This is a genomic window from Flavobacterium flavipallidum (assembly GCF_038289905.1).
In the GTDB taxonomy this organism is placed as follows: Bacteria; Bacteroidota; Bacteroidia; order Flavobacteriales; family Flavobacteriaceae; genus Flavobacterium; species Flavobacterium flavipallidum.
Genome location: NZ_JBBYHU010000004.1, coordinates 1 through 173,777 on the forward strand (window position 1 = coordinate 1; position 173,777 = coordinate 173,777).

The 173,777-nt window shown below is 32.8% G+C and carries 168 protein-coding genes; 143 read left to right on the top strand and 25 right to left on the bottom strand.

Features of this window, described 5'->3' with window-relative positions:
- Positions 1-197: 197 nt before the first annotated feature.
- Together AAEO59_RS03025 and gcvP are read right to left on the bottom strand one after the other, a co-directional pair.
- The gene (locus AAEO59_RS03025) at positions 198-1,256 is read right to left on the bottom strand and encodes a 3-oxoacyl-ACP synthase III family protein (protein ID WP_341699276.1); all 1,059 of its coding nucleotides are present in this window, start codon (positions 1,254-1,256) and stop codon (positions 198-200) included.
- 242 nt (positions 1,257-1,498) lie between these two features.
- The gene (gene gcvP / locus AAEO59_RS03030) at positions 1,499-4,348 is read right to left on the bottom strand and encodes an aminomethyl-transferring glycine dehydrogenase (protein ID WP_341699277.1); all 2,850 of its coding nucleotides are present in this window, start codon (positions 4,346-4,348) and stop codon (positions 1,499-1,501) included.
- Between the two features lie 128 nt (positions 4,349-4,476).
- On the opposite strand from gcvP, the gene AAEO59_RS03035 reads away from it, so the two are divergent.
- Positions 4,477-5,289, top strand: coding sequence for a UbiA prenyltransferase family protein (locus AAEO59_RS03035; protein ID WP_341699278.1), 813 nt, complete (start codon positions 4,477-4,479; stop codon positions 5,287-5,289).
- A gap of 51 nt (positions 5,290-5,340) precedes the next feature.
- On the opposite strand, the gene AAEO59_RS03040 is transcribed toward AAEO59_RS03035, so the two are convergent.
- The 3 genes from AAEO59_RS03040 to AAEO59_RS03050 all read right to left on the bottom strand — a co-directional run bounded on the left by AAEO59_RS03040 (position 5,341) and on the right by AAEO59_RS03050 (position 6,955).
- Positions 5,341-5,706 carry a hypothetical protein gene (locus AAEO59_RS03040; RefSeq protein WP_341699279.1) on the bottom strand — a complete coding sequence of 122 codons (366 nt, stop codon included), beginning with the start codon at positions 5,704-5,706 and terminating at the stop codon, positions 5,341-5,343.
- A gap of 11 nt (positions 5,707-5,717) precedes the next feature.
- Positions 5,718-6,062: a hypothetical protein gene (locus tag AAEO59_RS03045; protein WP_341699280.1), complete on the bottom strand. Its 345-nt coding sequence runs from the start codon at positions 6,060-6,062 to the stop codon at positions 5,718-5,720.
- A 389-nt stretch (positions 6,063-6,451) separates the two neighbouring features.
- A complete protein-coding gene (locus AAEO59_RS03050) occupies positions 6,452-6,955 on the bottom strand; it encodes a GbsR/MarR family transcriptional regulator (protein WP_341699281.1) in 504 nt (167 codons plus the stop codon).
- A 191-nt stretch (positions 6,956-7,146) separates the two neighbouring features.
- Between AAEO59_RS03050 and AAEO59_RS03055 the strand changes: the two genes are divergently transcribed.
- Positions 7,147-8,265 carry an ATP-binding protein gene (locus AAEO59_RS03055; protein ID WP_341699282.1) on the top strand — a complete coding sequence of 373 codons (1,119 nt, stop codon included), beginning with the start codon at positions 7,147-7,149 and terminating at the stop codon, positions 8,263-8,265.
- Positions 8,266-8,440: 175 nt separating this feature from the next.
- Here AAEO59_RS03055 and AAEO59_RS03060 read toward each other — a convergent pair whose 3' ends face one another.
- The 6 genes from AAEO59_RS03060 to AAEO59_RS03085 form a co-directional block, all read right to left on the bottom strand.
- Entirely contained in the window at positions 8,441-9,409 is a 969-nt protein-coding gene (locus AAEO59_RS03060) for an RES domain-containing protein (protein ID WP_341699283.1), read from the bottom strand.
- A gap of 207 nt (positions 9,410-9,616) precedes the next feature.
- A complete protein-coding gene (locus AAEO59_RS03065) occupies positions 9,617-11,644 on the bottom strand; it encodes a M3 family metallopeptidase (protein ID WP_341699284.1) in 2,028 nt (675 codons plus the stop codon).
- A gap of 95 nt (positions 11,645-11,739) precedes the next feature.
- The gene (gene purE / locus AAEO59_RS03070; protein ID WP_341699285.1) at positions 11,740-12,219 is read right to left on the bottom strand and encodes a 5-(carboxyamino)imidazole ribonucleotide mutase; all 480 of its coding nucleotides are present in this window, start codon (positions 12,217-12,219) and stop codon (positions 11,740-11,742) included.
- Between the two features lie 74 nt (positions 12,220-12,293).
- Positions 12,294-12,524 (bottom strand): hypothetical protein, encoded by a 231-nt coding sequence (locus tag AAEO59_RS03075; RefSeq protein ID WP_341699286.1) that lies wholly within the window; start codon positions 12,522-12,524, stop codon positions 12,294-12,296.
- 43 nt (positions 12,525-12,567) lie between these two features.
- Positions 12,568-13,722: a 5-(carboxyamino)imidazole ribonucleotide synthase gene (locus AAEO59_RS03080; RefSeq protein WP_341699287.1), complete on the bottom strand. Its 1,155-nt coding sequence runs from the start codon at positions 13,720-13,722 to the stop codon at positions 12,568-12,570.
- Between the two features lie 55 nt (positions 13,723-13,777).
- Positions 13,778-14,326: a hypothetical protein gene (locus AAEO59_RS03085; RefSeq protein WP_341699288.1), complete on the bottom strand. Its 549-nt coding sequence runs from the start codon at positions 14,324-14,326 to the stop codon at positions 13,778-13,780.
- 101 nt (positions 14,327-14,427) lie between these two features.
- On the opposite strand from AAEO59_RS03085, the gene hpt reads away from it, so the two are divergent.
- The 4 genes from hpt (at position 14,428) to obgE (ending at position 17,996) form a co-directional block, all read left to right on the top strand.
- Positions 14,428-14,958, top strand: coding sequence for a hypoxanthine phosphoribosyltransferase (hpt, locus tag AAEO59_RS03090; RefSeq protein WP_341699289.1), 531 nt, complete (start codon positions 14,428-14,430; stop codon positions 14,956-14,958).
- Positions 14,959-14,979: 21 nt separating this feature from the next.
- Positions 14,980-15,552, top strand: coding sequence for an adenylate kinase (locus tag AAEO59_RS03095; RefSeq protein ID WP_341699290.1), 573 nt, complete (start codon positions 14,980-14,982; stop codon positions 15,550-15,552).
- 88 nt (positions 15,553-15,640) lie between these two features.
- Entirely contained in the window at positions 15,641-16,915 is a 1,275-nt protein-coding gene (locus AAEO59_RS03100) for a hemolysin family protein (RefSeq protein ID WP_341699291.1), read from the top strand.
- Positions 16,916-16,994: 79 nt separating this feature from the next.
- Positions 16,995-17,996 carry a GTPase ObgE gene (gene obgE / locus AAEO59_RS03105; RefSeq protein WP_341699292.1) on the top strand — a complete coding sequence of 334 codons (1,002 nt, stop codon included), beginning with the start codon at positions 16,995-16,997 and terminating at the stop codon, positions 17,994-17,996.
- A 79-nt stretch (positions 17,997-18,075) separates the two neighbouring features.
- On the opposite strand, the gene AAEO59_RS03110 is transcribed toward obgE, so the two are convergent.
- Positions 18,076-24,435 carry an alpha-2-macroglobulin family protein gene (locus AAEO59_RS03110; RefSeq protein ID WP_341699293.1) on the bottom strand — a complete coding sequence of 2,120 codons (6,360 nt, stop codon included), beginning with the start codon at positions 24,433-24,435 and terminating at the stop codon, positions 18,076-18,078.
- 136 nt (positions 24,436-24,571) lie between these two features.
- Complete coding sequence (locus AAEO59_RS03115) at positions 24,572-25,561, bottom strand: glycosyltransferase family protein (protein WP_341699294.1); 990 nt, start codon at positions 25,559-25,561, stop codon at positions 24,572-24,574.
- Positions 25,562-25,939: 378 nt separating this feature from the next.
- On the opposite strand from AAEO59_RS03115, the gene AAEO59_RS03120 reads away from it, so the two are divergent.
- The 6 genes from AAEO59_RS03120 (at position 25,940) to AAEO59_RS03145 (ending at position 32,609) form a co-directional block, all read left to right on the top strand.
- On the top strand, positions 25,940-28,084 hold the full coding sequence (locus tag AAEO59_RS03120; RefSeq protein ID WP_341699295.1) for a S46 family peptidase: 2,145 nt from the start codon (positions 25,940-25,942) through the stop codon (positions 28,082-28,084).
- 117 nt (positions 28,085-28,201) lie between these two features.
- Positions 28,202-28,900 carry a tetratricopeptide repeat protein gene (locus AAEO59_RS03125; RefSeq protein WP_341699296.1) on the top strand — a complete coding sequence of 233 codons (699 nt, stop codon included), beginning with the start codon at positions 28,202-28,204 and terminating at the stop codon, positions 28,898-28,900.
- A 29-nt stretch (positions 28,901-28,929) separates the two neighbouring features.
- Positions 28,930-30,285: a UDP-N-acetylmuramate--L-alanine ligase gene (locus tag AAEO59_RS03130; protein WP_341699297.1), complete on the top strand. Its 1,356-nt coding sequence runs from the start codon at positions 28,930-28,932 to the stop codon at positions 30,283-30,285.
- 85 nt (positions 30,286-30,370) lie between these two features.
- A complete protein-coding gene (radC, locus tag AAEO59_RS03135; protein WP_341699298.1) occupies positions 30,371-31,063 on the top strand; it encodes a RadC family protein in 693 nt (230 codons plus the stop codon).
- Between the two features lie 8 nt (positions 31,064-31,071).
- A complete protein-coding gene (locus tag AAEO59_RS03140) occupies positions 31,072-31,761 on the top strand; it encodes a YjjG family noncanonical pyrimidine nucleotidase (RefSeq protein ID WP_341699299.1) in 690 nt (229 codons plus the stop codon).
- A gap of 92 nt (positions 31,762-31,853) precedes the next feature.
- Positions 31,854-32,609 (top strand): hypothetical protein, encoded by a 756-nt coding sequence (locus AAEO59_RS03145; protein ID WP_341699300.1) that lies wholly within the window; start codon positions 31,854-31,856, stop codon positions 32,607-32,609.
- A gap of 92 nt (positions 32,610-32,701) precedes the next feature.
- Here AAEO59_RS03145 and AAEO59_RS03150 read toward each other — a convergent pair whose 3' ends face one another.
- Entirely contained in the window at positions 32,702-33,979 is a 1,278-nt protein-coding gene (locus tag AAEO59_RS03150) for a replication-associated recombination protein A (protein WP_341699301.1), read from the bottom strand.
- A gap of 204 nt (positions 33,980-34,183) precedes the next feature.
- On the opposite strand from AAEO59_RS03150, the gene AAEO59_RS03155 reads away from it, so the two are divergent.
- A complete protein-coding gene (locus AAEO59_RS03155; protein WP_341699302.1) occupies positions 34,184-34,960 on the top strand; it encodes a rhomboid family intramembrane serine protease in 777 nt (258 codons plus the stop codon).
- Positions 34,961-35,007: 47 nt separating this feature from the next.
- On the opposite strand, the gene rlmB is transcribed toward AAEO59_RS03155, so the two are convergent.
- The 4 genes from rlmB to AAEO59_RS03175 all read right to left on the bottom strand — a co-directional run bounded on the left by rlmB (position 35,008) and on the right by AAEO59_RS03175 (position 41,579).
- The gene (gene rlmB, locus AAEO59_RS03160) at positions 35,008-35,742 is read right to left on the bottom strand and encodes a 23S rRNA (guanosine(2251)-2'-O)-methyltransferase RlmB (protein ID WP_341699303.1); all 735 of its coding nucleotides are present in this window, start codon (positions 35,740-35,742) and stop codon (positions 35,008-35,010) included.
- 66 nt (positions 35,743-35,808) lie between these two features.
- Positions 35,809-36,699: a hypothetical protein gene (locus AAEO59_RS03165; protein ID WP_341699304.1), complete on the bottom strand. Its 891-nt coding sequence runs from the start codon at positions 36,697-36,699 to the stop codon at positions 35,809-35,811.
- A 10-nt stretch (positions 36,700-36,709) separates the two neighbouring features.
- Positions 36,710-38,359 (bottom strand): SusD/RagB family nutrient-binding outer membrane lipoprotein, encoded by a 1,650-nt coding sequence (locus AAEO59_RS03170; RefSeq protein ID WP_341699305.1) that lies wholly within the window; start codon positions 38,357-38,359, stop codon positions 36,710-36,712.
- Positions 38,360-38,426: 67 nt separating this feature from the next.
- Positions 38,427-41,579 (bottom strand): SusC/RagA family TonB-linked outer membrane protein, encoded by a 3,153-nt coding sequence (locus tag AAEO59_RS03175; protein WP_341699306.1) that lies wholly within the window; start codon positions 41,577-41,579, stop codon positions 38,427-38,429.
- Positions 41,580-41,953: 374 nt separating this feature from the next.
- Between AAEO59_RS03175 and rpsL the strand changes: the two genes are divergently transcribed.
- The 37 genes from rpsL to AAEO59_RS03360 all read left to right on the top strand — a co-directional run bounded on the left by rpsL (position 41,954) and on the right by AAEO59_RS03360 (position 64,838).
- Positions 41,954-42,337: a 30S ribosomal protein S12 gene (rpsL, locus tag AAEO59_RS03180; protein WP_007136570.1), complete on the top strand. Its 384-nt coding sequence runs from the start codon at positions 41,954-41,956 to the stop codon at positions 42,335-42,337.
- 116 nt (positions 42,338-42,453) lie between these two features.
- A complete protein-coding gene (gene rpsG / locus AAEO59_RS03185; RefSeq protein WP_026714651.1) occupies positions 42,454-42,930 on the top strand; it encodes a 30S ribosomal protein S7 in 477 nt (158 codons plus the stop codon).
- A gap of 11 nt (positions 42,931-42,941) precedes the next feature.
- A complete protein-coding gene (fusA, locus tag AAEO59_RS03190; protein WP_341699307.1) occupies positions 42,942-45,098 on the top strand; it encodes an elongation factor G in 2,157 nt (718 codons plus the stop codon).
- A gap of 11 nt (positions 45,099-45,109) precedes the next feature.
- Positions 45,110-45,415: a 30S ribosomal protein S10 gene (gene rpsJ, locus AAEO59_RS03195; RefSeq protein WP_007803605.1), complete on the top strand. Its 306-nt coding sequence runs from the start codon at positions 45,110-45,112 to the stop codon at positions 45,413-45,415.
- A 155-nt stretch (positions 45,416-45,570) separates the two neighbouring features.
- Positions 45,571-46,188, top strand: a complete 618-nt coding sequence (gene rplC / locus AAEO59_RS03200) for a 50S ribosomal protein L3 (RefSeq protein ID WP_341699308.1) — start codon at positions 45,571-45,573, stop codon at positions 46,186-46,188.
- Positions 46,188-46,817 (top strand): 50S ribosomal protein L4, encoded by a 630-nt coding sequence (rplD, locus tag AAEO59_RS03205; RefSeq protein ID WP_341699309.1) that lies wholly within the window; start codon positions 46,188-46,190, stop codon positions 46,815-46,817. The genes rplC and rplD overlap by 1 nt, the downstream gene beginning before the upstream one ends.
- 6 nt (positions 46,818-46,823) lie before the next feature.
- Positions 46,824-47,114 carry a 50S ribosomal protein L23 gene (gene rplW, locus AAEO59_RS03210; RefSeq protein ID WP_066329368.1) on the top strand — a complete coding sequence of 97 codons (291 nt, stop codon included), beginning with the start codon at positions 46,824-46,826 and terminating at the stop codon, positions 47,112-47,114.
- A gap of 20 nt (positions 47,115-47,134) precedes the next feature.
- Positions 47,135-47,959 carry a 50S ribosomal protein L2 gene (gene rplB / locus AAEO59_RS03215; RefSeq protein WP_341699310.1) on the top strand — a complete coding sequence of 275 codons (825 nt, stop codon included), beginning with the start codon at positions 47,135-47,137 and terminating at the stop codon, positions 47,957-47,959.
- 7 nt (positions 47,960-47,966) lie between these two features.
- Positions 47,967-48,245, top strand: coding sequence for a 30S ribosomal protein S19 (gene rpsS, locus AAEO59_RS03220; RefSeq protein ID WP_024981511.1), 279 nt, complete (start codon positions 47,967-47,969; stop codon positions 48,243-48,245).
- Between the two features lie 8 nt (positions 48,246-48,253).
- Complete coding sequence (rplV, locus tag AAEO59_RS03225) at positions 48,254-48,664, top strand: 50S ribosomal protein L22 (protein ID WP_341699311.1); 411 nt, start codon at positions 48,254-48,256, stop codon at positions 48,662-48,664.
- Positions 48,665-48,671: 7 nt separating this feature from the next.
- Complete coding sequence (gene rpsC / locus AAEO59_RS03230) at positions 48,672-49,421, top strand: 30S ribosomal protein S3 (RefSeq protein ID WP_066329360.1); 750 nt, start codon at positions 48,672-48,674, stop codon at positions 49,419-49,421.
- Between the two features lie 18 nt (positions 49,422-49,439).
- Entirely contained in the window at positions 49,440-49,865 is a 426-nt protein-coding gene (gene rplP, locus AAEO59_RS03235) for a 50S ribosomal protein L16 (RefSeq protein ID WP_026714643.1), read from the top strand.
- Positions 49,866-49,877: 12 nt separating this feature from the next.
- Positions 49,878-50,069 carry a 50S ribosomal protein L29 gene (gene rpmC / locus AAEO59_RS03240; protein WP_341699312.1) on the top strand — a complete coding sequence of 64 codons (192 nt, stop codon included), beginning with the start codon at positions 49,878-49,880 and terminating at the stop codon, positions 50,067-50,069.
- A 17-nt stretch (positions 50,070-50,086) separates the two neighbouring features.
- Positions 50,087-50,344 carry a 30S ribosomal protein S17 gene (rpsQ, locus tag AAEO59_RS03245; RefSeq protein WP_026714641.1) on the top strand — a complete coding sequence of 86 codons (258 nt, stop codon included), beginning with the start codon at positions 50,087-50,089 and terminating at the stop codon, positions 50,342-50,344.
- A 2-nt stretch (positions 50,345-50,346) separates the two neighbouring features.
- Positions 50,347-50,715, top strand: coding sequence for a 50S ribosomal protein L14 (rplN, locus tag AAEO59_RS03250; protein WP_026714640.1), 369 nt, complete (start codon positions 50,347-50,349; stop codon positions 50,713-50,715).
- Between the two features lie 11 nt (positions 50,716-50,726).
- Positions 50,727-51,041: a 50S ribosomal protein L24 gene (rplX, locus tag AAEO59_RS03255; RefSeq protein WP_341699313.1), complete on the top strand. Its 315-nt coding sequence runs from the start codon at positions 50,727-50,729 to the stop codon at positions 51,039-51,041.
- 2 nt (positions 51,042-51,043) lie between these two features.
- Positions 51,044-51,595, top strand: a complete 552-nt coding sequence (rplE, locus tag AAEO59_RS03260; RefSeq protein ID WP_341699314.1) for a 50S ribosomal protein L5 — start codon at positions 51,044-51,046, stop codon at positions 51,593-51,595.
- A 3-nt stretch (positions 51,596-51,598) separates the two neighbouring features.
- Positions 51,599-51,868 (top strand): 30S ribosomal protein S14, encoded by a 270-nt coding sequence (rpsN, locus tag AAEO59_RS03265; protein ID WP_066329354.1) that lies wholly within the window; start codon positions 51,599-51,601, stop codon positions 51,866-51,868.
- Between the two features lie 73 nt (positions 51,869-51,941).
- Positions 51,942-52,340, top strand: a complete 399-nt coding sequence (gene rpsH, locus AAEO59_RS03270; RefSeq protein WP_026714636.1) for a 30S ribosomal protein S8 — start codon at positions 51,942-51,944, stop codon at positions 52,338-52,340.
- 19 nt (positions 52,341-52,359) lie between these two features.
- Entirely contained in the window at positions 52,360-52,902 is a 543-nt protein-coding gene (gene rplF, locus AAEO59_RS03275) for a 50S ribosomal protein L6 (protein WP_278036361.1), read from the top strand.
- A gap of 11 nt (positions 52,903-52,913) precedes the next feature.
- Positions 52,914-53,264 carry a 50S ribosomal protein L18 gene (gene rplR, locus AAEO59_RS03280; RefSeq protein WP_341699315.1) on the top strand — a complete coding sequence of 117 codons (351 nt, stop codon included), beginning with the start codon at positions 52,914-52,916 and terminating at the stop codon, positions 53,262-53,264.
- A gap of 3 nt (positions 53,265-53,267) precedes the next feature.
- Positions 53,268-53,792 carry a 30S ribosomal protein S5 gene (rpsE, locus tag AAEO59_RS03285; RefSeq protein WP_085949269.1) on the top strand — a complete coding sequence of 175 codons (525 nt, stop codon included), beginning with the start codon at positions 53,268-53,270 and terminating at the stop codon, positions 53,790-53,792.
- Between the two features lie 12 nt (positions 53,793-53,804).
- Positions 53,805-53,987, top strand: a complete 183-nt coding sequence (rpmD, locus tag AAEO59_RS03290; RefSeq protein WP_026707002.1) for a 50S ribosomal protein L30 — start codon at positions 53,805-53,807, stop codon at positions 53,985-53,987.
- An 11-nt stretch (positions 53,988-53,998) separates the two neighbouring features.
- Entirely contained in the window at positions 53,999-54,451 is a 453-nt protein-coding gene (rplO, locus tag AAEO59_RS03295) for a 50S ribosomal protein L15 (protein ID WP_341699316.1), read from the top strand.
- A gap of 13 nt (positions 54,452-54,464) precedes the next feature.
- Positions 54,465-55,811, top strand: a complete 1,347-nt coding sequence (gene secY / locus AAEO59_RS03300; protein WP_066329347.1) for a preprotein translocase subunit SecY — start codon at positions 54,465-54,467, stop codon at positions 55,809-55,811.
- A gap of 4 nt (positions 55,812-55,815) precedes the next feature.
- Positions 55,816-56,031: a translation initiation factor IF-1 gene (gene infA, locus AAEO59_RS03305; protein WP_026714631.1), complete on the top strand. Its 216-nt coding sequence runs from the start codon at positions 55,816-55,818 to the stop codon at positions 56,029-56,031.
- Between the two features lie 11 nt (positions 56,032-56,042).
- On the top strand, positions 56,043-56,159 hold the full coding sequence (gene ykgO, locus AAEO59_RS03310) for a type B 50S ribosomal protein L36 (protein ID WP_002987490.1): 117 nt from the start codon (positions 56,043-56,045) through the stop codon (positions 56,157-56,159).
- A 2-nt stretch (positions 56,160-56,161) separates the two neighbouring features.
- On the top strand, positions 56,162-56,536 hold the full coding sequence (gene rpsM / locus AAEO59_RS03315) for a 30S ribosomal protein S13 (protein ID WP_341699317.1): 375 nt from the start codon (positions 56,162-56,164) through the stop codon (positions 56,534-56,536).
- Positions 56,537-56,544: 8 nt separating this feature from the next.
- The gene (rpsK, locus tag AAEO59_RS03320; protein ID WP_026714629.1) at positions 56,545-56,928 is read left to right on the top strand and encodes a 30S ribosomal protein S11; all 384 of its coding nucleotides are present in this window, start codon (positions 56,545-56,547) and stop codon (positions 56,926-56,928) included.
- 90 nt (positions 56,929-57,018) lie between these two features.
- On the top strand, positions 57,019-57,624 hold the full coding sequence (gene rpsD, locus AAEO59_RS03325) for a 30S ribosomal protein S4 (RefSeq protein WP_341699318.1): 606 nt from the start codon (positions 57,019-57,021) through the stop codon (positions 57,622-57,624).
- Between the two features lie 21 nt (positions 57,625-57,645).
- A complete protein-coding gene (locus AAEO59_RS03330) occupies positions 57,646-58,638 on the top strand; it encodes a DNA-directed RNA polymerase subunit alpha (RefSeq protein WP_341699319.1) in 993 nt (330 codons plus the stop codon).
- 59 nt (positions 58,639-58,697) lie between these two features.
- On the top strand, positions 58,698-59,192 hold the full coding sequence (gene rplQ, locus AAEO59_RS03335; protein ID WP_341699320.1) for a 50S ribosomal protein L17: 495 nt from the start codon (positions 58,698-58,700) through the stop codon (positions 59,190-59,192).
- A 181-nt stretch (positions 59,193-59,373) separates the two neighbouring features.
- Entirely contained in the window at positions 59,374-60,474 is a 1,101-nt protein-coding gene (gene carA, locus AAEO59_RS03340) for a glutamine-hydrolyzing carbamoyl-phosphate synthase small subunit (RefSeq protein WP_341699321.1), read from the top strand.
- A gap of 213 nt (positions 60,475-60,687) precedes the next feature.
- Positions 60,688-61,980 carry a phosphopyruvate hydratase gene (gene eno, locus AAEO59_RS03345; RefSeq protein ID WP_341699322.1) on the top strand — a complete coding sequence of 431 codons (1,293 nt, stop codon included), beginning with the start codon at positions 60,688-60,690 and terminating at the stop codon, positions 61,978-61,980.
- Positions 61,981-62,137: 157 nt separating this feature from the next.
- Entirely contained in the window at positions 62,138-63,415 is a 1,278-nt protein-coding gene (locus tag AAEO59_RS03350) for a citrate synthase (protein WP_341699323.1), read from the top strand.
- An 86-nt stretch (positions 63,416-63,501) separates the two neighbouring features.
- The gene (gene ctlX / locus AAEO59_RS03355) at positions 63,502-64,437 is read left to right on the top strand and encodes a citrulline utilization hydrolase CtlX (RefSeq protein WP_341699324.1); all 936 of its coding nucleotides are present in this window, start codon (positions 63,502-63,504) and stop codon (positions 64,435-64,437) included.
- A gap of 35 nt (positions 64,438-64,472) precedes the next feature.
- A complete protein-coding gene (locus tag AAEO59_RS03360; RefSeq protein ID WP_341699325.1) occupies positions 64,473-64,838 on the top strand; it encodes a CoA-binding protein in 366 nt (121 codons plus the stop codon).
- Positions 64,839-65,045: 207 nt separating this feature from the next.
- Here AAEO59_RS03360 and AAEO59_RS03365 read toward each other — a convergent pair whose 3' ends face one another.
- Complete coding sequence (locus AAEO59_RS03365; RefSeq protein WP_341699326.1) at positions 65,046-66,554, bottom strand: sodium:solute symporter; 1,509 nt, start codon at positions 66,552-66,554, stop codon at positions 65,046-65,048.
- A 630-nt stretch (positions 66,555-67,184) separates the two neighbouring features.
- Here AAEO59_RS03365 and recR point away from each other — a divergent pair.
- The 54 genes from recR (at position 67,185) to AAEO59_RS03635 (ending at position 122,513) form a co-directional block, all read left to right on the top strand.
- A complete protein-coding gene (gene recR / locus AAEO59_RS03370; RefSeq protein ID WP_341699327.1) occupies positions 67,185-67,805 on the top strand; it encodes a recombination mediator RecR in 621 nt (206 codons plus the stop codon).
- Positions 67,806-67,873: 68 nt separating this feature from the next.
- Complete coding sequence (locus AAEO59_RS03375; RefSeq protein WP_341699328.1) at positions 67,874-68,662, top strand: polysaccharide biosynthesis/export family protein; 789 nt, start codon at positions 67,874-67,876, stop codon at positions 68,660-68,662.
- A gap of 15 nt (positions 68,663-68,677) precedes the next feature.
- Positions 68,678-71,131 carry a polysaccharide biosynthesis tyrosine autokinase gene (locus AAEO59_RS03380; protein WP_341699329.1) on the top strand — a complete coding sequence of 818 codons (2,454 nt, stop codon included), beginning with the start codon at positions 68,678-68,680 and terminating at the stop codon, positions 71,129-71,131.
- Between the two features lie 345 nt (positions 71,132-71,476).
- A complete protein-coding gene (locus AAEO59_RS03385) occupies positions 71,477-72,460 on the top strand; it encodes an SDR family oxidoreductase (protein ID WP_341699330.1) in 984 nt (327 codons plus the stop codon).
- A 94-nt stretch (positions 72,461-72,554) separates the two neighbouring features.
- The gene (locus AAEO59_RS03390) at positions 72,555-73,946 is read left to right on the top strand and encodes a UDP-glucose 6-dehydrogenase (RefSeq protein WP_341699331.1); all 1,392 of its coding nucleotides are present in this window, start codon (positions 72,555-72,557) and stop codon (positions 73,944-73,946) included.
- A gap of 155 nt (positions 73,947-74,101) precedes the next feature.
- Complete coding sequence (locus AAEO59_RS03395) at positions 74,102-74,575, top strand: UpxY family transcription antiterminator (protein WP_341699332.1); 474 nt, start codon at positions 74,102-74,104, stop codon at positions 74,573-74,575.
- Positions 74,576-74,936: 361 nt separating this feature from the next.
- A complete protein-coding gene (locus AAEO59_RS03400) occupies positions 74,937-76,229 on the top strand; it encodes a nucleotide sugar dehydrogenase (protein WP_341699333.1) in 1,293 nt (430 codons plus the stop codon).
- 469 nt (positions 76,230-76,698) lie between these two features.
- Positions 76,699-77,706: a mannose-1-phosphate guanylyltransferase gene (locus AAEO59_RS03405; protein WP_341699334.1), complete on the top strand. Its 1,008-nt coding sequence runs from the start codon at positions 76,699-76,701 to the stop codon at positions 77,704-77,706.
- A gap of 251 nt (positions 77,707-77,957) precedes the next feature.
- On the top strand, positions 77,958-78,806 hold the full coding sequence (locus AAEO59_RS03410) for an ABC transporter permease (RefSeq protein WP_341699335.1): 849 nt from the start codon (positions 77,958-77,960) through the stop codon (positions 78,804-78,806).
- A gap of 180 nt (positions 78,807-78,986) precedes the next feature.
- Positions 78,987-80,231, top strand: a complete 1,245-nt coding sequence (locus AAEO59_RS03415) for an ABC transporter ATP-binding protein (protein ID WP_341699336.1) — start codon at positions 78,987-78,989, stop codon at positions 80,229-80,231.
- Positions 80,221-80,796 (top strand): DapH/DapD/GlmU-related protein, encoded by a 576-nt coding sequence (locus tag AAEO59_RS03420; RefSeq protein ID WP_341699337.1) that lies wholly within the window; start codon positions 80,221-80,223, stop codon positions 80,794-80,796. Before AAEO59_RS03415 ends, AAEO59_RS03420 begins: the two co-directional genes overlap by 11 nt.
- A complete protein-coding gene (locus tag AAEO59_RS03425; RefSeq protein ID WP_341699338.1) occupies positions 80,789-81,208 on the top strand; it encodes a sugar 3,4-ketoisomerase in 420 nt (139 codons plus the stop codon). The genes AAEO59_RS03420 and AAEO59_RS03425 overlap by 8 nt, the downstream gene beginning before the upstream one ends.
- A complete protein-coding gene (locus tag AAEO59_RS03430; protein WP_341699339.1) occupies positions 81,183-81,599 on the top strand; it encodes a sugar 3,4-ketoisomerase in 417 nt (138 codons plus the stop codon). Before AAEO59_RS03425 ends, AAEO59_RS03430 begins: the two co-directional genes overlap by 26 nt.
- 2 nt (positions 81,600-81,601) lie before the next feature.
- Positions 81,602-82,126 carry a GNAT family N-acetyltransferase gene (locus AAEO59_RS03435; RefSeq protein ID WP_341699340.1) on the top strand — a complete coding sequence of 175 codons (525 nt, stop codon included), beginning with the start codon at positions 81,602-81,604 and terminating at the stop codon, positions 82,124-82,126.
- Between the two features lie 95 nt (positions 82,127-82,221).
- The gene (locus AAEO59_RS03440; RefSeq protein WP_341699341.1) at positions 82,222-84,078 is read left to right on the top strand and encodes an acyltransferase family protein; all 1,857 of its coding nucleotides are present in this window, start codon (positions 82,222-82,224) and stop codon (positions 84,076-84,078) included.
- Positions 84,079-84,094: 16 nt separating this feature from the next.
- Entirely contained in the window at positions 84,095-85,195 is a 1,101-nt protein-coding gene (locus tag AAEO59_RS03445; protein ID WP_341699342.1) for a DegT/DnrJ/EryC1/StrS family aminotransferase, read from the top strand.
- A 4-nt stretch (positions 85,196-85,199) separates the two neighbouring features.
- The gene (locus AAEO59_RS03450) at positions 85,200-86,087 is read left to right on the top strand and encodes a glycosyltransferase family 2 protein (protein ID WP_341699343.1); all 888 of its coding nucleotides are present in this window, start codon (positions 85,200-85,202) and stop codon (positions 86,085-86,087) included.
- A 2-nt stretch (positions 86,088-86,089) separates the two neighbouring features.
- The gene (locus tag AAEO59_RS03455; protein WP_341699344.1) at positions 86,090-86,977 is read left to right on the top strand and encodes a glycosyltransferase; all 888 of its coding nucleotides are present in this window, start codon (positions 86,090-86,092) and stop codon (positions 86,975-86,977) included.
- A gap of 27 nt (positions 86,978-87,004) precedes the next feature.
- Positions 87,005-88,120: a glycosyltransferase WbsX family protein gene (locus AAEO59_RS03460; protein WP_341699345.1), complete on the top strand. Its 1,116-nt coding sequence runs from the start codon at positions 87,005-87,007 to the stop codon at positions 88,118-88,120.
- The gene (locus tag AAEO59_RS03465) at positions 88,120-88,998 is read left to right on the top strand and encodes an SP_1767 family glycosyltransferase (protein WP_341699346.1); all 879 of its coding nucleotides are present in this window, start codon (positions 88,120-88,122) and stop codon (positions 88,996-88,998) included. Before AAEO59_RS03460 ends, AAEO59_RS03465 begins: the two co-directional genes overlap by 1 nt.
- Positions 88,999-89,002: 4 nt before the next feature.
- Complete coding sequence (locus AAEO59_RS03470; RefSeq protein WP_341699347.1) at positions 89,003-89,980, top strand: glycosyltransferase family 2 protein; 978 nt, start codon at positions 89,003-89,005, stop codon at positions 89,978-89,980.
- Positions 89,981-89,986: 6 nt separating this feature from the next.
- Entirely contained in the window at positions 89,987-91,129 is a 1,143-nt protein-coding gene (gene rffA / locus AAEO59_RS03475) for a dTDP-4-amino-4,6-dideoxygalactose transaminase (RefSeq protein ID WP_341699348.1), read from the top strand.
- Positions 91,130-91,132: 3 nt separating this feature from the next.
- Positions 91,133-92,167, top strand: coding sequence for a glycosyltransferase (locus AAEO59_RS03480; protein ID WP_341699349.1), 1,035 nt, complete (start codon positions 91,133-91,135; stop codon positions 92,165-92,167).
- A gap of 3 nt (positions 92,168-92,170) precedes the next feature.
- Positions 92,171-93,328 (top strand): polysaccharide pyruvyl transferase family protein, encoded by a 1,158-nt coding sequence (locus tag AAEO59_RS03485; protein WP_341699350.1) that lies wholly within the window; start codon positions 92,171-92,173, stop codon positions 93,326-93,328.
- On the top strand, positions 93,328-94,512 hold the full coding sequence (locus AAEO59_RS03490; protein WP_341699351.1) for a glycosyltransferase: 1,185 nt from the start codon (positions 93,328-93,330) through the stop codon (positions 94,510-94,512). The genes AAEO59_RS03485 and AAEO59_RS03490 overlap by 1 nt, the downstream gene beginning before the upstream one ends.
- Positions 94,505-95,695, top strand: a complete 1,191-nt coding sequence (locus tag AAEO59_RS03495) for a glycosyltransferase (RefSeq protein WP_341699352.1) — start codon at positions 94,505-94,507, stop codon at positions 95,693-95,695. The genes AAEO59_RS03490 and AAEO59_RS03495 overlap by 8 nt, the downstream gene beginning before the upstream one ends.
- Before the next feature lie 5 nt (positions 95,696-95,700).
- The gene (locus AAEO59_RS03500) at positions 95,701-96,594 is read left to right on the top strand and encodes a glycosyltransferase family 2 protein (RefSeq protein ID WP_341699353.1); all 894 of its coding nucleotides are present in this window, start codon (positions 95,701-95,703) and stop codon (positions 96,592-96,594) included.
- Between the two features lie 23 nt (positions 96,595-96,617).
- Complete coding sequence (locus AAEO59_RS03505) at positions 96,618-97,178, top strand: acyltransferase (protein WP_341699354.1); 561 nt, start codon at positions 96,618-96,620, stop codon at positions 97,176-97,178.
- Positions 97,179-97,217: 39 nt separating this feature from the next.
- Complete coding sequence (locus AAEO59_RS03510) at positions 97,218-98,369, top strand: glycoside hydrolase family 88 protein (RefSeq protein WP_341699355.1); 1,152 nt, start codon at positions 97,218-97,220, stop codon at positions 98,367-98,369.
- Between the two features lie 13 nt (positions 98,370-98,382).
- The gene (locus AAEO59_RS03515; protein WP_341699356.1) at positions 98,383-98,919 is read left to right on the top strand and encodes an acyltransferase; all 537 of its coding nucleotides are present in this window, start codon (positions 98,383-98,385) and stop codon (positions 98,917-98,919) included.
- The gene (locus AAEO59_RS03520) at positions 98,920-100,014 is read left to right on the top strand and encodes a glycosyltransferase family 4 protein (RefSeq protein WP_341699357.1); all 1,095 of its coding nucleotides are present in this window, start codon (positions 98,920-98,922) and stop codon (positions 100,012-100,014) included. It abuts the gene before it with no gap.
- On the top strand, positions 100,014-101,132 hold the full coding sequence (locus AAEO59_RS03525) for a glycosyltransferase family 4 protein (protein ID WP_341699358.1): 1,119 nt from the start codon (positions 100,014-100,016) through the stop codon (positions 101,130-101,132). The genes AAEO59_RS03520 and AAEO59_RS03525 overlap by 1 nt, the downstream gene beginning before the upstream one ends.
- 1 nt (position 101,133) lies before the next feature.
- The gene (locus AAEO59_RS03530) at positions 101,134-102,162 is read left to right on the top strand and encodes a DUF6625 family protein (protein WP_341699359.1); all 1,029 of its coding nucleotides are present in this window, start codon (positions 101,134-101,136) and stop codon (positions 102,160-102,162) included.
- A gap of 38 nt (positions 102,163-102,200) precedes the next feature.
- A complete protein-coding gene (locus tag AAEO59_RS03535) occupies positions 102,201-103,286 on the top strand; it encodes an EpsG family protein (protein WP_341699360.1) in 1,086 nt (361 codons plus the stop codon).
- A gap of 5 nt (positions 103,287-103,291) precedes the next feature.
- A complete protein-coding gene (locus tag AAEO59_RS03540) occupies positions 103,292-104,326 on the top strand; it encodes a glycosyltransferase family 2 protein (RefSeq protein ID WP_341699361.1) in 1,035 nt (344 codons plus the stop codon).
- 1 nt (position 104,327) lies between these two features.
- Positions 104,328-105,440 carry a glycosyltransferase family 1 protein gene (locus AAEO59_RS03545; RefSeq protein WP_341699362.1) on the top strand — a complete coding sequence of 371 codons (1,113 nt, stop codon included), beginning with the start codon at positions 104,328-104,330 and terminating at the stop codon, positions 105,438-105,440.
- A complete protein-coding gene (locus AAEO59_RS03550; protein ID WP_341699363.1) occupies positions 105,440-106,315 on the top strand; it encodes a glycosyltransferase family 2 protein in 876 nt (291 codons plus the stop codon). The genes AAEO59_RS03545 and AAEO59_RS03550 overlap by 1 nt, the downstream gene beginning before the upstream one ends.
- The gene (locus AAEO59_RS03555) at positions 106,312-107,367 is read left to right on the top strand and encodes an acyltransferase family protein (protein WP_341699364.1); all 1,056 of its coding nucleotides are present in this window, start codon (positions 106,312-106,314) and stop codon (positions 107,365-107,367) included. Before AAEO59_RS03550 ends, AAEO59_RS03555 begins: the two co-directional genes overlap by 4 nt.
- 54 nt (positions 107,368-107,421) lie before the next feature.
- Complete coding sequence (locus AAEO59_RS03560; protein WP_341699365.1) at positions 107,422-108,609, top strand: glycosyltransferase family 4 protein; 1,188 nt, start codon at positions 107,422-107,424, stop codon at positions 108,607-108,609.
- A 100-nt stretch (positions 108,610-108,709) separates the two neighbouring features.
- Entirely contained in the window at positions 108,710-109,066 is a 357-nt protein-coding gene (locus AAEO59_RS03565) for a four helix bundle protein (RefSeq protein WP_341699366.1), read from the top strand.
- 27 nt (positions 109,067-109,093) lie between these two features.
- Positions 109,094-109,696 carry a sugar transferase gene (locus AAEO59_RS03570; protein ID WP_341699367.1) on the top strand — a complete coding sequence of 201 codons (603 nt, stop codon included), beginning with the start codon at positions 109,094-109,096 and terminating at the stop codon, positions 109,694-109,696.
- Position 109,697: 1 nt separating this feature from the next.
- Positions 109,698-110,303 carry an acetyltransferase gene (locus AAEO59_RS03575; protein WP_341699423.1) on the top strand — a complete coding sequence of 202 codons (606 nt, stop codon included), beginning with the start codon at positions 109,698-109,700 and terminating at the stop codon, positions 110,301-110,303.
- Positions 110,304-110,549: 246 nt separating this feature from the next.
- Positions 110,550-111,692, top strand: a complete 1,143-nt coding sequence (locus AAEO59_RS03580; RefSeq protein ID WP_341699368.1) for a DegT/DnrJ/EryC1/StrS family aminotransferase — start codon at positions 110,550-110,552, stop codon at positions 111,690-111,692.
- 86 nt (positions 111,693-111,778) lie between these two features.
- Positions 111,779-112,558, top strand: coding sequence for a polysaccharide biosynthesis/export family protein (locus AAEO59_RS03585; RefSeq protein WP_341699369.1), 780 nt, complete (start codon positions 111,779-111,781; stop codon positions 112,556-112,558).
- Positions 112,559-112,561: 3 nt separating this feature from the next.
- Positions 112,562-114,913 (top strand): GumC family protein, encoded by a 2,352-nt coding sequence (locus AAEO59_RS03590; RefSeq protein ID WP_341699370.1) that lies wholly within the window; start codon positions 112,562-112,564, stop codon positions 114,911-114,913.
- A gap of 90 nt (positions 114,914-115,003) precedes the next feature.
- Complete coding sequence (rfbC, locus tag AAEO59_RS03595; protein WP_341699371.1) at positions 115,004-115,552, top strand: dTDP-4-dehydrorhamnose 3,5-epimerase; 549 nt, start codon at positions 115,004-115,006, stop codon at positions 115,550-115,552.
- A 252-nt stretch (positions 115,553-115,804) separates the two neighbouring features.
- On the top strand, positions 115,805-116,557 hold the full coding sequence (locus AAEO59_RS03600) for a hypothetical protein (protein ID WP_341699372.1): 753 nt from the start codon (positions 115,805-115,807) through the stop codon (positions 116,555-116,557).
- A gap of 184 nt (positions 116,558-116,741) precedes the next feature.
- Complete coding sequence (rfbD, locus tag AAEO59_RS03605) at positions 116,742-117,608, top strand: dTDP-4-dehydrorhamnose reductase (RefSeq protein ID WP_341699373.1); 867 nt, start codon at positions 116,742-116,744, stop codon at positions 117,606-117,608.
- 87 nt (positions 117,609-117,695) lie between these two features.
- Complete coding sequence (locus tag AAEO59_RS03610) at positions 117,696-117,827, top strand: GxxExxY protein (protein WP_341699374.1); 132 nt, start codon at positions 117,696-117,698, stop codon at positions 117,825-117,827.
- A 182-nt stretch (positions 117,828-118,009) separates the two neighbouring features.
- Positions 118,010-119,059, top strand: coding sequence for a dTDP-glucose 4,6-dehydratase (gene rfbB, locus AAEO59_RS03615; RefSeq protein WP_341699375.1), 1,050 nt, complete (start codon positions 118,010-118,012; stop codon positions 119,057-119,059).
- A 47-nt stretch (positions 119,060-119,106) separates the two neighbouring features.
- A complete protein-coding gene (locus tag AAEO59_RS03620; RefSeq protein ID WP_341699376.1) occupies positions 119,107-119,304 on the top strand; it encodes a GxxExxY protein in 198 nt (65 codons plus the stop codon).
- A 50-nt stretch (positions 119,305-119,354) separates the two neighbouring features.
- Positions 119,355-119,495 carry a GxxExxY protein gene (locus AAEO59_RS03625; protein WP_341699424.1) on the top strand — a complete coding sequence of 47 codons (141 nt, stop codon included), beginning with the start codon at positions 119,355-119,357 and terminating at the stop codon, positions 119,493-119,495.
- A gap of 49 nt (positions 119,496-119,544) precedes the next feature.
- Positions 119,545-120,414, top strand: a complete 870-nt coding sequence (gene rfbA, locus AAEO59_RS03630) for a glucose-1-phosphate thymidylyltransferase RfbA (RefSeq protein ID WP_341699377.1) — start codon at positions 119,545-119,547, stop codon at positions 120,412-120,414.
- 176 nt (positions 120,415-120,590) lie between these two features.
- Positions 120,591-122,513 carry a polysaccharide biosynthesis protein gene (locus AAEO59_RS03635; RefSeq protein WP_407934915.1) on the top strand — a complete coding sequence of 641 codons (1,923 nt, stop codon included), beginning with the start codon at positions 120,591-120,593 and terminating at the stop codon, positions 122,511-122,513.
- Positions 122,514-123,286: 773 nt separating this feature from the next.
- Here the strand turns inward: AAEO59_RS03635 and AAEO59_RS03640 are convergent.
- The gene (locus AAEO59_RS03640; protein ID WP_341699378.1) at positions 123,287-124,024 is read right to left on the bottom strand and encodes a tyrosine-protein phosphatase; all 738 of its coding nucleotides are present in this window, start codon (positions 124,022-124,024) and stop codon (positions 123,287-123,289) included.
- A 905-nt stretch (positions 124,025-124,929) separates the two neighbouring features.
- Here AAEO59_RS03640 and AAEO59_RS03645 point away from each other — a divergent pair.
- From AAEO59_RS03645 to AAEO59_RS03820, 36 genes are all read left to right on the top strand, one after another.
- Positions 124,930-125,799: an ABC transporter permease gene (locus tag AAEO59_RS03645; protein ID WP_341699379.1), complete on the top strand. Its 870-nt coding sequence runs from the start codon at positions 124,930-124,932 to the stop codon at positions 125,797-125,799.
- 153 nt (positions 125,800-125,952) lie between these two features.
- Complete coding sequence (locus AAEO59_RS03650) at positions 125,953-127,260, top strand: ABC transporter ATP-binding protein (protein WP_341699380.1); 1,308 nt, start codon at positions 125,953-125,955, stop codon at positions 127,258-127,260.
- Entirely contained in the window at positions 127,257-128,153 is an 897-nt protein-coding gene (locus tag AAEO59_RS03655; protein ID WP_341699381.1) for a class I SAM-dependent methyltransferase, read from the top strand. The genes AAEO59_RS03650 and AAEO59_RS03655 overlap by 4 nt, the downstream gene beginning before the upstream one ends.
- Positions 128,141-129,223: a glycoside hydrolase family 99-like domain-containing protein gene (locus AAEO59_RS03660; protein ID WP_341699382.1), complete on the top strand. Its 1,083-nt coding sequence runs from the start codon at positions 128,141-128,143 to the stop codon at positions 129,221-129,223. Before AAEO59_RS03655 ends, AAEO59_RS03660 begins: the two co-directional genes overlap by 13 nt.
- A 10-nt stretch (positions 129,224-129,233) precedes the next feature.
- Entirely contained in the window at positions 129,234-130,142 is a 909-nt protein-coding gene (locus AAEO59_RS03665) for a glycosyltransferase (protein ID WP_341699383.1), read from the top strand.
- A 1-nt stretch (position 130,143) separates the two neighbouring features.
- Positions 130,144-131,121, top strand: coding sequence for a hypothetical protein (locus AAEO59_RS03670; RefSeq protein ID WP_341699384.1), 978 nt, complete (start codon positions 130,144-130,146; stop codon positions 131,119-131,121).
- The gene (locus AAEO59_RS03675; protein WP_341699385.1) at positions 131,118-132,236 is read left to right on the top strand and encodes a glycosyltransferase; all 1,119 of its coding nucleotides are present in this window, start codon (positions 131,118-131,120) and stop codon (positions 132,234-132,236) included. Before AAEO59_RS03670 ends, AAEO59_RS03675 begins: the two co-directional genes overlap by 4 nt.
- Positions 132,229-133,218, top strand: coding sequence for a glycosyltransferase family 2 protein (locus AAEO59_RS03680; RefSeq protein ID WP_341699386.1), 990 nt, complete (start codon positions 132,229-132,231; stop codon positions 133,216-133,218). Before AAEO59_RS03675 ends, AAEO59_RS03680 begins: the two co-directional genes overlap by 8 nt.
- Positions 133,219-133,225: 7 nt before the next feature.
- Positions 133,226-134,248, top strand: coding sequence for a glycosyltransferase family 2 protein (locus tag AAEO59_RS03685; RefSeq protein ID WP_341699387.1), 1,023 nt, complete (start codon positions 133,226-133,228; stop codon positions 134,246-134,248).
- A 22-nt stretch (positions 134,249-134,270) separates the two neighbouring features.
- Complete coding sequence (locus AAEO59_RS03690) at positions 134,271-135,449, top strand: glycosyltransferase (RefSeq protein ID WP_341699388.1); 1,179 nt, start codon at positions 134,271-134,273, stop codon at positions 135,447-135,449.
- An 11-nt stretch (positions 135,450-135,460) separates the two neighbouring features.
- Entirely contained in the window at positions 135,461-136,303 is an 843-nt protein-coding gene (locus tag AAEO59_RS03695; protein ID WP_341699389.1) for a glycosyltransferase, read from the top strand.
- Positions 136,300-137,235, top strand: a complete 936-nt coding sequence (locus AAEO59_RS03700) for a glycosyltransferase family 2 protein (RefSeq protein WP_341699390.1) — start codon at positions 136,300-136,302, stop codon at positions 137,233-137,235. The genes AAEO59_RS03695 and AAEO59_RS03700 overlap by 4 nt, the downstream gene beginning before the upstream one ends.
- The gene (gene wecB, locus AAEO59_RS03705; RefSeq protein ID WP_341699391.1) at positions 137,232-138,341 is read left to right on the top strand and encodes a non-hydrolyzing UDP-N-acetylglucosamine 2-epimerase; all 1,110 of its coding nucleotides are present in this window, start codon (positions 137,232-137,234) and stop codon (positions 138,339-138,341) included. The genes AAEO59_RS03700 and wecB overlap by 4 nt, the downstream gene beginning before the upstream one ends.
- A complete protein-coding gene (locus tag AAEO59_RS03710; protein WP_341699392.1) occupies positions 138,342-139,586 on the top strand; it encodes a glycosyltransferase family protein in 1,245 nt (414 codons plus the stop codon). It abuts the gene before it with no gap.
- A 52-nt stretch (positions 139,587-139,638) separates the two neighbouring features.
- Positions 139,639-140,289 carry a methyltransferase domain-containing protein gene (locus AAEO59_RS03715; RefSeq protein WP_341699393.1) on the top strand — a complete coding sequence of 217 codons (651 nt, stop codon included), beginning with the start codon at positions 139,639-139,641 and terminating at the stop codon, positions 140,287-140,289.
- Positions 140,286-141,479, top strand: a complete 1,194-nt coding sequence (locus tag AAEO59_RS03720) for a glycosyltransferase family 4 protein (RefSeq protein ID WP_341699394.1) — start codon at positions 140,286-140,288, stop codon at positions 141,477-141,479. The genes AAEO59_RS03715 and AAEO59_RS03720 overlap by 4 nt, the downstream gene beginning before the upstream one ends.
- 57 nt (positions 141,480-141,536) lie before the next feature.
- Entirely contained in the window at positions 141,537-142,676 is a 1,140-nt protein-coding gene (locus tag AAEO59_RS03725; protein ID WP_341699395.1) for a glycosyltransferase, read from the top strand.
- A 50-nt stretch (positions 142,677-142,726) separates the two neighbouring features.
- Positions 142,727-143,554, top strand: a complete 828-nt coding sequence (locus AAEO59_RS03730; protein WP_341699396.1) for an FkbM family methyltransferase — start codon at positions 142,727-142,729, stop codon at positions 143,552-143,554.
- Positions 143,555-143,592: 38 nt separating this feature from the next.
- On the top strand, positions 143,593-144,477 hold the full coding sequence (locus AAEO59_RS03735) for a glycosyltransferase family 2 protein (RefSeq protein ID WP_341699397.1): 885 nt from the start codon (positions 143,593-143,595) through the stop codon (positions 144,475-144,477).
- Between the two features lie 4 nt (positions 144,478-144,481).
- Positions 144,482-145,336, top strand: a complete 855-nt coding sequence (locus AAEO59_RS03740) for a hypothetical protein (RefSeq protein ID WP_341699398.1) — start codon at positions 144,482-144,484, stop codon at positions 145,334-145,336.
- Positions 145,337-145,346: 10 nt separating this feature from the next.
- Positions 145,347-146,504 carry a cytidylyltransferase domain-containing protein gene (locus AAEO59_RS03745; protein WP_341699399.1) on the top strand — a complete coding sequence of 386 codons (1,158 nt, stop codon included), beginning with the start codon at positions 145,347-145,349 and terminating at the stop codon, positions 146,502-146,504.
- Between the two features lie 212 nt (positions 146,505-146,716).
- On the top strand, positions 146,717-146,857 hold the full coding sequence (locus AAEO59_RS03750) for a PDDEXK family nuclease (RefSeq protein ID WP_341699400.1): 141 nt from the start codon (positions 146,717-146,719) through the stop codon (positions 146,855-146,857).
- A gap of 188 nt (positions 146,858-147,045) precedes the next feature.
- Positions 147,046-147,921, top strand: coding sequence for an N-acetylneuraminate synthase family protein (locus AAEO59_RS03755; protein ID WP_341699401.1), 876 nt, complete (start codon positions 147,046-147,048; stop codon positions 147,919-147,921).
- A gap of 1,313 nt (positions 147,922-149,234) precedes the next feature.
- Entirely contained in the window at positions 149,235-149,567 is a 333-nt protein-coding gene (locus tag AAEO59_RS03760; RefSeq protein ID WP_341699402.1) for a GIY-YIG nuclease family protein, read from the top strand.
- A gap of 566 nt (positions 149,568-150,133) precedes the next feature.
- On the top strand, positions 150,134-151,534 hold the full coding sequence (locus tag AAEO59_RS03765) for a CDP-glycerol glycerophosphotransferase family protein (RefSeq protein ID WP_341699403.1): 1,401 nt from the start codon (positions 150,134-150,136) through the stop codon (positions 151,532-151,534).
- 317 nt (positions 151,535-151,851) lie between these two features.
- The gene (locus tag AAEO59_RS03770) at positions 151,852-153,285 is read left to right on the top strand and encodes an MBOAT family O-acyltransferase (RefSeq protein ID WP_341699404.1); all 1,434 of its coding nucleotides are present in this window, start codon (positions 151,852-151,854) and stop codon (positions 153,283-153,285) included.
- A gap of 295 nt (positions 153,286-153,580) precedes the next feature.
- A complete protein-coding gene (locus AAEO59_RS03775) occupies positions 153,581-153,964 on the top strand; it encodes an endonuclease domain-containing protein (protein ID WP_341699405.1) in 384 nt (127 codons plus the stop codon).
- 591 nt (positions 153,965-154,555) lie between these two features.
- Positions 154,556-155,455, top strand: coding sequence for a hypothetical protein (locus AAEO59_RS03780; protein ID WP_341699406.1), 900 nt, complete (start codon positions 154,556-154,558; stop codon positions 155,453-155,455).
- Positions 155,456-155,922: 467 nt separating this feature from the next.
- The gene (locus tag AAEO59_RS03785; RefSeq protein WP_341699407.1) at positions 155,923-157,068 is read left to right on the top strand and encodes a glycosyltransferase family 4 protein; all 1,146 of its coding nucleotides are present in this window, start codon (positions 155,923-155,925) and stop codon (positions 157,066-157,068) included.
- Positions 157,069-158,610 carry a glycosyltransferase family 2 protein gene (locus AAEO59_RS03790; protein WP_341699408.1) on the top strand — a complete coding sequence of 514 codons (1,542 nt, stop codon included), beginning with the start codon at positions 157,069-157,071 and terminating at the stop codon, positions 158,608-158,610.
- Positions 158,607-159,599, top strand: coding sequence for a glycosyltransferase family 2 protein (locus AAEO59_RS03795; RefSeq protein WP_341699409.1), 993 nt, complete (start codon positions 158,607-158,609; stop codon positions 159,597-159,599). Before AAEO59_RS03790 ends, AAEO59_RS03795 begins: the two co-directional genes overlap by 4 nt.
- On the top strand, positions 159,599-160,153 hold the full coding sequence (locus AAEO59_RS03800) for a serine O-acetyltransferase (protein ID WP_341699410.1): 555 nt from the start codon (positions 159,599-159,601) through the stop codon (positions 160,151-160,153). The genes AAEO59_RS03795 and AAEO59_RS03800 overlap by 1 nt, the downstream gene beginning before the upstream one ends.
- Before the next feature lie 3 nt (positions 160,154-160,156).
- Positions 160,157-161,275 (top strand): glycosyltransferase, encoded by a 1,119-nt coding sequence (locus AAEO59_RS03805; protein WP_341699411.1) that lies wholly within the window; start codon positions 160,157-160,159, stop codon positions 161,273-161,275.
- On the top strand, positions 161,275-162,360 hold the full coding sequence (locus AAEO59_RS03810; RefSeq protein ID WP_341699412.1) for a glycosyltransferase: 1,086 nt from the start codon (positions 161,275-161,277) through the stop codon (positions 162,358-162,360). The genes AAEO59_RS03805 and AAEO59_RS03810 overlap by 1 nt, the downstream gene beginning before the upstream one ends.
- Positions 162,353-163,714: an O-antigen ligase family protein gene (locus AAEO59_RS03815; RefSeq protein WP_341699413.1), complete on the top strand. Its 1,362-nt coding sequence runs from the start codon at positions 162,353-162,355 to the stop codon at positions 163,712-163,714. Before AAEO59_RS03810 ends, AAEO59_RS03815 begins: the two co-directional genes overlap by 8 nt.
- 124 nt (positions 163,715-163,838) lie before the next feature.
- Positions 163,839-165,233, top strand: a complete 1,395-nt coding sequence (locus AAEO59_RS03820) for an exopolysaccharide biosynthesis polyprenyl glycosylphosphotransferase (RefSeq protein ID WP_341699414.1) — start codon at positions 163,839-163,841, stop codon at positions 165,231-165,233.
- A gap of 3 nt (positions 165,234-165,236) precedes the next feature.
- Here the strand turns inward: AAEO59_RS03820 and AAEO59_RS03825 are convergent, their stop codons facing one another.
- A complete protein-coding gene (locus tag AAEO59_RS03825) occupies positions 165,237-166,379 on the bottom strand; it encodes a lipoprotein N-acyltransferase Lnb domain-containing protein (protein ID WP_341699415.1) in 1,143 nt (380 codons plus the stop codon).
- A gap of 358 nt (positions 166,380-166,737) precedes the next feature.
- Between AAEO59_RS03825 and AAEO59_RS03830 the strand changes: the two genes are divergently transcribed.
- Together AAEO59_RS03830 and AAEO59_RS03835 are read left to right on the top strand one after the other, a co-directional pair.
- Positions 166,738-167,460, top strand: coding sequence for a CDP-alcohol phosphatidyltransferase family protein (locus AAEO59_RS03830; RefSeq protein ID WP_341699416.1), 723 nt, complete (start codon positions 166,738-166,740; stop codon positions 167,458-167,460).
- The gene (locus AAEO59_RS03835) at positions 167,444-168,304 is read left to right on the top strand and encodes a glycoside hydrolase family 25 protein (protein WP_341699417.1); all 861 of its coding nucleotides are present in this window, start codon (positions 167,444-167,446) and stop codon (positions 168,302-168,304) included. The genes AAEO59_RS03830 and AAEO59_RS03835 overlap by 17 nt, the downstream gene beginning before the upstream one ends.
- A 106-nt stretch (positions 168,305-168,410) precedes the next feature.
- Here AAEO59_RS03835 and AAEO59_RS03840 read toward each other — a convergent pair whose 3' ends face one another.
- From AAEO59_RS03840 to AAEO59_RS03855, 4 genes are all read right to left on the bottom strand, one after another.
- Positions 168,411-168,647 (bottom strand): DUF5808 domain-containing protein, encoded by a 237-nt coding sequence (locus AAEO59_RS03840; protein WP_341699418.1) that lies wholly within the window; start codon positions 168,645-168,647, stop codon positions 168,411-168,413.
- Positions 168,648-168,704: 57 nt separating this feature from the next.
- The gene (gene lptB / locus AAEO59_RS03845; RefSeq protein ID WP_341699419.1) at positions 168,705-169,445 is read right to left on the bottom strand and encodes an LPS export ABC transporter ATP-binding protein; all 741 of its coding nucleotides are present in this window, start codon (positions 169,443-169,445) and stop codon (positions 168,705-168,707) included.
- Between the two features lie 91 nt (positions 169,446-169,536).
- Entirely contained in the window at positions 169,537-170,349 is an 813-nt protein-coding gene (tatC, locus tag AAEO59_RS03850; RefSeq protein ID WP_341699420.1) for a twin-arginine translocase subunit TatC, read from the bottom strand.
- Positions 170,349-171,314: a KpsF/GutQ family sugar-phosphate isomerase gene (locus AAEO59_RS03855; protein WP_341699421.1), complete on the bottom strand. Its 966-nt coding sequence runs from the start codon at positions 171,312-171,314 to the stop codon at positions 170,349-170,351. Before AAEO59_RS03855 ends, tatC begins: the two co-directional genes overlap by 1 nt.
- An 85-nt stretch (positions 171,315-171,399) precedes the next feature.
- Between AAEO59_RS03855 and AAEO59_RS03860 the strand changes: the two genes are divergently transcribed.
- Complete coding sequence (locus AAEO59_RS03860) at positions 171,400-173,595, top strand: RecQ family ATP-dependent DNA helicase (protein ID WP_341699422.1); 2,196 nt, start codon at positions 171,400-171,402, stop codon at positions 173,593-173,595.
- The last annotated feature ends 182 nt before the right edge of the window (positions 173,596-173,777 follow it).

The following is a 173,777-nucleotide window of genomic DNA, read 5'->3' on the forward strand; positions in this document are numbered from 1 at the left end:
TGTTTTTTAGCCGAAACTATATCTTGAAAAATCTCAAAAAGCAAAAATGACCGATAATGGATATCTAAAATCGGTCATTTTCTTTAATTTTTATTCAAAAGATAGATTACTTCTGAATGTGCCTAAGATAGATTCATAAAAAAAAAATCCACAATCGAAATTTCAATTGTGGATTTTTTTATGGATTTTAAAAATATTTAGTATCGATAGACAAATGCATTAATGTTCATTCCTGCTCCAACCGAAGCAAAAATAAGAATGTCGCCTTTGTTGATTTCATGTCCGTCTATTTTTTTATTTAAAATTAAATCGAACAAAGTAGGTACTGTTGCAACACTGCTATTCCCTAAATCATGAATACTCATAGGCATGATATCAGCCGGAGCTTCTTTGTCATATAATTTATAAAAACGATCTACGATAGCTTCGTCCATTTTTTCATTTGCCTGATGAATTAGGATTTTTTTAACCTGATCTATTGCAATACCACTTTTGTCTAAGCAACTTTTCATGGCAGCAGGAACATTGCTAAGAGCAAATTCGTAGATTTTTCGACCGTACATTTTGATGTAGTTAATGTTTTGGTCTAAGCCCGGATGGTATGATTTTCCGTTAAATAAAAATCCAACCTCTTCTTCAGTGTAAGAAGCACTTTCGTGTGAAAGCATTCCGGTTTCATTGTCAGAAGCTTCAATAATGGTAGCTCCGGCGCCATCAGAATAAATCATAGAATCTCGGTCATGATCATCAACTACTCTTGAAAGAGTTTCAGCTCCAATAACCAGACATTTTTTTGCCATTCCTGATTTGATAAAGGCATTAGCTTGTAGCACGCCTTCAACCCATCCCGGACAACCAAAGATAAGATCGTAAGCCACACATTTAGGATTTTTAATGCCTAATTTATGTTTCACGCGGCTAGCTAAACTTGGAATCATATCCGATTGATTGCTTCCAAATTTTACATCTCCAAAGTTGTGTGCAAAAATGATATAATCTAAGGTTTCAGGATCGATTCCTGAATTTTCGATAGCCTTTTGCGAAGCTAAATAAGCAAGGTCTGAAGTGGTGTGATGTGTTTCTGAATAACGTCTTTCTTCAATTCCGGTTATTGCTTTGAATTTTTTAATGATAACTTCATTTGATTGTTTGATGGGAGTACCATCATCGTTAAGAAATTGATGAAGTTCAAAGTATTTGTCGGAAATTATTCTTTCAGGTATGTAACTTCCTGTTCCTGTTATTTTTATGTTCATTAGTTGTATTCCGTTAAAAAAAGAAAATTGTAGCTTACTATTTCAAAAATAGTTGAAAAAAGTAAATGCTGTGTAATTGGCAAAAATACTGATATTTTTTTAAGAATATATAAAACTTTCTGCATTTAATATTTATTTATAAGAACTAATTTGATAATTAAATATTTACCCTTTTTTTGTGTCATCAAAAGAAAAGCCACGTGTAAAAACGTGGCTTTTCCTAAAATAGTATATTTAGAAGATTAACTCTCCATGTATGCTTCAATTGGCGCACAAGAACAAACTAAATTTCTGTCTCCGTAAGCGTCATCTACACGACGAACAGATGGCCAGAATTTATTATCAGCGATGTAATCTAGCGGATAAGCTGCTGTTTCTCTTGTGTATGGGAAATTCCAAATGTCTGCAGTTAACATAGCTAAAGTGTGAGGCGCATTTTTTAATACGTTGTTTTTATCATCGGCAGTAGCTGCTTCAATCTCTTTTCTTATCGCAATCATAGCGTCACAAAAACGGTCTAATTCCGCTAAATCTTCGGATTCCGTTGGTTCAATCATTAAAGTTCCTGCAACCGGGAAAGAAACTGTTGGAGCGTGGAAGCCGTAATCCATTAAACGTTTAGCAATATCACCCACTTCAATTCCGTTTTCTTTAAATGCACGACAATCTAAGATCATTTCGTGAGCTGCTCTTCCGCATTCTCCTGTGTAAAGAATGGGGTAGTGTCCTTCAAAACGTGCTTTCATGTAGTTAGCATTAAGGATAGCGTGTTCGGTAGCGCTTCTTAATCCTTCAGCTCCCATCATTGTGATGTAACCGTAAGAAATTAAACAAACTAAAGCTGAACCGTAAGGAGCAGAAGAAATAGCTGTAATCGCTTGCTCTCCGCCAACATTTAAAATTGGGTTGGTTGGTAAAAACGGAACTAATTTTTCGTTTACACAAATTGGTCCTACACCAGGTCCACCACCACCGTGAGGGATAGCGAATGTTTTGTGTAAGTTCAAGTGGCAAACATCAGCACCAATGGTAGCAGGGTTTGTTAAACCTACTTGTGCATTCATGTTAGCTCCATCCATATAAACTAATCCTCCGTTTTCGTGGATTAATTGTGTGATTTCAATGATAGTTGATTCGTAAACTCCGTGAGTTGAAGGGTAGGTTACCATTAAACAAGATAAATCATCTTTGTGTTCAATAGCTCTAGCTCTTAAATCTTCAACGTCAATGTTTCCTTCCGGAGTGGTTTTAGTAACGATAATTTTCATACCAGCCATCGCAGCAGAAGCAGGGTTTGTTCCGTGAGCCGATGAAGGAATCAAACATACATTGCGGTAACCTTCGCCACGAGACATGTGGTAAGCACGGATGGCCATTAAACCGGCGTATTCTCCCTGAGCTCCAGAGTTTGGTTGTAGCGTTGTGCCAGCAAATCCAGTGATTACGTTCAATTGTTGCTCTAATTTTTTAAGCATCGTGATGTAACCTTCTGCTTGTTCGATTGGAGCGAATGGGTGAATGCTGTTCCAGTTTGGCATTGATAATGGCAACATTTCAGAAGCAGCATTTAATTTCATAGTACAAGAACCTAAAGAAATCATAGAGTGATTCAATGATAAATCTTTGCGCTCTAATTTTTTGATATAACGCATCAACTGACTTTCTGAATGATGGTTGTTGAAAACCTCATGCGTTAAGAAAGAAGATGTTCTTTCTATAGAAGTTGGCAATTGACTTGCAGTTGCTAATTCAGTAACTATAAAAGTTTCTTTTCCTGTAGCTTCAGCAAAAATGGCGATGATTTGGTTGATGTCGTTGATAGAAGTTGTTTCGTTGAATGAAATCGAAATCGTTTCTGCATCAACATAGAAGAAGTTTACTTCGTTTCTTTCAGCAACAGCTTTTACTTTTTGAGCATCCGCTTTTACTAAAATGGTATCAAAGAAAGCGGTGTTCGTTTGGTAAACTCCTAATTTGTTTAAGGTATCAGCCGCAGTAACAGCCGCAGCGTGTACTTTGTTTGCGATATATTGTAATCCTTTTGGTCCGTGGTAAACCGCATACATTCCAGCCATAACCGCTAGTAAAACCTGAGCAGTACAGATATTTGAAGTTGCTTTTTCACGTTTGATATGTTGCTCACGAGTTCCTAAAGCCATACGTAAAGCGCGATTTCCATTAGCATCGATAGAAACACCAATGATACGACCCGGCATAGAGCGTTTGTATTCTTCTTTAGTTGCGAAGAAAGCTGCGTGAGGTCCTCCGTATCCCATTGGAATACCAAAACGTTGTGTTGTACCAACAACAACAGCAGCTCCCATTTCACCTGGAGAAGTTAGGGTTGCTAATGATAAAATATCAGCAGCAACAGCAACTTTAATTTCGTTTTCTTTTGCTTTAGCGATAAAAGCGGAGTAATCGTTTACTTGACCGTATTTTCCAGGGTATTGTAAAATAGCTCCGAAAAATTCATTTGAGAAATCAAAAGTTTCGTGGTTACCCACTACTAATTCAATCCCGATTGGTGTAGAACGTGTTTGTAAAACCGATAAAGTTTGAGGCAGGATTTCTTCAGAAACGAAGAATTTACAAACATTGTTTTTCTTTTGGTCACGTGTACGAACGTCAAATAATAACGACATGGCTTCGGCAGCTGCTGTACCTTCGTCAAGTAAAGATGCGTTTGCGATTTCCATTCCTGAAAGTTCTGTAACTACCGTTTGGAAGTTTAAGATAGCTTCTAAACGTCCTTGAGCGATTTCTGCCTGATAAGGTGTGTAAGCTGTGTACCATCCTGGATTTTCAAAAATATTTCTTTGAATTGGAGCTGGGACAATAGTTGGGTGGTACCCTAAACCAATATATGATTTGAAAACTTTGTTTTTTTTGCCTAATTCCTGAATGTGGTTAGCATATTCATATTCGGTCATTGCAGGATCAAGAATTAAATCTTGTTTTAAACGAATTCCGTCGGGAAAAGTTTCATAAAGTAATTGGTCCATATTAGTAACACCAATTGTTTTGAACATATGTTTTAGGTCAGTTTTTCTTGGCCCGATGTGTCTTAAAGCAAAAGCATCTGTTTTCATGAAAGTTTTGTAAATTTTTGAGGTGCAAAAATAAGTATATTTCTCTTTCTATTCATTGTTTTACGATTGATTTTATTTGTTTTATGAATAATTTATAATTTTGATAGTGAAATAATTACTTTTGTTAGATGATTCGTATTCAAAGACTTTTTGATTTTTACCTTAAATCCAGCATTCACGTAGCTTTATCGGTTTATGCTTTGGTACGAATGACTCAATTTATGTTTGGGATTCCTTATGATAAAGCCATGGCTTTTTTTGCTTTTTTTGGAACTATTGTAGGATATAATTTCGTAAAATATGATGCTTTGGCCAGAGCCAAAAAAAGAATGATGCGAAACGAGTTAAAATTGATCGCCGCATTAAGTTTTTTGTCGTCTCTGGCGGTGGCTTTTTGCTTTTTTCAATTGGAACGAATTACCCAGATGGTCGCTGTTATTGTTTTGATACTCACTTTGCTTTATACGCTTCCTTTTTTTCCAAATCGGAAAAATGCCCGAAACTGGGCGGGTGTCAAAATTTACATTGTTTCGCTGTGTTGGGTAGGAGTGACTTTGATGTTGCCATTGGTTAATGCACATCAGGATTTAGGTCATGATTTTTTTATCAAATGTGTACAGCGTTTTATATTGGTTTTCGATTTGATTTTGGTTTTCGAAATTATCGATTTGAATAACGATGATCCGCATCTTAAAACTGTTCCACAGCAAATTGGCGTAAAGCGCACCAAATTATTAGGATTACTGTTGCTTGTGCCATTTTATTTTCTGGAGTTATTAAAAACTAATTTTATCCAAAAACAGTTGGTAGTCAATTTGATTTTAGTCCTCGTGCTTTCTATCTTTTTGGTTTTTTCCAATGAAAACAGGTCTAAATATTATTCTTCTTTTTGGGTAGAAAGTATTCCAATTGTTTGGTGGTTGATGGTTGTTTTCCTGTAAAAATAAAAAAAACCGAAGCATTCTAGCTTCGGCAATTTGTTAATTCCATTTTTAAGCTTCGATAACTTCCCTGGCTTTTCTTTTTCCTCTAAAGAAAAAATATAAGTTCAGAAAAAGCATAATTCCCAGATAAATGGCAAAGCCTCCAATTTTATAACTCAGTTTTTCTATGAGTTCCTGATAAGTGTTATTGTATAAATACATTTGAAGAATCATTAGGGCAAAGCCTAAATTCAATAAGTAAAAACCTGTTTCAAAAAGTTTATTAGTTGCTGTAGCAATTTCTTCACGGCCTTTAAAAATATCCATCATATACACTTTACTGTTTTTAAAAAGCGTTTTAGATACATAATAGGTTAGAAATAAAGCGACTGGCAAATAAATGGCATATCCGATAAGAATTTTAGTTGTTTCCATAGTTACAATATTTAGATTAATTTTTTGATATATTTCGTTAGTATGATGATATTGATGTAATGCATAGCTGCAATGATACATATTATTAGTGCCGTTTTACTGGCAAGAATTTCAATTAATTGTGTCCAAGTGTGAATTGTATTCCACGAAATTAACGTCATAGCACAGTAACCAAGATTTAGTAAATAGTAACCAATTAATAAGATTTGATTGATTTTTTGACATAAATCCTTATGATCCGGAATCAGTTCATTTACATACACAGTACCATTGTCAAAACATATTTTGCCCACTTTTAAAATAATGAAAGCAGTTATGAGCAAGTAAATACTATATGCAATAATGTTGAGGTTCATTTTTTTGCTTTTGTATAAATAATTATTGATAGATATATGCAAAGAATTGGAGGAATTGAGAATAAGATATATGTTAATTTATCTGTGTAAAATATGTTTTCATTATAATACCATAGGCTGAAAAATGTTATTACAGATAAAAAATATATTTTAATGTTGATGTCTTTTTTGAATTTATACCAATAAACAAAGCCAATAATAATCTGCAAGAAACCAGTCAACATTGTAGAATATGCAGATAAATAAAAGCCGATTTCATTGATAAAATCGTAGGTCAAAAGTAGTAGGGGTATTGCTATGGCGATGAGATTAATTTGTTTTATAGTTTTCATAATTATTAAATATTTTAAACTTTCAGAAAAAAATGAAAGTTTTGATTAAAAAAGAGTTTATTTCATAAACTTGATTAATAGTTGTGTCAACCAATTATCCTTGTATTCAGTGATTTTGTCCAAAACATTGTCTGCTTTTAAAACAAAATCATACAATTTTGTAGTTTGATCCACAAAATGTTTTTCTTCCTCTGTAGAGTTTGCTTCAATAGAAGAAACTTCTTTAAGTACTTTCAAAGCAGGTTTGATTTCTCTTTTGCTTCGCTCTCTTGAGATTTTTACAGCCAACTCGTCCAAGTCTTTTTCGGCGGTAAAAAACTCTCTTCTCTCACCGGCTTTGTATTCTTTGTAAACAATACCCCAATCCATCAAAGCTCTCAAATTCATACTGGCATTACCACGGGAAATTTGCAATTCCTCCATAATATCTTCCATTGAAACCGCTTCATTCGAAACCATCAATAACGCATGAATTTGCGCCATGGTTTTATTGATGCCCCATTGTGAGCCTAAGGCTCCCCAGGTTTGTACGAATTTATTTTTTGCTTCTTTGAATTCCATGATGTAAAAGTAAATAAAAGTTTTTAAACTTTCAAAAAAAAATGAAAGTTTATTTTTGAGAAGTGTAAAACTATTAAATTGGTGAATACATTCACCGAAATAACTATTAAATTGGTGAATATATTCACCGAATTTAGTATAAAATTGGTGAATAGAAAATATTTTGTATACCTTTGTTTAAAATTATAGTTATGATTAACAGAGAGTTGTTGTTAAATATTAAAGAAAAACTAAACAAAGGAAAGGCAATTTTGCTAATTGGTCCTCGACAAGTAGGTAAAACGACCTTGATAAATACCTTATTGAAGGATGTTTCTTTTCTTTTTTTGGATGGTGATGATGCAGTTGTGGCTGATATTTTGGCAAATGCAAATACGGAGGCTTTAAAAAATATCATTGGTAATTTTAAGTATGTTTTTATTGATGAGGCGCAACGTATTCCCAATATTGGTTTGAAATTAAAAATTATCGTTGATCAGATAAAAGATGTTCAGGTAATCGTGAGTGGTTCTTCGGCATTTGATATTAATCATCTTACTCAGGAACCATTAACGGGACGCAAATTTGAATACCATTTATACCCTGTTTCCTGGAATGAATTTGAAAATAATGTTGGGTATATCAAAGCCCATCAACAATTGGAGTTACGATTGCTGTACGGCATGTATCCCGATGTGATTAATAATTTTGGGAATGAGTACGAAATCTTGAAAAATTTGGTTTCTAGTTATTTGTATAAAGATGTTTTAAGTTTGGCGGGAATCAGAAAGTCAGATGTTTTGGAGAAGATCTTGCAGGCTTTGGCTTTTCAGGTGGGGAATGAGGTGAGTTATAATGAAATTGCCCAAATCGTTGGAGTGGATAAAAATACCGTTAATAATTATATCGATTTGTTGGAGAAAGTTTTTGTGGTTTTTAGATTAAATAGCTATAGCAAAAACTTGCGAAATGAGATAAAAGCTAATCGGAAAATTTATTTTTATGATAATGGGGTGCGAAATATGTTGATTGGGAATTTTAATAGTTTTGAATTGAGGCAGGACAAAGGAGCGCTCTGGGAGAATTTTTTGGTTTCAGAGCGTATGAAACAATTGGCATATTCTAATAGTTTGGCGAGACCTTATTTTTGGCGTACTACCGCACAACAAGAAATAGATTATATTGAAATTACCGCCGATGATGTAAGTGCTTTTGAATTCAAATGGTCGCCTACTAAAAAAAGTAAATTGCCTAAACCTTTTGAAGAAGCCTACAATCCGTCTTTTTTGGTGGTAAATAAGAATAATTTTAGAGAGTTTTTAAAGGTTTAAAAATGTAAAAACCGCCTCGTTTAACAACGAGACGGTTTCTATCTGTATTCTGAAATCTTTTTAAATCAATCCCGCTCTTCTTAATAAAGCATCTGGTTTTGGTTCCAGACCTCTAAAACGTTTGTATAGCGTCATTGGGTGTTTCGTGCATAATCTTCATGCGAAAGGAATCGCGTTAAATTTCAGTCAATTCAAATTTTCCAAAATCTGCAGCTGCAGCTTCTTTAAAATTTTCATCTTTCATGTCATTACTCCATAAGATTGCATTTTTGCTCACTTGGCCATATTGGTGAAAAGTTAGAGAATATTGTTTTGTTGTTAAATTGTAATTTTGGAGAGATACGACATAAATCCTATTAAGTTTCATATTATTCATGACAAAATTTGGATTTATTGCCATATTAACTTCATTTCCTTTGCTCTGTACACTAGGATACATTATGATATCACTACCAAAGTTACCTTTGACATAAAGTCGTCTATGAGCTAATGCTGCAGATAATGAATAGTTATTGTCTGAAATAAATTGTTGGTCTAAGAACTTTAAATATTCAATTGTTCCTAATACTTGTTCATCAGTAATTAGTCCCTCAAATGTTTTGTCTATATTTTGTTTTAAGTCTTTATTGAAACCATGATAAAGACTCTCTTTTGTTAAGCCATTTTTTAAGAACGTTTCGAAATAAAAATTATCTTCATTAGGAATAATACTCCATGAAGAAAGATAAATCTTTTGATTACTAAAGTCAGATGTTCGAAGTACTTCAAGCATTGCAACTAATGGGCTGTTTGATGCATAAAAAACAGGATGTTTTGGGAAATTACATCTACCCATAGTTGTGAATGGGATTGGTGGATTTGAAAATTCAGCAAAAAGTTGGTTGTTTTTTACTTGTTCGACTTCTCTTGCTCTGAAAATTGGAAAGTCAATTTTTTCTTGTGAAATCGAGCGTATTAAATTTGGGAATGGACCAAGTTTTGAGGTAAGAATTTTGTGGATTTTTTCAACAAAATAATCAATATCATCTTCTTCAGTAAATTTTGGCCAATTGTAGTTTTTTAACTCATCAATTCCAGCAACTACTTTGTCAACTGAAAATATACTTTTAGCACTTTCTGTAGTGATATTATTGATTTTTTTCATTAATTTATTTTGCGTTCCGAGCAATTACTACTAACCCGTTTATATACGTATAAATTGAACTAGTTATATTCTTTAATGGAATATTAAGCGTACATTTCTGGTCAAATTTATGCATATTATTTTTCCGATACAATATGAAAATGAAAAACCGTCTCGTTGTAAAACGTGACGGTTTTTATCTGTATTCTGAAGAGCGTTTTCTACGTTCTAAATCAACCCAGCTCTTCTTAATAAAGCATCTGGTTTTGGTTCCTGACCTCTAAAACGTTTGTACAAAGACATCGGGTTTTCTGTACCACCTTTGGACAATACGTTGTCTTTGAATTTATCAGCAATTTCTTTATTGAAAATGCCATTTTCTTTGAAATATTCAAAAGCATCCGCATCGAGAACTTCCGCCCATTTGTAGCTGTAATATCCCGATGAATAACCACCTTGAAAAATATGAGAGAAAGCGGTACTCATGGAGTTTTCTTTAACATCTGGATACAATTGAGTGTTTTTAAACTGCTCTGTTTCGAAAGCTTTTAAATTCGTAATATTTGTTGGATCTTGTCCATGCCAAGCCATGTCTAACAATCCAAAACTTAGTTGTCTCAACGTTGCCAATCCTTCTTGGAAACTTGCACTTTCTTTGATTTTTTCTACATATTCCTGCGGAATCACCTCACCAGTTTGATAATGTGTTGCAAATAAAGCTAAGGCTTCCGGCTCATAGCACCAGTTTTCCATTACCTGAGATGGCAATTCTACAAAGTCCCAAAAGACTGAAGTTCCGGATAAACTTGGGTAAATTGTGTTGGCCAACATACCATGCAATCCGTGTCCAAATTCGTGAAACAAAGTTGTTACTTCGTTAAAAGTCAATAAAGATGGTTTGGTTTCGGTAGGTTTGGTAAAATTACAAACGTTCGAAATATGCGGTCTTTCGTTTACGCCATCTTTTACATATTGCGACTTAAAAGAAGTCATCCAGGCACCATTGCGTTTTCCTTTTCTCGGGAAGAAATCGGCGTAGAAAATAGCAACTAAATTGTTTTTCTCATCAGTAACTTCATACGTCATTACTTCGTCGTGGTATTTGTCAATATCAAATACTTCGGTAAAAGTCAATCCAAATAATTTATTGGCAATGGTAAAAGCACCATTCAATACTTTTTCCAATTGGAAATAAGGCTTTAATTTTTCGTCATCTAAATTAAAAAGCTGTTGTTTTAATTTTTCAGAATAATAAGCGCCATCCCATTTTTCCAATTGCTCGATTCCGTGCATTTCTTTTGCGAAAGCGGTCAATTGCTCAAATTCTTTAACAGCAGCAGGTTTGGCTTTAGTCAATAAATCATTTTCAAAAGCCATTACTTTTTCCGGACTTTGAGCCATTCTTTCTTCCAAAACAAAATGTGCATGAGTAGCATATCCTAATAAATTGGCTCTTTGGTGACGTAGTTTTACGATTCTTAAAACGATTGCTTCGTTGTTATATTCATTGTTTTGAAATCCTTTTGAACCAAAAGCAATTGCCATTTTTTTACGCAATTCTCTGTTGTCGGCATAGGTCATAAACGGAAGATAACTAGGATGATCTAAGGTGAAAATCCAACCTTCTTTTTCTTGGGCTTTCGCCAAAGAACGAGCTGCTTCAATAGTACCTTCCGGTAGTCCGGCTAATTCTTTTTCATCTGTTATATGCATTTGGAATGCATTGGTTTCAGCCAAAACATTTTCGCCAAATTGCAAACTCAATTTTGATAATTCTTTGTCGATTTCGCGCAATTGATTTTTTTCCTCGTCGGCTAAATTAGCTCCGTTGCGGGAAAAACTTTTGTATTTTTTATCTAATAAAGTACTTTGTTCCGGTGTCAGACTTAAACTGTCTTTTTGCTCATAAACGGTTTTGATACGAGCAAATAAATCTGGGTTTAAGGTGATGTCATTACTGAATTCTGAAAGTAATGGCGAAACTTCCTGAGCGATTTTTTGCATTTCGTCATTGGTTTCCGCCGAATTCAGATTGAAAAAAATACTGGAAATTCGATCCAAAGTAGCTCCTGCATAATCCATTGCTTCGATAGTGTTTTCAAATGTAGGCGCTTCAGGATTATTGACGATTGCATCAATTTCAGCTTTTGCCAAAGCAATTCCTTCCTGAAAAGCAGGCAGGTAATCTTCGTTTTTTATTTGCGAAAAAGGTGCTGTATTGTGTTTAGTATCGAAATATTGGGTTAAAATACTCATGTAGGTAGTTTTTAAATTGATAAGTGTTCAGCTTTTAGGGTTCAGACCAAATAGAACTGAATACTAAAAACTGAACACTGAATACATTTTTTTATTTATTTCAAACTTTCAGAAGCTTTGATAACCGCTTCTTTAAGGCTTTCTTTGTAAGCTACAATTTTGTTTAATACTTCTGCATTAGCACTTCCGATGATTTGTGCTGCTAAGATTCCGGCGTTTTTTGCTCCATTCAAAGCTACAGTTGCAACAGGAACACCACCCGGCATTTGTAAAATTGATAAAACCGAATCCCAACCATCGATAGAATTGCTTGATTTTACAGGAACTCCAATTACAGGAAGTGGTGACATAGAAGCGACCATTCCCGGTAAGTGCGCTGCACCACCAGCTCCGGCAATAATGACTGCAATCCCTCTTTTGTGAGCATTATTGCTAAAATCGAAAAGTTTTTCTGGTGTACGGTGCGCAGATACAATATCTACTTCGGTTTCGATTCCAAATTCTTTTAATATGTTGATGGCATCCTGCATCACTGGCATATCAGAGATGCTTCCCATAATTACGGCTACTTTCATTTTTTATTTATTTTGTTTTAGGTTTAAAGTTTAAAGTTTCAGATTAATCGAAGCTCAATTTAAAAACCGTTTATTTAAAATTGTTTAGTTTTTTTGTATATTAAAAATATAATTCCAAAGACTACTAAAATTCCAAAGACTACTAAAAATAAGAATCCAATAAAACTTTTAATTCTTTCACCAAAATATTCATTTTTGTCTGTAAACTTTTCAATGTGAAATTTAATTAGACTTGGAATTTTAGTGGCTTTCGAAGCATTATTTAGAAAATCAAAAAAGTCTAGAAATCCCATTTTTTTTTTCATTTTGATTTAAGTTAATAAACTTAAAAATACTAAGGACTAATTACTAAGAACTAATTACTCTTATTGTGTTTTTCACTTCCTGAGCAATGCGTCTGGCTTCGGCCATGTTTTCATTAGCAATGGTTACGTGTCCCATTTTTCTAAACGGACGCGTTTGTTTTTTACCATAAATATGAGGCGTAACACCGTCCCAAGCTAATATTTTTTCGATATTTTGATACACCACATTTCCTGAAAAACCTTCTGCACCTACTAAATTCACCATAATTCCGGCTACTTTACTATCGGTATTTCCTAAAGGTAAATCCAAAATCGCACGTAAATGGTTTTCAAATTGTGAAGTATAACTCGCTTCGATAGAATAATGTCCGGAGTTGTGCGGACGAGGAGCTACTTCGTTTACGATTACTTCATCATCTACCGTCTGGAACATTTCAACTGCTAAAAGTCCAACGTGGTTGAAGTTTTGAGAAACATTCAATGCAATAGCTCTGGCTTTTTCGGCAACAGCATCATCAATACGCGCAGGACAAATGACATATTCTACCTGATTAGCTTCCGGATGGAATTCCATTTCAACTACAGGATAGGTTTTGATTTCTCCCGAAGGATTGCGACAAACAATCACGGCCAATTCATTTTTGAACGGAATCATTTCTTCTGCAATACATTCTACATTTGGCAGACTGTCTAAATCGGCAATTTGACGAACAATTTTCACACCATTTCCGTCGTACCCAAATTCAGTACATTTCCATACAAATGGCATCACGATTTCGCTCGATGTAACTTTTGATTTTAGACCTTCAAGATTTTCAAATCTTTGGTAAGGAGCTGTCGGGATATTATTCTCAGCGTAAAAATCTTTCTGTCTTCCTTTATTTTGAATTCCTCTCAATGTTTTAGGAGAAGGATATACTTTTAAACCTTCAGCTTCTAATTTTTCTAAGGCTTCCAGGTTGACCAATTCGATTTCGAAAGTTAGGACATCGACTTTTTTTCCAAAATTATAAACCGTGTCAAAATCCATTAAGTCACCTTGAAAGAAATGGTTGCAGGCAATTTTACATGGCGCTTCGTCACTTGGATCTAAAACATAAGTTTGTATATCAAATTTTCTGGTGTCAAAAAGCAGCATTTTTCCTAATTGTCCGCCTCCCAGAATTCCTAATTTAAAATCAGAAGAAAAATAATTCATTGTCTTGAAAATTTATTGGCGCAAAGATACTTTTAAATGGTCGAATTGAAAAATGCTATTTTATTTTCTTTAAAAGTTGCCTGGCTACCGCTTTGTAGGCCGTACTTTGCTTGCTGTAATCCTTGCTTAGAATGATTTTTAATTCAGGATGTATCCAGTCAAATTCCTTTCCCAGCAAGAATAAACTTCGCATCGCATGTGCTTTTGCGGCAACCTTGGTTTCTGTGATCATCCAATCAAAATTTGTTTCGATAAGTTGTTGCAATTGGTTTTGGGTAAGTTGAATGCCGTTTTTTTTGGATTTGTAATGAGATTCGATAAGTAAAAACAAGACTTTAGAGAGCGGTCTTATGGCGCTTTCATTGGAGAGTTTTTGGGTATTTGTACAGATTATTTCTAAAAATTCTTTCAACCAATTCACATTTCTTATAGCAATAATTTCCAAAATCCAACAGGCTTTGTGATGGTCGGGATTGTTGATTTCATAACAGCTATGGATAAATTCAAGGTGTAAATCGGGCCGAGAAAGAATGAAATCGGCAGCGGCATCCCGGCTACTTTTTGAGCCATTTGTCAGATTGATTAGGGTGGAAATGTTCTCCATGAATTTGTATGTCTTGATTTTAAAAATACAAATTAAAAATCAAATGCAAAACACATTCCTGAAATCCATATCTTTGCGAATTATTTTTAAGATGTTAGTTCATGATTCAACTTCATGATAAAGAATTTGTGCCTTTTATTTCTGCCGAAGAAATTGATTTTGCGATTAAGCAAATGGTAGCGCAAATTGAAGATGATTTTGCAGATGAAATCCCAGTTTTTGTGGGCGTTTTGAATGGTTCATTTATGGTGGTTTCTGATTTTGTGAAACACTACAGTAAACCATGTGAAGTGAGTTTTGTAAAAATGGCTTCTTATGAAGGAATGAGTTCGACCAATGAGGTAAAACAATTAATTGGTCTGAATCAGGATTTAACAGGACGTACGGTGGTAATTATTGAAGATATCATTGATACCGGACATACTATTGTAGCGTTGAAAGAGTTATTTAAACAACAAAATCCAAAGCATTTTAAGATTGCGACTCTGTTTTTAAAGCCAGATGCCTACAAAAAAGAAGTGAAGATTGATTATATAGGCATACAAATACCAAACAAATTTATAGTAGGTTTTGGTCTGGACTACGATGGTTTAGGTCGAAATTTACCGGAAGTTTATCAACTAAAAGAATAAAATAACTAAACAATTAAAAAAATGACGAACATTGTTTTATTTGGGAAACCTGGAGCTGGAAAAGGAACTCAAGCTGAATTTTTAAAAGAAAAATACAATTTGACTCACCTTTCGACAGGTGATATTTTCAGATTTAATATCAAAAATGAAACCGAGTTAGGGAAATTAGCGCAAACATACATCAACAATGGAGAATTAGTTCCTGATGAAGTAACAATTAAAATGTTACAAAGTGAAGTAGAAGCTAACCCAGATTCAGCAGGTTTTTTATTTGATGGTTTTCCTAGAACAATAGCTCAGGCTCAGGCTTTAGATGCATTTTTAGAATCTAAAAATGAAGAGATTACTGCAACAGTTGCTTTAGAAGCAGATGATGAAATTCTTGTAGCTCGTTTGTTAGAAAGAGGAAAAACTTCAGGAAGAGCTGATGATCAGGACGAAGAAAAAATTCGTAACAGATATCAGGAGTATAACGAGAAAACGGCTCCGCTAATTGATTTTTACAAAGGACAAGGTAAATTTTTTGCAGTAAACGGAATTGGTTCGATTGCTGAAATCACAGAACGTTTAAGCAGCGTAATTGATAATTTATAATTAAAATTGCTTGTTATTTAAAGTTTAAAGTTGCTAAAATATTTTTGGTAACCTTAAACTTTAAATTTTTAAAACCAAAACAAAATAAATGGAATTATTAATCATTCTTTTTTTGATTATTTTAAATGGACTTTTTTCGATGTCAGAAATCGCATTGATTTCGGCTAGAAAATCCAGACTAGAAAATTCAGCAAAAAAAGGAAATAATAGTGCGCAAATTGCACTGGAACTGGCCAACTCGCCAAACAAATTTTTATCAACGGTTCAAATCGGAATTACTTTAATTGGAATTCTTACAGGTATTTTTAGCGGTGATAAAGTTACGGCTGATGTTGAGGTTTTTGTTTTGAGTTTTGAATTATTAAAACCTTACGCGCATTCTCTTGCTGTTGGGATTGTAGTTGTAATTTTGACTTTTTTTTCTTTGGTTTTGGGAGAATTATTGCCTAAACGAATTGGATTGAATTATCCCGAAGCAATTGCAAAATCAGTGGCAATGCCCATGAAAATTGTTTCGATTGTAACAGCGCCGTTTATTTGGTTATTGACACATTCGACAGAATTTTTGTTGAATATTTTGCAAATAAAACCCACAGCTGACGGAAAGGTTACAGAAGAAGAAATTAAAGCTATTATAAAAGAAGGAACTGAAGTAGGGGAAGTTCAGGAAATTGAACAAGATATTGTGGAACGTGTTTTTCACATTGGTGACCGAAAAGTAAATTCATTAATGACGCATCGAAAATCAGTGGTGTTATTGCCATTGGAAGCCGATAAAAATCAGGTGAAAGAATTTATGCTTCAGGAACTGCATTCTTTTTATCCAGTCTACAAAGATAATTTTGATGAAATTGTAGGTGTGGTGAGTTTGAAAAATATTTTTGCTACAATTGATGAAAATAATTTCAATTTAGAAAATATTTTAACCGATGCTCCTTATATGATGGAACATACAACGGCTTATAATGCCTTGGAAAATTTCAAAAAAACAGGTGTTCATTATGCAATTATTGCCGATGAATACGGTATTTTTCAGGGAATTATTACGCTAAATGATATTCTGGAAGCATTGGTTGGAAATGCATCTGATTTTTATAAAGAAGATTTCCAGTTGATAGAAAGAGAAGATGGAAGTTGGTTAGTTGACGGGCATTATTCGTTACATGATTTCTTGACTTATTTTGATTTGGACGAATTGTTGAGTGATTATGAAGTAACCACTTTAAGTGGATTAATCATGACGGAATTGTCACGTATTCCTAAACAAGGAGAAAAATTCATTTGGCACAGATTTGAATTTGAAATTATGGACATGGACGGTGTGAAAATCGATAAAGTATTAATAAAAGCAATTAAGAAATAGTGTTCAGTATCCAGTTTTTAGTATTCAGTAATAACTGATCACTAAAAGGCTGACTACTGCCACTGAATAATAAAAAAACATGACAGAGGGGAATTTTGTAGATTACGTAAAAATATTTGTTTCTTCCGGAAAAGGGGGGAAAGGTTCTACGCATTTACATAGAGAAAAATTTATTGAAAAAGGAGGTCCTGATGGAGGAGATGGAGGTCGTGGTGGCCATGTTGTTTTAGTTGGTAATAAAGGACTTTGGACTTTGTTTCATTTAAAATTTGCCCGTCATATCAAAGCCGGACACGGTGGAGATGGAGGTAGTGACCGTAGTACCGGTGCTGATGGAGAAGATAAATATATTGAAGTGCCTCTAGGAACAGTGGTGAGAGATAAAGATACGGGAGAGGTATTGTTTGAAATTACCGAAGACGGTGAGCGTAAAATTTTAGCTAAAGGTGGAAAAGGAGGACTAGGAAACTGGCATTTTAGAAGTTCGACTAATCAAACTCCGCGTTACGCGCAACCTGGATTACCAGGGACTGAAATGGACGTTATTTTAGAATTAAAAGTTTTAGCTGATGTTGGTTTGGTTGGATTTCCAAATGCGGGTAAATCAACTTTGCTTTCCGTTTTGACTTCTGCAAAACCTAAGATTGCCGATTATCCGTTTACGACTTTAAAACCAAACCTTGGAATTGTGTCTTACAGAGATTTTCAGTCTTTTGTGATTGCTGATATTCCGGGGATTATTGAAGGAGCTGCCGAAGGAAAAGGATTGGGACATTATTTCCTGAGACATATTGAACGTAATTCTACCTTACTTTTTATGGTTCCGGTAGATGCTCCAGATATCAAGGCTGAATATGATATTTTGGTTAACGAATTGACCAAATACAATCCGGAGATGTTAGACAAAGAGCGTCTTTTGATTATTACTAAATGTGATATGCTGGATGATGAACTGAAAGCCGAATTAAAAGTTGAATTAGACGAAGCTTTCAAAGAGGTGCCATATTTGTTTATTTCTTCTGTTGCCCAACAAGGATTAACAGAGTTGAAAGATAAACTTTGGAAAATGTTGAATGAGTAGAACTCACTTTGAAATAAATACAAAACCACTAAGGAATTAGATTCTTTAGTGGTTTTTTTATCAGAAAGGTGCTTCGGTTTTATTTTACCTTAACTCTTATTCCTTCAGTATGACTGGAATATTCAGGTGCGTACATACTTTGTATACTCGTTATTCCATTAGAGAAATCGCCACGATTATTGACTCTTATATCATATTCTAAAATATAGGTGCCTTTGTTTATTTTATCAAAAAAGAAATGCGTTGCTGCATCTTTTGTGCTCTTGTAAAACGCTAAACCATTCTTGTAATCATAAGAAGATAAAACATCTAAAGGTTCAAAACAGGAAGCTCTTAAGTCTTTTAAGTGAACAAAATCCATATTTTCTTTAGCAGTTATAATTAATCTAACGGTAACTAGATTGCCAATTTTTAATTGATTGTTTGTTGTTAATTTGTTTAATACAAATCCTTTTGAATCTGAATTTTTAAGATATAATTCTTTTGAAACCGAAAGTACATTTGTACTGTCGGTTTTAACCTTGTCTAAATCTTCAAAATATTGCCAATAAACCCCGCCAAAACCTGGGACTTTTGACTTGTTTTGAATAGTAACTGTAGCCATGTTTTTTTGTATTTCATTAGCTTGCCAGTTGAGTTTTAGATAACCTGTTCCTGCTTCTTTTTCGTTCTCAGATAATTTTTTAGTCAAAATCTTTTCATTGCCAATTTTAAAAACGGTATTGTCTTTTACACTTAACCAGTCTGTTCCCTGCATCAGTAATGCATAGACGGCTTCGGTGGTTGATTTAGTTGTTGGCCAGTTTTTAGTTTGTTTATTTTTTAGCAACCAGACTTTCATTGCATCGATAGATTTTGTGTCAGTTGTAATTTCCGAGAAGGCTTCGATAAGCAGGGCTTGTGTTTCTATAGGTGCCTGATACCAATACCAACCAGATTTGTTTGCAATCCAATACATGCCCCAGTCTTCGTTGTTTGAGGCAGATTCTTTTAGACTTTCAATAATTTTTTTTGCTGTTTCTTTTTCGCCAAAGCGATATAATGTAAGCGCTGCTAATCCTTTTTCGTAAAGTGAATAGTTGAGCCATTCTTTTGTGGCCGTTTCCAGATATAATTTAGTTGTCTTTTTTAAAGTATCGGACAAAGGATATTTGGCGATGTAAAAACTTCTCGTGTACAAATAGTGCAAATCAGAATACGGATTTGCCCAAATCAATTTGTTGTTTGAGCTTACCATTTTAATTCTTTTTGTGTGATTATTTAAGAATTTAGCATCTAAATACGGAATTCCTTTTTTAGCAATTTCATCCACTTTTAGATAGGTTTCCGGACCAGGTGTTAGTTTAGCCAAATGCCCCAAACCTGCCAGAATATGACGACTAATGTATTCGTTTTCTCTGTCGCCGTCAAACCAGGCAAATCCACCTGATGCAAGTTGTTTTTGTTTTAATTTGTTAAAAGCAGCATCCTGAGAATTTTTCATTTTTTCGAAATCAAATAGCAAAGCCATTTTGTTTTTCTTTTCGGTTTCGGTTTTAGCATCGTTTAGCCAAGGTGTTTCGGCAAGAATAATTGATTTTAATGCTTCGTTTTCTTCCAATTTCGAATTTAATTTTCCATTTTTTCTCCAGTTTTCAAATAAGTCTGAAATCTTAGGATTACTGGAAATAATTGCAGAAGCTAGTGCATTGGCATAAAAACGGGCAAAAGTCTGTTCGGCACATTCATGCTCGTATTCCATTAAATAAGGTAAGGATTGCAAGGCAAGCCAGATCGGATTTGAGGTATACTCTAATGTTAACAGATGGTTTTTAAGTGTAGTTGAGTTGTTGTTTTTTAGATTATCAAAAGTATATGTTTTCGTTGCGTTGTCACGAACCCAAATGGACTGGCTTTCAGTTACGAGAATGTTGTTCGTTAAAACAGGAAGTATATTTTCTTCTCCATCCGAATAATTCCCAGCTTTTGCGACAATGCGGTATTGAACGGCTTGTAAGCCTTCAGGAATGTATATTTTCCAGATTGTTGTTGTGTTTCCATAAGCATCGATGTTAAAATACCGGATGTTTTTTGTGTTAGCCATTTTTAAATCAACAGGCTGCATTGTTATAGCGTCAAAAAATTGTAATTGAGCAATGCCTGTTTTGTTTTGGCGCGTAATATTGGCAATTTTAGCACTAATTGTAATGCTGTCTTTTTCTCTAAAGAATCTTGGGAAATTAGGTACAACCATTAACTCTTTTTGGGTAATCACATTTTTTTCTAAATATCCAGTTACGGCATTTTTGTTGTGTGCCAATAAACGCAACTTCCATGAAGTTAAAGCCTCTGGTGATGTGAAATTAAAACTGATTTTTCCTTTGGAATCGGTTTTAAGATGTGGATAAAAGAATGCGGTTTCAGAAAGATTAGTTCTCGCTTTAATTGTTGATAATTTCTTTCCTGATAAACTGTCATTTGAAATCAAGCCGGAAACTCTTCCTTGTAATGCCATTGAAATTGCGGCAGTACTATAAACTTGATCGTCTACTTCTTCAATTACATTGTTTGGATCGCCTTTTATAGTTTCAGCACCAATTTTTTTATCTTTAATTGACGTAATAGCTCCTGTAAGGTCACTTTTTTTCTGTGTGCCATAACCTACAACAACTACTTCCTGTAATGCATTTTTATCTTCTTCTAATTCAATGTCTATTTGTTTAGATGTTATTTTTTCTTCTTTGTCAAGGAAACCAACATAGCTGAAAACTAGTATTTCACCTACTGCTGCTTCTATTTGATAGTAACCTTCAAAGTCAGATGTTGTCATTCGATTAGTTCCCTTTATATAAACACTAACTCCGGCCAATGGCTCGTTGTTACTAGAGATAATTCCTGAAATTAGTTTAGCATTCTGTGGCCTACTGCTGTTTTTATGGAGGTGTTTTTGGTACTCATTATTGGAAAAATAGGTGTTAGAATTATTGAAATTAAATCCAAACCACATTAATTTAGTTTTCTCATTTTCTGTTTTGAAATAGCCTAAATAGCTGTTTAGGTTTTTAATATTTGTAAAGGTTTTTTGGAAACCAAAAGGGCTTTTAAAATTTGTTGGGTAATAATTGTTGTAGTCATTAAAATCTAAATTATCCCAATTTTTATTGGCAAATTGATCCAAAGATTTGTCATACATCGAAGCTAAAATTTCTGATTCCAGTTTTGTGTTGGTAGCATTGAGTTTAAAAGACCAATTTTCCAATTTTCCAGGTTCAATTTTACTTCTGAAACTTTCAATTTCAAATTCCAGTTTAGGTTCTTCTTTTTTTAGAGCAACATTTAGACTTTGATTAAAAACCGTATTCTCAAAAATGCTTGTGCAATTTATAGTTACTGTATTTTCAAATTCATCTTTAAGTGGAATGTTTAGTATTATTTCATTGTCTTTTAAGAAATGGTTTTCGTCTAAGAAATTCCAGTATTTATAATTAGCAATTGTATTAATATAGAGATTAGGAATGATACTTTGAATTTTAATTGTTACAAAACCATCTTTTTTAGGATTTGAATTCAATTGTTCCAGGGTGAAAAGTTGGTTAGGATTTATGTTGTCTTTACTCTGAATTAAATCAAAACGGGAACTATTTTCAACGAGATTGTCGAATGCATCTTTAGCCGAGAATACCAGCTTGTAGTTTCCAGATGGATAATCCGTCATAAAGTCCAGCGGAATTTCTTTATCTTTTAGAGTGTTTATTGTCAAAGAATGCACTAATACTCCGGTTTCTTTTTCAGAAATTGGTTTTTCATTTTTTTCAAAAGGAAAGAGTTGTTCAAATTCAGAATCTGAGATTATTTCTATTTCTGGTTTTTGCCAAACTCTTGGTTTGAATTTATTTTCAGCATTACGAATACGGTATATTTTAATCTCCCCATTTGTAGCAACAAAAGCGTCGTTGAGATTATTACTTTCCAGTTTTATACTGGTTTTGTTTTTGGTTTCAATGGTTTTAGGAATATCTGCTTTTAGTTTTAGAGTATGATAGCCCACATTAGTAATTAAGTCTTCCTTAGTTTGTGTTTCGCCATTGATATCAGTTACGGTGACTTTAATTCGATAGCTAAAAACAGGTAGTTTTTCTTTTACAGCTAATGTATCGGGTTTTGCAATAAAATCAATGCTAAAATTTCCTCTATTATCAGTTTTAGTTTCAGATTGAGTAATTAATTGCATTCCTGTAAATCCGAGCCATTCATAAGTACCGTATGGATTAATATTATAGGTCTCCTGTCTAATTTCGTAAGTAACTTTTGCATCAGTTACATTTGCTCCGGAAAAAGATTTTGCATTACCGGTAACGGTTAATTTTTGGTTGACTTTGTAACTCTCGGTTAAAGGATTTATAGTAATTTCAAACTTAGGTCTCTTGTATTCTTCTACGCGAAAAGAAAGATATGAATTTTCAAAAGTTACATTATCCCAAAACGGATGTTCCTCTTTTGTTTTATCATATATGTTGTCTTTTTCATAATCATCCGGTTCTTCTGCCTGAATAGAATAATTGCCGGATAATCCTGTTTGGGGTAACTTAAATTCTCCCGAAAAGGAACCAAACTCATTTGTAATTAAATCAAGTTCTTTGATTGTTTTGTTATTAACGTCTTCAAAAGTAATTTTAAAAGAAGTATTCGCAACAACTGAAGTTATATTAGCTTTTTGCTGCAAAGCGATGCCTTTGTAATAAACGGTTTGACCAGGGCGATAAATGGCTCTGTCCAGATAGAATTGAACTTTTGCTTTTACTGTTTTATTTTTTTCGAATTCATTTAAGATATTAATATAATTGGTGTAGAGTGGAAGAGTATCATTGTCCTTAGTTAGAACAATATTTCTTTGAAAATTTTCGTCTTTTCCTCTTGTGTTAAAAAGAGTTCCTGTTTTATCTGTCTTACCCACGAAATCTTCCGAATCAATTTGTACATTCTCAATAGGAATTCCGGTTTTTCGGTCTAAAACATGATAGTAGTCTCTGTCTTTTTTTGTTTCGGACAGCAGACTAAAATTGGTAGCTATAATTGTTTCAAATCCATATGCTTTATCATCTTTTTTGGCACTAGTACTTTCAAAAATAGCAAGATAAATTCCTTTTTTTAGTTGAGGTAAAAGTAGTTCTGTTGTATGGTCAAAATAGTCTTTTGGATTTTTTAAACTATAATTTTCGGTTTGTATTGGAATGTGATGTAATATAAATTCATTTAGAATACTATCTTTTTTATTGTAATTGAAATTCAAGAATTGCATCTCACTTTGCTTTATTTTATAAAAGCTAATCTTTACACTGTCTATATTTTTAAAACTTATAAAAGCACGGTGATTTTGGTTAGGATAAATGTATTTTTCCAGTTGGATGCTGAGGTTTTTTTCTAATAAAGTATGTCTGCTTAGATGAGCTTGTTTGTAAGTATTCGAATGATTTTGAATCGCTATAATACTGTCAAATAAAGCTATGGATTTTATCTTATAATCAGGATGCGTTTCTTTGGAAGCAAGATTGTTAAAGATTGTTGCTTTCTCGAATTGAATTTTTTGTAGGCTGATTGCCGTTTTTGATTGTTTTTGCAGCTTAGTTAACGCTTTTAGATAAGCTTCATTGTCATTTACAAGATGGGTTTTGCAAAAAATAATACGATTCAGCTGATTTTCAACAGATTGATTATTTTGTTCTCTCTCCTGAAATAATTGCAAGGTTTTTTGAAGATTTTTTTCTTTGACAAAGTCGAAGTTGATTTCTTTAAAAGAGACAGAATCCCCAAATAAATACTCTTTTAAGTAATTGAAGTCACTTTTTTTAAAATTCCAATGCTGAATTTTTGAATTGTAATAATTGATGTTTTCTTCCAGTAAATATTCATACAAATTTTCGGTTTTGAATATTTCCTGATTGTAATAATCAAATATAGCTTCGTACAGAGCAAGAGAAGTGTTTTTTATAGTTGATCTGTCAATTAAACTATTGTTGTAATACTTTTCTATTTGGTTTTCAAATTCAGTATTAGACCACAATAGGTAATTGTTGTCAGGATTGCTGGTAGTGGTAATATTTTCTCTTTTATACCTATTTTGATTAAGGTAATCATTCAGGCATTTAGCGTAAACTAAATTCAAAATCGCTTTTGAAGGAGTAGAAACTCTACTAATATCCGTTTTTAAATGATTTAAGATTTTGGATTGAGCATTTTCGTCTAATGTTTGTAAGTATTTAGATTGATAAAAAAAGCATTTTATCAATTGCTCTTCATCGTTTTTTGAAATTGACCTTTCATAAATTCTATCTACAATTTCCTTAGCCGATTTTATTTTTCCATCTTTTTCTAAGGTGATTACTTTATTCCAAGATTTTTGATTTTTTTGGGCAAAAACAGATGTTGAAATAAGTGCGATAAGTAACAGGATTTTTTTCATAATAACTTTTTATTCTATAGAGCACATTCTTTCCCAAACAGTTGGGAATAATGCGAAAAATAGCATTAAAAATAATTATTTTTTTGAAAAAGCCTTCTTTTTTGTAGGTTTATTTTTAAAATATTTTTTTGTAATTTTAATTACGATAGGTGTCAAACAAATATTCCAATGTTTCTCGAATATTATTGGCAGCCATTTCAGGATAAATAATATTTTGGTTTAGCCAGTTTTTAATGATTTCGTCGAAATTTTTTCCAACTTCATAAACAACAGGGACTCCCATTTTTTTCAAAGCGGCAGCATTACATTCCTGTTCGTAATGATCTTTTATAGGAATTGAAAGAACTTTTTTACCCAGATGTAAGGCTTCAGCAGGTGTTTCAAATCCGCCTCCGGTGATAATGCCTTCACAGGAAATCAGGCTTTCATTAAATTTTTTTTGATTTACCGGAAAATAGGTGATGTTGCCTATGGTGTGTTTGAATTCAATTCCCTGTAAAAACCAATGGAAGTGAATATCAGAAACTTTATTAAAAGCTTTTTCCAGACAGTCTTTGTCAAATGAAGGTAAATACACAGTGATGTGTTTTAAATTCGTAGGTTGGGCTTGAACGATTTCGTCTTTGATAATTGGGGGAAGTATAAAGGAATCATATTTTTCAAAATGAAGGCCGATATTTTTGGGAGCTGTAGCATAATGTTTTAAAATCATTTCGCCCATCAAGCTTTTCTTTTCAGGTCTTGGTGTATTTGTCGAAATAAAACTAGCTTGGTGTCCTAATTGTGCCGAATGGACTTTTTGCATTTTGCATGCTAAAGAAGTAATCGAGTCAAAATCATTGATAATTACATCATATTTTTTTAACGGCAAAGCATCAGCATCTTTGTAAATTTGGCGTGGTCGGATGTTTTTGGCAATATCCCAGTAATTTAATCCTCCGCATTTGCTGTAATGTAAACTAAGACCTTTGCTTTTATATTTAATGGGTATTTTTAGATCTAAACTTGCGTTGCAACCACTAAGGAAAAAGTCGACTTCACCAAATTTTTGCAAATAAGGATATAATTGAGTAGCCCTGCTGATGTGTCCGTTTCCTGTTGCCTGAATGGCATAAAATATTTTCACGCTTTTGAGATTTAAAGATGTATTAATCAAATATTTCTATTAGATAATTCATCTTATTAATTATGGCAAAAGTATAGGGCTGATGTTACGATAATGTTTGTTTAGTGTTATTTATTAGCTTAAAAATTATAGTTTTTTTGGTATGGAAAAAGCAAAGTGAATATGTTTTTATGGTTTTATTGCGTATGAGTTGTAAAAACTGTTCTGGTTAGTTTTTCTTTTCCAGTAGTTTTAATTATTAAAAACTAATTTGTATTCAAAAAAATATTTGTTTTTGCTTATTATTTAACACTAATATTTCAACTTTCTTTTTTCAGTCATATCCGGTTTTTTGATTTGTGAAAACAATTAAATTAGCAACATAAATTCAATTAAATAATGAAAAAAATTATCTTATTCGTAACAGCCTGTTTATTGGCTTTGCCTGCAAGAGCCGATGAAGGAATGTGGTTCTTGATGTTTATAGAAAGGCTGAACCATAGAGATATGGAAAAAATGGGTTTACAGTTAACAGCTGAAGAAATTTACAGTATTAATCATCATAGTTTGAAAGATGCTATTGTGCAATTTAATGGAGGCTGTACTGCCGAAATTGTTTCTAATACCGGTTTATTGCTTACTAATCATCACTGTGGTTATAATGCAATTGCTGAACTTTCTACTGAAGAGCAAAATTATTTGCGAGATGGGTTTTGGGCTAAAGACCGTAGTCAGGAAATGAAGCCTAAATCGCTTTATGTACGTTTTTTTGTGAGAATGGACGATTGTACCAAAAGAATTTTATCAAAAGTAAATGATAAAATGACTGAAGAGGAACGCAATAAAATCATTCAGCGAGAAATGAGTTTAATTGAAAAAGAAAATAACGAAAATGGAAAATATGTTGTTTCTGTTCGTCCTTTTTTTCAAGGAAATGAATATTACTATTTTGTTTATCAGGATTATACGGATGTTCGCTTAGTAGGAACTCCTCCTGAAAGTATAGGAAAGTTTGGTGGAGATACTGATAACTGGGAATGGCCTCGTCAAACCGGAGATTTTTCAATGTTCCGTGTTTATGCGGACAAAGATGGAAATCCTGCGCAATATTCAAAAGAAAATGTGCCATTAAAGCCTAAACACCATTTGCCAGTTAGTATCAAAGGTATAGCTGAAGATGATTTTGCGATGATTTTGGGATATCCAGGACGTACTAATCGTTGGATGCCTGCTGGAGGGATTAAGCAAAACGTGAGTTACGCATATCCTGCATGGGTAGAAGCCGCTAAAACCGGTATGGATCAAATGAAAAAGTACATGGATAAGGATGTGTCGGTTCGTTTAGCTTATGCTAGCAAATATGCATCAACTGCTAATTATTGGAAAAACCGTCAGGGGATGATTAATTCTTTGACTAAGGCACAAACTGCAATGACCAAGGAAAAAGAAGAAAAGGCTTTTGATAATTGGGCCAATAAAAAAGAAAACAAAGCGGTTTATGGAAATGTTGTTTCGGTAATCAATGAGTATTATAAAAATACAAATTTAAAAGCCCGTCACGATAATTATTTGATGTTAATGACACGAACGTCTATCTATGCGTCAGCATCAGCTAGTTTAGGAGCAGGGTTGATTCAGTATGCTAAAGAAAATGAAGCCAAACGTGCGGAAATGTTGCCTAAAATTAAAGCTTTTGTAGAGGCTAATTATGGAACTATTAATGAAGCTTTAGAGAAAGATGTATTAACGGCTCAATTGAATTTATATGCCAAAAAAGCGACGGAATATGGTTTGTCTCCTTTAGTTGCTAAAATGAGTAAAGCCAATAATGGTGATTTTACAAATGATGTTACTAATGCTTTGGCAACAAGTGTTTTGTCTTCTAAAGCTAAAATTGAAGCTTATTTGAAAAATCCAGATGCTTCTAAAATAGAGAATGATCCATTGTTGTTGATTTCAAATGATGTATTGACTAGATACAGAGAGAAATCAGAAAAACAAATTTTAGCTGATGATCAATTTGAAAAAGCGTACCGCAAATTAGTTGAAGGATTAAGAATTTCTGGCTTGAATTCAATAAAATATCCAGATGCCAATTCTACTTTAAGATTGACTTACGGAAAGGTTCGTGCTTTACCAAAAGATCCTCGTAATGATGCCAAAATCAATAATTATACTGATATGAGTAGTATGGTAAAAAAATACAAAGCAGGTGATGCAGAGTTTGATTTACCTTCACGCTTATTAGATTTAAATAAAGCTAAAGATTTTGGGCAATATGCTGATAAAAGCGGATTTATGCCGGTGAATTTCTTAACAGATAACGATATTACTGGAGGAAATTCAGGTTCTCCGGTAATGAATGGAAAGGGAGAATTAATAGGAGTTGCTTTTGACGGAAATATAGAAGCAATGGCAGGTGATGTTATTTTTGATAAGCAATTACAACGTACTATTTGTGTGGATATTCGTTATGTACTTTGGATAATTGATAAATATGCTGGTGCAAAAAACATTATCGATGAAATAACAATTGCTCGATAAATTTTAGGTTTATAATAGTAAGAACCCAACAGACTTTTTGTTTGTTGGGTTTCTTTTTTGTTTTAAATTTATTTTGTTTTAAAATTAATTCGCTTTTAAATTCCTTATTTTTGAAGCATGAAAAGAATATTGATTTTGTTTTTTTTGGTTCCATTTGCAGTTTTTTCTCAGGTAAATTTTGAGAAAGCACAGCAATTATTTGAAGAAGGTAAATTGGAACAGGCAAAGCCAATGTTTGAAGTGCTTTTGAAAAAAAATCCATCGAATATAAAAATCATCGAATATTTAGGCGATATTGCTGGCCACAGTAAAGACTGGGATGAAGCTTTGTTGCATTATGGTAAATTAAAGAAAACGAAACCTTCTGAAGCTAATTATTATTTTAAATACGGCGGTGTTTTAGGAATGAAAGCTTTAGAAGTGAATAAATTCAAGGCTTTAGGGATGATTGATGAAGTGCAGTCAAATTTTGAAAAGGCGATAGAATTAAATCCGAAACATATCGAAGCCAGATGGGCATTGATTGAATTGAATTTACAATTGCCGGGAATTTTGGGCGGAAGTGAAAAAAAAGCCATTCAGTATTCAAATGAGTTGTCTAAGATTTCAGCAGTTGATGGCTATTTGTCCCGTGGTCATATTGAAGAATATTGTAAAAGATATGCGCTAGCTGAGCAACAATATAAAAAAGCAATTGCTGTGGGGAATTCGAAAAAAACCTATCAAAAGTTAGCCAATTTGTATGCCAACAAAATGAAATCTCCTGATAAAGCGCAGGCAATTTTAGAAGAATATAAAAAGAAGAACAATAATTAAAGATAATAATACGCATAAGCGATACTAATATGAAAACACATTTTATAGCTATTGGCGGAAGTGCTATGCATAATCTGGCTTTAGCATTGCATAATAAAGGATATCAGGTTACAGGAAGCGATGATGCTATTTTTGAACCGTCTAAATCACGTTTAGAGAAGAAAGGAATTCTTCCAGCCGAACTAGGGTGGTTCCCAGAAAAAATTACCGCGGATATTGATGCAATCATTTTAGGGATGCATGCCAAAGCGGATAATCCTGAATTGTTGAAAGCACAGGAATTGGGTTTGAAAATCTATTCGTATCCAGAATTTTTATACGAACAATCTAAAAATAAAACGCGTGTAGTTATTGGTGGTTCTCATGGGAAAACGACTATTACTTCAATGATTTTACATGTTATGCATTACCATGGTATTGAGGTAGATTATATGGTAGGTGCGCAATTAGAAGGTTTTGATACTATGGTGCATCTTACAGAAGAAAATGATTTTATGGTTCTGGAAGGTGATGAATATTTGTCTTCACCAATTGACAGACGACCTAAATTTCATTTGTACCAACCCAATATAGCCTTGATTTCAGGAATTGCATGGGATCATATCAATGTGTTTCCAACGTATGAAAATTATGTGGAGCAGTTTGAAATTTTTATTGGTAAAATTACCAATGGAGGAATTTTAGTATACAATGAAAACGATTCAGAAGTACGCCGTGTGGCTGAAGCTGCGACAAATCCAATTCGAAAAATTGCGTATCACACACCAAATTATAAAGTTGAAAACGGAACTACTTTATTAGAAACTCCGGAAGGCGATATGCCAATTGAGGTTTTTGGTGCGCATAATTTGAATAATTTGGCCGGAGCCAAATGGATTTGCCAGAATATGGGTGTGGATGAAGCTGATTTTTATGAAGCAATTGCCAGTTTTAAAGGTGCTTCAAAACGATTGGAAAAAATTGCAGAAAGTAAAAATAAAGTAGCTTATAAAGATTTTGCTCATTCGCCATCAAAAGTTTCGGCAACGACAAAAGCAGTTGAAGAACAATATCCTGACAGAACTGTAGTAGCATGTTTGGAATTGCATACTTATAGCAGTTTGAATGCTGAGTTTTTAAAAGAATACGAAGGTGCATTGGCTCATGCTGATACGGCAGTAGTTTTCTACTCTCCTGATGCTGTGAAGATTAAACAATTGGAAGAAGTAACATATGAGCAAATTGCCAAAGCTTTCAATCGTGAAGATTTAATTATTTACACCAATCCTGCTGAATTCAAAGAATATCTGTTCAATTTGAATTTGGATAATTCGGCATTACTATTGATGAGTTCAGGAAATTATGGGGGATTGAATTTTGACGAAGTTAAAGAATTGATAGGTTAGTTTTTTTGTAGGAAAAAAGATTTTAATTTAAAGATTTAGTTTTATATTTACTTATTGTGAGTTATTGTAAACTAAATCTTTTGCTATGGAAAACAATCATTTCCCTATTACCAATTGGTCAGAAGACGATAAGCCTAGAGAAAAACTGATGCTTAAGGGCAAAAGTGCCTTAAGTGATGCCGAGTTAATTGCTATCTTGATTGGTTCAGGAAGTCGAAACGAATCGGCGGTGGATTTAAGCAAAAGAATTTTGGCAAGTGTTTCTAATAATCTAAATGCATTAGGGAAACTCAGTTTAAGTCAATTGATGCAATTTAAAGGTATTGGTGAAGCTAAAGCAATTTCTATCGTTGCTGCGATGGAATTAGGAAGGAGGAGAAGGGCGGAAGAAACCGTTGAATTAACCAAAATTACTTCGAGTAAGATAGTTTTCGAAATCATGCAGCCTATTATTGGTGAGTTGCCTCATGAGGAATTTTGGATTTTGTATCTAAATAATTCCAATAAGGTTATTTCAAAAACCCAATTAAGTATAGGAGGAATTACAGGGACATTAGTGGATGTCCGTTTGGTTTTTAAATTGGCGTTAGAGAGAGGAGCAACAGCATTAATTTTATGCCATAATCATCCTTCAGGGGCATTGATTCCAAGTGATGCTGATAAGCAAATTACAAAGAAATTAAAATTAGCCGGTGACAGTCTAGATGTTAAAGTTTTAGATCATTTGATTGTGACTGAGACAAAATATTATAGTTTTGTAGATGAAGGAATATTTTAAAAGCGAAAATGAGAATTGATAATATAAAAGATGTGTTTTTTGATTTAGATCATACGCTTTGGGATTTTGACAAAAATTCGAAAATAACCTTCGAAACTATTTTCACCCGAAATCATCCAGAGGTTGCTATTGAATCTTTCATTAAACATTATATTCCAATTAATCAGGCCTGTTGGAAATTGTACCAATATGATAAAATTACACATCAACAGTTGCGTTATGATCGGTTAAAATTGTCTTTTGATGCGATTGGTTATTCTATCTCAGATGTTGAAATTGATAATATTGCACAAGAATATATTGATTTGCTAACTGATAATAACCATCTTTTTGAAGGGACTTTTGAAATTTTGGAATACCTAAATAGAAAATACAATTTGCATATTATTACCAATGGTTTTGCCCATGTGCAGGTTAAGAAATTAAATAATGCGAATTTAAGTGCTTACTTTTCTACTGTCACTAATTCGGAAATGGCGGGTGTAAAAAAACCAAATCCTATTATTTTTGATTATGCTTTGAATTTGGCTCAAGCCAAAAAAGAAACAAGTGTGATGATAGGAGATTCTATTGAAGCTGATGTAATAGGAGCATTAGAGGCTGGAATGGAAGCAATTTATTTTAATGAAAACAACGAAGCTGTAGACAGCAATATTAAACAAATCAATCATTTATTAGAACTTAAGAATTATTTATAGCAATAGGTAATTTTTTTAAAATGTGCTTTGCAAGCAACTTTTTTTAAAAATACAACTCTATAAGATTACAAACTATTTTAAACAATATTTATATGAAAAAACAATTTCTATTACTTCTATTGCTTGTTTCCAGTTTTGGTATAGCGCAATCCTTAAACGATTATAAAACGGTTATTGTTCCTTTGAAATACGAATTTTTGAAATCAGAAAATCAATATCGAATGGCTACTTTGTCAAAATTTAATTTGAATAAAGTAGGATTTGATGTGTATTATTCTAATCAGGTTGTTCCAAATGAAATCAATAGATGCGCTGTTTTGAATTACGATATTGTAAAAGACAGTGGCTTTTTAACAACGAAATTATATCTAACATTTAAGGATTGTTATGGTAAAATTGTTTATCAGTCAGAGATTGGTTTAAGTAGAGAAAAAGATTTTCAACAAGCCTACAATGAGGCCCTAAATAAGGCTTTTGAATCAGTTTACGCTTTAGAATATCAATATAATGGAGGTGTTAATGCTGCTGTTGAACAAAAAGTAGAGAAAGTTGAAAAAGCTAAAGAAGTTGTTTCTGCGACTGTAACTGCTCCGGTTCAAACTATTGTGAATCCTGTGATTGATTCTAATGAACAACTTTTTGCACAACCATTAGCAGGAGGTAATTTTCAACTAATCGATAGTAAACCAAGTGTTATTATGAAAATTTATAAAACTTCGGATGCAAATTCTTTCTTAGCACAAAAAGGAAATCAGCAGGGTGTTTTGGTTAAAAAAGACAATCAATGGTTTTTTGAATATTTCCAAAATGATCAGTTAGTTTCAGAAAAAATAAACGTTAAGTTTTAATTCAGCTTTCAGTCCCGATAGCTATTTATACAGATTTCAGATTAAGAATGTTTATCATCTAGTCTGAAATCTGTTTTTTATTTCTAATTTCTTTAATAATCGTATTTGTCTTTCCAACGGTTTTTAAGGAAATCCCGGGTTGAATTTTCTCTGGAATTATTTCCCGGAACGTAGATAGCTGTGTTTTTAATTTCTTCTGGTAAATATTCTTGTTCGGCAAAATTGTTAGCATAATCATGCGAATATTTATATTCTTCGCCATATCCTAATTCTTTCATTAATTTAGTGGGAGCATTTCGCAAATGTATCGGTACAGATAAATCGCCAGTTTGTTTTACAATTTGTTGTGCTGTATTTATGGCCATGTAAGAAGCGTTACTTTTTGGTGAAGTAGCTAAATAAATAGCACATTGACTTAATAAAATTCGGCTTTCAGGATAGCCAATAGTAGTTACAGCCTGAAAAGTATTGTTAGCCATGATTAATGCCGTTGGATTAGCATTTCCAATGTCTTCACTTGCAGAAATAAGTAATCTTCGGGCGATAAATTTTACATCTTCGCCACCTTCAATCATTCGAGCTAACCAATAGACTGCTCCGTTAGGATCGCTACCACGAATAGATTTAATAAATGCCGAAATAATGTCATAATGTTGTTCTCCCGTTTTGTCATAGAGAACTGTGTTTTGCTGAACTAATTCCAGTACTCTGTCATTGGTAATAATAATTTCATCTGAGGCAGAAGCATTGATTATTAATTCGAAAATATTCAACAGTTTACGTCCGTCACCTCCGGAAAGTCTTAATAAGGCTTCGGTTTCTTTGAGTTGGATTTTTTTGTCTTTTAAATAGGTGTCCGTTTTCATCGCGCGTTCTAGTAAAGCTATTAAATCGCTTTTAGTAAACGCATTTAAAACATAAACCTGACATCTTGATAGTAAAGCCGGAATCACTTCAAAACTTGGATTTTCAGTTGTTGCACCTACAAGAGTAATCCAGCCTTTTTCAACTGCTGCTAATAAGGAATCCTGTTGTGATTTGCTAAAGCGATGAATCTCATCGATAAATAAAATCGGATTTTTGGCCGTGAAAAGTCCTCCGCATTGTTTGGCTTTATCAATAACATCACGTATGTCTTTTACACCCGAATTGATTGCACTTAAAACAAAAAAAGGACGTTGTGATTCCTGTGCTATAATCTGTGCTAAGGTCGTTTTTCCGGTTCCTGGAGGTCCCCAAAAGATTAATGAAGGGATAATTCCTTTGGTAATTTGTTGTGTCAAAGAACCATTTGGGCCAACCAAATGTAATTGACTGATGTATTCATCTAATTTTTGTGGTCGTATTCGTTCTGCTAGTGGTGCTTCCATGCTGTAAAATTACTATTTTTATTTGAAGCTATTCCTGCTCTCCACTATATCTTTTATCCCGTTTTGACAACGGGATAAAAGGATGTCGTTGCGATCAGGGCTAAAAATATAAGTGCGATAAATAAAAAAAAAGGTTTCGTCTGACAAAATAGCATTCTATTATTTTTGGTTTTATAATTGCTTGAGTTATTAAAAAGAAAATAAATGGATAAACATTTCAAATTTACTAATGTAGTAGTTGGCTTACCACTTTTTTTTGTGTTCTTCCTTTGGTTTGTATATTGGCTCGAAATTCGTTTTGACTTTGATTTTGTTGAGAACGGAATCTATCCTAGAACTTTTTCGGGATTACAAGGTGTGATTTTTAGTCCTTTTGTACATTCCGGTTTGGAGCATTTGTATAATAATTCCATACCACTTTTAGTTTTGTTAGCTACTTTACAGTTTTTTTATTCAAAATTATCCTTTCAGGTAATTACATATGGCATTTTGATTTCAGGAATTATTACGTGGATTATTGGTAGAGAAAGCTACCATGTAGGAGCAAGTGGTTTGATTTATGTGTTGTTTTCTTTTATATTTTTCAAAGGTATTTTTACCAAATATTATCGTTTAGTTGCGTTATCACTTTCTGTAATTATGATGTACGGTGGAATGATTTGGTATGTATTTCCCAAGGTAGATGATACGGTCTCTTGGGAAGGGCATTTGGCAGGATTAATTACAGGATTGTTTTTGGCGCTTTATTATCAAACTCCTGAGTTTAAAAAAGTTCCTAAATACGATTGGGAAATGCCTGATTATAATCCGGAGGAAGATAAATTTATGCAGCGTTTTGATAAAAACGGAAATTTTGTTAATCCGCCTAAAGAAGAGGTTCATGAAGAATTTGACGAATTTCAGAATTACTATATTTCTAATCAGGAAGTAAATTATGAAATTGTGCCAAAAGAAAAAAACGAATCAGAGCCTGAGTCCTAATTCGTTTTTGATATTTTCTGAAATCTAAGTTCTGCTTTCTAAAATCGTTAGCTTCTTTGTCTTACGGCTTCATATAAAAAGGCGCCACAAGCAACAGACACGTTTAAGGAACCAATGCTTCCAAACATAGGTAACTTTGCTTTTTCATCCACAATTTTTAATACTGAAGGATTTACTCCGCGATCTTCAGAACCCATTATGATGGCAACAGCATCTGAAAAATCAACATTGTAAATGGTGTGCTCTGTTTTCTCAGTTGCAGCAATAGTTTTAATGCCATTTGCCTGTAATAGGAAAATAGCGTCTTTGATATGTTCAACTTTACAAATTGGAATATTGAAAACTGCACCAGCTGAAGTTTTAACAGTATCTCCATTTACAGGTGCAGCACCTGATTTTTGGATAATGATTCCGTTTACACCTGTACATTCGGCCGTTCTGATAATTGCACCAAAATTACGAGCATCTGATATTTGATCTAATATTAAAAACAAAGGTTTTTTACCGTTTTCCAAAACAGTTTCAACTAATGTTTCCAAATCAAAAAAGGAAATAGGAGAGATAGTGGCAACTGCTCCCTGGTGATTGTTAGGTGTTAGTTTATTCAGTTTTTCAACAGGAACATAGGAGAAATTGATGTTGGCTCTTTTCATGGCCTTCATTAAATCTTTCATTAATTCCCCAGAGGCTTCTTTTTGAATATATACTTTATCTATACTTGCTCCAGATTGAATCGCTTCAATAATGGCTCTAATTCCGAATATTTGCTGTTCTTTTTCCATGGGGCAAATATATAAAAAAAACATCCCACTATGAGTGAGATGCTTTTTTCTAAATTCGAATATTTTTTAATTAGCAACCTTTTTAAGTTCAAAATTGTACTTTTCGTAAGGTCCAAAATTCATTGATAAAATTATATCACCTGTGCAAGAACCTACAGTTCCAGTACCTGTTACAGGTAGTGATAACCAGCCTGTGTAATTAAGATTTACATTTGAAACTAATGTTACTGTTGAATTAGAAGGGTCGATTGTTACAATATAGTAGGAGTCAGTGTTGTCAATATATGGATTGTTAGTGTTTAAAATTTTAAATTTCAATAATCCAAAATTACTATCATATACTAATGGTACTATTTCACCAGGTTCATAATCAGCCCATGCATCTTCAACAACTTCATAGTTTCCATTAAATTGAGATGCATCATTCAATGGGCATGATATAATATAAGTCAATGCAGGATTATAGTATGACTGATTAGATACGTCTGCTCCATAATTTTTTACTCCTTCATCTGAGTACATTTTTATTATTCTGCCATCTTTTAAAGTCAAATTTGTAGTAATAATTAATCTGTCAGAAACTTGAATATCATCTGCATTATCAATTGAAAAGGCATCATATAGATCGTTTTGATCTAAATGCATAGTGTATGGGAATTCAGTAACATTAGACATAAAAACTTTTCTCTCTACTCCTTCAGAAGTGTAATAAAAACCAACAATATCTGCTGATGCGATATTTCCATAAAGTGGTTCAACTGTGAAGCCTAAATCTATGTTCTCTTCATTTTTGAGAGCAATATAATTTATGGCTTGATCAGATGTGCTCAACTTTGTTAAGTTAGGTGTTGCACCAATAGTTAAATTTTTTTTTGATTTTCCTCCGTCATCTTCACAAGATGCTATTATTGACACTATCAATAATAAAGGCACAATAAGTGATTTTATTTTTTTCATGATATTTTTTTTAGTTAGCCCAAAAGATTTTATATGTTGAAGGGTTTTTTTGGTTTGGCGAGTTAGCATTATTACTTAACTCGTTTTGTGGCCAGTAAAATGAAACTTGGAAATTGTTGTTTAAAACAGTTTGTGAATCATCTAGATCGAATCCATCATCGTTATTAAGTTGGTATTCTGGACTAGTGCTTTTTGGATTTGCTAAAATTGGATAACCTGTTCTTCTGTAATCTGTGTATTGATCTGCAGGATCACCAAAAGTTCCAACCCATTTTTGAGTCATGATTATTTCTAATTTTTTAGCAGTATTAGCATTTGTGAATTCGGTTATTATTTTGCTAATGAAAGTTTCAACTTGAGTAGAACCTGTTAATTCAGGAACTGTTTGAGTTGTTTTACTGTTTGCTACGACCTGATCAACTTTGGCAAAACTAGCTCTTAATGCTGATTCTAAAACATCTGTTACATTTCCAGTTGTTAATATTCCAGTTTGTATTAATTCTGCTTTGATGTATAAATACTCATCGTAAGTTAAGATTCTATGTGGGGCAATTCCTCGTCCAGAAAATTCCTCATCTAAAACAGCAACAGAACCACCTTCGCCATCGTTATATCTTCCACCTGCGGGAAAAATCCCTGGGTATGTATATGAATTTTCGGCACTTTTATCTCTGTCAGGACCTGTGCTTCCAAATCTTATACTGAAAAATCCTGTTGAAGCATCCCAATAATCAGCGTTTGGATCTCCTGTAGTAGCATCTCCTTGGTCAGCTGGAAATTCACCTGGCTGTAATTGGTTATAAAAATAATAATTCATTCTAGGGTCTGGATTACCATTATGAATATTTGGATTAACGCCTTTTAATATTTCATAAAACCATGGACTTTGATAGGTTCCGAATTGGGTACTTTCATAGGATTCTTTGAATAAACTATTTCTTTGGTAAGAAGGAGAAATAGCGTCAAAGTGATTAAATTGAAAATCATCTTCTATTGATTGGAAGAAATTATTTTCTGCAATTAAGGCGTTAAAGCCTGCTGTATCAAAATCCGATGTTAAACGTGTCTGATTGTATAATTTCAATTTGAAAGTATTTGCAAAACGAATCCATTTTTCAGTTTTACCTCCATAAATTAAGTCGTCAGTACTTGGTTTTAAACCTTTTCCTGTCTTTATGTTTGTTTTGGCAGTTTCTATAAGTTGAAAAATTGAGGCATATATCTCCTTTTGATCATCAAACTTAGGAGAAATGATTCCACTAGTTAACTTAGTGGCTTCGCTATAAGGAACATCACCCCATAAATCTACGGCATTTGCCATTATGTAAGCTTTCTCTAACTGAGCAATACCAACATAGATTAAATCTTCACTTTTAGTGCCTTGAGAAATAAGTGTTTCTAAATCAGTTAGTGCTAAATAAGTGGCATTCCAGTCGTTTTCTAAAGGTATGTCGTCAACCTTAACTCCATATTGGTCTTCATCCTCTCTCGAAGTGAATTGATGGGTATAGGTAGATAAGATTCTTCCCATATTGTCATTATAGCCTCCAATTGCTGAAATGCTCACCTGTGTGTTTGTTAATAAAAAATTAAGTGGAGCCACTGTTGGGTAATCTTTATCTGTGTCTACATCTAGGTAATTTTCACAACTTAAAAACATTGTAGAAATTATAGATAGGACTACTATCTTTTTGCTTGATATTATTTTGTTTATGAGTCTCATCTGATTAAAATGTTAAGTTTACTTTAAATCCTAGTCTTTTAGCAGTTGGGGCTGCTGAAGTTTCTATTCCTTGTAATTTACTTGAACCATAGCTGGTTGCTTCAGGGTCAAAATTGGTATATTTAGGAACGTTTGGAGCAAAATACCATAAATTATTTCCAATGATGCTAAAGCTCATTTTTCCAAATGCAGTTTTCTTTAGAATACTATTCGGTACATCATAAGTTAAACTCAATTCTCTTAGTCTAAATACAGTACCATCATATATTGAAGCTTCGTCTACACTGTTGATAGCAAATGTATTTCCACCAGCTGGTGAGAAATATAATTCATTCATACTTAATTGGATTGTATTTGGGATTTTATTTCCTTGACCATCTAATATAGGATTAAGGTCGCTATCAGCATAATAACCTGGAATTATGAAAGTTCTTTCTCTGTTTTCAGTGTCTTTGGTTACTCCTCTTCCTAATAAACTTTGAATGGTTACTGAGCTTATATCGCCGCCTTGTTTCCAGTCAAATTGTGATGCTAAAGTAAATCCTTTGTATTTGAATGTATTGTTAAATGTGATTTTAAAATCTGCATTTGGGTCTCCAATAATTCCTAATTTGGTGTCTTCATAAATAGCGCCTCCATTTTCATTAATTAAGAAGTTACCATCGTTATCGCGCGCAAATTTTGAACCGTAAAATACACCGAAAGGTTGTCCAGGTATGGCATACCCAACTTCATTTGGATCAAGTTGGATTCTTTCTAATCCTTCTCTTAGTTTGGTAACTTCATTTTTGTTTTTTGTAAATAAGGTTCCAAATGTCCATTTAAAATTATCTGTTTGGATAGGTATTAATGTTAAATTGGCTTCTATACCTTTATTTAAAATATCACCTGCATTTGTGTTGTATTCTTGGTAACCAGATGAAGCAGGTACAGTTACTGGTGTTAATAAATCGGTTGTTTTTTTATGATATAAACTTAAATCAAGCATTATTCGACGATTGAAAAATTCCAAATCGGTACCAATTTCAAATTCGTTTGAGAATTCAGGAGTAATTGCTTGATCACCTAGAGTTGTACTATTTCCAATTGTTGGAAGTCCATTAAAGGCATCTCCTAGTTCGTAAGAAATTCTCAAGAATTCAGCATCTATATCTCGTCCTACTCTTGCAAAACTTCCTCTAATTTTTGCAAAAGTTAAAACATCGCTTTTTATATCGAAAGCATCGGTAATAATTGCAGAAGCACTTACAGAAGGGTAGAAGTAGGTATTGTTGTTTTTTGGTAATGAAGAACTCCAGTCTTTTCTTGCTGTTGCATTTAAGAAAAGATAATCATTGTAAGATAAAGTTAAATCCGCAAATACACCTGCATTTCTCTTTTGAGCAGTCTCATCGGTAATGCTTTTTATTGTTTTTACATTTCTTAGGTTGAAAATGTCAGGAACAATAAATTCATTTCCAAGATTGGTTTGTCTCGTAAATTCGTTTTGTAGTAAGTTGTTACCAATGATTGCTGCTAAATTAATTTTATCTGTTAAATCATAGTTGAAATTAATTAATAAAGTAGACTCAATATCTTGATTCATGTAAAAGTCTTTTTTAAGAGAACCTTTTCCATTATCAGCTCGTGAGCCAATATCTCTGACTTCATCACGATTAAGTTTGTAGTTGTTGATACCTACTCTATAAGAGGCTGAAATATTTTTATTAAACGTATAGTTTAGATTTAAACCAGCAACTATCCTGTCTGTGTTTGTTGTAATTTGATCGTGTTTCCAAGACCACATCGGATGATCGTATCCTGTTCCGTTTGGAATTACGGATGCTCCGGTTATTGGATCTTCATATGGTAGGTTGAAATCCCAGTTACGTGCTAAAAATAAAGTTCTTGCAAATGATGATGCTGCTCCATCATATTGATTTTCTCCAAAGAAACCACCAATTTGTTTTGTTTTAGAATAACTAAAATTAGAGCCAACGGTTAATTTTTTGCTTAATTTAAAGTTTCCACCAGCAGACATATATGTTCTATCGTAAGAGTTGTAAGGGATATATCCGTCTTGTGACATATTAGATAATGTTGCGTTGAAATTACCATCTTCTCCAGAGTAATTAAATCCAATTGTTTTATCTAATACAAGTCCTGTTCTAAATAAATCTTTTACATTATTTGGTTTTGCTACATAAGGAACTGTAGCTCCAAACTTATCTGGGAATGCAGCAAGTAATGATGGCCAAGTAGGTATGGTTTCTAATGAATCAAAACGTGCTCCCCATGAACCGTTCACATTTCCATATTCAAATAGTGTTCCGGCTCCATATGTATTTTGATATTCAGGAAGATTTGCTATAGTTTCAAAATATGAACCAATTCCGACGTTTACATTTAATTTTTCTGTTTTTTTGAATTTAGAAGAGCCTGATTTAGTCGTAATAACGATAACACCATTCATTGCTCTTGATCCATAGAGCGCGGCAGCTGCAGTACTCTTAAGTACATTGATCTCCGCAATATCGTTAGGGTCTAATGTTGATAGAGCACTTTCGTAACCACCACCACCAGTTACTTGACTAGAACTAGTTACTTGGTTATTACTGTATGCGACACCATCAACAATGATTAAAGGATTTGTGTTTCCTGTTAATGAATTGGTTCCTCTAATCGTGATTTGGTTGGCAGCACCAGCAACGCCTGTTGAAAAATTAACATTTACACCTGCAACTTTTCCAGAAAGAGCTCTTGTTAAATCAGGTTCGGATGTTTCAGTAATATTTTCTGATTTTACTGAGCTAGTAGAGTAACCAAGTTTTTTTGGATTCCTTTTAATTCCGAATGCTGTAACGACTACACCCTCAAGCTCTACCGCATCGTCAATCAGAGTTACTGAAATTGTGGTTGAGTTTGCTAGCTTTTCTTGTGTTTTCATTCCTATAAAGCTAAAGATCAGTGTTTGCGATGCTGAAGCTTTGATTTTGAATTTTCCATCAAAATCGGTCTGTGTTCCAAGCTGTGTTCCTTTGATTAAAATACTAACGCCTGGTAGTGGAAGTCCTGCTTTATCATTAACAGTACCACTTACGATTCTTTCTTGTGAGTAAGAAAGTTGGAATATCATTACGATAAATAATGATAGTAACGCATTTAGTTTTGGGTTCATTGAATGTGGGTTTTGGGTTCTTGTAAGCAAAAATCTTAATAAATTGTTAATTCTCCAAATTCAAAATGAAGTATTTTATGCGTGCATATCAAATTTAACATTTAACAATTTTATTTTAATATGTTATAAAAGTGATATTGATGATTAATTTAGTTTGATTTTTGTGTGATTGTTGAGTGATTTTTTTTAAAAATTTTGGTTTTGTTATAGGTTCTTTTTGTTTTTCTGACTTTTTTTTGGGGTTATTTGATTTGTTAAAAACAATCTCTTTGAAAATTAATGAATTAACATTTGTAGAGTAAAAAATAATTTATACATTTGCAACCCCGTAAAAAGCGGGAATTTAATTTACATAATAATTTTTAGTATTAATTATGCCAACAATTCAACAATTAGTAAGAACTGGAAGAACTCAGATAACTAAGAAGAGTAAATCGGTTGCTTTAGATTCTTGTCCTCAAAGAAGAGGGGTTTGTACGCGTGTTTACACTACTACACCAAAGAAACCAAACTCAGCGATGCGTAAAGTTGCGCGTGTGCGTTTGACAAATGGTAATGAAGTGAATGCTTATATCCCGGGTGAAGGTCACAATCTACAAGAGCACTCGATAGTATTAGTTAGGGGTGGAAGGGTAAAAGATTTACCAGGAGTTAGATATCACATCGTTCGTGGTGCGCTTGATACATCAGGTGTTGCTGGAAGAACGCAAAGAAGATCTAAGTATGGTGCTAAACGCCCAAAAGAAGCAAAAAAGTAATTTAAAACGTTAAGAGTTAGAGGTTAGGAGTTAAGGGGTTGAGTCGGAGCTTTGGTTTTGATTAGTAACACATAACATTTAACGGATAACCCGAAACTTTTTATTAAAAAAAAGACATGAGAAAAAGACAGGCCAAAAAAAGACCTCTTTTGCCAGATCCAAGATTTAATGATCAATTGGTAACACGTTTTGTGAATAACTTAATGTGGGATGGTAAAAAATCTACAGCTTTTAAAGTGTTTTATGATGCAATTGATATCATTGAAACTAAAAAGCAAAATGACGAGAAAACTTCATTAGAAATCTGGAAAGATGCTTTAACTAACGTTATGCCTCACGTAGAAGTACGTAGTCGTCGTGTTGGTGGAGCTACATTTCAAATTCCAATGCAAATTCGCCCAGACAGAAAAATTTCTATGGCAATGAAATGGTTGATCCTTTATGCTAGAAGAAGAAATGAAAAGTCTATGGCGCAAAGATTGGCTTCTGAGTGTTTAGCTGCGGCTAAAGAAGAAGGGGCAGCTGTTAAGAAAAGAATGGATACTCACAAGATGGCAGAAGCTAATAAGGCTTTCTCTCATTTTAGATTTTAATTCATAGAGAAATGGCTAGAGATTTAAAATATACAAGAAATATCGGAATTGCGGCTCACATTGATGCTGGTAAAACAACTACAACTGAGCGTATTCTTTTTTATACAGGTAAGTCACATAAGATTGGTGAGGTGCACGATGGTGCTGCAACAATGGACTGGATGGCACAAGAGCAAGAAAGAGGTATTACAATTACTTCTGCTGCTACAACTTGTGAGTGGAATTTTCCAACGGAGCAAGGTAAGTTGTTGCCAGAATCGTTACCATACCATTTTAATATTATTGATACTCCTGGACACGTTGACTTTACTGTTGAGGTAAACCGTTCTTTACGTGTATTGGATGGATTGGTTTTCTTGTTTTCTGCTGTTGATGGTGTTGAGCCACAATCAGAAACTAACTGGAGACTTGCTGATCAATACAAAGTTCCTCGTATGGGGTTTGTTAACAAAATGGACCGTCAGGGATCTAACTTTTTGGCAGTTTGTCAGCAAGTTAAAGATATGTTGAAATCAAATGCTGTTGCTATTACTTTGCCAATCGGTGAAGAAAATGATTTCAAAGGAGTTGTTGATTTAGTGAAAAACCAAGCTATCGTTTGGCATGACGCTACTCAGGGAGCAACTTTTGATATCGTAGATATTCCTGCTGATATGATTGATGATGTGAAGCATTATCGTTCTATTCTTATCGAAGAAATCGCTACTTATGACGAGAATCTTTTAGATAAGTATATGGAGGATGAGAACTCTATTACAGAAGAAGAGATTAACACTGCTCTAAGAGCTGCTGTTATGGATATGGCTATCATTCCTATGATTGCTGGTTCTTCTTTCAAAAATAAAGGAGTTCAATTCATGTTAGATGCAGTATGTAAATATTTGCCTTCTCCATTAGATAAAGAAGGAATTCAAGGTATTCATCCTGATGATGCTGAGTTATTGGAAGAAGATCAAACTAAAATCTTGCGTAAGCCAGATGTTAAAGAGCCGTTTGCTGCTTTAGCATTTAAAATTGCTACTGACCCATTCGTAGGTCGTTTAGCTTTTTTCCGTGCTTATTCAGGAAGATTAGATGCTGGTTCTTATGTTTTGAATACTCGTTCAGGAAATAAAGAAAGGATTTCTCGTATCTACCAAATGCACGCTAACAAACAAAATCCAATTGAGTATATCGAAGCTGGAGATATTGGAGCTGCTGTAGGATTTAAGGATATTAAAACTGGAGATACATTGTGTGATGAAAAACACCCAATTATTCTTGAGTCTATGAAATTCCCTGCACCGGTAATTGGTATTGCTATTGAGCCTAAAACTAAGGCTGACGTAGATAAAATGGGTATGGCTTTGGCTAAATTAGCTGAGGAGGATCCAACATTTACAGTTAGAACTGATGAGGCTTCAGGGCAAACAATTATCTCAGGTATGGGTGAGCTTCACTTGGATATCTTGGTAGATCGTATGAAACGTGAATTTAAAGTTGAGGTGAATCAAGGTGAGCCTCAGGTAGAGTACAAAGAAGCGTTTACAAAATCTGCTCAACACAGAGAGGTTTATAAGAAACAATCTGGAGGTCGTGGTAAATTCGGTGATATCGTATTTAGAGTTGAGCCTGCTGATGAAGTTGATGGTAAGCCGTTTGTTGGATTGCAATTTGTTAACGAAGTTAAAGGTGGTAACGTTCCTAAAGAATATATTCCTGCTGTTGAAAAAGGTTTCCGTGAAGCTATGAAAACAGGTCCTTTGGCTGGTTACCAAGTTGATAGTTTAAAAGTGACTTTATTAGACGGATCTTTCCACCCGGTGGATTCTGATGCTCTTTCTTTTGAATTAGCTGCTAGAATGGGTTATAGAGAAGTTGCTAAAGCTGCTGGAGCTGTTATTCTTGAGCCAATCATGAAAATGGAGGTTATTACACCTGAAGAAAACATGGGGGATATCGTAGGTGATATCAACCGTCGTAGAGGTCAGGTTAATGACATGGGTGATAGAAATGGTGCGAAAACTATTAAAGCTGATGTGCCTTTGTCAGAAATGTTTGGTTATGTAACTACATTAAGAACATTGTCTTCTGGTAGAGCGACTTCTACAATGGAATTCTCTCACTATTCAGAAACGCCTTCTAATATTTCAGAAGCAGTAATTAAAAAAGCAAAAGGAAACGCTTAATCTTTAAGAAAATGAGTCAAAAAATCAGAATAAAATTAAAATCTTACGATCATATGTTGGTAGATAAGTCTGCTGAGAAGATTGTAAAAACGGTTAAGACTACCGGAGCAGTGGTAACAGGACCAATTCCTTTGCCAACTCACAAAAAATTATTTACAGTATTGCGTTCTCCGCACGTAAATAAAAAAGCAAGAGAACAATTTGAAGTAATGTCATATAAGAGATTGATTGATATTTATTCATCTTCATCTAAAACTATCGATGCTTTAATGAAATTAGAATTACCTAGTGGAGTTGAAGTAGAAATCAAAGTTTAAGGTTTTTTTTCAAGAGTAAATTAGAGCACTTCGTTTAAGTGAAAAGTTTTTTTGGATTGTGTGTAAATAAGTTATACTTTTGCACCACTTTTTAAAACAGCTCACTTAAACGATTGTGTTCTGTTTTTATATTTAATAATTAATAATTAATATTTATGTCTGGGTTAATTGGTAAAAAAATCGGCATGACTAGTCTTTTTGATGAGAACGGGAAGAATATTCCTTGTACTGTTATTGAAGCAGGTCCATGTGTCGTTACCCAAGTCAGAACCAACGAGGTTGACGGGTATGAAGCGTTGCAACTTGGTTTCGATGACAAAAACGAGAAACATTCCACTAAAGCGGCTTTAGGTCACTTTAAAAAAGCTGGAACTGTTGCTAAGAAAAAAGTCGTTGAATTCAAAGATTTTGCAACTGAACAAAAATTAGGAGATCTTATCGATGTTTCTATTTTTGAAGAAGGAGAATTTGTAGATGTACAAGGTGTGTCTAAAGGTAAAGGTTTTCAAGGTGTTGTAAAACGTCACGGATTCGGTGGGGTTGGACAAGCGACACATGGTCAACATAACCGTTTGAGAGCACCAGGTTCTGTAGGAGCTTCTTCTTATCCATCTAGAGTATTCAAAGGAATGCGTATGGCTGGAAGAACAGGAGGAGAAAATGTAAAAGTTCAAAACCTTAGAGTTTTAAAAGTAGTGGCTGATAAGAACCTACTTGTTATTAAAGGATGTGTTCCTGGTCATAACAACTCTTATGTAATCATTCAGAAGTAATGGAAGTAAAAGTATTAGATTTCAACGGAAAAGATACTGGAAGAAAAGTTCAACTTTCTGATTCAGTATTCGCAATTGAGCCAAATAATCATGCGGTATATCTTGATGTGAAGCAATATCTTGCTAATCAAAGACAAGGAACGCATAAAGCTAAAGAAAGAGCTGAAGTTGCGGGAAGTACTCGTAAGATTAAAAAGCAAAAAGGAACAGGTACAGCTCGTGCAGGTTCTGCTAAATCACCTGTTTTTAAAGGTGGAGGAACTATTTTTGGGCCTAGACCAAGAAGTTATTCATTTAAATTGAATAAAAACTTGAAACGTTTGGCTAGAAAGTCAGCTTTCTCTATCAAAGCAAAAGAAGCAAACATTATCGTTCTTGAAGACTTTAATTTTGACACTCCAAGCACTAAAAATTTCGTTAATGTTTTGAAAGCTTTAGAGTTAGAAAATAAAAAATCATTATTTGTGTTGGGTGATACCAATAAAAATGTATATTTGTCGTCACGTAATTTAAAAGCGTCTAATGTTGTAAGTAACTCAGAATTAAGCACTTACGCTATTTTGAATGCTAATAATTTAGTGCTTTTAGAGAGTTCTTTGGAGGTAATTGAAGAAAATTTAAGTAAATAATAGGATATGAGCATCATAATAAAACCTATAGTAACGGAAAAAGTAACCAAAGAAAGTGAAGTTTTAAACCGTTTTGGATTTGTAGTTGACAAAAAAGCAAACAAAGTTGAAATTAAGAAAGCTGTTGAAGCTGCTTATGGAGTAAACGTGGTGAGTGTTAACACAATTAATGTAAGACCGGATAGAACTACAAAATACACTAAAAGTGGTTTAATCAGTGGAAAAACAAATGCTTATAAAAAAGCAATTGTTCAAGTACAAGAAGGAGAAACAATTGATTTTTACAACAATATCTAAGATATTAATAAGATATAACAATGTCAGTAAGAAAATTAAAACCTATTACCGCAGGTCAGCGATTTAGAGTTGTGAATGGTTATGACGCCATTACAACTGATAAGCCGGAACGCTCTTTGATAGCGCCGATAAAAAACTCTGGAGGTAGAAATAGTCAAGGAAAGATGACCATGCGTTATACGGGTGGTGGTCACAAGCAGAGATACCGTATCATTGATTTCAAAAGAACTAAAGATGGAATTCCAGCTACAGTGAAATCAATTGAGTACGATCCAAACAGAACTGCTTTTATTGCTTTATTAGCTTATGCTGATGGAGAAAAAACCTATGTTATTGCTCAAAATGGATTGAAAGTTGGTCAGAAATTAGTTTCTGGTGCTGATGCTCAACCAGAAATTGGTAATACTTTACCATTGAGTAAAATTCCTCTAGGAACTGTTATCTCTTGTATTGAGTTACGTCCAGGACAAGGAGCTGTAATCGCTCGTTCTGCTGGAACTTTCGCTCAATTAATGGCAAGAGATGGAAAATATGCTACAATTAAAATGCCTTCTGGAGAAACAAGATTGATCTTGTTGACTTGTTCAGCTACAATTGGAGCAGTATCTAACTCAGATCATCAATTAGTAGTATCTGGTAAAGCAGGTAGAACTAGATGGTTAGGTAGAAGACCAAGAACAAGACCAGTTGCGATGAACCCTGTTGATCACCCAATGGGAGGTGGTGAAGGTCGTTCTTCTGGAGGACATCCACGTTCAAGAAATGGAGTACCAGCTAAAGGTTATAGAACTCGTTCTCCGAAAAATCCGAGTAATAAGTATATCGTAGAACGTAGAAAGAAATAATTAAGATATGGCACGTTCATTAAAAAAAGGACCTTTCGTTCATTATAAATTAGAGAAGAAAGTAGAAGAAAACATCGCAGGTGGAAATAAAGGAGTTGTTAAGACTTGGTCTAGAGCTTCTATGATTACTCCTGACTTTGTTGGACAAACTATCGCAGTTCATAACGGTCGTCAATTTGTACCTGTTTACGTAACTGAGAATATGGTAGGACATAAATTAGGAGAATTTTCACCAACTAGATCTTTTAGAGGTCATGCTGGAGCAAAAAATAAAGGTAAAAAATAAAAGAAGCAATGGGAGTTCGTAAAAGAGAAACAGCAGATGCGAGAAAAGAGGCTAATAAGTCTATTGCTTTCGCAAAATTGAATAACTGCCCTACTTCACCTAGAAAAATGCGCTTAGTAGCGGACTTGGTAAGAGGTCAGAAGGTAGAAAAAGCACTTAACATATTGAAATTCAGTTCTAAAGAAGCTTCAAGAAAATTAGAAAAACTATTATTATCAGCAATCAATAACTGGGAGCAAAAAAATAGTGAAGGTAATTTAGAAGAAGCTGGATTATTTGTTAAAGAGATCAGAGTAGATGGTGGAATGATGTTGAAAAGACTTCGTCCAGCTCCGCAAGGTCGTGCACACAGAATCAGAAAACGTTCTAATCACGTAACAATCGTGTTAGGAGCTATTAATAACACACAAGCAAATTAATAACAAGATGGGACAAAAGACAAATCCAATTGGAAATAGACTTGGTATCATCAGAGGATGGGACTCTAACTGGTATGGTGGAAATGATTACGGTGATAAATTAGCCGAAGATCACAAAATCAGAAAGTATGTTCATGCTCGTTTATCAAAAGCTAGTGTATCTAAAGTAATTATCGAGAGAACTTTAAAACTTGTAACCGTTACTATCACTACGGCTCGTCCAGGTATCATTATTGGTAAAGGAGGTCAAGAGGTAGACAAGTTAAAAGAAGAACTTAAGAAAGTTACTGACAAAGAGGTTCAAATTAACATCTTTGAAATTAAAAGACCTGAGTTAGATGCTTATTTAGTTGCAACAAGCATCGCTCGTCAAATCGAAAGCCGTATTTCTTACAGACGTGCAATCAAAATGGCTATTGCTGCTTCTATGCGTATGAACGCTGAAGGTATCAAAGTTTTGATTTCTGGTCGTTTAAATGGTGCTGAGATGGCGCGTTCAGAAGGTTTCAAAGAAGGAAGAATTCCTTTGTCAACTTTCAGAGCTGATATTGATTATGCACTTGCTGAAGCACATACTACTTATGGTAGAATGGGTATCAAAGTGTGGATCATGAAAGGTGAGGTTTACGGAAAGAGAGAATTATCTCCTCTTGCTGGAATGGATAAAAAACAATCTAGTGGTAAAGGTGGTGATGCTCCTCGTGGAAAATCTAACTTTTCAAAAGGTGGTAAATCAGACGCTCGTAAAAGAAAGTAATTTTTAAATTAAAGAAAAATGTTACAGCCTAAAAGAACAAAATACCGTAAGGTACAAAAAGGTAGAATGAAAGGTAATGCTCAAAGAGGGCATGAACTTTCTAACGGAATGTTTGGTATTAAATCTGTTCACGAAGATGGTGCGTTTCTTACTTCACGTCAAATCGAGGCAGCTCGTATCGCAGCTACTCGTTACATGAAGAGAGAGGGACAATTATGGATTAAAATATTTCCAGATAAACCAATCACTAAGAAACCTCTAGAGGTACGTATGGGTAAAGGAAAAGGAGCCGTAGAATACTGGGCTGCTGTTGTTAAACCTGGAAGAATTATGTTTGAAGTTGGTGGAGTTCCATTATCAGTTGCAAAAGAGGCTTTACGTCTTGCAGCTCAAAAACTACCAGTTAAAACTAAATTTGTTGTTGCTAGAGATTTCGAAGCATAATTTTATATTATTATGAAACAATCAGAAATAAAAGGTCTTTCTGCAGCACAGTTGCAAGAGAATCTTAGCCAGGCTAAGAAAGCTTATGCTAACCTAAAATTAGCTCACGCTATATCTCCAATTGAAAATCCACTTCAAATTAGAAGTTTGAGAAGATCAATTGCTAGATTGGCTACAGAGCTTACTAAAAGAGACTTGCAATAATTTGTAATCTGCGAAAGATGGAAAAAAGAAATTTAAGAAAAGAAAGAATTGGGGTTGTTACTTCAAACAAAATGGATAAATCTATTGTTGTTTCTCAAGTAACTAGAGTAAAACACCCGCTATACGGAAAATTCGTATTGAAAACAAAGAAATTTGTTGCACATGACGAAACAAACGACTGTAACATTGGAGATACTGTAAGAATTAGCGAAACGCGTCCTTTAAGTAAATCTAAATGTTGGAGATTAGTTGAAATCTTAGAAAGAGCTAAATAATTATGGTACAACAAGAATCAAGATTAAAAGTAGCAGATAACACGGGTGCTAAAGAAGTTTTAACTATCCGTGTTTTAGGAGGTACTAAAAGAAGATATGCCTCTGTTGGTGATAAGATTGTAGTATCTATTAAAGATTCAACTCCAAACGGAAACGTAAAAAAAGGAGCTGTATCAACTGCAGTTGTAGTACGTACTAAAAAAGAAGTGAGAAGAGCTGATGGTTCTTACATCCGTTTCGATGACAATGCTTGTGTTTTATTGAATGCAGCAGGAGAAATGAGAGGAACTCGTGTTTTTGGTCCGGTAGCAAGAGAACTTCGTGAAAAACAATTCATGAAAATTGTATCATTAGCACCAGAAGTGCTTTAATTCGTTATAAGATGATAAAGCTAAAAATAAAATCAGGTGACATCGTAAGAGTAATTGCTGGAGACCATAAAGGTGCTGAAGGTAAAGTTTTAAGTGTTGACCGTGAGAAAAACAAAGCGATTGTTGAAGGTGTAAACTTAGTGTCTAAACACACTAAGCCTAGTGCAAAAAATCCTCAAGGAGGAATCGTTAAGAAAGAAGCTCCTATCCAAATTTCTAACATCTCTTTAATTGATCCTAAAACTAAGGAAACAACAAGAGTAGGTGTAAGAGTTGAAGGAGATAAGAAAGTAAGATTTTCAAAAAAATCTAATCAAGTACTATAGTAATGGCGTATATACCTAGATTAAAAGAGGAATATAAGAACAGAGTAATCTCTGCTCTTACAGAAGAATTCGGTTATAAAAACGTAATGCAAGTTCCTAAATTGGAAAAAATCGTTTTAAGCCGTGGAGTTGGTGCAGCTGTATCTGACAAAAAATTAATCGACTATGCAGTTGAGGAATTGACTAAGATCACTGGACAAAAAGCAGTTTCTACAATCTCTAAGAAAGACGTTGCGTCTTTCAAATTGAGAAAAGGAATGCCGATTGGAGCAAAAGTTACTTTACGTGGAGAAAGAATGTATGAGTTCTTAGACAGATTAATTACATCTGCTTTGCCACGTGTAAGAGATTTTAACGGTATCAAAGCTACTGGTTTTGATGGAAGAGGAAACTACAATCTTGGAGTTTTAGAGCAAATCATTTTTCCAGAAATTGATATTGACAAAGTGAACAAGATTTCAGGAATGGATATCACTTTTGTTACTACTGCTCAAACAGATAAAGAAGCAAAGTCATTATTGGCTGAATTAGGTTTACCTTTTAAAAAGAATTAAGACATGGCTAAAGAATCAATGAAAGCCCGCGAGGTTAAGAGAGAAAAAACGGTAGAAAAGTATGCTGAGAAAAGAAAAGCTTTGATAGAAGCTGGCGATTTCGTAGGTTTGCAAAAATTACCAAAAAATGCTTCACCAGTTCGTTTACACAATCGTTGTAAATTAACAGGTAGACCAAGAGGGTACATGCGTCAATTCGGTATTTCACGTGTAACTTTCCGTGAAATGGCTAATAATGGATTGATACCAGGTGTTAAAAAAGCAAGCTGGTAACAAATTGAATTTTAATTGGTTAAAGGTTCGATGAGAGAGACTCGGAGAAAACCATAACCGCAAATTAATAAATATGAATACAGATCCTATTGCAGATTATTTAACGCGAGTTAGAAACGCTGTGGCTGCAAACCACAAAGTTGTTGAGATTCCGGCATCTAATCTAAAAAAAGAGATAACTAAGATTTTATTTGATCAAGGTTATATCTTAAGTTACAAATTTGAAGAGAACACTGTTCAAGGTTCTATCAAAATTGCTTTGAAGTACGATAAAGATACTAAAGAGCCAGTTATTAAAGATATCCAAAGAATTAGTAAGCCAGGTTTGCGTAAATATTCAAGTTCTGCAAACATTCCTAGAATCCTTAATGGATTAGGTATTGCTATTGTTTCTACATCAAAAGGTTTGATGACTGGAAAGAAAGCTAAGCAATTAAATGTAGGTGGTGAAGTAATTTGCTACGTATACTAATTTAAAAAGACTTATTAAGATGTCAAGAATAGGAAAAAGTCCAATTGTAATCCCTGCTGGAGTAACTGTAGAAGTTAAAGACGGTATCATTACAGTAAAAGGAAAAAATGGTCAACTAACACAGGAGTTTTCGGATGTAACTGTAAAAGTTGAAGGTGATCAAGTTTTAGTAGAAAGATCATCTGATCACAAAGATCAAAGAGCAAAACATGGTTTGTACAGATCTTTAATCAATAATATGATTGTTGGTGTAACTGATGGCTTTACAAAATCTTTAGAATTGGTAGGAGTAGGTTATAGAGCTTCTAACCAAGGACAAAAATTAGATTTAGCTCTTGGATTTTCTCATAATATTGTTTTAGAAGTTGCTCCAGAAGTAATTGTAGAAACTATATCTGAAAAAGGTAAGAACCCAATTGTAAAATTAACATCTTATGATAAACAACTTTTAGGAGCTGTTGCTGCGAAAATCAGAGGTTTCCGTAGACCAGAACCATACAAAGGAAAAGGTGTTAAATTTGTAGGTGAAGTATTAAGAAGAAAAGCAGGTAAATCAGCTTAAAAAATAAGATTATGTCATTAACAAAACCTGAAAGAAGACAGCGAATCAGATTCAGAATCAGAAAAACAGTTAGCGGTACAGCTGCTGCTCCAAGATTGTCTGTATTTAGAAGTAACAAAGAAATTTATGCTCAATTAATTGATGACGTAAATGGAGTTACATTATTATCTGCTTCTTCAAGAGAGAAAGAAATAGGAAAAGGTACTAACGTTGAAGTTGCAGCTGCAGTTGGAAAACTTGTTGCAGAGAAAGCGTTAAAAGCTGGGGTTGATACAGTAAAATTCGATAGAGGAGGTTACTTATACCACGGTCGTATAAAATCATTAGCAGATGGCGCAAGAGCCGCTGGACTTAAATTCTAATATATTATGTCTAAATACAAAAATGTAGAATTAGTAAAACCAAGTGGTCTTGAATTAAAGGATCGTCTGGTAAGTGTTAATCGTGTTACTAAGGTTACAAAAGGAGGTAGAGCTTTTGGTTTTTCTGCTATTGTAGTTGTAGGTGATGAAAACGGAGTTGTTGGACACGGATTAGGAAAATCTAAAGATGTTTCTGAAGCAATCGCGAAAGCGGTGGAAGATGCTAAGAAAAACTTAGTGAGAATTCCTTTGAATGGTCAATCAGTTCCTCACGAACAAAAAGGTAAATTTGGTGGTGCACGTGTATTCTTAATTCCTGCTTCTCATGGTACAGGAGTTATTGCTGGTGGAGCTGTTCGTTCAGTTCTTGAATCAGTAGGTATTCATGATGTATTATCAAAATCTCAAGGATCATCAAATCCTCACAACGTAGTAAAAGCTACTTTTGATGCTTTATTACAAATGAGAAGTGCTCATACTGTTGCAAAACAAAGAGGAGTATCTTTAGAGAAAGTTTTTAAAGGTTAATTCAAGGAAATTATGGCTAAATTATTAGTAAAACAAGTTAGAAGTAAAATCAACTGTCCACTTGATCAAAAAAGAGGATTAGAGGCTTTAGGTCTACGTAAAATGGGTCAGGTTGTAGAGCATGACTCAAACCCTGCAATCCTTGGGATGATAAACAAAGTTAAACACTTAGTTTCTGTTGAAGAAGCTAAATAACAAATACTGTTATGAATTTAAGTAACTTACAACCAGCTGAAGGGTCTACGCACAATCAAAATAAAAGAGTAGGTAGAGGAGAAGGTTCTGGAAAAGGTGGTACTGCTGCACGTGGTCACAAAGGAGCTAAATCTCGTTCTGGATATTCTAAAAAGATTGGTTTTGAAGGAGGTCAAATGCCACTTCAAAGACGTGTACCAAAGTTTGGTTTTAAAAACATCAATCGTAAAGAATACGAAGGTGTAAATCTTGATACGCTTCAATTATTGGTAGATAATGGAATTGTTACAGATACTGTTGATATGACAGTTTATGTTGAAAACCGTTTAGCTACTAAAAACGAGATTGTAAAGATTTTAGGAAGAGGAGAATTGAAAGCTAAATTAAAAGTATCTGCTCACAAATTTACCGCTACTGCAAAAGCTGCTATCGAAGCTGCTGGTGGAGAGGCTGTAACACTATAATTTTTCAATCAGTATGAAGAAATTTTTTGAATCATTAAGTAATGTTTGGAAAATCGAAGAACTAAAAAATAGAATTCTATTAACTTTAGGATTACTTTTAGTTTATCGTTTTGGAGCACACGTTACTCTTCCAGGAATTGACGCTACACAATTAAACAGTCTTGCTGGCCAAACTGAAAAAGGTATTGGATCAATTTTAGATATGTTTACTGGAGGAGCTTTTTCTAAAGCGTCAGTTTTTGCTTTAGGAATTATGCCTTATATTTCTGCATCTATCGTTGTACAGCTTATGGGAATAGCTATTCCTTATTTGCAAAAATTACAAAGTGATGGAGAAAGTGGTAGAAAAAAGATTAATCAAATTACACGTTGGTTAACTATCGTTATTACTTTAGTTCAAGGTCCAACTTATATTTATAATCTTTACCGAACTTTACCAGGAGGTGCATTTTTATTAGGTTTTGATTCTTTTGAATTCTTATTTTCTTCAGTAATTATCTTAGTTACAGGTACAATTTTTGCCATGTGGTTAGGAGAAAAGATAACTGATAAGGGAATTGGTAACGGTATTTCACTTTTAATTATGGTGGGTATTTTAGCAAGATTTCCTCAAGCATTTATTCAAGAATTTACAACTAGAGTTACAAACAACAATGGAGGTCCAATGTTGTTAGTACTTGAAATAATTATTTGGCTTTTAGTTATCATTGCTTGTGTTTTGTTAACTATGGCTATTCGAAAAATACCAGTTCAGTATGCTCGTCGTACTGCATCTGGTGATTTTGAACAAGATATGTTAGGTGGAAATAGACAATGGATCCCTTTGAAATTGAATGCTTCTGGGGTTATGCCAATCATTTTTGCTCAAGCAATTATGTTTATTCCTGCTGCTTTAGCGGGATTGTCTAAGTCCGATGCTTCACAATCTATTGTAGGTGCTTTTAGTAATATGTTCGGTTTTTGGTATAATTTTGTATTCGCTCTTTTAATTATTGTGTTTACATATTTTTATACTGCAATTACAGTTCCTACTAATAAAATGTCAGACGATCTTAAAAGAAGTGGCGGTTTTATTCCAGGTGTTAGACCAGGTGCTGAAACTTCTGATTTTCTAGACAAAGTGATGTCTTTGATAACTTTTCCAGGTTCTTTATTTCTTGCTCTAATAGCTGTGTTCCCGGCCATAGTTGTAAGTCTTATGGATGTTCAACAATCTTGGGCAATGTTTTTTGGAGGTACCTCATTAATTATTATGGTAGGTGTTGCAATTGACACAATTCAACAAATCAACTCATACTTGTTGAATAAACATTATGATGGTTTAATGAAAAGCGGAAAAAATAGAAAAGCAGTAGCTTAATATTATGGCAAAACAATCAGCAATAGAACAAGACGGATCAATCATTGAAGCATTGTCAAATGCGATGTTCCGTGTAGAATTAGAGAATGGACACGTTGTAATTGCTCATATTTCTGGAAAAATGCGTATGCATTACATCAAGTTATTACCTGGTGATAAAGTGAAATTAGAAATGAGTCCTTACGATTTGTCAAAAGCAAGAATTACTTATAGATATTAAAGATATTCACAATGAAAGTAAGAGCATCAGTAAAAAAGAGAAGTGCCGAGTGCATTATCGTACGTAGAAAAGGTAGATTATACGTAATAAACAAAAAGAATCCTAGATTTAAACAAAGACAAGGATAATTATGGCAAGAATAGCAGGGGTAGACATCCCAAAAAACAAGAGAGGTGTTATTGCACTTACCTATATCTTCGGATTAGGAAAAAGTAGAGCTATTGAGATTTTAGAAAAAGCTCAAGTAAGCCAAGATAAAAAAGTTCAAGATTGGAATGACGACGAGATTGGAGCAATCCGTGAGGCAGTTGGAACTTTCAAAATTGAAGGAGAATTGCGTTCTGAGATTTCTTTAAACATTAAACGTTTAATGGATATTGGTTGTTACAGAGGAATCCGTCACAGATCTGGTCTTCCTTTAAGAGGACAAAGAACTAAAAACAACTCTAGAACTAGAAAAGGTAAAAGAAAAACTGTTGCTAACAAGAAAAAAGCAACTAAATAATAAGTAATATGGCTAAAGCAACTACAAAAAAACGTAAAGTTATCGTTGAATCAACGGGAGAAGCTCATATTTCTGCTACCTTCAATAACATCATCATTTCTTTGACTAACAAAAAAGGTGAAGTTATTTCTTGGTCTTCAGCTGGTAAAATGGGTTTTAGAGGTTCTAAAAAGAACACTCCATATGCAGCTCAAATGGCCGCAGAAGATTGTAGTAAAGTGGCTCTTGAAGCTGGATTGAAAAAAGTTAAGGTTTATGTAAAAGGACCAGGTAACGGACGTGAGTCTGCTATCCGTTCTATTCATAACGGTGGAATCGAAGTAACTGAAATTATTGACGTTACTCCAATGCCACACAACGGATGTCGTCCTCCAAAGAGACGTAGAGTTTAATAAATCAATTTAAGTATAACTAGGTGGAAGTACGATTATCGAAGGATATGACCTGAATTCATAATCTCCACCTTAATTAATTCATTAGAAATGGCAAGATATACTGGTCCTAAAACTAGAATTGCTCGTAAATTTGGCGAAGCAATTTTCGGAGACGATAGAGCTTTCGAAAAAAGAAATTACCCTCCTGGACAACACGGGATGGCTAAAAAAAGAGGTAAAAAATCTGAATACGCAATCCAATTAATGGAGAAGCAAAAAGCTAAATATTCTTATGGAATTTTAGAAAAACAATTCAGAGGTTTATTCAAAAAAGCATCAGCTACTAAAGGAGTTACTGGTGAGGTTCTTTTACAATTATGTGAGGCAAGATTGGATAACGTAGTGTTCAGAATGGGAATTGCTCCATCTAGAAGAGGTGCAAGACAATTAGTTTCTCACAGACACATTACTGTTAACGGTGAAGTTGTAAATATTCCTTCTTACCATCTTAAAGCTGGTGATAAAGTTGCTGTTCGTGAAAAATCTAAATCTTTAGAAGCAATCGAACGTTCTTTATCTAATTCAAGTCAAGTTTATGAGTGGATTACTTGGAACAATGATACTAAAGAAGGTACTTTCGTAGCTGTACCTGCTAGAATCCAAATTCCAGAAAACATTAAAGAACAATTAATCGTAGAGTTGTACAACAAATAATAATTGACTTAGTCGAAATTTATGGCAATATTTAATTTTCAAAAGCCCGATAAAGTTATCATGATCGATTCAACCGATTTTGAAGGTAAATTCGAATTTAGACCTTTAGAACCTGGTTATGGATTGACTGTTGGTAATGCACTTAGAAGAGTTTTGCTTTCAGCATTGGAAGGTTATGCAATTACATCTGTTCGCATAGAAGGTGTAGATCATGAGTTTTCTACTATTTCAGGAGTTGTTGAGGATGTTACAGAAATCATCCTTAATCTAAAACAAGTACGTTTTAAACGTCAAATTGAAGATATTGATAACGAGTCAGTTTCTATCTCAGTTACTGGTAAAGATCAATTAACAGCTGGTGATTTCCAAAAATTCATTTCAGGTTTCCAAGTTTTGAATCCAGAACTTGTTATCTGTAACTTGGATTCAGGAATCAAATTAAACCTTGATTTAACAATCGAGAAAGGTAGAGGATATGTTCCTGCTGAAGAGAACAAAAAACAGAATGCTGCAATTGGAACTATTTTTACAGATTCTATTTTTACTCCGGTAAAAAATGTAAAATACGCTATTGAAAACTTCCGTGTTGAGCAAAAAACAGATTATGAAAAATTAGTTTTTGAAATTAAAACTGATGGTTCTATTAATCCAAAAGATGCACTTACTGAAGCTGCTAAAGTTTTAATTCACCATTTCATGTTGTTCTCTGACGAAAGAATTACACTTGAGGCTGATGAAATTGCACAAACAGAATCTTACGATGAAGAATCGTTACATATGAGACAATTGCTTAAAACTAAGCTTGTTGATATGGATTTATCTGTGAGAGCCTTAAATTGTTTGAAAGCGGCTGAAGTTGATACACTTGGTGATTTAGTATCGTTCAATAAAAATGACTTAATGAAGTTCCGTAATTTTGGTAAAAAATCTTTAACAGAGCTAGATGAACTTGTAGCTGTTAAGAATTTAACTTTCGGAATGGATTTAACGAAATACAAGTTAGATAAAGAATAATTACTTCATAATTTGCTCTCCAAAGTGGATTGAGCAAGATGAAGCTTAAAAAAAACGTCATGAGACACGGAAAGAAAATCAATCACTTAAGCAGACAGACTGCACATAGAAAATCTATGTTAGCTAATATGGCTTGTTCTCTTATCGAGCACAAACGTATTAATACTACTGTTGCTAAAGCTAAAGCGCTTAAACAATTTGTTGAGCCGCTTATAACAAAATCTAAAATCGATACTACTCATAACCGTCGTATCGTTTTTGCTAACTTAAGAAGCAAATATGCTGTTACTGATTTATTCAGAGATGTAGCTGCTAAAGTTGGTGACCGTCCGGGAGGATACACTCGTATCATTAAAGTTGGAAATCGTTTAGGAGATAATGCTGATATGGCAATGATCGAATTAGTTGATTTTAACGAAATTTACAACGGAGGTAAAAAAGAAGTTAAAAAAGCAAAAAGCCGTCGTGGTGGTAAAGCTAAAAAAGCTGAAGATGCTTCTGCAACTGAAGCTCCAGCTGCTGAAACTGATACAACTGCTGAAGCTGCTGAATAATTATGAAAGTAATCATTCAATAAAATCAAGGATAAACTATTTTTTTAGTTTATCCTTTTTTTTTGATTTTTTCTGACATAATACATCTTGTGGAAGTGGTTGTTTATACCTGTAAAATAATTTTTAAAATTGTTGCTTTCACTGCTTTAATGATTTAAATTTGCACCATATTTAATAACAAATGAAATACACAACACGAAAAAGCGCCATCCTGTTACTAAGTGATGGTACTATATTCCACGGAAAATCTATCGGAATCAGCGGAACCACTTTTGGAGAAGTTTGTTTTAACACAGGAATGACTGGTTATCAGGAAATTTTTACTGATCCATCTTATTTTGGACAAATTATGGTGGCAACTAACCCTCATATTGGAAATTATGGGGTTAATGACAATGAAGTAGAATCAAACGGAATAAAAATTGCTGGTTTGGTTTGTAAAAATTTCAGTTTTAACTATTCCAGAGAAGATGCTTCTGGAAGCTTAGAAGATTATTTTGCAAAACACAATTTAATCTGTATATCTGATGTTGATACTCGTGCTTTAGTTAGTTATATTAGAGAAAATGGAGCAATGAACTCTGTAATTTGTACAGATGATACTCCAATTGAAGAATTAAAAGCAGCTTTAGCTAAAGTTCCTGATATGAAAGGATTAGAGTTAGCTTCTAAAGTCTCTACTAAAGAACCTTATTTTTTCGGAGACGAAAATGCTAAGTATAAAGTTTCGGCTTTAGATTTAGGTATCAAAACTAATATTCTTCGTAATCTCGCTAAAAGAGATTGTTATATTAAAGTTTTTCCATATGATTCTTCTTATGCTGATTTAGCATCGTTTAATCCTGATGGTTTCTTTTTGTCAAATGGACCTGGGGATCCTGAGCCCTTAGATAGTGCTATTGCTGTAGCTAAAGAAATTTTAGCAAATGATAAGCCTTTATTTGGAATCTGTTTAGGTCATCAGGTAATTGGTTTGGCTAATGGAATTTCGACTTATAAAATGTTTAACGGTCACCGAGGAATTAATCATCCGGTTTCAAATTTAATTACTGGAAAAGGTGAGATTACTTCTCAAAATCATGGTTTTGCGGTCAACAGAGAAGAGTTAGAAGCTAATCCTGAAATGGAAATTACGCATCTGCATCTAAATGACGGAACTGTTGCGGGTATGAGGATGAAAAATAAAAACTGTTTTTCTGTACAATATCACCCTGAAGCAAGTCCAGGACCTCATGATTCTTCTTATTTGTTTGATCAGTTTGTGGAGAATTTAAAAAAATAATTTTTTTACAGAAAATAATTTAGGCTAGACGGTTTTGTTTAGCCTATTTTTTTTATAGTAACTTGACTGTAGCATGTAAAATGTAAACTTTGCTTTAAATTATGTTTAAAAAATGTTTTTATAACGTTTTCGTTGATAACGAATAAAAAAAATAGTGCTTTGTTTAAAAAACTTAGAATATATTTGTATCCGAAAATTTAAAAACTAAGTAAGATGAGTATTATTATCAAAATTCATGCAAGACAAATTCTTGATTCAAGAGGTAATCCTACTGTAGAGGTAGATGTAATTACAGAAAATGGTGTTTTAGGTAGAGCTGCTGTACCTTCTGGAGCTTCAACTGGAGAACACGAAGCTGTAGAATTACGTGATGGAGGAAAAGCTTTTTTAGGAAAAGGAGTTTTAAATGCAGTGAACAATGTTAATACTGTTATTGCTGAAGAACTTGTAGGTACTTCTGTTTTCGAACAAAACTTAATCGATCAAATGATGATTGATTTAGATGGTACTCCAAATAAATCTAAATTAGGTGCAAATGCTATTTTAGGAGTTTCTTTAGCTGTAGCTAAAGCTGCTGCTGCTGAATTAGGAATGCCATTATACAGATATGTAGGAGGAGTTTCTGCTAATACATTGCCTGTTCCAATGATGAATATCATCAACGGTGGTTCTCACTCTGATGCTCCTATTGCATTCCAAGAATTCATGATTTTTCCAGTGAAAGCAACTTCATTCTCTCACTCTATGCAAATGGGGACTGAGATTTTCCATAACTTGAAAAAAGTATTACACGATAGAGGTCTTTCTACAGCAGTAGGTGATGAAGGTGGTTTTGCTCCTAACTTAGCTGGTGGAACTGAAGATGCTTTAGATACTATCAAATTAGCAGTTGAAAAAGCGGGTTATTCTTTCGGTGATGAAATTATGATTGCTTTAGACTGTGCTTCTGCTGAGTTTTATGTAGATGGTAAATACGACTACACTAAATTTGAAGGAGAAACTGGTAAAGTAAGAACTTCTGCTGAGCAGGCGGAATATTTAGCTGAATTAACTACTAAATACCCAATTATCTCTATCGAAGACGGTATGGATGAAAATGACTGGGAAGGTTGGAAATTATTAACTGAAAAAATTGGTGATAAAGTTCAATTAGTAGGTGATGATTTGTTTGTAACTAATGTTCAACGTTTGTCAACAGGTATTGATAAAGGAATTGCTAATTCAATCCTTATTAAAGTAAACCAAATTGGTACTTTAACTGAAACTATTGCAGCAGTTAACATGGCTAAAAATGCAGGTTACACCTCAGTTATGTCTCACCGTTCAGGAGAAACAGAAGATAATACAATTGCTGACTTAGCAGTAGCTTTAAACTGTGGTCAAATTAAAACAGGTTCTGCTTCACGTTCTGATCGTATGGCTAAATACAATCAATTATTGAGAATCGAAGAAGAATTAGGAAATACAGCTTATTTCCCTGGTTTAAAAGCTTTCAAGATAAAATAAGAATAGCAAAGTTGTTATTTTTTAAAAGCCATTCATTTCAATTGAATGGCTTTTTTTATGAAATTTAACAATATCACTGCTTTTTACCCTTTTTAATTAGGGTTATTATCCTTAGATTTGGTACATTATTAAGTGTAAAGATTTATTTCAAATTATTATGTCAAAAACAGCAATATTAGAAATTGATGGAAAGAAGTATGAATTTCCTATTTTCGTAGGAAGTGAAAACGAAGAAGCTATCAATATTAACAAATTAAGAGATTTAACAGGGGCAATTACAATTGATCCAGGTTATAAAAATTCAGGTTCTTGCACTAGTGAAATTACTTTCTTAGATGGAGAATTGGGAATTTTACGTTATAGAGGATACGCAATTGAAGATTTAGCTGATCAGGCTAATTTTTTAGAAGTTTCTTATCTTTTAATTTTTGGTGAATTACCTACAGCTGCTCAATTAGAACAATTTGAAAAAGATATCAGAAAACATAGCTTAGTAAACGAGGAGATGAAAGGAATCATTGACGGATTCCCTAGAACTGCTCACCCAATGGGAGTTTTAGCTGCTTTGACAAGTGCTTTAACAGCTTTTAACCCAAAATCAGTGAATGTTGAAAACGAAAAAGAATTGTACCAAGCTGTTTGTAAAACAATGGGTAAATTCTTAGTTATAGCAACATGGACTTATAGAAAAAGTATGGGATATCCTTTAAATTATTATGATAATACTAAAGGGTATGTAGAAAACTTTATGAAATTAATGTTTGAGTTGCCTACAGAACCTTATAAATTAAGTCCTGTAGTAACAGAAGCCCTTGATAAATTGTTTATTTTACATGCTGATCACGAGCAAAACTGTTCTACTTCAACTGTAAGAATGGTAGGTTCTTCTCACGCAGGTTTATTTGCTTCTATCTCTGCTGGAGTTTCTGCGTTATGGGGACCTTTACATGGAGGTGCTAATCAGGCAGTTCTTGAAATGTTAGAAGAAATTCATCAAAATGGAGGCGATACTGAAAAGTATTTGGCTAAAGCTAAAGATAAAAACGATCCATTTAGATTAATGGGATTCGGACACAGAGTTTACAAAAACTTCGATCCACGTGCTAAAATCATCAAAAAAGCAGCTAACGAAGTATTAGGTACTTTAGGTGTTGATGATCCAATTTTAGATATTGCTAAAAGATTAGAAGCAGCAGCTTTAGAAGATGAGTATTTTAAAGCAAGAAATTTATATCCAAACGTAGATTTCTATTCAGGGATCATTTACAGAGCATTAGGAATTCCAACAGATATGTTTACTGTAATGTTTGCTATCGGAAGATTACCGGGGTGGATCGCTCAATGGAAAGAAATGCGTTTAAATAAAGAACCTATCGGAAGACCAAGACAAATATATACTGGTTCACCATTAAGAGAGTTTAAAAGACCTCAATAATTAGGTAACAATAAGTCTAAGAAGCTTCACTTAACCGTGAAGCTTTTTTTATCTTTGGTAAAAAGCAATTAACAGTATTTTAATTTATGAAGCAAGTAAGTAATTCGGTTTTAATGATTCGTCCGGTGGCTTTTCGTTTGAACGAGCAAACCATAAAAAATAATCATTTCCAAAAAGAATTAAAGGGCATGCTACCTTCTGCAATAAATGCTAAAGCACAACAGGAATTTGATGCTTTGGTAGAAAAATTAAAAGGAGTAGGTGTTGATGTTATTGTGGTTGATGATACAATGGAAACAGACACTCCAGATAGTGTATTTCCAAATAACTGGATTTCGTTTCATGATAATGGTGATGTGGTTTTGTATCCAATGTTTGCTGAGAATCGAAGAGCAGAGCGTCGTGAAGATATTTTAGATGTTTTAGAAGAAAAAGGTTTTGCAATTGAAAATGTCGTTGACTTTACTTCTGCTGAAGAAGAAGGTATTTTTCTGGAGGGAACAGGAAGTCTTGTTTTGGATAGAGTGAATTCAATAGCATATTGTGCTTTATCTCCAAGAGCCAACGAAGAATTGTTTATAGAATTTTGTGAAGATTTTGATTGTGCTCCGGTTATTTTTGAAGCTTTTCATAAGGTTGACGGAAGAAAAGAGTTGGTTTATCATACCAATGTGATGATGAGTGTAGGAGAGCGTTTTGCTGTGATTTGCGCAGAAATGATTGAAGATAAGCAGGAACGTAAAATGGTTTTGGATAATTTAAGAGCGAGTGGAAAAGAACTAATTCTGATTAATGAGAAACAGGTAGCACATTTTGCCGGAAATATGCTGGAAGTTTCAGGAGCTCATGATAAACGATATATTGTGATGAGTAGTGCAGCTTTTGAATCGTTAAGTGCTGCGCAAAAAACACAGTTGGAAAAATTTGGAGCGCTGTTGTATACCAATTTGCAAACTATCGAAAGTTGCGGAGGTGGTAGCGCCCGATGCATGATGGCAGAAATATTTTTACCAAAAGTTTAGATACAACTTTAGTAATTTGAATAAAGTGAAAATTAATGAAAAATAAGAAAACTTTAGTTTTAGGTGCTTCGACAAAATCATTTCGCTATGCGTATCAGGCAATTTTGTCGCTCATAAGTAAGGGGCATTCTGTGATAGCGATTGGAAATGAAGTTGGGGAAGTAGCCGGCGTAAAAATTCAAAATAAGGCTATTCCATTGAAAAATATTGATACGGTTACTTTGTATTTAAATCCGGTGAATCAGAAAGATTACTACAATTATATTATTGAAACCAAACCAAAGCGTGTTATCTTTAATCCGGGAACCGAAAATCCGCAGTTGTATCAACTTTTGGAATTGAATAACATAAAGTTTGAAGTTGCTTGTACCTTGGTGTTGTTGGCAACCAATCAATATTAAAGAATTAAAAAAATAAATTTGAAACCATTTTGCTTTGAGTAAAATGGTTTTTTATTTAAACCCAAATTCAGCATTAAAAAATGCTGAATCGATAAAGTAAATGTAATCAATGTTTTAAAAAAAAACATTGAAACATTTTCTAAATCGGGGTTTACCCTTATGGAATCATTAGTTCGCTTTTTCAAAGCTTCTAATGATTAATTCGGGTTAAAAATGCTTGGTCTGAGTAATTGGTTTGCTAATTGATAAAAGACCAAGAAATGTAATCAGTCCGTTGATAATGATTATTTCGTTGTCAAAAACATAACCCATTAAAAAATCCTTGGAATATTCGCTGATAAAAAAAGTAATGGCAGGCGAAAGAATGCAAACAAAAGGGATGTATTTGTCTTTTACAGTTTTTGATTTTAAAAATAATCCAAAACAATATAAACCTAATAAAGGTCCGTAAGTATAAGAAGCAACTCTGAAAATCATTCCAACTACCGAGCTGTCATTGATGGAATTGAAAAATACAATTACCAAAAACATTAAGAAGGAAAAACAAAGATGAGTTAGATGTCTGATTCTGATAATATTGGGTTTGTGCAAATTTTCCGTTTTATCCATTCCCAAAAAATCCACACAGAAAGAGGTTGTGAGTGCTGTTAATGCCGAATCGGTTGTGGCAAAAGTGGCAGCGGTTAATCCCAATAAAAAAATTACCGATGGAATAATGCTCAGGTGATGGAAAGCGATTTCGGGAAAAAGTAAATCGGTTCGGGGGTTTCCGGTGATTAAATCTTTTGGGATTTCGATGTTGTTTTTTGTAGCGTAAATATAAAGTAAGGCGCCAACACTTAAGAAGAAAAGATTGATGATGACAAAGATTCCGGTAAAAGTGAACATGTTTTTTTGTGCTTCGCCAATATTGGAACAACTTAGGTTTTTTTGCATCAAATCCTGGTCTAAACCTACCATGGCGATGGTAACAAACATACCGCCCAGAATTTGTTTGACAAAATGAAATTTATTAGATAGGAAATCGTCAAAGAAAAAGGTTTTAGAATAATTGCTGTTTTTTACGGTCTCGTATGCTTGAAAGATGTTTAGATTCAAGCTTTGGCAAATAAAATAAATGGTTAGTAGGACAGAGCTGACCAGGAAGAATGTTTGTAAAGTATCGGTGATAATGATTGTTTTTAGGCCACCACGATAGGTGTAAGCAAAGATTAATGCTAATGAAATAAGAACTGTAATTGTAAAAGGAATTTGATAGTAATCAAAAACAAAACGTTGCAAAACAATAACCACTAAATACAGTCTAAAAGCAGAGCCAATAGTCCGACTTATTAAAAAAATGATGGCTGCTGTTTTATAGGAATAAAAACCAAGTCGGTGTTCAATGTAGCTGTAAATTGAGGTGAGGTTCATTCGGTAATATAGCGGGAGTAATACCTTGGCAACAATTATGAAACCAATAGCGTTACCCAATACAAATTGAAAATATTTGAATTGTTCTCCGTTTGGCGAGCCTACTTCACCAGGAACAGAAATAAATGTGACTCCGGATAAGGCGGTTCCAATCATTCCAAAAGCAACGAGATACCATTTGGAATTTTTATTTGCTTTAAAAAAAGCATCGTTTCCACTATTGTTTTTACTAGTGAAATGAGCTATTGTAAATAGAATTCCAAAATAAATAACGATGAGAGATAGTATTGTGGCTGGCGTCATTTTTTCGAATTTATAACAGCAAATTACGATTTTTTAGGAAACAAATTCTGTTGTGAAATTTGAATTTAAAAAGTATCCGAATTTTAAAATAAAAAACGTTGGATGAAAAACGGTTCTCGTGCCGATAGAAATCTGGATATTTTTTGCTTCATTTAATTGCGCAAGAAAAGTACACTCTTTTAGATTGTTTTATTAAATTTAAGTGAATTTAGAAAAGTGAAATTATGGTTTATTAATTTTCTTTTTTGCTTGATCAAAAAAGAAACAAAAAAATATTCATGCGTTCTTATTGTTTTTTGTATTCATGAATCTTCGATTTCAAGTCTTACGCTTCCTCGTCGGTCAAATTAGTTTTCGAATACTAAAAGAAAAGAAACTCGCTACGCTCAAACAGCTTTTCTTTTTACGTATTCTTCAAACATTTGACACTCGACTGCGGAAGCTAAGGACAGCTTAAACCTCAGAAAAACACAATTTAATTGGCGATTGACAAAGTATCAGCGTCATTTTGTATTGTTTTTTTAAACGAAAATTATATCTCGAACTTACGTTTTTGATGATTTTAGTCAATAATAAAGGCATTTTCGAATAATCAATTATATCAATAAACAAATTGTTACATTTGCAACTATGGAATTTTCTTCGAAATTATTAGAAAAAGCAGTCAATGAAATTTCGCAATTGCCCGGTATTGGAAAAAGAACGGCTTTGCGTCTCGTGTTGCATTTGTTGAAACAACCCAAAGAACAAACCAGTTTTTTGACGCAGGCATTGGTTGCAATGCGTGAGGATATAAAGTTTTGCGAAAGCTGTCATAATATTTCGGATACTGCGATTTGTGAAATTTGTAGTAATCCTAACAGAAATCATCAGATTGTATGTGTGGTTGAAGATATTCGGGATGTGATGGCAATTGAAAATACTGGGCAGTTTAAAGGTATTTATCATGTTTTGGGAGGGAAAATTTCGCCTATTGACGGCGTGGGTCCTAGTCAACTGAAGATTGCCAGTTTAGTTGAAAAAGTAAAATCAGGGAAGTTGAGTGAGGTTATTTTTGCGTTGAGCTCCACGATGGAGGGAGATACGACCAATTTTTATATTTATAAACAAATAGCCGATTCAGGGATTGTTATTTCTACTATTGCCCGTGGAATTGCTGTGGGAGACGAATTAGAATATGCTGACGAAGTGACTTTAGGGAGAAGTATTTTGCAGCGTTTGCCTTTTGAAAAAGCGATAAAAAATAATTAGTTGGTTAAGTGTCATGAGGCTTTTTATATCGTGAATGAAAAGCTATATTTGTTGTCTAAAAGAATAAAATGGGGAAATATCTTTTTGGTTTATTGCTAATGATTAGTGTGTTGTTAACTTCTTGTATTTCAACACGGGACTTGGTGTATTTGCAAAATAAAAATGAAACGACTGCTGAGACCACTATATCAGCTGTGCAGTCAAAGCCCTATAGATTGCAAATAAATGATGTTTTGAGCATTAGTATCAAAGCAAATGATCCAAAGTTGGTTGAGATTTTTAGTACGACTAATGAGGGGACTTCAGGAAAGTCTGAATCTTCTTTGTACTTTAATGGTTTTACAGTTGATGATCACGGTAATATCCGTATGCCTATTTTGGGAGAAATAAATGTTATAGGTTATACACTTGACGAAGTCAGGCAGCATATAGAGAAACAGTTGTTGGCAGAATATTTTAAAAAAGAGGCAAACATTTTTGTGATAGTTAAGCTGGCAGGATTTCGTTATACCATCATAGGTGAAGTAGGGAGTAGTGGTACAAAAACATTGTTTCAAGAGCATGTGAATATTATGGAAGCTATTGCAAACTCTGGAGATATTACCCTTTTAGGCAACCGAAAAGCAGTGACTATTATTAGAAAAACTCCAACAGGAAATGAAATGCATGATATTGATTTAACTAACAGTAACGTTGTTAATTCTCCCTATTATAATTTGCAACCTAATGATTATATCTATGTGAAACCCTTGAAGCAAAAAACATGGGGAACCGGAAAAACCGGTATAGAATCATTAGGGACTATATTGACTTTAATATCACTAGGAACTACAGTTTTACTATTATTAAAAAGATAAAGCACTTTAAAAATAATGTTAGATTTAAAAGACTTTTCCATTTTTGAAAACCAGGTTAGTTTTGATTTCAAAGGCTTATTAATTAAAATTTTAAGCTATTGGAAATTGTTTTTGCTGAGTTTAATAATAGCCTTAACGATTGCCTATCAGGTTAATATTCGTAAAGAAAAAATCTACGAGATGGCAACTTTGATTTCTGTAAAAGAAGAAAGTAATCCCTTGTTTACCTCTAATACTAGTTTGACTTTTAACTGGGGAGGGGTTTCTGATCAAATGCAGACAATTTCTACTACTTTACAATCTCGATCTCACAATGAATTAGTGGTTGATCAACTACAGTTTTATATTGATTATTTGGTTCAGGAAAAGTACAATATGGTTGATGCTTATGGTGCTGTTCCTTTTTATGTCAGTATTGATAAAGAGAAGCCGCAACTTGCAGGTAGTCTTATTAGTATTACTTTTTTGAGTGAATCTGAATATCAAATTAAGATTCCTTTTCAGGGTGATTCGGCTTCATTGATTAACTATCAGGACAATTCGTATAGTTCTACAACTGTTCCTGTTGGGGATTTTGTAAAGAAATACAGGGTAGGAGATCAGGTTTCTTTACCTTTTTTACATTGGAAATTGTTTATAAATGAGAATCCCGGTTTGTATAAAGGCAAAGAATATTTTGTACGATTTAATGATTTTAATGGCACGGTATCCCGTTATAAAGGAATTGCTGTAATTTCAGATGAAAAAGGGGCATCCATTTTAAATTTAAGATTGCAGGGAACTAACAAAGCCAGAATGGTAGAATACCTCAATTCGACTGTGAAAATGCTTATCAAAAGTCAATTGGATAACAAAAATCGATTTGCTACTAATACGATTAATTTTATTGACAGTACTTTGGTTGCCATGGAATCGCAATTAAAAACTACTGGTGACGAATTGAAATCTTTTAAGAGAGGTAAAAATGTTACCAATTTAGAAGATGGAGGAGCCAAGTTTTCCGAAAAGATTTCGCAGTATGATGTAGAAAAAGATGCTATAGCCAGAAAAATTTCGTATTACAATTCCCTTAAAGCCTATTTGAAAAATAGTGTTGATTATTCTAAACTTCCAGCGCCATCAGTGGCAGGTATTGATGATCCAAATATTGTTGCTAATATTTCTAAACTGATTGCACTTTCGGCACAACGTTCAGAAATGGCTTATGCTGTAAAAAGCGATAAGATTTTTAGAGATTTTGATAGTCAGATGGAGGCTATTAAAAGTGTTTTGTTAGAAAATATTGCTTCCGCAAAATCATCTTTGCAATTTGATTTAGGAATGATCAATAGCAAAATTAATCAGGCTGAGGGTAATATAAGGCAATTGCCCGAAGATCAGCAGGAGTTGATTAAAATACAAAGAAAATATGACTTAAGTGATAATATTTACAGCACTTTTCTACAAAAGAGAAGCGAGGCTAATATTGTCAAAGCAGCTAATTTATCCGATATCCATTTTATTGATCCTGCTAAAGATGTAGGCGGTGGTTTGATTGGTCCTAAAACATCGGTTAATTATGTGTTGGCTGTTTTCCTAGGGTTTACAGTTCCATTGGTGTTCATTTTTATTCTTTTTTTTATAAATAATTCTATTCAAAATGCGGATGATGTGAGTAAGCAAACTCAAATCCCTTTGCTTGGAGTGATTGGGGTTTATAAAGAAAAAGGAGAATTGGCGGTTTATGATAAGCCTAAATCGGCTTTATCTGAATCCTTTAGGGCTATTCGTTCTTCTTTGCAGTTTTTGTATAAAAAACAGCATGTAGAAGGTGGAAAAACCTTGATGATCACTTCGTCGATTAGTGGAGAAGGAAAAACTTTTTGTTCTATCAACATTGCGACCGTTTTTGCTTTAAGCGAAAAGAAAACAGTCATTGTAGGTTTGGATTTGAGAAAACCTAAATTGGCCGCCGAATTTGATTTATCTAATGATGTTGGGGTTGTTAATTATTTGATTAAACAGAAAAGTCTAAAAGAAATTACTAATGCTACTCATATCCCTTATTTGGACGTGATTCTTTCCGGACCTGTGCCTCCTAATCCTTCAGAATTGATTATTAGTGAAACCATGGCAGATTTAATTGCCGAATTGAAAAAGGAATACGATTATATTATTTTGGATACACCTCCAGTTGGATTGGTTTCAGATTCTTTAGAATTAAGTCAATATGCCGATGTGACTTTGTATATTATAAGGCAGAATGTGACTAAGAAAGATATGATTCCGTTATTGAATAATAGGATGAAACGTGGTGAAATGAATAATGTGAGTATTGTTTTGAATGGTTTTGAAAACAAGGCTAAATATGGTTCTGCTTACGGCTATGGCTATGGGTACGGCTATGGAGAATATTCGAATGGTTATCATGATGAGGAAAAGCCGAAAGGATTGATCCAAAAAATACTTAAAAAGATTAGAAAAACGTAGGGGTGTTTAGAATTGTATGAAAAAGAAATTTTCTTTTTTGCTTGATCAAAAAAGAAACAAAAAAATCAAGTCTTGCTCTTCCTCGTCGGTCAAATTAGTTTTCGAATGCTAAAAGAAAAGAACTCGTCCCGAAGTGTCGGGACTCAAACAGCTTTTCTTTTTACGCATTCTTCAAACATTTGACACTCGACTGCGGAAGTTAAGGACAGGTGGAGTTAGGGAAGAATCACGTTTTTGTTTAAAGTTGAATAAAATTACTCATCGAACTTACTTTTTGATAATTTTGCCAATGATTTTTTTGAAAAAAAAATAAACATGCTCAGTAGCTAATTTTTAAATAAAAAAATGAGAGAAATAAGCAATTATACCATTTTAATAACAGGAGGAGCGGGGTTTATAGGTTCTAATTTATGCGAATACTTTTTATCCAAAGGAAATAAAGTGATTTGTCTGGATAATTTTGCTACTGGTCACCGTCATAATTTAACAGCTTGTATTTCTAATCCTGATTTTACTTTGATTGAAGGAGATATTCGAAATTTGGAGGATTGTAAAAAAGCTGTTGAAGGAGTCGATTATGTACTGCATCAGGCTGCTTTGGGTTCGGTTCCGCGTTCTATAAAAGATCCTCTTACGACGAATGATGTCAATGTTTCGGGATTTTTGAATATGCTGCAAGCAGCTACGGAGGCTAAAGTGAAGCGTTTTGTATATGCGGCCAGTTCATCCACTTATGGGGATTCTGTTGGTTTGCCTAAGGTAGAGGATGTTATAGGAAAACCACTTTCGCCTTATGCAATTACAAAATATGTAAACGAATTATACGCTGAAATTTTTAGTAGAACTTACGGAATAGAAACAATTGGTTTGCGTTATTTTAATGTTTTTGGAAGAAAACAAGATCCTAATGGAGCTTATGCGGCAGTAATTCCAAAATTTGTAATGCAGTTAATGAAACATGAGGATATTACCATTAATGGTGATGGGAATTATTCTCGTGATTTTACGTATATAGACAATGTGATTCAGATGAATGAATTGGCAATAGCAACTGATCATCTAACTGCAGTGAATACGGTTTATAATACAGCATTTGGAGACAGGAATACCCTGAATGATTTGGTTGGTTATCTAAAAGAATATTTAAGTCAATACGATGCTGAAATTGCTAATGTGGGGGTTGTACACGGTCCTAACAGAGCAGGTGATATTCCGCATTCCTTAGCCAGTATTGACAAGGCAAAAGAATTATTGGGCTATAACCCTAAATATTCTTTGCAGGAAGGATTAAAGATAGCTGTGGATTGGTATTGGAATAATTTGAGATAGAAGTAAGTTAGAAGTTATGAGTTAGGAGTTAGAAGTTGTTGTTAAACTTATAACTCATAACCCATAACCCATAACGTATAACAGAAAAAAATAAATGAAAATTACAAAAATTTGTTGCATTGGAGCGGGATACGTTGGAGGTCCTACAATGGCAATAATAGCACAAAAATGTCCACAAATACAGGTTGCGGTGGTGGATTTAAATGAAGAAAGAATAGCAGCCTGGAATGATGAAGATGTGAATAATATTCCCATTTATGAACCGGGATTATCCGAGATAGTCCAGGAAGCCAGAGGACGAAATTTGTTTTTTTCTACAGAGGTAGATGCAGCTATTGATGCAGCTGATATGATTTTTATTTCGGTGAATACGCCAACAAAAACCTATGGAAAAGGTAAAGGAATGGCTGCTGATTTGAAATACATTGAATTATGTGCCCGACAAATTGCAAGAGTTTCTAAAAGCAACAAAATTGTAGTTGAAAAATCGACTTTGCCAGTGCGAACTGCTGAGGCAATAAAGAGTATTTTAGATAATACCGGAAACGGAGTGCAATTTCAAATTCTTTCTAATCCGGAGTTTTTAGCAGAAGGTACTGCTGTGCAGGATTTGTTGGCTCCCGATAGAATTCTTATAGGAGGAGACACTAATGAAGAGGGGCAAATAGCTATCAAGGCTTTATTTGATGTTTATGCAAATTGGGTGCCTCAAGATAAAATTTTAACTACGAATGTTTGGTCCTCAGAATTGTCAAAATTGACTGCGAATGCTTTTTTGGCGCAAAGAATTTCTTCGATAAATGCCATGTCAGAGCTGTGTGAAAAAACAGGTGCTGATGTAAATGAAGTAGCAAGGGCTATCGGAATGGATAGCAGAATTGGACCTAAATTTCTTAAAGCTTCTGTAGGTTTTGGAGGGTCTTGTTTTCAAAAAGATATTTTAAATTTAGTCTATATAGCAAAATCCTATGGTTTAAATGAAGTAGCAGATTATTGGGAGCAGGTGATCATTATGAATGACCATCAAAAAAGACGATTTTCAGGAAATATTGTCAAAACGCTTTACAATACGGTTTCAGACAAAAAAATTACTTTCCTGGGTTGGGCTTTCAAAAAAGACACTAACGATACCCGAGAGTCTGCGGCGATTTATGTGGCCGATGATTTGATTAATGAAAATGCAAAGATTGCGGTTTATGATCCAAAAGTGTCTCATAAAAAAGTGTTGGCTGACTTAGATTATTTGCAAACAAGAGATGCAGATGAGAATGCCGAAAGTGTTTTGTCTTTTGAGAATCCTTACGAAGCCTGTTCAGGAGCTCATGCTGTTGCCATTCTTACCGAATGGGATGAGTTTGTGGCTTACGATTGGCAAAAAATATATGATGCCATGCAAAAACCGGCTTTTGTATTTGATGGAAGAAACATATTAAATGCAGTTGAATTAGAGAAAATAGGTTTTGTTTATCAGGCTATAGGCTCTTAGGAGCTGTTGCGATTTATTTATAAAAAAGAAATATTCTTTCCCCGTCCCTAAAGGGAGGAAAATTTCTTCAGAATTGTGTTTTAAAAGTTAAAGCTGCTCTTTTTAAAAAAATATAAAACTGTTTTTGGTTAACTTAATTTAATAAAAATGTTGAGATGAATTGGTATGTTTTATATACAAAACCAAAATGGGAAAAAAAAGTAGCCGAACAATTACTTCAAAAAGGGATTGAATGTTATTGTCCATTGGTAACTCAAATAAAGCAATGGTCAGACAGGAAGAAGAAAGTAGAAGTTCCATTGTTTAATTCTTATGTTTTTGTGCGTTTGAATGAGACCGATAGAAATCTTGTTTTTCAGTCCTCTGGTGTTGTGCGTTATCTTTTTTGGTTAGCTAAACCTGCCGTTGTTCGTGATGAAGAAATTACTACTATAAAAAATTGGCTTGAAATGCCTGATCAATATGAAGTTTCTGTATCGACTTTGCAAGTAGGGGATAAAGTTGTTCTTGAATCAGGACCTTTTCAGTCTCATGAGGCTGTTGTAAAAGAAGTGAATCGTAATAATAATTACGTACTTGTTTTGGAATCATTAGGCTGTGTATTGAAAATGAAGCTTAAACAAACATAGTGGTAAGATTTACAGTAAGATTTTAAGTTTACTTAGCGTTTAAATTTTTGAGTTAGAAAATTTAAGCGCTTTTTTTGTTAAATGATTTTTAAAATAGGGACCATTTTTCTCTGTTGTATTTTAAAACTGTCAAAGTTAATTTTAGAAATGATTTTGTGGAGTGTTGAAAGTTAGAGGATTACATTTTTTTTCTTTTTTTGTCTTTTAATAAAGTATTAAGATGCATTTTCATACAGTTATTTTGTTTGATTGTAGTTATATTTGCGAACGAAAAATTAGGTTTCTGGCTCGTTTTATGTGGGTTGGAACCGCGAAGCGTTGGAGAAAACTTATTAAGTTTTTTATAAATAAATAAAAATCAATGAATTATAATTCCAGGATTGCAGTAATTGGTTTGGGCTATGTAGGTTTGCCATTAGCCAGGTTATTTGCTACTCAATATACAGTAGTTGGTTTTGATATAAATCAAAAGAGAATCGATGCTTTAAATACTGGAATTGATACTACTTTTGAAGTAGAGGAATCTGTTTTGAAATCGGTTTTAATTTCCAAAGATAAAATTCAAACCCAAAAAGGATTGTATTGCAGTAATCAATTGGAAGCTATTGCTGACTGCAATTATTATATCATAACTGTTCCAACTCCAGTAGATAAAAACAATCGTCCTGATTTGACACCATTGTACAAAGCCAGTGAAACTGTAGCTAAGGTTTTAAAAAAAGGGGATATTGTCATTTATGAATCTACAGTTTATCCCGGAGTGACTGAGGACGAGTGTGTGCCGGTTTTAGAACGTATTTCGGGATTGCGATTTAATGTTGATTTTTTTGCAGGTTACTCTCCTGAGCGTATCAACCCCGGAGATAAAGAACATACTGTAGATAAAATTCTAAAAGTAACTGCTGGTTCAACTCCAGAAATTGGTCAAAAAGTAGATGCCTTATACAGCTCTGTAATTACTGCCGGAACGCATTTGGCTCCATCAATAAAAGTAGCTGAAGCAGCGAAAGTTATTGAAAACTCCCAACGAGATATTAATATTGCCTTTGTGAATGAATTGGCCAAAATATTCAATCTGATGCATATTGATACTCAGGCTGTTTTAGAGGCTGCGGCGACCAAATGGAATTTTTTGCCTTTTAAACCAGGATTGGTTGGAGGACATTGTATAGGGGTAGATCCTTATTATTTGGCTCAAAAAGCGCAGGAATTAGGGTATCATCCTGAAATTATTTTAGCAGGACGGCGCCTGAATGACAGTATGGGGGAATATGTGGCTTCTCAAATCGTTAAATTAATGATTAAAAAAGGAATTTCGGTTAACGGAGCTTCTTTGTTGATGTTAGGAATTACTTTTAAAGAGAATTGTCCGGATGTTCGTAATACAAAAATTATAGATGTAATTAAAGCTTTGCAAGATTATGGAATTGCAATCACCTTGTGTGATCCTTTAGCAAATCCAGAAGAAGTTAAGCTTGAATATGGTTTAGAATGTCTTTCAGTTCCAACGTTTAAGCATCAGTTTGATGCAATTGTTTTAGGAGTGGCACATCAAGAATTTTTAAATTTAGATTATTCAAAGCTTCAAAATGAAAGCAGTATTTTATATGATGTAAAAGGGGTTTTGAGAGAAGCTGTAGATGGAAGATTGTAGTTGAGAATAACACACCCCTAACCCCTCTTAAGAGGGGAATACGTTTGGATATAAAGCATAAATTTACTCTATTGTTTAAGTTTTGTTGTTTAATATAAGTTTGAAAAGAAAATTTTTTAAGGTTTGTGTGATTTAAAGAAATGGACACACTCCTAACTACTCTAAAGAAACTATTATGTCCCGATAATACATTGCGAATTCGCTTCTTGAGGAGGGTTCAATGGTATCAAGTTAAGCGTATTCTGTGTCATTTCGACCAGAGGAAGAAATCATATAAATTGAACAACTTGTGTGATTCCTCATTCTTCGTAATGACAAAATAAGGAGTGTTTTCCTTAACTTAATGGCATTGGAGGAGGGTTAGTGAGGTGTAAAACTTGAAAATAAATAAGATATAGAAAAATTGTTTTTAATCGGCTTCTATTTTTAACAACCGATGATAGACAAGCGATAACTGAAACCAGTTAATATGGAAAAAAAACATAACATTATACACGTCATTCTTACCGGAGGAGTAGGAAGTCGTTTGTGGCCTTTGTCTCGTAAGAGCAGACCCAAACAATATTTAGAAATTTTTGATGGTAAGTCTTTGTTTGAATTAACAGTTGATCGTAATCAGGATATAGTTGATAAGGTGATTGTGGTAGGGAATGTCGATAATTGTGATTTAAGCAGAGCTATTTTAGAAAAGAAAAATATACCTTATCTGGATATCGTTGAAGCAACACCCCGTAATACTGCAGCAGCTATTGCTTTTGCAGCATTTGCTGCTGATCCGGAGGATATTTTGATTGTGACTCCAATGGATCATATTATAGAGAAGAAAGATTTATATGATATTGCTGTTGCTGATGCTATTCAAAAAGCAGAAGAAGGTAATATCGTGACTTTCGGAATTGTACCTACTAAACCAGAAACAGGCTACGGTTATATTGAAGCTAAGGGTGAAAATGTACTGTCTTTTAGGGAAAAACCCAATTTGGTTACTGCCAAAGGATTTTTGGCTAAGAAAAATTTCTTATGGAATTCGGGGATGTTTTGCTTTCGAGCTGAAGTATTACTGGAAGAATTAAAGGATTTTCAACCTAAGATCTATAAAAAATCTAAAAAAGTTTGGGATCACTGCGAGAATGGTAGGTTAGACTTAGAGTTGTCTAAGGAGATTCCTGCAATCAGTATCGATTATGCGGTGATGGAACGCTCTAAGAAAATCAAAGTAATTCATTCGCAGTTTTTATGGTCTGATTTAGGATCTTTCGAATCGGTTTATGATTATTTACTGTCCAAAGGCCATCCGGTGGATGAAAACGGGAATATGGTAATAGGTGTTCAAAATTTCACCGCTTTCATAGGTATGAAAAATACGATTTTGGTTGCTACTGAAAATGCTAATCTGGTTTTGCAAAAAGAGTATTCTCAGGATGTGAAGGACTTGTATAACGAGTTGGAAGTAGAGAAGCCGGAGTTGTTGGAGTAAAAGCACTTAGAATCTGTTTAAAATTCATCAAAATTAATTTCCCCAAACCCTAGAGGGTGTAATTTTGATGAATTTTTAAGAAATTCTCCATCCGCGGAGGCGGAATGGGAAAACAAAATTTCTTTTTTTCGTATGAATTTAAACAGACTCTTAATAGTAAATCAATTCGTCAGACAAAGTCATAAACTGCACATATTCCCCTCTTGAGAGGGGTTAGGGGTGTGTAAATCAAGATAAAAATAAATAATAGAATGAATTCAGAACAGCAGTGGACAGAAGAAATTAAATCGCAGGATTCTCTTTTTGCTATCAATTTTAAAGAATTGTGGCATTACAGGGATTTACTTTTAATGTTGTTAAAGAGAGATTTTATTACTTTTTATAAGCAAACCATTTTAGGGCCTATTTGGTTTTTTGTTCAGCCTATTTTAACTTCTCTGATTTATTTGGTTTTATTTGGACAGGTAGCTAAATTGTCAACAGATGGATTGCCACAATTGGCTTTTTATTTGGCAGGAATTACCATTTGGAATTATTTTTCTGATTCGTTAACCAAAACCTCTACTGTTTTTCAAACGAATGCTTCTATTTTTGGGAAGGTCTATTTCCCAAGATTAATTATGCCACTTTCTATCGTCTTTTCAGGGCTATTAAAGTTTGTTATTCAGTTTGGGTTGTTTATTGCGGTTGTACTGTATTATACGTTTATTGAAAAATCAATTCAACCTAATTTATGGGTTTTAGCAACACCGTTTTTAATCCTTTTAATGGCAGCTTTTGCTTTAGGATTAGGAATGATTTTTTCTTCAATGACAACAAAATACAAAGATTTGTCCTTTTTGTTAGCCTTTGGAATCCAGTTGTATATGTATGCTACTCCTGTGGTGTATCCTGTATCGGCTATGCCTGAAAAATACCAATGGTTAGTAAAAGCAAATCCTTTAACCGGCATCTTTGAATGTTTTAGATATGGTTATTTAGGGTCAGGGAGTTTTACCCCGTCAAGTTTAATTTTTAGCACTTTCTTTATCAGTATTCTATTGATTTTAGGTATCGTTATTTTCAATAAAGTAGAGAAGAGCTTTATGGATACGGTTTAAAGCCTGTTTGAATTTGTTCCAAAAAAGAAATTTTCTTTTTCCCCGTCCCTAAAGGGTGGAAAATTTCTTGAAAATTCATCGAAATTACACCCTTTAAAGTTAGGGGTAATTAATTTTGATAAATTTTTAAACAGTCTCTAAAAGAATTAAGAATTTTTTAATTATTACTCTAAAAAAATAATGAAGCAACTCGCAATAAAAGCTGAGAATATATCCAAACAATACCGACTTGGAGAAGTAGGTACAGGAACTTTAACGCACGATTTAAATCGTTTTTGGCATAAAATAAGAGGAAATGAGGATCCATATTTAAAAATAGGTGATGCGAATGATCGAACTGCCAAAGGTAACAGCGATTATGTTTGGTCTTTACGCGATATCAATTTTGAAATTGAACAAGGTGATGCCGTTGGGATTATTGGACGTAATGGAGCCGGAAAGAGTACCTTGTTGAAATTGTTGAGTAAGGTAACGAAACCTACAACCGGAAATTTCAAAGTAAATGGTCGTATTGCTTCCTTATTGGAAGTAGGAACCGGTTTTAATCCCGAAATGACGGGACGTGAAAATATCTATTTGAATGGCGCCATTTTGGGAATGCGCCGTGCCGAAATCACCCGTAAGTTTGATGAAATTGTGGATTTTGCCGGTGTAGAACGCTATATTGATACGCCTGTAAAGCGTTATTCTTCAGGAATGTATGTTCGTTTGGCCTTTGCAGTAGCGGCTCACTTAGAATCTGAAATTCTGATTGTTGATGAGGTATTAGCCGTAGGAGATGCCGAATTCCAAAAGAAATGTCTCGGAAAAATGGGCGATGTTTCTAAAGGAGAGGGAAGGACGGTGTTGTTTGTGAGTCATAATTTACCATCGATTAAACAACTATGCAATCAGGCTATATATTTGAAAAATGGTCAATTAATTGCACAAGATGAGACAAATATTATTCTTGATTATTATAAAAGTGATTTTGACCTAAATATTAATACGAAAAAGTTTGTTTTAGAAAATTCTACTTTAAAAGTTAATGCAATTGAAATTAAAAATGTAAATGACTTAACATCAAATGATGAAGTTGAAATAATATTTGACTTTGATTCTAAAGTTAAAAACCAATCCTTAGCTTTTAGTGTTAATATCTATAACAATGAAGATATATTGCTTTTTGAAATGTTTATTCCTTTTGCTAATAATAGTAATTCTGAGATAAAAAATTATAAAACAGAATTAATTATACCAGCAAATATTTTGAATTCAGGAGATTATTTTATCAGTGTTATTTTTGCTAAAGATCAAAGTGAAGTTCTATTGCATTTAGATAAATTTTCAACTTTTAAAATAGAAGAAACTTTTGAAAATTCAGGAAAATATTTAAGAAGAATTCCAGGTATAATAAAACCTAAGTTGATATATAATGTTTATTAATATTATATTAAATCTGATTGATAGTATTAGATATAAGTATATATCTGTAAAATCTACTTGCAAACAGCTTGTTGGAGAATCAAATAATATACAACCGGTTTTATTAGTTGGAAATGGTAAAATTAGTTTTGGAGATAACGTTCAAATAGGATTTAATCCTTCCCCATTATTATATAGTACTTATGCGCACATTGAAGCTCGACGTGATACGGCACAAATTATTTTTGGGAATAACATTTATATTAATAATAACATTTCAATAATTGCAGAAAAAAGTACAATTGAAATAGAAGATAATGTGTTAATAGGATGTAATGTTCAGATTTTTGACTCTGATTTTCACTCGATTCACCCGGATAAAAGGAATTCGGGAACACATAGTTGTAAAAATGTATTGATAAAAAGAAATGTATTTATTGGCAACAATGTTATCGTATTAAAAGGGGTAACTATTGGTGAAAATTCAATTGTTTCTGCAGGGGCCGTAGTTTATGATTCTTTTCCAGATAATGTTATAATTGGAGGAAATCCAGCTCAAATAGTAAAAGAAATAACATATGAGTAAGATTGCGTTAATTCAACTTCCTAAAATAATTGATCCCAGAGGTAATTTGTCTTTTTTCGAAAAAGAAAATCAAATACCTTTTGAGATTAAAAGAGTCTATTGGATTTATGATGTTCCGGGTGGAGAAATAAGAGGAAGCCATGCTTTTAAAGAACAGAATGAGGTTATTATAGCCTTGTCAGGTTCTTTTGATGTGATTTTGCATGATGGAGAACAAGAAGTCAAATATTCTTTAAATAGATCTTATTATGGACTTTATGTTCCCAAAATGATGTGGAGAAGATTAGAGAATTTTTCGACTAATTCTCTTGCCTTTGTTGCAGCTGATACTATTTATGATCAGAATGATTATATAAGGGATTTCGAAGATTTTAAAACGTTAAAAAATGAAATTTATGGTAACGGTTTATAATTGTGACTTAATTCAGCTTAGAAAAATAAAAGACAGGAGTGGAAATATTACTCCTGTTGAAAATTCTGCGGACATCCCTTTTGACGTTAATAGAGTTTTTTATTTGTATGATATTCCAGGAGGAGAAAGTAGAGGGGCTCATGCTCATAAAGAATGTCATCAATTTTTGATAGCGGCAAGTGGTGCTTTTGAAGTACTACTAGATGATGGGAAAGTTAAGAGACAGGTTTTGTTAAATCGACCGGATATAGGGCTGCATATACCTCCAGGGATTTGGGCTTCTGAAGTTAATTTTTCTTCCGGAGCTATTTGTTTGGTACTCGCTTCTCATCATTATAATGAAACCGATTATATTAGAGATTATGATCAATTTTTAAATTATTATCATTGATTATGATAAGTAATTATAATATCAAATTACGCTTTGTTGAAGAAAAGGATGCTGCTTTTATTTTGGAGTTGCGTACAGACTTGTCAAAGTCAAGATTTATAAGTCAAACGGATTCTGATACAGAAAAACAGAAAGAGTGGATAAAAAACTATAAGCTTAGAGAAGAAAAAGGTGAAGAATTTTATTTTATAGCTTCAGATGTAAATGAAATTGATTTTGCTACGTATAGAATCTATAATAAGAAAGAAGATACTATTGAAATAGGTAGTTTTATTTCCAGACCTTCTTATAATAATCCCATCAATGTGATTAAGCTGGATATCATAATAAAGGAATACGTTTTTACTGTTTTAGGATATCAAAAATTGAATTTTGAAGTAAGAAAAGATAATAAATCAGTTGTCAATTATCACAAAAAATTCAATCCGGTCATAGTAAACGAAGATGAGTTAAATTATTATTTTGTGCTAGAAAAAGAAGCTTTTTTTGAAAGTAAAATTAAATTTCAAAGTTTTTTAAGTAAGTAGCATTCATCTTTTGATTTTAAAGAGTAATAGTATTCAAAAATGTACAATTTCTTAGTCTAAATTTTACATGCGTTTTTAAAAATCCAAATTTATAATTGAATAATTTTAGATACGATATATCCTTTTTGAGAGTATTGGCAGTTATGTCGGTACTGTTTTTTCACTATAATATTCGTGGATTCAGTGGGGGTTTTGTAGGAGTAGATATCTTTTTTGTGATTTCAGGTTTTTTGATGACACAAATAATAGTAAAAGGTATTGATAATAATAATTTTAGTATTCTTGATTTCTATAAGAGAAGAATGCTAAGGATATTTCCGGCATTACTATTTACGTTGGTCGTTTTTAGTGTAATTATTGCTTTTGTACTTCCAACTCAGTTTTTCCAGTTCCAAAATAATGCTTTTTCAAGTACACTTTTCTTTTCTAATATTTATTATTACTTAAGTTCCGGATATTTTGATGCGGCTTCTCACTATAATTTTCTGTTGCACACTTGGTCATTATCAGTTGAATGGCAATTTTATATTATTTATCCACTCTTTTTGTTGCTTACAAAAAGGCTCTATCAATCGAATCTACAACTTTTTAAAGTTATTTTCATATCTGTGACATTATTATCCTTAGGAAGTGTTTTGTATTTTAATGCGATAGGCAAAAACGACTTTTCCTTTTATATGTTTGTCACAAGAGCATGGGAAATGATGGCAGGTGGTTTAGCTTTATTATACCAGCAGTCATTTCAAAAAATAGCTGTCAAATGGAAATTATTTGGAGTAACCGTTTCATTGTTTTCTCTGTTGTTGTTTGTTTATTTGGTTAATGGTTATACGGTGATGTGGCCATCGCTATTAACAATTTTACCTGTTACAGCTACAGCCGTTATTATTAGTTTGAATCAGGAACTTCGTTGGTATAAAAATAAAATGGTTACTTATTTAGGAAATATCTCTTATTCACTTTATTTATACCATTGGCCATTTTTTGTTATAAGTCATTTTTTAGTTTTGGATATAGCATTCAAACATCGATTGGTTTTTATTATTTTATCTTTTTTGTTGGCTGTTTTTTCATACGAATTGATAGAGAAAAATAAGTTAGTCAAAAACTTTAAGTTTGTTGCAACAACGAGTGTTTCAATATTTGCAGTTACATTTTGTTTGGCTAAATACAATACTAATATTACTATCAATAAAGAAATAGATCTTGGGAAATATGTTGCTAATTATAAATTTAGTGATGAAGCCAAAGCCCAATACAGAATGGGTAAATTTCATCATTTAGGTGATCAACCTTTACCATCTGACTTTAAAAACAATTTATTTTTTCCAAATAATAACAAAAAAAATATTCTTTTAATTGGCGATAGTCATGCCGGAATGTTTGGTCAAACAATGCAGCAAATAGCTGATAATTTAAATCTTAATCTAATTCAAATATCTTCTGATGCAACTTTTCCAATTAAAGATGCTAAAAGTGTTTTTGAAACACCTATAAAGTTATTTAATTATGCTTTTACTGATTTTATTCCGGCTAATCAAGACAAAATTAATTTGGTAGTCTTTAGTGCTAATTATTTGGGATATGAAGATGTACTTTTAGATGACTATTTGAACAAAACTTTAGCTTATTTTAATAAAATTAATATCCCCGTTTTATTTATTGGACAAACTAGAGCCTATAAATTAGATTATTCTACCTATCAATTTTTACTTGATAAATATCAAATAGAAAGTCAGGAAGATAAAGATAGAATTAAAAGAGTAATGGATAAAAATGAAGTTTTGCTGGCGAAGCTTGGAAATAGATATGTAGATTTATTTAAAAAAGAAGTTAAACCTTTATCCCTAAATGGTGTTCCTTATATTTATGATCATGACCATTTAACTTTTTTTGGTACTAATCAATATAATACGCTAATTACGAATAAAATAAAAAGCTTCATCAAGTAAATATATTCAAAGGAATATGATTAAATTTTTAGATCTTCAAAAAGTTAATTTGCTTCATCAGGAAGCTATCGAAAAAAGAATGCTGGACGTATTTCGTTCTGGTTGGTATTTGTTAGGAAAAGAAGTAAAAACATTTGAAGAAAATTTAGCGCAATATATAGGTTCCAAACATGCTATTGGTGTAGCCAATGGTTTGGATGCCTTACGGTTGATTTACAGAGCTTATTTAGAATTAGGTATTATGCAGGAAGGAGACGAGGTTATAGCTCCTGCTAATACTTACATTGCCTCTTTATTAGCTATATCAGATAATGGCTTGGTTCCTGTATTAGTTGAACCTGATGATACTACTTTTAATATTGATATATCGAAAATTGAAGCAGCCATCACCTCAAAGACTAAAAGTATTCTAATTGTTCATTTGCAGGGTAGAGTGGTGTATAATGAAGCTTTGAAATCCTTAGCCGAAAAATACCAATTGAAAATTGTTGAAGATAATGCACAGGCAATTGGTGCTATGTGGAACGGTATCAAAACCGGAAACCTAGGAGATGCGGCTGGCTTTAGTTTTTATCCAGGTAAAAACTTAGGTGCTTTGGGAGATGGAGGAGCTGTTACAACTAATGACGATATTTTAGCATCTACAATACGAGCCATTGCAAATTATGGTTCTAATCAAAAATATGTTAATATATACAAAGGATTAAATTCCCGATTGGATGAAATTCAGGCAGCCATATTAGATGTTAAATTGCGATATATTGATACTGAAAATGAACGCAGAAGACAAATAGCCAATAAGTATAATGCAGGGATTACTAATCCTAAAATTATACTTCCGGAAATTCCTGTGAATGACTTAGAGCATGTATGGCATGTATATGTAGTACGAACTGAAAATAGAGATGCATTACAACAATATTTGACTGATAAGGGTATTCAAACTATTATTCATTATCCAATACCGCCTCATAAGCAACATGCTTATAAAGAAATGAATGATTTGTCTTTTCCAATAGCAGAGAAAATGCACAAGGAGGTTTTGAGTTTGCCTATTAGCCCGGTAATGACAAATGAGGAGGTTAATACGGTAATTGCTATACTAAATACTTTTTAAGATAATGGAAAATCCATTAGTAACCATTGTTGTTGTAAGTTATAATCATTCAAAATATATTAAAGAAAATTTAGATAGTATAAAAAAACAATCTTATCCAAATATTGAATTAATTATTGGAGATGATGCTTCCCTAGATAATTCGGTCGAGGTTTTTGAAAGTTGGTTACAAGCAAATCAGTATAGTGCGATAACAAATTTTCATAAAAAAAATACCGGATTGGCGACCACGTTGAATGAATGTATTGGATTGGCAAATGGTAAGTACATAAAACTTATTGCAGCAGATGATTTCTTTCATTTTGATTACATAAAAAATTGTGTAGCCTTATTTGAAACCACAAATGCGGATTTAATTTATACAAAGGCTTATGGTGTTGATGAAAATTCTAAGATTTTAAATGAGGATTTTTTCGGAAGTCCTGAATTTAAAAATAACAAAGAGTTAAGAGCATTATTATACAATGGCAATTTCATTTCAGGAGCTGCTTTTATTGTAAGGAAATCAGTTTACAATAAGATAGGATATTATCAAAGAGACGTTTTATTAGAGGACTATGATTTAGTTTTAAAAATGTTAAATAGTGGTTTGGTAATTAAATATTTGCCCCAATCTCTTTTATATTACAGAAGACATGACGGAAATATTACTAAAACTAAATTTGATTTATTACAGGCACATACAATAGCAACAAAAATTAAGTATGATATTCATTTTGAATTTGATAGTGTTATTAATGGAAATATTCTAAAGCAATTAAAGCAACTTAATCCAAATTTAGGATTAATTAAAAAGGGATATTATAAATATAAAAAAAGAAAATTGTTTTATTATTTGTTAATAAATAAGCCTTTTTTGATCAAGTCATTCATCAAATTGAGATTGATATAAATATGTTGTCAATAATCATATCCTCATATCAAAAAAGTTATTTTAATCAGTTTGAGAAAAATGTTGAAGCTACGATTGGAACTGGTTTTCAATATGAAATAATCAAAATTGATAATCCTGGAATTATGGGGATTTGTGCAGCTTATAATTCAGGAGCAGCTAAGGCAAAATATCCCAATTTATTGTTTATTCATGAAGACGTACAATTTGAAACTCAAAATTGGGGAGATATATTAATACAATATTTAAAGCGTCCTGAAATAGGAATAGTAGGTTTAGCAGGAGCAACTCGAAAAACCAAAATGATATCAAGTTGGTATCAGTTGTTAATAGGTGATAAGGATGCCAACAGATATAATTATAAGCAGGTTTTTAAATTTCAGGATAGAGCGACTGAAGTAAGAACGAATAATCCATTACAGGAGTATACCTCTGATGTTATCACTTTAGATGGTCTTTTTTTAGCTATTGAGGCTTCAAAGTTTAATCATTTTAAGTTTGATGAATCGCTATTAAAAAGCTTTCATGGTTATGATTTAGATTTTAGTTTGAATGTTTCAACGCAATATCAAAATATTGTAATTTATGACATATTGCTCACTCATTTTTCAGAAGGAAAGGTAAATGAATGTTGGGAAAAAGAAGCTCTTTTAGTTCATAAAAAGTGGATGAAAACACTGCCAATTGACGATGGCGTTTTAACGAATTCTGAAATTAAAAATCTCGAGACAGCAGTTTTATACGATACATTGAATAGGATATTTAGTTATGATTTAGATAAGTTTTCTAAACTTTTATTAATATGGCGTATTTTAAAAACATACAAAATGAAATCAAAGTTTTTTCAAAAAACTTTCCTTGTCGAGTTAAGATATAAATTGTTCAATTAAAAAATTAAATAAAGAAGCACTTAACTAATGAAATTTTTAGCCTATTATTTACCTCAATACCATCCTATTCCAGAAAATAATAAATGGTGGGGAATTGGTTTTACCGAATGGACCAATGTTGCGAAAGCAAAACCATTATTTAAAGGACATAGACAGCCTATTTTGCCTAGTGAATTAGGTTACTATGATTTAAGGTTAGTGGATACCCAAATTCAGCAAGCTGAATTAGCCAAAGAATATGGAATAGATGGATTTATTTATTATCAATATTGGTTTGGTGACGGAAGGATGCTATTAGAAAAGCCGGCTGAAAATATGCTAAATGATAAAAGAGTCGATTTACCATTTTGTTTTTGTTGGGCAAATGAAACCTGGTCAGGAATATGGCATGGTGTCGATAATCCAGAGGTATTGATGGAGCAACAATATTTAGGTCAAAAAGATTATACTGATTATTTTAATTATTTATTGCCTTTTTTTAAAGATGATCGATATATCAAAGTAGCAAATAAACCGAAGTTTCATATTTATAGATTAGATTCAATTCCTGATATAGAAGTTTTTATTGAAACATTTAATCAATTGGCTAAAGACAATGGATTTGATGGGGTTTATTTTGTAGCAACCGGAAATGTAGGTTCAGAAAATGTTGTTAATAATGATAAAGTATTTGGTGTAGTAGGTTTGGATTTTTTTAAAAAATTGAGATATTCACAATATTTTTATTTTGATGAAGAAAGTAAATGGTTTAATTATGAACGTTTATGGAAAACATGGACAGGTCATTTTAAAGAAATGAGTAAGCGTAAAAAACCATTGGTTGTTAATTATGAGGCAGGAATTAAAAAAATGCCAACAACAATTTTAAATTCCAAATATATTCCCTGTATTCTGCCTAATTGGGATAATTCAGCCCGTTCAGGAGTTAAATCTTTAGTATTACACAATTCCAATCCCGAAGCATTTAAACATTATTTAAGTCAAAGTGTTCAGGAATATAAAAAACATCCCGAAAATCCTCCTTTTTTTATAATTAAATCATGGAATGAATGGGCTGAGGGGAATTATTTAGAACCGGATCGTTTTTTTGGGCGTAAATGGTTAGAAGTGATTAAGGAAGTAAGAGCAAAACACAATATTTAGTGAAGAGGCAGCTGTATTATATTTATTGGTTTTTTAGAACGTTACCTTTACGAAGGAATTTTCCAAAATACAATGTTTTATCAGTTGAAGAAACTATTACTGATATTGTGACCAATAAAAAATCGTTAAGCCGTTTTGGTGATGGTGAGTTTCGATTGGTGAATAGAGAACGCAATATTGTATTTCAAAGTTTATCCAATGAAATAGCAGATAGATTATCTGAAGTTTTAAACTCAAAATTACCGAACCATTTAGTTGCAATACCATCTAGTTTTGTATCGGTTAAAGAATTTAAAAGAGAGGCTAAAATCCATTGGCTTCACTTTATTAATCAATATGGAGATCAAATAGCCCAAAGTATAACAAATAAAAAATATGTTTTTGGGAATGCTTTTATTTCGCGTTTTTACATTGATTATCAAAGTAAAAAAGATGCCGTAAAAGTTGTGCGTTTATTGAAAGAAATTTGGAATCTAAAAGATGTGGTCATTGTAGAAGGTGAGTTCTCTCGTCTGGGGGTAGGGAACGATTTGTTTGGCAATGCTAAAACACTTCAAAGAATTATATGTCCTTCAAAAGATGCATTTAGCAAGTATGATACAATTTTAGAGATAGCAAAGTTACACGGTAAGCATAAATTAATTTTAATTGCATTAGGGCCAACCGCATCTGTTTTAGCCTATGATTTAGCAAAATCAAATTATTGGGCCATTGATATTGGTCATGTAGATGTTGAATATATGTGGATGCTTCAAAACGCAAAAAATAAGATCCCCATTAAAGGGAGATATGTTGCAGAAGCAGCTTCAAATGAAAACTTTGAAATTCAGGAAAATGATAGAGAATTATATAGGTCTAGTATAATTTGTAACATATAAATTGATGAAGTTAAGTATCATAATACCAGTTTATAATACCGAATCATATTTAAAAAGATGTTTGGATAGTGTCTTTTCTCAGGATTTATCCACCAATGATTTTGAAGTTATTGTTATAAATGACGGTTCTACGGATAATTCCTTAGCTATATTAGAGGATTATGAACGAAAACATGAAAATTTAGTATTATTATCTCAGGAGAATCAAGGGGAAGCGGTTACTAGAAATAAAGCTATTGAAATTTCAAAAGGAGTTTATATTGCTTTTGTAGATTCTGATGACGCTATTTATGATGCTACTCTTTTAGATATAGTTAGATATATAGATTTGTATGATTTGGATCTTTTGTATCTAAATATACATTTGTATGACGAAAAAGGGAATTTTATCAATAAAACCAATTCTGTTGGTGATATAAATGTAGTAAAAGATGGCTTATCGCATCCAAGAAGAACTTTTCCAGCAACAATCTATAGAAGAAGTTTGATACAAAATATTAAATATCCTCAAGGTATAATGATTGGGCCTGATACTGTTTTTAATGTAAAAGCTCATTTTTTAGGAAAAAAAATTAGTTATTGGGATGTACCCTATTATAAATATACTCAAAGACCGACTTCTTTATCTAAACAAGGACGCTCAGATAAAGCCTATCAAGGTTTTGTAAAAGCTATAATTGAAATTACTCAATTTGAAAAAGCAAATTCATCAAAGTCTATTATAGAAAATCAATATTTTAAAGAGGTATATCTTCTTCTTATAACAAGAATTGTTGAACTAAATATAATTCCAAATTGGGATAAAGTAAAGTATACTGCCTTAATACAATTATTGGATGAATTACAAATTCGAACAGAGTTAGCAAAGTTGTCCTCTAAATATAAGTATATCGATAAGAGTTTTTACTCTTTTAAATACTATCAAAATTATCTTGGATTAAAGTCCATACTTTATAAAAAACTAATTAGCAGTAATAAATAAATATAAATGATTCCGTTTAATAAAACTCATCAAACAGGTAACGAGATAAACTACATGCAGGAAGTTTTGGCCAGTGGAAAATTGGCCGGAAACGGACTTTTTACCAAAAAATGTCAGAGTTGGTTTGAAGAGCGTTACGGTTTTAAAAAAACCATATTGACCACTTCTTGTACCGATGCATTAGAAATGTGTGCTATCTTGATAAATATTAAGGAGGGGGATGAGGTTATTGTACCCAGTTATACCTTTGTTTCTACTGCCATTGCTTTTGTAAGACAAGGGGCTAAGATTGTCTTTGCCGATTCCTATGCTGATAATCCTAATATAGATGCCGATAAAATCGAATCCCTGATTACAGCTAAAACCAAAGCGATTGTTCCCGTACATTATGCAGGGATAGCCTGTGATATGGATAAAATTATGGAAATTGCTAAGAAGTATCAACTGTATGTTATTGAAGATGCAGCTCAGGCAATTGATAGTTTCTATATTGATAAAGATGGTGTAAAAAAAGCATTAGGAAGCATTGGACATTTAGGGGCATTTTCTTTTCATGAGACCAAAAATATTATATCAGGCGAAGGCGGTTTGTTAACCATCAATGACGAACAATTTATTCGCAGAGCTGAAATAATTTGGGAAAAAGGAACCAATCGTGCTGAGTTTTTCAGAGGCGAGGTAAATAAATATGGTTGGGTAGATACCGGTTCTTCTTTTTTACCTTCTGAACTGATTGCTGCTTTTTTATGGGCGCAATTAGAACAAATTGATGTAATCCAAGCCAAACGAATTGGTTTGTGGAACCGCTATTATGAATTGTTGAGTAAACTGGATTTGAAAGAGATTCAATTGCCTCAAGTTCCTGATTATGCTACTAATAACGGGCATTTGTTTTATATTGTTACAAAGAATATTGAAAGCAGAAATCAATTGATTCAAAGAATGAAAGAAAATGGTTTTCATGCTGTTTTTCATTATTTATCACTGCATAATAGTGACTATTATAAAGAGCAATACGATGGAGACGAACTTGAAAACAGCGATAAATTTACAGATTGTTTATTGAGACTTCCGTTGTTTTATGATTTACAGGAATCAGCTATAGAACAATTAGTTGAAAATTGTTTGAACCCCGCTTTTATAAGCTAATAGATGAATACTCCTAAAATTAGTGTCATTATTCCGGTTTATAATGTTGAAAAATACATTCAGGATTGTATTGAATCTTTAATTCATCAGACTTTCAAAGATTGCGAATTTATTTTTGTAAATGATGGATCAACAGATAAATCAAAGTTGATTATCGAATTGTATCTGGAAAAAGATAGCCGAATACAGCTTGTAAATCAGGAAAATAAAGGGGTGAGTGTCGCCAGAAATGAAGGTATATCCATTGCAAGAGGACAATATATTGCCTTTGTTGACGCTGATGACTGGATTGAAAAAGATATGTATCAGCGACTTCATGATACCATGGAGCAATATCAATCAGATATCGTTTTGTGTAATATGTTTGGTTACGTTAATGGGAAACAATTTATTTCAGGATATGAATTTCCGAAAGAAAAGCGTTTAGGAATAGATTTTATACAAGATACGCTTTGGAGGCATCTAATTCAAAAAGATGATTTGTATTCTTCCTGTAACAAACTTTTTAAAGCAGCTATTATTAAAGATAATGCTATTAATTTTCCACCAGGAAACAAATTGTCTGAAGATAATGTTTTCAATTTAAAGTATTTCAATAAAATACAAAGTTTTGTTTATATTGATTACACGGGTTATCATTACCGCGAAGTTGCCGGAAGTGCCATGCGAAGTATTTTAAAAATGAATTATTTTGAGAATATTTTAAGATTATATCAGGTTGATTATAGACGCTATTTAGATTTAAAATTCAGCGATGAAGAAATTGAAAAAATTCGTTCAGAAAAGCTGATTAATAATACCATATCGTTAATCCATTTTTATTTTGTTCCTACGCCACAGCTGTCTTTGATGAAAAGAATAGCTATGATAAAACAAATGCTTTATAATGAAGATGTTGTTGGTGTAATTCATAAATATTATCAAAGTCTTTATGACAAAGGCGGGAGATATGATCAGTTTATTTTAAAAGCAGTAAAAAATCAGTCAGTAGTAAAATTGTATATAGCTACTTCTTATAGTAGGTATAGAAATAAATAAAATATGAAAATACTAATGTTCTTCCATGGAGGAAGTAAAAATAGAGGCTGTGAAGCTATTGTTCGTTCAGGAGTTGCTTTGATAAAAAAACAAAACCCCAATGTAACTGTTGACTTAATTTCATTAGATGCTGCATCGGATACGATGATTCCTTTGATAGATACATTATATTCGGAAAAACGTAGACAAATCTCTAAATATTCTTTTAATTGGTTGCTCAGTTTAATCAATCTTAAGATTTTTAAAGACGAGAACTTTCCTTATAGAATTATTCATAAAGATATAATTGAAAAGATACCTCATTATGATGTGTTCCTGTCCATTGGTGGAGATAATTACTGTTATGGTGAGCAACCCGGGTTTTATGAAATCAACCGTTGTATTAAAAAGGCAGGAAAGAAATTAGTATTATGGGGAGCATCAATAGGAACTGAGGATCTTTCTGAACAAAAGATTCAGGATTTAAAGCTTTTTGATTTAATCTTGGCCAGAGAGACCTTAACTATGGATATTTTGAAAAATAATGGTATTCAGGAGGTAAAACTTTGTGCTGATGGAGCTTTTACAATGGATAAAGAGGAATTGTCTTTGCCGGAAGGATGGGTAGAAAATAATACGATTGGGTTTAATTACAGTCCGTTAGTTTGGAAAAAGAACAGCAATTCAAAAAAAGCCGCTTTTGATTTAGTACAACATATCATTGTCAATACGAATCTGACGATTGCTTTAACGCCTCATGTTATTGAATCAGGAAATGACGATTATGCGATACTTCAGGAATTTTATAATCAGTTTAAAGAGAGTGGCAGAGTACTAATTTTACCAAAAGATTTAAATGCTATTCAATACAAGGGGTATATTTCCAGAATGCGTTTTTTTATAGGAGCAAGAACCCATGCCACTATTGCTGCTTATTCTAGTGGCGTTCCTACGATGGTTTTGGGTTATAGTGTAAAATCTAAAGGAATAGCAAAAGATATTTTTGGTACTGAAAAATTAGTTTTGAATCTCGAAGAGATTTCTAATTCAGAGAAATTGATATCCAATTTTGATGAAATGTTAGAAGAGGAGAAAAGTTTGAAAGCTGTATTAGAAAACAAAATTCCTGAAATTAAAAAGATGTCGCATAAAGCTGCAGCCTATCTTTTTGAATTAAATTAATGAAAAAAAGCATTGTTTTTGTAATTCCCAGTCTGGATGCAGGAGGGGGCGAAAAAAGTCTGGTGAATTTATTGAATTGTATTGATTTTAATCAATACGAAGTGGATTTAATTCTTCTAAATAAAAAAGGAATTTTTTTAAAATCAGTACCAGCCGAAGTAAATATCCTTGAGCTTAACGAGGATTATTTAATTTTCACAAAAAATATCAAGCTTGCTATTGTTGAGTTTATCAAAAAAGGAAAATTAAAACTGGCATTTTCAAGGTTTATGTATGCTTTGAAACTTTTCAGTATACAAAATAGTGGAATTGCCGAACAAAGAAGTTGGAAATATATAGTAAAGTCAATCAAGTTACCATTTGCTAAATATGATGCAGCAGTAGGATTTCTTGAAAAATCATCAATTTATTTTATTATAGACTGTATTGAAGCTAAAAAGAAAATAGGTTTTATACATAACGATTACAATAAATTGAATTTGGATGCAAGTATAGATGAAAAATATTTTAGGAATCTTGATGTTATTGCAACCGTTTCTGAGGAATGTGCTACAGTTCTAAAAGAAAGATTTCCTGATTTCCTAAAAAAGATCAAAGTAATATACAACATCGTTTCAGAAGAATTGATCCATAAATTAGCTCTCGAAAAAGCCAATATAAATAAGTCAGTCCCTATTATACTTTCAATAGGGAGATTGCATCCGCAAAAAGGATTCGATTTAGCTATCGATGCCGCTTTGATATTAAAGGAAAATAATATTCATTTTCAGTGGTTGGTCATTGGCGAAGGCGAACAAAGAATGGAGCTGACAAAAAGAATAAAAGAGAAAGGACTGGAAAAAAACTTTATTCTTTTAGGATTAAAAGAAAATCCATACCCATATCTTAAAGCCGCTACTGTATATGTGCAACCATCTAAATACGAAGGCAAATCGATTGCTATAGATGAAGCCAAGATACTCAATAAGCCTATTATTGTTACTAATTTTTCTACTGCTAAAGATCAAATTCAATCCAATGTAAACGGAATTATTACGGAGATGAAACCCGATGCGTTAGCAATAGCAATAAGCAATTTATTAGATGATAATAATCTTCAGACCTCATTAGCTGAAAATTTATCTAAGGAAAAATTAGGGACAGAAGATGAAATTAATAAAATATATCAGTTGATAAATGAATAGTAAGAAAGATATTTTATTTATTACCCATGAGTTGCAGTGTGGTGGTGCAGAAAAGGCACTTATTTCTTTGTTGCAGGTAATAGATTATGATAAATTTAATGTTTATGTCCAGCTTTTTTGGAACAGAGGGCTGTTTTTAAATCAGCTCCATGAAAAAGTAATTCTTCTGCCAGCTCCTGTTGCATTTCAATATTTTGATATGTCAATAAAAAAAGCTTTGTATGAATGCTTGAAAAAAGGAAGGTTTGATATTATTTATAATCGGATTATCTCAAGTATCCTAATGAAATTTGAGAAAAATGTTTATCGGAAAGAGCAGTTGAGCTGGAAATATGTTAGTCGATGCGTTCCGAAATTAGATCAGAAATTCCATTATGCTGTAGGTTGTATTGAAAAAGGACCTAATTATTATTGTGTTGAAAAAGTGGATGCACCCAAAAAGCTTGGATGGATACATAATGATTACGACAAAATGCACATGTCTAAAGAAATCGACATTCCTTTTTTTAATAAAATAGATTATATTTTCACCGATTCTGAGGAATGTAAATTAGTCTTGGAGAATAATTTTCCAATGTTTCCGGGTAAATTCCAAGTTTTGAAAAATATTGTTTCTCCAAAATTAATACACAAATTAGCTCAGGAAGAAATTGACCCACCGTACTCTGGTTTCAAAATTATTTCTGTTGGTCGTTTCAGTCATCAAAAAGGCTATGATATGGCCATTGATGCTGCCAAAATAGTTAAAGACAAAGGCTACGATTTTAATTGGATTATTTTGGGTGATGGAGAATTAAAAGAGGAACTTAAAAAACAAATATCAGATAATAATTTAACGGATATTATTCAATTATTGGGTATTAAGGAAAATCATTATCCTTATGTACAGCAAGCCGATGTATTTATGCAAACCTCCCGTTTTGAAGGGAAATCAATTTCTATAGATGAGGCTAAAATTTTGAATAAACCTATTTTGGTAACTAACTTTAGCACCGTAAAAGATCAAATTACAGATTACAAAACGGGTATTATTGCAGAGATGAATGCTGAATCAATAGCCGAAAAATGGATTGAACTAATCGTAGATAAAGGATTAAGAGAGCGATTAACTCATAATTTATCATTAGAAGATAATGGAACCGAAAGGGAGATTGAACGTTTGTATCATTTTTTAAATAATTAAAAAAAATGGTTTTTACAGTCTTTACTCCGGTTTATAATAGAAAAGAGTTTCTACCTAAGATATATCAAAGTCTGTTAGCTCAAAAGAACAAGAATTTTGAATGGCTAATCGTTGATGATGGAAGTACTGATGGTGTTGAAGAGCTTGTGAAAGAGCTAATTGCAAGAAAAGAAATCCAGATTAATTATTATTATAAAGAAAACGGGGGAAAACATAGTGCCATTAATTTTGGAGTAAATAAAGCAAAGACGGATTTATTTATAATTATTGACAGTGATGATTTTTTTGCAAACAATGCTTTGGAATTATTATCTGAACAATGGGATGTTATTAAGAATGATAATAGTATTTGTGGTATTGTAGGTTTGTCAAGCTATACAAACGGTGAAATTGTAGGAAGCCCATTTCCTGATACAATTTGGGATGTTCATTTTCCAGATATTTATTATAAGTACCATCTGAAAGGTGATAAATCAGTTGCATTTAAAACCAGTGTTCTAAAAGAGTTTCCTTTTCCAGAGAAAATGGGTGTCCGTTTTGTTTTCGAAGCTGTGGTTTGGCATGAAATGGCAAAAAGATACAAAGTAAGATGTATCAATGAGGTTATTCAATTTGTAGAATATCAAAACCAAGGACTTTCAGATAGTTCGTATAAAAAATGGTATATAGAAGGTCTGGCTTTTTCGTATTATAAATTGATAGACAATCAAACGCATCCTTTTCTAAAATACCCAAAAGTGTTTTTGTGGGATTATGTTTATTTAGTTATTTATTCTTTATTGCTAGAAGAGAATTATTTTCAAAAACTCAATACACTTTACCAAAAACTAATTTATTTATTTGTTTTTCCAAGGGCTTATTATTCCTATAGAAATATGAAAAATTTACTAAAAGATTAATTGATTAAATCGCTGAAATATTTATGATTAAAAGAATTATAAAATCGATAAAATTCCGTTTAGGGATGATTTCTGAGGGGGAACTAAACGTAGAAGCCTGCTTGAAAATGGGGATGAAATTAGGAAAAAATGTTCATGGAGTAGCGGCCTGTATGCTGGATTATGCCCATTGCTGGTTAATTGAAATAGGAGATAATGTAACATTTGCGCCTCAGGTTTATTTATTAGCTCACGATGCCAGTACTCAAAAGTTATTAGATTATACAAAAATTGCTAAAGTAATTATTGAAGACAATGTTTTCATTGGGGCGCGAGCATTAATTATGCCTGGTGTTAGAGTTGGTAAAAATTCCATTGTAGCGGCAGGGAGTATTGTAACTAAATCAGTTCCTGAAAATACAGTAGTGGGTGGTAATCCTGCCAAATTTATTACTACAGTAGCTGATTATAAAAAGAAACATCAGGAAATAATGCAAACAGCTCCTGTTTACGATAAAAGTTGGTTAATGCAGGAAGGCATAACCGCCGAAATGCGCGAAAAAATGAATAGAGATTTAGAAAACACATTAGGATATATTGTTTAACAAAGTTGTACTCATTTAATTTTTAAATAAAAAATACTAATGTTTTATATTCTCCTACTAATTTTCTTGGTTTTAGCGGTTGATTTTATTCCAATGCTTTACACCTGGCAAAGCCGTATCCGCATTGGACGTTACAATTCGACAGAACAATGGAATTATAAAATCACTGAAAAATCAATAAAGTGGTTAAAAAAAGCGCCAACAATTACTTTTACGGATAACAGAAGACTAGTAATTATTGATATTTTAAAAGGGAATTATAAAAGAGCTGCCATTCAACATTGGCAGGAAGCGGCATTAGTCTTGGGTTTAAGTGAAGTTGTAGCAAAAACAAATAGTATTACTATTAGAAAAAATATTGAACAATATATTGCCAATAAAATTGATAAAAATGGTTTTTGGCTAGATAAGCCTAAAGAAATAGATGGTGTAATACTCGCTTATGCCATGATTAATTTAAAAGGAATCGATCATGATAAAATGAAACCCAGTTATGATTATATCTATAATTTAATCTTAAGTTTAGAGGGGATGGATGGTACAATAGCCTATAAAAGTTACAGTACAAACTATCGTTATGTGGACACTATTGGATTTATTTGTCCTTTTTTGATTAACTATGGTATAAAGTTTCAAGTAGAAGAAGCGGTAAATTTGGGGATAAACCAAATTACAGAGTTTAATAAGTACGCGATGTTAAATGATACGTTTATTCCTTGTCATAGCTATTTAGTTGATTCAAAAATACCAGTAGGTTTGTTTGGATGGGGGCGAGGTTTAGGATGGTATGCCATTGGTTTGATAGACTCTTGGACTGCACTGCCTGATGCACATGAGTATAAATACAAATTAACAGAAAGTGTGATTGCTTTTGCAAAAATGGCAGTTCAATTTCAAAATGAAAACGGAAGTTGGAATTGGATTGTTTCTGTAAAAGAATTCAGGGCTGATTCTTCTACAACAGCGACTTTAGCCTGGTTTTTTGCCAATGCCTTCCAAATAGAATCCATAAGGGAAATTAGTTTAGCTGCAAAATCAAAAGCCTTGCAATATCTAATGTCGGTAACCAGACGGGATGGTGCAATTGATTTTTCGCAAGGAGATACAAAAGCAATTGGAGTACACTCACAGGATTTTGATATCTTGCCTTTTACACAAGGGTTTGTTCTAAGGACATTAAATCATAAATAAGCATTAGTTTAAAATGATATACTTCCTCTTTTTGTACAATCTTATCCGAATTTCTTTTTTGAAATTGCGATATAAAGGTTTTAAAGCTTCATTATTGCAGCGAATTAGTCCGTCGGCGGAAATAAAAATACTGCAAACAGGAAAAATTTTGTTAGGAAACAATGTATGTATTTCCAGAAATTCCAGTTTAGTAGCCACTAATTCCGGAAATATAATAATAGGCGACAAAGTGTTCGTGAATCAAAATTGTATGCTGAGTGCCAAATCCAAAATTACAATAGGAGACAATTGTAATTTTGGTCCTAATGTGTGTGTGTTTGATAACGACCATCGTTATGATGCAATTAATGGCGTGAGCGCCTCCGAATATGCTCTTGGAGAAATAAGTATAGGTTCAGGAACTTGGATAGCCAGTAATGTGGTTGTTTTAAGAAATACAACTATTGGCAAGAATTGTGTTATTGGTGCCGGTTGCGTTATAAAAGGGATTGTACCTGATAATACTTTAGTTTTTATGGAAAGAAACCAAATTCAAAAGAGTATTCTGTAAATGCGTATTTTATACATTACCAATCAAATTTCGGGTGCCGGAGGATTAGAAAGAGTACTATCGGTTAAAGCCAGTTATTTGGCGGATATATTGAATTATGAAGTACATATTGTTACTTTGAATCAGGGGGATGATACTTTGTTTTTCGATTTTAGTAATAAAATAACACATCATGATATTTTGGTGAATGGGAATGTTTTACAATATATAAAACAGTATTCAATTGGTTTAAAGAAACTTGTAAGTAGGATAAAACCCGAAATTATCTGTGTATGTGATGATGGATTAAAGGCTTTTTTTCTACCATTGTTATTAAGCAAAAACTCTCCAATGATTTATGAACGTCATGTTTCTAAACAAATTGAAATTAAAGCAGATTCAGAAACTTTTTTGCAAAAAATAAAGACCAAACTAACTTTCATTTTAATGGGTATTTTGGCAAAGTCGTATGATAAATTTGTGGTTTTGACTCAGGGAAATACCTCAGAATGGAACTTGAAAAATATAGCCGTTATTCCTAATCCTTTGTCGTTTTATCCTGAGGAGTCATCAAAATTGGGAAATAAAACGGTAATTGCGGTAGGCAAACAATCGTTTCAAAAAGGTTATGACCGTTTATTGCAAAGTTGGAAAATAGTTCATCAAAAAAATCCCGATTGGAATTTGTCAATTTTTGGTACAATCGATGAAAAACAGGGATTGAAAAGCTTAGCCGAACAATTAGGAATTGAGAAAAAAGTATTTTTTTACCCGGCCGAAAAAAATATAATACAGCAATATCAGCAGGCTTCTGTTTTTGTATTGCCCTCTCGTTTTGAGGGTTTTGGAATGGTATTGATTGAGGCAATGGCTTGTGGAGTTCCCTGTATCTCTTTTGATTGTCCTCATGGACCTAAAGATATTATTAGCAATAATCAGGATGGGTTTTTGGTGGGAAATAATGATATAATGCAATTTGCCTCAGCCATAAATCAATTGATTGAAGATCATTTGTTACGCAAGGAAATGGGAATGAAAGCAAGAGAAAATGTAAAACGTTTTTTGCCTGAAGCGGTAATGAAACAATGGGAAACATTATTTAAAGAATTGGCTTGATGAAAATTTTGTATTGTACCAATCAGCTTTCTACGCATGGTGGAATAGAACGAATGCTGTCGCAAAAAATTAATTTTTTATTGCAACAAAATAAAGATGAGGTTTTTTTAGCCACCTTTGAGCAGTTGGGTATGCCTGATGTCTATCCTTTGGATAATAAATTAACCCGATTTGATTTAGCAATTAATTATCATAAAAATCGCAGTTATTTTCATCCAAAGAATTTAGTTAAAATACTAAAGCATTATTTTAAATTACGAAGATTAATTAAAAAAATCCAACCCGATATTATTGTTTCAGTCAGTTATACACCAGAACAGTTTTTTTTACCTTATATACAAAAACAGATTCCTAAAATAAAGGAATTGCATTCTTCAGGAATAGTTGTTGGGATTTCAGGTAAAAAGGAGAAAAAAAGTATTAAAGAAAATTTGACTTCTATTTTTAAAAGATACAATGCTCTCGTGGTGTTGAACAAAGATGAAGTTCCTTATTTTGAGGGCTGTAATACCGTTGTGATTCCCAATTTTACTGATTTTAAATCGGATTTGTCAACGAAATATGTTAAAGAGAAAACCATAATTGCAGCAGGAAGAATAGCTCCTGTAAAACAATTTCAGGAATTAATTCATATCTGGAAAATGATTCATGACAATTTTACTGACTGGAAAATCAAATTGTTTGGAGATGGAGAACCTCAATTGGTAACAGAACTTCAAGAGTTGATTCAAAGTTTTAATTTAGAATCCAGTTTTTTATTAATGCCGGCTACGGCTAATTTACAAGAGGAATTAGAAAAAGCATCCATTTACGCCATGACTTCAGCAACCGAATGTTTTCCAATGGTTTTATTAGAAGCTCAGGTTTCAGCTTTGCCTATTGTTTCCTATGATTGTCCTTTTGGTCCCCGAAATATTATTACAAATGAGTTTGATGGTTACTTGACCCCACAAAATAATAGGGAATATTTTGCTAAAAGTCTTTCTGAACTCATGCTTGATGAAAGCAAAAGAAATTATTTAGGGGAAAATGCCCGACAAAGCGTTATACGTTTTTCAAAAGAAAATGTAATGGCACAATGGGATGATTTGTTCAATCAGTTAGTTTTTAAACAATAAAATGAGAAATAAATCGATTGCTATTCCCATCCCATATTTTGGTAAATTACCAGCTTGGTTTGAGTTGTTTTTAATGTCTGCTGGTAAAAGTGAAAAAATTGACTTTCTATTATTTACAGATGATGATGCTTATTATGATTATCCTTTAAATTTCAAAGTGTTTAACATAAGTTATGAAGAATTTCAAAATATTTTTTACAATAAATTAGGTAATGTATATTTAGGACATCCTTATAAGCTTTGTGAATATAAACCCTGTTATGGTTATGTTTTAAATGATTATTTAAAAGGTTATGATTTTTGGGGCCACTGCGATATAGATTTAATTTTTGGTGATTTAGATTCCTATTTAGAAAAGATTTCACTAGAGGAATATGATAGAATTTTTACATATGGTCATCTTTCAATTTATAAAAATGTTGAGAGAGTTAATAAAGCATTTAAATTAGAGCTAGGTGCTGGTTTTCCTAAAGTTTTTAAATTTTCTTTTGTTTCTAAAACGACCTATTCCTGTAATTTTGATGAAATAGGTATAAATGTAATTTTGAAAGAATATGGATTTAAAGTTTATGAAAATTCGTTTTTTGCTAATGTAAATGAAAGTTTTAAAAGATTCAGAATTCATTCTGGACTTTTTGATTTCCCTTCAATTTTAGTCTATAAAAACAATAAGGTATTAGAAATAAAGAAAAAAGAAAATCAGATTGTTCAAAATGAGTTGATGTACTTACATTTTCAAAATAGAAAAAGCCTAAAAATTGATAGTGATATTGTAGGAGATTTTCTTATTTCAGATGAAGGCTTTATAAAATATGATTCAAATCAACTAGAGAAATATTTGACAATATATGGTGATAAAGAAAGTGATGAAGAACAAAATAAATATTATTCATCTTTTTTGAGTGATAAGCGAAAGAAAACTTATTTAAAAATTATAAAAGAGTTCAAACATTCTAATATTATGCTTTTTGGTGTATTATATAATCTTTATACTGCCAAAAAGTGGCTGTCAAAAAACAATATAAGATAATAGTAGATATAATTCAATTTTAAATAATAATTCATGAAATGTTAGATTTTATACCATTACAATATTATACGACAATTTATTATTATTTGTTATTGATAATTGTATTAATTACTTTTTTTAGATCGAATAATACAGCTATTAATTCTTCTAGAAATTTAGGTACAATAAAATCGCTTTCAGGTTTTTTATTGGTAATTGTTCTTTTTTACATGGGACTAAGGCCTGTAAATTATCGTTTTGGAGACATGGTGGTTTATAACCATTCTTTTGAAATGTATCAACAAGGCATGTCTTTCATAGGGGCGAATGATATTGTTTTTGATTTTTTTATGTACAACTGTGCTCAGATAATGACAGCATCAACTTTTTTTTTAATGTGTGCGTTGTTGTATGTTTTGCCCTTATGGGCAGCCTGTAGAAAATGGTTTAAAGACTATCATTATTATGCTTTTTTGGCCTTAGTGGCTTCCTTTTCTTTTTGGGCATTTGGAACGAATGGTATACGGAATGGAATTGCAACATCTGTTTTCTTGTATGCTTTATCCAGAGATAAAATTGTTTTTAAAATACTATTTGTTTTAATTGCTATTGGTTTCCATAAATCACTTGTGATTCCCACAGCCGCTTTAATATTGACTTATTTTTATGCCGATCCAAAGAAATATTTCTACGGATGGTTAGCCTGTATTCCATTATCATTAATTGCAGGAGGTTTCTGGGAAGGATTGTTTGCGGGATTGATGGCTGATGACCGGGTAAGTTATTTAACAGGAACCAATGAACAGGGAGCGTTTTCCAGTACCGGTTTTCGATGGGATTTTTTGTTGTATTCAGCCTCTGCGGTGTATGCGGCTTATTTTTTTATTTTTAAAAAGAAATTTATTAATCCAACTTACAATCGTTTAGTTTGTATTTATTTGGCGGCTAATGGATTCTGGATATTGGTCATTCGGGCTAATTTTTCCAATCGTTTTGCCTATTTATCCTGGTTTATGATGGGGATTATCATTGTTTATCCTTTCTTAACAAAAATTCAAATCAAAAATCAACATAAGGTTTTAGCAACGGTTTTAGTAGCCTATTTTGCTTTTACCTATTTGATGAATGTAATTTTATATAATTAAAAAAAATGAATAATAATTTGATTAGTGTAATTATACCCGTTTATAATGTTTCTAAATATTTGAGGCAATGCTTAGACAGTATAATTAATCAAACTTATAAAGATCTAGAGATAATTTTAATCAATGATGGTTCTACTGACGATAGTTTGAAAATTTGTCAGGAATATGAATTGTTAGATAGTAGGATTTTATTAGTATCTCAAGAAAATAGAGGTCTCGCAGCATCCAGAAATAAAGGAATTCAATTGGCAACTGCCGAATATTTGCTTTTCGTGGATAGTGATGATTGGTTGGAATTAAACACGATTGAGTCTGTTTTACCTTTTATTGAAAATTCAGATTTAGTTTGTTTTTCTTTTATAAAACAGTATGAGGGTAATAAGGTTGTGAGAAGTTTTGAATATAACGGAAAATATGATGCTGCTTTTTTACAGAGAAGGATTACTGGTCCAATTAAAGACGAATTGCATGATCCGAGCCATCTAGAAACCATGGTCACAGCTTGGGGGAAAATCTATAAGACATCAATTATAAAAGATAATAATATTTTTGCAAAAAATATAAATGAAATAGGAGCTTGGGAGGATGGCTTGTTTAGTTGGGAGTATTTAAATAACGCCAAATCTGTTTATATTTTAGATAAAGCTTTTTACAATTATCGAAAGTTTAATCCTATTTCGATGACATCGAATTATAAAAAAGATTTCCTCAATAAAACAAATTTTCTTTTTGATTTAATTTTAACAAATTTAAAATCTAATAATAAAAGTGAAGAGTATTATGAAGCTTTCAATAATAGGATATGCTTAAGTGTAATAGGTTTAGGTTTGATAGAAACTTACAATACAACTTCATTTTTTTCTAAAATAAAGTTTATAAAAACGGTACTTGATTCTAAATATCACAAACCAGCTTTTACCAAATTAAAGTTGAAATATTTTCCATTTCACTGGAGAGTTTTTTTCTTTTTTGCTAAATACAAAATGCCCCTGCCATTATTCCTAATGATATTGATGATGAAGAAAATCATTAAAAAATAAGATGCAAAAACCGATACGTATATTACAACTTTTTACGATTTTGAATCGAGGTGGTGCCGAAACGAATGTGATGAATTATTATCGTAAAATGGATAAATCGAAATTTCAGTTTGATTTTGCGGTACATCGTGAAGAAAAAGGGGCTTATGAAGATGAGATACAGGCTTTAGGAGGGAAAATATTTCGTTTTTCTAATATTCATCCTCTACATTTAGAAAACTACAAAAAGCAAATTGTGGCTTTTTTTGATGAAAATCAGTATTCCATTATTCATGGACAATGTTCTGAATTAGGTTATTTTTTTTATAAAGAAGCCTACAAGCGTGGTGTTCCGGTAATCATTGCTCATGGGCATAATTCGAAACCTAAATTAGATTTAAAATCTCCTTTTCGTTGGTTTTGGAAAAAAAGAATGATGCGGTATGTCAATACTTATTTCAGTTGTGGGGATGAAGCCAGTCTCTGGCTTTTTGGTGAAGAAAAAGCTAAAGAAGCTTTTACCATGACTAATGCTATTGATACAGAGCAGTTTCAATATAATGAAGAAAAGTCGTTTCAAATTAAAAAAGAATTAGAGTCTTTAGATTGCAAAAATTTTATCCATGTTGGTCGATTTAATATCCAAAAAAACCACGAATTTCTAATCGAAGTATTCGCTTTGCATTTGCAAAAAAATCAAAACCAAAAGTTGTTTTTAGTAGGTGAAGGAGAGTTGAAAGTAAAAATACAGGAGCAGGTGAGAACATTAGGAGTCGATGAGAAAGTGATTTTTTTAGGTTCCAGAAATGATGTGAATGCTTTGTTGCAGGCAATGGATGTTTTTTTGTTTCCGTCATTATTTGAAGGTTTGCCGGTTTCTTTGGTTGAAGCTCAGGCAGCCGGACTACATTGTGTTATTTCGGATGGAATTCCAAAAGAAGCCATTTTAATTTCTGAAAATGTAAGTGTGATATCATTGAAAGAATCGGCAATTCAATGGGTAGAAAAAATTAATAATTTGAATTTTTGTCCTAAAAAAGATGTTACTCCAATTATAAAAGCGAAAGGCTATGATATTGAAGCTAATGTTCGCATTTTAGAAGCTAAATATACCGAATTGTTGCAAAGAAAATAATGAAAACCTTAACTGTTTTTACTCCGGCTTTTAACAGAGCACATTTGTTACCAAGACTGTATCATAGTTTGTGCGAACAAACTTCTACCGATTTTGAATGGTTAGTTATTGATGATGGTTCGAAGGATGGTACAGAACAATTAGTTTTACAATGGATTGCTGAAAATAAAATTGCTATCCGTTATATAGCCCAAGAAAATCAAGGTATGCACGGAGCGCATAATACTGCTTATAGAAATATCAGTACCGAATTGAATACTTGTATCGATTCAGATGATTACATGCCTATTAATGCAATAGAACTGATTTTAAATAAATGGGATGAGGTTGATCAGCAAAAATATGCAGGAATCATTGGTCTGGATGCAGTTGAGTCGGGAGCAATTATAGGGACAACATTTAATACCGAATACATCACTTTAGAGGATTTTTATTTAGGTGGAGGTAAAGGTGATAAAAAATTAGTGTATCGAACAGATATTATTAAATGTTATCCCGAATATCCTCTTTTTGAAGGAGAAAAATATGTAGGGCTTGGTACCAAATATTTAATGATAGATAAAGAATACCAGTTGGCGACACTGAATGAAGTTTTGGTAATTGTGGAATACCAGCAGGACGGCTCCAGTAACACCATGTTTCAACAGTACTTAAAATATCCGAAGGGTTTTATATACAACCGCATTGTTTCCATGCAATATTCTAAATCGCTAAAGCGAAAATTTATTGAAGCGATTCATTATATTTCCAGTTGTATTATTTTGAGAAAAAAAGATTTTTTAAAGGATTCTCCCGAAAAATTATTGACGTTATCGGCAATTCCGCTTGGTGTCTTATTGTATTTTTTGATTCAATATAAAGTAAGAGTTAAATGATGATAGAAGGTCATAAGTTATATAAGTTAGAAGCTCTAAGAGGATTTGCAGCAATATATGTGGTGTTTCATCATCTTTTTGCTTCAGGTTTACATGTTTTTGGTAAAGACTTTTCCATTCTTTTTCGATTTGGACAAGAAGCAGTTATATTATTTTTTATTTTATCCGGTTTTGTAATTTACTTTTCACTTGAAAAATCAAAGGATAAATCATTGATGATGTTTTTTTCTAAGCGATTTTTAAGGATTTATATTCCTTTGATTTTTGTTTTTATAGCCAATTATTTACTTTTTTGTTTTTATAATAAAAGTTTTATAGCTATTGATATCAATGAACTACTAGGAAACTTGTTGATGTTGCAGGATTTAAAAGATAAGAGACCAGATGTTATAGTAAGTCCATTTTTAGGAAATATACCTTTATGGTCTTTATCGTATGAATGGTATTTTTATTTTATGTTTTTCTTTGTTTTTAAAAAAGGCACAAATAGTTCATTATTAGTCTATTTTTCAGCTGTAATTGCTGCCGTTTTGTATGTGTTTTATCCTAGTTTTATTTTTAGATTAATCATGTATTTTGCAATTTGGTGGACAGGTGTTGATTTTGCAAAATTTTATATAGGTAAAAAAGAAATTTCCTTTAATAGTTTTAGAATCATACTCATTGCACTTTTGTCAATTTCTTCAATATTAATCTTTAATGTCTATTATAATGGTGCATTAAATAATATTAATAGAGCAGGAGGCATTGGAGCGCATCCTTGGCTCGAACTACGTCATTTTGTTTTTACTATAGTCGTAGTAGGAGGAGCAATTGTCTGGAAAAAAATAAATTGGATTGGATTTGACTTTATATTTAAACCTTTCGTTTATGTAGCTCCTATCTCATTTGGTATCTATATAAGTCATTGGTTTTTATTATACAATCACAATTATCTGAATTTTATTGAAAATACTTCACTTAGATTGATTAGTGCAATTATAGTCTGCATAGTGTTTTCATATTTATTAGAAATTAAATTATTTCCCAAAGTAAAAAAAATGATTTTGTAAATTATTTTTTCTGAAAACGGACTCTAAAAAAAACATCTGGACAGGTATAATATAATGAAACAAAAAACTAAACTCATTCGCACCTCCACTGTTGCTTTGTCCTTAGATTTTTTACTCAAAGGACAATTGGCTTTTTTGAAGGAACATTTTGAGGTGGTCGCTGTTTCAGGTCAGGACGAACATTTAAAGACTGTTGCAGAGCGAGAAGGAGTGAGAACAGTTGCTGTTCGAATACAACGCAATATTAGTCCGTTACAAGATTTGATTTCTTTATGGAAACTGTATTGGCTTTTTCGAAAAGAAAAACCTCAAATTGTACATTCCATAACTCCAAAAGCAGGTTTGTTGTCTATGCTTGCTGCTAAATTGGCCGGTGTTCCTATCCGAATACATACATTTACAGGATTGATTTTCCCTTCTAAAAGTGGACTTTTGCAAAAAATATTGATTCTGATGGATCGTTTGCTTTGTGCCTGCGCCACTCATATCTATCCAGAGGGACAAGGAGTCAGAAATGATTTGATAAAGTTCAAAATAACTTCCAAACCCTTGAAAGTAATTGCTAATGGCAATGTGAATGGGATTGATACTACTTATTTTTCAAAAGAACAGGTATCTTTACAGGAGCAGCAAGAACTTAAGAAGAAGTTAGGAATTAGTGAGAATGATTTCGTTTTTATTTTCGTGGGACGTTTGGTAGGAGACAAGGGGATTAATGAGTTAGTAACAGCTTTTAGGGAGTTAGAAATCAGAGATCAGAAACCAGTCCCTAGTCCTCAGTCTCTAGTCTCTACTATCAAATTACTCTTAGTAGGTCCTCTGGAAACCGAATTAGATCCCTTGCAACCGGAAACTATTGCAGCAATAGAAAGCAATTCAAATATTATTGCAGTGGGTTTTCAATCGGATGTTCGCTCCTATTACGCTATTGCGGATTGTTTAGTATTCCCAAGTTATCGTGAAGGTTTTCCTAATGTCGTTTTACAGGCAGGTGCCATGGAGTTGCCGGCTATTGTGACTGATATTAATGGATCCAATGAAATTGTTGTTGATGGAGACAACGGAATTATCATTTCTGTTAAAAATTCAAATTCACTTTTGGAAGCAATGAATAAAATAATGGAGGATTCACAATTTTATTCGCAATTACAAATGAATGCAAGAAAGATGATAGTTTCCCGTTATGAGCAGCAAGTAGTCTGGGAGGCGTTGCTGGAGGAATATAGGGGGATTAGAGATTAGAGACTAGGAATTAGAAATTAGGTGTTAGATACTAGATATTCTAAGCTAAAGAAGTCAGCTAGTTCCTAGTCTCCAATCCCTAATATCTAAAAAATAAAGTATGAAAACACACAAAGATTTAGAAGTTTATAAATTAGCAATCGATTATGTTACTAAAATCTATAGAGTAACCGCTAAATTCCCCAAGGAAGAACAATTTGGGATTTCAAATCAGATGCGCAGAGCAGCAGTATCAATTCCTTCAAATATTGCTGAAGGTTCAGCAAGACAAGGAAATAAAGAATTAATTCATTTTTTGTATATCGCTTTAGGAAGTGTAGCAGAGTTAGAAACACAGTTAACCATTGCTAAAAATTTACAATTTATTACTGTGGTGGAATTTGAAAAATTAGTGAAAGAAATTAATCAAATTGGAATGATGTTAAGTGGTCTTATCAAATATAGAAAGACGCAGTAATCTAATCTCCAGTTTCTAATCCCAAATATGTATAAAAGTTTTTTTAAAAGAATAATAGATTTTGTAGCTGCTTTAATTGGATTTATAGTGCTAAGTCCAATATTTTTAATCGTTACCATTGGTCTATTTTTTGCCAATCAGGGCAAGCCATTTTTCTTTCAATTGCGTCCAGGGAAAAATGGCAAAATTTTTAAAATTATTAAGTTCAAAACGATGAACGACAAAAAAGATGCGAATGGAAATCTGCTTTCTGATGCCGAGCGTTTGACCAAAATAGGAAGTTTTGTTAGAAAAACATCCTTGGATGAAATACCTCAATTATTAAATGTGATAAAGGGAGATATGAGTTTAATCGGACCAAGACCTTTATTGGTTCATTATTTGGATTTGTATTCGGACTTTCAAAACAGAAGACATGAAGTAAAACCGGGAATTACGGGATGGGCGCAGGTCAATGGGCGCAATGCGATTTCCTGGGAGAAGAAATTTGAATTGGATGTTTGGTATGTAGATCATCTTTCCTTTCTGTTGGATTTGAAAATTCTTTTTAAAACAGTTTTAAAAGTAGTAAAAAGTGAAGGTATAAATGCAGCAGATGCTGCCACAATAGAACCGTTCAATGGAAACTAAAATCATTTTATTTGGCGCAAGTGGACATTGTAAAGTGGTAATTGATATTTTACAATCTAATAATGAAAAAGTTACCGCTATTGTTGATGACCAACCTAAAACCGATTTTTTATTAGGGGTAGAAGTGCTGTCTTCGTCAAATTTTATTTTTGACAAAAATCAAAAAATAATTATTGCTATCGGCGATAATGTTATTAGAAAAAAAATCGCTGACCGATTAAATGGTACTTTCCATACCGCCATTCATCCGCAGGCAATCATTTCAAATTACTCCACTATTGGAGGAGGAACGGTTATTGCTCCGGGAGCGATTATTAATGCAGATGCTGTCATAGGTCAACATTGTATTGTCAATACAGCAGCCATAGTAGAACACGATTGTGTGGTAGAAGATTATGTTCATTTATCACCCAATAGTGCTTTGGCCGGAGGTGTAAAAGTAGGTGAAGGAACTCATATCGGAATTGGCGCCAAAGTTATTCAGGGAATTACCATTGGCAAGTGGGCAACCATTGGAGCAGGAGCAGTAATTATCAAAGATGTTCCGGATTATGCGGTAGTTGTAGGCAATCCCGGTAGAGTTATAAAAAATAAAAAAAGTATATAAGTAAGCTGTTTTAAAAACAAGAAAACTTCTATTAACTTTTTTTAAAACTATTAGAGCCTGTCTAAATTTGGCCAAAAAAGAAATTTTCTTTTTCCCCGTCCCTAGAGGGTAAAAAATTTCTTAAAAATTCATCAAAATTAATTTACCCTACCCCTAAAGGGTATGATTTTGATGAATTTTAAACAGACTAAAAGGGGAAAATAAAAAAAAAGTATATGCCTTACATGGTAAAAAAATAATTTATAAATGAATAATTCAAAAATATGGCTTTCTTCTCCTCATATGGGAGGAAACGAACAAAAATTTGTAAACGAAGCTTTTGAAACCAACTGGGTAGCACCTTTGGGACCCAATGTCAACGGATTTGAAAGTGATTTAGAAAACTATTTAGGAGTTGAATCTCATGTTGCCGCTTTGAGTTCCGGTACGGCAGCTATTCATTTGGGATTGATTTTGTTAGGAGTAGAGGCGGGTGATGAGGTGATTTGTCAGTCTATGACTTTCTCCGCTTCGGCTAATCCAATATTATATTTAGGAGCAACACCAATTTTTGTGGATAGCGAATCAGCAACCTGGAATATTTGCCCAGTAGCTTTGGAAGAGGCAATTCAAGATCGAATAGCAAAAGGGAAAAAACCAAAAGCGATTATTGCGGTTCATTTGTATGGCATGCCATATAAAGTTGATGAGCTAAGAGCTATTGCAACTCAATATGAAATTCCGATTTTAGAAGACAGTGCTGAAGCTTTAGGAAGTACTTATAAGGGACAAAAGTGTGGGACTTTTGGGGATATTGGAATCCTGTCTTTCAACGGTAACAAAATCATCACCACTTCGGGCGGAGGAGCTTTAGTTAGTGCCAATAAAAAAAATAAGGACAAAGCCGTTTTTCTGGCTACTCAGGCCAGAGATAATGCACCGCACTATCAACATTCGGAAGTGGGATACAATTACCGGATGAGTAATATTTGTGCGGGTATCGGTCGAGGCCAAATGGAAGTATTGGATGCTCATGTCGCTTTGCGCAGAAAGATGAACGAATTTTACAAAGAATTGTTTCAGGATGTCGCAGGAATTAGCGTTTTTGATAATCCTAATTCCGATTTTGATTCTAATCATTGGTTGACTGCAATTGTAGTTGATTCTGAAAAAACGAATGGAATCAGTGCTGAAAGGATTAGATTGGCTTTGGAAAAAGAAAATATAGAATCCCGTCCTTTGTGGAAACCCATGCATTTGCAACCTGTTTTTGAAAGTTATTCTTATTATGGCAAAAATGTAGCTCAACATTTGTTTGAAAACGGTTTGTGCTTGCCATCCGGTTCTAATTTATCAGATGAAGATAGAGATAGAATAAAAAAAGTCTTTTCAGAAATCATTAAGTTGTAATGCTACTTTTACAAAATATTTGTTGGTGTTTTGTTAAGCCTGCACGGCTAATTTCTTATATTTGCCGCAAAAAAAATAATAATTATATGAAATATTTCTGTTTATCGAAAAGTGCTATTTTTTTCTTTTTGATGTTTTTGTTTTTTTCCTGTACTCCTAAAAAAAACTTACTTTATTATCAGAATATAGATACTATGGCTTCGGCCAAATTAAATTCCTATGAAGTTAGAATTCAACCAGATGATTTGTTACAGATTAACATCTCGGCTGAAGATCCTAAGGTTACCGCTCCATTTAATTTAAATCCAACGAATGTAGTAGGTGAAGGAGCACAGGGACAAGTTGGAGGAAATAAATCGGTTATTAATGATTATTTAGTAGATGCCGAGGGCTTTATCAATTTTCCAGAATTAGGAAAATTAAAATTAGGAGGCTTGACACGTTCGGAGGTCTTAGATCTTTTAAACAAGAAAATAGGAGCTTATATCAAAAATCCTATAATAACGATTCGAATTCAAAATTTTAAAGTGGCTATACATGGCGAAGTAAATAGTCCGGGTTTATTTAATAGTAAAACAGATAGACTTACCTTGGTTGAGGCTTTAACTCAGGCAGGTGATTTAAAACTTACAGCCAATAGAAAAAATATTTTGGTAATTCGTGAAATAGACGGTGTAAAATCTTATTTCAGGGTAGATGTAACCAAATCTGATTTTATCAATTCACCCTATTATTACCTGGCACAGAATGATGTGATTTATGTAGAGCCTAAAAACAGAACTTTGAGTCCTGATGTGACTTTAGTAACAACCATAAGTTCGCTGTTATTAACTGCAGTTTCTTTTATATTAGTACTTACAAAATAATTTATGGAGAATACAATGCCAACTGAAGATTTTGGGTCAGATTTTGATTTAAAAGCTGAGATTAATAAGTATTTAGCCCATTGGAAATGGATAGTGCTGAGTGTGTTTCTATGTCTTTTATTAGCGTTTGCAAAATTAAGATACACTGAACCTGTTTATAGTGCTTCCGCTAAAATTTTAATGAAAGATACTAAACGTGGAGGGCGTCTTACTGAAGCGGCTGCCTTTTCAGATTTAGGTTTTAATACCGGAACCCGAAATGTAGATGATGAAATTGAGATCATGAAATCAAGGACCTTGTCTGAAAATGTAATCAAAAAATTAAATTTTAATATTTCTATAATTGCTAAGGGGAAAGTTTTAGATGTAGAACTTTTTGAAGATACGCCAATTGAGGTTCATTTTATTAATCCTTCAGATGATTTTTTTAATCAGTCTATACTATTTGAATTTAAAGAGACTGCATCGGGAAATTTTGTTCTTACTTCATCCAATAATGTAATTCCTAATGGAAAAGAATATAAGTACGGTCAAGGAATTAAAACTCCTTATGGCGTTTTAATTATTACGAAGCCAAATCATCTAAAGCAAAATAAAATTGATGGGGGGCTTACTATTGCTGTAAATCCGGTAGAAAGTGTTGCTGCAAGTTACAGAGGAAGATTATCTATAGCGCCTTTAGATAAAGGGAGTAGTGTTGTGGTTTTGAATATAGTTGATAATGTTTCTAGAAAAGGGGTAGTTTTTTTAGATAAGTTAATAGAGGCTTATAATGAAAAAGCGGTTAACGACAAAGGTCTTATTTCAAAGAATACTTCTGTTTTTGTATCCAATAGATTAGCATTAATAAGTAAAGAATTAGAAGGAGTTGAAAAGGATGTTGAAAATTTTAAAGTTTCTAATGATTTAATTGATTTAGAATCAGATGCCCAATTGTTCGTAACTGGCTCAACAGAGTATGATAAAAAAGCAGTGGATATACAAGTTCAATTAAATTTGTTGAATTCTGTTTATGAATACGTTAAGAAGAGTAATAATGAGAACTTGTTACCCAATAATTTGTTGTCGGAAACAGCTGATGAAGCATCATCTTCTTTAATTAGTTCTTATAATGATTTAGTTTTGGATAGAAAAAGAATGTTGGAATCTGCAACAGTTTCTAATCCAACAATTGTTAAGTTGGATCAACAATTGGCAAATTTAAAATCGACACTCATTGCTAGTTTGCAAAAAAGTAAATCCATCTTGCAAATTCAAAAAAGAGATATAGAGAAAAATGAAAATTTGTTTAAAGGTAAAAAACAAAGAATACCCTCTCAGGAGCGTCAGTTTCGCACTATTGCACGCCAGCAAAAAGTAAAAGAAGAATTGTATTTGTATTTGTTGCAAAAAAGAGAGGAAACGGCTCTGGCTTTATCTTCAACGGAGCCAAATGCAAAAGTGATTGATTCAGCCATTACAACAGGTAGTGTTGCTGTGGCTCCAAAGATGATTTATTTAGCGGCTATTTTTATAGGTCTATTACTTCCTCTTGGGGTTATTTTTTTAATTGATTTCTTAGATACAAAAGTAAAAACACGTTTGGATTTGGAAGGGAAAACTAAAATTCCATTTATTGGTGACGTGCCTACTTCTGAGGATACTTCTACAATTATGCAGTCAGAGAGCCGATCTAGTTCAGCTGAAGCCTTACGTATTATTAGAACCAATTTAGAGTTTATGTTAGCTAAAGTTCCGGAAGGTATTGCTAAAACCATATTTTTGACCTCGACTTTCCCTAAAGAAGGAAAGACTTTTGTGTCGGTTAATTTAGCAGCTACTTTTGCGCTATCAGGGAAAAAAGTGTTGCTAATTGGTATGGATATTAGAAATCCTAAATTGGATGAATATCTTGTGCTACCTAATAGAGGAATCACAAATTATTTGTCTTCTAAAGATTTAAATTTGGAGGATTTAATAATAAAACAAAAGGGCTATGAGGATTTTCATATTCTTCCTGCAGGAGTAATACCTCCTAATCCGGCTGAATTGTTAATGAGCAAAAAAGTAGATGTTTTATTTGAAACATTAAAAAAACAATATGATTATATTATTGTAGATACTGCTCCCGTGAGTTTGGTTACAGATACGTTGTTAATTGCTAAACATGCGGATACTTTCATTTATGTTGCCCGAGCTAATTTCTTAGAAAAACGTATGCTGGACATACCTAATAATTTACATCGTGATCAAAAATTACCTAATATGTGTATGTTGTTAAATGATACCGATTCTACTAAAGGCTACGGTTATGGTTACGGCTACGGTGTGAAAGTGGAAAAAAAACCATGGTATAAAAAAACATTGAAAATTTAATTTATATTTCAGTATAGTAAAGAACATCAAAAGATTATAAAGTTTTTGCTTTTATGAAATTTTGTTGTTTTTTATTGAAAGTTTGTGAACATGAATATTGAAAAAACAACGATAAAGGATTTAATTGTAATACAGCCTTCGGTTTTTAGAGATGAGAGAGGCTATTTTTTTGAAGCGTATAATGAGGCTAAGTTTACAGCAAACGGACTAGATTATAAATTTATTCAGGACAATCAGTCTTTTTCTAAACGAGGAGTAATTCGAGGATTGCATTTACAGGCTAATCCTTTTGCTCAGGCCAAATTGGTACGCGTTCTTGAAGGAGAAATTCTGGATGTAGCAGTAGATTTGCGAAAAGAGTCGCCTACTTATGGTCAACATTTTTCGGTTGTGTTAAGTGCTGAAAACAAAAAACAACTGATGATACCTCATGGTTTTGCACATGGTTTTTCGGTTTTGAGTGCAACAGCTTCTGTTATGTATAAAGTAGATCAGATCTATCACAAAGAAAGTGAAAGAGGAATTCGTTATGATGATCCAACGCTAAATATTGATTGGCAATTGAATCCGGATGAGGTGATTGTTTCTGAAAAGGATTTGGTTTTGCCTGGATTTAAAGATATTGATTGGGGGTTTTAAAATGCGAATTAAAACGAATTAGAGCGAATTTACCTAATCTAAATCGAGAATTAGCATTAAATCGGTTATCAGTTTGGAGTTGTCTGTTCTCGGTCCCGATAGCTATCGGGATAGGTTGTGAATACGTTTTTGAAAGACATGGTTTTTGCCTAAATTTTGTAAAAAGCTATCAAAATGCTTTAAAACGCATCAAATTGTATTGAAAATTCAGTTGAAAGTAAGGAATATAATTCTTACTTTTAAAAGAAAAATATGGCAAAAGTATTTGGTCCTGTTCAAATTGTTGGGACACTTGATGATTTGAATTTTTATACTACTCCTGACGGAAATATTGTTCGGGTAAAAGGTAAAACGGGTAATAGTAAAAAGAGCTTTAAGGAGAATCCTATTTTTACTCCGATGAAACTCCATAGCAAAGATTTTGGTCTTTGTGCTAAAAAAGGTCGTGTTTTTCGACGTTTGGTTAAACCCTTTTATGATTGTGCTAAAGACGGATCAATAGCCGGAAGAAGTAATCAGTTGTTGCATGCTATTCTTAAAGAAGATACCGTGCATGAGCGGGGACAAAGGCAATTGCATACGGGATTGCAGTCAGCATCAGCTTTGGGTTTTTTTATTGGTTTTGAGGGGAATAAGGGGCGACCACTTGCTTCAGTTTTGAAAAAGAAGCTTGCCTTTAATTGGGTTAAGCGGGAAATTAATATTAAAACGATTCATCCGTTACGTCATTTGGATTGGCCAGATTCTGCAACCGAAGTGCATCTTCAGCTTGCTATTTCGAATTGGAATTGTGAAGCAGATACATTTGAGACTAATTACAGTAATGCCATAATTTTAGCAAAAGCGGCTGGATCTACTAAGTTAGTTTTTGAATTGGAACCTTTGCAGCATGAAGATTTGTGGCTTGCTTTTATACATATTAAGTTTAGCAGTAGGCTTTATAATAGTGTAAAAGTTTTGCCGAATAAGTGGAATACCACTACGCTTATTGGATGTAGGCAGTGAGTTGTGGATTGTGAGTTGTAGGATGAATTTCTTTTCTTACCCTTATCCCTAAAGGGGAAAAGAAATTAAGACGTGATTATTTACCGTATACGTTAGAATTTTCGACTTCCGCCACGGCAGATTGCTGAAAATAAAAAAATAGTAATTCGTTTCAATTCGGATTAATTGGTAAAATTAGAAATAAATGAATAAAATACTTATAACAGGAGGAAACGGACAGCTTGGTTCTGAATTACAAGTTTTGTCAAAAGTACAGACCCAATATGAATGGGTTTTTACCGATTATCAGGAATTGGATTTGTGTGATTTGGATCATTTGGCAGCTTCCATTGCGGAAATTAATCCGCAAATTATCATTAATTGTGCCGCACACACTGCGGTGGACAAAGCCGAGTCAGAAGTGGAATTGTCAAATGCATTAAATCACAAAGCCGTGGCAATTATGGCAAAATGGAGTCACGATAACAACTGCAAACTGATACACATTTCTACCGATTATGTTTTTGATGGCAATTCGGCCGTTGCTTTAACAGAGGAGGCTCCAACAGCGCCAATCAATGTTTATGGGGTTACCAAATTGGCCGGTGAAAAAGCTTGTATGCAAAATAATCCCAATGCCATTATTATTAGAACTTCTTGGGTGTATTCCAGCTTTGGGAACAATTTTGTGAAAACGATGTCCCGTTTAATGCAGGAAAGAGATAGTCTGAGTGTGGTAAATGATCAAATAGGAAGTCCTACTTATGCGGCTGATTTGGCTCAGGCTATATTAACAATAATTAATCATCCCAATTGGCAGGCCGGAATTTATCATTTTTCAAATGAAGGAGAAATCAGTTGGTTTGAATTTGCAAAAGCCATTCAGGAAATTGGAGGCTTTGAGTGTCAGCTTAAAGGAATTTCCTCTTCAGAATATCCAACACCTGCCCAACGTCCGGCTTATTCCTTATTGGATAAAACAAAAATCAAAACTACTTTCGGAGTTGAAGTTCCAGATTATGCAACGAGTTTGAAAAGCTGTATGGAGTTATTACGAATTAATGCGAATTAAAACGAATTAAAACGAATTATACGAATTATACGAATTATACGAATTATACGAATTATACGAATTATACGAATTATACGAATTATACGAATGGATTCTGATAACAAAATACTTTACAAAGAAGAAAGCTTTACAATTATTGGAGCCTGTATGAAAGTAAATCGTTTATTAGGAACCGGATTTTTGGAAGCAGTTTATGAGGAGGCTTTGGAAAAAGAATAAATTTTCGCTTTTCCCCAGCCCTAAAGGGAGTCGAAAATTGGGAAAAATGAGCATTCTGATTCCTTTTTCCACGGTTTAGGAAATAAGAATAAGAAATTTAAATTTTCCTTTAGGTGAATAAAAAAAACATTACTTTGTGAAATTTGTATTAATTCGTAACATTCGAAAATAAAAAAAAATAAATGAAAAAAATACTAATCACCGGTGGAGCTGGTTTTATTGGTTCTCATGTAGTGAGACGCTTTGTGACTCAATATCCGGAATATCAAATTTTTAATTTGGATGCGCTTACTTATGCCGGTAATCTTGAAAATATTGCTGATATCGAAAAAGAAGTTAATTATACTTTTGTAAAAGGTGATATTGTTGATGCTGCATTTATCAATGAATTGTTTGAAAAAGAACAATTTGATGGTGTTTTGCATTTAGCAGCCGAATCACATGTTGATCGTTCGATTACTGATCCTATGGCATTTGTGAAAACCAATGTAATAGGAACGGTGAATTTATTAAATGCTGCCAAAACAATCTGGAAGGGTAATTTTGAAGGAAAACGTTTTTATCATATAAGTACTGACGAGGTATATGGAAGTTTAGGAGCAGAAGGATTATTTACTGAAACTACTGCATATGATCCTAATTCGCCCTATTCTGCATCGAAGGCAAGTTCGGATCATTTTGTGCGTGCTTATGGTGAAACTTATGGTTTACCATATGTATTGACCAATTGTTCCAATAATTATGGTCCTAATCATTTTCCGGAAAAATTAATTCCTTTATTTATTAATAACATCATTAATAATAAATCGCTTCCGGTTTATGGGGATGGAAAATATACCCGAGATTGGTTATTTGTAGAAGATCATGCCGTTGCGATTGATTTAGTTTTTCACGAAGGGAAGAACCATGATACCTACAATATTGGAGGTTTTAATGAATGGCAGAATATTGATTTAGTCAAATTACTTTGCAAAATAATGGATGAGAAATTAGGTAGAGCAATTGGAACTTCAGAGCAATTAATTACTTATGTTAAAGACCGTCCCGGGCATGATTTAAGATACGCTATTGATGCTTCTAAGATAAATAAAGAATTAGGGTGGAAACCTTCGGTGACTTTTGAGCAAGGCTTAGAAAAAACCGTAAATTGGTATTTAGAAAATCAAACTTGGTTGGATAATGTGACTTCGGGAGCGTATGCCTCTTATTATGAGAAACAGTATTCGAATTAAAACGAATTTTTAAGCGAATTGAAACGAATTGAAACGCATTGACACGAATGAATTCCGATAATAAAATACTTTTTAAGGAAGAAAGCTTTAAAATTATTGGAGCCTGTATGAAAGTGCATCGTTTATTAGGTGCAGGATTTTTGGAAGCAGTTTATGAGGAAGCCTTGGAAAAAGAATTGCTAACCCAAAATATTCCTTTTAAAAGGCAGTTGAAATTGGAACTGTATTATGATAATGAAAATTAAATAAGTACTATCGGGCAGATTTTGTTTGTTATGATAGTATTATTTTAGAAATAAAAGCGGTATCCCATATTCCGGATATATTTTATGCTCAGTTGAAAAATTATTTAAAATGTACCAATATGGAATTAGGAATGTTAATTAATTTTGGTACACCGTCATTAATATATAAAAGAATAATTAATTTGAAATAATGGATTAATACGTGTAATTCGTCTTAATTCGTGTAATTCGTAAAAGAAAATGAAAGGAATTGTATTAGCTGGAGGTTCAGGAACACGTTTGCATCCATTAACATTAGCTGTTAGTAAACAAATGATGCCGGTTTATGATAAACCCATGATTTATTATCCTTTGTCAACTTTAATGACAGCGGGAATCAATGAGATATTAATTATATCGACGCCTCATGACTTACCTAATTTTAAAAAATTATTAGGGGATGGTTCCGCTATCGGATGCCAATTTAGTTATGCCGAACAGCCTATACCTAATGGATTAGCTCAGGCTTTTGTAATTGGAGAGGAGTTTATTGGTACTGATAGTGTTGCTTTAGTTTTGGGTGATAATATTTTCTTTGGATCTAATATGGATGAACTATTGCAATCCAATACCAATCCTGATGGAGGCGTTGTTTTTGCTTATCATGTGTCTGATCCGGAACGGTATGGTGTAGTGGAATTTGATTCCAATTTAAAAGCTATTTCTATAGAAGAAAAACCTTTAGAACCTAAATCGAATTATGCAGTTCCCGGATTGTATTTTTATGATAATTCGGTAGTGGAGATTGCCAAAAGTATTCAACCAAGTGCTCGTGGGGAATATGAAATTACCGATGTTAATAAGGCTTATTTAGAGCAAGGAAAGTTAAAAGTAGGTATTCTAAGCAGAGGAACGGCCTGGCTGGATACAGGTACATTTAATAGTTTGATGCAGGCTGGACAATTTGTTCAGGTAATTGAAGAAAGACAAGGGTTAAAAGTAGGTTGTATTGAGGAAATTGCCTGGAGGCAAGGTTTTATAACAGATGAACAATTGCAGACTTTGGCAGCACCTTTAAAAAAATCCGGTTATGGGGAGTACTTGTTAGGCTTGTTAAAACATAAGTTTTAAATTTTGTATCTGTTTGAATGTGAGTTTGTTTTAGGGGAATTGAAAAGTAAGAAATTTTTCTTGAGAAAATGTTTTTACAACTTTTTTATGATTATTTTTGGAGTTTATTAACGGTTTAAATAAGATTTATCTTGGGGAACTTTACTAAACAAGAGCAAAAAAGGTTGATTACTAGTGTGTTTTCAGGCAATAATTTGATTCTGAATATACGTAATTTAAGCTATTTGCCAAGATGGATAGTTTTAGGTATTGATTTACTAGTACTCATATCTAGTTTTTTCTTTACTAAGCTTATCATAAACGGTATAGGTTTACACTATATCGCTTTTGATAATAAAGTCCCTTACATAAGTTTACTTGTAGTAGTTAATTTATTCTTTTTTTGGATTTTTAGAACCTATGCAGGCATAATTAGGCATTCTTCTTATACGGATGCCATTAAGTTATTGTTTTCTCAAATTTCAGTTTTAGTTTTTTTTGTTGGCTTAAATACGGTATTTCAATATTACTACGGGCAAAAAATTTACTTAAATACAGCGCTTTTTATGAATATGGTGCTGTCATTTTGTGGGTTGTTTTTGTATCGCGTTGTTGTAAAACAGGTATTTGAACAATTTTTTTCTGAAAAGAATGATGTGAATTTACCTCGTACCGTTATCTATGGAACGGATGCCAATGCACTTGCTGTAGCTAATGCATTGAAATTAGAAAAACCTACCCGATTTAAAATTGTTGGTTTTGTAGATCGAAACAGTCAAAATTCATCAAAAAGAATGATGGATTTGCCTATTTTAATACAAAAGAAAAAATTACCAACACTGATGCGTTCGGTTGGGGCAGAAGGAGTAATTATTGCCGATAAGAGTTTGTCTAAAGAAGAAAGACTACTTATTGTAGAACAATGTTTAGAGTTTAATTATAAAGTCTATACGATTCCTTTAGTTACTGATTGGGAAAATCAAAAAGAGATTTCTCAAAAAGTAAAAAGTTTACAAATTGAAGATTTATTAGATAGAAAACCGATTGTTCTTGATGGGAAGTCGATATCTAAGCAACTTAAGGATAAAACAGTATTGATTACAGGTGCTGCGGGTTCTATTGGTAGTGAAATTGTAAGACAGGTTTTGCTTTTTAATCCTAAAAAAATAATTGCTTTAGATCAGGCGGAAACGCCTTTGCATAATTTATGTTTGGAATTGACAACTTCTAACACTGAAATCTCGATCATAACGATAATTGCAGATATTAGAAACAAAGATGCGATGGATCGTGTTTTTAAAGAATTTATGCCGGAAGTAGTTTATCACGCAGCTGCTTACAAACATGTTCCTTTAATGGAAGCCAATCCTTCACAGGCTATTTTAACCAATGTAGATGGTACTAAGAATTTAGCTGATTTATCATGTATTTACAAGGTAAAAAGCTTTGTAATGGTCTCGACAGATAAGGCTGTTAATCCTAGTAATGTTATGGGTGCCAGTAAACGCATCGCTGAAAAATATGTCCAATCGCTTCAGTTAAAATCCAATGCTAATAGAACGGCCAAAAGTACCAAATTTATAACCACTCGTTTTGGAAACGTATTAGGATCTAACGGTTCTGTGGTGCCTTTATTCACCAGACAAATTGCAGAAGGAGGTCCCATAACGATTACACATCCGGAGATTATTCGTTATTTTATGACTATCCCTGAAGCTTGTCAGCTTGTACTTGAAGCTGGAGCAATGGGTAAAGGAGGTGAGATTTATATTTTTGATATGGGTAAACCAGTTAAGATTATCGATTTAGCTCGTAAAATGATTAAGTTGGCAGGTTTTGTGCCTGATGAAGATATCAAAATTAAGATTGTAGGTTTACGTCCTGGAGAGAAATTATATGAAGAATTATTGAATGATACTTCTAAAACAATTCCAACACATCATCATAAAATTATGATTGCCGAAGAAATCCAGGAAGAGTTTGAAATATTACACGACGAAATAGAAGAATTGATTACAATAGCTAATTTTCATAAAAAAGAAGCCATTGTAGCTAAAATGAAAAAAATAGTGCCTGAATTCAAAAGTATGAACTCTACTTTTGAAGTATTGGATAAGTAAAATGTAAACAGTTTTTTTGGGTTTTAAACCATTAAGGATTAGGGTAATTTAGTTTTTTTTAACCGCAAAGGTCACAAAGTTTACCGCAAAGATTAGCAATAAAGAATTTTCACGTTTCTTATATGAACTTTTAAGGAGCTAAGTTAAGTTTAGGTGATTAAAAAACTTATATGACTTATATGTTAAAAAATTAACCGTTAAGTTTTGTGTTTTTTGCCATTAAGCGATTAAGGTTGTTAAGTTTTATTTATTTAACCGCAAAGTTCTGAGAGTTTTTCGCAAAGATTAGCAATAAAGAATTTTCAGCGTTTCTTATATAAACTTTTAAAGGAGCTAAGTTAGGTCTAGGTAATTAAAAAACTTACATGACTTATATGTTTAAAAATTAACCGTTAAGTTTTGTATTTTTTTATCATTAAGCGATTAAGGTGGTTAAGTTTTATTTTTTAACCGCAAAGCCCTCAAAGTTTTTTCGCAAAGAGTAGCCTTAAGAATCTTCAAGGTTTACTTATATAAACTTTTAAAGGAGCTAAGTTAAGTTTAGGTGATTAAAAAACTTATATGACTTATATGTTAAAAAATTAACCGTTAAGTTTTGTGTTTTTTGCCATTAAGCGATTAAGGTTGTTAAGTTTTATTTATTTAACCGCAAAGTTCAATAAGTTTTTCGCAAAGTCCACAAAGCTTTCTATTTGTATGAATTTATATTTTACTAATTTAAGATTTAAGTAATTCAAAAAACTTAAATGACTTGTATGGTAAAAAATAAAAAGTTAAACCCTAAAAAACTGATTGTTTTTTATAATTTCCTTTAGCGGATTAACATCCTTTATGGTTGTTTTGTGGCTAAAAGCTTCAATGTGTTTGTTGTGATGCACATCTGAGCCTACAAAATCATACATTCCTTTTTGGAGCAGTTGTTCGGCAATTTTGGCAATATTTTCTCCGTAATAGCCCACAACAGCTAGTAAGTTAAGTTGGAAAAGGCAGCCTGCTTTTTTGAGTTTGTCGTATTCTGAGAAATTTTTATGGTAAAATAAATAACGTTCCGGATGTGCTAAAACAGGAATGTAGCCTGCCACTTGTAAGTCAAATAAAATAGAATACAACTGTATTGGCGCATTGATATAAGACATCTCTACTAATACATAATTGTCTTTCAATGTTAATAAACTTTCAGTTTGAAATAAGCGAACAAATTGATCATCCATTAAATATTCGGCAGCAGCTTTAAAGGGAACTGTAATGTTGTTTTTGGTCAGTACTTCAACCGTATTGTTTTTAGTAGCAATAATTTGCTCGTGAGTATTCTCCCAAACATGCTGAATGATATGTGGTGTAGTAATAAATTGAGAGATACCAAATTGGATTAACGAATTAGTGAGACCTAAACTATCTTCTATATTTTTAGCTCCATCATCAATTCCCGGAAGAAGGTGCGAGTGAATATCAATATGGTTGTCAGGAATAAGTTCCTTGAGCGTCGGTTTGGATTTGAATAATGTAAACATGCCGCAAAGATAGGGAAAGAAGTTGGGAGTTGGAAGTTAGAAGATGGAAGTTAGGAGTGGATAATTTTCGTTTTTCCCCAGCCCTAAAGGGAGCCGAAAATTATAACGTTCAGGATTAACAATGAATGTCTAAATTTCTTTTCTACCTTAGGGTAGGGTAAAGAAAAAGAAATAAACCTACAGCTCATCATTTTTTGTTTTTCCCAGCCCTAAAGGGAGCCGAAAATTCAGAACTTTCTTTATTAATAACAACGTCCTATTTCTTTTCTACCTTGGGGTAGGGGTAGGAAAAGAAATAAAAAAAAAGTTTTCCTACTCTTTAGGGTTAGTAAAGAAAAATATTTTAGAAGCTCAGGGCTATGTCACAACCCTAATAGGGAATACTAAACGTTCTCAATTAGCATAATCACATTCCCCTCTCGAGAGGGGTTAGGGGTGTGTGAAAAACGTGAGTATAAAATTTTCGTTTTTCCCCAGCCCTAAAGGGAGCCGAAAATTCGCATTCAGAGGGGCTAGGGGTGTGTGAAAAACAAGAGTATTAAATTTTCGGTTTACCCCAGCCCTAAAGGGAGCCGAAAATTTGCATTCAGAGGGGTTAGGGGTGTGTGAAAAACAGGTGTGTTAATTTTTCGGTTTTTCCCAACCCTAAAGGAAGCCGAAAATTGTAATGTCAAGATTAACAATGAATGTCTAAATTTCTTTTCCTCTTTAGGGTAGATTAAAGAAAAGAAATTTAACCCACAACTGACAACTTATAAAAAACTCACAACTGAATATCAACAAACAAGAATTTTCTCTTAAAACAGCTTTGTTTAGCTATTTTTTGTGTCAGTAGTCGGTTATTTTTGTTTTGATTCCATGTACGATAGTATATTTACCCATAGCAGTAATAGTTTTAAGATTAGATGAATCCAGGGGATACAAAACATAAAGATTGGTTGTTTGAAATAACACCTAAAAACAAATTCTTTTCGCTGAATTTAAAAGAAGTTTGGCAGTATCGCGATTTGTTGACACTTTTTGTTAAAAGAGATATCGTTACCGTTTATAAACAAACCGTTTTAGGGCCATTGTGGTATTTAATTCAGCCTTTATTTACATCGGTCACTTTTACCATTGTGTTCAATAATTTGGCCGGAATCACTACTGGTAAGGTTCCCCCATTTCTTTTTAATTTGGCTAGTATTACCGTTTGGAATTATTTCACGGCCTGTTTCACAGGAACCTCGAATACTTTTGTTTCTAATGCTGGTATATTTGGCAAAGTCTATTTTCCTCGTATCATCGCTCCTTTGACAGTAGTCATTTCTAATTTACTGAAATTTGGTATCCAACTCTTTATCTTCTTTGTTTTTTATGTCTATTTCTATTGGAAAGGCGCAGCTTTACATTTTAACTGGGCGACCCCATTTTTTCCTTTAGCTATTGTTGTTATGGGTGTTTTAGGATTGGGACTCGGAATGATCATTTCATCAATGGTAACTAAATACAGAGACTTAAGCTATCTAATCGGTTTTGGAGTACAGTTACTCATGTATGTTTCGGCAGTTATTTATCCAATGGCATTAATTCAAGAAAAAATACCGGAATACGCTTGGATAATTCAATACAATCCCCTCGCATATATTGTTGAAAGCAGTCGTTATATGTTGTTGGGAGTAGGAGAATTGCCCTTAGGGGGAATGCTATATACCCTAATATTTACATTTGCTATATTTATATTAGGAGTTTTATTGTTTAACAAAACAGAGAAAAGTTTTATTGATACAGTGTAGGAAGTCCTAAATTTTCGTTTTTCCCCAGCCCTAAAGGGAGCCGAAAATTTTAGTAATAACAACGTTCTGTTTCTTTTTCCCACCCTTTAGGGATGGAGAAAGAAAAAGAAATTTCTAACCATCCAACAGACAATCGATAACAAGCTACTCAAAATGAAAGACATCATATTAAAAGCCGAAAATATTTCTAAGCAATACCGCTTAGGTTCTGTAGGTACAGGGAGTATTAAGGATGACCTGAACCGTTGGTGGCATCGCATTCAAGGCAAGGAAGATCCGTATTTGAAAATTGGCGAAACCAATGACCGTTCGACAAAAGGAGAAAGCGATTACGTTTGGGCCTTGCAGGATATTAATTTTGAAATTGCCAAAGGGGAAGTAGTAGGTATTATTGGGAAAAATGGCGCCGGAAAATCTACCTTATTAAAGATTTTGTCCCGGGTGACTGCACCTACAACAGGCAGTGTCAAATTTGGTGGTCGTGTCGCTTCTTTACTGGAAGTAGGTACAGGATTCAACGGTGAAATGACCGGACGGGAAAATATTTTCCTCAATGGCGCTATCTTGGGAATGACCAAAAAAGAAATCGCTTCCAAGCTGGATGAAATTATCGAATTCTCCGGCTGTGAGCGTTATATTGATACCCCTGTTAAGCGTTATAGTAGCGGAATGTATGTGCGCCTGGCTTTTGCCGTAGCTGCTTTCTTAGAGCCTGAAATTTTGATTGTCGATGAGGTTTTGGCGGTAGGCGATGCCGAGTTCCAAAAAAAAGCCATTGGTAAAATGCAGGATATTTCCAAAGGCCAAGGCAGGACTGTTTTGTTTGTGAGTCATAATATGGCGGCGGTGAAGAGTTTGTGTAGCAGAGGAATTGTGTTGGAACATGGAAAAGTGGTTTTTGAAGGAGTAATAGAGGAGAGTGTAGATAAATATTTGAATCTAGATAATAATATAGTTTCTAAGAAAGTATATAATGATATAGATGCTCCTTCAAGTGAAATTATTAAACTGTTAGAAACAGAAGTTGTTAATAGTAGTTTTGAAAATAGGTCGGATTATTTTATAAATGAAAAGATTGGAATTAGAATAAAGTTTGAGATTTTAACAGAGACAGACGATATAGTTTTAGGGTTAAACCTTTATAATAGTGAAGAAGTTCATATTTTAAGTTCACATCAAAAGAAATCAAGTATAAACTATAAGGTTGGAATCTATAGAACTCTTGTTTGGTTTCCAATTAATTTTTTGACGGAAGGATATCATTTTTGTGGAGTTGCGGCAATGTCGTACAAAGGATTTTTTAGAGTCCATTTTCATGATATTAATAAATTTTCATTCAATATTATTGACTGCTTGGATAATGATGGTTCAAGAGGTAATGACTATAAAGGTAAAATTCCTGGTATTGTAAGACCAATTTTGGATTGGGAGAATGATGTTTTTTATAAAGATTCAATATGAATAATTTAGAGTTTACAGGTGAACGATTGACGACTAGTGTAGAATCAATTCATGGGGTTATTGAGCATCTACATCGATATGCTTTAGCTCAAAAGATAACTAATAATAAAATAGTTTTAGATATTGCTTCGGGCGAAGGTTATGGAAGTTATTTGTTGAGTAAGGGTGCAACTAAAGTATATGGTGTTGATATAGATGAGAAATCTATAACTCATGCAAGAGTTAAATATGGTTCAACAAAAAATATTGAGTTTATTATTGGATCTACTGATGCTATTCCTATTGAAGACAATACCATTGATGTTGTAATTTCATTTGAAACAATTGAGCATCATGATAAGCATGAATTAATGATGCAAGAAATTTCCAGAGTTTTAAAAAAAGATGGGTATTTACTTATTTCATCGCCAGAGAAAAGTATTTATAGTGATAGAGATTCGAATAACCCATTTCATATAAAAGAATTAACATTAAATGAATTTGGAAGTCTATTGGGTAAATATTTTAAAAGTGTAGATTTATTTAATCAAAGGTTTGTAATAGGTTCTCTTATTCATTTAAATAACAAGGATTTAATATCTAGATTTAATTTATTCGATGGGGATTATTTAAATATTAATAATGAATTGCCAAATGATGATTTTTACAACAAACCATACTTTAATTTAGCATTATGTTCTAATTTAGAAAGTAATGATTATTTAGATGTTGGATCATCTTTTTTCAATGGAGTAAAAGTAGTAAAAGAGGAATTAAAAGTAGTAAGGGAAGAAATGAGTTTGTTAAAAGTGAAATTTGAAAAACAGTATGATGAAATTTCAAATTCAGAATCTTTTAAATTTGGACACTCTATTGTTAAAAGTTTAAAATTATTAAGTTTTTGGAAAAAATAAAGCCAATTGCGATATATTTACCTCAATTTCATCCGATTCCAGAGAATGACATTTGGTGGGGTAAGGGTTTTACAGAATGGACAAATGTTACCAAAGCAAAACCTCTGTTTAAAGGACATTATCAGCCACATATTCCAATGGATATAGGCTATTATGATTTACGATTAGAAGCAGCACGACTGGCTCAGGAACAAATGGCAAAGGATTATGGGATTTATGGTTTTTGTTATTACCATTATTGGTTTAACGGTAAACGTCTTTTGCATGAACCTCTGGAGAGAAAATTAAAAAATCCAAAAGAAGATCTGCCTTTTATGCTTTGTTGGGCTAATGAAAACTGGACAAGAGCTTGGGATGGAAAAGAAAATGAAATTTTAATAAAACAAGAATACAATAATGAAGATGATGTTAATCATATTAGGTGGTTGTGCGCTCATGTTTTTTTAGAGGAGCGATATATCAAAGTAAATGGCTGTCCAGTTTTTTTAGTGTACAGACATAACTTGTTGCCTAATATTAAAAGAACAGTTCAATTGTGGAGAGATATTGCAATAAACGAATTTGGCTTTAAAGGTTTGTATTTGTGTTTTACCGAAAGTTTTGGTGATAGAACAAATCCTTTAGATATAGGGTTTGATGCTGCAGTAGAATTTTCAGCACATTCTATTATTAAAAATAAATTAAAATACGATAGAAAAACCATTTGGTTACAAAAATTAGGTTTAAAAAGAAAAATAGAAAATGTTGATGTTCGTGATTATGAAAAAGGAGTTGAAGAATCTATAAATCGTAGAATTTCAAATTATAAATTGTATCGTTCGGTTACACCATCTTGGGATAATACGGCTAGAAAAAGAGAGAATGGAATTGTTGCCCAAGGAAGTAGTCCTGCTCTGTATTATAAATGGTTAAAATATATAGTAAAAAGTTTTATTCCTTATTCTAAAGAGGAAAATTTTGTTTTTATTAACGCATGGAATGAATGGGCAGAAGGAAATCATTTAGAACCTTGTGAAAAATATAAATATGCCTATTTAGAAGCCACAAAAAGAGCATTAAAAAGTTTGTAAAAATATTTTTATGTTTCCAACAATTTCCATAATCGTCCCAAATTACAATCACGCTCCTTTTTTAAAACAACGTTTAGAAAGTGTTTTTAATCAAACCTATAAGGACTTTGAGGTAATTATATTAGATGATTGTAGTACTGATAATAGTCGTGAAATTCTTTTGGAATATGCTCAACATCCCAAAGTAAGCCATTGTGTTTTAAATAAAGTCAATTCCAGAAGTCCTTTTAAGCAATGGCAAAAAGGAATTGCTTTAGCCAAAGGAGAATACATTTGGATTGCAGAGAGTGATGATTATTGTGAGTTGGATTTTTTAGAAAATTTGACAAAAGTATTTTTACCTGATACTGTATTAGCTTATTGTAAATCCATTAATGTTGACAAAAACGGAAAAACACTCGGACTTAATGACTGGGCAGTTTCTTTTGATAAAATGAAATGGGCAACTGGTCATATCAATGAAGGTAAAAACGAAATAAAAAATTACATGCGTTACCGTAATTGTATTCCAAACGCAAGTGCTGTACTATTTAAAAAAAGTGCAGTTGATACTGTTTTTTTTCATAATGATTTTTATTATTGTGGCGATTGGTTTTTTTGGTTACAATTGCTTCAAAAAGGTAGTGTTGCTTATTGTAATCTTCCATTAAATTTTTTTAGAAGGCATACTTTAACAACCAGATCTATTAAAAATTATTTAGAAGAAAAAAAACGATTTAATGAATATACTATAATTGTAAAACGATATAGCTCAATAAGAAGTCGTATGTTTAATTTTAGAAAATATATGTGGATTGTACAAGAATGGCTTACAAAAAGTTCTAATTTTAAATTTACTCAGGCTATTACCATAAATATGCCTTTTCCCTTAGGGCTTATTTTTATACAAAAATACCTTAAATTGAAATTAAAAAAATAACATGGAAGCAATATGTACAATAATTACAGGAAATTATGGTCATTACGCATTGGCTTTGCATGATTCTATACTGAAATTTAATTCGTCCATCCATTTTTATATTTTTGTTAGTGAAGGAGATTTAGAAGAGTTAATTAAAAATGAGATTAAAAAACGCACAAATGTTCATTTGCTTAGCCGTTTGGATTTTAAAGATTCTGTATTAACTGAAAAATTATACGATAAATACGCTGTAAATTCTCATGATGCTTTGAGATGGAGTATGAAACCCGTTGTAATGAATTATCTTTTGAATTCTATTTATGAAAGGGTTGTTTATGTCGACTCCGATATACATTTTTTTGGGGACTATCAATTTCTATTTGAATCTTTGAAGACTAATGCTATTTTGTTATCTCCTCATTGGAGGTCTTCTAATCCTAAAGTTGATTTTGATAATTTTAAACTTAATTTTTTAGACGGAATTTATAATGGCGGTTTTATAGGTGCTTCACGATTAGGAAAGGAAGCCTTAGAGTATTGGGCTACACTTTGTCTATTTAGTTGTGAAGTAAATAGAATAGAGGGTTTTTTTGTTGATCAAAAATATTTAGATTTATTGCCTTCAAGATTTCAAAATGTGGAGAGCATCCGACATAAGGGGTGTAATGTAGCAAATTGGAATCAAATAGATTGTGAAAGAACATTTAATGAATCAGGAGAGATTTTAATTAATAATAAATATCCAATAGTTTTTATTCATTTTACTAAAAGTTTTTTTAGGGGAGTATTGAAAGAATCTGACAGTAAGCTTTTATCTTATTTAGAATATTATCGCGATGTATTATTGAAATATAGTTCTAATGATGTAATTCAAGAGTTTTTGAAGGATGAAAATAAGATTCAGAACAAGATCGAAAAGAGGAAGTCTTTTATTTTAATTCAGTTTTGTAGAAAAGTAAAGGAAAAAATAATTTGTTTTTATTCTAAATTTCAATGAAAGAAAACCCAATTATAGCAATGGTTGCTCCATCACTGGATGCTTATTCTGAAACCTTTATTCAGGCACAGAAAAAAGGATTGAAAGGTAAAGTATGTTATTATTATGGAGGGAATTTACCATTGTTTTTAGAAGGCTTTGGCAGACTAAAAACTCGTTTTGTTACTTGGGAAGTAAAAATAAAACGCAGACTGGGAATAAAAACTTTCAATGCGGATGAAATAGCTTTCATCCAATCACTAAAAAAACAAAGAATTCAAGTAGTTTTTGCACAATATGGGCCTACTGCTCATAGAGTAGTTCAAATTTGTAAAGATTTGAAGCTTCCTTTGATTACGCATTTTCATGGTTATGATGCTTCAGTAGATATAGTTATAAAGGAGTGTAACCATTACAAAGAAGTTTTTGAATATAGTAGTTACGCCATTATTGTTTCAAATACGATGAAAAGCCGATTGATTGAAAAAGGATGCCCTAAAGAAAAGTTGATTTTTAATCCGTGTGCCCCAGATACTAGTTTTTTGGAAGTTAAACCTCAATTTTCAGAACCTCTTTTCATAGGTTTGGGACGATTTGTAGATAAAAAAGCACCTTATTACACAATATTAGCTTTCAGTAAAGTAGTCAATCGATTTCCAAATGCAAAATTGGTTATTGGAGGGGAGGGGGAATTATTTGAAGTTTGTAAAAATATAGTCTGCCATTTAAAGATTGAAAAAAACGTATTGTTACCGGGTATTTTGCCCAGAGAAGAATTCCTTGCCTATTTGTCAAAAGGATGTGCTTTTGTCCAACATTCCGTTACTGCTTTGAATGGGGATCAGGAAGGGACTCCGGTAGCGATTTTGGAAGCAAGTGCAGCAGGATTACCAGTGATTGCTACTCATCATGCAGGAATTCCTGATGTAATATTAGATGGAGAAACTGGTTTTTTGATTCCAGAACATGATGTAGAAGCAATGGCTGATAAGATGATTTTACTTCTCGAAAATAAAGAATTAGCTAAACAAATGGGAAAAAAAGGAAAAGAGAGAATTAAGAATTACTTTTCTTTAGAAAACCATTTGCAAACTCTTGACCAAATAATAGGTAAAACAATTCATAAAAATGAATAAGCCTTTAGTTTCTATTATCATACCCACTTATAATCGAGCGGATTTAATTGGAGAAACGCTCGATAGTGTTTTGGCTCAAACCTATCAAAACTGGGAATGTATTATTGTAGATGATGGTTCTACGGATAATTCCAAACATGTCATCGGGGAATATTTAGAAAAAGATGGAAGGTTTCAATATCATAATCGCCCTCTAGAACGGCCTAAAGGAGCTAATACCTGTCGAAATTATGGCTTTAAAGTGAGTAAGGGAGAGTATGTTATATATTTAGATTCAGATGATGTTTTAGATGTTTTTTGTATATCAGAAAGAGTTGCATTGGTAATTAGTGATTTAGATGTTGATTTGTTAATTCGGGATTCATCGAAATTAATAGGAAATAAAATAATAAATGAAACTATAAATCGGGATCCGGAAAATATTATAGTTGAGGAATATTTAAAGATGTTTCTAAGATATGAAATTCCGTGGCAAACTATGGGAGCATTTTATAAAAGAGAAATATTAAATTCTGTTCAATTTGATGAAAAATTACAACGATTTCAAGATGTGAGTTTTAATATTAAAGTACTGTCTCAGTTTGAGTGTTTGAATCTTTTAAGAGATTTTAAGATTGATAGTAGTTTTAGAATTGATGAAAAGAAACTACAAAGAGAGGGGCATATTGAACAAATGTTTAAATCTCTTGTGATTTTTAATAAAATACATCGTAATCTACTATTGAAAGCAGAATATAGAAAAAACTTGCAATTGTTTAACTACCATTTTTTTGAAAAATATATAATTCTTTTTTTTGATCAAAGTAAAGAGGCTTCAAATTTTGTTCTTCTTAACTCTGTTAGTTTAAAAATGTTTACTTTTAAACAGAATCTTAGTATAATTGGACTTTATATTTATTTGAATACTGGACTTTATTTTAAGGAGGGTTATGGGGCGAATAGGTTTAGAAAATTTTTTAATAATTCATTTTTAAATTATTAATCATTATATGGTTGAAAAGAAACCTCTTATTTCCGTTGTTCTTCCTGTTTATAATGTGGCACTTTATATTGAAGAGAGTGTTGCCTCTATATTAAATCAAACCGTTACCGATTTTGAATTATTAATTATTGATGATTGCTCAACTGATAATACTTTATCCATAATAGAAGAAATTAAAGATAATAGAATTAAAATAATTACTAAAGAGAAAAATTCAGGATTAATACATAGTTTGAATTTAGGTTTCAAATTAGCTAAAGGTAAATATATTGCCCGTATGGATGGGGATGATATTTCGGTTAACAATAGATTTGAAAAGCAATTAGAGGTTTTAGAAAATGATAGTAATGTAAAAGTTTGTGGCTGCTGGTTACAAGAGTTCGGGAAATCTAATAGACTTGTTAGACATAAAGAATATCATGAAGAAATAAAAGCTAGATTATTGCTAAGTTGTTCAATGTCTATGGGGGCTGTAATGTTAGAAAGAGAATGGATTGGAAATGTTTTATTTGACGCAACAAAAAAACATGTAGAAGATTACGATTTCTGGTCCAGAATAGCTTGGACTGGTAAATTTTACAATATACAGGAACCTCTCTACCTCTACAGAGTTCATGAAATGCAGGTATCAACACAATATAAATCAATTCAACTACAAGGAGATATAGAAATTAAATTGTTTCTGTTTAAAAAGTTAAAATATGATTCCGAAATATTTCCGGATGAATTAATAGCTAAAGTTTTATTGTTGGATAAACACATCCAGGTTAAAGAATTAGTTTTATTTATTAAATGGTTAAAAGAACTAATTTTATTGAATAATAAACAAAATGTTTTTTCTGAACATGAATTAAAAAAAGTTCTTAATGAAATGCTACAATCCTTATTATTTACACTTTACTTCAAGCCTACAGATATAGGTATTAATAAAAAATGGCGAATTAAAGCACTTTTTAAATTACCATTTAAAAATGCCTCTTTTATTTTAAAATTAAAAAGCAGAGAAGTGTACAAATTATTATTTAAATAATTAAACCAAATTTCCATTGGATATGAGTTTTTCATTAAGGAACAAAAATATTTTATTAGTGATTCACCAAGGTTGTTTGGGAGGAGCTGAACGGCAAGCTTTGGGATTAGGAAAATATCTTTCACAACAATGTAGTTGTGATGTAAATCTACTTTTAACTTTTTCAAGCCTGACAACAAAGGAGTTTGATGACTATGTGAAAGAATGTGGAATTAATAATGTTTTACATTTTGGAACTCCTTACCTGAATTTTAAATGGGAATTTTCAATTTTAAACATCAAGAGGTTAAAGTGGTCAATAGAATATTTAATGCGTCTTAGAAAAGAAATAAAAAAATATAACCCTGAAATTATTATTCCTTTTTTAAATTTTCCTTCAAAAGTGTCTTATTATTTATATAAGTTGGTGCCTTCAGTTAAATTTACTTTTTGGCATCAATTGGGTTTGGATTCTCTTAGTTTAGATGTTTTTGAGAAAATTGCGGTTAATAATATTCCATGTGTGATTGGTAACGCATCAAATTGTTTAGATATGTTTAAATTACCTTATTCAATAAATAGCCAAAAATTAAATGTGTTGCCACAATACTTATCCTTAAATAAGGAAATAGCAGATAAAAAATTATTACGCAGTAAGTATAATATTCCGGAAAATGCAATAGTAATTGGAATGATAGCCCATTATCGAGAAGAAAAATTTCATGACTTATTATTGCAATCGTTTATTAAGTTAAATAAAATTCATAATAAAATTCATTTAGTTTTTTTAGGAAATCAATTCAATACTAGTGCAACTGAGTATAAATATAATTACCTTTTAAATATTGTTAAAAACAATAACTTAGAAAATAGTGTCTCTTTATTATCAGAAGTTAAGGTTACTGATGTGTTAAGTTGTATGGATATAGCTGTTTTGGTTTCAAGAATTGAGGGTATGCCAAATGTAGTTATGGAATATATGTTATACGGATTGCCTGTAATAACTACAAATCATCCTGGCTGTAAAGAGTTGTTAGGGGATTCTGAGTTTTTAATTGATAATACGGAACAATATTTATCGGAAAAATTACACAAATTGATTATGTCAGATAATTTAAGAAAAACAGAAGGAAACTTAAATTTGGAGAAAATAAAAAAGTATGACATACAATCTTATGTCCATAAGCTTGAGGGAATAATAAGCAAAATTATTAAAAAATGATTTAAAGTCTTATGAAAGAAAATACGGTTTTAATTTCCATAATAATACCATGTTATAATGATTGGCAGTATGTTGAGCAAGCTGTATATTCTGTTTTAAATCAAACGTATCTTGATAAAGAAATTATAGTGGTTGATGACGGTTCTAATACAAAAACTAAAGAAGTTTTGAAACGTCTTGAACCCAAAATTACAAAATTGATTACCCAAGAAAATCAAGGGCAAAGTACAGCCCGGAATGTTGGTATAAAAGCTTCAAAAGGGAAATTTATTTTGGTTTTGGATAGTGATGATTTTTTTGAATCTACTTTTTGTGAAAAAGCGATAGTATCCTTTGAAAAAGATAGTACTGTTAAAATTGTAACTTCTTTTGTTAATCGACTATTGTTAAATGGAAAAAAAGATGTTTTCAAACCAACAGGAGGTACAATACAACATTTTTTAAAGTATAATGGAGCAACTGGAAGTGCAATGTTTAGGAAATCAGATTGGGAAAACGCAGGAGGTTATGATGAAAAAATGAAAACAGGATTTGAAGATTGGGAATTTTATATTCGATTAGTCAAACAGGGAGGGTATGCTTTTGTGATTCAGGAGCCGCTTTTTAATTATAGAATTAAAGATAATTCGACGACCACAAAAGCGAATAAAAATAAAATTACTTTATTACAGTATATTTATTTGAAACATCAGGATTTGTATAAAAGTAATTTTGAAACTTTTGTTAATCATTTATTATCTATGCTTGAACGAGAAGAATTTGAAAAAAATAAAAATACTAAACGGATTGAATTTAAATTAGGTAATGTAATTTTAAGTCCTTATAGGTATTTTAAATCATTAATTTGTAGATGATTCCAAAAGTTTCCATCATCATAGCAACATACAATAGAGCTCACTTTATTGTAGAAACTTTGGAATCCATCCAAAAGCAAACTTTTGAAGATTGGGAATGTTTGATTATCGATGATGGTGGAATAGATAATACAGATGAAGTTATTACTCCTTTTTTAGAACAGGATACTCGATTTCGGTTTTTAAAAAGAGCTGATAATTACAAAAAAGGATTGCCAGGTTGTAGAAACTATGGACTGGATTTAGCGCAGGGAGATTATGTGATTTTCTTTGATGATGATGATTTTGTACATCCTGATAATTTAAAAATTGGTTTAAAGGAATTGGAAGCTTCTTGGAGCGATTTTTGTCATTATCAGAAACTATCTTATTCAGATGTAAAACCAAAATTGATGGATGCCATAGTCAAGGAAAGAAAATCACTTGACAAAACAGTAATTGAGAAGGTAATTACTCAGGAAATAGGTTTGGCTTCCTGTACAGTTTTATGGAAAAAACAATGTTTTAATGCAATTCGTTTTAATGAAAGTTTGCAATATGCTGAAGAATGGGAGTGTTACAGTAAAATAATTTCAAAAAGTTTTAATGGAGTAACTATTGATACGGTTTTATATTATAATAGAAAGCACGCTGAGTCTAACACAGGAGAATTTTACAGCAATAGCCCCATTCGAAGGGCATCCTATGCGGAAGCAATTCTATTAGTGTTTGATAATTTAGTTGAACATGAATTGCTTACAAAAAAACTGTTACATTATTTTATACAACTTTCTTTAAATTTCAAAGAATACAAATTGTTTCAACGACTATTAATTAGAACACCATTATCAAAGTTTAAAAAACTAAGATGGCATCTTTTTTATTTTAGTTTACCTTTACGCTTATTTGCTTATGGTAAATGGAAAATAATTAAAAAAACGTACTTTCAATGAAAATCTTATTGTGTTTTGGCACCCGGCCAGAAGCTATTAAAATGGCTCCAGTTTACCATCAATTAAAAAAACAAGCTAATTTTGAGGTAAAGGTGTGTGTAACAGCCCAACACAGGGAAATGCTGGATCAGGTATTGGCGTTTTTTGAAATCGTTCCCGATTATGATTTGGATCTAATGCAGCCCAATCAAACACTGAATAGCCTTAGTGCTGTTATTTTGTCCAATATGGATAGCATACTTCAGGAAGTAAAACCAGATTTGGTTTTAGTACACGGCGACACCACTACTTCTTCAATGGTAGCCTTAGCTGCCTTTCATTTAGGAATAAAAATAGGACATATCGAAGCCGGATTGCGAAGTTTTAATAAACAGTTCCCTTTTCCAGAGGAAATCAATAGGCAGTTTACAAGTAAATTAGCTGATATTCATTTTACACCTACGGTTGTAGCTACACAAAATTTATTGAAAGAAGGTATTTCGTTTCAAAATATCATACAAACCGGGAATACAGTCATTGATGCGCTGCTATGGACTAAGGCTAAAATTTCAGAAGAAGGTTATTCACTTCCTGAGATTGAAATGCTAAAAAAGACAATTCCTGTCGATAAAAAGATGGTTTTGGTTACAGGACATCGCAGGGAAAATTATGGTTTGGGTTTAGCAAATTTGTGTGAGGCATTGTTGACTATTGCCCAGAGAAAGGATGTAAGTGTGGTCTATCCTGTTCATTTGAATCCCAATGTGCAGGATTTGGTAAGAGAAAAACTGACCAATAAAAAAAATATTTATCTCGTTCCTCCTTCCTCCTATCCTGCTTTTGTGTGGTTGATGCAGCAGTCTTTTTTAATTGTAACTGATTCAGGGGGGATACAGGAAGAAGCGCCCTCTTTAGGGAAAGCTGTTTTAGTAACCCGTACAATTTCGGAACGACCGGAAGGAGTTGAAGCCGGATTTTGTCAAATAATAGGTAGTGAACAAAAAAAGATTGAAGAAAGTATTGTACAACTTTTAGATAGCTTTTCAGGCTTTACGGATGTTAAAAATCCTTATGGCACTGGTAATGCCTCGCAACAGATTGTTGATTTTTTAGTAAGTAACACATAGATGAAAATATTGGTAGTTGTTGATTCAATCGACATTGAAGACAGTAGTGGTTCTAAAGCCAATGTGGCTTTGATTCAAAACCTGAAAAAAGAAGGTTTTGAAACATTGGTATATCATTATTCCAGAAAAGAAATCCATTTAGAAGGGATTACTTGTGTAGCTATAAAAGAAATTAAGTTTTCTTTTATGTATATTTTGAGCCGTACACAAAGAGGAATTTCTAAATTATTTAAAATTAATATCAATAAACAAGTGGAATCCCTTTTCGGCTTTTCTTTTACTTTTTTTAATGATGTAAACAGTATAAAAAAAACTTTAGAGAAAGCAACTCATTTTCAGCCTGATTGGGTGCTTACTCTCAGTTATGCCTCTAGTTTCAGACCTCACAAGGCACTTTTAGCTTTGCCTCAATGGCATTCTAAATGGTTGGCTTATGTGCATGATCCTTATCCAATGCACAGTTATCCCAGACCCTATGATTGGGTAGAACCAGGGCATCAATACAAAAGGGATTTTTTTTGGCAAATTACCGAGAAATCAAAATATGTAGTCTATCCCAGTGAGCTATTGGCACAATGGATGCGAGGGTATTACTATAATCAAACAGGAAAAGAAATAATTATTCCGCATCAAATTTTTGAGGAAGACAAAAATAATAGCATTAGTACATTACCTGATTTTTTTAATGTTAATGACTTTAATATTTTGCATGCGGGGAGTATGATGGATGCCCGAAATCCAATTGCTCTCGTAAATGCTTTTGAACTTTTCTTAAATCAATATCCTGAAGCTAAAAATCATGCAAAATTGCTGTTTATTGGTAAGCCATCTTCTTTTGATAGCTTTATTAAGGAGAAGCAAATGACAGTTTCTCAGATTTTTTTAAGTGATGATTATATGCCTTTTCAACAAGTACAGGCTATGCAACAGGCAACAACTGTCAATGTTATTTTGGAAGCCATTGGTCCAATAAGTCCCTTTTTGCCTGGGAAATTTTCGCATTGTATTGAGTCTCAAAAACCTATTTTATTATTAGGACCTTATTATAGTGAATCTAAAAGATTATTAGGCGAAGAATATCCTTATTGGAGTGAAGTAAATAATACTGAAAGAATTCAATCACTTATTATAGAGCTGTATCAAAACTGGTTAATAGATAAAAATCAAATAATGGATAGATCAGACTTGAAGTGGTATCTTTCTCCAAACTATTTGAGAAAAGTTATAAAGGAATTGAAGTTCTGATTGGTTTTAAAAAAAGTTCAATGTAATAAAAATTTATATTCAAATAAAAAAAATGATAAAAAAGACACTAAAAATAATGCTAAATTTCTTCAAGAAAAAACCATTAAAATATACTTTTCATGATGATTTTTGGATTCAAAAAGTAAAAACGATTACTGTAGTAGATAGAGTTCCTTTTTTTGAAGAGTTAGTTAAAGGTAAAAAGATTTTACACTTAGGATGTAATGATTGGCCAATCTTTAATCCAGTATATAATTTACATATAAAACTAGCAAAATATGCTGATATAATTCATGGTTTTGACATCGATTTAGAAGGTGTTGAAGAATTGAGAAAATATGTGAATCAACCTTATTTTTCACATTTTGATCAGTTAAAAGGAAATCAGTATGATATATGTTTGGTTCCAGAAACTATTGAACATGTAGATAATGTTAGAGAATTTTTAGAAGGATTATCTACTGTAGAAGCAAAAATATTTTATATAACAGCACCAAATTGTTTTTCGAAAAATCATATAGAAAGAAATTTTTATGGACAAGATGAATTCATAGAAGTAAATCATCCCGACCACAATTGTTGGTATAGTCCTTATACTCTGAAAAATCAAATTGAAAAATATTCAAATTTAAAAGTAAAAAATGTTTTTTTAATGAACGAAGACAGAATGGTTTGTTGTGAAGCAGTTAAAAAGAATTTATGAAAAAAACATTTAAAAAACATTTAAAACAAGGATTGTATTTTTTTATTTCAAGATATTATCTGTTACGATTCTTATACTTTGATACTCAAAAAATAAAGCAATCAGATATTGTATTTTTTTTACCTTATTATCATACCGGAGGAGCTGAGCGAGTCCATATTGCCATATTAAAAGCACTTCAGGGTACAAAATGCACAGTTGTTTTTACCCATGGTTCTGCCACTAAGAATTTTTATAAGGAGTTTAGTAAGTATGCAAGTATAGTAGAATTAAATTCTATTTTAAATAAAAAAAACAAATGGGTTAATCAAAAATTACAAGGAATAATAATAAGCTCAATTAATACTAGTCTTTCTGTCAAATCCGTTTTTGGATGTAATACACCCTATTATTACCAAATAATACCTAAAATCAAGGATGCGATTATTAAAAATGATTTGTTTCATGCTTTCGAAGAAAATGATGACAGAGAAAGTGATGTAATTTCTTCGGCTTCAATTATTGATAATAGAATTGTTATTAATGAGGTGGCAAAACAATTTATTTTAAGTTTTTATGACAGACATCAAATTGATTTAATGTTTCATAGTAAAATTAAAATCATTCAAAATGGAATTGAATTAAAGAACTCTCCTTTTCAAAAAAAGACAGGAACTCATTTTAAAATTGGTTTTATCGGCAGATGGTCAACTGAAAAACGCGCGTATCTGTTTTTAGAAATTGCAACACAAGTTAAAAAGAAATATCCTGAAGTTAGTTTTGTTATGGCAGGAACAGGGATGAAAATTAACTTAAATAAAATTATTCAAGCTGGGGTAGAATTTTTAGGAGAACTCACTAATGATAAGGATTTGGAGCAACTATACAAAGATCTTTATTTGATTCTTTTACCATCAAAATATGAGGGCTTTCCAATGGTAATTATGGAGGGTATGGCACAAGGGGTTATTCCTATTGCTACTAATGTGGGAGGAATAAGTGAACATATTGTAAATGATAAAAATGGAATATTAATTAATGATGGCGATGAAAAACAAATAATTAAAGATTATGTTAGTATAATAGAAAATTTGTTGCCAAATAAAATAAAAATGGAAATGTTATCGCAAAATGCCTATAATTATGCTCTCCACAATTTCCAAATTCAGAAATTTAATGATAGTTATAGACAAATATTATTTAAGAAATAATATTCATTTAAATCAGATACATTGGATTTTTTTGTGAATAATTAAGCTGATATTACTATGAGAATTTTAATGGTTTCTATGCCTAATTTACATTTTTTTAGATGGACAGAACAATTAAGGGAATCCGGACATGAAGTTTATTGGTTTGATGTCACTGATGGAGCTAAAGAAGTAGAAAGAATTAACTGGGTTAAACAAATAATAGGCTGGAAATTCCGATGGGATTATCCAGGCAGGATTTACTTTAAAATACATTTTCCTAAATTATATAGTTTTATACAACAATTTAATGAACGTAATACTGCAAGAGTATTTGAACAAAAAATTTTAGAAATACAACCGGATATAGTGCATAGTTTTGCACTTTATATTTCATGTACTCCTATTTTACAAGTAATGAATAAATACACGCATGTTAAATGGGTTTATTCTTCTTGGGGTAGTGATTTATACGATTTACAAAATAATCCTAATGATTTGATAGATATACAAAATGTATTAAAAAGGGTGGATTATTTATTTACAGATTGCAAAAGAGATTATAAAATTGCTCAGAATCATGGTTTTGAAAATGATTTTTTAGGTGTTTTACCCGGCGGAGGTGGCTATCATTTGGATAAAATGAAAGCAAAGTTAGTATTAGAACAAAATAAAAATACAATTCTCATTAAAGGCTTTCAAGGAAAATGGGGAAGGGCAATAAATGTTTTGAAGGCATTAGAAGGGATGAAAGATGAACTAAAATTATTTTCTATTGTTGTATTTGGAGCAAATAATCTTGTTGAAGATTTTTTTAAAAATTCAGAATTATCTAAATGGGCAAATTTTAGTATCTTAGGTAAAATTGCCCAAAATGAGGTTTTTAATCTTATGGCAAAATCATTTTTATTTATAGGGAATAGCAGGTCTGATGGCATCCCTAATACAATGATTGAAGCAATTTGTATGAATGTTTTTCCAATTCAATCTAATCCGGGAGGAGCAACCCAAGAGTTAATAACCGATGGATTTAATGGTTTTTTAATTGAAGATACAGAAAATATTGAACACATAAGAACTAAGATAAGGCAAACTTTAAATAATAAAGAGTTGATTAAAAAAGCTGTAGAATATAATGCTATAAATTTAGTGCCTTCGTTTGATTATGACACAATAAAAAAGAAAGTAAATAATAGTTATTTAAAGGTTTTTAATTAGAATTGATTAATGTTAAAACGATGAAAATATTCAAATAATAAATTACAATTATGATTAAATGGGGCTACAATATAATTAAAAATATAACTAAAAATTTCTATCTTGCTAAAGGAGCAAATTACAATTTTAAAGATAAAACACTTATTTTTAAGATTCTTAATTTATTGTATCTTAAATCTGTTTTTGGAAAAAATGAAAATGAAGTAAGTCAGGAAATATTTGGATTCAAGGTGACGGCTTATAGTTACAACACCATTATTCTTTTGTTCAAAGAAATTTTTATTACAAATGATTATTTTTTTCAGTCAGACAATCAGACTCCAAAAATAATAGATTGTGGAGCTAATATAGGAATGTCAATATTGTATTTTAAATTTCGTTATCCAAATTGTTCAATTGTAGCTTTTGAACCTAATCCCAGGGCATTTGATCTTTTAAAAAAAAATATAGAACAGAATAAATTAGATAAGATAGAATTATACAATTTAGCTTTGTCTGACACAACAGAAGAAATAGATTTTTATACAGGAAATGACAATGAAATTTTATTGGCTTCTACTTTGAAAGAAAGAGGAGGACAAAACAATATTAAAATTCAAGCTCATAAATTGTCTTCTTATTTAAATGATACTGTTGATTTAATTAAAGTGGATATTGAAGGTTCCGAAAATCAGCTGTTAATTGATTTAGTTTCTTCAGGAAAAATTAATAATTCAAAGAAATATATTATTGAATACCATCATAAAATAAATAATAAAAAATCATCATTTTCAACTTTTATAAAACCATTTGAAGATTCTGGATTTGAATATAATATTAAAACCTCTTTTCCTAAAATAGGGGCTTTTCAAGATGTACTTTTATATATTTATAAGTGAAATTAATTAAAGATTATTCTTAATGTTATAAATAATTCATGCAAGCTTCCATTTTAATTGTTTCCAGAGATAGAAAATCAGAACTTGAAAAAACTTTGTTGTTACTTGAAAGAATGATTGATACTTCCATTCATGAAGTACTGGTGTTTTTGGATGGTTTCACTGATGAATCAACCCAATTAAAAAATGAATTGAATTGGGTAAAATGGCACGAGTCTTATAAAAGTATTGGGGCTTCCGGGGCAAGAGCTATTTTATACCCAAAAGCTACAGGACAAATTTTAATAGGTCTGGATGATGATGCACATCCTTTGAATTCTGATTTTATAAGTCTTTCTGAGCAACTGTTCAATCAATATCCTAATGTAGGGGTGTTGGCTTTTCAGGAAATCAAAGGTATTTTTAATTCGGAAGACGAAGCTTTGGCTCAAAAAGAAAAAGGAGTTGTTAATTATCTGTGCAGTGAGTTTGTGGGTTGTGGTTTTGCTATCCGAAAATCCGTTTATGATTTGACTCGTGGTTTTCCCGTATGGATAGATATTTATGGAGAGGAATCTTGTGTATCGATGGAAGTATTAGCTAATGGATATGATATTCTTTATACGAATTACATAGCAGTAAACCATAGGGTAAATAAGGAAGAACGTTTTAAAACAGGCAGGAACTATTTTCGATTTGGGAAACAATTAAAAAATACGGCTTTTTATTATTTGGTTTATTACCCTTTTCCGTTTTACAAAATTTGTCGTTTATTAGGACATAACTTTAAAAAGTATGCTTTTAAAGATTGGAATTATTTTATTGCTTTTTTTTCATCTGTTTTTACTATTATTATTAATTTGACGAAAGTTTTAAAATATCGAAATCCAATTGATTCAAAAGTTTTAAAAAAAATTAGGCAGTTGCCAAATCCTAAGTATTAAATAAATGAAAGTTTGTAATAATTATAGAAAAGTTGCTAATAGGGTTACAATTATAAATTACTCTAATGAATTTTATACCCAAGCTCAAAAAAAAAATACTCAATCAGCTTTAAGAATTGGTAAAGTAAAAAAGGTTATATCATATAATCAAAATGATATAGATGAATTATTTTATTTAAAAAACAAACATATACTTGAACAAAAAAGAGGAGGCGGATATTGGATATGGAAACCATATATAATAAGAGATGCTTTGTTGAATATGCAAGATGGAGAATATTTATTTTATTGTGACTCTGGAAGTGTTTTTGTAAATTCTATTGATTCATTGATAGGTTGTTTTGATATGGATTTTGATATTATGCCTTTTGAATTACAACATATTGAAAGTAAATGGACTAAAAGAGATTGTTTTAAATTACTAGGGTGTGATGGAGCTGATTTCTTTCAAACAAATCAAATTCAGGCCACATTTAGTTTGTGGAGAAAAAGTGAGTTTTCATTAAAATTTGTTGAAGAATGGTTGAAATTTGCTCAAGACGATAGAATAGTAACAGATATAGAAAACCAGTTAGGGTTTCCTAATTATGAAGGGTTTGTAGAGCATAGACATGATCAATCAATTTTTAGTTTACTTATAAAGAAATACAAGGTCAAAGTTCACAGAGATCCATCACAATATGGGAACAAATACCTAGATTTTTATCCTCATTCAAATTACCCACAATTGTTTTTTTCAACAAGACAAAGGAATCTTACAATTTATTTAAGAATGAAAAAAACATTGGAAAAAAATATTTTGTTTCGAATGATGTATTCCTTTGTAAGGAAAAAAAGAAATAGATTTGTCAAATCTTGAAATGATTTTTATGAAAAAAACAGCCATAATTCCGCTTCGTAAAGATTCCAAAGGAATACTGGGAAAAAATAAAAAAAAGATGTTGGGGCGTCCGTTATTTTCATGGGTGCTTACCGAGGCTGTTTTTTCCCATTTAGATGAAGTCTATGTGTTTACCGATGATATTGAAATTATTGACTATATCAACAAAGAATACCATTGGACAACTAAAGTGAAGGCATTATTGCGTTCGGCTGAAAATGCTACCGATACGGCTTCAACCGAAAGTGCGATGGTAGAATTTGCAGCGCAAATCAACTATGATTTTGATGTGCTGTGTTTGTTGCAGGCTACTTCACCATTGACCACAGCATCCGACATTAATGCTGTTTTAGCTAAAATTGAAAACGAAAAATACGATTCGGCTTTAACGGTTGTCAATACCCATCGTTTTAGCTGGAATGCAGATGGAACACCTCAAAATTATGATGTTTTTAATCGTCCAAGACGACAGGATTTTGAAGGTTTATTAATAGAAAACGGAGCGGTATATGCAACCACTAAAGCAGCTTTTGTAAATTCTAAAAATCGGGTTAGTGCTAAGATAGGATTAGTTCAGATGCCTGAAAATACTTTGGTCGAAATCGATTCGATGACCGATTGGAAAATAGCAGAAGAATTGCTGGCAAGTCGCCTTAAAAAGTCGAAAAAACACCAACGTATTGGTTATCTTGTTTTGGATGTGGATGGCGTGTTTACCAATGGACAGGTTTTTTTTTCCGCTGAAGGCGAGTTGGCTAAAGCCTTTGATATGCGTGATGGCATGGGCTTAGAAATCCTTCGCCAGCATCAAGTAGAAGTGGTGGTCATTACTTCTGAAAATTCGCCTTTAGTTGCCCAACGCATGAAAAAATTACAGATAGAACATACCTTTTTAGGAGTAAAAGACAAATATGCTTTCTTGCAACATTTTACCCAAACTAGAAATATTTCTTTTGGTGCCTTAGCCTACATAGGAGATGATGTCAATGACTGGGCGAATATTTGTGCTGTGGGCTGGTCTTTTACTCCCGCTAATGCCACCGAAATCATAAAACAGCATGCCGATTGTGTTCTCACAAAACCCTCCGCCGAAGGAGCCATCAGAGAAGCCTGTGAGTGGATTATGAAATACAATGAACGGTATTGATTTACTATAGAAGTTCTCATTTAGCACAATCGGATTCCCCTCTGGAGAGGGGTTAGGGGTGTGCCAGAATAGTTTGTTTAAAGAAAAGAGTTCATTTTATAATAAAACATAATAATTTGCACAATCGGATTCCCCTCTTGGAGAGGGGCTAGGGGTGTGTAAATTTTAGATGTAAATTGTTAATCTACAAGTTATGGCTAAAAGAAAAGAAGATGAATGAGTTTGGAATTACTATTTTGAGATTTAGTGATAATGAGGTTTTAAAAGATATGGAGAATGTAATTCGGGCAATTGAGTTTTATATTGAAGAATTTGAAAAACACACCCCCAGCCCCGCTCCAGAGGGGAGTTAGTCCCCGTATTACAATAACGGTATAGTTTAAAAATCATACTTATTTATTAATGATTATCTATTAAAACAAAAATAGGTAATTTGCACAATCAGATTCCCCTCTTGAAATCGAAGATTCAACGATTCCAAATAAAAATAGTAACTAGAGTTAGAGGGGCTAGGGCTGTGTAAAACAACAAACAACAAAAAATGAACGACTATAAAAAACCTTATGTGATTGCCGAAATAGGTTGTAACCACAAAGGAGAAATCGAAATAGCAAAAGAGCTCATCAAAATTGCAAAAATATTTTGCAATGCCGATGCTGTTAAATTCCAAAAAAGGAATAACAAAGAATTACTAACCGAAGCACAGTACAATGCCCCACATCCTAATAGTTCGAATGCTTATGGTGAGACCTATGGAGCTCATAGAGAATTTTTGGAGTTTGATGTGGAGCAACACGCCGAATTAAAAAACTATTGTGAATCTATTGGGATTACCTATTCCACTTCAGTTTGGGATTTGACCTCAGCCAAGGAAATTGCTTCTTTACACCCCGAATTTATTAAAATTCCATCGGCATGTAATAATAATTTTGAAATGCTTCAATGGCTTTGTGAAAATTATCGGGGAGAGATTCATATTTCAACCGGTATGACTACAAAGGACGAAACAGCTGAAGTGGTTAATTTCTTTATTCAAAATAAACGCAATCAGGATTTGGTGTTGTACAACTGTACCTCAGGTTATCCAGTGCCATTTGAAGATGTTTGTTTGCTGGATATTAATTTGCTGATAGCGAATTATGGCGATAAAGTAAAACACATTGGCTTTTCGGGACATCATCTCGGTATTGCGGTTGATGTTGCCGCCTATACTTTAGGAGCTAATATTATTGAAAGACATTATACACTTGACCGTACCTGGAAAGGGACAGATCATGCGGCTTCTTTGGAACCAATGGGTTTGAGAAAATTAAGTCGCGATTTGAATGCGGTTTATTCAGCATTGACATTTAAGAGCGCTGATGTTTTGCCAATTGAGGCTGTACAAAGGGAGAAATTGAAGTATAGGAAAGGCTGAATCTTGTAATTATTTAATTGAAATCCATTTTGTCACCTCTGGAGCAGTTTAGAGTGATGTTAAGTTTTTTTATCATAAAAGGTCTCGACTGCGCTCGACCTGACATAGTGATTGAAGTTGAATTCTGTCACCTCGAACACAATGGAGAGTGATGTTAAGTTTTTTTATCATAAAAGGTCTCGACTGTGCTCAACCTGACATAGTGATTGAAGTTGAATTCTGTCACCTCTGGCGCAAAGGAGAGTGATGTTAAGTTTTTTATCATAAAGGGTCTCGACTGCGCTCGACCTGACATAGTGATTAAAGTTGAATTCTGTCACCTCTGGCGCAAAGGAGAGTGATGTTAAGTTTTTTATCATAAAGGGTCTCGACTGCGCTCGACCTGACATAGTGATTGAAGTTGATTTCTGTCACCTCTGGCGCAAAGGAGAGTGATGTTAAGTTTTTTTTATCATAAAAGGTCTCGACTGCGCTCGATCTGACATAGTGATTGAAGTTGATTTCTGTCACCTCGAGCACAAAGGAGAGTGATGTTAAGTTTTTGTATCATAAAAGGTCTCGACTGCGCTCGACCTGACATAATGTTTTGGTTGATTTTTGTCACCTCGAGCACAATGGAGAGTGATGTTAAGTTTTTTTATCATAAAAGGTCTCGACTGCGCTCGACCTGACATAGTGATTGAAGTTGAATTCTGTCACCTCGAGCACAATGGAGAGTGATGTTAAGTTTTTTTATCATTAAGGGTCTCGACTGCGCTTGACCTGACATAGTGATTGAAGTTGAATTCTGTCACCTCTGGCGCAAAGGAGAGTGATGTTAAGTTTTTTTATCATAAAGGGTCTCGACTGCACTCGACCTGACATAGTGATTGAAGTTGATTTCTGTCACCTCTGGCGCAAAGGAGAGTGATGTTAAGTTTTTGTATCATAAAGGGTCTCGACTGCGCTCGACCTGACATAGTGATTGAAGTTGATTTCTGTCACCTCTGGCGCAAAGGAGAGTGATGTTAAGTTTTTTTATCATAAAAGGTCTCTACTGCGCTCGACCTGATATAATGTTTTGGTTGATTTTTGTCACCTCGAGCACAATGGAGAGTGATTTTAAGTTTTTTTATCATAAAAGGTCTCGACTGCGCTCGACCTGACATAGTGATTGAAGTTGAATTCTGTCACCTCGAGCACAATGGAGAGTGATGTTAAGTTTTTTATCATAAAGGGTCTCGACTGCGCTCGACCTGACATAATGTTTTGGTTGATTTTTGTCACCTCGAGCGCAGTCGAGAGGCTTTTTTAAAAGTAAAAATGTGTTTTACATGAAATTCTATTATGTTTATATTTTAAAATGCGCTGATGATTCTTTGTATGTTGGAATTACTTCTGATATTGAAAGAAGAGTTTTGGAACATAATGGAGGGAAATATCCAGAAGCATATACTCATAGTAGAAGGCCTGTAGAATTAGTTTTTTGTCAGGATTTTACGGATCCAAATCAGGCAATTGAATTTGAAAAGAAAATAAAAAAATGGAGTAGAGCAAAGAAACAAGCACTTATTGATGAAAAATATGATGAACTGCAAAGTTTAGCAGAGTGTAGAAATGCAACTCATTATAAGTATAACTTGAAAAATGAAGAAGAAAAAGAATGAAATAAGGTCTCGACTGCGCTCGACCTGACATAGTGATTGAAGTTGAATTCTGTCACCTCGAGCACAATGGAGAGTGATGTTAAGTTTTTTTATCATAAAAGGTCTCGACTGCACTCGACCTGACATAATGTTTTGGTTGAATTTGTCACCTCTGGAGAAGTTTAGAGTGATTTTAAGTTTTTTTATCATAAAAGGTCTCGACTGCGCTCGACCTGACATAGTGATTGAAGTTGAATTCTGTCACCTCTGGCGCAAAGGAGAGTGATGTTAAGTTTTTTTATCATAAAAGGTCTCGACTGCACTCGACCTGACATAGTGATTGAAGTTGATTTCTGTCACCTCGAGCACAATGGAGAGTGATGTTAAGTTTTTTTATCATAAAAGGTCTCGACTTCGCTCGACCTGACATAGTGATTGAAGTTGATTTCTGTCACCTCTGGCGCAAAGGAGAGTGATGTTAAGTTTTTTTATCATAAAGGGTCTCGACTGCACTCGACCTGACAGTTCGAATAGTGTTAAATAGATAAAAAAATACTAGGTTTGTAGTCCTAAAAGTAATCCAATCAATGAACAAAAAAATACTTGTATTTTTTCCTGACGGAGTAGGGCTACGCAATTTTGCTTTTACCCAATTTAAGGAACTGGGGGAGCAGCGGGGCAATCAAATTATATACTGGAATAATACTGCGTTTCCATTGCAGGATGCATTGGGTTATGAGGAAGTAAAAATTGAAACGCATAAGTTACATCCTCTAACTTCCTATTATTGTCGTATTCGAAAACACATTGAACTGAATGTAGCCACTAAAAAGTTTCAGGATAATGTCTACCAAACGTATAAGTTTCCTTTTAATTATAATGGGCTAAAAAATACCTTGATGACTTTGTTTATCAGGTTGCTTATCGGGTTGAATTCTTCTGAAAAAGGAATTCTTCGCATTCGCAAAAGAATTAATAGTCTGGAGCGTGCTACCGAAAAATACCAGTACTGTAAAAATCAATTAGAGCAAATTAAACCGTATTTGGTGTTTTGTACTACCCAACGAGCAACCCAATCCATAAGTGCTTTATTAGCAGCTCAGGATTTAGGAATTCCAACTTTAACATTTGTATATTCCTGGGATAATGTGCCTAAAGCGATGCAGTTGGTTGAAACCGATTATTATTGTGTGTGGAGTGATTTAATGCAAAAGGAAATGCTGCAATACTATCCTTTTATTAAAGAAAACCAATTGTTTGTTACCGGAACACCGCAGTTTGAACCGCATTATGATACATCCCTATTAGAAAGCAGAGCAACATTTTTTGAACAATACCATTTGGATGTAGATAAAAAATACATCTGTTTTTCCGGTGATGATGAAACGACTTCGCCTTTAGACCAATATTATTTGGAAGATTTAGCCAATGCGGTTCGAAGCCTGAATAGTAAAGGCCATCAATTGGGTATTATTTACCGTAAATGTCCGGTAGATACCACTTCCAGATATGACGAAGTTTTAAATGCTAATAAAGATATTATTGCGGTAATAGACCCGCTATGGCAGGCAAGTGGAAAGAACTGGAATGAAGTTTTCCCCACCAAAGCCGATTTGAAATTATTACATAATGTTTGTGCGCATTCTGAATTGGTGACCAATGTTTGTTCTTCAACCGTTTTTGATTTTGTGGCACATAATAAGCCTTGTATTTATTACAATTATGAACAACCCCAATTAAAAAAAGGAATTCGTGATATTGGTCAGAATTATAAATATGTGCATTTTAGATCTATGCCAAGTCAGGATGCTGTTATTTTTTGTACAGCTAAAAATCAATTGGTCGATCAAATAGAAGCGATACTTAAAGGCGAATTATCCAATGTTTCCGAAGGTAAAAAATGGTATCAAGTCGTAGCCGGTGAAACACCTACTCAGGCTTCTGAGAAAATTTGGGATGCTATAGATAGGATTGTAGATGAAAGATAATTCAATTTAATTTTTGTGTTTGTATTTATTGAAATTGGTCTTAAGATAGTTATTTGTCCTTTGCTTCCGCAGTCGAGTGTCAAATGTTTGAAGAATGCGTAAAAAGAAAAGCTGTTTGAGCGTAGCGAGTTCTTTTCTTTTAGCATTCAAAAACAAATTTGACCGACGAGGGAGTATAAGACTTGATTTTTTTGTTTCTTTTTTGATCAAGCAAAAAAGAAAATTTGAAAAAGAGTTTAATGTTCGTTTTATATGCTTTTTTTAGATAATGTCTTTGTTAAATTTGCAGCACATAACTCCTAATTCTTAACCGAAAAATGTTCTTCAACTCCCTAACTTTTGCCATATTCCTACCAATAGTTTTTGTGCTCTACTGGTTTGTATTCAATAAAAACAAAACCACACAAAACAGTCTCTTGATTATTGCCAGTTATTATTTTTATTCCTGTTGGGATTGGCGTTTTCTTTTTCTGCTGGTTTTCTCTACTTTTTTAGATTATTATACCGGAATTCGTATTGAAAAAAGCCAAAAAGAAAGTGGTCGCAAATTTTGGTTTTGGCTGAGTATCGGAGTCAATTTAGGCTTTTTGGGACTTTTTAAATACTATAATTTTTTTGCAGCTTCTTTTGCTGAATTGTTGAATGGAGTGGGTTTGAAAACATCTCCATTCTTACTGGATGTAGTTTTGCCTGTTGGAATTTCATTTTATACCTTTCACGGTTTGTCGTATGTAATTGATATTTATTACAAAAGAATCAAAGCCGAATACAATTTTGTCGATTATTCCCTTTTTGTGAGCTATTTTCCGCTTTTGGTGGCAGGGCCAATTGAAAGAGCCACGCATTTGTTGCCGGAAATTAAGGAAAAAAGAAGTTTTGATTTTGAACAGGCTAAGGCCGGAATCTACCAATTTATTTGGGGATTAGTCAAGAAGGTCGTCATCGCCGATACTTGTGCGACCTATGCCAATGCGATTTTTGATCATTACCCTTCTATGAATTCTTTGTCGCTTATTTTGGGGGCTGTTTATTTTGCTTTCCAAATTTACGGTGACTTTTCAGGCTATTCGGATATGGCTTTAGGAATGTCGAAATTGTTTGGCTTAGAGTTGTTGCGAAATTTTAATTATCCTTATTTTTCAAGAGATATCGCCGAGTTTTGGCGCCGTTGGCATATTTCGCTTTCTTCCTGGTTTCGGGATTATTTGTACATCCCTCTAGGTGGAAGTAAGGGCGGACTCTGGATGAAAATCAGAAATACCTTTATCATCTTTTTGGTGAGTGGTTTTTGGCATGGAGCCAATTGGACTTATGTGATTTGGGGCTTTATCAATGCCCTATACTTTTTGCCTTTACTTTTAAGAAAATCCAATCGCAATAATATTGATACGGTGGTTTTGGATAGAAGTTGGGAATCAGTAAAAGTAGTTCTCAATATCCTGCTGACATTTGCTTTGAGTTGTTTGGCCTGGGTATTTTTCAGAGCCAGTACTATTAGTGATGCTTTTTACTATTTGCAAAAAATGTTTATTAATGGTGAATTTGTTTCGCAATATTTAGCCAATGAACGTTACAATTATGAATTGGTACTCATGATTTTGGCTTTTGTAATGGTCGAATGGAACAATCGCATTAAAGAAGAACCGATTTCAGGAAAATACCAAACGGTAAAACTTGCGCTTTGTTTAGCGTCAATTATCGCCTTAGGAACTTATTCTGATTATAAAGAATTTATTTATTTTCAGTTTTAAATTTTCGTTTACCCCGCCCTAAAGGGAGCGAAAATTTAGGAAAATGTGATTTAGATTTTCGTTTTACCCCAGCCCTAAAGGGAGCCGAAAATTTATAACGTTCCAATTTCTTTTTCCCCTTTAGGGCTGGGGAAGGAAAAAGAAATATTAGGAACAAAGAAAAGACATGATTAACCCAAATTTTCGTTTACCCCAGCCCTAAAGGGGACGAAAATTTATAACGTTCTAATTTCTTTTCCCCTTTAGGGGTAGGGGTAGAAAAAGAAATTGTTACATAATTATAAAACATAATTATATGGACAAAAACAAAAATCAATCTGATAATATGTGGAAAGGAGCATCTCCACAAATTTTTTCAAATGCTAAAAAGTTAAGAGAGAATCAAACGGAAGCAGAAGAAAAACTATGGTTGGCTGTTAAAGATAATCAGATAGCAGGATATAAATTTAGAAGGCAGCATCCGATTAGTATTTATGTCGCTGATTTCTATTGTCATGCGCTTCAGTTAGTAATCGAAATAGACGGAAAATATCATTTGGATGAGGAACAACAAATATTGGATCAAAAAAGAACAGCAGATATCGAATTTCAAGGATTAAAAGTAATTCGATTTACTAATGAAGAGATACTATTAAATTTACCAGATGTTGTTGAAAAAATTAAAACCTATTTAAAATAAAAACGTCTTATTTCTTTTTCCCACCCTTTAGGGCTGGGGAAGGAAAAAGAAATATTCGGGATAAAGAAAGAAAAAAAGTAAAGAATATAAATTTTCGTTTACCCCGCCCCTAAAGGGAGCCGAAAATTTATAACTTTCTAATTTCTTTTTCCCCTTTAGGGCTGGGGAAGGAAAAAGAAATATTCGGGATAAAGAAAGTAAAAAAGTAAAGAATGTAAATTTTCGTTTTACCCCGCCCCTAAAGGGAGCCGAAAATTTATAACTTTCTAATTTCTTTTTCCCCCTTTAGGGGTAGGGGTAGAAAAAGAAATATTCGGGATAAAGAAAGAAAAAAAGTAAAGAATATAAATTTTCGTTTTACCCCAGCCCTAAAGGGAGCCGAAAATTTATAACGTTCTAATTTCTTTTTCCCACCCTTTAGGGCTGGGGAAGGAAAAAGAAATATTAGGAACAAAGAAAAGACATGATTAACCCAAATTTTCGTTTACCCCGCCCTAAAGGGAGCCGAAAATTTATAACTTTCTAATTTCTTTTTCCCCTTTAGGGCTTAGGGAAAGGAAAAAGAAATCTAGGTTATAACAATAAAAACTAATGAAACAATTTATATATTTTACTATAAAAAGCTTTTTCATCGTCATCTTATTAGCGGTGGTATTAGACTATGCTTATACTACAGTTTATTTACAGACAAACAAGCGAAATAAAATAGAAGCTGTTTACAATTCCAAAGCCAGAAATTATGATGTCGTAATTTTAGGCTCTTCCCGTGCCAACAATCATTTTGTTTCCGAAATGTTCGAAAAAAAAGGTCTGAAAACCTTTAATTATGGTATGAGTGGCGGACATTTATTTGAAGCTGATTTATTGCTAAAATTAATGATGGAACGCCATTACAAAATCAAAACCGTCATTCTGGAAGCCGATTTGAATTTGTCGAATGAACATAAAGCTGAAGGTATAGCAGCAGGATTTTTGCCTTATATTCACAATTCGGAAATCATTAAAGAGCATTTTGAAAATGAAGTCAATTTTAAGGAGTTATATTATATCCCATTTTATCGTTATGTGAAATATGAAACAAAAATAGGTTTTAGAGAAATGTTTTTTAGCTTTATGAATAAAAAATCAAAATTATTAGATCATGGAGGATATTATGCTTTGGGAAATAAAAAAGGAAATATGAAAAATGATATTCGTTCCTTAAAACCGTTACAAAATAAATATTACGAAGATATAAAGGCGATTTGCTTAGCCAATAATATTCAATTTATCCCAGTAATGACACCTATGTGTGAAAATACGAAAGGGATTGATTATTTTGAAAAAGTAAAACAAGCCTATCCTGAAATTCATAATTATGAAAATGTGGTAAAAGAAGATCAATATTTTTCATCTTGCGGACATATGAATGATACAGGAGCGAGAATATTCACAGCCAGAATCATTCAGGATTTTTTTTCTAAGCAATCTGATACAACTGCCCCATTTTAAAATACTACAAACTCAATTACCACGAAATTTATTCCCCTCTTTAAGAGGGGCTAGGGGTGTGTAAAAACGGGAAGGGAATCGCAAAATTCTTAATTGCCACCAAATGCAACCCAAACCTCATACTGTCATCCTGAGCTTGTCGAAGGATACAAGCCACAACTAAAAACAGCTTATAGCTGTGCAAAAAATAGAAAGCATATCCTATTCTGATAACTGACAACCATTATAATTAACCCGTTGGGTGAAATTATTAAAAACGTCAGTTCGAGTGTTTTTTGTGTAGTGAAACGAAACAAAAAATGTATCGAGAACCGTTTTTAATAAAATTTTTCTTGTTCTCGATACGATTTTCTACCGAAAATCACTCGAACTGACGAAAAATCACCATCAAAAACTAATTTCACCTAACGGGTTATAATTATTAAATTAGAACTAAGTTTCCTATTATTGCAGAAAGAATCCGTCATATGCAAATTGCTTTTCTAACTCCGGAATATCCTCATGCTGAAACAGCACATTCAGGAGGTATAGGTACAAGTATAAAAAACTTGGCTAAAGGACTTTTGTTAGAAGGTTGTCAAGTTCGGGTTTTAGTTTATGGGCAAAAAAAAGATGGCATTTTTGAAGATAATGGTGTTTTAATTCATCAAATTAAGAACGTTAAGCTTAAAGGCTTGTCATGGTTTTTAACCCGGAAAAAAATTGAAAATCTAATTGAGAAACTCTATGATTCAAAAGAAATAGATTTGGTAGAAGCTCCGGATTGGACAGGAATTACCTCTTTTATTCAGCCAAAAAAGTGTCCGCTTGTAATTCGCTTGAATGGCTCGGATACTTATTTTTGTAATTTAGATCAGAGACCAGTAAAATGGAAAAATAAATTCCATGAAAAAAAAGCGCTTCAAAAGGCAAATGCTTTGATTTCAGTCAGTCAATATACGGCCGACAAAACCAATGAAGTTTTTGGATTAAAAAATGACTATACTATTATACCCAATTCCATTGATGTTGCCGCTTTTGTAAAAGATCCAATGATTCAGCCTTCATCTGATACCATTCTATATTTTGGGAGTTTGATTAGAAAAAAAGGCTTACTGGAATTACCGTTGATTTTTAACGAAGTGATAGAAAATAACCCGGAAGCTAAATTAATTGTAATTGGCAAAGATGTATCAGATATTGTTTCAGGTTCAAAATCTACTTGGAAAATGATGCAATCTTTATTTTCAGAAAAAGCACAGTTAAATGTGAGTTATTTGGGAAGTGTTCCTTATAATGAAATACAAAAGTATATTAATGAAGCAACAGTTTGTGTATTTCCTTCTTTTGCAGAAGCTTTACCGGTTTCCTGGATAGAAGCAATGGCAATGCAAAAAGCGATTGTAGCTTCTAATATTGGTTGGGCAACAGATATTATAGATGATGAAATAAATGGTTTTTTAGTTCATCCTAAAAATCATGTAGAATTTGCATCCAAAATTAATATCTTGCTTTCCAATAGTCAAAAACGAGATGAATTTGGAATTGCTGCCCGGGAAAAAGTGATTCGAAAATTTAGTATTGAAGTAGTGGCTCAACAAAGTTTGGCTTTTTATCAATCTCTAATGAAGTAAATGTTGATTTTTATTTATCACAATAATGCTAAAATTGTACATGTTGAAAACCAAATAGGGGTTTCTTTGGATTATAATGGTAAAGTTACAATTGCGGAAGGGATTTCGTTGTTAGCTCAAAAACACAAAGAAGATAAGATTGTTTGGTGTCACTTAAATTGTAAAGCTTTTTTAAATAAGGCCGAGTTAGAAACTATTTGTCATCATGATAAATTAATGCTTTCCTATTGCCCGGCTGATTTTAATTATATCAATAGGGGGATAGGTTATGTCGATGAATCGCTATTTGTAAATGTTAACAAAAAAGTGAGTTACCCTACTTGGCAAATGAGCGGTTCCGTTGGGATAATTCATGCTTCTGTTTTAGTAAATATAGGAGATAAAATTCCATTTGATTTGGATTTTGATTATTATCTGAATTCGTTGGCTAAATTAGCAATGCCTTTAGGGCTTTTGTGTTATTCAGAACCAAAACTTTTAAAAGGAACTAAGATTGAGCCAGTTTGTAAAACTTCAAATTTTATTCTTTTTAGATTTGTCAAACAACATTATAAAAAACGTTGGGTATTTTTGTTGTTGCTAAATTTAATTATTTATGAGAGACAATTAGCCCTGCTTCCTTTTTTATGGTCTTTTGGGTTTAAAAAAAGAAATCCGGATTTTTGTTTGGAAGCCATAAAAGTGGAGTCTTCTAAAAAAGTAGTTTCAAATAAAACAGTTGATGTAATTATACCCACTATTGGTAGGAAACCCTATTTGTATGATGTTCTAAAAGATTTAGCAAGACAGACATTATTACCTGAAAAAGTAATTATAGTTGAGCAAAATCCTATTCCTGAAAGTGTTTCTGAATTAGATTACTTAGAAACTGAGTTTTGGCCTTTTAAAATTGAACGTGTATTTACTCATCAGGCGGGAGCTTGTCATGCACGAAATTTGGCTTTGACAAAAGTAACTAGCGAATGGGTCTTTTTGGCAGATGATGATATCCGTTTTGAAAATATTTTTTTTGAAAAAGCATTTACAAATATTGATAAGTTTGCGATTACGGCAATATCTATGAATTGTTTGCAAAAAAATGAAGAAAACATCTTAAGTTTGGTTTTTCAATGGTCGAGTTTTGGTTCAGGCTGCAGCATTGTAGCCAAAAGAGTTTTGAAATTATGCCATTTTAATTTGAGTTTAGAATTTGGCTATGGAGAGGATGTCGATTTTGGGATGCAACTAAGAAATTTAGGTCAGGATGTTTTGTTCTTACCTGAACCTAAAATTTTACATTTAAAAGCACCTGTAGGTGGATTTAGGACTAAAGCTGTTTTGAAATGGCAAAACGATTTGATACCGCCCAAACCATCACCTACAGTAATGTTGAGTCATATTTTACATAAAACAAAAGAACAAAACCTTGGATACAAAACCATTTTGTTTTTGAAATACTATAAACATCAAAAAATTAAGAATCCTATACGTTATCTTTTGTATTTTAGAAAACAATGGAAACAGAGTGTTTTTTGGGCGACTCAATTAAATAGCGAATCATGAAATTTTCATTAATTATATGTACTTACATGCGTCCGGAACCTTTGTTACGTTTGTTGCAATCGGTTCAGGAACAAAGCTTATATCCGGATGAAATTGTAATCATTGATGGTTCTTTAAATCAGGAAACAGAGGCTCTTTTAAAAAGGAATCCATTTCAAAACCTGAGTTATTTTTTAGTTTCAGAAGAAAACAGAGGTTTGACCAAGCAACGTAATTTTGGAATTTCCAAAGTGGCTGATGCTTCTGAAATTGTTTGTTTTTTGGATGATGATACGGTTTTAGAACCGGATTATTTTGAGCAATTAATTAAAACCTATACTGTTTATCCAAAAGCTTTAGGTGTGGGAGGTTATATCGATAACGAAATTCAATGGGAGTTTGTCGGGGATAGTTATCAGGCAAAAACACAGGATTTTTATTTTGACGGATGGCGAAGAAAGGAAAGTTCCCGATTTGTTTTAAGAAAAAAAATAGGTTTGGGTAGTGATTGCGCTCCTGGAGTGTCACCATTGTTTTCACATGGACGTAGTGTGGGTTTTCTACCACCAAGTAATAAAATATACGAAGTTGAAATGTTTATGGGAGGAGTTTCGTCTTTTCGAAAAAACATTTTTGATGACAATCAATTTTCAACTTATTTTGAAGGTTATGGTTTGTATGAAGACGCCGATTTTTGTTTGCGATTAGCTAAAAAGGGAAAATTATATTTAAATACAGCAGCACAACTAAATCATTATCATGAACCATCAGGAAGACCAAATCACTACCGTTACGGTAAAATGGTTGTTAGAAATGGCTGGTATGTTTGGAGGGTGAAAAATTCTAATCCATTAGTTGAGGATATGTTTAAGTGGCATGCTATTACATTGTTATTGATGGTTATTCGATTTTCAAATAGTTTTACCACAAAAAATAAAAAAGCGGCTTTCACGGAATCTTTAGGGCGTTTTGTGGGCTGGATCAGTTTGATAATTAATATTCCGAAATAATGATGAATTTATTTCAATTGATATATTCAGATTATACAAAGTATAAGAAGTATGGAGGAAATTTTATTTCTATACTTTTTTTTACTCAGGGTTTTTGGGCTGTATTTCAGTATCGTATTGCTCATTTTGTTTCCCTATTGAAATTCCCTGTTGTGAAAGATATACTTGGTGTTTTATGTTTAATTTGGCAAAAATGTATTGAGATATTAACAGGAATTTGCATTCCAGCTTCGGCAAAAATTGGGCATTCTTTTTATATTGGTCATTTCGGAGGTATTATAATTAATGCAAATGTTGTAATAGGGAATAATTGTAATATTTCACAGGGGGTTACAATTGGTGTCTCGGGTTTAAATGAGAATAGAGGAGTGCCTACAATTGGTAATAATGTGTATTTAGGTGCTAATTGTGTTGTTGCAGGGAATATTAGTGTAGGAAGTAATGTCGTTGTAAGTGCCTGCTCATTAGTTACCAGAGATGTAGAGCCAAATAGTGTTGTATCAGGAGTACCCGCTGTAAAAATTTCCTCCAAAGGTTCCAAAGGTTACATTTAGAATATGAAATTAATAGTATTTTCTTCTGCTCCAATTGTTAAAATTAACGACAGGCTTTTTATGTATAGTCCCTATGAAAAAGAAATGGAAATATGGGCTAAACATTCAGATGAAATTCAATTTTGTTGTCCGGTTTGGAATGAAGATAGAGGTTTGTTGTTATCGCAAATACAATTTTCAACTTTAGAAAATATTATTCTTTCAGAATTTAATGTCAAGAATTTTAAATCGGCTTTTTATTCAGTAAAAGTAATTTTGAAAAATATAATCATCATTTTCAAAGCCATGCAACAAGCTGATCATATTCATTTGCGTTGTCCGGGAAATATAGGTTTGTTGGCTTGTGTGGTTCAGATTTTATTTCCTTCTAAAACTAAAACTGCCAAATATGCCGGTAATTGGGATCCAAAGTCCAAACAACCCTTGAGTTATTGCCTGCAAAAATGGATTTTATCCAATACTTTTTTGACTAAAAAAATGAAGGTTTTGGTTTATGGGAAATGGCCCAATTCCTCTCCAAATATTCTGCCGTTTTTTACGGCTTCTTATTCTGAAAACGAAGAGAAAACAGCAATAAAATCAGTGAAACCAAATGGGGAAATACGAATGCTTTTTGTGGGAACTTTGGTCGGGGGGAAAAATCCATTGTATGCAGTACAGCTTTTGGAACAACTAAGACACAATAATCTTAATATCCATTTAGATATTTTTGGAGAGGGTCCACAGAGATCCCTTTTGCAGGATTATATTGAAATGCAAAAACTCAGTGATTGTGTCTTTTTACATGGAAATCAAAATCAGCAAGTACTTAAAAAAGCCTATCGGGAGAGTCATTTTGTTGTTTTAGCTTCTAAAAGTGAAGGTTGGCCAAAAGCCATTGCCGAAGGCATGTTTTGGGGTTGTGTCCCATTGGCAACTGCAGTTTCTTGTGTGTCTTATATGTTGGATTATGGAAATCGAGGTGTTTTGCTTCAAATGGATTTGAAACATGATTCTGATGTTGTTTATGAATTAATCAGGCAAGCTGTTATTTTTGAAGAAAAGAGTAAAGCTGCAATGGAGTGGTCTCGAAAATATACCATAGAATATTTTGGGACGGAGATTAAAAAACTTTTGCGATAATGAGAATTGTGCAACTAATTGATTCCTTAGACGCTGGTGGCGCTGAGCGTATGGCAGTAAATTATGCTAATGCGTTGTCGGTAGCAATTGAATTTTCGGGTTTGGTAGCAAGCCGAAAAGAAGGTGTTCTTATAAAGCAATTGGATGATAAAGTACATTATTTGTTTTTAAATAAAAAAAACACAGTCGATTTTATGGCGGTGTTGAAACTCCGTGAATATATTCTAAAGAATCAAATTCAATTGATTCACGCCCATAGTTCTTCTTTTTTTTTAGCGGTATTGGTTAAGATGACTTTGCCTAAGCTGAAAATCATTTGGCATGATCATTATGGGAATAGTGATTTTGTAATTAAACGGCCAAAGTATGCCTTGCAATTAGCGAGTTATCTTTTTAATGGAACAATTGCTGTAAATGAGATTTTGAAAGAATGGACACAAGAATATTTATATTCCCAAAACGGAATTTATTTGCCTAATTTTGTTGCTATTGATAAGGTAAAAGTGATTAAGACAAATTTGAAAGGAGAAGCTGGAAAACGAATCCTTTGTTTAGCCAATTTACGTCGGCAGAAAAATCATTTGATGTTAATTGAAGTAGCTTCTCAATTAAGGGGCTCCCATCCGGATTGGACTTTTCATTTAGTGGGAAAAGATTTTCAGGATAGTTATGCTCTCGAATTGAAAGCTGCAATTAAGGACAGAGGTTTGGAACAGCATGTTTATGTTTATGGTTCCTGTTTAGATGTAGCTAATGTTTTGGATCAAATAGAAATAGCTGTTTTGACTTCTGATTCAGAAGGTTTGCCTTTAGCAGTTTTAGAGTATGGTTTATTAAAAAAAGCAGTTATTACAACCGATGTAGGTCAATTGAGTGCTATTATAGAAAATAACAAAAATGGTTTTTTGGTGCCTTCAAATAATATCGATTTATTCTATTCCGGTTTAGTTCAGTTGATTGAAAATAAAACACTACGGAATGATTTTGCAGGCTTATTACACCAAAAAGTAAACTCAAGATTTTCTGCTCCTGTTATTATAAAAAAATATATTTATTGGATTCAAACAACTATTGTACATGGATAAATCTGAAATCGATTATATAAAACTTATTGCCATTCATACAGGTATAGCATTTGTCCTTTTTTTTGTTCCTTTTCTATCTAAGATTTATGCTGTTTTGATTGTTGTTTTAGGTACTTATTATGTAATCAATAAAAACAATAAGAATAATGAGGTTTTGTATGTTTCGGCATATCTTGTAGGCGCGGAAGTTTTTATTAGAATGACAGGTGGGAGTTTGAATAATGAATATGTGAAAACTGTTGTTTCAATGCTGATGTTGCTGGGTTTTGTTTTGAGTGGTTTTTCTAAAAACAGTATTATTTATTGGTTTTATTTTTTATTGTTGATTCCTGGAGTTTTGCTTACAATGAGTAATCCAAATCTTGATGTGGAAATAAGAAAGGTGATAACTTTTAATATTTCTGGGCCTGTTTGTTTAGGTTTAACTGCCATGTATTGTTATCAACGACAGCTTACATTACGACAAATGCAAAATGTAATTGTACTTTTAGGTTTGCCGATTATTGCTACTTTGACTTATTTGGTATTGTACAATCCTACGGTTCGTGATGTAGTTACAGGAACGCAGTCTAATTTTACAACTTCAGGTGGTTTTGGTCCTAATCAAGTTGCAACTGCCCTTGGACTAGGTATGTTTGTGTTTTTTTGTCAGATGGTTTTTATTTCTAAAACAAAGAAAATGATTCTGTTGAATCTTTTTTTGTTCGTATTTTGTAGTTACCGAGCAATTGTAACTTTTTCAAGGGGAGGGGTAATTACGGGATTTGCAATGATTCTTGCGTTGTTATTCGTTGCTTATTTGTTCTCGAATAGTAGGGGAAAAAGAAAATTAAAGTGGATTGTTATTTTAAGTAGTGTTTTGGCGATTAGCGTTTGGTCTTATAGTGTTTTTCAAACCAGTGGTTTGATTTCTAAAAGATATGCTAATCAGGATGTTAAAGGTCGTATGAAAAATGATCGTTTGGGTGGACGCGAACAAATAATTGGAACCGAATTAGAACTTTTTAAAGAAAATCCGGTTATGGGAGTGGGTATTGGAATGGGGAAATCGTTTAGGGAACAAATGCTAGGACAAGAGGCTGCTTCACATAATGAAATTACAAGGTTATTGGCCGAACATGGAATGTTTGGTGTTTTAATTCTGCTTATTCTTTTTGTTACACCGTTAATTTTGTATCTAATTAATTATCAAAATATTTATTTCTTTTCTTTTTATATTTTTTGGCTTCTCACTATTAATCATGCAGCGATGCGAATTGCAGCTCCGGCATTTGTATATGCTTTAACTTTACTAAGAATTCATATTGAACCTTTTTTGGGAGAAAAGAAAATACATACAATAATGGAGGGTTGACAGCTTTTTTAACAGAATTTTGGGCTTTTAAAAGATTAAATTTTGCTGATAAACAATTGTTTTTAATCTTTGAAACGAATTAAATTATAAATATTCCAAAACGGATATTTTAGTAATTAAGAAAATGCCAAAAAACAAAATTCACTTTGAAATATCTGAGAGAAAACTCATGTTGCATCTAATTGATGTTATCAGTATTGTTTTGGCATTGTATGTAGTTGGTCATTTTTTTAATTTAGAATATTTGAAATCTGCAGTTTCAAATGCAGTGCATCTAATTGTGCTGATTCTTTATTTAAAGCTCATAGGAACTGTTTTTGAATTATATAATTTACAGGTTTCCAGCAATGAATTTTTAATTGGAAGAAGTGCCATATTAACGGTAACTACTACCGTTTTGGCCTATTTTTTGACCCCGATATATTCACCAGTTTTACCGTCCAATAGGCTTCAGATTATAACTTTCTTAGTAGTTGTATTTTTTGCATTGGTTATGTGGAGAGTGTTTTATGTGCGCTTTTTAGCATCAAAACGTTTTCATCAAAATGCCCTGTTGATTTGTGATGAAGAGCAACTAACCGAATTAGTTTCAGGTATTGAAACAATTGATCCGCATTATAAAATTGTGGGTTATTTAAGTAATTTAAAGTCTTTATCGCTAGAAAATAGTTCGAATGCTCCATTAAAAAAAATATCCTTAGAGGAAATAGATGCTTTTGTAGCCAAACATCAGATAACTGAAATTGTAGTAGCGCGCCAGGAAAAAGAAAATATTACGGCCGAATTGTACCAACAACTCTTGAAATTTCTAAAATCGGGTAAAGTAATTCGTGAATATACGCAGTTGTATGAGTCGAAAACACAGCGAATACCTGTACAGCATGTAGAACGAGATTTTTATCTTTTTTTTCCCTTTAGCCGAAGTAATCAAAATCGTTTGTATTTAACGATAGTTAGAATAGCTGAAATCATTATTTCTATAATAGGTCTATTGGTAACATTGTTGCTGATACCCTTTATTTTTGTAATGAATGTAATGGCAAATAAAGGTAGTTTGTTTTATTCACAGGAACGGGTAGGTAAAGACGGAGCAATTTTTAGGATTTTGAAATTTCGCACGATGATTGAGAATGCCGAATCTAAAAATGCTGTATTTGCCACACCTAATGACAATCGAATTACGGCTTTTGGTCGATTCATGCGTAAAACCCGAATAGACGAATTTCCTCAGTTTTTGAATATTTTAAAAGGTGAAATGGCTGTTATTGGTCCGCGTCCTGAAAGGCCATACTTTGTTGAAGAAATTGTGAAAATCATGCCTTTTTATGCCACCCGACATATCATTAAACCGGGACTTACCGGTTGGGCTCAGGTGAATTATTCCTATGGCGAAAGTATTGATGACAGTTTGATTAAATTACAATATGATTTGTATTATATCAAGCATAGGAGTTTTTATCTTGATTTTAATATCACTTTAAAAACCATAACTACTATTTTGTTTTACCGAGGCCAATAGTTTTTAAATGATAATTGGGATTGTTTTTTTGTTTTTTAACGCTATTTGAATTAGGAAATAAATGGATGTGAATAGCAATGGTAATACGATCAATAAATGGGCTTTGTTGAAAAGGATGACCAAGTAAATCAATAACGAAAAGAGATTTAATACGGCTAATCGATACGTCCAAAGACTGTTTTTTCTTGTATAAAAGAATAGTAAAACAAGTAGAAATGGGTTGAATAATAGCACGTTGTAATTGTTGGCTAATTCTAAATGATTGGAATAAAATCCCATGAAAATAAAGAATAAACCCAGTACACCCATTAGTGAAAAGTAAAAATAGTGAATTCTCTTTTTGTTCCAAATAACGATTAAAGCCAAAACAATCAAATAAGAATAAAGGTTGTTCCACCAGGAAACAGGATGGGATTCTTCAAAATGGAGCAGGTTTTGGTTTTTTGGTGCCAAAGGTTGATTGTTGTATTGAATTAGTGCTAAACTTTTTTGCAATTCCAGTGGTAAAAATAGTTGGGTTCCTAAAGCATCCACTTTTGAACCGAAAATGATACTTGTTCCCAGTTTTTCAAAGAAATGGTGCTCAAAATAGGGGTATAAGATACTTCTATAACTTAAATCAGTATCCGTTTTTTTGGTAATAATAGTACTTCCTAAACTTTTATTGATAATATCTACTACCATCGACGTACAGTTTTTGTCGATGAATTTATACGTATAATGACTATCTCCGGATGCTAAAGAGGTGTTTAAATTTTCAAAAAGCTTTTGTTTGTAATGCAGCGGAATTTGAAGTTCCTGTTCATCAACCGAACGGTTTTCATAAGTGTATTGACTGATGAAATCGGTATAGCGATTAACAACGGCAAAATACTGTAAATCACCTTTGGCAAACTTGGGTACGAAATTAGGCGTGTTAAAGTCAAATGCGCCATAATTGTAAACTGCATCAACAAAATTGACGTCATCCTTAATTCTAATGGCAGTATGCCCAAAAAGGGAATAGGATTCATTTCCTAAACCACAAGTAATCACACTCACTTTGGCTTCTTTGGATAATTGGATGTTTTGAGCCCAAAACGAATTGAAAAAACTAAGGAAAAATAAAATAAAAAGCTGGTTTTTTAATTTTAAAATAGTTGTCATGGCATTGATTTTTAACTAATTAACCTATATTAGTTTGTAAATATTGATGTTTTGACTTTGAAAATACACACCCCTGGCCCCTCTCGAGAGGGGAATTCGCCCTGAATATAGAGGTGAATTCACTACTTGAGCAGGCTAAGGAGTTGTGATTTCTGTAAAAATAAGTCATTCAGTTTATTGAATTGTAATTTAGATAACTCAATTTGTTTTTCAAAAGTATTATTTTTTAGCGAGCTAATTTCTTTCCGGATTTAAATAAATGGTCAAATAATTTTCTGTTGATAATCTGTTTTGCATAAAGTACAGGCATTCATTAATTATATTAAATTTGTAACTATTCTTAAAAAGCCCAAGTCAAATGAATATCAAGAAGCATATCCCTAACACTATAACGTTACTTAATCTTTTTTGTGGTTGTATTGCCATGGTTCTTGTAAGTAAACAGGATTTTGAAATGGCTTTTTTCTTCGTGTCTTTGGGGATTTTCTTTGATTTTTTCGACGGTTTTTTTGCTCGTTTGTTCAAAGTTACAGGCGAATTAGGCTTGCAATTGGATTCACTTGCAGATATGGTAACTAGCGGAGTAGTTCCCGGTTATGTGATGTATTTTTTGTTAGCTAATAGTCAGCATGAAATTACTGCTTGCCCATATTTTCCATTTTTAGGATTTGTAATTACTTTGGGTTCTTGTTATCGATTGGCTTTTTTTAATATTGATACCCGTCAGTCAGATTCTTTTATTGGTTTGCCTACTCCGGCGAATTCTTTATTTATGTTGAGTTTGCCATTGGTGATAAAATATTCCGATTCTTTAGTTGCTTTCGAAATGTTGACTAGCCAATGGGTTTTAGTGCTAATTACTGCTTTTAGCGCTTTTATCTTAAATGCCGAAATTCCCCTTTTTTCATTAAAAATTAAGAAGTTTACCCTTAAAGATAATTTACTTCAAATTGGTTTTATAGTGCTTGCTGTTTTGTTGGTTTTGTTTTTTCATTATGGCGGAGTTCCTTTGGTGATTATCAGCTATGTGTTTTTGTCGGTTTTGAATAATAAGTTCGCATTAGATGGCAAAACAAAATAATCGAAGGAGAACCACCACTTCCCGAAAACCTAAAAAAAAGCCGAGTGTTCTTAAAATAAAGCTTGTTAAGATAGGACTTGTAGCGGTGAGTATAATGCTTTTTTTAGGAGTTGTTTATCATTATCGAAATGGTTTGGCCTATTATTTCAGTTTTAAAACAGATAAGGTTTTAGATAAAAATGCGAAAGAAAAACAGCTTTCGGATGTTCGAAATTATCAGGTTTTAGAAAAGAATGAAGGTAAAGCAATAGGGATTGATGTTTCAGAATATCAGGATGAAATTGATTGGAGCGAAGTAGAAACCTTAGATGATTATGAATTGTCTTTTGTTTTTGTAAGAGCAACCGTTGGAAACGATCGATTAGATAAACGATTTGAAGAGAATTGGTTTCAAACTAAAGAAAATAAGCTCATCCGTGGAGCCTATCATTATTACCGTCCTAACGAAAATTCGTTGGAACAAGCGGAACTTTTTATTAAAACAGTTCGTTTAGAAAAGGGAGATTTACCACCGGTTTTAGATATTGAAAAACTGCCAGAAAATCAATCGATGGAACGATTAAAAGTAGGTTTAAAACGTTGGTTGGTTATGGTTGAGGCACATTACAAGGTAAAACCAATTATTTATACCAGTGAGCGTTATTATGATGATTTTCTAAAAAAAGAATTCTCTGATTATTTGTTTTGGATAGCCAATTATAATTTTTACCGAGAAAAGATTGAAGAAGATTGGCTTTTTTGGCAATTTACCGAAAAAGCTTCTGTATCAGGAATTAAAGGTAATGTAGATGTGAATATCTTTAATGGTGATTTAGAGCAATTGCAGTTTATTACGAAGGAGTAGTTTAGAAGTTATCAGTGTTCAGTTCCGATAGCTATCGGAATTAGTGATCAGTTCATTCTGTTTACTGAATACTAAAAACGGATTACACGATAGTTTTTTTATAACTCTAGTTTTTTCTTAGTATTGTAAATGTAACAAATAGAAAAAAAAGTAACATCCCTATAAAAAATAATACTGATTTTCTGTTGGCAAAATTAACAGTCCAACCCATCCATTCTTTTTTCTTAGGAGGAAAAAAACGTTTGTCTTTTGGATTGAAATAAAACATTCCCCAAATCCAATTGTTAGGATCTTTTGACCATTTTTCTAAGGTTTCTTTACTTGGGTTGTTTGGGTCTTCCATTTTTATAGATTTAATTTTAAAACTGATTACTCAAAAACTGATTACTGACCACTCATTTTAAAACTCCAGTTTCTTCTTTCTTAATTCGAAATTTTGTCCCAAATAAACTCTTCTAACCATTTCGTCTTCCACAAGTTCTTCCGGTTTTCCGGCTTTTAGAATTCCTCCTTCAAACATCAGGTAGGTTTTGTCGGTAATAGCCAGCGTTTCCTGAACGTTATGGTCGGTAATTAAGATTCCGATGTTTTTGTTTTTCAACTGTGCAACAATTCTTTGAATATCTTCAACAGCTACGGGGTCAACTCCGGCAAATGGTTCATCTAGTAAGATGAATTTTGGGTCGGTAGCCAGGCAGCGGGCAATTTCAGTACGGCGACGTTCTCCTCCGGATAATAGGTCTCCGCGGTTAGTACGGATGTGTTCTAAGCTAAATTCGGCAATTAAACTTTCCATTTTAGCAATTTGAGCTTCTTTGGAAAGGTTTGTCAATTGTAAAACACTTAAAATATTGTCTTCGATACTTAATTTTCTAAAAACAGAAGCTTCCTGTGCCAGATATCCAATTCCCTGTTGCGCTCGTTTGTACATTGGGAAATGCGTGATATCGGTATCATCAAGGTGGATGCTTCCGGCATTTGGTTTTACTAATCCAACAATCATATAAAAAGAAGTGGTTTTTCCGGCTCCATTAGGACCTAATAAACCTACGATTTCACCTTGATTTACTTCAACTGAAATCCCTTTTACTACACTTCTTCCTTTGTATGTTTTTATTAAATTATCAGCTCTTAAAATCATCTGGCGTATTGATTTTTAATTTTTTATTGATTGGATTATTTTGGCAAATTAACGAATTACCCAATAAACAAATAGTTAGATTAACAATTTATTATTCTTTTTCTTTTTCCTTTTTGGCAACAAAAACGGAAATGAAAATACTTGCTTCGTATATTAAAAGCATTGGTATGGCTACAATGGTCTGACTCACTACATCTGGAGGTGTAACAATAGCTGCAATGATTAATACAAGAACAATCGCGTATTTTCGGTAAGTTCTTAGGAAATTAGGGGTAACAAGTCCTAGTTTGCTAAGGAAATAAATGATTATAGGTAATTCAAAAAATAAACCACTGGCAATAATGGAGGTTTTTACCATTCCGATATAAGAATCTAAGGTAAATTGATTCAGGACAGTAGGGCTAATGGTAAAAGTAGCTACGAAATTTACTGACATCGGAATTACTACAAAATACCCAAATACAACCCCTAAAAAGAATAATAAAGAAGAAAAGAAGATGAATATTTTGGCATTCTTTTTTTCGTTGTCATAAAGTGCCGGGCTAATGAATTTCCATACTTCCCATAAAATGTAAGGGAAACTCAGTACGAATCCAAAAAGAATACACATCCAAATAAAAACATTTACCTGGCCTTCCATTTCGGTATTTTGAATGATAAAGGGCATTTCGGTAATGCATATGCTTTCGGCAAAACCTAAAGAATGTGATAATTCACAAAAATATACATAGGTAAAAAAACTAGGTCTTGTAGGTCCGAAAACAACGGTATCAAATAAATAATCACTAAAAAGATAAGCGATAAAAGCCATAATGATTACGGCAATTGTGCTTCTAACTAATAGCCATCTTAAGTCTTCAAGATGGTCTAAAAACGACATTTCGTTTATATTTTTTTTTGCCATTATAGGATTCCTTCTTTAAGTATGTCGTGTAGGTGCAAAACTCCTTTGTATTCGTTGTTGTCAATAACAATAAGTTGTGTAATGGAGTGGTTTTCTAAAATTTGCAAAGCATCAATTGCCATCGTTTCTGATGGTATCGATTTTGGATTTTTAGACATGATGTCTTTGGCAGTTAAATCGGTAAAAGTATCTCTGTCGTTTAACATTCTACGGATATCACCATCAGTAATAATTCCAATAACCTGATTGTTTTCTACTACAGCGGTTACTCCCAGTCTTTTTTCTGAAATTTCAAAAATTACTTTCTTAACCGGAGTGTCAGGGGAAACAATTGGTTTTTGATTGTGCTCAATTAAATCTTTTACTTTGAGTAATAGTTTTTTGCCCAGAGCGCCACCCGGATGGTATTTGGCAAAGTCTTCAGGCTTAAAATCACGCATTTCCATTAAACAAACCGCTAATGCATCTCCCATTACTAACTGAGCTGTAGTGCTGTTAGTAGGTGCCAGATTGATAGGACAGGCTTCCATATCGACCGTGGTGTTTAATACGTAATCAGAACCTTTTGCTAGTGCTGAACTTGTGTTTCCGCTAATGCCAATTAATGGATTTCCATCTCTTTTTAATAAAGGGATAAGTGCTTTGATTTCGGGGCTATTTCCGCTTTTAGAAATGCAAATGATGACATCATTTTTCTGAATCATTCCTAAATCACCATGAATGGCTTCGGCAGCATGAAGAAACATTGATGGAGTACCGGTAGAGTTGAATGTGGCTACCATTTTTTGTCCGATAATGGCACTTTTTCCTATTCCGGTTACCACTAAGCGACCTTTGGATTGAAAGATAATTTCTACAGCTTTGAAAAAATTTTCATCCAAATAATCGACTAATTTTACAATTGCTTCACTTTCAGATAATATGGTTTTTTTGGCAATGGCCAATATGTTTTCTTTGGATATCAAAACAGAATGTTTAAAATTTGTGTGTGAAAAAGAAATTTGTATCTTTATGTGATGCAAATTTATACAAATTACCAGATAATAAAGAATGAATTCAAACGAAATTGATATCCATAAAGAATTAAAGAAATATTTCGGCTTTAGTCAATTTAAAGGATTACAAGAGCAAGTGATTACAAGCTTGATGAAGAAGCAAAACACTTTTGTAATCATGCCGACAGGTGGGGGAAAATCCTTGTGTTATCAACTACCTGCTTTGATTCAGGAAGGGACTGCGGTAGTAGTTTCTCCTTTAATTGCCTTAATGAAAAATCAGGTTGATGCGATACGAAGTTTGTCTTCTGAAAACGGCATCGCTCATGTTTTAAATTCTTCCCTAACCAAGACAGAAACAGCTCAGGTTAAAACGGATATTACTTCTGGGTTGACAAAATTGTTGTATGTGGCACCGGAATCTTTGACAAAAGAAGAGAATGTGGCTTTTTTAAAGAGTGTGCCTATTTCTTTTGTGGCAATCGATGAAGCGCACTGTATTTCGGAATGGGGGCATGATTTTAGACCTGAATACCGAAATCTAAAAAATATTATCAAACAAATAGGTGATGTGCCTGTTATAGGGCTTACGGCTACTGCTACTCCGAAAGTACAGGAAGATATTCTGAAGAATTTGGATATGTCTAATGCGGTAACATTCAAAGCTTCGTTCAACAGGCCTAATTTATTTTACGAAGTACGTACGAAAACTAAAAATGTTGAATCAGATATTATTCGTTTTATACGTCAGCACAAAGGGAAGTCAGGTGTTATCTATTGTTTGAGCCGAAAAAAAGTGGAGGCTATTGCCGAGGTTTTAAAGGTGAACGGCATTAGTGCGGTTCCTTATCATGCCGGATTGGATGCTAAAACCAGAGCGAAACATCAGGATATGTTTTTGATGGAAGATGTGGAAGTAGTAGTGGCAACAATTGCTTTCGGAATGGGGATCGATAAACCGGATGTGCGTTTTGTAATTCATCATGATATCCCTAAATCTTTAGAAAGTTATTATCAGGAAACAGGACGTGCCGGTCGTGATGGTGGCGAAGGTCATTGTTTAGCTTATTACTCCTATAAAGATGTAGAAAAGCTAGAAAAATTCATGTCGGGAAAACCGGTTGCTGAGCAGGAAATTGGTTTTGCTTTACTCCAAGAAGTGGTGGCTTATGCCGAAACTTCTATGTCAAGAAGAAAATTTTTATTGCATTATTTTGGAGAGGAATTTGACAGCGAGACTGGCGAAGGTGCTGATATGGATGACAATGTTAGAAATCCAAAAACCAAAGTAGAAGCCAAAAATGAAGTGGTGAAACTATTGGAAGTGGTTCGTGATACCAAACATTTATATAAGTCTAAAGAAATTGTATTTACATTGATTGGGCGTGTAAATGCTGTTATCAAAGCACATCGTACTGATTCTCAATCTTTCTTTGGTAGTGGTTCTGGGCATGATGAGAAATACTGGATGGCTTTATTGAGGCAGGTTTTAGTAGAAGGCTATTTGTCAAAAGATATTGAAACTTACGGTATTGTGAAAATTACTCAAAAAGGTTTGGATTTTATTGCTAAGCCTGAATCTTTTATGATGTCTGAAGATCATGAATACAGTGAAGCTGATGATGAAACGGTAGTTGCAGCCTCTAAGTCAGGAGGAACAGCTGATGAAGCTTTAATGGAAATGCTGCGCGATTTGCGTAAAAAAGTGGCAAAAAAACTGGGTGTTCCGCCATTTGTAGTTTTTCAGGAACCTTCGTTAGAAGATATGGCTCTAAAGTATCCTATTTCTCAATCAGAATTGATTAATATTCATGGGGTTGGTGAAGGAAAGGCTAAAAAATACGGAGCTGAATTTATTGCTTTAATTAACAGGTATGTTGAAGATAATGATATTATTAGACCAGATGATTTAGTGGTGAAATCTACCGGAACTAATTCGGCTAATAAGTTGTATATTATTCAAAATATTGACAGGAAATTACCTTTGGATGATATCGCTAAAGCAAAAGGTTTGTCTATGGATGCTTTGATTAAAGAAATGGAGCAGATTGTATATTCCGGTACAAAGTTGAATATCAAATATTGGATTGATGATATGCTTGATGAAGATCAGCAGGAAGAAATTCATGATTATTTTATGGAATCCAAAACGGATAAAATCGAAGAAGCTTTGAAAGAATTTGATGGCGATTACGATATCGACGAATTGCGTTTGATGCGTATCAAATTTATCAGCGAAGTAGCTAATTAAAGTGATAAATCACAATCCCGATAGCTATCGGGATAAATTCCAAATTCCAAGCTTTTATCGGCACATTCAGAAGTAATCTATCTTTTGAATAAAAATTAAAGAAAATGACCGATTTTAGATATCCATTATCGGTCATTTTTGCTTTTTGAGATTTTTCAAGATATAGTTTCGGCTAAAAAACA

Coding starts and splice junctions, on each gene's coding strand:
- rpsC (WP_066329360.1), top strand. CDS start 48,672: ATGGGACAAAAGACAAATCCAATTGGAAATAGACTTGGTATCATCAGA.
- AAEO59_RS03520 (WP_341699357.1), top strand. CDS start 98,920: ATGCGTATTTTATACATTACCAATCAAATTTCGGGTGCCGGAGGATTA.
- AAEO59_RS03565 (WP_341699366.1), top strand. CDS start 108,710: ATGAAAACACACAAAGATTTAGAAGTTTATAAATTAGCAATCGATTAT.
- AAEO59_RS03500 (WP_341699353.1), top strand. CDS start 95,701: ATGGTTTTTACAGTCTTTACTCCGGTTTATAATAGAAAAGAGTTTCTA.
- fusA (WP_341699307.1), top strand. CDS start 42,942: ATGGCTAGAGATTTAAAATATACAAGAAATATCGGAATTGCGGCTCAC.
- rplO (WP_341699316.1), top strand. CDS start 53,999: ATGAATTTAAGTAACTTACAACCAGCTGAAGGGTCTACGCACAATCAA.
- AAEO59_RS03645 (WP_341699379.1), top strand. CDS start 124,930: ATGAATCCAGGGGATACAAAACATAAAGATTGGTTGTTTGAAATAACA.
- rplV (WP_341699311.1), top strand. CDS start 48,254: ATGGGAGTTCGTAAAAGAGAAACAGCAGATGCGAGAAAAGAGGCTAAT.
- AAEO59_RS03815 (WP_341699413.1), top strand. CDS start 162,353: ATGGATAAATCTGAAATCGATTATATAAAACTTATTGCCATTCATACA.
- AAEO59_RS03100 (WP_341699291.1), top strand. CDS start 15,641: ATGGAATTATTAATCATTCTTTTTTTGATTATTTTAAATGGACTTTTT.
- rpsK (WP_026714629.1), top strand. CDS start 56,545: ATGGCTAAAGCAACTACAAAAAAACGTAAAGTTATCGTTGAATCAACG.
- AAEO59_RS03725 (WP_341699395.1), top strand. CDS start 141,537: ATGAGAATTTTAATGGTTTCTATGCCTAATTTACATTTTTTTAGATGG.
- AAEO59_RS03095 (WP_341699290.1), top strand. CDS start 14,980: ATGACGAACATTGTTTTATTTGGGAAACCTGGAGCTGGAAAAGGAACT.
- AAEO59_RS03390 (WP_341699331.1), top strand. CDS start 72,555: ATGAAAATTACAAAAATTTGTTGCATTGGAGCGGGATACGTTGGAGGT.
- AAEO59_RS03810 (WP_341699412.1), top strand. CDS start 161,275: ATGAGAATTGTGCAACTAATTGATTCCTTAGACGCTGGTGGCGCTGAG.
- AAEO59_RS03785 (WP_341699407.1), top strand. CDS start 155,923: ATGCAAATTGCTTTTCTAACTCCGGAATATCCTCATGCTGAAACAGCA.
- AAEO59_RS03790 (WP_341699408.1), top strand. CDS start 157,069: ATGTTGATTTTTATTTATCACAATAATGCTAAAATTGTACATGTTGAA.
- AAEO59_RS03430 (WP_341699339.1), top strand. CDS start 81,183: ATGAAATTTATGGTAACGGTTTATAATTGTGACTTAATTCAGCTTAGA.
- AAEO59_RS03495 (WP_341699352.1), top strand. CDS start 94,505: ATGAATAGTAAGAAAGATATTTTATTTATTACCCATGAGTTGCAGTGT.
- rpsL (WP_007136570.1), top strand. CDS start 41,954: ATGCCAACAATTCAACAATTAGTAAGAACTGGAAGAACTCAGATAACT.
- AAEO59_RS03765 (WP_341699403.1), top strand. CDS start 150,134: ATGAACAAAAAAATACTTGTATTTTTTCCTGACGGAGTAGGGCTACGC.
- AAEO59_RS03685 (WP_341699387.1), top strand. CDS start 133,226: ATGGTTGAAAAGAAACCTCTTATTTCCGTTGTTCTTCCTGTTTATAAT.
- AAEO59_RS03145 (WP_341699300.1), top strand. CDS start 31,854: ATGAAAAAACAATTTCTATTACTTCTATTGCTTGTTTCCAGTTTTGGT.
- AAEO59_RS03825 (WP_341699415.1), bottom strand. CDS start 166,379: ATGACAACTATTTTAAAATTAAAAAACCAGCTTTTTATTTTATTTTTC.
- AAEO59_RS03060 (WP_341699283.1), bottom strand. CDS start 9,409: ATGAAAAAAATCAATAATATCACTACAGAAAGTGCTAAAAGTATATTT.
- rplF (WP_278036361.1), top strand. CDS start 52,360: ATGTCAAGAATAGGAAAAAGTCCAATTGTAATCCCTGCTGGAGTAACT.
- AAEO59_RS03420 (WP_341699337.1), top strand. CDS start 80,221: ATGTTTATTAATATTATATTAAATCTGATTGATAGTATTAGATATAAG.
- AAEO59_RS03405 (WP_341699334.1), top strand. CDS start 76,699: ATGGAAAAAAAACATAACATTATACACGTCATTCTTACCGGAGGAGTA.
- AAEO59_RS03435 (WP_341699340.1), top strand. CDS start 81,602: ATGATAAGTAATTATAATATCAAATTACGCTTTGTTGAAGAAAAGGAT.
- AAEO59_RS03330 (WP_341699319.1), top strand. CDS start 57,646: ATGGCAATATTTAATTTTCAAAAGCCCGATAAAGTTATCATGATCGAT.
- AAEO59_RS03085 (WP_341699288.1), bottom strand. CDS start 14,326: ATGGAGAACATTTCCACCCTAATCAATCTGACAAATGGCTCAAAAAGT.
- AAEO59_RS03750 (WP_341699400.1), top strand. CDS start 146,717: ATGAATGAGTTTGGAATTACTATTTTGAGATTTAGTGATAATGAGGTT.
- gcvP (WP_341699277.1), bottom strand. CDS start 4,348: ATGAAAACAGATGCTTTTGCTTTAAGACACATCGGGCCAAGAAAAACT.
- rpmD (WP_026707002.1), top strand. CDS start 53,805: ATGGCTAAATTATTAGTAAAACAAGTTAGAAGTAAAATCAACTGTCCA.
- ctlX (WP_341699324.1), top strand. CDS start 63,502: ATGAAGCAAGTAAGTAATTCGGTTTTAATGATTCGTCCGGTGGCTTTT.
- rplX (WP_341699313.1), top strand. CDS start 50,727: ATGATAAAGCTAAAAATAAAATCAGGTGACATCGTAAGAGTAATTGCT.
- AAEO59_RS03130 (WP_341699297.1), top strand. CDS start 28,930: ATGAAAACACATTTTATAGCTATTGGCGGAAGTGCTATGCATAATCTG.
- AAEO59_RS03410 (WP_341699335.1), top strand. CDS start 77,958: ATGAATTCAGAACAGCAGTGGACAGAAGAAATTAAATCGCAGGATTCT.
- AAEO59_RS03735 (WP_341699397.1), top strand. CDS start 143,593: ATGCAAGCTTCCATTTTAATTGTTTCCAGAGATAGAAAATCAGAACTT.
- rplE (WP_341699314.1), top strand. CDS start 51,044: ATGGCGTATATACCTAGATTAAAAGAGGAATATAAGAACAGAGTAATC.
- AAEO59_RS03150 (WP_341699301.1), bottom strand. CDS start 33,979: ATGGAAGCACCACTAGCAGAACGAATACGACCACAAAAATTAGATGAA.
- AAEO59_RS03110 (WP_341699293.1), bottom strand. CDS start 24,435: ATGAAAAAAATCCTGTTACTTATCGCACTTATTTCAACATCTGTTTTT.
- AAEO59_RS03365 (WP_341699326.1), bottom strand. CDS start 66,554: ATGACGCCAGCCACAATACTATCTCTCATCGTTATTTATTTTGGAATT.
- rplB (WP_341699310.1), top strand. CDS start 47,135: ATGTCAGTAAGAAAATTAAAACCTATTACCGCAGGTCAGCGATTTAGA.
- AAEO59_RS03775 (WP_341699405.1), top strand. CDS start 153,581: ATGGACAAAAACAAAAATCAATCTGATAATATGTGGAAAGGAGCATCT.
- AAEO59_RS03745 (WP_341699399.1), top strand. CDS start 145,347: ATGAAAAAAACAGCCATAATTCCGCTTCGTAAAGATTCCAAAGGAATA.
- AAEO59_RS03550 (WP_341699363.1), top strand. CDS start 105,440: ATGAAAACCTTAACTGTTTTTACTCCGGCTTTTAACAGAGCACATTTG.
- rplN (WP_026714640.1), top strand. CDS start 50,347: ATGGTACAACAAGAATCAAGATTAAAAGTAGCAGATAACACGGGTGCT.
- AAEO59_RS03170 (WP_341699305.1), bottom strand. CDS start 38,359: ATGTTTTTAAGTTGTGAAAATTACCTAGATGTAGACACAGATAAAGAT.
- AAEO59_RS03720 (WP_341699394.1), top strand. CDS start 140,286: ATGAAAAAAACATTTAAAAAACATTTAAAACAAGGATTGTATTTTTTT.
- rfbD (WP_341699373.1), top strand. CDS start 116,742: ATGAATAAAATACTTATAACAGGAGGAAACGGACAGCTTGGTTCTGAA.
- AAEO59_RS03360 (WP_341699325.1), top strand. CDS start 64,473: ATGAAAAATAAGAAAACTTTAGTTTTAGGTGCTTCGACAAAATCATTT.
- AAEO59_RS03120 (WP_341699295.1), top strand. CDS start 25,940: ATGAAAAAAATTATCTTATTCGTAACAGCCTGTTTATTGGCTTTGCCT.
- AAEO59_RS03620 (WP_341699376.1), top strand. CDS start 119,107: ATGAATTCCGATAATAAAATACTTTTTAAGGAAGAAAGCTTTAAAATT.
- AAEO59_RS03025 (WP_341699276.1), bottom strand. CDS start 1,256: ATGAACATAAAAATAACAGGAACAGGAAGTTACATACCTGAAAGAATA.
- AAEO59_RS03165 (WP_341699304.1), bottom strand. CDS start 36,699: ATGAAAAAAATAAAATCACTTATTGTGCCTTTATTATTGATAGTGTCA.
- AAEO59_RS03700 (WP_341699390.1), top strand. CDS start 136,300: ATGATTCCAAAAGTTTCCATCATCATAGCAACATACAATAGAGCTCAC.
- recR (WP_341699327.1), top strand. CDS start 67,185: ATGGAATTTTCTTCGAAATTATTAGAAAAAGCAGTCAATGAAATTTCG.
- AAEO59_RS03535 (WP_341699360.1), top strand. CDS start 102,201: ATGTTAGATTTTATACCATTACAATATTATACGACAATTTATTATTAT.
- AAEO59_RS03675 (WP_341699385.1), top strand. CDS start 131,118: ATGAAAGAAAACCCAATTATAGCAATGGTTGCTCCATCACTGGATGCT.
- AAEO59_RS03670 (WP_341699384.1), top strand. CDS start 130,144: ATGGAAGCAATATGTACAATAATTACAGGAAATTATGGTCATTACGCA.
- secY (WP_066329347.1), top strand. CDS start 54,465: ATGAAGAAATTTTTTGAATCATTAAGTAATGTTTGGAAAATCGAAGAA.
- AAEO59_RS03610 (WP_341699374.1), top strand. CDS start 117,696: ATGGATTCTGATAACAAAATACTTTACAAAGAAGAAAGCTTTACAATT.
- AAEO59_RS03455 (WP_341699344.1), top strand. CDS start 86,090: ATGTTGTCAATAATCATATCCTCATATCAAAAAAGTTATTTTAATCAG.
- AAEO59_RS03485 (WP_341699350.1), top strand. CDS start 92,171: ATGAAAATACTAATGTTCTTCCATGGAGGAAGTAAAAATAGAGGCTGT.
- AAEO59_RS03155 (WP_341699302.1), top strand. CDS start 34,184: ATGGATAAACATTTCAAATTTACTAATGTAGTAGTTGGCTTACCACTT.
- rplR (WP_341699315.1), top strand. CDS start 52,914: ATGTCATTAACAAAACCTGAAAGAAGACAGCGAATCAGATTCAGAATC.
- rplD (WP_341699309.1), top strand. CDS start 46,188: ATGGAAGTAAAAGTATTAGATTTCAACGGAAAAGATACTGGAAGAAAA.
- AAEO59_RS03140 (WP_341699299.1), top strand. CDS start 31,072: ATGAGAATTGATAATATAAAAGATGTGTTTTTTGATTTAGATCATACG.
- AAEO59_RS03760 (WP_341699402.1), top strand. CDS start 149,235: ATGAAATTCTATTATGTTTATATTTTAAAATGCGCTGATGATTCTTTG.
- lptB (WP_341699419.1), bottom strand. CDS start 169,445: ATGATTTTAAGAGCTGATAATTTAATAAAAACATACAAAGGAAGAAGT.
- AAEO59_RS03415 (WP_341699336.1), top strand. CDS start 78,987: ATGAAGCAACTCGCAATAAAAGCTGAGAATATATCCAAACAATACCGA.
- AAEO59_RS03830 (WP_341699416.1), top strand. CDS start 166,738: ATGAATATCAAGAAGCATATCCCTAACACTATAACGTTACTTAATCTT.
- AAEO59_RS03715 (WP_341699393.1), top strand. CDS start 139,639: ATGATAAAAAAGACACTAAAAATAATGCTAAATTTCTTCAAGAAAAAA.
- AAEO59_RS03710 (WP_341699392.1), top strand. CDS start 138,342: ATGAAAATATTGGTAGTTGTTGATTCAATCGACATTGAAGACAGTAGT.
- AAEO59_RS03665 (WP_341699383.1), top strand. CDS start 129,234: ATGTTTCCAACAATTTCCATAATCGTCCCAAATTACAATCACGCTCCT.
- AAEO59_RS03525 (WP_341699358.1), top strand. CDS start 100,014: ATGAAAATTTTGTATTGTACCAATCAGCTTTCTACGCATGGTGGAATA.
- AAEO59_RS03375 (WP_341699328.1), top strand. CDS start 67,874: ATGGGGAAATATCTTTTTGGTTTATTGCTAATGATTAGTGTGTTGTTA.
- AAEO59_RS03590 (WP_341699370.1), top strand. CDS start 112,562: ATGGAGAATACAATGCCAACTGAAGATTTTGGGTCAGATTTTGATTTA.
- AAEO59_RS03570 (WP_341699367.1), top strand. CDS start 109,094: ATGTATAAAAGTTTTTTTAAAAGAATAATAGATTTTGTAGCTGCTTTA.
- AAEO59_RS03425 (WP_341699338.1), top strand. CDS start 80,789: ATGAGTAAGATTGCGTTAATTCAACTTCCTAAAATAATTGATCCCAGA.
- AAEO59_RS03540 (WP_341699361.1), top strand. CDS start 103,292: ATGAATAATAATTTGATTAGTGTAATTATACCCGTTTATAATGTTTCT.
- AAEO59_RS03045 (WP_341699280.1), bottom strand. CDS start 6,062: ATGAACCTCAACATTATTGCATATAGTATTTACTTGCTCATAACTGCT.
- AAEO59_RS03450 (WP_341699343.1), top strand. CDS start 85,200: ATGGAAAATCCATTAGTAACCATTGTTGTTGTAAGTTATAATCATTCA.
- hpt (WP_341699289.1), top strand. CDS start 14,428: ATGATTCAACTTCATGATAAAGAATTTGTGCCTTTTATTTCTGCCGAA.
- AAEO59_RS03175 (WP_341699306.1), bottom strand. CDS start 41,579: ATGAACCCAAAACTAAATGCGTTACTATCATTATTTATCGTAATGATA.
- AAEO59_RS03690 (WP_341699388.1), top strand. CDS start 134,271: ATGAGTTTTTCATTAAGGAACAAAAATATTTTATTAGTGATTCACCAA.
- rpsN (WP_066329354.1), top strand. CDS start 51,599: ATGGCTAAAGAATCAATGAAAGCCCGCGAGGTTAAGAGAGAAAAAACG.
- rlmB (WP_341699303.1), bottom strand. CDS start 35,742: ATGGAAAAAGAACAGCAAATATTCGGAATTAGAGCCATTATTGAAGCG.
- AAEO59_RS03530 (WP_341699359.1), top strand. CDS start 101,134: ATGAGAAATAAATCGATTGCTATTCCCATCCCATATTTTGGTAAATTA.
- AAEO59_RS03795 (WP_341699409.1), top strand. CDS start 158,607: ATGAAATTTTCATTAATTATATGTACTTACATGCGTCCGGAACCTTTG.
- rpsS (WP_024981511.1), top strand. CDS start 47,967: ATGGCACGTTCATTAAAAAAAGGACCTTTCGTTCATTATAAATTAGAG.
- eno (WP_341699322.1), top strand. CDS start 60,688: ATGAGTATTATTATCAAAATTCATGCAAGACAAATTCTTGATTCAAGA.
- AAEO59_RS03545 (WP_341699362.1), top strand. CDS start 104,328: ATGCAAAAACCGATACGTATATTACAACTTTTTACGATTTTGAATCGA.
- AAEO59_RS03505 (WP_341699354.1), top strand. CDS start 96,618: ATGATTAAAAGAATTATAAAATCGATAAAATTCCGTTTAGGGATGATT.
- AAEO59_RS03840 (WP_341699418.1), bottom strand. CDS start 168,647: ATGGAAGACCCAAACAACCCAAGTAAAGAAACCTTAGAAAAATGGTCA.
- AAEO59_RS03515 (WP_341699356.1), top strand. CDS start 98,383: ATGATATACTTCCTCTTTTTGTACAATCTTATCCGAATTTCTTTTTTG.
- rpsH (WP_026714636.1), top strand. CDS start 51,942: ATGAATACAGATCCTATTGCAGATTATTTAACGCGAGTTAGAAACGCT.
- AAEO59_RS03805 (WP_341699411.1), top strand. CDS start 160,157: ATGAAATTAATAGTATTTTCTTCTGCTCCAATTGTTAAAATTAACGAC.
- AAEO59_RS03740 (WP_341699398.1), top strand. CDS start 144,482: ATGAAAGTTTGTAATAATTATAGAAAAGTTGCTAATAGGGTTACAATT.
- AAEO59_RS03695 (WP_341699389.1), top strand. CDS start 135,461: ATGAAAGAAAATACGGTTTTAATTTCCATAATAATACCATGTTATAAT.
- AAEO59_RS03600 (WP_341699372.1), top strand. CDS start 115,805: ATGGCAAAAGTATTTGGTCCTGTTCAAATTGTTGGGACACTTGATGAT.
- rfbA (WP_341699377.1), top strand. CDS start 119,545: ATGAAAGGAATTGTATTAGCTGGAGGTTCAGGAACACGTTTGCATCCA.
- AAEO59_RS03820 (WP_341699414.1), top strand. CDS start 163,839: ATGCCAAAAAACAAAATTCACTTTGAAATATCTGAGAGAAAACTCATG.
- rfbB (WP_341699375.1), top strand. CDS start 118,010: ATGAAAAAAATACTAATCACCGGTGGAGCTGGTTTTATTGGTTCTCAT.
- AAEO59_RS03730 (WP_341699396.1), top strand. CDS start 142,727: ATGATTAAATGGGGCTACAATATAATTAAAAATATAACTAAAAATTTC.
- wecB (WP_341699391.1), top strand. CDS start 137,232: ATGAAAATCTTATTGTGTTTTGGCACCCGGCCAGAAGCTATTAAAATG.
- AAEO59_RS03460 (WP_341699345.1), top strand. CDS start 87,005: ATGAAATTTTTAGCCTATTATTTACCTCAATACCATCCTATTCCAGAA.
- AAEO59_RS03050 (WP_341699281.1), bottom strand. CDS start 6,955: ATGGAATTCAAAGAAGCAAAAAATAAATTCGTACAAACCTGGGGAGCC.
- AAEO59_RS03480 (WP_341699349.1), top strand. CDS start 91,133: ATGAATACTCCTAAAATTAGTGTCATTATTCCGGTTTATAATGTTGAA.
- rpsJ (WP_007803605.1), top strand. CDS start 45,110: ATGAGTCAAAAAATCAGAATAAAATTAAAATCTTACGATCATATGTTG.
- AAEO59_RS03860 (WP_341699422.1), top strand. CDS start 171,400: ATGAATTCAAACGAAATTGATATCCATAAAGAATTAAAGAAATATTTC.
- rplC (WP_341699308.1), top strand. CDS start 45,571: ATGTCTGGGTTAATTGGTAAAAAAATCGGCATGACTAGTCTTTTTGAT.
- AAEO59_RS03650 (WP_341699380.1), top strand. CDS start 125,953: ATGAAAGACATCATATTAAAAGCCGAAAATATTTCTAAGCAATACCGC.
- AAEO59_RS03075 (WP_341699286.1), bottom strand. CDS start 12,524: ATGAAAAAAAAAATGGGATTTCTAGACTTTTTTGATTTTCTAAATAAT.
- rpsM (WP_341699317.1), top strand. CDS start 56,162: ATGGCAAGAATAGCAGGGGTAGACATCCCAAAAAACAAGAGAGGTGTT.
- AAEO59_RS03385 (WP_341699330.1), top strand. CDS start 71,477: ATGAGAGAAATAAGCAATTATACCATTTTAATAACAGGAGGAGCGGGG.
- obgE (WP_341699292.1), top strand. CDS start 16,995: ATGACAGAGGGGAATTTTGTAGATTACGTAAAAATATTTGTTTCTTCC.
- AAEO59_RS03585 (WP_341699369.1), top strand. CDS start 111,779: ATGAAATATTTCTGTTTATCGAAAAGTGCTATTTTTTTCTTTTTGATG.
- AAEO59_RS03040 (WP_341699279.1), bottom strand. CDS start 5,706: ATGGAAACAACTAAAATTCTTATCGGATATGCCATTTATTTGCCAGTC.
- AAEO59_RS03780 (WP_341699406.1), top strand. CDS start 154,556: ATGAAACAATTTATATATTTTACTATAAAAAGCTTTTTCATCGTCATC.
- AAEO59_RS03470 (WP_341699347.1), top strand. CDS start 89,003: ATGAAGTTAAGTATCATAATACCAGTTTATAATACCGAATCATATTTA.
- AAEO59_RS03080 (WP_341699287.1), bottom strand. CDS start 13,722: ATGAATTATTTTTCTTCTGATTTTAAATTAGGAATTCTGGGAGGCGGA.
- AAEO59_RS03770 (WP_341699404.1), top strand. CDS start 151,852: ATGTTCTTCAACTCCCTAACTTTTGCCATATTCCTACCAATAGTTTTT.
- AAEO59_RS03560 (WP_341699365.1), top strand. CDS start 107,422: ATGAAACAAAAAACTAAACTCATTCGCACCTCCACTGTTGCTTTGTCC.
- rplQ (WP_341699320.1), top strand. CDS start 58,698: ATGAGACACGGAAAGAAAATCAATCACTTAAGCAGACAGACTGCACAT.
- AAEO59_RS03125 (WP_341699296.1), top strand. CDS start 28,202: ATGAAAAGAATATTGATTTTGTTTTTTTTGGTTCCATTTGCAGTTTTT.
- rpsG (WP_026714651.1), top strand. CDS start 42,454: ATGAGAAAAAGACAGGCCAAAAAAAGACCTCTTTTGCCAGATCCAAGA.
- AAEO59_RS03035 (WP_341699278.1), top strand. CDS start 4,477: ATGATTCGTATTCAAAGACTTTTTGATTTTTACCTTAAATCCAGCATT.
- AAEO59_RS03755 (WP_341699401.1), top strand. CDS start 147,046: ATGAACGACTATAAAAAACCTTATGTGATTGCCGAAATAGGTTGTAAC.
- AAEO59_RS03400 (WP_341699333.1), top strand. CDS start 74,937: ATGAATTATAATTCCAGGATTGCAGTAATTGGTTTGGGCTATGTAGGT.
- AAEO59_RS03445 (WP_341699342.1), top strand. CDS start 84,095: ATGATTAAATTTTTAGATCTTCAAAAAGTTAATTTGCTTCATCAGGAA.
- carA (WP_341699321.1), top strand. CDS start 59,374: ATGAAATACACAACACGAAAAAGCGCCATCCTGTTACTAAGTGATGGT.
- rffA (WP_341699348.1), top strand. CDS start 89,987: ATGATTCCGTTTAATAAAACTCATCAAACAGGTAACGAGATAAACTAC.
- AAEO59_RS03510 (WP_341699355.1), top strand. CDS start 97,218: ATGTTTTATATTCTCCTACTAATTTTCTTGGTTTTAGCGGTTGATTTT.
- radC (WP_341699298.1), top strand. CDS start 30,371: ATGGAAAACAATCATTTCCCTATTACCAATTGGTCAGAAGACGATAAG.
- rfbC (WP_341699371.1), top strand. CDS start 115,004: ATGAATATTGAAAAAACAACGATAAAGGATTTAATTGTAATACAGCCT.
- purE (WP_341699285.1), bottom strand. CDS start 12,219: ATGAAAGTAGCCGTAATTATGGGAAGCATCTCTGATATGCCAGTGATG.
- AAEO59_RS03395 (WP_341699332.1), top strand. CDS start 74,102: ATGAATTGGTATGTTTTATATACAAAACCAAAATGGGAAAAAAAAGTA.
- AAEO59_RS03800 (WP_341699410.1), top strand. CDS start 159,599: ATGATGAATTTATTTCAATTGATATATTCAGATTATACAAAGTATAAG.
- AAEO59_RS03640 (WP_341699378.1), bottom strand. CDS start 124,024: ATGTTTACATTATTCAAATCCAAACCGACGCTCAAGGAACTTATTCCT.
- rpsQ (WP_026714641.1), top strand. CDS start 50,087: ATGGAAAAAAGAAATTTAAGAAAAGAAAGAATTGGGGTTGTTACTTCA.
- AAEO59_RS03555 (WP_341699364.1), top strand. CDS start 106,312: ATGATGATAGAAGGTCATAAGTTATATAAGTTAGAAGCTCTAAGAGGA.
- rpsD (WP_341699318.1), top strand. CDS start 57,019: ATGGCAAGATATACTGGTCCTAAAACTAGAATTGCTCGTAAATTTGGC.
- AAEO59_RS03655 (WP_341699381.1), top strand. CDS start 127,257: ATGAATAATTTAGAGTTTACAGGTGAACGATTGACGACTAGTGTAGAA.
- AAEO59_RS03490 (WP_341699351.1), top strand. CDS start 93,328: ATGAAAAAAAGCATTGTTTTTGTAATTCCCAGTCTGGATGCAGGAGGG.
- AAEO59_RS03580 (WP_341699368.1), top strand. CDS start 110,550: ATGAATAATTCAAAAATATGGCTTTCTTCTCCTCATATGGGAGGAAAC.
- AAEO59_RS03680 (WP_341699386.1), top strand. CDS start 132,229: ATGAATAAGCCTTTAGTTTCTATTATCATACCCACTTATAATCGAGCG.
- AAEO59_RS03065 (WP_341699284.1), bottom strand. CDS start 11,644: ATGAGTATTTTAACCCAATATTTCGATACTAAACACAATACAGCACCT.
- rplP (WP_026714643.1), top strand. CDS start 49,440: ATGTTACAGCCTAAAAGAACAAAATACCGTAAGGTACAAAAAGGTAGA.
- AAEO59_RS03350 (WP_341699323.1), top strand. CDS start 62,138: ATGTCAAAAACAGCAATATTAGAAATTGATGGAAAGAAGTATGAATTT.
- tatC (WP_341699420.1), bottom strand. CDS start 170,349: ATGGCAAAAAAAAATATAAACGAAATGTCGTTTTTAGACCATCTTGAA.
- rplW (WP_066329368.1), top strand. CDS start 46,824: ATGAGCATCATAATAAAACCTATAGTAACGGAAAAAGTAACCAAAGAA.
- ykgO (WP_002987490.1), top strand. CDS start 56,043: ATGAAAGTAAGAGCATCAGTAAAAAAGAGAAGTGCCGAGTGCATTATC.
- AAEO59_RS03380 (WP_341699329.1), top strand. CDS start 68,678: ATGTTAGATTTAAAAGACTTTTCCATTTTTGAAAACCAGGTTAGTTTT.
- AAEO59_RS03835 (WP_341699417.1), top strand. CDS start 167,444: ATGGCAAAACAAAATAATCGAAGGAGAACCACCACTTCCCGAAAACCT.
- rpmC (WP_341699312.1), top strand. CDS start 49,878: ATGAAACAATCAGAAATAAAAGGTCTTTCTGCAGCACAGTTGCAAGAG.
- infA (WP_026714631.1), top strand. CDS start 55,816: ATGGCAAAACAATCAGCAATAGAACAAGACGGATCAATCATTGAAGCA.
- AAEO59_RS03055 (WP_341699282.1), top strand. CDS start 7,147: ATGATTAACAGAGAGTTGTTGTTAAATATTAAAGAAAAACTAAACAAA.